The organism is Pseudomonas sp. 09C 129 (genome assembly GCF_002843625.1).
GTDB classification, from domain to species: domain Bacteria; phylum Pseudomonadota; class Gammaproteobacteria; order Pseudomonadales; family Pseudomonadaceae; genus Aquipseudomonas; species Aquipseudomonas chlororaphis.
In genome coordinates this window covers 848166-1076743 of record NZ_CP025261.1, presented here as the reverse complement: position 1 = coordinate 1076743, position 228578 = coordinate 848166, and the positions used below count along the sequence as shown (strand labels likewise).

Here is a 228578-nt window from a genome sequence, read left to right as displayed (position 1 = left end):
CTGCTCGTCACTGCTCAACCACCGCAGGTCGCATTCGCAATGGGCGGCAACGCCTTCGTACAGGCGGTCCAGAATGGCCCGCTGTTCTTTCTGCACCAGAAATAGAACCTTCATCATCTTCCTTGCAGCCGTGAGCAACCGGACAAAAGAGCGAAACTACCCTGGCCGACAGGCAAAAGGGTGTCATGCAATATCAATTTACAAACGCCAGAACAGCTCATGCCGGCGTACCGCCTTGCGGAAAAACTCGTTCTCGCCATAAGGCGAAGCGGCGCGGCCAGCCAGCACACGCTGCAGGACCCGTCGCAGCCGGCGCTTGAACGGCGCTCGCGGCTGCAGGTCGTGCATCATGCCCAGGGCCATCGCCTTGTCCCGTTGCTGTTCGACCGACAGCGGCAAGCAGCAGGGCCTGAGCACCTGGGCCGGGTCGAACACCGGCGGCAGGGCAATGCCCGCCCCTGAATCGCCCATCGGCCAGCGGTCGTTGTCATGCAAATGGTTGGCATAACCGAGCAAGGTGGTCGGCTGCCACTCCAGCCCCTGCAACGCTTCCAATACCGCCTGCTGGGCGCAGATGTGGTCCGGGTGCGGGTCGAGTGTCGGATGCGGCAGCACTATCACCTCGGGGCGGGCCTTGAGCAACAGCGCCCGCAGGTCGGCCAGGAGATTGTTCCAGGTCGGCGCGCCATCGGCATCCGCCGGCAACGGGAACGGGTTGAACTTGCGGAACAGGCGGATATCCGACAGTTCGGCCTCGCGGGACGCCACAGGCCGGTTCGGCGCCGCCTGCATGGCCGGCAGTTGCAGGCAGAAATACCCCAGCTGCACACAACGTTCCTCGGCGACCCCGGCCCAACGCGGCACCGCAATGCTGTCCCAGGCCCGCAGCCGACCCTTGATCCGCGCCGCATCTGCAGCGTTCATGCCCATCTGCCGGTAATGCTCGGCTTCGATCTCGCCCGCGGTCAACGTGACGATCCAGGCTTCGTCAGCCTGGCTGTACAGACCGAAGGCCGCCAGTTCGGCATCGTCGGCGTGGGGGGCGATGACCATCACCCGCTGGTGGCGATAGTCCGGCTCACGGAACACCGACAACAGCGGTTCGCCGTGCACCCGACAGAAACGTCCGCGCAATTGCAGCTCGCCGCTGGCCAGAGGTCGGGCCAGCCCGCTGAGGTTGAGATAACGCAGGCCGTTCACGCCACGCTCGAACGTCTGCCGATCCTGCTCCGCCAAGGAGACGGAGGGGTCGAAAAAGCGCCCCAGCCAGCTGCTGCTGACCTTTACCGCGAGGATCAGGGTTTCGTCCCCCGCCAGGTCGATCGCCTGGTCCAGCACCAAGCGCTGCTTGTCCAGGTGGACCTTGGGCTGCTCGGTGCCGAACGGAAAGCTGTACTGATAATCGTCCCGGGGCGAATAAAACAGATGGTCGGCGAACCAGGCCTCATGGGCCACCCAGGCCAGCACCGCGAGCAGCAGCGGCAGCCACCAGGCCACCAGCACACCGATAGCCACCAGTACCAGCAGGCCGATCAGCAGGCCCAGGCGCTTCTGCCGGCGATGGCGTTTGAGCAACTGTTGCTTGCGACTCGGAGGCTGATTCATACCGTGAACACCGGAACCGGATTGCACCAACGATCCTTGTATTCGCGATCGGCGCGACCGAAGGAGAAACGCAGCGGCTTGTCGATGGCCCGCGCCTGCTCCCAGGCGCTTTGCGTATTGAGGAAACTCAACACGCTGCCGGGGCTGAACTCGCGGGTTTCAGGATCGACGCCACCGTTGATGTATTCGACGCTGATCCACTCCGGCGCTTCGACCCGGTACACCAGCTGAATGGCGATCGGCGCATCGTTGAGGAAAATCACCGAGCCGATCAGCAACTCGCGCAGCAACTCGATGACTTCGGCCATGCGCTCGGCACCGGTGGCCGGGAACCCCCAGCGCCGCTGGAACAGATCGCAGTAGATGGCCGCCAGCTCCTGGCTGGAGAACTCGCTGACCGGGCGCACCACGCCGCCCGCCTCTTCCAGCAAGCGCAGTTCGCGGCGCTGGTTGTAGCGGAACTTCTTCGACAGCTCTTCAGGTGTGCGGGCCATGGCCAATTGCTCGGCCTGGAGCTTGAGGGTGCTGAACCGGCCCTGGTTCAAGGCCGACAGATAACGACCGCGATGACGCAGCGGGGCCTGGGTCTCAGGCGCCGCCGGCAGGATCAGCTCGGCGTTGCCCAGGTCGAACAGGCCTTTCTTGCCACGGCGCTTGAGCACGTCCTTGGACAGCGCCAGGTCGCGCCCCCAGGTCGGGATCGCCGCCCGCAGTTCACCGGCCTGTTCCCAGGCCAGGTAGCGGACCGGGATGCCCGCCAGGTTCGCCAGGCGCTCCACCACCAGCGGGTGGGTGGCGACGCTGCCGCCAAAACGCTGCCAGGCGGCGGCATAAGTCGAGGCGTCGACGACCGACCAGCCACGCTCGCGCCAGCCTTGGAATCGATTGAGCATCAGGGCCTCGCGGTCAGATCGGTAACTTGCGGCAGACGCCAGAAGGCGTCGCGTACAGCACGGTCGGAGAAGCGCTCGCGCAGGCGCTCGAACATCAGCTCGGCGCACAGCAAGCGCTGGTTCTCATCCATCCCGGCCAGGTGTTGCAGGCCCTGGGCCATATGCTCGGCATCGCCCAGCGGGAACAGGATGCCGACGCCTTCGACCACTTCCTTGGCACCGCCACAGGCCGTCGCCAGCAAAGGCACGCCAGCGGCCATGGCCTCCAGCAGCACCATGCCGAATGGCTCGTGGTCGGAGCTCAGGGCAAAGGCATCGAAAGCACGGAAATAACGCCGGGCTTCTGTGACCTGGCCGAGGAACAGCACGCGGTCGGCAATGCCCAGCTCGCGAGAAAGGTCCTTGAGGTTCTGCTCCAGACGCCCGCTACCGAGAATCGCCAGCTGGCTTTCCCGAGGCAGCCCCGGCAATGCCGCGGCAAACCCGCGCAGCAGGGTGGCCTGGTCCTTGTCCGGGTGCAGACGCCCGACATTGCCGACGATCCAGGCGGAAGGCGACAGCCCCAGTTCCTGGCGCGCTTCGGCCTTGGACAACTGGGTAGCCTGCAAGGCTTCGACGTCGATCCGGTTGTACAGCGTCTGGATCCGCGCCGCCGGCCATTGTGGCAGGCAACTGCGCATGTCATCGCGCACCGCGTCGGACACGCCGAGCAGGCTCAGGCGCTTGCGGAACAGGTTGGCGAACAGGCGGCGACTGCCGCGCTGGTAATCGCCAAACGCGTGATGCACGCCGATCACCGGCAACGCGGTGCCCAGCAATGCGATGTAGATCGGCTTGAAACGGTGGGCGATGCAGAAGCTGAAGTTGCGCGACGCGGCAATCTTGCGCAGGTCGCGTATCGCCCCCAGCTTCAGGCCACGAATGGCCTTGGAGCTGTATTCCATGAACAGCACTTCGTCGCTGGCACAGGCATCGGCCACCTCGGCATCGGCGACCCCGGTGAGGAACACCGTGGTCACGCGATAGCCGCTGCCCGCGAACAGGCTGGCATATTGCCGGGCACAGTCCAGGAACGGCCCGTCATAGCCGTGGCAGAACTGCAGGACGTGGCGCTCAGCCGAGCGTGTCATAAGGATCCACGCCGTCTTTGACTACCAGGATGTCTTCCATGATCAGGTACTGCAGATCGGAGCCGAAGAACATGTTCAGGGCGTCGGTCGGCGAGCAGATCATCGGCTCGCCACGGCGATTGAGCGAGGTGTTCAGCGACACGCCGTTGCCGGTCAGGACTTCCAGGGCCTTCATCATGTCGTAGTAGCGCGGGTTGTATTCGCGCTTGAGCACCTGGGCCCGGGAAGTGCCGTCTTCGTGGACCACTTCCGGCACACGGGTCTTCCACTCTTCCGCCACTTCGAAGGTGAAGGTCATGAATGGCGCCGGGTGATCGACCTTGATCATCTGCGGACCGACGGTGTCGAGCATCGACGGGCAGAAAGGCCTCCAGCGCTCGCGGAACTTGATCTGCTCGTTGATGCGGTCGGCCACGCCGGTAGCGCTCGGGCAACCGATGATCGAACGACCGCCCAGGGCGCGCGGACCGAACTCCATGCGGCCCTGGAACCAGGCCACCGGGTTGCCGTCGACCATGATCTTGGCGATACGCTCGGGGGTGTTGTCGATCTGGCGCCAGGCCGGCTTGTTCGGGTGGCGGGCACAAGCGGCGATCACGTCTTCATTGCTGTAGGACGGGCCGAGATAGACGTGTTCCATCTTCTCCACCGGCACGCCGCGAGCGTGGGAAACATAGGCCGCGGCACCGACCGCGGTACCGGCATCGCCGGACGCCGGCTGCACGAACAGCTCTTTGACTTCCGGACGGGCGATGATCTTCTGGTTCAGCTTGACGTTCAGCGCACAGCCGCCGGCAAAGGCCAGCTTGCCGGTTTCCTTGAGGATGTCGCCCAGGTAGTGGTCGATCATCTGCAGCGCCAGCTTCTCGAACAGCGCCTGCATGCTGGCCGCGTAGTGGATGTACGGCTCGTCGGCGATATCGCCTTCGCGCTTCGGACCCAGCCACTCGATCAGCTTCGGCGAGAAGTAGAAACCCTTGCCCTTCTCTTTATAACGGCGCAGGCCGATGACGTTGGCGTAATCGGTGTTGATCACCAGTTCGCCGTTTTCAAAGCTGGCCAGGCGGGAGAAATCGTACTTGCTGGCATCGCCGTACGGCGCCATGCCCATGACCTTGAACTCGCCGTCGAGCATCTCGAAGCCGAGGAACTCGGTGATCGCGCCATACAGGCCGCCGAGGGAGTCCGGATCGAAAAATTCCTTGATCTTGTGGATCTTGCCGTTTTCGCCGTAGCCGAAGAAAGTCGTGGCGTACTCGCCCTTGCCGTCGATCCCGAGGATCGCGGTCTTCTCCTTGAAGCCGGAGCAGTGGTAGGCGCTGGAAGCGTGAGCCAGGTGGTGCTCGACCGGCTCGATCTTGATCTTCTTCGGATCGAAGCCCAGTTGCTCGAGGCACCAGACGATCTTGTTGCGATAACGCTTGTAGCGGCGGTTGCCCATCAGGATCGCGTCGAGGGCGCGGTCCGGGGCGTACCAGTAACGCTTGGCGTAGTGCCAGCGGGCCTTGCCGAACAGGCTGATCGGGGCGAACGGAATCGCCACCACGTCAACGTCGGAAGGCTTGATGCCGGCCTGCTCCAGACAGAACTTCGCCGATTCGTAGGGCATGCGGTTCTTTGCATGTTTATCGCGTACGAAGCGCTCTTCTTCAGCCGCCGCCACCAGCTTGCCGTCGATGTACAGCGCTGCGGAAGGATCATGGCTAAGGGCGCCGGACAGGCCAAGAATCGTCAATGCCACAGGGGTCTAGCCTCGTTTAGTCTGCATGCGGGCGCGATGCGCCTTGAAAATGATGTGTGCTCGCAAGGGGCGAGAAACAACGAAAGGGCGGGATTATAACGTAAAAGAAGGGGCAAGCCTCTAGCGACAAGCGCCAAGGCTGAAGCGCCTCACTCCCTGTAGCCGCTGCCGCAGGCTGCGATAAGGCCCGCAGGGTCTTCCGAGGGCCTCAAAAGCAGCGCCTCCTGCGGAGTCGATCGCAGCCTGTGGCAGCGGCTACAAGTCGCAGGTCAGCCCATGGACGATTCGGCGGTTTTAGGCAGGCGCTGGTCGATGACCTGATACAGCGCGCTGCTTTCTGGCCAGTTACGCATGAAGCGCGCACGGTCGCGGGCGTAGGCCGGGGCGAAGCTGCCGAGGCTGTGGTGCTGGCACATGGAATCCAGGTCGATCAGCGCCCAGCGGTCCTCTTGCCAGAACAGGTTGTGCCCCTTGAAGTCGCCATGGCTGATGCGTTCGCGGATCAACTCGGCAAACAGCCGGTCCAGCGCCTGCAACTCCGCTTCCGGAGCCGCGCCGCTGTCGATATAGGGCGCGAAGCGTTCGATGATGTCCGGCCCCGCCAGGTATTCGGTCACCAGATAGGCCCGACTGCGCAGCCAGAGAAAACGCTTCTCCAGCAAGGCCAGCGGCTTGGGCGTGGCAATGCCGAGGAACGCCAGGCGATTGCCCTCCTGCCACGAATGCCAGGCCCGGCTGGGACGCCAGAAGCGCTTGAGCCAATGGGCAAAACCCTTGATGTTGTAGCGCTTGACCACCAGGGTGCGGCCCGCCACTTCGACCCGGCCGACGCTGGCGGCGCCACCGGTCTTGTACAGGTGCCCCTGGTCCAGCAGCGCGTCGGCCTGCTCCAGCACCGGCAGCATCGCCGCCTCTTCCTCGCGCCGAATCGCCCGCAAGGCGAAGGGCCCGCGCAGCACGCTGAACAGGGTGCACTCGCGACCGACCTTGTTGAGGAAATCCTTCAAGCGCCAGCTGCGCACCTTGTCCACCTGCTTCTGCAAGGCTTCCAGCGGCAAGGCATGCTCGGCATTGTTCAGCAGGTAATGCACCAGCAGCTCTTCGGTGAAGGGCTCCAGGCTCTTGGGCAGCTGGGCGAAAAACACCCCGAGGTTTTCCAGGACTTTCTGCCGGGACAGCGGTTTGCCCGCCTGTTCCACGCAGATCCCGGCGCCGTCGATCAGGTACAACTTGCCCTGATGACGCAGCAGGTTGTCCAGATGCAGGTCTTCCTGCCACAGGCCCTTGCCGTGCAATTCGGCGATGGCGGCCAGGGCTTCGGCGAGTACCGCCTGCTGCTCATCAGCCAACGCTGGCAACGATTCCACCTGTTTCCAGGCATCGCCCAGGCTCTCGGAGCCTTCCAGGAACTCGAACAGCAGCCAGCCGCCCTCGCCTTCCTTCAGGCCGTCTGCCAGCAGCAACGGCGTGGTCATGCCCTGCTCTTCAAGCAAGCGCACGCCTTGCAGTTCGCGCTGGAAATGCCGCGCCGCCTTGGCCCCCACCAGTAACTTGGCCAGCACCGGACGCCCGCGCCATACACCGGCGCCGACGTAGCGCTGCCCCGGCAGCACCCGCAGCAGGCTGAGCAACTGCAGCGTGGCCGGCCCGGCAGCGTCGGCCAGCTCCAGGCTCAACGGCAGGCTTGGCGCGCGACCGGCCCGTTCAAGTTCGGACAGACGCATCAACGAGTCTCCTTGTGGCTGCGGCGTGCACTCAGGCGGTTCAGCCAGGCATCGACCAGCGAGCTGTCCCGCGGCTGATCCAGATAGGTCGCAAGCAAGGCGCGCACATCGCTCTCACTCCAGACCGGGGCGCGACGCAACAGCGGCTCCAGGTCCTTGACCCGGTCACGCTGGCCGAACAACAGCGGACGGGTCTTTTCCAGGTCGATCAATTGCGCCTGGTAACCGTCGCCGGTAGCCCGCAGGAAAATATGCTTGGGATAAAAGCAGCCGTGCACCTGGCGCACCGCGTGCAACTGGCGCGCCAGCAGGCCACAGGCCCGCAGGATCGCCGCGTGCTGGTCCGGGCTGAGCTGCGCCCATTGCTGCAGCAGCGAATCCAGGTCGTTCCAGCCATCCAGCGCCCGGGTCAGCAGGATCGCCCGGGTTTCGCCAGCCACCTTGCGCTCGCCAAAGAAGGCCGCCTGCAGCGCTGGAATGCCCAACTGCTGGTAGCGGCTGATATTGCGAAACTCGCGGGCGAAACTCGGCTCGCCGAACGGCCGGTGCAGGGTCCGCGTCAGGTAGTTGCTCTGGCGCTTGAGGTAGTAGCCGTGGCCTTCCAGGTCAAGGCGATACACGCTGCTCCAGCCCCCACCATCGGTGTTGGGCTCGTCCACCGCCTCAAGTTGCTTGGCCCACAACGCGTCGAAGCTGTCGAGGCCGTGGCGCTCCAGCAACGCACGGTCCTGAGCCGCCAGGAAATCGGTCATTCGCGTCCCTCGAAAAATCTCAGCACATGCCGGATGCGGCACTTGTCCGCGGCATTCAGCCGGGTGCGCTGGCGGTACTGCAAATAGAAGCGCAGGCGCTGGGTGGCGGACAAATGATACTTGGCCACCTTGTCCAGGCACGCCAGGTCCTTGGTGATCCGGTACTTGAGCCAGAAACCGCGCCAGAAATCGCCATTGGGGCAATCGATCAGGTAAAGCCGGACCTCATCGTCGATCAGCAGGTTGCGCCACTTCAAGTCGTTATGGGTGAAGCGATGCTCATGCATGATCCGCGTGTAGCGCGCCAGCTGCTGGCTGACCCGGTCCACCCAGGCCCGATCGGCCAGCAGCGGGTCGTTGCGCTCGGCCAGGACCGACAGGTCTTCGGTGCGTGGCAGCTCGCGGGTGATCATCGCCCCCCGGTCGTAAGCCAGGCCACGGCGCTCCAGACCCCAGGCCACCACCTCCGCCGTGGGAATGCCCCACTTGGCGAAACGCTTGAGGTTCTGCCACTCGGACTTGACCCGCGGCTTGCCCAGATAGCGCCGCAGGTTCTTGCCGGCGCCGGTGTAGCGCTTGACGTAATAGTTGATGCCGTTGCGTTCGACCCGGATGACCTCCGACAACGGGTCGCGGGTCAGGTGTTCGCCCTCGAGGGCAAAGACCGCATCCAGACTGCCGAAGTCCTGCGCCAGCTCCTGATATCCAGGTTCAAGGTTCCAACCCGCCATCAGAGCGCATCTCCGTATCGCTGCTTGCGTGCGTAGAGCTTGTTGGCCTTGCCCTCCAGCCAGGCCAGCAGAGGCGCTTCGTCGCTCAGGATCTGGCGCAACGGCTGCTGGAAATAACCCTTGAGGAAGCGCAGCTTGTCGCGCCGGGTCAGGCCGATATCCAGTGCCGAGAAATACAGCGCCGCCAGGTCCTTGTCGCGCCAGCGCCGGGTGATGGCCGGGCGGGTCTGGGCGCGGTGCAGGTCGATCACCGAGAGCTTGAAGTCATCCGGCGTCACCGGCTTGTCGGTGTGCAGCAGGAAGTGGCAGATGTAGCAGTCACGATGGTTGACCCCGGCGCGGTGCATCATGCCGGTCATGCGCGCCACTTCGGCGATCAGCGCGCGCTTGAGCCTGGGCTGCGGCGGCTGCTTGACCCAGTCGATGCTGAAGTCTTCGAGGCTGATGGTCGGCGCCAGCTCCTCGGTGACGATGAACGAATGCTGGTTGGCCGGGTTGCTGCCGCGTTCGCCATAGGCGACGGCGGTCATGGTCGGCACACCGGCTTCCTGCAGGCGCTGGATGGCCTGCCATTCCTGGCCCGCGCCGAGCACCGGCAGCTTGACGGTGAGCAGGTTCTTGAAGATCTCGCCCCAACCGATACCGCGGTGAATCTTTACGAAGAACCCTTCGCCAGCCACCTCGGTACGCAAGGTACGGCGGGCTTCCAGTTCACGGTAGACCTGGCCGTCCAGACGCTCGACTTCGGCGAACGCATCGCGCCCGGCCCAAAGGGTCTTGAACGGTTCGGCAAGAATCAACTTCATCAGTGTTGCTCCGCCAGAATCACATCCGCAGCGTGCTGCGGCATGCTATAGAGGTCGGCCGTCTCGGCGAACGCCAGGCCGTTACGGCTCCAGGTCGCGCGTGCAGCGTCGTCGGTCAACATGGTGTTCAGGTATTGATTGAGCTGTCCCTGCTCCAGTGGCTCGTCCAGTACCAGGCCGCTGTCGGCCTCGGCGATGTAATGGGCATAACCGCAGACCGCGCTGACCAGCACCGGCAAGCCGGCCACCAGCGCTTCCAGCAACACGGTGCCGGTGTTTTCGTTGTACGCCGGGTGGATCAACAGGTCGGCGCCCAGCAGGAAACGCGGAATATCACTGCGCCCCTTGAGGAACTGCACATGCTCGCCCAGGCCCAATGCCGCGCTCTGTAATTGGAATACTTTGGGGTCGTCCTGGCCAATTACAAATAGCCGGGTGCGTTTCTTCAGCTCCGGCGGCAAGGCAGCCACAGCCTTGAGGCTGCGATCCACGCCCTTGGTCTTGAACCCGGAGCCGATCTGCACCAGCAGCAAATCATCGTCTTTCAGGGCGAACTCGCGACGGAATTCGGCGCGGATCTCGGCCGCGTTGGCCGGCGCGCGACGGTCCTGGGCGATGCCTGGCGGCAGCAGGTGGAAACGCTCCACCGGGGTGTCGTAATGCTTGATGAACAGCGGCTGCTGGACCTCGGAAATCATCAGCACTTCGGTCTTGGCGTCCCGGGCGAACACCGCCCGCTCGTATTCGGCGAAGTGCCGGTAGCGGCCCCAGCGGCGGTACAGCGAGTGGCGCAGGTTCTGCGCCTTGTCTTCGAAGCAGCCGTCGGCGGCGTAGTACACGTCCAGGCCGGGCATCTTGTTGAAGCCGATCAGGCGGTCCACCGGACGCTTGGCCAGGTCGGCCTCCATCCAGGCGCTGAGCTTCTCGTTACGACGATGGTTGAAGAACGCCTTGACCGGCGCCACCAGCACCTCGAAACCCGGCGGCACATCGCCTTCCCAGATCAGCGTATAGACGCGAATCCGGTGCCCGCGTTTCTGGCACTCCAGGGCGATGCGCATGAAGTCCCGTTGCAGGCCGCCGAACGGGAAGTATTTATAAAGGACAAAAGCCAATTGCATCAGCGCAGCTCCTCAGCCAGTAACAACCTGCTCAGCCGGCTGGCGACACGCTCAGGATTCAGACGCGTGAAGCACAGCGGCCACTCGCGTTTCAGGTCGAACCGCCGCTGATCTTCAGCCGTCGGTTGATAGGTGCATTTTTTCTGCAGGCACGGCGCGCAGGGGAAGTCGCTGGCCATGTGGATCTGCGCCTTGCCATAGGCACCGGTCAGGCCCGGGTTGGTCGGACCGAACAGGGAAATGGTCGGCACATCCAGCGCCGCGGCGAGATGGCCAAGCCCGGTATCCACCGCGACGCAGGCCCGGGCTTGCGCCAGCACCTTGGCGACGCCCGCCAGGTTCAGCTTCGGCAGCACCGTGGCGTTGCTCAGGCCCTGGGCAATACGCTCGGCCCGGGCCTTCTCCGCCGGGTTGCCCCACGGCAACTTGACCTCGACGCCCAACTGGCCCATGCGTTCGGCCAGCTCGCGCCAATAGGCTTGCGGCCAGTGCTTGGTGTCCCAGGTGGTGCCGTGCAGGAACACCACGAACGGCTTGGGCCGCGGCAACTCCACCAGTTTCTCGACGTTCAGGCCGTAATCGCCCAGGCCTTGGGGCAAGTCATACCCCAGCGCCACGGCGAACAGCTGGCGCACGCGCTCCACGGCATGCTGGCCGCGGGCGACGGCCAGGCGCCGCGAGTAGAAACGCGCCGCCAGGGGCTCGCGTGCCGACTGCTTGTCCAGGCCGGCCACCGGCGCCTTGACGTAGCGCGTCAGCCAGGCGCTTTTCAGCAAGCCCTGGGCGTCGATCACCAGATCGTACTTGGTGGCACGCACGCTTTGCTTGAAGCGCCGCCACTCGCCACTCTTGATGGTCTGCCAGATGTTCTTGCGCCAGCGGCGAATCGCCACCGGGATCACTTTATCCACAGCCGGGTGCCAGGTCGGGATTTCCGCGAACCCCTCTTCCACCACCCAGTCGAACTTGATCCCCGGGATCGCCCGCGCCGCATCGGTCAGCGCCGGCAGCGCATGAATCACGTCGCCCAGGGAAGAGGTCTTGATCAACAGTACCCGCACTTACCGAACCTCGACCGCGGTGCCTTGCAACCGCTGCAAGGCCTGGTCCACCGAGTCGGGCAGCAGCTGGCGCAGGCAGTTGTAATGGCCAAAGCGGCAGGTGCGATCGAAGCACGGGCTGCACTCGATGCCCAGGCGCACGACCTCGACCTGGTCGGCCAGCGGCGGGGTGAACCCCGGAGACGTCGAGCCGTACACCGCCACCAGCGGGCGATTCAGCGCCGCCGCCACGTGCATCAGCCCGGAGTCGTTGGACACCACGGAATCGGCGCAGGACAACAGGTCGATGGCCTCGGCCAGGGAGGTGCCGCCGCAGAGGTTGACCGACTCTTCGCGCAGCCCAGGAATCAGCCGGGCGCGAATGTCTTCGCCGACCACGTGATCGTTCTTCGAACCGAACAGCCAGACCTGCCAGCCCTCGCGGATCTTCAGCTCGGCAACCTTGGCGTAATGCTCGGACGGCCAGCGCTTGGCTTCGCCGAACTCGGCACCCGGACATAGCGCCAGCACCGGGCGGTCCAGGGTCAGGCCGAACTTGGCCAGCGCCGCTTCGCGGCTGGCCGGATCGATCTGCAGGTCGGGACGCGGATACGGCTTGGGCAGCTCGGCGCCCGGCTCGTAAGCCAGGGCCATGAAGCGCTCGATCATCAGCGGATAACGTTCTTTGTCCAGCGTGCGCACGTCGTTGAGCAGGCCGTAGCGGAACTCGCCACGCCAGCCGGTGCGTTGCGCGATGCCGGCAAAAAACGGCACCAGCGCCGACTTCAGCGAGTTGGGCAGCAGGATGGCCTGGTCGTACTGGCCGACCAGGGATTTGCCGATGCGCCGACGAGTCGCCAGTTCCAGCACGCCGTGGCCGAGCGGGAAGCTCAAGGCCCGCCGCACTTGCGGCATGCGCTCCAGGATCGGCCGGCTCCACTCGGGGGCCAGCACGTCGATCTCGCATTGAGGATGGCGCTGTTTCAGGCACTGGAAGAGTGTCTGCGCCATCACCATGTCACCGACCCAACTGGGCCCAACGATCAGAATATTCATGTGGTTTCCAAAAACGAACCGGGGAGGCTTACGCCTCCCCGCCTCGAGAATCCAGCCCTGCGGCATTCACCGCCAGCTCATTGTGGACGAGCCGCAACCTGGCTCGCCGGATACATTTGTGGCAACGCAGCGCACGCTGCCTAGCTTAGCCCCAGCTCGCGCCAAATCCGCAATACCTCCCGTCGCTCGCTGGCGAACTGGTCGCCGGCGATGACCCCGGCCTCGTTCTGCAAGGCCTGGCGGTGAGCCGCGGAGCGGTAGGCCTTATAGACCTCGCGCAACAGACTGGCGTCGGTCGCGGGCATCAGCCCGACTTCCTCCAGACCTTCCAGAATGCGGATATTGTCGGTGTAGCGCAGCAATGACGGGTGCTCTTGCGACCACGCCAGGGCCGCGTATTGCACCATAAATTCGATGTCGACGATACCTCCGGCGTCCTGCTTGAGGTCGAACGGCGCCGTGGCCTCGAAGGCATTTGCCGCGGTTCCGGCAGCCGTCGCCCTGGTCCCCAGGTTGTCGCGCATCTTGGCCCGCATCTCGCTGACCTCCTGCTGCAACTTGGGCAGGTCACGGGCACGACCCAGCACCGCCGCCCGCACTTTCTCGAAGGCCTGGCCGACATCCTGGCTACCCACCAGCACCCGGGCACGCACCAGCGCCTGATGCTCCCAGGTCCAGGCCTCGTTCTCCTGATAACGGGCGAAAGCCCCCAGCGAACTCACCAGCAAGCCCGACGCCCCGGACGGCCGCAGGCGCATGTCCACTTCGTACAGTTGACCGGAGTTGGTCTGGGTGGTCAGCAGGTGAATGATCCGCTGGCCCAGGCGGGTGAAGAACTGCGCGCCGTCGATCGGTTTCGGCCCATCGGTTTCCGCCTGCGGATCGCCGTCATGGATAAACACCAGGTCCAGGTCGGAACCATGCCCGAGTTCCAGGCCGCCGACTTTCCCGTAACCGACAATAATGAAGCCGGGATCGCACAAGGTGCCATCGGTGCGCTGCGGAGCGCCGTATTTGGCCACGGTCTGGCGCCAGGCCAGGGCCAGCACCTGTTCGAGGATCGCCTCGGCCAGCCAGGTCAGGTAATCGCTGACCTTCATCAGCGGCAGGCTGCCGGCGATTTCCGAGGCTGCCACCCGCAGGCGGTGAGCCAGCTTGAAGTGGCGCAGCGCTTCCATCTGCTGCTCCAGGTCGTCCTCGGGGATGCGCGTCAGGCGTTCGCGCAGCTCGGCGGCCAGCTCCGGCGCCAGTGGCGGCTTGAACAGCCGGCCTTCGTTGAGCAATTCATCGAGCAGCAGCGGGAAGCGAGTGATCTGTTCGGCGATCCACGGGCTGGCGGCACACAGGGTCAGCAGGCGGCGCAAGGCCCCGGGATTCTCGGTGAGCAGCACCAGGTAGGCGGAGCGCCGCGCCACCGCCTCGACCAGCGGCAACACCCGCTCCAGCACCAGGTCCGGATCGGCATGCTCTACCGCCTGGGCCAGCAGGCGGGGAATAAAGGCGTCGAGACGCTCGCGCCCCAAACGCTGCATGGCCCGCAATTGCGGGCTGCCACGCAGGCCGGCCAGCGCCCTGAGCGCCTTGGGCGCGTCATTGAAACCGCCTTCCTGCAACTGCCGGCAGGCAGCTTCCTCGTCCTGGGCTTCCTCCCACAGCGGCAGCCATTCACCGCCGACCACCACTTCGCACTCGTGGCCTTCGTCTTCATCCGGGTCGGCGATCACCTGACGGAAGTGCCATTCCACCCGACCGCGCCAATACATCAGCCGCTCATGGAACGCCGCCCAGTCGGCAAAACCCAGCATGAAGGCAATACGCGCCTGGTCCTGTGGATTGTCCGGCAGCATCTGCGTCTGCCGGTCGGCGATCGCCTGGATCGCATGTTCGGTGTAACGCAGGAATTCGTAACCTTCACGCAGCTCGGCGATCACCGCGGGCGGCAGGTAACCCTGCCCCTCCAGGGTGGTCAGCACCTTTAATAGAGGACGCTGCTGCAGGCTCAGGTCGCGCCCGCCGTGGATCAGCTGGAAAGCCTGGGCGATGAACTCGACTTCACGAATCCCGCCGGAGCCCAGCTTGATATTGTCGGCCATGCCCTTGCGCCGCACTTCCTGCTGGATCAGCTGCTTCATGGTGCGCAGCGCTTCGATCGCCGAGAAGTCCAGGTAACGCCGATAGACAAAGGGCCGCAGCATGTCGAGCAACTGCGCGCCGGCGATCTGGTCACCCGCCACCACCCGCGCCTTGATCATCGCGTAGCGCTCCCAGTCGCGGCCCTGATCCTGGTAGTACTGCTCCAGCGCATTGAAGCTCAGCACCAGGGCGCCCGCCGAACCGTAGGGCCGCAGGCGCATGTCGACGCGGAACACGAAACCGTCGACGGTCATCGGGTCCAGCGCCTTGATCAGGCGCTGCCCCAGGCGGATGAAAAACTCCTGGTTATCCAGCGCACGCTTCACGCCCACGGTCTCCCCGCCTTCGGGGTAGGCGAAGATCAGGTCGATGTCCGACGACAGGTTCAGCTCGACGGCGCCCAGCTTGCCCATGCCGAGGATGACCATCTGCTGCGGCTCGCCGCTGCGTCGACCGGTGGGAACACCGAACTGCTCGCAGTGGCGCTGGTACAACCATTGATAGGCCTGGTCGATGCAGGCGTCGGCCATGTCCGAGAGGTCGCGACAGGTCTGCACCAGATCCGCCTGGCGCGTCAGGTCGCGCCAGATGATCCGCACCTGATGACGATTGCGCTGACGCCGCAGCACCCGCCCCAGCTCGTCTTCGCTGGTGGCCTGCTGCACCGCCGCGGCGATCTGCGCGCATAGCTCGCCTGGGCCGAAGCCGCGGTCGAGTTCGCCGCCGCGCACCAGCTCCAGCAACATCAAAGGGTCACGAAGGCTCTGTTCAATGAAAAAGTCGCTGGCGGCGCTCACCCGGGCGAACTCGGCCCAGCGTTCGGGGGTCCAGGCGGCGAGCCCGTGATCGTCGTCCAGGGTCGCCACGGCGCTACGGAACGACTGCTCCGCACGGCTGACAAAAGGCAGGAGAGTCGCTGGGAGTTCGGCAAGCGCGGGCAGGCTCATGGGCTATCCTTGATCGGCGTAGAAAGGGGCGGTCGGGGCAAATTCTGCGGGCGCGGCCCTTGAAGGACTGTCGAACAAAAGTTAGAAATAGCTGAATTTTTTATTATTTTGGCAGCCAACATCAAATTCTTACCCATTGGTGTTGGAAATCGACCAACAGTAACGATTATTCTCACAACGCAGCAGGAGGCCACAAGCCAATCTTCTGTAGTTTTACTACTCGTCTATACATTCAAAAGGCTGAAATGGCCGACGATTTGTAGTAAAACTACACGCCGCCGTATCAACCTCCGGCAATCCAAGAATTTTATCGTCTGCCCACAAGGCCAGTCGCAAACTCAGGCAACCGATTCTGGAAGCCTTTCCGCCCTGGAGCAAGCCATGCAAGACCTCGATCCCGTCGAAACCCAGGAATGGCTGGACGCCCTGGAATCGGTTCTCGACAAAGAAGGCGAAGACCGTGCTCACTACCTGATGACCCGTATGGGCGAACTCGCGACCCGCAGCGGCTCGCAACTGCCCTACGCCATCACCACGCCGTACCGCAACACGATTCCCGTCACCCACGAAGCACGCATGCCTGGCGACCTGTTCATGGAACGCCGCATTCGCTCGCTGGTACGTTGGAACGCGTTGGCCATGGTCATGCGTACGAACCTGAAAGATTCTGACCTGGGCGGTCACATCTCCAGCTTCGCTTCCAGTGCGACGCTGTATGACATCGGCTTCAACTACTTCTTCCAGGCGCCAACCGAAGAACATGGCGGCGACCTGATCTACTTCCAGGGCCACGCCTCCCCTGGCGTCTACGCTCGCGCTTTCATGGAAGGCCGCATCAGCGAAGACCAGATGAACAACTTCCGTCAGGAAGTGGATGGCAACGGCCTGTCCTCCTACCCGCACCCATGGCTGATGCCTGATTTCTGGCAGTTCCCGACCGTCTCCATGGGTCTGGGTCCGATCCAGGCGATCTACCAGGCACGCTTCATGAAGTACCTGGAAGCCCGCGGTTTCATCCAGCCGGGCAAGCAGAAAGTCTGGTGCTTCATGGGCGACGGCGAGTGCGACGAGCCGGAATCCCTGGGCGCGATCTCCCTGGCCGGCCGCGAGAAGCTGGACAACCTGATCTTCGTCATCAACTGCAACCTGCAGCGCCTCGACGGCCCGGTTCGCGGCAACGGCAAGATCATCCAGGAACTCGAAGGCGTGTTCCGTGGCGCCCAGTGGAATGTGAACAAGGTCATCTGGGGCCGTTTCTGGGACCCACTGCTGGCCAAGGACACCGACGGCATCCTGCAACGCCGCATGGACGAAGTCATCGACGGCGAGTACCAGAACTACAAGGCCAAAGACGGCGCCTTCGTACGTGAGCACTTCTTCAACACGCCAGAACTCAAGGCGATGGTCGAAGACCTGTCCGACGACGAAATCTGGAAACTCAACCGTGGCGGCCACGACCCCTACAAGGTCTATGCGGCCTACCACGAGGCGGTCAACCACAAAGAGCAACCGACCGTCATCCTGGCCAAGACCATCAAGGGTTATGGCACCGGCGCCGGCGAAGCGAAGAACACCGCGCACAACACCAAGAAAGTCGATGTCGACAGCCTGAAGTTGTTCCGCGACCGCTTCGACATTCCGGTCAAGGACGAAGAGATCGAAAACCTGCCGTTCTTCAAGCCGGAAGAAGGCAGTGCCGAAGCCCGCTACCTGAGCGAGCGTCGTGCCGCACTGGGCGGTTTCGTGCCTCAGCGTCGCGCCAAGAGCTTCAACATCCCGACCCCGCCACTGGATACCCTCAAGGCCATCCTCGACGGTTCGGGCGACCGCGAAATCTCCACCACCATGGCCTTCGTGCGAATCCTCGCGCAGCTGGTCAAGGACAAGGAAATCGGCCAGCGCATCGTCCCGATCATCCCGGACGAAGCCCGTACCTTCGGTATGGAAGGCATGTTCCGTCAGTTGGGCATCTACTCGTCCGTCGGCCAGCTCTACGAGCCAGTCGATAAAGACCAGGTGATGTTCTACCGCGAAGACAAGAAGGGCCAGATCCTCGAGGAAGGCATCAACGAAGCGGGCGCCATGAGCTCCTTCATTGCAGCCGGTACTTCGTACTCCAGCCACAACCAGCCGATGCTGCCGTTCTACATCTTCTATTCGATGTTCGGCTTCCAGCGTATCGGCGACCTGGCCTGGGCCGCTGGCGACAGCCGTACCCGTGGCTTCCTGATCGGCGGTACCGCCGGCCGTACCACCCTCAACGGTGAAGGCCTGCAGCACGAAGACGGTCACAGCCACATGCTGGCGGGCACCATCCCGAACTGCCGTACCTTCGATCCGACCTATGGCTACGAGCTGGCGGTGATCATCCAGGACGGCATGAAGAAGATGACCGAAGAGCAACAGGACGTCTTCTACTACATCACCGTGATGAACGAGTCCTACCAGCAGCCAGCCATGCCGGCCGGTGTCGAGGAAGGCATCATCAAGGGCATGTACCTGCTCGAGGAAGACACCCGCGAAGCGGCGCACCACGTACAGCTGATGGGCTCCGGCACCATCCTGCGCGAAGTCCGTGAAGCGGCGAAGATCCTGCGTGAAGAATTCAACGTGGGCGCGGACGTCTGGAGCGTTACCAGCTTCAACGAACTGCGTCGCGATGGCCTGGCAGTCGAGCGCAGCAACCGTCTGCACCCGGGCCAGAAGCCTAAGCTGAGCTATGTCGAAGAGTGCCTGAGCGGCCGCAAGGGCCCGGTCATCGCCTCTACCGACTACATGAAGCTGTTCGCCGAACAGATTCGTCAGTGGGTCCCGTCCAAGGAATTCAAAGTCCTGGGCACCGACGGTTTCGGCCGCAGTGACAGCCGCAAGAAGCTGCGTCACTTCTTCGAAGTCGACCGTCATTTCGTGGTGTTGGCAGCCCTGGAAGCCTTGGCTGACCGTGGTGACATCGAACCTAAGGTCGTGGCCGAGGCCATCACCAAGTTCGGTATCAACCCGGAAAAACGCAACCCACTGGACTGCTGAGGAGATTTTTTGTGAGCGAACTCATTCGCGTACCTGACATCGGCAGCGGTGAAGGTGAAGTAATCGAACTGTTTGTGAAGGTCGGCGACCGTATCGAAGCCGACCAGAGCATCCTGACGCTGGAATCGGACAAGGCGAGCATGGAAGTTCCGGCGCCCAAAGCCGGCATCATCAAAAGCCTGAAAGTGAAGCTGGGCGATCGCCTGAAAGAAGGCGACGAGCTGCTGGAACTGGAAGTCGAGGGTGCCGCTGCCGCGGCGCCAGCGGCCGCCGCTCCAGCTGCCAAGGCCGCGGAAAAACCAGCTGCAGCGCCGACGCCTGCCGCTCCTGCTGCTGCGCCTGCCGCCGCTTCGGTTCAGCAAGTGCACGTGCCGGACATCGGCTCGTCGGGCAAGGCCCAGATCATCGAGATCCAGGTCAAGGTCGGCGACAAGGTCGAGGCTGATCAATCGTTGATCACCCTGGAATCCGACAAGGCGAGCATGGAGATCCCATCGCCTGCCGCTGGCGTGGTCAAGGCCATCAGCGTCAAGCTCAACGACGAAGTCGGCACCGGCGACCTGATCCTGGATCTGGAAGTGGCAGGTGCTGCGGCCCCTGTTGCGGCCGCTCCGGCCCAGGCGGCTGCTCCGGCACCTGCCGCTGCGCCTGCTCCTGCGGCAGCTCCGGCTGCCCCAGTGGCCGACAGCGTCCAGGACATCCACGTCCCTGACATCGGTTCGGCCGGCAAGGCCAAGATCATCGAAGTGCTGGTCAAGGCTGGCGACAGCGTTGAAGCCGACCAGTCGCTGATCACCCTCGAGTCCGACAAGGCCAGCATGGAAATCCCATCGCCAGCCGCCGGCATCGTGGAAAGCGTTGCGATCAAGCTGGACGACGAAGTCGGTACCGGCGACCTGATCCTCAAGCTGAAAGTCAAAGGCGCGGCACCTGCTGCTGCCCCGGCCCCAGCTGCCGCGGCTGCGCCAAGCGCTCCGGCACCTGCCGCTGCTGCTCCGGCTGCTGCACCTGCTGCCGCCCCGGCCGCTGCACCTGCCAAGCCTGGCGCCAAAGTTCACGCAGGTCCTGCAGTGCGTCAACTGGCCCGTGAGTTCGGCGTCGAGCTGAGCGCTGTTGGCGCCAGCGGTCCGCACGGTCGCATCCTCAAGGAAGACGTGCAGGTTTACGTCAAAGCGATGATGCAAAAGGCCAAGGAAGCGCCAGCTGCTGGCGGCGCAACCGGTGGCGCGGGCATCCCGCCGATTCCGGTGGTGGACTTCAGCCGCTTCGGCGAGATCGAAGAAGTGCCGATGACCCGCCTGATGCAGGCTGGTGCATCGAACCTGCATCGCAGCTGGCTGAACGTGCCTCACGTCACCCAGTTCGACTCGGCCGATATCACCGAGCTGGAAGCCTTCCGGATCGCCCAGAAAGCCGTTGCAGAGAAGGCCGGCGTCAAGCTGACCATCCTGCCGCTGCTGCTGAAATCCTGCGCGCACCTGCTCAAGGAACTGCCGGACTTCAACAGTTCGCTAGCGCCTAGCGGCAAAGCGATCATCCGCAAGAAGTACGTGAACATCGGCTTCGCGGTCGACACCCCGGATGGCCTGCTGGTACCGGTGATCAAGAACGTCGATCAGAAGAGCCTGCTGCAACTGGCTGCCGAAGCCGCTTCCCTGGCTGAAAAAGCCCGGACCAAGAAGCTCTCGGCGGACGACATGCAGGGTGCCTGCTTCACCATCTCCAGCCTCGGTCACATTGGCGGCACCGGTTTCACGCCGATCGTCAACGCACCGGAAGTGGCGATCCTCGGCGTTTCCAAGGCCACCATCCAGCCAGTCTGGGACGGTAAAGCCTTCCAGCCGAAGCTGATGCTGCCGCTGTCGCTGTCCTACGATCACCGCGTGATCAACGGCGCCGCTGCCGCACGCTTCACCAAGCGTCTGAGCGATCTGCTGGCGGATATCCGCACCATCCTGCTGTAAGACTCGGCCGGCTTCCCTGTCATGGGGAAGCCGGCCGTTGCACCCTTTTCGAGCGCCACGCTCGTACCTCAACCCCGTCGATTTGGCGGGGCTTTTTTTTGCCGAAAAATCGCTGTAACCAGCCGCCAAAGCCCGGTAAAACACCGGGAAAGATTAGCGTTCAGAAATCTTCCGTTCTGCCGATAGATTCTTATAGCACTTAGCCTTCATCTCACTTGTCAGTCAGTGCCGCATGATGCAACCTTGCCGCAGGCAACAGTAAAGAGGGCGCGAGCCCGGCGCGATCAGCATTTACCAAGCGAGTTTCCCCATGAAAAGCCAACCCGATGCCGCCAGCCGTATGGTGGCCGAGGTAGTGACGCAGTTGCCCGTGCCCTCGCGGCTCGGCATGCTGCGTTTCGAACGGCTGAATGAAGCGAGCTGGGCCCTGCTGTTTCTCGACCCGAACTGTGAACGCCAATTCGGCCTGCCCGCCGTCGAGCTCTGCGCCCTGGTCGGCTCGCCCTATGCCAGCCTGATGGAGCCGGAAGCCCGTTATCAGCTGCACGATGCGATCCAGCAGCAACTGACCCACAGCCCGCATTATCTGATTCGCTACACCCTGCACACCGCCAAGGGCTCACTCAGCCTGCTGGAACTCGGCGAAGCCTACAAACAGCACAATCGACACCTGCTGCGTGGCTATTTCCTGGTGGTCGACGGCCTGCTCGAGAACGTTCAGCCGCTCTCCGCGCCCGACCTGGAAACCCAGAACAGTCGCCTGCAAATCGCCCTGGAACTCAATCAGCGCGCCCAGCAGGAACAACTCCAGCACCTCGAACGGGTGCGCGCCCAGCAAGACCTGATCCTGCTCCTGGCCCGCCAGCGCTACAGCGCCAACAACTCCCTGCTGGAAGCCGCCGAGCTGATCACCCGCAGCGCCTGCGACATCTACGAAATCGACTGTGCCAGCATCTGGAACCTGGAAGGCCAGTCGCTAGTGCCCATCTGCGCCTATCACCGCGACCTGCAGGAATACATCCTGCCGGAGACGATCGACGCCAGCGACTTCCCCGACTACCTCGAAGCCCTGCACACCAGCCGGGCCATCGATGCGCACAATGCCATGCGTGACCCGCGCACCCGGGAAATGGCCGAGAGCCTGCGCCCGCGCAATATCAACGCCATGCTCGACGCCAGTATCCGCATCGACGGCCAGGTGGTCGGCGTGCTGTGCCTGGAACAAGTGGGCAACACCCGCGCCTGGCAATCCGATGAAATCGCCTTTGCCGGCGAGCTGGCCGACCAGTTCGCCCAGGTCATCAACAACCACAACCGCCGTACCGCCACCAGCGCCCTGCACCTGTTCCAGCGCGCGGTCGAGCAAAGCGCCAATGCCTTTCTGCTGGTCAACTGCGACGGCGTGGTGGAGTACGTCAACCCGAGCTTCACGGCGATCACCCAGTACAGCACCGAGGAAGTCCACGGCCATCGGCTGGCGGAACTGCCGGCGCTGGAGAACCTCAGCGAACTGCTGTTCGACGCGCCCTCCAGCCTGGCCAAGAGCAACAGCTGGCAGGGCGAGTTCAAGAGCCGGCGCAAGAACCTGGAGCCGTACTGGGGCCAGTTGTCGATCTCCAAGGTCTATGGCGACAACCGCGAACTGACCCACTACATCGGCATCTACGAAGACATCACCCAGACCAAGCTCGCCCAGCAACGCATCGAGCGCCTGGCCTACACCGACAACCTGACCAACCTGGGCAACCGCCCCGCCTTCATCCGCAACCTCGACGAACGCTTCGCCCGCGACAGCGACAGCCCCATCAGCCTGCTGCTGGTGGACATCGACAATTTCAAGCGGATCAACGACAGCCTCGGCCACCAGACCGGCGACAAGCTGCTGATCAGCCTGGCCCGGCGCCTGCGCAACAGCCTGAGCCCGAGCGGCAGCCTGGCGCGCTTCGCCAGTAACGAGTTCGCCGTGCTGCTGGACGACACCGACCTGGAGGCAGGCCAACAGATCGCCAGCCAGTTGCTGATGACCCTCGACAAGCCGATGTTCGTCGACAACCAACTCATCAGCGTCACCGGCTCCGTGGGCCTGGCCTGCGCACCGCTGCACGGCCGCGACCCGCAGACCCTGATGCGCAACGCCGGCCTGGCGCTGCACAAGGCCAAGGCCAACGGCAAACATCAGGTGCAGGTGTTTACCGAGGCCCTGAACGCCGAAGCCAGCTACAAGCTGTTCGTGGAAAACAACCTGCGCCGCGCCCTGACCCAGAACGAGCTGGACGTGTTCTACCAGCCCAAGCTGTGCCTGCGCAGCGGACGCCTGCTGGGCCTGGAGGCGCTGCTGCGCTGGAACCATCCGGAAAAGGGCATGATCCGTCCGGACCAGTTCATCAGCGTCGCCGAAGAGACCGGCCTGATCATCCCGATCGGCAAATGGATCGCGCGCCAGGCCTGTCGCATGAGCAAGCAGCTCACCGCCGCTGGCCTGGGAAATCTGCAGGTGGCGATCAACCTGTCGCCCAAGCAGTTTTCCGACCCGGACCTGGTGGCCTCCATCGCCAGCATCCTCAAGGAGGAACAGCTGCCCGCCTCGCTGCTGGAGCTGGAACTGACCGAAGGCCTGCTGCTGGAAGCCACCGAAGACACCCACCAGCAACTCGACCAGCTGAAAAAGCTCGGCCTGACCCTGGCCATGGACGACTTCGGCACCGGCTATTCGTCGCTGAGCTACTTGAAGAAATTCCCGATCGACATCATCAAGATCGATCGCAGCTTCATCCATGAAATCCCCGCCAACCAGGACGACATGGAAATCACCTCGGCGGTGATCGCCATGGCCCACAACCTGAAGATCCAGGTGGTGGCCGAGGGCATCGAAACCGCGGAGCAGCTGTCTTTCCTGCGTCGCCACCGCTGCGATGTCGGCCAGGGCTACCTGTTCGACCGGCCGATCCCCGGCTCGGAGCTGATCGACAAGCTCAAACGTTACCCGCGCGGCCCAATCGCCTGACAGCGCCGTAACACTCGGGCAAACTGCGGGTCTGGTTAATTACTCAATCCCACCCTGACTGAGAGGACTGATCATGGTTCTGCGCTCGGAAATTCTGGTGAACAAAAACGTGCTACCTACCAAAGAACAAGCCCTGCCTGGCCGCGAAACCCCGATGACCGTGCCAGCCGAACACTTCGTCAACGGCAACCCGCTGCTGGGCCCATTCCCGGGCAACGTGGAATTCGCCATCTTCGGCCTGGGTTGCTTCTGGGGCGCGGAACGCAAGTTCTGGCAGCGCGAGGGCGTGTTCAGCACGTCGGTGGGCTACGCCGGCGGCTTTACCCCGAACCCGACCTACGAAGAAGTCTGCTCGGGCCTGACCGGCCACAGCGAAGTGGTGCTGGTGGTCTACGAGCCGGAGAAAGTCAGCTATCAGGAACTGCTGGCGATGTTCTGGGAACTGCACAACCCGACCCAGGGCATGCGCCAGGGCAACGACATCGGCACCCAGTACCGTTCGGTGATCTATGCCACCAACCCGACCCAGCTGGAGCAGGCCAAGGCCAGCGAAAAAGTGTTCCAGGCCGAGCTGACCAAGGCCGGGCTGGGCGCCATCACCACGGAAATCGAAGAAGCCCCGACCTTCTACTACGCCGAGGCCTACCATCAGCAATACCTGGCGAAGAACCCGGAAGGCTACTGCGGGATCGGCGGCACAGGCGTGACCTGCCCGATCTGAAAGCAGCGGCAAGCTACAAGCTGCAAGCTGCAAGCTGTCCTGCTTCAGCTTGTAGCTTGCAGCTTGCAGCTTGTAGCTCCCCCCATTATTCGGCGATCAGCCAATCCATCTGCCAGCCGCCCTGGGTCTGGCCCAGTTTCTGCGCCAACCACGGCAGCAGCTCGCGCAACTCCTCTTCCAGCCCCCACGGCGGGTTGGCAATCGCCAAGCCCGAGCCGTTCAGGCTGTTGGGCGTATCCAGCGGATGCACCAGCAGTTCCACACGCAGCAGCTTCGGCGCGCCGGTACCGGCCAGGTCCTGGTAGAAGCGGCGCAGCGCCCGTTGATCCTTGACCGGGTACCAGATGGCCGCCACGGTCTGGCGCATCCGGCCGATGGCTTCTTTCAACGACGCGGCGCAACGCTGCATCTCGTCGAGCTGTTCGAACGGCGGGTCGATCAGCATCACCGCGCGCTTCTCGGCCACCGGCAGCAGCGCCCGCGCCACATGCCAGCCCTCGCCCAGGTGGACCGCCACCCGGCGATCGCCCTTCATGTTTTCCTTGAGCAGCAACCCGTCTTCCGGATGCTTCTCGTTGAGCAGCACCCGGTCCTGGGAACGGGTCAGGCGCCGCGCCAGCTCGGGCGAGCCCGGGTAATAACGCAGTTCGCCATCGGGGTTCATCTTGTGCAGCACCGCCATGTAGTCGGCGGTCAGCGCTGGCAGGTCCTGCTCGCCCCACAGGCGCGCGATGCCTTCCAGGTACTCGCCGGTGCGGTTGGCCTGATCGCCCTGGAGGTCGTACAGGCCGATGCCGGCATGGCTGTCGAGGTAGGCGAACGGCTGCTCCTTGCGCGACATCAGGGCGATCAGGCGGGTCAGGGTCAGGTGTTTGAAGACGTCGGCGTGGTTGCCGGCGTGGAAGGCGTGACGATAGTTCATGGTTGCTCCTGCGCAGGGGGCGAAGTTTACCCTGTGCCACGGCCGGCGTCAGGTCGTGTCGGGAGCTTCCACGGCGCAGGCACGCCCATAAAAAAGCCCGCATCCCAGGGAATGCGGGCTTTTCGAATCACTGCAGGGTTAGCGCCTCAGCGGCTCCCGATCAGTGGTTGAGCTTGTAGTCTTTCTCGGCCGCCTCGAAACGCTGGACCATGCCGGTGCTCGGCGCGCTCATCTTGCTCACCAGCAGGATGGCCAGGCTGGCGAAGATGAAGCCAGGGATGATTTCGTACAGGCCCAGCACATTGAAGTGCTTCCACAGGATCACGGTCACGGCGCCGACGATGATGCCGGCCAGCGCGCCGTCGCGAGTCATGCCTTTCCACAGTACCGAGATCAGCACCACAGGACCGAAGGCTGCGCCGAAACCGGCCCAGGCGTAGCTGACCAGGCCCAGTACGCGGTTTTCCGGGTTGGCGGCCATGGCGATGGCGACCAGGGCAACCAGCAGCACCATGGCGCGACCGACCCATACCAGCTCCAGCTGGGAAGCATGTTTACGCAGGAAGGCTTTGTAGAAGTCTTCGGTCAGGGCACTGGAGCACACCAGCAACTGGCAGCTCAGGGTGCTCATCACCGCCGCCAGGATGGCCGACAGCAGCACACCGGCGATCCATGGGTTGAACAGCAGCTTGGCCAGTTCGATGAACACACGCTCGTGGTTCTCGGTCACGGGACCGGCCACTTCCGGGTGTGCCGAGAAGTAGGCGATACCGAAGAAGCCCACGGCCACGGTGCCGCCCAGGCACAGGATCATCCAGGTCATGGAGATGCGACGGGCGTTGGCGATCGACTTGACCGAATCCGCGGCCATGAAGCGTGCCAGGATATGCGGCTGGCCGAAGTAGCCCAGGCCCCAGCCCATCAGCGAGATGATGCCGATGAAGGTGGTGTTTTTCAGCATGTCGAAGTTGCTTGGGTCCTGGGCTTCGATCGCCAGGAAGGTGGTGTCGACGCCACCGGTGGCCAGCAGCACGATGATCGGCGTCAGCAGCAGGGCGAAGATCATCAGGGTGGCTTGTACGGTGTCGGTCCAGCTCACTGCCAGGAAACCACCAACGAAGGTGTAGGCGATGGTCGCCGCGGCACCGGCCCACAGGGCGGTCTCGTAAGGCATGCCGAAGGTGCTTTCGAACAGACGGGCACCGGCGACGATGCCGGAAGCGCAGTAAATGGTGAAGAACACCAGGATCACGATCGCGGAGATGATCCGCAGCAGCCCGCTCTTGTCCTCGAAGCGGCTGGAGAAATAGTCCGGCAGCGTCAATGCATCGCCGTTGTGTTCGGTTTGTACTCGCAGACGACCGGCGACGAACAGCCAGTTCAGGTAGGCACCGACGATCAGGCCGATGGCGATCCAGCTCTCGGACAGGCCGGACATGTAGATGGCGCCCGGCAGGCCCATCAGCAACCAGCCGCTCATGTCGGAAGCACCGGCGGAAAGCGCAGTCACCACGCTACCCAGGCTGCGGCCACCGAGGATGTAGTCAGAAAGGTTGTTGGTAGAGCGATAGGCCATGAAGCCGATCAGCACCATAGCTGCGATGTAGATCACGAACGTGATCAAGGTTGGATTGCTTGCACTCATTGAGTTACGCCCTGGCTTTGTTTTTATGTAGCGGCGGTCAGCACCACCGCTCTCAAACGACTACGTTTGAGAGACGGTTGGGTACTCCGCGCATTTATGACTGATGTTTCCCCAGGAAAGCCACCAGCCGATGAACCGGTCGCGAGGGCCGGTTGCACCTTGGGCGCGAATGCTATTCAACAATTCAAAGAAGGTGCAACCTGTTTCGCGAGAATAAGTTGCACCCAAGCGATTTTTCCGGCGAACGCCCCGTTTTTGCTCCTTTTTGGAGCAAAAACTCATCGCGACAGAATTAAAAGCACCAAGCAGAAGCGCCGCCCAGGGACCGGAAATTAATTCCTGATGAGCTGTCTATTATTCCGATAAAAAACAGGTTGCACCCGGTTGCACCTCTCTCGGCTCACGGCTAATCTTGCCGCCAGCTGATGCCACGCAACCGTGGTAAACATGAGGATAAAAATATGGCTACCACCACCCTTGGGGTCAAACTCGACGACCCGACCCGCGAACGCCTGAAGGCTGCCGCAACCTCGATCGATCGCACGCCGCACTGGCTGATCAAGCAGGCAATTTTCAATTACCTGGAAAAACTCGAGGGTGGTGCAACCCTGACCGAGCTGAGCGGTTCGACCCGCACCGACGGCGATGACGCTGGCGAAGTGCAGACCGACCACGCTCACCAGTGCTTCCTCGAATTCGCCGAAAGCATCCTGCCGCAATCGGTGCTGCGCGCCTCGATCACCGCCGCCTACCGCCGCCCGGAACCGGAAGTGGTGCCGATGCTGCTGGAGCAGGCGCGCCTGCCGGCCACCATGGCCGAAGCCACCAACAAGCTGGCCGCGACCATCGCCGAAAAACTGCGCAACCAGAAGAGCGCCGGCGGCCGTGCCGGTATCGTCCAGGGCCTGCTGCAGGAATTCTCCCTGTCATCCCAGGAAGGCGTGGCCCTGATGTGCCTGGCCGAAGCCCTGCTGCGCATCCCGGACAAAGGCACCCGTGACGCGCTGATCCGCGACAAGATCAGCACCGGCAACTGGCAGCCGCACCTGGGCAACAGCCCGTCGCTGTTCGTCAACGCCGCCACCTGGGGCCTGCTGCTGACCGGCAAGCTGGTCGCCACCCATAACGAAGCCGGCCTGACCTCGTCCCTGAGCCGCATCATCGGCAAGAGCGGCGAGCCGATGATCCGCAAGGGCGTCGACATGGCCATGCGCCTGATGGGCGAGCAGTTCGTCACCGGCGAAACCATCGCCGAAGCCCTGGCCAATGCGAGCAAGTTCGAAGCCAAGGGCTTCCGCTACTCCTACGACATGCTCGGCGAAGCGGCACTGACCGAGCACGACGCGCAGAAATACCTGGCGTCCTACGAGCAGGCCATCCACTCGATCGGCAAGGCTTCCCACGGTCGTGGCATCTATGAAGGCCCGGGCATCTCGATCAAGCTCTCGGCCCTGCACCCACGCTACAGCCGCGCCCAGTACGAGCGCGTGATGGACGAGCTGTACCCGCGCCTGCTGTCGCTGACCCTGCTGGCCAAGCAATACGACATCGGCCTGAACATCGACGCCGAAGAAGCCGACCGCCTGGAGCTGTCGCTGGATCTGCTCGAGCGCCTGTGCTTCGAACCGCAGCTGACCGGCTGGAACGGCATCGGCTTCGTGATCCAGGCCTACCAGAAGCGCTGCCCGTATGTGATCGACTATGTGATCGACCTGGCGCGCCGCAGCCGTCACCGCCTGATGATCCGCCTGGTGAAAGGCGCCTACTGGGACAGCGAGATCAAGCGTGCCCAGGTCGAAGGCCTGGAAGGCTATCCGGTGTACACCCGCAAGGTGTACACCGACGTGTCCTATATCGCTTGCGCCCGCAAGCTGCTGTCGGTACCGGAAGTCATCTACCCGCAGTTCGCCACCCACAACGCCCACACCCTGTCGGCCATCTACCACATCGCCGGTCAGAACTATTACCCGGGCCAGTACGAGTTCCAGTGCCTGCACGGCATGGGCGAACCGCTGTACGAACAGGTGGTAGGCAAGGTCGCCGATGGCAAGCTGAACCGTCCGTGCCGCGTGTACGCCCCGGTCGGCACCCATGAAACCCTGCTGGCCTACCTGGTCCGCCGCCTGCTGGAAAACGGCGCCAACACCTCGTTCGTCAACCGCATCGCCGACCAGTCGATCTCCATCCAGGAACTGGTGGCCGACCCGGTCAGCCAGATCGAGCAGATGGCGACCCTGGAAGGTGGCTTCGGCCTGCCGCATCCGCGCATTCCATTGCCGCGTGATCTGTACGGCAGCGAGCGCGCCAACTCCGCCGGCATCGACATGGCCAACGAACACCGCCTGGCGTCCTTGTCCTGCGCCCTGCTGGCCACCGCCCACAACCACTGGAAAGCCGCGCCGATGCTCGGTTGCGCTTCCAGCAGCGAAACCCCGGCGCCGGTCTTGAACCCGTCCGATCACCGCGATGTGGTCGGCCATGTCCAGGAAGCCACGGTCGAAGACGTCGACAACGCCATCCAGTGCGCGCTGAACGCCGCGCCGATCTGGCAGGCCACGCCGCCGGCCGAGCGCGCCGCGATCCTCGAACGCGCCGCCGACCTGATGGAAGGCGAGATCCAGCCGCTGATGGGCCTGCTGGCCCGCGAAGCCGGCAAGACCTTCGCCAACGCCATCGCCGAAGTGCGTGAAGCCGTGGACTTCCTGCGCTACTACGCGGTGCAGGCTCGCAACGATTTCAGCAACGACGCGCACCGCCCACTGGGCCCGGTGGTCTGCATCAGCCCGTGGAACTTCCCGCTGGCGATCTTCAGCGGCCAGGTCGCCGCCGCCCTGGCCGCTGGCAACCCGGTACTGGCCAAGCCGGCCGAACAGACGCCACTGGTCGCCGCGCAAGCGGTTCGCCTGATGCTCGAAGCCGGCATTCCGGAAGGCGTGCTGCAACTGCTGCCGGGCCGTGGCGAAACCGTCGGTGCCCGCCTGGTCGGCGACGATCGGGTCAAAGGCGTGATGTTCACCGGTTCCACCGAAGTCGCGCGCCTGCTGCAACGCAACGTCGCCGGCCGCCTGGACGCCCAGGGCCGACCAATCCCGCTGATCGCCGAAACCGGTGGCCAGAACGCGATGATCGTCGACTCCTCGGCCCTGACCGAACAAGTGGTGATCGACGTCGTCTCCTCGGCCTTCGACAGCGCCGGCCAGCGTTGCTCGGCCCTGCGCGTACTGTGCCTGCAGGAAGACTCTGCCGACCGCGTGATCGAAATGCTCAAGGGCGCCATGGCGGAAAGTCGCCTGGGCAACCCCGAGCGCCTGTCCGTGGACATCGGCCCGGTGATCGACGCCGAAGCCAAGGCTGGCATCGAGAAACACATCCAGGCGATGCGCGACAAAGGCCGCAGCGTGTATCAGGTGGCGATCGCCGATGGCGAAGAGATCAAGCGCGGCACCTTCGTGATGCCGACCCTGATCGAGCTGGAAAGCTTCGACGAACTGCAACGGGAGATCTTCGGCCCGGTGCTGCACGTGGTGCGCTACAAGCGCAAGGACATCGACCAGCTGATTGCGCAGATCAACGCTTCCGGCTACGGCCTGACCCTGGGCGTGCACACCCGCATCGACGAGACCATCGCCAAGGTGATCGACAACGTCAACGCCGGTAACGTCTACGTCAACCGCAACATCGTCGGTGCCGTGGTCGGTGTGCAGCCATTCGGCGGCGAAGGCCTGTCGGGCACTGGCCCGAAAGCCGGCGGCCCGCTGTACCTGTACCGCCTGCTGTCGACCCGTCCGACCGACGCCATCGAGCAGTCGTTCGCCCGTGGCGATGCCCTGAACGCCCCGGACGTGCGCCTGCGCGATGCCATGAGCAAGCCGCTGAACGCCCTGCAAGCCTGGGCCGACAGCAACAAGCTGGCGGACCTCAGCGCCCTGTGCGTACAGTTCGCGGCGCAGTCGCAGAGCGGTGTCACCCGCGTCCTGGCGGGCCCGACCGGGGAACGCAACAGCTACGCCATCCTGCCGCGCGAACACGTGCTGTGCCTGGCGGAAGTCGAAGGCGACCTGCTGACTCAACTGGCTGCGGTCCTGGCCGTGGGTGGCTCGGCGGTCTGGCCGGAAGGCGAACCGGGCAAAGCGCTCTACGCCCGCCTGCCTGCGGAGGTGCAAGCGCGCATCAAGCGCGTGGCCGACTGGACCAAGGACGACGCGGTGTTCGACGCGGTCCTGCATCACGGTGATTCCGACCAGCTGCGCGCGGTCTGCCAGCAAGTGGCCAAGCGTGCCGGCGCCATCGTTGGGGTTCACGGCCTGTCGCAAGGCGAAACCTCGATTGCCCTGGAACGCCTGGTGATCGAGCGCGCCTTGAGCGTCAACACCGCGGCGGCCGGCGGTAACGCCAGCCTGATGACCATCGGCTGAAGCCGATAGTCCGCGGCATGAAAAAGGGCGCCCTCACCGGCGCCCTTTTTTTGCCCGATGCAATTCCCTGTAGCCGCTGCCGCAGGCTGCGATCGACCGGAACGGCCGTAGCGATTTCATTGCCGCCGAAGTCCCTGCGGGACTTATCGCAGCCTTCGGCAGCGGCTACAGAGGCTGTGCCTGTTTGGCATCTTTATCACCCGTATCAATCTTGCTGTTCAGCGTTTATTCACCCGCCTAGACTCGGCTCATTCCCTATAAAGCAGGTAGGCCGCCATGTCCGAGACGTTGCTCAGTTCCCGCAATCTGGCTTTCGAGCTGTATGAGGTCCTCGATGCCGAGGGCCTGACCCAGCGCGAGCGATTCGCCGAGCACAACCGGGAAACCTTCGACGCCGCCCTCGGCACCGCGCGCAGCATCGCCGAGAAATTCTTTGCCCCGCACAACCGCAAGGGCGACGAAAACGAGCCACGTTATGAAGACGGCAAGGCGATCCTGATTCCGGAAGTCAAACCCGCGGTCGATGCCTTTCTCGAAGCCGGCTTCCTCAACGCCGCACGCAGCTTCGAGGCCGGCGGCATGCAGCTGCCGACGCTGTTGTCCCAGGCCTGCTTCGCGCACTTCCAGGCGGCCAACGCAGCCTCCACGTCCTACCCCTTCCTGACCATGGGCGCGGCCAACCTGATCGAAAGCTTCGGCACCGACGAGCAGAAACGGCGCTTCCTGCAGCCGATGATCGACGGGCGCTTCTTCGGCACCATGGCCCTGACCGAGCCCCATGCCGGCTCGTCGCTGGCGGATATCCGCACCCGCGCCGAACCGGCGGCGGACGGCACCTACCGGCTCAAGGGCAACAAGATCTTCATCTCCGGCGGCGATCACCCGCTGTCGGAAAACATCGTGCATATGGTGCTGGCCAAGCTGCCGGACGCGCCGGCCGGGGTGAAAGGCATCTCGCTGTTCATCGTGCCCAAGTTCCTGGTCAACGACGACGGCAGCCTGGGCCAGCGCAACGACGTGTTGCTGGCCGGGCTGTTCCACAAGATGGGCTGGCGCGGCACCACCTCCACGGCGCTGAACTTCGGCGATAACGGGGGGTGTGTCGGCTATCTGGTGGGCAAGCCGCACCACGGCCTGAGCTACATGTTCCAGATGATGAACGAGGCGCGGATCGGCGTCGGCATGGGCGCGGTGATGCTCGGCTACGCCGGCTACCTGTACTCCCTGGAATACGCCCGCGAACGCCCGCAAGGTCGCCTGCCGGACAGCAAGGACCCGACTACCGCGCCGGTGTCGATCGTCCAGCACGCCGACGTCAAGCGCATGCTGCTGACCCAGAAGGCCTATGTCGAAGGCGCTTTCGACCTCGGCCTGTACGCCGCGCGGCTGTTCGACGACACCACCACCCTGGCCAGCGAAGACCAGCGCAAGCAAGCCCACGAACTGCTGGACCTGCTGACGCCCATCGTCAAATCCTGGCCCTCGGAGTTCTGCCTGAAGGCCAACGAACTGGCGATCCAGATCCTCGGCGGCCACGGCTACACCCGCGAATACCCGGTGGAACAGTATTACCGCGATAACCGCCTGAACCCGATCCATGAAGGCACCCATGGCATCCAGTCACTGGACCTCCTGGGGCGCAAGCTGGCGCAGAACGGCGGTGCGGGCCTCAAGCAGCTGATCCGCCTGATCGCCGACACCAGCGAGCGGGCCCGGGCCCACGACGCCCTGACGGCACTGCGCCAACCGCTGGAAAAACTGGTGGCGCGCCTGCAAAGCGTGACCCTGGGCCTGCTCAGCGATCTGGCCCAGGGCAAGGTCAACAGCAGCCTGGCCAACTCGGCGCTGTACCTGAAAGCCTTCGGTCATGCGGTGATCGGCTGGCGCTGGCTGGAACAGGCGATTCGCGCGCAGGAAGGCCTGGCCAAGGGCAACCCGGCGGATGTGGGTTTCTACAAGGGCAAGCTGCAGGCGGCGCGTTACTTCCTGACCTGGGAAGTGCCGGCCTGTCATCACGAACTGGCCTTGCTGGAAGCGCGGGACGATACCTGCCTGGGCATGCAGGACGAGTGGTTCTGAAGCGCTAAAAGCATCGCGAGCAATCGAGCGCCGCCCGGCTGCTCGCGAAAACAATCAGTCCGACACAACCGCAACGGCGTTGCAGGTTGTGGGTAAACCCATCAGTTCTGGCTGATGGTCTTGGAGATCACTTCGACCGTGGCGCTGACTTGCTCTTGGTAACGGTCGAGCTCCTGCTGATGACGCTTTTGCATCTCGAGCTGCTGGGAGCACAGGTTCATCGCCGCCAGCACCAGCAAGCGGTCACCGATCAGCGTCGGGTATTTCTTCTTGGTCTCGGCCAGGGTGGCCTTCAACATCAATGCGGCGTCCAGCAGGGTCTGCTCTTCCCCGGCCGGCGCCTTGATCGAGTAGTCCTCGCCGAGAATCGAGACGACTTTTACCCCGTCGGCACCCTGCCTCATGCGCTGACAGGACCGGCGCTGACGCGCTCGACCAAGGCCTGGATGCGGGCCGCGGTGGCGCCTTGTTTCTCTTCCTGTTCCATCAGGCTCAGTTGCAGGCTTTCGTTCTCATCCTTGGCCTGGGCCAGTTCTGCCTTGAGGGTTTCGTTCGTGCCCGACAGTTCCTGGTTCTGTTGCACCAGATCACTGACAAGCTGTTCCAATTGGCTTAGGGATGCTTCCAACATTTTGATTTTCCGAGCATTTTTCAAAGGGCGCGTACGATAAAGAAAAGTCACCCCGGATGCCAGATTTTCCCGGCGCAACGCCTTGATTTGCCTGGCGGGTGACCTTGCCTGCGAACTTTAAAGACTGTCATTCCCCCATCTGGTTCCTGACACTTCGTCGCTCATCAGATCTTTCTGAAACTCTCGCTCCTGCTTCAAGAATCCATTTTTCCGCGCGATAGGTCTGGGGAGCCCTATCAACCACCGCGGCATGGATTGCGCATTCTTGAGGTAGATCCCCATGTCTCTTCGCAACATGAACATTGCACCGAGGGCATTTCTCGGCTTTGCATTCATCGGCTGCCTGATGCTGTTCCTGGGCATCTTCGCCCTGAACCAGATGAGCAAGATTCGCGCGGCGACCGTCACCATTTCCACCGACAACATGCCCAGCATCCAGAGCATCGATGAGTTCACCCAGCAGATGCTGCGGCTGCAGGTGCTGTCCTATCGCCTGGTGATCAACCGCGGTCCCGAGGTCCAGGCCAAGACCCGCGAGTCGCTCGAACTCGGCAACCAGCAGATCGAAAAAATCCGCACCACCTATGAAAAGCTGGTCAGCAGCCCGGAGGAAAGCGAGGCCTACGACCACTACCTCAAGCTGCTGGCCGAATACCGCAAGCTCGAAGAGCGCATCAAAGAGCTGTCGCGCAACAACCAGCTGGGTGAGCTGCAAGAGATGCTGAACAACGAGTTGATGAAGAACTCGCAGCAGATCAACAAGGTTCTGAACCTGCTGGTACAGATCAACAGCCAGCGCTCCAAGGCCGCCAACGAGCAGGCCGCCGAGGAATACGCTTCGGCATTCAACCTGGTAGTCGCCCTGCTGATCCTGTCCACCACCCTGACCGTGGTGTTTGCCTGGTTGCTGACCCGCAGCATTACCCAACCCATCGCCAGCGCCTTGCATGCCGCGGAACACATCGCCGAAGGCGACCTCACCCAAAGCATCCGGGTCAACGGGCGCGACGAACCCGGACGCCTGCTGCAGGCCATGGCGAGCATGCAGGAAAAACTGCGCCAGACCCTGTTGCATATTTCCGGCTCCGCCAGCCAGTTGGCTTCCGCCGCGGAAGAACTGAACAGCGTCACCGACGAAAGTGCCCGCGGCCTGACCCAGCAGAACAACGAAATCGAGCAGGCCGCCACCGCCGTGAACGAGATGACCTGCGCCGTCGAAGAAGTCGCGCGCAACGCCGTGAGCACCGCCGAGGCCTCGAACGACGCCACCCAGTCGGCCAGCGAAGGCCGCAACCTGGTGCGCGAGACCGTCAGCGCCATAGAGCTGATGAGCAGCGAAGTGCAGAGTTCGGCCAACAGGATCAGCGAACTGGCCGAGGAATCGCGCGACATCGGCAAGGTGCTGGACGTGATCCGCGGCCTGGCCGACCAGACCAACCTGCTGGCCTTGAACGCCGCGATAGAAGCCGCCCGGGCCGGCGATGCCGGACGCGGGTTCGCCGTGGTCGCCGATGAAGTACGTGCCCTGGCCCACCGCACCCAGCAGTCCACCAGCGAAATCGAGCGCATGATCGGCAGCATCCAGAGCGGCACCGAGCATGCCGTCGAGTCGATGCGCACCAGCACCGAGCGCGCCGACTCGACCCTGAGCATCGCCCGCGGCGCCGGCGGTGCCCTGGACACCATCAACACCGCGGTCAACGAAATCAACGAGCGCAACCTGGTCATCGCCAGCGCCGCCGAGGAGCAGGCCCTGGTGGCCCGCGAAGTGGACCGCAACCTGGTGAACATCCGCGACCTGTCGGTGCAATCGGCCACCGGCGCCAACCAGACCAGCGATGCCAGCCACGAGCTGTCACGCCTGGCCGTGGACCTGAACGGCATGGTGGCGCGATTCACCCTGTAATGCCCGGCCAATCGCGCTGATCGCCACCTGCGCCAGCCACTGCGGAACGCCATGAAGTCCGTCGGTGGCCGGCGCCAGGCGACGCTTTTCCGCCGCCTGTAAATAGGCGCAAAAGCTTTTTGACAGCATCGTATTTCAACAGGTTAGAATCGCTGGCACGCAGACTGCATGGTCAGTTTGTGCCCGCCTTTCTGCTTCTGGAGTACTGCCTTTGAATGCGACGACCATCAACAGCCTGTTCTTGATCGGCGCGTTGCTGGTAGGTGCGAGCATTCTGGTGAGTTCCCTTTCGTCCCGCCTCGGCATCCCGATCCTGGTGATCATCCTGGCCGTGGGCATGGCCGCCGGCGTCGACGGTGGCGGCATCATCTTCAACAACTATCCGACGGCTTACCTGGTGGGTAACCTCGCACTCGCGGTGATCCTCCTCGACGGCGGCCTGCGCACCCGGGTCTCGAGCTTCCGTGTGGCGTTGTGGCCCGCCTTGTCGCTGGCCACCGTCGGCGTGATGATCACCACCGGCCTGACCGGCATGGCGGCCGCCTGGCTGTTCGACCTGAACCTGATCCAGGGCCTGCTGATCGGCGCCATCGTCGGCTCCACCGACGCCGCGGCGGTGTTCTCGCTGCTGGGCGGCAAGGGCCTGAACGAACGGGTCACCGCCAGCCTGGAGATCGAGTCGGGCAGTAACGATCCGATGGCGGTGTTCCTCACCGTGACCCTGATCGACATGCTCGCCAGCGGCCAGACCGGCCTGCACTGGAGCCTGTTGGGGCATCTGCTGCGCGAGTTCGGCATCGGCGGCCTGATCGGCCTGAGCGGCGGCTGGCTGATGCTGCAACTGGTGAACCGCATCAACCTGGCCACCGGCCTGTACCCGATCCTGGTGATCGCCGGCGGCCTGGTGGTCTTCGCCCTGACCAACGCCCTGCACGGCAGCGGCTTCCTCGCGGTGTACCTGTGCGGCCTGGTGATCGGCAACCGCCCGGTGCGCAGCCGCCACGGCATCCTGCATATGCTCGACGGCATGGCCTGGCTGTCGCAGATCGGCATGTTCCTGGTGCTGGGCCTGCTGGTCACGCCCCACGACCTGTTGCCCATCGCCCTGCCGGCGCTGGGCCTGGCGCTGTGGATGATCCTGTTCGCCCGTCCGCTGTCGGTGATGGTCGGCCTGTTGCCGTTCAAGGCCTTCCACGGCCGCGAGAAAGCCTTTATTTCCTGGGTCGGCCTGCGCGGCGCGGTACCGATCATTCTCGCAGTGTTCCCGTTGATGGCCGGGCTGCCCGAGGCCCAGCTGTACTTCAACCTGGCCTTCTTTATCGTGCTGGTGTCCCTGCTGGTGCAAGGCACCAGTCTGCCGTGGGTCGCCAAGTTGCTGAAAGTCACGGTGCCACCGGAGCCGGCGCCGATCTCCCGCGCCGCCCTGGAGGTGCATGTCACCAGCGAATGGGAGCTGTTCGTCTACCGCCTCGGCGCGGAAAAATGGTGCATCGGCGCGGCGTTGCGCGAGCTGAAAATGCCCGAAGGCACCCGTATCGCCGCCCTGTTTCGTCACCAGCAACTGCTCCATCCGTCGGGTAGTACGGTGCTGGAAGCCGATGATTTGCTCTGCGTCATCGGCCATGAACACAACCTGCCGGCCCTTGGAAAACTCTTCAGCCAGGCGCCGCAACGGGGCCTCGATCTGCGCTTCTTCGGCGACTTCGTTCTCGAAGGCGACGCCCAGCTGGGCGCGGTTTCGGCGCTGTACGGGCTGAAACTCGAAGGGCTCGATCCGGACATGCCGCTGAGCCGCTTCATCACCCAGAAAGTGGGGGGTGCTCCAGTGGTCGGCGACCAGGTGGAATGGAACAACACCATCTGGACGGTTGCCGTGATGGAGGGGAACAAGATCAGCAAAGTGGGCGTCAGATTCCCCGAAGGAAGTCGCCCGGGCCCCGGACTCTTCCTCTAAACTGCCTAACTTCTCATCCAGCTTGACCGGTCTCTATGCCAACCCTGCGTACCCTTTTCGCCATTGCCCTGCTGGGCCTGAGCCTTTCTGTCGGCCCACTGCAAGCGGCCGAGCCGCCCAGTGCCGAGTCCGTCCAGCAGAGCCTGGATAAAATCGCCGAGCGCAAATTGCCGGAGGCCGATCAAAAGGCCCTGCAAGCGGTGCTGCAACAGACGCTGACCCAGCTGTCGAACAAGCAGGATTACGAGCAGCGCCTGAACGACCTCAAGCAGCAGCTGAGCAATGCACCGCGCCAGACCAGCGAAAACCAGCGCGAGCTGACCCGCCTGAAAGCCACCAAGGTGGTGCCGGTGGCCCAGCGCTACGCCAACCTGCCGGTGTCGCAGCTCGAACAACTGCTGACCGAACGCACCACCCAGCAGGGCGACATGCAGAAAGCCCTGGCCGAGGCCAACAGCCTGGCCATTACCGCGCAGACCCGCCCCGAACGCGCCCAGGCCGAGATCAGCAGCAGCCAGACCCGCACCCAGCAGATCAATACGATCCTCAAGAACGGCAAGGACTCCGGCAAGCCGATCAACGCCGACCAGCGCAATCAGCTCAATGCCGAACTGGCGGCGATCAACGCGCTGATCCCGTTGCGCCGCCAGGAGCTGGCCGGCAACAGCCAGCTGCAGGACCTGGGCAACAGCCAGCACGACCTGCTGATGGAAAAGACCGCGCGCCTGGAGCAGGAAATCCAGGACCTGCAGACCCTGATCAACCAGAAGCGCCTGGCCCAGTCCCAGGAAACCGTCACCCAGCAATCGATCGAAGCGCAAAAGGCCGGCAGCAGCAGCCTCCTGGCCACCGAAAGCGCGGCCAACCTGAAGCTCTCCGACTATCTGCTCAAAAGCACCGACCGCCTCAATGAGCTGACCCAGCAGAACCTGCAGACCAAGCAGCAACTCGACAGCGTGACCCAGAGCGATGCCGCGCTGGACGAGCAGATCAGCGTGCTCAAGGGCAGCCTGCTGCTGTCGAAGATCCTCTATAAACAGAAGCAGGCGCTGCCGCACCTGCGGCTCGACCGCGACCTGGCGGACCAGATCGCCGACATCCGCCTGTATCAGTTCGAGGTCAACCAGCAACGCGAACTGATCAGCAGCCCCAGCAGCTATGTCAACAACCTGCTGGCGACCCAGCCGTCCGAGCAAATCACCCCGCAGCTGCGCAAAACCCTGCTGGACCTGGCCATCACCCGCGCCGACCTGCTGGAACGCCTGAGCCGCGAGCTGAGCGCCCTGCTCAACGAATCCATCACCCTGCAGCTCAATCAGAAGCAGCTGCTGAGCACCTCGCAAAGCCTGCGCGCGACCCTCGACGAACAGATGTTCTGGATTCCCAGCAACAAGCCGCTGGACGGCGAATGGCTGCAAGCTGTGCCGCTACGCCTGGAAAAACAGGTCACCACCCTGCCCTGGTCGTCCAGCCTGAGCGAGCTGGCCGACGGCCTGGCGCAACGGCCGCTGCTGTTCCTGCCATTGCTGCTCCTGATCGCGGCCCTGCTGTGGCGGCGCAAGAACCTGTACCAGCGCCTGACCAAGGTTCACAAGGACATCGGTCACTTCAAGCGCGACAGCCAATGGCACACGCCGCAGGCGATCCTGGTCAACATCCTGCTGGCGATGCCGGTCGCCCTCGGCCTGGCGCTGTGCGGCCTGGCCTTGCAGATCGACGCCCGCGGACAGAATGCCAACCTCGGCGCGGCGCTGTTGCAGATGGCCCAGGCCTGGCTGGTGTTCTATACCGCCTACCGGATCCTCGCCCCCGGCGGCGTGGCGGAACTGCACTTTCGCTGGGAAAAGCCCCAGGTCGAATTCCTCCAGGGCTGGATCCGCCGCCTCGGGCTGGTGGTCATGGCCCTGGTGGCCGTGGTCGCCGTGGCCGAACATCAACCGGCGGCACTGGCCGATGACGTACTCGGCATCGCCGTGGTCCTGACCTGCTACGCCCTGATGGCCTGGCTGCTCAGCCGCCTGCTGCTGAGCAGCCCGACGCACCAGAACGCCTCGCTGTTCCGCAAGGCGGTGGCGGTGCTGTTCACCGCGCTGCCGATCGCCTTGTTCATCGCCGTGTGCTTCGGCTACTACTACACCGCGCTGAAGCTCAGCGACCGCCTGATCAATACCCTGTACCTGCTGATGTTCTGGCTGGTGATCGAAGCCACTTTCGTCCGCGGACTGGGCGTCGCCGCCCGGCGCCTGGCCTACCAGCGGGCCCTGACCAAACGCCAGGCCGCCAAGGAAAGCGGCGACGGCGAAGCAGTGGTCGAAGAGCCGACCCTGGACATCGAGAAGGTCAACGAACAATCCCTGCGCCTGATCCGCCTGGCCCTGCTCGGTGGTTTCATGGCCGGGCTGTACTGGGTCTGGTCGGACCTGATCAGCGTGTTCTCCTACCTGGACAACATCACCCTCTACGAATACACCAGCGGCACCGGCGCCAACATGAGCATGGTGCCCATCAGCATCGGCGACATGCTCGGCGCGCTGATCATCGTCGGCATCACCTTCGCCCTGGCGCGCAACCTGCCGGGGCTGCTGGAGGTGCTGGTGCTGTCCAGGCTGAACCTGGCCCAGGGCAGCGCCTACGCGACCACCACGCTGCTGTCCTATGTGATTGCCGGCGTCGGCTTCGTCTCGACCCTGTCGACCCTCGGCGTCAGCTGGGACAAGTTACAGTGGCTGGTGGCTGCGCTGTCGGTGGGCCTGGGCTTCGGCATGCAGGCGATCTTCGCCAACTTCATCTCCGGCATCATCATCCTGTTCGAGCGGCCGGTACGCATCGGCGACACCATCACCATCGGCAATCTGTCGGGCACGGTGAGCAGGATCCGCATCCGCGCCACCACCATCACCGACTTCGATCGCAAGGACATCATTGTCCCGAACCAGACCTTCATCACCGGGCAACTGATCAACTGGTCGCTGACCGACACCGTCACCCGGGTGACCCTCAAGCTCGGCGTCGACTACGGCTCGGACCTGGACCTGGTCAAGGAACTGCTGCTCAAGGCGGCCCGCGATAACCCGCGGGTCCTGAAAGAGCCCGAGCCCCATGTGTACTTCCTCAACTTCGGCGAAAGCACCCTGGACCACGAATTGCGCATGCACGTGCGCGAGCTGGGGGACCGCAACCCGGTGCTCGACGAGGTCAACCGCTTCATCAACCGCGAGTTCAAGAAGCAGCACATCAACATCTCGTTCCGCCAGATGGAGGTCTACCTGAAGAACCTCCATGGCCAGGAATACAAGATGGTGCCCATCGAGCCGGAGACCAAGACCATTGTCCCGCTGCCCGACGGCAAACCGCTGCAGGAACCGCCTCCCAGCAGGCTCGACTAAGGACGCTATCCCTAGCAGAATGCTCGGACATTCTGCTGGAGATGGCCGTTGAAAGCCCTCGACGAACTGACCTTCGACAATCGCTTCGCCCGCCTGGGCGATGCGTTCTCAACCCATGTGCTGCCCGAGCCGATCGACCGCCCACGCCTGGTGGTGGCCAGCCCGGCGGCCATGGCGCTGCTGGACCTGGACCCCGGTGCTGCCGAAAGCCCGGTGTTCGCCGAACTGTTCGGCGGGCACAAGCTGTGGGCTGAAGCGGAACCCCGGGCGATGGTCTATTCCGGGCATCAGTTCGGCTCCTACAACCCTCAGTTGGGCGATGGTCGCGGCTTGCTGCTGGGCGAGGTGTACAACGCCGCCGGCGAGCACTGGGACCTGCACCTCAAGGGCGCCGGCCAGACCCCCTACTCGCGCATGGGCGATGGCCGCGCCGTACTGCGTTCATCGATCCGCGAGTTCCTGGCTTCCGAGGCGCTGCACGCCCTGGGTATTCCAACCACCCGGGCGCTGTGCGTGATCGGCTCCGACACCCCGGTCTGGCGTGAGAAACAGGAACGCGCGGCGATGCTGCTGCGCATGTCGCCCAGCCATGTCCGCTTCGGCCACTTCGAATACTTCTATTACACAAAACGCCCCGAGCAGCAGAAACAGCTGGGCGAGCACGTGCTGGCGATGCACTTTCCCGAGTGCCTGGAGCAGCCCGCACCCTACCTGGCGATGTTCCGCGAAGTGGTCGAGCGCAATGCCGAACTGATCGCCAAGTGGCAGGCCTACGGTTTCTGCCACGGGGTGATGAACACCGACAACATGTCGATTCTCGGCGTGACCTTCGACTTCGGGCCGTTCGCCTTCCTCGACGATTTCGATGCGCATTTCATCTGCAACCATTCCGATGACCAGGGGCGCTACTCGTTCAGCAACCAGGTGCCAATCGGCCAGTGGAACCTCAGCGCCCTGGCCCAGGCGCTGACGCCCTTCATCAGTGTCGAGGCCCTGCGGGAAACCCTCGGCCTGTTCCTGCCGCTGTTCCAGGCCCATTACCTGGACCTGATGCGCCGCCGCCTCGGCCTGACCAGCGCCGAAGACGAGGATCAGAAGCTGGTGGAACGGCTGCTGCAACTGATGCAGGGTAGCGGCGTGGACTACAGCCTGTTCTTCCGTCGCCTGGGGGATGAGCCGGCGGAACTGGCCCTGGCCCGGCTGCGCGACGACTTCGTCGACCGCCAGGGCTTCGATGCCTGGGCCGATCTGTACAAGGCCCGGGTCGCCCGTGATCCGATCCAGGGTCAGGAGCTGCGCCGGGAACGCATGCACGCGGTCAACCCGCTGTACATCCTGCGCAATTACCTGGCACAGAAGGCTATCGACGCCGCCGAACAAGGGGACTACTCCGAGGTGCGCCGCCTGCACGCGGTGCTGAGCAAGCCGTTCGAACAACAGGCCGGCATGGACAGCTACGCCGAACGACCGCCCGAATGGGGCAAGCACCTGGAAATCAGTTGCTCGTCCTGACCCTCAGATAAAGACCTCGGCCGAAACACCGAAGCGCTCGGCCAGCCAGCGGATCTGCCGCAGGTTGAGCTGGCGCTTGCCGCTCAATACTTCCGAAACCACCGACTGTGCACCCACGCCTGGCAGATCGCTCTGGGTCAGGCCGTGTTCGTGCATCAGGGAGCGCAAGACGTCAACACCACTGGCTATCGGCATCGGTCGATGCTCTTCGTCGTAGGCTTCGATCCAGTCGCCGATGATGTCCACCAGCGAAGTCACTGGATGGTTCTCGTCCTCTCCCATGAGATCCAGCAGTTCATCCAGCGCCGCGACCAATGCATCGTAATCGGCTTCGGTCTTGGGTTTACGCAACACAGGCGCCACGAAATGCCAATGATCCGCCGCCTGCTTCACCAGAACGTTCATCTGGTCTCCTCCTTCCACCTGCCTTTGTCGTATTCGTGATGGTCCAGCACGTGCCTGATAGAGAGACGTCGTACTTCATAACGCACCACGGCGATGATTCGTAACTTGTTGCCACCAATATCGAAGACGTGAAACGCCCCCACTTTGTCGGTGGCCGGAAATACCGCCTTGATGGCTGCAAAATCGGCCGGATTGAGGCTTTTGGCTTTTCTGTACCAGGTTTCCAGCGCATTGGCCGATTGTGGCCAGCGGCTCTTGGCCTCCCAGATTCGTTTGGCGGTGATGATATGCATGCAATGTCCCTATCGCATATTGCTATAGACGGTAGTGTCGGAAGCGTGCCATAGCAAGTTGCTATGCGCCTGAACAGACCAACGGCATAAACCCGCGGCTCCGTTTCAGCCTAGATTCGCCAGCCGCCACGCAGCTCAAAGATGTATGAAGGAATGCAACAGACTCGCCCCTCGCTTGATAAACCCCGCGCCAGACTCCAGATCATGCCCATCGCCCACTTTCCTGGAGCCCCCCTCATGTCCGATCCACTGCTAATCCCCTGCCCTCACTGCAACGGCCTCAACCGCATCCCCGCCGAGCGCCTGGGCGATCAGCCCAAATGCGGGCGCTGCAAAGGCCAGGTGTTGCTGAACCAGCCTTTCGAACTGAAACAAGGCGACTACGCCAGCCAGATCAAGGGCGACCTGCCGTTGCTGGTGGATGTCTGGGCGGATTGGTGCGGGCCGTGCAAATCCTTCGCGCCGGTGTTCGAGCAGGCGGCGGCGCAATTGGCAGGCAAGTGCCGGCTGGCCAAGCTCGACAGCGAGGCCAACCAGCAATTGTCGGCGCAGTTGGGAATTCGCTCGATTCCGAGCCTGATTCTGTTCAAGAACGGACGGGAAGTGGCACGCCAGAGTGGCGCCTTCCCGTTACCGCAGCTGATGAGCTGGCTGCGTAGCCAGGGCATCTGACCGCTATCGAAATCGCCTTGAACTGTAGGAGCGAGGCTTGCCCGTGATAACGGTCTGACAGCCGACGACGATGTTGAATGTCAGGCACTCATCGCGGGTAGGCCCCGCTCCTACGGAAGAAGGTCAGGCGCTTTCCAGCAGGTTGTGCAGGTCAACGAACTGCTGGGTCAGCTTGTGCCGGGGGTCGAGGTGGATCAGCGGCAGGCTGGCCTGGTGGGATTCGCGCATGCGCACCGAACTGGCCAGGTACACCGGCAATACCGGCAGGCCCTCGGCGATCAGTTCATCGAGCATTTGCTGGGGCAGGCTGGCGCGGGCCTGGAACTGGTTGACCACGATGCCTTCGACCTGCAAATCCTCGTTGTGGTCGTCCTTGAGCTCTTCGATTTCCGCCAGCAGGCCGTACAGCGCCTGGCGGGAAAAGCTGTCGCAGTCGAAGGGAATCAATACGCGATCGGCGGCAATCAGCGCCGAAACCGCATAGAAGTTCAAGGCCGGCGGGGTGTCCAGGTAGATCCGGTCGTAGTCCTCGGCCAACTCGTCCAGCAGTTTGCGCAGCTTGTTGATCTTGTGCTTCGCCTCAAGCTTGGGCTGCAGATCCGCCAACTCGGCGGTGGCCGTCACCACATGCAGGTTGTCGAACGGCGTTTCGTAGATATCGACCTGATTCTTCTTCGAGAACGGTCCGGAAGACAGGGTCTGCTTGAAGAAGTCGGCGATCCCCATGGGGATGTCGTCGCCGGTCAGGCCGGTGAGGTATTGAGTGGAGTTGGCCTGGGCATCCAGGTCCACCAGCAGCGTGCGATACCCCTCGCTGGCGCTCACGGCCGCCAGATTGCAGGCAATGCTCGACTTGCCGACTCCCCCTTTCTGATTGAACACCACGCGCCGCATGTCAGAACCTCCCTGCATCAAAGATCACCGAGTGTAGTAGCCAGTACCGCCGCTTCGCTACCTCGCTGACGGCGGACCGCCAAACCAGTTCCAGTGGCCAGAATCAGCCTAGACTTTCTTGTAAAGCCCCCGCGCTCCCGACCTGTACCATTCGATAATGGCCAAATGACACTTTTCTGCTGTCGAGCGGGTCATTTTCACTGAGCGAAACATAACCAATGTTTGCTACCAGCCAGTCACACCGGGATAATGCGCGCCACTCGGCTGTAGCTCCGTGGCAGGTGAGTCGCGATCGAAACGCCTGACCACGTCAAGTAAGCCCGCAGGGGCGGGATGAATTTTCAAGTGATCAACTTCAACATCGCCCAATGGCGCGCGTGGGCCCCTGGGCTCGAAAGCGTGGACGATTGGCAGGCCTGGAGCCGACAACCGGTCGTGCTCCAGAGCAGTGATGCGGCCCCGGACGTGTCGTTTCTACCGGCCATGCAGCGCCGGCGCCTCAGCCGTCTGGCGCGCATGGCCTTCAGCGTGGGCTGGCCGCTGGCCGAAGGCCTGGAACAGCTACCGTTGGTCTTTATTTCCCGGCATGGCGAAACGCCGCGCACCTTCGACATCCTCAGTGACCTGGCGGCCGGCCAGCCGTTGTCCCCGACCCAGTTCAGCCTCTCGGTGCACAACGCGGTGATCGGCCTGTGGTCGATCATGCGTGGCGAAACCAGCGAAATGACCGCCCTCGCCGCTGCCGGCGACGGCCTCGAACACGGCATGCTAGAGGCCGCGGCGCTGCTTGAGGAAGGCGCCCCGGCGGTGCTGCTGGTGGTCACCGAAGAGCAGCCGCCCGCCGCCTATGCCACCTGGATCGACGACGTGCCCTTCCCCTATGCGGTCGGTCTGTTGCTGACCCCCGGCCAGCAGTGGCAACTGACGCTCGGCACCGCCACCGAGGGAGCGCCGCGCGCCGAGTGGCCCCATGCCCTGAATCTCTTGCGTACCCTGCTCGGCGAGCAAACCTTTTGCCAACATGCCTGGAAGAACCGTGTATGGAACTGGCAACGCAACCTGTAAACACAAAACCCCGCGACGCCTACTACTGGCGCCTGGTCGCCACGGCAGCGAGCTTCGCCTTGTTCGGCCTGGGCGGCCTGTGCCTGCGCCTGGTGATTTTCCCGCTGCTCGCCTGCCTGCCCGGCGATGCCGAAGCGCATCGCCAGCGCGCGCGTCGCACCATCGGCCGGCTGTTCTGGCTGTTCATTCGCTTCATGGCCCGCAGCGGCGTGCTGACCTATGAAGTCGAAGGCGCACAAAAGCTCGGCCGCCCCGGACAAATGATCATTGCCAACCACCCATCGCTGATCGACGTGGTGTTCCTCATCGGCCTGGTGCGCAACGCCAACTGCGTGGTCAAGCAGAGCCTGTGGCAGAACCCCTTTACCCGCGGCCCGATACGCGAAGCCGAATACATCAGCAACGACGGCAGCATGGACATGCTCGACGCCGCCGGCGAAGCCCTGCGCAACGGCCAGACCCTGGTGATCTTCCCCGAGGGCACCCGCACCCCGCCGGGCCAGGCGCCGGCCTTTCATCGGGGGGGCGCGGCAATCGCCTTGCGGGGTGCGAGAATCATCACCCCGGTGGTGATCAAGGTCAGCCCGACCACCCTGACCAAGGCCGAACCCTGGTATCGCATCCCGATGCGCCGCGTGCACTTCAGTTTTCGCGTCGGAGCCGATATAGACCCGTATGCCTTTGCCGCCCAAGGCCCCGCACCGCAGGCCTCGCGCAAGCTCAACGATTATTTGCATCACTACTTCATTAAGGAGCTCGCCGAAGATGAGCGATCTGCACCAGGAAATTAAAATGCTGATCATCGATGCCCTGGGCCTCGAAGACATCAGCGTGCAAGACATCGGCAACGAGCAGACGCTCTTCGGTGAAGGCCTGGGCCTGGACTCGGTCGACGCCCTGGAGCTGGGCCTGGCGATCCAGAAACGCTACGGCATCAAGATCGACGCCGACGCCAAGGACACCCGCAATCACTTCACCAACGTGGCGAGCCTTGCGGCGTTCGTCACTGCAAAACAGGCAGCTTGAGACCGGACCATGCAAACTCGTGACGACATCTTCAACACCCTGCGTGATGCCCTGGTGGAACTCTTCGAACTGGAACCGGAACGCGTAAGCCTGGAATCCAACCTGTATCAAGACCTGGAAATCGACAGCATCGACGCCGTCGACCTGATCGATCACATCAAGCGCAAGACCGGCAAGAAAATCGCCGCCGAGGAATTCAAGTCGGTGCGTACCGTCAATGACGTGGTCGAGGCGGTATACCGTCTGGTCCAGCCGGCCGCATGAGCCGGCTGATCGGCCTTGGCCTGCTGCTGGCGGGCCTGTTGTATCCCTTTGCGGTGTATTTCGGCATGGAGCATTTCGCGCCATGGCAGTTCGGCCTGTTGCTCGGCGGCCTGTGGCTGGCCCGGGCCCTGACCGGCGAACGGCGTCCCGGCAGCCTGTGGATGGCGGGCGCCGCCCTGGCCTTCTGCCTGCTGCTGGCGCTGTTCGATAACCCGTTGTTACTGCGCTGGTACCCGGTGCTGATCAGCGGCTTCATGCTCACGTTGTTCGGCCTGAGCCTGAAATACGGCCCGCCGGTGGCTGAACGCCTGGCCCGCCTCAGCGAGCCTGCGCTGCCGGAAAAGGCGATTCGCTATACCCGCCAGGTGACTGTCGCCTGGAGTGTGTTTTTCCTCTGTAACGGATTGCTCGCTGCGGCCCTGACCCTATGGGCGCCGCTGAGCTGGTGGACGTTGTACAACGGCCTGATCTCCTACGGGTTGATGGGTTTGCTGTTTGCCATTGAATGGCTGTTACGACAACGCGTACGAGGCCGCGCATGAATTGGATAAAGCTTGAGCAGCTGCTGCTCAAGTCGTTGCCGGAACGGGCCGTCACGGTCGAACCGGCACTCGATCACAGCCACCTGCGGCACCAGGCCCTGAGCCTGGCCGCGGGCTTGCAGGCCAGGGGCGTACAGCGCCTGGCCCTGCACCTGGAAGATGCCGCCGAACTGGCCATCGCCCTGCTCGGCGCCTGGCGCGCCGGGGTCAGCGTGCTGCTGCCCGCCGACCTGCAACCGCAGACCCGGCAACGCTGGTCGACCCAGGTCGATCTGTGGCTGACCGACCAGCCGGGCGATGCCCACTTGGCCGACTTCGACTCGCCACCATTGCCCGCCGCCGAACTCGATCTCGACGGCTGCCGCCTGAGCCTGTGCACCTCCGGCTCCAGCGGCGAACCCAAGCGCATCGACAAATCCCTGCACCAGCTGGCCAACGAAGTCGAGGCCCTGGAGCAACTGTGGGGTGAGGGATTGGGCCAGGCCTGCATCATCGGCAGCGTCGCCACCCAGCATATCTACGGCCTGCTGTTCCGTGTGCTCTGGCCGCTCTGCGCCGGGCGCACCTTCGTGCGTCGGCAGTTGCCGTTCCCGGAAGACCTGCAGCGCGCCAGCCGCGAACACCCAGCCTTTGCCTGGGTCGCCAGCCCGGCCTTGCTCAAGCGCATGGGCGACAACCTCGACTGGCCGGCCCTGAGCCCGGTACGCCGGGTGTTTTCCTCTGGCGGCGCGCTGCCTGCCGACGCCGCGCAAGGCCTGCACCAGCGTCTTGGACAATGGCCAACGGAAATCCTCGGTAGCTCGGAAACCGGCGGCATCGCCTGGCGCCAGGGCGACAGCCTGTGGCAAGCCTTCGCCGGGGTCGAGCTGAGCCAGGACAGCGACGGCGCCCTGCTGATCGCCTCGCCCTACCTGCCGACCGGGCATGTCGAACACACCGCCGATGCCGCGCGCATCGCCGCCGATGGGCGTTTCGAGCTGCTCGGGCGCCTGGACCGGATCGTCAAGCTGGAAGAAAAACGCATTTCCCTGCCGATGCTGGAACAGGCCCTGGCCGAGCATGCCTGGGTCGCCGAAGCGCGCCTTGGGGTGGTCCGGGAAAACCGCGCTTCCCTCGGCGCGCTGCTGGTCCTCAGCGAACAAGGCCTGCACGCCTTGCGCAATCAGGGTCGCAGGACCCTCACCCAAGCGCTGCGCCAGCACCTGAGCCAGCATTGCGAGGCCCTGGCGCTGCCGCGCCGCTGGCGCCTGCTGCGCCAGTTGCCCCTGAACAGCCAGGGCAAGCTGCCCCAGGCCGACATCGAAGCCCTGCTGCTGGCCCCGCGCCCGCGGGCGCCGGAAGTGCTGGAACAGCTCGAGGCCGACGGCGAATGGAGCCTGCAACTGGCGATCCCGCCGGACCTGGCCTACTTCAGTGGCCACTTCCCCCAGACCCCGGTGCTGCCGGGCGTGGTCCAGGTGGACTGGGCATTGGCGCTGGGCCAGCAGTTGCTCGATCTGCCGGGGCGCTTTGCCGGCATGGAAGTGCTGAAGTTCCAGCAACTGGTGCGCCCCGGCGACCAGGTGCAATTGCACCTGCGCTTCGATCATGAGCGCGGCAAACTCTACTTCGCCTATCGCAATGACAGCGCCGCCTGCTCCAGCGGCCGCATCCTGCTGGAGAACGCCTGTGGATAAGTTATTGACCCCAGGCAAGCGCAGCCCCCAGCGGCTTCTTGCAGCCGCTGCCGAAGGCTGCGATCGGCCGCGCAGCGGACGCCCGGGAGGCAACCCCCATGCATAACCCCTGCGCCGTGATCCCGGTCTATAACCATGAAGCCGCCGTGCCGACGGTGGTCGAGGCCCTGCTCGCCAGCGGCCTGCCCTGTGTGCTGGTGGACGACGCCAGCAGCCCGGCCTGCGCCGCCGTGCTGGAGCAGTTGGCCGAGCGCGAACAGGTGTTCCTGGTCAAGCTCGCGGTCAACCAGGGCAAGGGTGGCGCGGTCATGGCCGGGCTGCGCGAAGCCTCGCACCTGGGTTTCAGCCACGCCCTGCAAGTGGACGCCGACGGCCAGCACGACCTGCGCGATGTGGATAACTTTATCGCCACCTCCCGCACCCACCCCGAAGCGCTGGTCTGCGGTTATCCACAGTACGACGCCAGCGTGCCCAAGGGCCGCTTTTACGCGCGCTACCTGACCCACGTCTGGGTCTGGATCAATACCCTGTCGTTGCAGATCCCCGACTCCATGTGCGGCTTCCGGGTCTACCCCCTGCCGCCCATCCTGGCGCTGATCGACTCGGTGAAGATCGGCCAGCGCATGGATTTCGACACCGATATCCTGGTGCGCCTGTCCTGGCGCAACCAGCCGATGCGCTGGTTGCCGACCCAGGTCCGTTACCCGGCGGATGGCCTGTCGCACTTTCGCCTGTTCCACGACAACCTGCTGATTTCCAGCATGCACGCCCGGCTGTTCTTCGGCATGTTGCTGCGCGCGCCGCTGATCCTCTGGCGACGGTGGCAAGCATGACGGCGCTACACGACAAGCAGGACAAGCAACATTGGGCCGAGCACAAAGAGCGCGGCAGCTTCTGGCTGATGAAGCTCACCGCCTTCGGCGTGCGCGTGCTCGGGCGCCGGGTGTTGAGCCCGGTGCTGTACATCATCGTGTTCTATTTCTTCCTGTTCGGCCGCGGCGCCCGCCGCAGCGCCTGGTTGTACCAGCAGCGCCTGGCCGACTGGAGCGGCAAGGCCGAGCTGCGTCCCAGCCACTGGCGGGTGTTCGGCCAGTTCATGGCCTTCGCCGATTCCCTGCTGGACAAGCTCGACGTGTGGAACGGCAAGCTGCGCCTGGAACAGATCGAGATCGTCGACCCGGCCCGGCTGCGCGACCAGTTGCGCGGCACCCGCGGACAGATGCTGGTGGGCGCGCACCTGGGCAACCTGGAAGTCTGCCGCGCCCTGGCCGAGCTGGGCGAAAAGGTCACCATGAACGTGCTGGTGCACACCAAGCACGCCGAGCGTTTCAATCGCCTGCTGGGCGAGGCCGGGGCCACCAACCTGCGGCTGGTCCAGGTCAGCGAGCTGGATCCGGCGGTCATGCTGCAACTGAGCCAGCGCCTGGATCGCGGCGAATGGCTGGCGATTGCCGGCGACCGTGTACCGCTGCATGGCGGGCGCAACGTGCGGGTGGATTTCCTCGGCCATCCGGCCCCTTTCCCACAAGGGCCGTGGCTGCTGGCGGGCCTGCTGAAATGCCCGGTCAACCTGCTGCTGTGCCTGAAAAACAATGGCCGCTATCGAGTGTTTCTCGAACCCTTCACCGAGGCCGTGGCGTGGAAGCGCAGCGACCGCGAACAGGTCATCGCCCAGTGGACTGCCCGCTACGCCGAGCGCCTGGGCCAGTACTGCCTCGAAGCGCCCCAACAATGGTTCAACTTTTACCCTTTCTGGAAGACCGATGACGACGCATCCGCTTGAGCCGGTAACCTTCGGCGAACTCCCTTTGCGCATCGAAGACGTGCTGGCCCTGGCCAACCGTCAGGCGCCGACCCGACTGCAAGGCGACAGCGCATTCCGCCAGCGCATCGCCAGGGGCGCGCAATTCCTCGATTCGCTGCTGGACAAGGAAGGCGTGATCTACGGCGTGACCACCGGCTACGGCGACTCCTGCGTGGTCGCGGTGCCGCTGCAGCACGTCGAGGCGCTGCCCCGTCATCTGTACACCTTCCACGGTTGTGGCCTGGGCAAGCTGCTGGACGCGCAAGCCACCCGCGCGGTGCTGGCGGCGCGCTTGCAGTCGCTGTGCCATGGCGTGTCCGGGGTACGCGTGGAACTGCTGGAGCGCCTGCAGGCGTTCCTCGAACACGACATCCTGCCGCTGATTCCCGAAGAAGGCTCGGTGGGCGCCAGCGGCGACCTGACGCCGTTGTCCTACGTGGCCGCGACCCTGTCCGGCGAGCGTGAGGTGATGTTCCGCGGCGAGCGCCGGACCTCGTCCGAGGTGCACCGCGAGCTGGGCTGGGAGCCGCTGGTGCTGCGCCCGAAAGAAGCCCTGGCACTGATGAACGGCACCGCGGTGATGACCGGCCTGGCCTGCCTGGCCTTCGCCCGCGCCGACTACCTGCTGCAACTGGCCACGCGCATCACCGCGCTGAACGTGGTCGCCTTGCAGGGCAACCCGGAGCACTTCGACGAGCGTCTGTTCGCCGCCAAGCCGCACCCAGGGCAGATGCAAGTCGCCGCCTGGTTGCGCCAGGACCTGGCCATCGACGCGCCGACCGCGCCGTTGCACCGCCTGCAGGACCGCTACTCGCTGCGTTGCGCGCCCCATGTGCTGGGCGTGCTGGCCGACAGCCTGGGCTGGCTGCGCGGTTTTATCGAGACCGAGCTGAACAGCGCCAACGACAACCCGATCATCGACGCCGAAGCCGAACGCGTGCTGCACGGCGGGCACTTCTACGGCGGGCATATCGCCTTCGCCATGGACAGCCTGAAGAACCTGGTGGCCAACGTCGCCGACCTGCTGGACCGCCAGCTCGCGCTGCTGGTGGACGAGCGCTACAACCACGGCCTGCCGAGCAACCTGTCCGGCGCGCCGGCGGACCGCGCCATGATCAACCACGGCTTCAAGGCGGTGCAGATCGGCACCAGCGCCTGGACCGCCGAAGCGCTGAAAAACACCATGCCGGCCAGCGTGTTCTCGCGCTCCACCGAATGCCATAACCAGGACAAGGTGAGCATGGGCACCATCGCCGCCCGCGATGCGATCCGCGTGCTGGAGCTGACCGAACAGGTCGCCGCCGCCACCCTGCTGGCCGCCAACCAAGGCGTCTGGCTGCGTGGCCGGGCCGAGGACACGCGGCCGTTGCCGCCGGCCCTGGCCGCCATGCACCAAGAGCTGGCCAAGGACTTCCCGCCGGTGATCGAGGACCGCGCCCTGGAAGGCGAACTGCGCCTGTGCCTGCAACGCATTGCCGAGCAACACTGGAGGCTGCATGCGTAGTCGGGGCGTGCTGCACGCGGACACCGAGATCCAGGTGCCGTTTTTCGACGTCGATACCATGCACGTGGTCTGGCACGGGCACTACGTGAAATACCTGGAAGTGGCGCGCTGCGCCCTGCTCGACAAGCTCGGCCACAACTACCAGCAGATGCGCGATTCCGGCTACGCCTGGCCGGTGATCGACCTGCAACTGCGTTATGTGCGCGGCGCGGTGTTCGGGCAGAAGCTCAATGTCCGCGCCAGCCTGGTGGAGTGGGAAAACCGCCTGAAGATCAACTACCTGATCAGCGACCTGGAAACCGGCGAACGCCTGACCCGCGCCAGCTCGGTGCAGGTGGCGGTGGAGATCGCCAGCCGCGAGATGCAACTGGCCTCGCCCAAGGTGTTTGTGGACGCCGTTACGAAGGTTCTGTCATGAGCCCGATCTTGTGCCTTCGTAACCTCTGTAGCCGCTGGCGCAGCCTGCGATCGGCTGCGCAGCAGCCGCAAAACCTGAGCCCACGATGCCAGGCCGATAACGCCGGGCGCCCGCTGCACAATCGATCGCAGCCAGGCGGCAGCGGCTACAGGCTGTTGGGCCTGTTGTTGGCGCTCAGCTTCAGCTCGTTGGCCAATGCCTTCGACCTGCAACAGCTCAGCGACCAGCTGGCCAAGCCCGAGGTGATCCACGGCAGCTTCGTCCAGGAGAAACACCTGCGCGCCCTGCCCCAACCGCTGACCAGCAGGGGCAGCTTCGTCCTGGCGAAAAACCATGGCCTGCTGTGGCTGCTGAAAACACCGCTGCAACAGGACTACCGCATCACCGGCCAAGGCATCGCCCGCCGGGACGGCAGCGGCTGGCAAATGTTGCCGAACAAGAGCGCCGGGGCCGAACAGAACCGCCTGTTCCTCGCCGTGCTGCAAGGCGACAGCAGCGGCCTGCAACGGGACTTCGAGCTGGCCCTGGCCGGCGACGCCAAGGCCTGGAAACTGACCCTGACCCCACGTTCGCTGCTGCTCAAGCAGGTGTTCAACCAGATCAACATCGACGGTGGCGAACTGGTGCAGCGCATCGAGCTGCTGGAAACCCAGGGCGACAGCACCGTGCTGAAGATGCACGACAGCATCAGCAACCAGCCTTTGAGCGACGCGGAGCAACATGACTTTGCCGAGTGAACGCTGGTGGCCGCGGCTGTTCCTGCTCCTGCTGGTGGCCGTGCTGGCCCTGGCCGGCTGGCAATGGCGTCATGGCGCGCCGCTGTCGGCCAACCTCATGGAGCTGGTGCCGGGCACCGACCCCGATGCCCTGGAGCTCAAGGCCGAGCAACGCATGCAGGAGCCGCTGAACCGCGAAATGCTGGTGCTGGTGGGTCACGCCGAGCGCCAGCAGGCCATCGCCATGGCCCAGCGCCTGGGTGAGCAATGGCAGGCCAGCGGGCTGTTCGAGAAGGTCCAGTGGAACCTGCAGGCCGACCTGCCGGCGCTGCGCACGCAATTGCTGCAAGGGCGCCTGGCAATGCTTGGCACCGCCGACCGCCAGCAGTTGATCGAGCACCCCGACGCTTTTATCCAGCAACGCGTCCAAGCGCTGTTCGACCCCTTCAGCGGTTTCAGCCTGGTCCCGAGCCAGGACGACTGGCTGGGCCTGACCGGACGCATCCAGAACAGCCAGCCGCAACGTGGCGCGGTGCAACTGGACATCGGCAGCGGCACCCTGGTCGCCGATGCCGACGGCAAGAGCTGGGTGCTGCTGCGAGCACGCACCACCGGCAACGCCTTCGACATGCAGCTGCCGCTGCAGGTGGCGGCCCTGCTCCAGCACAGCCGCGAACAGGCCGCCGAGGCCGACGCCCATCTGCTGGCCGCCAGCGGCCTGCTCTACGCCGCCAACGGCCAGCAACAGGCCTCCCGCGAGATCACCTGGGTCGGCGGCGGCGCTACCGTCGGCATCCTCCTGCTGCTGTTGCTGGCCTTCCGGCGCTGGCGGGTGTTGCTGGCGTTCGTGCCGGTGCTGGTGGGCATGCTGTTCGGCGCGGTGGCCTGCGTCGCCCTCTTCGGCCATATGCACGTGATGACCCTGGTGCTGGGCTCGAGCCTGATCGGCGTCGCCGTCGACTACCCGCTGCACTACCTGTCCAAGAGCTGGAGCCTGCGCCCCTGGCACAGCTGGCCGGCGCTGCGCCTGACCCTGCCGGGGCTGAGCCTGAGCCTGGCCACCAGTTGCATCGGCTACCTGGCATTGGCCTGGACACCGTTCCCGGCCCTGACCCAGATCGCCGTGTTCTCCGCCGCCGGGCTGCTGGGTGCTTACCTGAGCGCGGTGTGCCTGTTGCCTGCGCTGCTGCGCGGCGTCGAACTGCAACCGGCGCAATGGCCGCTGCGCGTAGCCGAGTGGCTGCTGAACCTGCGCACCCAGTTGCTCAAACGCGTGTCCAGCCCCTGGCTGCTGGCGCTGGTGATCGCCTTCTGCGCCGGTGGCCTGTGGCAGCTGGAGAGCAAAAACGATATCCGCCAGTGGATCGGCGCGCCGCCACAACTGCAGAGCGAAGCCCAGACTATCGCGCGGATCACCGGCTACCAGCCCACCAGCCAGTTCTTCCTGGTGCGCGGCGCCGATCAGCCACAGCTGCTCGAACGCCTCGGCGCCCTGAGCGAGCGCCTGGAGCAACTGGTCAACCTGGAGAAACTCCAGGGCTACCTGTCGCTCAACCAGCTGGTAAGCCTGCCCAGCGAGCAACAGCGCCTGCGCCAGGCCCTGGACGAGCTGCCGCGGCACTGGCAGCCGCTGCTGGATCTCGGAGTACCGGTGGCGGCCCTGAACGCGGAACTCGCGCAATTGCGCACGCTGCCCAGCGAAGACATAGACGCGGCCCTGCAAGGCCCGCTGGCCGAGCCTTACCGCACCCTGTGGCTGGGCCCCACCGACCACGGCGTGGCGGCGATGGTCAGCCTGCAGGGGCTGAACAACCCACAGTTGCTGCGGATACAGGCGCAGGATCTGCCGGGGGTGCAACTGGTGGACCGCCTGGGCGACCTGAACCAAGTGTTCGCCGCCACCCAGGTCAGCGCCGCCGAGCTCAAGCTCGCTTCCTGCGTGCTGATCGTTGTGCTGCTGATCCTGCCGTTCGGCCTCGGTGGCGCCCTGTGCCTTGTCGCCCTGCCGCTGCTGGCAGCCCTGTGCAGCCTCGCCAGCCTGGGCTGGCTGGGGCAACCGCTGACCCTGTTCAGCCTGTTCGGCCTGTTGCTGGTGACCGCCATCAGCGTCGACTACGCCATCCTCATGCGTGAACAGGTCGGCGGGGCCGCCGTGAGCCTGCTCGGCACCTTACTTGCGGCGCTGACCACCTGGCTGTCGTTCGGCCTGCTGGCGATTTCCAGCACCCCGGCGGTCAGCAACTTCGGCCTGTCGGTGAGCCTGGGCCTGGCCTTCAGTTTTATCCTGGCGCCCTGGGCCGGTCGCCAGCGCCATCGCCAGCCCGTCACGGAGCCCGTCCTGTGATGACTGCCCTGTTCTGGCTCATGGCGCTGCTGCTGTTCGCGCTCGCCACCCGTATCGGCAGCCGTTTTGGCCTGATCCCGATCGTCAGCCAGTTGCTGCTGGCGACCTTCGGCCTGCCGCTGCTGATGCTGTTCTGGATCGAGCCGCACTGGCAGCTGAGTGGCGCCCAACTGGTCTCGCCAGTCTGGCTGAAGAACCTCTACGGCTTGAGTTTCGCCCTGCTGCTGGGGCATATCCTCAGCGATGTGATCGACCTGCGCCTGGACCGCCAGAGCCTGAAAATCGCCCTGCCGAGCTTCGCCATTCCCTTCGCCTGCGGCCTGGCCACGGCGGTCTGGCTGTTGCCGGCGCAACCCTGGCTGAGCTCCCTGGCGGTTGGCCTGCTGTTCGCCATTACCGCGATTCCGGTGCTGTACCTGTACCTGCGGCACATCGACTACCCACCGCTGGCCACCCGGCGCCTGGTACAGACCGCGATCCTCATCGACCTCAGTTGCTGGACCCTGTTCGGCGTCGCCCAGGGCAGCCTGCACCTGAGCAGCCTGCTGCTACCACTGGCCGCAGCCTGCCTGCCGCTGCTCCTGCGCGGCCTCGGCCTGCGCCAGCCGCTGCTGCACAGCCTGGGTTTCTTCGGCCTGCTGGTGGTGGCCGAGCACTACAGGCTCAACGCGCTGATTTTCGGCATCGGCTACCTGCTGTGCATGGCCGCCCTCAAGGTGCCGCTGGTGCTGCCGTTAAAGGCAGCCTGGATGAGCCGTTTGCAGACCTTTATCGCCATCCCGCTGATCCTTACGTTCGGCATCGTGCAGATCAACGTGCACAGCGCCATGGACAGCCTCGGCTGGGTGCAGCTGGGGGCCTTGCTGCTGTTGCCGATTGCCAGCAAGCTGCTCGGCAACTGGCTCGGCCTGGGCTGGGCCGGCGCCTCCTTCAAGGGCGCCAGCCGCTGGCGGGAAAGCCTGCTGCTGAACATTCGCGGGCTGAGCGAGATCGTCTTTCTCAACCTGCTGCTGCAACAACAGCTGATCAGCCCGGCGCTGTACTTCGCGCTGATGCTCATGGGCCTGATCGCCACCCTGATGCCGGCCCTGGCCGGGCTGCACCGAACACCTTTGGTCCCTTTGAATCAGAACATCGCCGAACCGGCAAGGAGCCCCAGTGCCAACAGTTGAAATGGAACGCCGCCAGATTGTGGTGATCGGCGCTGGCCCATCGGGCGCCATCGCCGCCGCGCTGCTCAAGGGCAAAGGCCACGACGTGCTGATCGTCGAGCGCCAGCATTTCCCACGGTTTTCGATCGGTGAAAGCCTGCTGTCCCACTGCCTGGATTTCGTCGAAGAGGCCGGCATGCTCGAGGCGGTCAACGCTGCGGGCTTCCAGCGCAAGAACGGCGCCGCGTTCGCCTGGGGCGAGCGCTACAGCGCTTTTGATTTCGGCGACACCTTCAGCGAGGGCAAGCCCACCACCTTTCAGGTGCAACGCGCCGACTTCGACAAGCTGCTGGCCGATCAGGCCGCCCTGCAAGGCGTTGAACTGCGTTATGGCGAGGCCATCGTCAGCGCCGACTTCAACCTGGCCAGGCCGCAGTTGCAGGTGCTGCGCGAAGACGGCAGCGAATACCGAGTGGAAGCGGACTTCGTCCTCGACGCCAGCGGCTACGGCCGCGTGCTGCCACGCCTGCTGGACCTGGAGGCGCCCTCGAACTTCCCGGTCCGCCAGGCGGTGTTCACCCACATTGAAGACCGTATCGACAGCCCGGCCTTTGAGCGGGAAAAGATCCTCATCACCACTCACCCCAGCAAACGCGATGTGTGGTTCTGGACCATCCCGTTCAGCAACGGCCGCTGCTCGGTCGGCGTGGTGGCGGCCAAGGAGCATTTCGACGGCCGTGGCGACGACCTGGACCAGTGCCTGCGCGGTTTCATCGAGGAAACCCCGAGCCTGGCCAAGGTCCTGCACAACGCCGTCTGGGACACCCCGGCGCGGGCCATCGGCGGCTACTCGGCCAACGTCAAGACCCTGCACGGCCCGGGCTTCGCACTGCTGGGCAACGCCGCGGAATTCCTCGACCCGGTGTTCTCCTCCGGCGTGACCATCGCCATGCGTTCGGCGAGCATGGCCGCTGCCGTGCTGCATCGGCAGTTACAGGGCGAAAGCGTGGATTGGGAAAGCGAATTCGCCATCCCCCTCAAGCGCGGTGTCGACACCTTCCGCTGCTACGTCGAAGGCTGGTACGCCGGCACCTTCCAGGACGTGATCTACCACCCGGGCAGCTCACCGGAAATTCGCCGGATGATCAGTTCGATCCTCGCCGGTTATGCCTGGGACGAACGTAACCCCTTCGTCAGCGAGCCCAAGCGCCGGCTGCGCATGCTCTCGGAAATCTGCGCCATGGAGGCTCCATGAGCGACGCCCAGCCGCAGTACCTGAGCGCCAGCTACGTCGAGGAAACCCGCTTCGGCTTCTGGTTCCTGCGCAGCCATACCTGGCAGCACCATGTGCTGCGGGTGGCGATCAACGACCTGCACCGCCTGTTCGACAACCAGCCGCCGAGCAACCCGGTGCTGCTGGATGCCGGCTGCGGCCAAGGCAAGTCGTTCCAGTACCTACGCCAGGTGTTCGCCCCGCGGCGCCTGATCGGTCTGGACGCCGACCCGCACAGCCTCAGGCTCAGCAGTGAAGAAGCGGCGCGCCAGGGCTTGCAGGTCGAGCTGATCGGCAGCGACTGCGCGACCCTGGACGTGGCCGATGCCAGCGTCGACCTGCTGTTCTGCCATCAGACCTTTCACCACCTGGTGGAACAGGAAAAGGCCCTGGCCGAGTTCTATCGCGTGCTCAAGCCGGGCGGTTACCTGCTGTTCGCCGAATCCACCGAGGCCTACATCGACACCTGGGTAATCCGCTGGCTGTTCCGCCACCCGATGCATGTGCAGAAAAGCGCCGCGCAGTACCTGGAAATGATCCGTCGACAGGGTTTTGAATTCACCCCGCGCAATGTGTCTTATCCCTATCTGTGGTGGAGCCGTGCCAAGGACTTCGGGCTGCTCGAACGCTTCGGCCTGCGCCGCCCGAAACCCTTTGGCCAACGGGAAGAAACCCTGGTCAATGTGGTTGCCCGCAAACCCCTGCACGAAGGTGCCGCTGGATGATCCGTGCCCTGCTCGTCGGCTGCCTGCTGTTGCTGAGCGCCTGCGCCAGCCAGCCGCCGCTGCCCGAGAAAACCCCGAGCCTGGCCCTGCCGCTGCAACTGCACGTCGAGCGGCAACAGGCCGGGCAGCGTCAGGACTGGCTGCTGGTGATCCAGGCCGAAGGGCCGGGCATCCGTTGGTCGCTGATCGACCCGCTGGGCATTCCCCTGGCGCGTCAGCAACTGATCGCCGGTCGCTGGCAGGCCGACGGCCTGTTGCCGCCGAACCCGGAGGCCCGCGAACTGTTCGCCGCATTGCTGTTCGCCCTGACGCCCGCGGGCGAACTGCGAGATAATTATCCAGCCGCCCGGCAGCACGGCGCGCAGCGTGACCTCGTCCCGCACTGGCAGGTCCGCTATCGCCAGGCTCTGGATTTCCGTCTGGAGTTGCCTCGTGGCTTGCACTACCACATCAGCCCGCTGACCGCCGAGAACGCCTCATGACGGCCTACCTGAATGCCCTCGGGGTGATCTGTGCCCTTGGGCGCGACAAGCAGCAAGTGGCCCGCAGCCTGTTTGCCGGCGACTGCTCCGGCATGCGCGCCGCAGCCGGCTGGGTGCCGGAGCGCAGCGTGCCCGTCGCCGCCGTCCAGGGGCCGCTGGCGAGCATTCCGCCGCCGCTGAGGCAGCAGGGCAGCCGCAACAACCAGCTGCTGCTGGAGGCCGCCCAGCAGATCCGTGGCGACATCGACCAGGCCATCGCCCGCTACGGCCACAGCCGCATCGGCATCGTCCTCGGCACCAGCACCTCGGGCATCGACGAAGCCAGCCGCGGCATCGCCCATTACCTGCGCGACCGGCACTTCCCGGCCGATTACGACTACCGGCAGCAGGAACTCGGCGCTCCGGCGAATTTTCTCGCCGACTGGCTCGACCTCAGTGGCCCGGCCTATGTGATTTCCACCGCCTGCACCTCCAGCGCCCGGGCGCTAATGAGCGCCCGCCGCCTGCTCGACCTGGGCCTGTGCGACGCGGTGCTGTGCGGTGGCGTCGACAGCCTGTGCAAGCTGACCCTCAACGGTTTCTCGGCCCTGGAGGCGGTGTCCGCGCAGCGCTGCAATCCGTTCTCGGTCAACCGCGATGGCATCAATATCGGTGAAGCCGCCGTGTTGTTCCTGATGAGCAAGGAAACCCTCGGCGCGCAACCGATCGCCTTGCTCGGCGGCGGCGCCAGCTCCGACGCGCACCATATTTCCGCCCCCGAACCCAGTGGCCGCGGCGCCCTGCAAGCCATGCAGAAGGCCTTGCACAACGCCGGCCTGCACGCCGGACAGATCGGCTACCTGAATCTGCATGGCACGGCCACCCAGCACAACGACGCCATGGAAAGCCTGGCGGTCGACCAGTTGTTCCCGGCCGGTGTGCCTTGCTCGTCGACCAAACCCATGAGCGGCCATACCCTGGGCGCCGCCGGGGCCCTGGAAGCGGCGTTCTGCTGGCTGAGCCTGTCCAGCGACAACGCCGCACATGCCCTGCCGCCCCATGTCTGGGACGCCCAGGCCGACCCGCAACTGCCGCCGCTGCATTGGGTCACCGCCACCACACGTCTGGAGCAGAACGCTCCGCGCTGCCTGATGAGCAACTCCTTTGCCTTCGGCGGCAACAACGTCAGCCTGATTATCGGAGACGCCCCATGATTGACTGGCCGCTCGCCGAACTGCTGCCCCACGCGGGCGACATGATCCTGATCGATCAGGTCCTGGGGTTCGATGAAGAGCAGATCCGCACCCGCCTCACCGTCAAGCCCGATGGACTGTTCAGCCGTGCCGACGGCAGCCTGCCGGCCTGGGTCGGCATCGAACTGATGGCCCAGAGCGTCGCCGCCTACGCCGGCTGCCATGCGCGCCAGAAAGGCCAGGCTGTCGAGCTGGGGTTCCTGCTCGGCACGCGCAAGTTCGAATGCAATGTGGAACACTTCCCCGCCGGCAGCGAACTGCAGATTCACGCCTTGCGCTCCCTGCAAGACGACAACGGCATGGGCGTATTCGAATGCCACCTGAGTGCCCCCGGCATTCAGGCCGTCGCCCGCCTCAACGTGTTCTGTCCGCCACAGGCGGACAGCTACCTGAACGAATCACCCGCTTTATCAACAGGAGTCCAGCCATGACTGAATCCATATTGGTCACCGGCTCCAGCCGTGGTATCGGCCGTGCCATCGCCCTGCGCCTGGCCCAGGCCGGCTATGACCTGATCCTGCATTGCCGCAGTGGCCGCGGCGAAGCCGAGGCCGTGCAGGCCGAAGTCGAGGCCCTGGGGCGCCAGGCGCGCATCCTGCAATTCGATGTGACCGACCGCGCCAGCTGCAAGGCCGCTCTCGAAGCCGACGTGGAAGCCCATGGCGCCTACTACGGCGTGGTGCTCAACGCCGGCCTGACCCGCGACGGCGCGTTCCCGGCCCTGAGCGAAGACGACTGGGACACCGTGCTGCGTACCAACCTCGACGGCTTCTATAACGTGCTGCACCCGCTGATCATGCCGATGATCCGGCGCCGCGCGGCCGGGCGCATCGTCTGCATCGCCTCGGTGTCCGGGCAGGTCGGCAACCGTGGCCAGGTCAACTACAGCGCGTCCAAGGCCGGCCTGATCGGCGCGGCCAAGGCCCTGGCCATCGAGCTGGGCAAACGCAAGATCACCGTCAACTGCGTGGCGCCAGGCTTGATCGACACCGCCATGCTCGACGAGAACGTGCCAGTGGACGAGCTGCTGAAGATGATCCCGGCCCAGCGCATGGGCACCCCGGAGGAAGTCGCCGGCGCGGTGAACTTCCTGATGTCCGCCGAGGCCGCCTACATCACCCGCCAGGTGCTGGCGGTCAACGGAGGCCTGGTCTGATGAAACGTGTGGTCGTCACCGGCATGGCCGGCATCACTTCGCTGGGCAGCGACTGGGACACCATCGTCGCCAACTTCGGCGCCAACCGCAGCGGCATTCGCCGGATGGACGAATGGGATCGCTTCAGCGAGCTCAATACCCGCCTGGCCGGCCCCGTGGACGACTTCAAGGTACCGGCGCACTGGACCCGCAAGCAGCTGCGCAGCATGGGCCGGGTGTCGCGGCTCGCGGTGGGGGCCGCCGAGCAAGCCCTGGCCGATGCCGGCCTGCTGGGCGACGAGTCGATCAAGGACGGGCGCATGGGTGTGGCCTGTGGCTCGTCCACCGGCAGCACCGACGAGATCAAGGCGTTCGGCAACATGTTGCTGAACTCGGTGGCCGAAGGCCTCAACGCCAACTCCTACGTGCGCATGATGCCGCACACCACCGCGGCCAATATCAGCATCTTCTTCGGCCTCACCGGCCGCCTGATCCCGACGTCCAGCGCCTGCACCAGCGGCAGCCAGGGCATCGGCTACGCCTATGAGGCGATCAAGTTCGGCCGCCTGCCGCTGATGCTCGCCGGCGGCGCCGAAGAGCTGTGCCCGACCGAAGCCATGGTGTTCGATGCGCTTTACGCCACCAGCCTGAAAAACGATGCCCCGCACACCAGCCCGCGGCCCTACGACAGCGACCGCGACGGCCTGGTGATCGGCGAGGGCGGCGGCATGCTGGTACTCGAAGAACTGGAGCACGCCCTGGCCCGTGGCGCGCATATCCATGCCGAGATCGTCGGCTTCGGCAGCAACGCCGATGGCCAGCACACCACCCGTCCGGAGCAGGCCACCATGCGCCGGGCCATGGAGCTGGCCCTGGAAGACGCCGGCCTCGAGCCTTCGGCCATCGGTTACGTCAACGGCCACGGCACCGCTACAGAACAGGGCGACATTGCCGAAACACTGGCCACCAGCAGCCTGTTCGGCAGCCGGATGCCCATCAGTTCGCAGAAGAGTTTCCTCGGCCACACCCTGGGAGCCTGTGGCGCGCTGGAGTCCTGGTTCAGCATCGAGATGCTCAACCGCGACCTCTACGTGCACACCCTCAACCTCGACACGGTGGACCCGCGTTGCGGCGAGCTGGATTACCTGCGCGGCGAATTCCGGCAGATGAGCTGCGAATACGTGATGAACAACAACTTTGCCTTTGGCGGCGTCAACACTTCGCTGATTTTCCGCCGCTGGCCTCAATGACGTTACCCCCCGGAGAAAATGGAATGTCTTCCCTGCTTCGCGCCTGCCTGATCGTGCTGGCCCTGCTGACCTGTGTCTCGTGCACCAGCAAGCGCATGTACACCCCGGACCGGGTCCTGCCCGCCACCCTCAAGGCCGACCACGAGGAAATGAAACAGGCGATCCTGAAAAACCTGGTCGCCCGCAAATGGACCGTGCAGCGCATCAGCCCGGAGCTGATCCAGGCCGAGATCACCGTGCGCGAGCAGTACCACGTGGAAATCGACATCCAGTACACACCGACCCACTACAAGATCCTCTACCGCGACAGCCGTGGCATGAACTACGCGGACGGCAAGATCCACAAGAACTACATCCGCTGGGTGCGCCTGCTGGACAAGGGCATCCTGCGCGAGCTGAAGGACAACCAGAACGAGCGGACCGCGCAACAGCTGTCCAGCTCGGCCCAGGCGATTGCCGCGCCTAATTGAGCGCCAGCCGCCCCCCTTTCTATGTCAAGGAGACCACCATGCAACTGAAGACCCTGGCCGCTGCCGCCACCCTGCTGCTCTGCACCCTGCCCGGCGTCAGCCAGGCCCGTGATACCGCGCTGTATCTGCCGTTCGACAAGGTCGTCGCCGAAGCCATCAGCACCGGCAAGATCGACGGCAGCGTGAAGTTCTACCTGGCCGGCAACAAGCCAGCCGGCAAGGTCACGGTGGTCAGCGCCGGCGCGGTCACCAACAAGAAGACCAATGCCTTCAACAAGAGCGACGAAGTGGCCTGCGAATGGGTCCTGCAATCGGCGCTGATCACCCTGCACCAGGCAGCCAAGAAAGTCGGCGCCAATGCCGTGACCGACATCGCCAGCTTCTACAAGAGCAACGAGCGCAAGGACGCGAAAACCTACGAATGCCACGCGGGCGCCCTGATGGCAGGCGTCGCGCTGCGCGGCGATCTGGCGAAGGTGGAGTAAGGCGCCTGTCGATGAAATCGGCATGACCTGATCCACAGTTTCCATGCCCCGGAAACGACAAAGGGCGCCTTTCGGCGCCCTTTCACTTACAACTCGGCCTTGCGGGTCAGCAGCTCGACAAAGGCCTTGGCCATTGGCGAACGCTGGTCGGTACGCTGCGCCAGCCACACCGCCGAGACCGCCTCGGGGTCGAGCAGCGGTCGATAGACCACGCCGTCGATGCGCATGCGCTGGTAGGACGCCGGCAACACCGAGACACCCAGCCCCGCCGCCACCAGGCCGATGATGGTCATGGCCTCGCCCGCTTCCTGGGCAAAGTGCGGGGTGAAGCCGACATCCCGGGCCAGGGTCAGCAACTGCGCATACAGGCCGCTGCCGTAGCTGCGCGGGAAGAACACGAAAGGCTCGTGGGCCAGGGCCGACAGCGCCAGGCCGGCTTCGCTGCCGGCCACCAGCGGGTGCTTGGAGCCCAGCACCGCCACCAGCGGTTCGCGCAGCAACTCCACCACGCTCAGGGAATCCGGCAACGGCAACGGCCGCATGATCCCGACCTGGATCGACTCGTCCAGCAGCGCCTCGGCCACCTGGGTGCTGCTCATCTCCCGCAGCTTCAGGTGCACGTCGGGAAAACGCTGGCGAAAGGCGAAGATCGCCTGGGGGATGCTGGAGTTGAAAGGTGCCGACGAGGTGAAACCGATCTTCAGTTCGCCCAGCTCCCCACGTTGCGCCCGGCGGGCCACATCCGCGGCCTTGTCGACCTGGGCCAGCACCTGTCGTGCCTCATCGAGGAACAGCCTGCCGGCCTCGCTGAGCTCGACCCGACGATTGGTACGCTCGAACAAACGCGCGCCGACCTCCTGCTCCAGCACCTGGATCTGCTGGCTCAAGGGCGGCTGGGAGATGCCCAGGACCTGTGCGGCGCGGCCGAAATGCAGCTCTTCGGCCACCGCGATGAAGTAACGCAGGTGACGCAATTCCATGATCGCCTCATTAGGTCGTAAAACATATCAATCAGGTCGAACAATATATTGGAAAGAAACATTAGCCAGCTATATGCTTTTTTCCATTGCCTGACCGGCCGCGCTCCCCCCGAGGTCCCCCGTGAAAACCGCTGTCGCTCCACTCGCCCACGAACTCCCTCCCACCGCCCTCGATGAGGTGGTCGCGCAACTGAACGAGGTCTACATCGAAAAAGGCACGCCGATGTTCATGCGCACGGTGCTGGCGCTGTTCTGCGGCGGATTCGCCACCTTCGCCCTGCTCTACTGCGTACAACCGATGATGCCGCTGCTGTCCCGGGATTTTTCCATCAACGCCGCGCAAAGCAGCCTGATCCTCTCGGTCGCCACCGGCCTGCTGGCCATCGGTCTGCTGGTCACCGGGCCGATTTCCGACCGCATCGGCCGCAAACCGGTGATGGTGGCCGCCCTGTTCGCCGCCGCGCTGTGCACCCTCGCCAGCGCCCTGATGCCGAGCTGGCACGGGGTGCTGCTGATGCGCGCGCTGGTAGGGCTGTCCCTGAGCGGCCTGGCGGCGGTGGCGATGACTTACCTGAGCGAAGAGATCCACCCACAGCACATCGGCCTGGCCATGGGCCTGTACATCGGTGGCAACGCCATTGGCGGCATGAGCGGTCGCCTGATCACCGGGGTGCTGATCGACTTCGTCAGCTGGCACACGGCAATGCTGGTGATCGGTGGCCTGGCGCTGATCGCGGCGGCGGTGTTCTGGAGAATCCTCCCCGAATCGCGCAACTTCCGCGCCCGCTCGCTGCACCCGCGCAGCCTGCTGGACGGCTTCACCATGCACTTTCGCGATGCCGGCCTGCCGCTGCTGTTCCTCGAAGCCTTCGTGCTGATGGGCGCGTTCGTCACGCTGTTCAACTACATCGGCTATCGCCTGCTGGCCGCGCCGTATCACATGGATCAGGCCTTCGTCGGCCTGCTGTCGGTGGTGTACCTGTCGGGGATCTACAGCTCGGCGAAAATCGGTGCCCTGGCCGACCGCCTGGGACGGCGCAAAATGCTCTGGGCCACCATCTCGCTGATGCTCGCCGGCCTCGCCCTGACCATGCTCAGCGCGTTGCCGGTGGTGATCATCGGCATGCTGATCTTCACGTTCGGCTTCTTCGGCGCCCACTCGGTCGCCAGCAGCTGGATCGGCCGGCGCGCCCTCAAGGCCAAGGGCCAGGCCTCATCGCTGTACCTGTTCAGCTATTACGCCGGGTCGAGCATCGCCGGGACGGCGGGCGGGGTGTTCTGGCACATGGCCGGGTGGAACGGCATCGGCCTGTTTATCAGCGCCCTGCTGTTGGTGGCGCTGCTGGTGGCGTTGAAGCTGGCCAAACTGCCGCCACTGGCCACTCGGTAGTTGCTAAACGAACATGCCGGCGACCACCCCCCGCGATCCATACGCAGGGGCCGGTCGCCGGCATGGCGATAGCTGAAGACTGTCGATCGGCTTACTTGACGATCTCCACCAGGTCGACGTCGATCTCACGCTTCATCAACCCCTTCTCGACCTCACCGGTCAGCCTGACCTGGGTCTTCTCGTTGAACGCCACTGGCGGCAGGTCTTCGTCGTCGATCTCGACAGTGATGGTGCCGCTGGCATCCTTGAATTCGTACTTGTCGTCATTGTTCAGCTTCTTGACCACATGGCCCTGCAGCACCACCGGCGTATCGTCCGCGGCATCGTTGGCCGCCGCGACGCTGGTGACGGCCTGGGCGCCAGGACCGGTGTAGCCGACAGCCAGGGCGGCGGTGCTGAACAGCGGAGCGAGCAACAGAACGAGGTAACGGGTTTTCATGGCAGTGATCCAATGTGGGTTTCGATAGCGTCAGATTAACCAGTCAGGCTGAATTGAAACTTAATCCGCCAGGCCGTTTCCCGGGACTGTGTGCAGAGGCAAAAAAAAGGCCCGGCGAATGCCGGGCCTGGTTATCGGGTCGCGATCACTGGTGATACTGCGCCGACAGTTCGTGCACCGCGCGCAGGAAAGCGCCGGCGTGCTCCGGGTCGACTTCCGGGGTGATGCCGTGGCCAAGGTTGAACACATGGCCGCTGCCCTTGCCGTAGCTGGCGAGGATGCGCCCGACTTCGGCACGGATCGCTTCCGGCTTGGCGTAGAGCACCGTCGGGTCCATGTTGCCTTGCAGGGCGACTTTGTTGCCGACCCGCCGGCGCGCTTCGCCGAGGTCGCAGGTCCAGTCCAGGCCCAGGGCGTCGGCACCGGCGTCGGCAATGCTTTCCAGCCACAGGCCGCCGTTCTTGGTGAACAGGATCACCGGCACCTTGCGCCCTTCATGCTCGCGGATCAGGCCGCTGACGATCTTGCGCATGTAGGCCAGGGAGAACTCCTGGTAGGCCGCCGCCGACAGGTTGCCGCCCCAGGTGTCGAAGATCTGCACCGCTTGCGCGCCGGCCTTGATCTGGCCGTTGAGGTAGCTGACGACCGACTGCGCCAGCTTGTCCAGCAGCAGGTGCATGGCTTGCGGGTTGTCGTAGAGCATCGCCTTGGTCTTGCGGAAGTCCTTCGACGAGCCGCCCTCGACCATGTAGGTGGCCAGGGTCCAGGGGCTGCCGGAGAAGCCGATCAGCGGCACGCGGCCGTTGAGCTCGCGGCGGATGGTGCTGACCGCGTCCATCACGTAGCCCAGGTCCTTGTGCGGATCCGGGATCGGCAAGGCCTCGATATCGGCCAGGGTGCTGACGACCTTCTTGAAACGCGGGCCTTCGCCGGTTTCGAAGTACAGGCCCTGGCCCATGGCGTCGGGGATGGTCAGGATGTCGGAGAAGAGGATGGCCGCATCCAGTTGTGGATAACGGTCCAGCGGTTGCAGCGTGACTTCGCAGGCGAACTCCGGGTTCATGCACAGGCTCATGAAGTCACCGGCGTTGGCACGGCTGGCGCGGTATTCAGGCAGGTAGCGCCCAGCCTGACGCATCATCCACACCGGGGTGACGTCTACGGGTTGCTTGAGCAGGGCACGAAGGAAACGGTCGTTCTTCAGGGCAGTCATGTCGGCATCCGGAAAAAAAGTGCGGGCATTTTCTCAGAGCGCGACGCAAAAGGCACGGCGAGAGCCGTGCCTTTTATCTATCGGGTCAATTTGTCGCGCCACAAGTGCCGCTTCTGTAGCCGCTGCCGCAGGCTGCGAACGACCGCAAGGCGGGCGCAGGATCGTGAGATCGCTGAAGGCCTGCGGCCTTATCGCAGCCTGCGGCAGCGGCTACAGGGATGGCCTTTGCTGTATCAGACGCCCAGGTAGTCGAGGATCCCTTCGGCGGCGTTGCGGCCTTCGAAGATCGCCGTCACCACCAGGTCGGAACCGCGCACCATGTCGCCACCGGCGAAGATCTTCGGGTTGCTGGTCTGGTGCTTGTACTGGCCCTGCTCCGGCGCCACGACGCGGCCCTGGCTGTCGGTCTGGATGCTGAACTGCTCGAACCACGGCGCCGGGCTCGGGCGGAAACCGAAGGCGATGACCACGGCGTCGGCCGGGATGACCTCTTCGGAACCCGGGATCGGCTCGGGGCTGCGACGGCCACGGGCGTCCGGCTCGCCGAGACGGGTCTCGACCACCTTCACGCCTTCGACCTTGTCTTCGCCGACGATGGCGATCGGCTGGCGGTTGTAGAGGAACTTCACGCCTTCTTCCTTGGCGTTCTTCACCTCTTTGCGCGAGCCCGGCATGTTCGCTTCGTCACGACGATAGGCACAGGTTACCGCCTTGGCGCCCTGGCGGATCGACGTGCGGTTGCAGTCCATCGCCGTGTCGCCGCCACCGAGGACCACGACCTTCTTGCCCTTCATGTCGACGAAGTCTTCCGGCGACTTTTCAAAGCCCAGGTTGCGGTTGACGTTGGCGATCAGGAAGTCCAGCGCGTCGTGCACGCCCGGCAGGTCCTCGCCGGCAAAGCCGCCCTTCATGTAGGTGTAGGTGCCCATGCCCATGAATACCGCATCGTATTCTTCGAGCAGTTGCTCCATGGTCACGTCCTTGCCCACCTCGGTGTTGAGGCGGAACTCGATGCCCATGCCGCTGAAGACTTCGCGACGATTGCTCAGCACGGTCTTTTCCAGCTTGAACTCGGGGATGCCGAAGGTCAGCAGGCCGCCGATTTCCGGGTTCTTGTCGAACACCACCGGGGTCACGCCACCGCGCACCAGCACGTCGGCGCAGCCCAGGCCCGCCGGGCCCGCGCCGATCACCGCGACCCGCTTGCCGGTCGGCTTGACCTTGGACATGTCCGGGCGCCAGCCCATGGCGAAGGCGGTGTCGGTGATGTACTTCTCCACCGAACCGATGGTCACCGCGCCGAAGCCGTCGTTGAGGGTGCAAGCACCCTCGCACAGACGATCCTGCGGGCACACCCGGCCGCAGACTTCCGGCAGGGTGTTGGTCTGGTGCGACAGCTCGGCGGCGGCGAGGATGTTGCCCTCGGCCACCAGCTTGAGCCAGTTGGGAATGAAGTTGTGCACCGGGCACTTCCATTCGCAGTACGGGTTACCGCAACCCAGGCAGCGGTGGGCCTGGTCGGCCGACTGCTGGGGTTTGAAGGGCTCGTAGATCTCCACGAACTCTTTCTTGCGTTGACGCAACAGTTTCTTCTTCGGATCCTTGCGCCCGACCTCGATGAACTGGAAGTCATTATTCAGACGTTCAGCCATTACTAAAACCTCTTAACAGCAGCTCAAAGCTACAAGCTTCAAGCTGCAAGACAATCACGTGTGCAGGCATATCGCGCACTGCTGTTAACTTGCGGCTTGAAGCTTGCCGCTTGCAGCTGCGTCGTTATTGCGGATTCGCACGAGTACTGGAGAGCAGAGATTTCAAGCTCGCCGCCTTAGGTTTGACCAACCAGAAACGACGCAAGTAGTCATCGAGGTTCTCGGCCAGGTTACGGCCCCACTCGCTACCGGTTTCCTCGACGTATTCGTCCAGCACGCGCTGCAGGTGGCTGCGATAGGCTTCCATCGCTTCGCCGCTGATCCGCTGGATTTCCACCAGCTCGTGGTTGACCCGGTCAACGAAGGTGTTGTCCTGGTCGAGCACGTAGGCGAAACCGCCGGTCATGCCTGAGCCGAAGTTGTAACCGGTCTTGCCCAGCACGCAGACAAAACCACCGGTCATGTATTCGCAGCAGTGATCGCCAGTGCCTTCCACCACGGTATGGGCACCGGAGTTGCGCACGGCGAAACGCTCGCCCGCGGTGCCGGCGGCGAACAGCTTGCCGCCGGTAGCGCCGTACAGGCAGGTGTTGCCGATAATCGCGCTGTCCTGAGTCTTGTAGGCGCTGCCTTGCGGCGGAACGATCACCAGCTTGCCGCCGGTCATGCCCTTGCCGACGTAGTCGTTGGCGTCGCCTTCGAGGTAGAGGTTCAGGCCGCCGGCGTTCCACACGCCAAAGCTCTGACCGGCAGTGCCCTTGAAGCGGAAGGTGATCGGCGCCTTGGCCATGCCTTGGTTGCCGTGGACCTTGGCGATTTCGCCGGAGATCCGCGCACCGATGGAACGGTCGCAGTTGCAGATGTCGAGCGCGAACTCGGCACCGCTGAGGTCGTTGATCGCAGGCTTGGCCATGGCGACCATTTTCTCGGCCAGCAGGCCCTGGTCGAACGGCGGGTTGCGATCGACCTGGCAGAACTGCGGCTTGTCCGCCGGGATATGGTCACTGCCCAGCAACGGGGTCAGGTCCAGATGATGCTGCTTGGCGGTCTGGCCTTCGAGGATTTCCAGCAGATCGGTGCGACCGATCAGCTCTTCCAGCGAACGCACGCCCAGCTTGGCCAGCCACTCACGGGTTTCCTCGGCGACGTAGGTGAAGAAGTTCACCACCATCTCCACGGTGCCGATGTAGTGGTCCTTGCGCAGCTTCTCATTCTGAGTCGCGACGCCGGTGGCGCAGTTGTTCAGGTGGCAGATACGCAGGTACTTGCAACCCAGGGCGATCATCGGCGCGGTGCCGAAGCCGAAGCTTTCGGCGCCGAGGATCGCCGCCTTGATCACGTCGAGGCCGGTTTTCAGGCCACCGTCGGTTTGCACCCGGACCTTGCCGCGCAGGTCGTTGCCGCGCAGGGTCTGATGGGTTTCCGCCAGGCCCAGTTCCCACGGCGCACCGGCGTACTTGATCGAGGTCAGCGGCGAGGCACCGGTGCCACCGTCGTAGCCGGAGATGGTGATCAGGTCGGCATAGGCCTTGGCCACGCCAGCGGCGATGGTGCCGACGCCGGCTTCCGCCACCAGCTTCACCGAGACCAGCGCCTGCGGGTTGACCTGCTTCAAGTCGAAGATCAACTGCGACAAGTCTTCGATGGAATAGATGTCGTGGTGCGGCGGTGGCGAAATCAGGGTCACGCCCGGTACCGCGTAACGCAGCTTGGCGATCAGGCCGTTGACCTTGCCGCCCGGCAGCTGGCCGCCTTCGCCGGGCTTGGCGCCCTGGGCCACCTTGATCTGCAGCACTTCGGCGTTGACCAGGTATTCCGGGGTCACGCCGAAACGGCCGGTGGCCACCTGCTTGATCTTCGAGCTCTTGATGGTGCCGTAGCGCGCCGGGTCTTCGCCGCCTTCACCGGAGTTGGAACGCGCGCCCAGGCGGTTCATGGCTTCGGCCAGGGCTTCGTGGGCCTCCGGCGACAGCGCGCCCAGGGAGATGCCGGCGGAGTCGAAACGCTTGAGGATCGATTCCAGCGGCTCGACTTCGCTGATGTCCATCGGCGTGTCCAGGGTCTTCACCTTGAACAGGTCGCGGATCATCGATACCGGGCGGTTGTCCACCAGCGCGGTGTATTCCTTGAACTTGGCGTAGTCGCCCTGCTGCACGGCGGCTTGCAGGGTGTTGACCACGTCCGGGTTGTAGGCGTGGTATTCGCCACCGTGGACGAACTTCAGCAGGCCGCCTTGCTGGATCGGCTTGCGCGGGCTCCAGGCTTCGGCAGCCAGGGCTTTCTGCTCGGCTTCGATGTCGACGAAACGCGCGCCCTTGATGCGGCTCGGCACACCACGGAAGCTCAGCTCGCAGACTTCCTCGGACAGGCCGATGGCCTCGAACAGCTGCGCACCGCGGTAGGACGCGATGGTCGAGATACCCATCTTCGACAGGATCTTCAGCAGGCCCTTGGTGATGCCCTTGCGGTAGTTCTTGAACACCTCGTAGAGGTCGCCCAGCACTTCACCGGTACGGATCAGGTCGCCCAGCACTTCATAGGCCAGGAACGGATAGACCGCCGAGGCGCCGAAACCGATCAACACCGCGAAATGGTGCGGATCGCGCGCGGTGGCGGTTTCCACCAGGATGTTGGAGTCGCAGCGCAGGCCCTTCTCGGTCAGGCGGTGGTGCACCGCGCCGGTGGCCAGGGACGCGTGGATCGGCAACTTGCCCGGGGCGATATGGCGGTCGCTGAGGACGATCTGGGTGCGACCGGCGCGCACGGCTTCTTCGGCCTGGTCGGCGACGTTGCGGATCGCCGCTTCCAGGCCGAGGCTTTCCTCGTAGTTCAGGTCGATGACCTGACGCTCGAAGCCCGGACGGTCGAGGTTCATCAGCGAGCGCCACTTGGCCGGCGAGATCACCGGCGAGCTGAGGATCACGCGGGAAGCGTGCTCAGGCGATTCCTGGAAGATGTTGCGCTCGGCACCGAGGCAGATCTCCAGGGACATGACGATGGCTTCGCGCAGTGGGTCGATCGGCGGGTTGGTGACCTGGGCGAACTGCTGGCGGAAGTAGTCGTACGGCGTGCGCACACGCTGGGACAGCACGGCCATCGGCGTGTCGTCGCCCATGGAGCCGACCGCCTCGTAGCCTTGCTCGCCCAAGGGACGCAGCACCTGATCACGCTCCTCGAAGGTGACCTGGTACATCTTCATGTACTGCTTGAGCTGGTCGACGTCGTAGAACGCCGAACCGTGGTCGTTGTCTTCCATGGTCGCCTGGATGCGCAGGGCGTTCTTGCGCAGCCATTGCTTGTACGGATGACGGGACTTCAGGCGGTTGTCGATGGCGTCGGTGTCGAGGATCTGCCCGGTTTCGGTGTCCACGGCGAAGATCTGGCCCGGGCCGACACGGCCCTTGGCAATCACGTCTTCAGGCTGGTAGTTCCAGACGCCGATTTCCGATGCCAGGGTGATGAAACCGTTCTTGGTGGTGACCCAGCGCGCCGGGCGCAGGCCGTTACGGTCGAGCAGGCAGACGGCGTAGCGGCCGTCGGTCATGACCACGCCCGCGGGGCCGTCCCACGGTTCCATGTGCATGGAGTTGTATTCGTAGAACGCACGCAGGTCGGCGTCCATGGTCTCGACGTTCTGCCACGCTGGCGGAATGATCATCCGCACGCCACGGAACAGGTCGATACCGCCGGTGACCATCAGCTCCAGCATGTTGTCCATGCTCGAGGAGTCGGAACCCACGCGGTTGACCAGCGGGCCGAGTTCTTCCAGATCCATCAGGTCGTTGGTGAACTTGGTGCGCCGGGCCTGGGCCCAGTTACGGTTGCCGGTGATGGTGTTGATCTCGCCGTTGTGGGCGAGGAAGCGGAACGGCTGCGCCAGCGGCCATTTCGGCAGGGTGTTGGTGGAGAAGCGCTGGTGGAACACGCAGATCGCGGTTTGCAGGCGCGGGTCACCCAGGTCCGGATAGAAGGCGGCGAGGTCCGCCGGCATCATCAGGCCTTTATAGATGATGGTCTTGTGGGAAAAGCTGCAGATGTAGTGGTCGGTATCGGCGGCGTTGGCTACCGACGAACGACGACGGGCGCTGAACAGCTTGACTGCCATGTCCTGGTCGCTCAGGCCTTCGCCGCCGATGTAGACCTGTTCGATCTGCGGCAGGCGCTCCAGGGCCAGGCGGCCGAGAACGCTGGTATCGATCGGCACTTTGCGCCAGCCGATCAGTTGCAGGCCTTCGGCCAGGATCTCGCGGTTCATGTTCTCGCGAGCGGCTTCGGCCTTGGCCGGATCCTGGTTGAAGAAGACCATGCCCACGGCATATTGCTTGGGCAATTCGACACTGAAGGTTTCCTGGGCAATGGCTCGCAGGAACGCGTCAGGCTTCTGAATCAGCAGACCGCAACCGTCGCCGGTCTTGCCGTCCGCGTTGATCCCACCGCGGTGGGTCATGCAGGTCAGGGCCTCGATGGCCGTTTGCAAAAGGGTATGACTGGGTTCGCCCTGCATATGGGCTATCAGACCGAAACCGCAGTTATCCTTGAATTCATCTGGTTGGTACAGACCTGCTTTCATAGACACTTTCTCACCAGGCTGCCTCTTGTCGAGACAAATTTCTTTTCAATTCAACCAGTTACCATCCACGCCGAACGTACGCCGGCTTTGCGGGGGCAAAAGGGAGGTCATTGTACACACCGACACAGACGCTCACAAATTTGGCGACGAAATGTCGCAAATCTATGTCGCATTTATGAAAGGTTTAAAGCGATATGCTGTGCTAGTCAAAACTTTTTTAGTTCGGACCGCGACGACTCAAAAGCTACTGTGACGCAGACACCACAAGGCACGCGGCCTTTAAGGCAGCATGCGCATGCGGATTTTTTTGAGGTGCTGGGAGAGGCGGCCTGGGTAAGGCCGCCGAATCTTCAGCGAGTTGCTGCCAGTTCCTGTTGGACGCTGGCGACAGTGCGAGGCCAAGGTTTACCAGCCTGAACCTTCGCTGGCAAGGCCTTGATAGCGGTAACGGCTGCATCACGGCTGCTGAAGCTGCCGTAAGTGATCACATACAGCGGTTTGCCGTTGAGGACTTTCTTGAAATAACGGTACTGAGCGCCCTGCTCCTTGACGAAGCTCTGCGCCGCGGCTTCGGAACTGGTGCCCAGGATCTGCACGACGTAGTTGCCTGGCGCCTGACCGGCGTACCAGCTACCGCCGGTGGCGGCCTTGGCTACGGTGACAGGTTTCTCGGCTGGCTTGGCAGCCGGTGCAGCCGGCTTGCTGACCGGAGCAGGCGCAGGCTTGACCACTGGAGCCGGCTTGGCGGCAGCGACCTGAGTCGGTGCCGGGGTCGGACGGGCTTCAGGCGTCGGCGCTGGACCGGTCGGCACGCCGGCTGGCGGTGCAATGGTGGTCACGGTCGGCGGCGTGGCGCTGGAGCCTTCCACCGGTACGCCATCGTCACCCTCGGTGATCCCACCGGCGGCTTCGGCCAGAGGACCGCGCATCACCGGTTGCGACTGGCCGACCAATGGCAGCGGCATTGGCTGGGAAGAACCGGCGAACTCGACAGCCGGGCTGCCATTGCCGTTCGGTTGTGGCGTCTGGCCCAGCGGCAGCTGAGCCTGTTCGTTGGCTGGCGCACCAGCAGTACTTGGTGCCTTGCTGCGACCCGGCATCAGCCAGGCAGCGGCAACGGCCACCACTACGACTGCGGATATCGCCAATACGTGTTTCTTCGGCATGTTGAACCCCATACTTGGACGCTTGACCGCTGAGCGGCTGGCAATCATGGCTTCGATCATTGCATCCCGGGCGACCTGGTTGATGTTGCCAGGCCAGCCATCGGAGCCTTCGTGAATATCACTGATCTGATCCGCGGAGAAAAGTTCGATACCCCGTCCTGCGCCTTCGAGACGCTGCGCCAGGTATTCGCGGGTTTCTTCTTCGGTGTAAGGCTGCAGTTCGATGACATGGAAGCGCTCTTCTTCCGCACTCAGCTGCTCCAGGCCGGCAATCAGCGACGACTCGCCGAACAGGAACACATGCGGGCGACCTTCCGGAGCACCGGCGGCAAGCGCCAGCAGCGCCTCGAGCGCCGACTCGTCGAGCTGCTCGGCGTCATCCACCAGCAGATAGACTTCCTGGCCGGTCAGGGCCAGTTGCACCACTTGCGCCAGGATCGGGCCGATTTCGGCCTGCTCGACGTTCAGCGCCTGGGCCACCTGCCGCAGCACGCCCGCCGCGTCGCCGGCACCGCGGGCGGAAACCACCACGCTCTGTACCGATTGCTTGTTGGTGCTGGCTACCAGCGCCTGACGCAGCAGCGTCTTGCCGCTGCCCTGCGGGCCGGTCACGACCAGCAGCAACTGGCTGTAGCGCGCCAGGTGATGCAGTTGCCCCAGCACCGGCTTGCGCTGGGCGGGGAAAAACTTGAAGCCAGGCACCCGTGGAGCGAAAGGGTCATGGCTCAATTGATAGTGGCCGAGGAAAGCCTCGTCGGCATGCAAACTAGTCATGGGGATCTTATTAACCTTTAAGCTGAGCCAGGGCGCGGTAATCCGCTCCCAGCGTGGCCTGTAAAACCTCTTTCGGATAATCGTCGGTCACTACGGCTTCGCCCATGCGGCGCAACAGCACCAGACGCAAACGACCATCGATCACTTTCTTGTCAATTGCCATGTGTTCGAGAAAATCCGCCTCGGTCATTTCCTCGGGCGGAATGACCGGCAAGCCTGCGCGCTGGAACAGGCGAATGCCGCGGTCACGCTCCTCGGCGCTAATCCAGCCAAGGCGTGCGGACATCTCCAGTGCCATTACGGTGCCAGCGGCAACCGCTTCACCATGCAGCCAGACACCATAGCCCATGTGGGTTTCGATGGCGTGGCCGAAGGTATGCCCCAGGTTCAGCGTGGCGCGCACACCGGACTCACGCTCGTCGGCGCCCACCACGGCCGCCTTGGCCGCGCAGGAGCGTTCGATAGCATAGGTCAGCGCCTGCTGGTCCAGGGCTCGCAAGCGGTCGACGTTGTCTTCGAGCCAGGTAAGGAAGGGCTCGTCGCAGATCAGACCGTATTTGATGACTTCCGCCAGGCCGGCCGACAGCTCGCGAGGCGGCAGGGTATTGAGCGAGGCGGTATCGATCAGCACCACGTTCGGCTGATAGAAGGCACCGACCATGTTCTTGCCCAGCGGATGGTTGATACCGGTCTTGCCGCCCACCGACGAATCGACCTGGGACAACAAGGTGGTAGGAATCTGGATGAAATCGACGCCACGCTGGTAGCAGGCGGCGGCAAAGCCGGCCATATCGCCGATCACCCCGCCGCCAAGGGCGATGATCGTGGTGCGGCGATCGTGGCGTGCGGTCAGCAGGCCATCGAAAATAAGCTGCAGGGTTTCCCAGTTCTTGAACGCTTCGCCGTCGGGAAGAACCACCGAGATCACCGAGAACTGGGCGAGGCTGCGTTTCAGACGCTCAAGGTACAGCGGCGCTACGGTTTCATTGGAAACGATCGCCACTTGTCGCCCGGCGATGTGCGGAGCCAGCAACTCGGGCCGGTCCAACAAACCTTCGCCAATATGAATCGGGTAGCTGCGCTCGCCTAGATCGACCTTAAGTGTCTGCATGTGTCCCCACAGTGAAGATGGAAGCTGGTGTCCTGCCTTGCATTAACGACTGGCATCGCCTGGCTTTCTGACGCCGCGCAATAGCCATGCGCCACAACCGCGAGCGATCATGGCAAGGCGCCGAGGATAGCGCATTTCACGCTGCGCATTAACGGGGAGGCAGTTGCTGCAGGCGGTCCAGTATGTCCAGCACCACCATGCGCGGTGGCCGTTCATCGGTTTCAACCACCAGGTCGGCGATTTCCCGATAAAGCGGATCGCGAATCGCCAACAGGTCCCGCAGGGTCTTCGCCGGATCGGCCGTGCGCAGCAGCGGTCGATTGCGATCCCGTGCAGTGCGACCGACCTGCTGCTCCACCGAAGCATGCAGATAGACCACACGCCCCCCGGCATGCAGCGCCAGACGGTTGGCTTCGCGCATCACCGCGCCGCCGCCGGTCGCCAGGACCACGCCATCGGCGGAGCACAGCTCGGCGATCATGACCTGTTCCCGATCACGAAAGCCCGGCTCACCTTCTTTATCGAAGATCCACGGGATATTGGCACCCGTGCGCAACTCAATTTCCTTATCGGAATCTTTGAATGGCAGGCGCAGCTCTTTGGCCAGCAAGCGACCAATGGTGCTTTTTCCAGCCCCCATTGGCCCAACAAGAATCAAATTTCGCACAGAATCAACGACTCACAGCAATCGCCTGGTTGTTCATGATACGCGGAGTGAGAAATACCAGCAGCTCGGATTTTTTCTCCGACACCACGTCACGCCGGAAAAGGCGGCCAAGATACGGCACATCGCCGAGAAATGGCACCTTATCTACAACCTTGCTTTGCGTATTGGAGAAAACTCCACCGATGACGATGGTCTCTCCATCGTTGATCAGGACCTTGGCGTTGACCTCGTTCTTCTTGATCGGCGGCACGTCCTGGACTTTGTTCAGGTAGTCCGGCTCGTCCTTGGTGACCTTGACCTCCATGATGATGCGGTTATCCGGGGTGATCTGTGGCGTCACCTCCAGGGACAGCGAGGCCTCCTTGAACGACACCGAGGTCGCCCCGCTGGAGGCGGCTTCCTGATAGGGGATTTCCGTGCCCTTGAGGATCTTCGCCGTCTCCTTGTCGGACGTGACGACCTTGGGCTGGGAGACGATTTCCCCGTTACCGGTCTTTTCCATGGCTGTCAGCTCAAGGTCCAGCAACACATTGTCGGTGATGAAGGCGATACCCAGGCCGGAGGTATTGGCGGTAGTGCCCAGGTCGACGAACGGTGAGTTGCTGCTGGTGCTGCCCGGCGTGCCTATGGTGGAGGAACCGTTGGTGCCGTTGCTGACCCCCGAGGCATTCCAGTTGCCCTGGTTCTGGATCGAGCCGCCCCAGCGCACGCCCAGGCTTTTGTCGTAGTCGACGTTGGCCTCGACGATCCGCGCTTCGATCATCACCTGGCGCACCGGGATATCCAGCTGGCTGACGATCCGCCGCAGCTCGTCCAGGCGCTCCCGGGTCTGGTAGGCGATGATGTTGTTGGTCCGCTCATCGACAGTGATCGACCCGCGTTCGTCGGACTTGTCCTCGGCGCGGGTGACCGACTGGAACAGCTTGGCGATCTCCGCGGCCTTGGCGTAGTTGACCTGCAGCAGTTCGCGCCGCAATGGTTCCAGGTCGGCGATCTGCTTCTGCGACTCCAGTTCCTGGCGTTCGCGGGCAGCGATTTCATCGGCCGGCGCCACCAGCAACACGTTGCCCACCTTGCGCTTGTCCAGCCCCTTGGTCTTGAGCACCAGATCGAGGGCCTGGTCCCACGGCACATTCTGCAGGCGCAAGGTAATGCCGCCCTGCACCGTATCGCTGGCCACCAGGTTGAGGTTGGTGAAATCGGCGATCAGTTGCAGCACCGAGCGAACCTCGATGTCCTGGAAGTTCAGTGAGAGCTTTTCGCCGTTGTAGGCCGAGCGCTCGGCGTTGCGTTTCTGCAGGTCGCCCGAGGTCATCGGCCTGACGCTCACCGTGAGTTTGTTGTCCGTCTGGTAGGTCGAGTAATCGAAAGTGCCGCCGGGCTCGATAGTGACGATGGCCTTGCCGGACTCCGCCCGGGCGCTGACGAACTGCACGAGGGTGGCGAAATCCTTGACGTCCAGCCTGACCCGCAGGGGCTCGGGCAGGCGGGCCTTGGCGAAGGTGAGGACGAGCTTGCCGCCGCGCTCCTGTATATCCGGGCTCATTCCCGAGTCGGAGAGATCGATCAGCACATTACCTTCGCCTTGCTCGCCGCGCTGGAAATCCACGCTGCGAATCGACCGCCCCACGGAAGCCACGGCCTTGGCCCGCCCGGACGCGACAGCCGGCTGCCCCGGCGCACTCAGCGCCGCCGTCGCCCCTTGGCCGATCACCACAAACAGCTGATTGCCGGCGACCCGAGTGCTGTAGGGCGCCAGCGCGACCAGATTGACGACGACCCGGGTACGCTGCCCCGATTCGACCACCGTCACGCTGCGCGCATTGCCATTGCCCAGGTCACGGCTCTTGTCTGCCAGCTGGCTGACAACACCAGGCAGATCGAGGGCGATCCGCGCTGGCTGGTCGGTGGTATAGCCGCGCGGCTCGGGCACCGGCCCATCGAAGGTGAGTTTCAACTCCAGGCGATCCCCCGGCAGTGCCGCGACATCCAGGGCCTTGAGGCTGGCCGCCATGGCCATCGGTGAAAGCAGCGCCATCCATAGCGCAATACCGAAGGCTGAAAAGATCCTGTTCATGATGCGAGTTCCACTATGAGTGTTCTTTTAATGGAATGGTCCGTGGTCGCTCCAGCCACGCTCCCGCTCCATCGGGAACAATCTCGACCACCTCGACCTGTGAATCGCTGATCGCGACAATCCGCCCGTCGTTACGCCCCAGGTAATCGCCGACCTTCAGCCGATGCACGCCACCGGCGCCACGCAACAGCGCAAAGAAGCCGGAAGCATTGGAAAGGGTGCCCACCATCTCGAACTGTTCGATGCTGAAGCCCTCGAGATACTGCTTGCTGCGGTTCGGATTCGGCTTGACCGCAGGCGAGCCTGCCCGACGTGCCGCCAGGTCCACCCTGACCGCAGGCTGAAACGGGCTGCGCAAGGGTGCGGCGTTATAGGTGAACGTTGGGTAAGACCCGAATGCCGGCATTGGTTCAATCTCGCCGGGCGACTGCAAGCGCGCCTCGTTCATGTAGGCATCCAGATCACTGAAGTCGTCATCGTTGCCACAACCAGCCAGCCCGACAAATGCCAGCACCAGCAACAAGCCGTGAGCGCGCTTCATGGGCGTGGCACCTTGTAGCGGTAAGTCCTGGCCAGAATGTTCATGCGCAGGTTCGAACCGACCTGCGGCGTGACCGGTTTGATCTCGAAATCATGCAGGGTGACGATTCGCGGCAAACCGGCCACGCCGCTGACGAAAGTCGCCAGTGCGTGATAGCCGCCGGTAACCCTGATCTGGATTGGCAATTCGACGTAAAACGGCTGGACCACCTCCGGCAACAGCTTGATCTCTTCGAACTCCAGCCCGCTGCCAAGCCCGGTGCGGCTGATGTCTTCAAGCAGGCCCGGCACCTCGGTATCGCTGGGCAACTGGCGCAGCATGAGGTCAAAGGCGGTTTCCATGGCCTTCATCTGTTCGGTGTAAGGCCCGAGGTTGGCCACCAGGCGCGCCTTGCTGGCGAACTGCTGTTTCAGCACGGCCTCGTCCGCCCGGCGCTGGTCGAGTTGCAGCAACAGGTCCTTGAGGTACAGGTTGTAGCCGAGGGCCAGTACCAGCAGCATGACCAGCGCCACGACCACGCCTTTGACCAGCGCCGGCCACGCCCCCATGTTGCTCATTTCCAGCTCGCCGAGATCGATCCGGCGCATCTGCGCCCACCCGCCGGACAGGTTCATTGCCCTTCCTCACCCAGGGCGGGCCGGGTCTGATGGACGGTCAGCTGAAACACATTGACCTGGTCGGCGTTGTCCGCCCCGGCGGCCTTGACCTCTGTCAGGCTCGGCGCATCGAACCAGTCCGAGGCGTCCAGGTTGCGCATCAGGTCCGAAACACGATGGTTCGATTCGGCCGCCCCGGTGATGGAAAGAGTCTGCCCGCTCATCCTGACATCGGTGAAATACACCCCGTCCGGCAGGGTGCGGGCCAATTGGTCGAACATCCGCGCACTAGTGGAGCGATTGCCTTGCAGGTCCTGGATGATCTTCATCCGTTCCACCAGTTGCTCGCGATGCAGCTTCAACTCGCCGATCTTGGCGATCCGTTGATCGAGCAAGGTGATTTGAGCGCCTACGTGATTGTTGCGCGCCAGTTGCCTGTCGATCGCCCGGTCGATGATCCTGTCGCCCGCGAACAACACACCCAGGGCCACCGCCACAGCCGCCGCCAGGGCCAGGAAAAAGTGGCGACGCCGCTGTTCGCGCCGCGCCTCGCGCCAGGGAAGAAGATTGATCCGCGCCATTAGTCGAAACTCCGCAAGGCCAGCCCGCAGGCGACCATCAAGGACGGGGCTTCGCTGACCAGGGCCGCGGCGTCGACCTTGGCGCCGATGCTCATGCCAGCGAAGGGGTTGGCGATCAGCGCAGGCAAGCCCAAGCGCTGCTCGATCAACGGGACAAGCCCCGGAACCGAGGCGCTGCCACCCGCCAACAGGATGGAGTCGACCTGGTGTTGCGGGGCGGAGGCCTGGAAAAACTGCAACGAGCGCGAAACCTGTTGCACAACCGCCTCCTGAAAAGGTTGCAGCACCTCACTGGCGTAATCGTCCGGCAGGCCACCCTGCTTTTTCGCCAGGCCGGCCTCTTCTTTCGACAGCCCGTAGCGACGCTGGATGTGTTCGGTCAGTTGGTGTCCGCCGAACAACTGCTCACGGGAATAGACGATCTGCCCTTCATGCACGATGCTCAGGGTGGTCAGGGTGGCGCCGATATCGACCAGCGCCACGGTCCGGGCAGCCGGCGAGCCAGCCGCCAGGGCGAACGAACGCTCCAGCGCGCAGACTTCCAGGTCCACCACTCGGGCCGTCAGCCCGGCGAGCTCGAGCGCCGCCTCGCGAACTTCGATGTGCTCCTTGCGGCAGGCCGCCAACAGCACATCGACGCGTTCGGGATTGCGGGCCGAATAGCCGAGGACGTCGAAATCGATGGCGGCCTCGTCCAGCGGATAGGGAATGTACTGGTCGGCGTCGACCTTGAGCTGGCTTTCCCGATCGTCGTCGGACAGCCCGGCCTCCATCTCGATGACCTTGCTGATCACCGCCGAGCCGGCCATCGCCAGCGCCGCGTGCTTCGCACCCGGCCGGGCCCTGGCCAGCAGGCGAGACAGGGCATGCCCGACCCCTTCAGGCTCGACGATGTTTTTTTCGACCACGGCATTGGCCGGCAACGGCTCCACGCCATAGGCCTCGACCCGAAAACGGCCACCGACACGGCTCAATTCAAGAAGCTTGACCGAGGTGGAGCTGATATCGATCCCCAGAAGGGAACTCGCCTTTTTACTGAAGAGTCCTAGCACTACCAATTCCCTATGACTATCCGTGACTTACGGACTCTGGAATGTCCATTGCGTTCAATCACCACGTCTTGACAGACGGGCAAATGACGCCCTTGGCGGAAAAATGCTTATAATGCCCAGCGATTTTTCCGCGATTTATCTGCTGCGTGAGCCGATTCCTGACTGTGAATACCTGACGCCCAATTCATTCCTTTCTCTGGAAATCCAAAAGCCTTGATTCGTCTGCTGAAGTTTTTCGGGTGGTCCATCGTCGCTGTGTTCTGCGGGCTGCTCCTCGCTCTCTCCGGCGCGTTTCTCTATCTTAGTCCTGGGTTACCGTCGGTAGAGGCGCTCAGAAGTATCCAGTTGCAGATTCCCCTGCGGGTGTACAGCAGCGACGGCAAGTTGATTGCAGAATTCGGCGAAATGCGCCGCACTCCAATCCGTTTCGCCGACATTCCCCCCAACTTCATTAATGCGTTACTAAGTGCTGAAGACGACAATTTCGCCAACCACTACGGCGTCGATCCCAGCAGCCTGATGCGTGCCGCGACCCAGCTGGTCAAGAGCGGGCACATCCAGTCCGGCGGCAGCACCATCACCATGCAGGTGGCAAAGAACTTCTTCCTGAGCAGCGAACGCAGCTTCTCGCGCAAGACCACCGAGATCCTCCTGGCCCTGCAAATCGAGCGCCAACTGACCAAGGACGAGATCCTCGAGCTGTACGTCAACAAGATCTACCTGGGTAACCGCGCCTACGGCATCGAGGCCGCGGCCCAGGTGTATTACGGCAAGTCGATTCGCGATGTCAGCCTGGCGCAGATGGCGATGATCGCCGGCCTGCCCAAGGCACCGTCGCGCTTCAACCCGCTGGCCAACCCGGCGCGCAGTAAAGAGCGCCGCGACTGGATCCTCGGGCGGATGTACAAGCTCGGCAAGATCAGCGAGGCGGACTACACCGCGGCGATCAACGAGCCGCTGAATGCCAGCTATCACGTGCCGACGCCGGAAGTGAACGCACCGTACATCGCCGAGATGGCCCGCGCCGAGATGGTCGGTCGTTACGGCAGCGACGCCTATACCGAAGGTTTCCGCGTCACCACCACGGTACCGAGCGACCTGCAGGAACTGGCCAACACCGCCGTCCATGAAGGTCTGATCACCTACGACCAGCGCCATGGCTATCGCGGCCCCGAGTCGCGCCTGCCCGGCAAGACCCACGCTGCCTGGGCCCAGGAACTGACCAAGCAACGCAGCATCAGCGGCCTGGAACCGGCGATCGTCACCCAGGTCGACAAGAACGGCCTGCAGGTACTGACCCGCACCGGCGAAGAGCACGTAGGTTGGGACAGCATGAAATGGGCGCGCCCGTTCCTGAACACCAACAGCATGGGCGCCGCTCCCAAGCAGCCGAGCGATGTCGCCCAGGTCGGCGACCTGATTCGCGTGCAGCGCCAGGCAGACAACTCGCTCAAGTTCCGCCAGATCCCGGTCGTTCAGGGCGCACTAGTGTCCCTCGATCCGCAAAACGGCGCCATTCGCTCGCTGGTGGGCGGCTTCGCCTTCGAGCAGAGCAACTACAACCGGGCGCTGCAGGCCAAGCGCCAACCCGGTTCCAGCTTCAAGCCGTTCGTCTATAGCGCCGCGCTGGACAATGGCTACACCGCCGCCAGCCTGGTGAACGATGCGCCGATCGTGTTCGTCGACGAGTACCTGGACAAGGTCTGGCGTCCGAAAAACGACACCAACACCTTCCTCGGCCCGATCCGCATGCGCGAGGCGCTGTACAAGTCGCGCAACCTGGTTTCGATCCGCCTCCTGCAGAGCCTGGGCGTGGACCGCACCATCGACTACATCAGCAAGTTCGGCTTCAACAAACAGGACCTGCCGCGCAACCTGTCGCTGGCCCTGGGCACCGCGACCCTGACCCCGATGGAGATCGCCACCGGCTGGAGCGTGTTCGCCAACGGCGGCTACAAGGTCACGCCGTACATCATCGACAAGATCGAAAGCCGCAACGGCGAAACCCTGTTCACCGCCAACCCGCCGAGCGTACCGGCTGGCGACACGGCCAGCAGCGGGATAGCGGCACCGGCGCAGCAGGGCTTCACGGTGGACAACGTCCCTGGCGAAACCCCGAGCCAGGCCCCTGTACAGGCACCTGCGGTGGCCGAACGCATCATCGATGGCCGCACCACCTACATCCTCAACAGCATGCTGGAAGACGTAATCAAGCTCGGCACCGGGCGACGCGCCCTAGCCCTGGGCCGCACCGACCTGGCCGGCAAGACCGGGACCACCAACGAATCCAAGGACGCCTGGTTCTCCGGCTACAACGCCGACTACGTGACCACGGTCTGGACCGGTTTCGACCAGCCGGAAAGCCTGGGACGCCGCGAGTATGGCGGCACCGTGGCCCTGCCGATCTGGATGAACTACATGGGCGCCGCCCTCAAGGACAAGCCGGCCCATACCCAGGCCGAGCCGGAAGGCATTCTCAGCCTGCGGGTCGATCCGGTCAGCGGCCGCGCCGCGACACCGGGCACGCCGAACGCCTACTTCGAACTGTTCAAGAGCGAAGACACCCCGCCTTCGGTCAACGAACTGGGCAATGGCTACGCCCCTGGCAGCCCGCTGCCGGCGGACGAGTCGGCGCCGATCGATCTGTTCTAGAGAGCAGTCGCAAGCTGCAAGCTTCAAGCGGCAAGAAAGAGCAGAGCGGCGCCGCCTTTCTCTTGCAGCTTGAGGCTTGAAACTTCCCCATAAAAAAACCCGGCTCGAAGGCCGGGTTTTTTTATGGGCTGCTATTTAGCCGTTGAACACGTCATCCACGCTTTTGAGCGGGTAGTTCTTCGGATACGGCAGGGTCGCCACGCCGGTCTCGATCGCGGCCTTGGCCACGGCATCGGAGATCACGGTGATCAGACGGGCATCCATTGGTTTCGGAATGATGTACTCACGGCCGAATTCCAGCTTGATGCCGCCGTAGGCGTCGCACACTTCCTGAGGCACCGGCAGCTTGGCCAGTTCGCGCAGGGCGTTGGCCGCGGCCACTTTCATTTCTTCGTTGATGCGCTTGGCGCGAACGTCCAGGGCACCACGGAAGATGAACGGGAAGCCCAGCACGTTGTTGACCTGGTTCGGGTAGTCCGAACGGCCGGTGGCCATGATCACGTCGTTGCGGGTGGCGTGTGCCAGTTCCGGGGCGATTTCCGGATCAGGGTTCGAGCAGGCGAACACGATCGGGTTGGCAGCCATGGAGCTCAAGCCTTCGGCGCTCAGCAGGTTCGGGCCGGACAGGCCAACGAACACGTCGGCACCTTTGAGGGCGTCAGCCAGGGTGCGCTTGTCGGTCGTGTGGGCGAAGACCGCCTTGTACTGGTTCAGGTCGTCGCGCTCGGAGTGGATCACGCCGGTACGGTCGACCATGAAGATGTTTTCGATCTGGGCGCCCATGCTCACCAGCAGCTTCATGCAGGAGATGGCGGCGGCACCGGCGCCCAGGCAGACGATCTTCGCGTCCGACAGGGTTTTGCCAGCGATTTCCAGGGCGTTGATCATGCCGGCCGCAGTCACGATAGCGGTGCCGTGCTGGTCATCGTGGAATACCGGAATGTCGCACTGCTCGATCAGGGCGCGCTCGATCTCGAAGCACTCTGGCGCCTTGATGTCTTCCAGGTTGATGCCACCGAAAGTGATGGAGATGCGCTTGACGGTGTCGATGAAGGCTTGCGGGCTTTCGGAGTCGACTTCGATGTCGAATACGTCGATGCCGGCGAAGCGCTTGAACAGCACGCCCTTGCCTTCCATCACCGGCTTGGAGGCCAGTGGGCCGAGGTTACCCAGGCCGAGAATCGCGGTGCCATCGGAAATGACTGCAACCAGGTTGCCCTTGCCGGTGTATTTGTAGGCCAGTTCAGGATCGCGGGCGATTTCGCGTACTGGTTCGGCTACGCCGGGGCTGTAGGCCAGCGACAGGTCGCGGGCGGTAGCGGTGGCCTTGGTGAGCTCGACACTCAGTTTCCCTGGACGGGGATTGGCGTGATATTCGAGAGCGGCAGTTTTCAAATCAGACATGTGGGCATTCCGCTTTTTACTGTTGGACAGACGGACCGCCGAGGATACGCGTGTCGCAAAGTCCCTACAAGACTGACCAGTCACCCCTGTCAAGGCCCGCAGGCTACGACTTTGGGCCAAGAGCCACGGAACACAAGGGATAGACTGTTCACAATCGAAATAAAAAATGTCTACAATTTTTTATTTATTGAACCATCTGGAACATTCCGGGATGGGTCAACGGCAACATCCAGCGCGCCTGACCCGATTTCAAACCACCCTTGCGTGAACGGTCGAGCACCCAGCCGCGCGCCTCGATCTGCCGCCCCGGCAGGCGATCCAACTGCACGCCAGCGAATTGGCCAAGCAGATTGGGTGCAATGCGCAATACAACCGAATCCTGCAATTCGATCCAGACACCGCCCCGATTGCGTTGCACCTTGCTCACCCGACCACTGAGCAGCGCAAATCCGGAGGCCTTTATCTGATCCGCTTTCAGTACAGACGATTGCCGCCACAGCCCCAGCCGGGCCTGCCGGGCGCTACGCTCGGCGGCTTGCTGGCAGTTGAACAAATCGACGTTCGGCGCGACCGCCACCTGGTAGCCCAGGCCCTCGGCAAGCAATTGCGCCTCAAGGTTGGCGCCGTCGGCACCATAGACATGGGCCAGGGTCCGCCCATAGTGATCCCTGCTTTCCCGACCGGGAAGCAGGCCGACTCGACCGTTGCTGGCCTTCACCAGCGCCTGCAGGCGCTGGCGGGCGGCAACCGCGAAGGGCTCGTCGGTGCGGCCTTTCTTGCCCAGTTCCGGCGCATTGAGGCCGATCATGCGCACGCTGCGGCCATCGACGAGACGCAAGGTGTCGCCATCGACCACCCGCTGGACCTGCACAGAGGCCAGCCCGACCGGCGCCGGGCAGAACGCCTGGGCGCTGGAGAGCCAAATCGCGGACACAAAAAAGGCGCCCGCAAGGGACGCCTTTTTCATCAGCGAGGAGAAGCTGAAACAGCTTTCCAGACCGATCAGCCTTAGGCCTTTTTCGCGCCGAAAGCGCCGAAACGGTCGGCGAACTTCTGAACGCGGCCGCCGGTATCCAGAGTCTTCTGCTTACCGGTGTAGAACGGGTGGCATTCGTTGCAAACGTCGATCGCCAGCGGCTTAGCGAAGGTCGAACGAGTTTCGAACTTGTTGCCGCAGCTGCAGGTTACGGCAACTGCTGGGTATTCTGGATGGATATCGGCTTTCATGGTGTCTTCCTCAGGCTAGCGTGCCGCCACCCAACACTATTGTTGAATACCGCACGTAATTAGGCCGCGGATTCTACCAGACCTTTGCGATCACGCAAGCTGTCCCTTGCACCGACCGTCTGCTAGGCTCCGGGCCTTCTTCACCGCCCGTTCAATGAGATTTCCCCGCGTGCCCGACGCCATTTTGCGCCTCGCCCTGCCCTCCCCCCTGCGCCGCCTGTTCGATTACCGGGCCCCTGCCGGCGTACTGCGCACCCAGCTGCATCCGGGCATGCGCCTGCGAGTGCCATTCGGTCGCCGGGAAATGATCGGCATCCTGGTCGAGGCCACGGACAGCAGCGAAGTCCCGGTCGATAAACTCAAACCGGCACTGGCCCTGCTGGACGCCACCCCGCCGCTGCCGCCCGCGCTGTTCAAGCTGTGCCTGTGGACCGCGCAGTACTACCAGCACAGCCTCGGCGATACCCTGAGCTGGGCGCTGCCGGTCCTGCTGCGCCAGGGCGAGCCGGCCGAGGCCCGGCAAGAACGCTTCTGGTCGGTCAGCCCCGGCGCCAGTCTCGACGACCCACGCATCGCCCGCGCCCCACGCCAGCGCGAAGCCCTGGCGACCCTGGCCCAGCACCCTCACGGCGTCGCCCACCAGTTACTGAGCAAGCTGATGCTGAGCAAGGACAGCCTGGACCTGTTGCTGGCCAAGGATCTGGTGCAGGTGGAAGTCCGCCGGCACGCTCCGGGCGAACGCCACGAACATTGGCTGGCCCAGCCGGAACTGCCGCTCAACAGCGAACAGCGCGCCGCCTATGAGGCCATCCGCTCCGGCTTCGACAGCTATCACGCCTTCCTGCTGGCCGGGGTCACCGGCAGCGGCAAGACCGAAGTCTATCTGCAGCTGATCCGCGAAACCCTGGAAGCCGGCAAGCAAGCGCTGGTGCTGATCCCGGAAATCAACCTCGGCCCGCAGACCCTGGCGCGCTTCGAACAACGTTTCAACGCCCGCATCGCCCTGCTGCACTCGGCGGTCAACGACCGCGAGCGCCTGGATGCCTGGCTGGCAGCCCGCGACGGTGAGGCCGACATTATTATCGGCACCCGCTCGGCGCTGTTCACGCCGATGAAGAACCCCGGGCTGATCATCATCGATGAAGAACACGACGGCTCCTATAAACAGCAGGAAGGCCTGCGCTACCACGCCCGCGACCTGGCCCTGGTCCGCGCCCGCCAGGAAAACATCCCTATCGTGCTGGGCTCCGCCACCCCGTCGATGGAAAGCCTGCACAACGCCTACACCGGCCGTTATGGCCTGTTGCGGCTGAACGAGCGGGCCGGTGGCGCCAAGCAGCCGCGCTTCCTGCGCCTGGATGTGAAGAGCCGGCCGCTGGACAGCGGCATTTCCGGCCCCATGCAACAAGCCATCGGCCAGACCCTGGCGGCAGGCCAGCAGGTGCTGGTGTTCCTCAATCGCCGTGGTTTCGCGCCGACCCTGCTGTGCCACGACTGCGGCTGGATGTCCGAGTGCGAACGCTGCGACGCGCGGATGACCGTGCACCAGCGCTACGGCGAGTTGCGCTGCCACCACTGCGGTCACTCCGAGCGCGTGCCGCGGCATTGCCCGAAATGCGGCAAGGTCGACCTGCGCCCGGTCGGCGCCGGCACCGAGCGCGCCGAGGAGCGGCTGGCAATCCTGTTCCCGGACTACCCGGTGCTGCGGGTCGATCGCGACAGCACCTCGCGCAAGGACGCGATGAACCAGTTGTTCGCCACCATCCAGAAGGGCCAGCCCTGCATCCTCGTGGGCACCCAGATGCTCGCCAAGGGGCACCACTTCCCGCGGGTGACCCTGGTCTCGATCCTCGATGCCGACGGCGGCCTGTTCTCCGGCGACTTCCGCGCCAGCGAACGCATGGCGCAGCTGATCGTCCAGGTCGCCGGGCGGGCCGGGCGGGCCGAAGAGCCAGGCAAGGTGATCATCCAGACCCACCTGGCCGACCACCCGCTGCTGGTGCAGCTGACCGAGCAAGGTTACTTCGCCTTTGCCGAGCAGGCCTTGAGCGAACGCCGCGCCGCCGGCCTGCCGCCGTTCGCCCATCTGGCGCTGCTGCGCGCCGAGGCGCACAAGCCGGGACAGGCCGAAGGCTTCCTCGACGAAGCCTGCGGCGAGGCCGAGCGCTTGCTGGCCGAGATGAACCTGGGCGGTATCGAATTGCTGGGGCCGGTACCGGCGCCCATGGAGCGCCGCGCCGGGCGTTATCGCGCGCAACTGCTGTTACAGGCCAACGCCCGGGCGCCGCTGCACAAGCTGTTGAGTCACTGGCTGCTGGCGCTGGAACAGATGCCCAGCGGACGCCAGGTACGCTGGTCGCTGGATGTTGACCCTGTGGACCTGTATTGATAGAAGAACGGCCATCTCAGGCAAGCGCACCTCTGTAGGAGCGAGCGGGCGGCGATCCGACTTGTCCGCGATAAGGCCCGAACAGCCACCGCACAGCCGGCTATAGTTGGCAAGCCCGTCTTCGCAACGGATAATGCCCAGTTTTTCCACCTGCGCATCGAAGCGCCGCCGCGCCAGCGGTTGAAAGAGAAGACCATGAAAGACACCATTCGCCAGCTCATCCAGCAAGCCATCACCCAACTCGTCACCGAAGGTGTGTTGCCAGAAGGCCTGACGCCGGCGATCCAGGTAGAAAACTCCCGCGACAAGACCCACGGCGACTTCGCCAGCAACATCGCCATGATGCTGGCCAAGCCGGCCGGCATGAAACCACGCGACCTGGCGGAAAAGATCATCGCCGCCCTGCCCGCCGACGAACAGGTCAGCAAGGCCGAGATCGCTGGCCCCGGCTTCATCAACTTCTTCCAGAACACCCAGGCCCTGGCCACCCGGCTGGATGCCGCCCTGGCCGACGCCCACCTCGGCGTGCGCAAGGCCGGCGCGTTGCAGCGCACCGTGGTCGACCTGTCGGCACCGAACCTGGCCAAGGAGATGCACGTCGGCCACCTGCGCTCGACCATCATTGGCGACGGCGTGGCGCGGGTCCTGGAGTTCCTCGGCGATACCGTGATCCGCCAGAACCACGTGGGCGACTGGGGCACCCAGTTCGGCATGCTGATGGCCTACCTGCAGGAAAACCCGATCACTAGCGACGAGCTGTCGGACCTGGAAAACTTCTACCGCGCCGCCAAGCAGCGCTTCGACGAATCCGAAGAGTTCGCCGACCGTGCCCGCGGCCTGGTGGTCAAGCTGCAGGCCGGTGACGCGGACTGCCTGGAACTGTGGACCAAGTTCAAGGACATCTCCCTGTCCCACTGCCAGAAGATCTACGAACTGCTGAACGTCAAACTGACCATGGCCGACGTGATGGGCGAAAGCGCCTACAACGACGACCTGATCAACGTGGTCAACGACCTCAAGGCCAAGGGCATGCTGGTCGAGAGCAACGGCGCCCAGTGCGTGTTCCTCGACGAGTTCAAGAACGCCGAAGGCGAGCCGCTGCCGGTGATCATCGTCAAGGCCGACGGCGGCTACCTGTACGCCACCACCGACCTGGCCGCCGTGCGCTACCGCAGCGGCAAGCTCAAGGCCGACCGCGCACTGTACTTCGTCGACCAGCGCCAGGCCCTGCACTTCCAGCAAGTGTTCGCGGTGGCCCGCAAGGCCGGCTTCGTGACCCACCCGATGGACATGGAGCACATGGGCTTCGGCACCATGAACGGCGCCGACGGCCGTCCGTTCAAGACCCGCGACGGCGGCACCGTGAAGCTGATCGACCTGCTGACCGAAGCCGAAGAGCGCGCCTACAGCCTGGTCAAGGAAAAGAACCCGGAGCTGGCCGAGGCCGATCTGCGCAACATCGCCAAGGTGGTGGGCATCGACTCGGTGAAATACGCCGACCTGTCCAAGCACCGCACCAGCGACTACAGCTTCAACTTCGACCTGATGCTGAACTTCGAAGGCAACACCGCGCCTTACCTGCTGTACGCCTACACCCGCGCCGCCGGTGTGTTCCGCAAGCTGGGCAAGGACTTCAGCGAAGTGCAGGGGCAGATCACCCTCGAAGCCGCCCATGAGCTGGAGCTGGCGGCCAAGCTGGCGCAGTTCGGCGAAGTGCTGAACGGCGTGGCCGACAAGGGTACACCGCATATCCTGTGCACCTACCTGTACGACGTGGCCGGGCTGTTCTCCAGCTTCTACGAGAACTGCCCGATCCTCAGTGCCGAATCGCCGACGCAGATGCAGAGCCGCTTGCGCCTCACCGAGCTGACCCGTCGTACCCTCAAGCAAGGTCTGGAATTGCTGGGCCTGAAAGTTCTGGAGCAAATGTAAGTTGGCTGCCAAGAAAAAACCTGCACCCAAGCGTGGCGCCAGCCGTTACCAAGCTCCTGCGAAGCAACCGATTCCGGGTTGGTTGTGGATGGCCATCGGCCTGGCCGTGGGCGCCTTCATCGTGTTCCTGATGAAGCTGGAGCCAGGCAAGGGCGGTGACAGCGTCAAGCGCGAGCGGCTGGAGCAACAGAAAACCACCAAGATCGCCGAGGCCAACAAGACCCCGCCGAGCCCGCAGCAACCGGTGAAGCCGAAGTACGACTTCTATACCCTGCTGCCGGAATCGGAGGTGATAGTGCCGCCGGAAGCCGTGCCGGAAAAAACCCTGCCGACGCCGCAGACTGCGCCAGTGGTTCCGACCACCCCGGTGACCCCGGCGGAAGCGGCGAAGATCGATACCGCACGAGCCCAGGCGGCCCTGGCCGGCATCACCCCGCCGCCCGCACCACCGGTGGCGCAGGTGGCGAAGGCCGCGCCGGTGACCAGGTTCTTCCTGCAGGCCGGTTCGTTCCGCAAGCAGACCGATGCCGACAAGGTCCGCGCGCAGATCATCCTGCTGGGGCAATCGGTGTCCGTCGAGTCCGGCACCGTCAAGGACGAGACCTGGTACCGCGTACTGGTCGGCCCGTTCAGCAACCGCGAACAGCTGACCACCGCGCAGAAGCAATTGGCCGGCGCCGGCTTCAGCAACCTGCTGTTACAACAGCGCCAGAGCCGCTAAAGCGGCTGATCGCGAGCAAGTCCGCTCCGCATCCCCTGCAGGAGCGGACTTGCCCGCGATGGCGTCCTCCCCCGGCTTCCACTCTCCCACCAAGAAATACCGCTCGTCCCACAACCCCCGCCGCAGTTGAAAAACCCCGCGTCACCCCCATATGAGTTCCCATCAGGGCATTTTCGCCCCGCAGCGTGGAGACTCTCCCCTTGACCACCATCGTTTCAGTCCGCCGCTTCGGCAAAGTCGTCATGGGCGGCGACGGCCAGGTTTCCCTCGGCAACACCGTGATGAAAGGCAACGCGAAAAAAGTTCGCCGCTTGTATCACGGCCAGGTCATCGCCGGCTTTGCCGGGGCCACTGCTGACGCCTTCACCCTGTTCGAACGCTTCGAAGGCCAGCTTGAAAAGCATCAGGGGCATCTGGTACGCGCCGCCGTCGAACTGGCCAAGGAATGGCGTACCGATCGCTCCCTCAGCCGCCTCGAAGCCATGCTCGCGGTCGCCAACAAGGACGCCTCCTTGATCATCACCGGCAACGGTGACGTGGTCGAGCCGGAAGACGGCCTGATCGCCATGGGCTCCGGCGGCGCCTACGCCCAGGCCGCGGCCAGCGCCCTGCTGAAGAAAACCGACCTGTCGGCCCGCGAAATCGTCGAAACCGCCTTGGGCATCGCCGGCGACATCTGCGTATTCACCAACCACACCCAGACCATTGAGGAGCAGGATCTCGCGGAATAAGCCTGTTTCGGCCATCGCGCCACGGCATTCATTCTTGCTTGAGGACCGCCAATTACTATGCCCATGACTCCCCGCGAAATCGTCCACGAACTCAACCGCCATATCATCGGCCAGGACGATGCCAAGCGCGCCGTCGCCATCGCGCTGCGTAACCGCTGGCGCCGCATGCAGCTGCCTGAGGAGCTGCGTGTCGAAGTGACCCCGAAGAACATCCTGATGATCGGCCCGACCGGTGTCGGCAAGACCGAGATCGCCCGGCGCCTGGCCAAGCTGGCCAACGCTCCGTTCATCAAGGTCGAAGCGACCAAGTTCACCGAAGTCGGTTATGTCGGCCGCGATGTTGAATCGATCATCCGCGACCTGGCCGATGCCGCGATCAAACTGTTCCGCGAACAGGAAATGACCCGCGTGCGCCACCGCGCCGAAGACGCCGCCGAAGAACGCATCCTCGATGCCCTGCTGCCGCCGGCGCGCATGGGTTTCAGCAACGAGGACGCCGCCCCGGCCCAGGACTCCAACACCCGCCAGCTGTTCCGCAAGCGCCTGCGCGAAGGCCAGCTGGACGACAAGGAAATCGAGATCGAAGTGGCTGAAGTCAGCGGCGTCGACATTTCCGCGCCACCGGGCATGGAAGAGATGACCAACCAGCTGCAGAGCCTCTTCGCCAACATGGGCAAGGGCCAGCGCAAGAACCGCAAGCTCAAGATCAAGGACGCGCTCAAGCTGATCCGCGACGAAGAAGCCAGCCGCCTGGTCAACGATGAAGAACTCAAGGCCAAGGCCCTGGAAGCGGTCGAACAGCACGGCATCGTGTTCATCGACGAAATCGACAAGGTTGCCAAGCGCGGTAACTCCGGTGGCGTCGACGTATCCCGCGAAGGCGTCCAGCGCGACCTGCTGCCGCTGATCGAAGGCTGCACCGTCAACACCAAGCTGGGCATGGTCAAGACCGACCACATCCTGTTCATCGCTTCCGGCGCGTTCCACCTGAGCAAGCCGAGCGACCTGGTGCCCGAGCTGCAAGGCCGCCTGCCGATCCGCGTCGAACTCAAGGCGCTGTCGCCGGAAGACTTCGAGCGGATTCTCAGCGAGCCTCACGCCTCCCTGACCGAGCAATACCGCGAGCTGCTGAAAACCGAAGGCTTGGTCATCGAGTTCCAGGCGGACGGTATCAAGCGCCTGGCGGAGATCGCCTGGCAGGTCAACGAGAAGACCGAGAACATCGGTGCCCGCCGCCTGCACACCCTGCTCGAGCGCTTGCTCGAAGAGGTGTCGTTCAGCGCCGGCGACCTGGCCAGCGCCCACAACGAAGAGCCGATCCGCATCGACGCCGCCTACGTCAACAGCCACCTGGGCGAATTGGCGCAGAACGAAGACCTGTCCCGCTACATCCTCTAAGCGGCAAGCCATAAGCTTCAAGCTGCAAGTTGACCGCCGTCATCTTGTAGCTTGCGGCTTGCAGCTTTAAGCTGCCCCCATGACCAGACTTCCCACCGCCATCAACCTGCACAAAGCCTCGAAGACCCTGACGCTGACCTACGCGCCAGACGAGGTCTATCACCTGCCCGCCGAATTCCTGCGGGTGCACTCCCCCTCCGCCGAGGTCCAGGGCCACGGCAAACCCATCCTGCAGTTTGGCAAGATCGGCGTCGGCCTGACCAAGGTCGAACCGGCCGGTCAGTACGCACTGAAATTGACCTTCGACGACGGGCATGACAGCGGCCTGTTCACCTGGGACTACCTGTACCAGTTGGCGGTGCGTCAGGACGATCTGTGGAAGGATTATCTTGCCGAACTTCAAGCAGCCGGAAAGTCCCGCGATCCAAATGAGTCTATCGTCAAGCTGATGCTCTAGATCAGACCTCTGAAGCTTTAGAGGGCATTTTCTAGATTCATCTGTTTGAATGCTGGGCTGCATGGCCAACGATTGGCCTGCTTGCGAAAAAAATTAAACTCGGGTAACCAATGGAGCTGGCAAGTTCCCTGCAGTGTTCTCTGAACAAAAAAGCAGTAATGCAGAATCAACGGTCACCCGAGCAGTAGTACCTGGCATCTTTGCTGTGTGACTACACAGCAGGTCCGGTACTCGTCTCAGGACAATGGAGCGTCGTAGATGAGTAACAAGAATAACGATGACCTGAAACGCCAAGCCTCGGAAAATACTCTGGGCCTGAATCCGGTCATCGGTTTACGTCGGAAAGATCTGCTTACCTCTGCTCGTATGGTGCTGACCCAGGCCATCAGACAACCGCTGCACAGCGCCAAACATGTGGCCCATTTCGGCGTCGAATTGAAGAACGTGATGTTTGGAAAATCGACGCTGCAGCCGGAGAGCGATGACCGTCGCTTCAACGATCCGGCCTGGAGCCAGAACCCACTGTACAAGCGTTATCTGCAAACCTACCTGGCGTGGCGCAAGGAGCTTCACGACTGGATCGGCCAGAGCAACCTCTCCGAACAGGACATCAGTCGCGGCCACTTCGTCATCAACCTGATGACCGAAGCCATGGCGCCGACCAACACCGCCGCCAACCCCGCGGCGGTCAAACGCTTCTTCGAAACCGGCGGTAAAAGCCTGCTCGATGGCCTCTCCCATCTGGCCAAGGACCTCGTGCACAACGGCGGCATGCCGAGCCAGGTCAACATGGACGCCTTCGAGATCGGCAAGAACCTGGGCACCAGCGAAGGCGCAGTGGTGTTTCGCAACGACGTGCTGGAACTGATCCAGTACCGCCCGGTGACCGAACAGGTGCACGAGCGCCCGCTGCTGGTGGTGCCGCCACAGATCAACAAGTTCTATGTCTTCGACCTCAGCCCGGACAAGAGCCTGGCGCGCTTCTGCCTGCGCAACGGCTTGCAGACCTTTATCGTCAGTTGGCGCAACCCGACCAAGGCGCAGCGCGAGTGGGGCCTGTCGACCTACATCGAAGCACTGAAAGAAGCGGTCGACGTGGTCACCGCCATCACCGGCAGCAAGGACGTGAACATGCTCGGCGCCTGCTCCGGCGGCATCACCTGCACTGCGCTGCTGGGGCACTACGCAGCCCTGGGCGAGAAGAAGGTCAATGCCCTGACCCTGCTGGTCAGCGTGCTCGATACCACCCTCGATACCCAGGTGGCGCTGTTCGTCGACGAGCAGACCCTGGAGGCCGCCAAGCGTCACTCCTATCAGGCCGGCGTGCTGGAAGGCCGCGACATGGCCAAGGTCTTCGCCTGGATGCGGCCCAACGACTTGATCTGGAACTACTGGGTGAACAACTACCTGCTGGGCAACGAGCCGCCGGTGTTCGACATCCTGTTCTGGAACAACGACACCACCCGGTTGCCCGCGGCCTTCCACGGCGACCTGATCGAAATGTTCAAAAACAATCCGCTGATCCGCCCCAACGCACTGGAAGTGTGCGGCACGCCGATCGACCTGAAGCAGGTCACCGCCGACATCTTCTCCCTGGCCGGCACCAACGACCATATCACCCCGTGGAAGTCCTGCTACAAGTCGGCCCAGCTGTTCGGCGGCAAGGTCGAATTCGTCCTCTCCAGCAGCGGGCATATCCAGAGCATCCTCAACCCGCCAGGCAACCCCAAGTCGCGCTACATGACCAGCGAAGAGATGCCGGCCAGCGCCGACGTCTGGCAGGAAAACTCGACCAAGCACACCGACTCCTGGTGGCTGCACTGGCAGGCCTGGCAGGCGGAGCGTTCGGGCAAACTGAAAAAGACGCCGAGCATTCTCGGCAACAAGGCGTATCCAGCGGCCGAGGCGGCGCCGGGTACTTATGTTCATGAACGTTAGCCGATAGCAAGCCTGTAGGATCGGGCCGCTTGCGAGCATGCTGCTGCGCAAGCGACTCTCCCCTACAGGCAACGATTCCACCAACAGGGCCAAGGCATGCCTCAACCGTTCATCTTTCGCACCGTCGACCTGGATGGCCAGACCATCCGCACCGCGGTACGCCCAGGCAAGCCTCACTTGACACCCTTGCTGATCTTCAATGGTATCGGCGCCAACCTGGAGCTGGTGTTTCCATTTGTCCAGGCCCTGGACCCGGACCTGGAAGTCATCGCCTTCGACGTACCGGGCGTGGGTGGCTCCTCGACGCCGAGCCGCCCCTACCGGTTTCCCGGCTTGGCCAAGTTGACCGCGCGCATGCTCGATTACCTCGACTATGGGCAGGTCAATGTGGTCGGGGTGTCCTGGGGCGGGGCACTGGCCCAGCAGTTCGCCTACGACTACCCCGAACGCTGCAAGAAACTGGTGCTGGCCGCCACCGCCGCAGGCGCCTTCATGGTGCCGGGCAAACCCAAGGTGCTGTGGATGATGGCCAGCCCGCGGCGCTACATCCAGCCCTCCCATGTGATCCGCATCGCCCCCCTGATCTACGGCGGCTCGTTCCGCCGTGATCCCAACCTCGCCGCCGAACATGCCAGCAAGGTCCGCTCGGCGGGCAAGCTGGGCTACTACTGGCAATTGTTCGCCGGCCTCGGCTGGACCAGCATCCACTGGCTGCACAAGATCCACCAGCCGACCCTGGTGCTGGCCGGCGACGACGACCCGCTGATCCCGCTGATCAACATGCGCATGCTGGCGTGGCGCATTCCCAATGCCCAGCTACACATCATCGACGACGGGCATCTGTTCCTGATTACCCGGGCCGAGGCCGTGGCGCCGATCATCATGAAATTCCTCGAGGAGGAACGGCAACGGGCAGTGATGCACCCGCATCCGACGCCGTTCAGCGGTACGTAGCAAAAAGCGTCTGCCGACAGGATCGTCGCGCGCAGGATGGTTCAGGACCGACTATGGTGTTTGTCTTGGTGTGCTTGTTGATGGCTTGACGAAGGAGTGTTGAAGCATGCGAGACAAACCAACGGCGGGCTCGTTGCCCACGCCCGCCACCTACATCACTGCCCAGAGTGCCATCACCGGCCTGCGTGGCCGTGACTTGTTGTCGACTCTGCGCAGCGTGGCCACTTATGGCCTGCGCAACCCGGTGCACAGCGCCCGCCATGCCTTGGCGCTAGGTGGCCAATTGGGCCGTGTACTACTGGGCGAAACACTGCACAAACCCAACCCCCAGGACAGCCGGTTCTCCGATCCGACCTGGAGCCTGAACCCGTTTTACCGACGCGGCCTGCAGGCCTATCTCAGTTGGCAGAAGCAAATCAAAAGCTGGATCGACGACAGCGGCATGAGCGCGGACGACCGGGCTCGCGCGCACTTTGCCTTCAACCTGCTCAACGATGCGGTGGCACCGTCCAACACCCTGCTCAATCCGCTGGCGATCAAGGAAATCTTCAACTCCGGCGGCAACAGCGTGATCCGCGGCATCGGTCATCTGGTCGACGACCTGCTGCATAACAACGGCCTGCCCAGCCAGGTCACCAAACAGGCCTTCGAGGTCGGCAGGAGCCTGGCCACCACCCCCGGTTCGGTGGTGTTTCGCAACGAGCTGCTGGAACTGATCCAGTACAAGCCGATGAGCGAAAAACAGTACGCCCGGCCCTTGCTGATAGTGCCGCCGCAGATCAACAAGTTCTATATCTTCGACCTCAGCCCCACCAACAGCTTCGTGCAGTTCGCCCTGAAAAACGGCCTGCAGACCTTCATCATCAGCTGGCGCAACCCCGATGTCCGGCATCGTGAATGGGGCCTGTCGAGCTATGTCGAGGCCGTGGAGGAAGCCATGAATGCCTGCCGGGCGATCACCGGCAGTCGTGACGTGAACCTGATGGGTGCCTGTGCCGGCGGCCTGACCATTGCCGCCCTGCAAGGCCACCTGCAAGCCAAGCGACAACTGCGTCGGGTCTCCAGCTCCACCTACCTGGTCAGCCTGCTGGATAGCCAGCTGGACAGCCCGGCGACCCTGTTCGCCGACGAACAGACCCTGGAGGCAGCCAAGCGCCGCTCCTATCAACGCGGCGTGCTTGACGGTCGCGACATGGCCAAGGTGTTCGCCTGGATGCGGCCCAACGACCTGATCTGGAATTACTGGGTCAACAACTACTTGCTGGGCAAAGAGCCGCCGGCATTCGACATCCTCTACTGGAACAACGACAACACCCGGCTGCCGGCTGCCTTTCATGGCGATCTGCTGGACTTCTTCAAGCACAACCCGATGAGTCATCCCGGGGGCCTGGAAGTGTGCGGCACGCCAATCGACCTGCAAAAGGTCACGGTCGACAGCTTCAGCGTCGCCGGCATCAACGACCACATCACCCCTTGGGATGCGGTGTATCGCTCAACCCTGCTGCTGGGCGGCGACAAGCGCTTCGTGCTGTCCAACAGCGGGCATGTGCAGAGCATCCTCAACCCGCCGAGCAACCCCAAGGCCAACTACGTCGAAAACGGCAAGCTCAGCAGCGACCCGCGAGCCTGGTACTACGACGCCAAGCACGTCGATGGCAGTTGGTGGACGCAATGGCTGGAGTGGATCCAGCAGCGTTCCGGCGCCCAGCGCGAAACCCTGATGACCCTGGGTAACCAGAATTACCCACCGATGGAGGCGGCGCCTGGCACCTACGTGCGCGTCCGCTGAATTTCCCCGCGCCGCGGCCCTAGGGTCGCGGCCTGACTGAACAACCAAGAAGACTGGATGAAAACCCGCGACCGGATACTCGAATGTGCCCTGCTGCTGTTCAATCACAAGGGCGAACCCAATGTCTCGACCATGGAAGTTGCCAACGAAATGGGGATCAGCCCCGGCAACCTCTACTACCACTTTCACGGCAAGGAGCCGCTGGTCCTCGGGTTGTTCGAGCGCTTTCAGAATGAGCTGGCGCCCCTGCTCGATCCGCCCGCCGATGTGCACCTGGCTCCCGAAGACTACTGGCTGTTCCTGCACCTGATCGTCGAGCGCCTGGCGCACTACCGCTTCCTGTTCCAGGACCTGTCCAACCTGGCCGGACGCCTGCCGAAGCTGGCCAAGGGAATTCGCAACCTGCTCAACGCCCTGAAGCGCACCCTGGCCTCGCTGCTGGCCAGGCTCAAGGCTTCGGGCCAACTGGTCAGCGATACCCAGGCGCTGGGGCAACTGGTGGAACAGATCACCATGACCCTGCTGTTCTCGCTGGACTATCAGCGCATTCTCGATCGCGAGGGCGAGGTACGGGTGGTGGTCTACCAGATCATGATGCTGGTGGCGCCGCACCTGTTGCCACCGGCGAAACTGGCCACCGAGCAGATGGCCCTGCGTTACCTCGACGAACACGATTGACCAGCGCCGCAAGAGCCCCACGAACAAAAACGCCCGACCTTTGCAGGCCGGGCGTTTTTGTATGCCCCGAAAAACTCAGGACTGACTGGTTGGCGTCGCGGGTGCTGGCGCAGCAGTCGGGGTGACAGCAGGGGTTGGCGCCACTGCGGAGTTCGCAGGGCTGACCGGTGCTGCCGGCTTGGCGGCAATCGCAGGCTTCGGTGCAGCGGCCTTGGGTGCTGCCGGTTTCTTCACTGCTGGTTTCTTCGCCACCGGTTTCGCAGTGGGCTTGGCCGCTGGTTTTGCCGCAGGCTTGGCGGCTACCGGCTTGGCGGCAGGTCTTGCAGCCGGCTTGGCCGCCGCAGTTTTGGCTGCCGGTTTCGCCGCAGGCTTGGCTGCTGCCTTGGCCGGAGCCTTGGCTGCCGGCTTGGCCGCTGCTTTAGCCAGAGGCTTGGCCGCCGGTTTGGCCGCTGCAGTCTTGGCCGCGATCGGAGCCACCTTGGCGCCTGTGAGTTTTTCGATCTGTTTGGTCAGGGTGTCGACCTTGCTGTGCAGTGCCTTGACTTCATTGCGGCTAGGCACGCCCAGACGCGAAATGGCACTGTTCAAACGTTTGTCGAATGCACCTTCCAGCTCGTCCCACTTGCCCAGCGCGCGGTCCTTGACGCCACTGATGCGCGATTTTGCCGAGCTCGCAGAGTCCTTGGCGGCGTCGACTGTCTTGCCGACAGCGCTTTTGGTGAGCTTCTCGGCTTTCTCGCCATCCTTGACCAGCGACTCGAAAAGCTTGCTGCCGTCAGTGTCGATTTTCGAGTACACGCCTAAACCAGCAAGCCAGATTTTACGGGAGTAGTCTTCGACCTTCCCGATCCACGAGCTGCCTTCTTTTTCAGTATTCTTTTTACCAGCCATCCCGTTCTCCTTAATGTTTACGCGCGACACGTTCGAGCAATGCCGTCAGCTCATCGAGCTTAGCAGAGAGTGTCTCAACGTCATGTTTAGACGGAATGCCGATGCGATTCAAGGCACTTGCGACGCGCGTGTCAAAAGCCTTCTCGACTTTATCCAGTTGCACTTCGACTTTGCCTCTGAGACTGGTGACATCCCCCTTCACACTATCAATCTGACTGTTGGCGGCCTCAAGTTGTTCAGTCACAACTTTTTTGCCTTTCTTTTCAACAGTTTGACCAGCCTTAACGAGTTCTTGAAAGTACTCGCTGCCCTCTTGGCCAACCTTGGTGTAGGCACCCAGGCCTGCCAGCCAGATCTTGCGGGCATAGGATTTGACTTCACTCAGAGTGGTTGATGCGGCATCAACTTTTTTCTTCAGAATTACTTTGGCCATAGTGCACCTCACGCGCAGAAGGTTTGAGGAACTGCCCGCAGGAAAGTGGGCTCAGGCACAAAGTAGTGAGAAAAATTAGAATCGGCACCCTAACCAATGTCATAAAAGAGTGGACGATTATTGGAAAAGCCAGCTCGCCAACGATGCTTTCCCAGGCGTCATGACAACACCCGAAATCGCCGGCAAGCCGACTTCCGCGAAAGCGCCTCAGACTAGGGCTTTATCCAGCGCCTTTTCAATTTCCGACTTGATCATGCCGCTCATGGCGGACATCAACAGGCCCAGCTCGACATCGACCCTGATCGAATCGTCGCCCACCAGCACCGCACCTTTGACCCCCGAACGCTTGAGGTTCAGGGTATCGCCCGACCACTGCGGCTCCAGGCCATACTGATCGGCCAGTTTCTGCGCCAACTGGTCAGCCTTTTCGCGGGCTGCCTCCTTACCCAGGCCGTGGGCACGCTCAACACTTATACGGGCCATTGAATGACTCCTGATTTATCGGGACTTGCCTTGAGCGTCTTGAGCTGCGCTGCGTCAAAACGCCCCGGCGCTTCACTATCTTACATTCAGCCTTGCCAAGACAAAGACCGCCACCGGGATTAGAATGTCCCGCATTCTCTTTTGGTGACAGCGATATGACTGATCAGCGCAAAGGCAGCGATGCCGAACCCACCACTCACTTCGGCTTCAAAAACGTTCCGGAAAGCCAGAAGGCGGAAAAAGTCGCTGAGGTGTTCCACTCGGTAGCCGCCAAGTACGACCTGATGAACGACGTACTGTCCGGTGGCATGCATCGCCTGTGGAAACGCTTCACGATCGAATTGTCCGGCGTTCGCCCCGGCAATCGGGTGCTGGACATCGCCGGCGGCACCGGTGACCTGACCCGCAAGTTTTCCCATCTGGTGGGCCCTACCGGCCAGGTGGTTCTGGCCGACATCAACGCCTCCATGCTCAAGGTCGGTCGCGACCGCCTGCTCGACAAGGGCGTGGCCGGCAACATCGAATTCGTTCAGGCCGACGCGGAAAAACTGCCGTTCCCGGACAACCATTTCGACGTCGTGACCATCGCCTTCGGCCTGCGCAACGTGACCCACAAGGAAGATGCCCTGCGCTCGATGCTGCGGGTACTCAAGCCCGGTGGCCGCCTGCTGGTGCTGGAATTCTCCAAACCGACCAACGCCCTGATGTCCAAGGTCTACGACGCCTACTCGTTCGCCTTCATGCCACTGGCCGGCAAGCTGATCACCAACGACTCGGAAAGCTATCGCTACCTGGCCGAATCGATCCGCATGCACCCCAACCAGGAAACCCTGAAGTCGATGATGGTCGAGGCCGGTTTCGATCGCGTGACCTACCACAACATGACCGCGGGCATTGTCGCCCTGCACCGCGGCATCAAACCCTGATGTTGTTCAGCGGCCTGCTCGCCAGCGTCGAACACGGCCTCAACCGTGTACTGCGTCTCGACAGCACGGCTTTGCCACGCTTGCAGCCTTTGAACGGCAAGGTCATTGCCGTCGATTGCCGCAGCCCGAGCGTGCAGTTGTTCGTCATTCCCGGCGATGAGGGCCTGACCCTCGCCGCGCATTGGGCCGCCGACGCCGACTGCACCCTGCGGGCGCCGGCCTCGAGCCTGGTGCGTCTGGCCCTGAGCCAGGACAAGACCGCGGTGCTGCACGGTCCCGAGGTCGAGCTGGAAGGCGACAGCGGCGTGCTGCTGGAGCTGGCGGCCGTCCTCCAGGACCTGGAGCTGGACTGGGAATACGAACTCTCGCGCTGGCTCGGCCCGGTGGCCACCCAGCTGTTCAGCGGCCATATCCGTAGCCGCGCGCGCTGGTATCGCCAGGGTTTCGCCAGCCTGAACCAGAACCTTGCCGAATACCTGGCCGAAGAGTCGCGCACCCTGGTAGGCCAGCGCGAAGCCGAAGCCCGTTTCAGCGAACTGGACCGGGTCAAGCTCGACCTGGAACGCCTCGAGGCGCGCTTCGAGCGCCTTTCCCGATCCCTTGACCCAAGCGATAACGCATGAAGCTGCTTGCCGTCCGCCGTTTGTTGCGCATCCAGCGCGTCGTGATCCGCTACCGCCTCGATGACCTGCTGTTCGCCCTGCCACTGCCCTGGTTCCTCCTGGCGCTGCGCTACGCCTTGCCCTGGCGCTGGTTCCCGCGCAAGCCACTGGAACTGAGCCGCGGCGCACGCCTGCGCCTGGCCTTGCAGGACCTGGGACCGATCTTCATCAAGTTCGGGCAGATTCTCTCGACCCGCCGCGACCTGCTGCCCGAAGACATCGCCGACGAGCTGATGCTGCTGCAGGACCGCGTACCGCCCTTCGACTCGAAGAAGTCGGTGGCGCTGATCGAGGAGCAACTGGGCAAGAAAATCAGCGAGGTGTTCAGCCGCTTCGATATCGAGCCCCTGGCCTCCGCCTCGGTGGCGCAAGTCCATGCCGCCCAGCTCAAGAGCGGCGAAGAAGTGGTGGTCAAGGTCATCCGCCCGGGCCTCAAGCCGGTCATCGCGCAGGATCTGGCCTGGCTGTTCATCCTCGCCCGCGCCGCCGAGAAGGTCTCGGCCGACGCCCGCCTGCTGCACCCGGTGGACGTGGTCAGCGATTACGAGAAGACTATCTACGACGAACTCGACCTGTTGCGCGAAGCGGCCAACGCCAGCCAGCTCAAGCGCAACTTCGAAGGCTCGCCACTGCTCTACGTGCCGCAGGTCTACTGGGACTGGTGCCGGCCGAAAGTGCTGGTCATGGAACGCATCTACGGGATCCAGGTGACCGACCTGGCCACCCTCGCCGACCAGCGCACCGACATGAAAATGCTCGCCGAGCGCGGCGTGGAGATATTCTTCACCCAGGTGTTCCGCGACAGTTTCTTCCACGCCGACATGCACCCGGGCAACATCTTCGTCAGCACCGTGCAGCCCTGGAGCCCGCAGTACATTGCCATCGACTGCGGCATCGTCGGCAGCCTGACTCCGGAAGACCAGGACTACCTGGCCCGCAACCTGTTCGCGTTCTTCAAGCGCGATTACCGGCGCGTGGCGCAGTTGCACATCGATTCGGGCTGGGTGCCGGCAGAGACCAAACTCAACGAATTCGAAGCGGCGATCCGTACCGTGTGCGAGCCGATCTTCGAAAAACCGTTAAAGGATATTTCCTTCGGCCAGGTGCTGATGCGCCTGTTCCAGACCGCTCGCCGCTTCAACATGGAAGTGCAGCCGCAGCTGGTGCTGCTGCAAAAGACCCTGCTGAACATCGAAGGCCTGGGCCGCCAGCTGTACCCGGAGCTGGACCTGTGGAACACCGCCCAGCCGTTCCTCGAACGCTGGATGCGCGAGCGCGTCAGCCCGAAAGCCTTGCTGGGCAACCTGCACAGCCAGGTCGAGCAACTGCCGCACCTGGCCAACATGACCCGCGACCTGCTCGAACGCATGTCCCAGCCCCATGCCCAGGACCCTTCTCCTCCCTGGAAACGGCGCAAGGACGACTGGTTCCTGCGTCTTCTCGGCGCGGCGCACCTGGGCGGTGGGGCGATCCTCGCGGCCGGCGGACCGCTGAACGGGCTGGGTCACTGGCCGGCTGGAATCATGATTGCCGTGGGCTTGTATCTGGTCGTGCGCCGATAGCCAGCCGGGCTAGCGGCTGGCACACTGTTTCCCATCGCCGAGGCTCGACGAGCGCGTCGAGCCCTGTTGTCGGAGTCGAAGATGAAAGATTGGCTGGACGAGATCAAATGGGACGCTGACGGCCTGGTGCCAGCCATCGCCCAGGATCACAAGACCGGGCGCGTGCTGATGATGGCCTGGATGAACCGTGAGGCGCTGAGCCTGACCGCTGCCGAAAACCGTGCCATCTACTGGTCACGTTCGCGTGGCAAGCTATGGCGCAAGGGAGAAGAGTCCGGGCATGTGCAAAAGCTTCATGAAATGCGCCTGGACTGCGATGCCGACGTCATCATCCTGATGGTCGAACAGATCGGCGACATTGCCTGCCATACAGGCCGCCAGAGCTGCTTCTACCGCGTTTATGAAAACGGCGACTGGAAAACGGTCGATCCGGTACTCAAAGACCCGCACGCGATCTATCAAGCAGGACACTGAACATGAGCGATACCCTGACCCGTCTGGCCCAGGTGCTGGAAGAGCGCAAAGGCGCCGCCGCCGACACTTCCTATGTCGCCAGCCTGTACCACAAGGGCCTGAACAAGATTCTGGAAAAAGTCGGCGAGGAATCGGTGGAAACCATCATCGCCGCCAAGGACGCCGCCCACAGCGGCGACTGCAGCGATGTGATCTACGAAACCGCCGACCTGTGGTTCCACACTATGGTCATGCTCGCCCAGCTGGGGCAGCATCCGCAGGCCGTTCTCGATGAACTGGACCGGCGCTTCGGTTTGTCCGGACACGCCGAGAAAGCCTCGCGTCCGTCCGCCTGAACATCATTTAGAGAGGAAACGCAGCATGGGCATTTTTGACTGGAAACACTGGATCGTCATCCTGGTTGTCGTGGTGCTGGTGTTCGGCACCAAGAAACTGAAAAACCTCGGCACCGACGTCGGCGAATCGATCAAGGGCTTTCGCAAGGCCATGAACGACGACGAAAAACCCGCCGAACCCGGCGTGCCACCGACCGCACAGCCTGCTCCGCCGGTCCAGCCGCAAAGCGCTCCGTTGAACCAGCCGCACACCATCGACGTGCAGGCGCAAAAAGTCGAAGAGCCGACCCGCAAAGACTCGTGAGCACTGACTAATGTTTGGTATCAGCTTCTCTGAACTGCTGCTCGTCGGCCTGGTGGCCCTGCTGGTGCTCGGCCCCGAGCGTCTGCCGGGTGCCGCGCGCACGGCAGGCCTGTGGATCGGCCGCTTGAAGCGCAGCTTCAATGCGATCAAGCAGGAAGTTGAACGGGAAATCGGTGCCGATGAAATTCGTCGGCAACTGCACAACGAACACATTCTGTCGCTGGAACAGGAAGCGCGGAAGATCCTCAATCCGACCCAGCAACAGCCGACACCGGTCGAGCCCGTGGCCGAGCAGAGCATTCATGCGCCCGCCGCGGCGCCTGAAGCACCAGCCAGCGCGACCACGGCGAGCCCCACTGCCGCAACTGCACCGGCCGAACCGGCTGCGCCCGTGACAACGCCTGTCACGCCAGCCCCCCACGACCCTACTTTGCCGCCGCGAGCCCCATGAGCGATATTCCGGAAAACGACCAACATATGCCGCTGGTGTCGCACCTCACCGAGTTGCGCACCCGGTTGCTGCGCTGCGTGGCGGCGATCTTCCTGATCTTCGGCGGGCTGTTCGCCTTCACCCAGCAGATCTACACCATCGTCTCCACGCCGCTGCGCCAGTACCTGCCGGCGGGCGCAACGATGATCGCCACCGACGTGGCGTCGCCGTTCCTGACCCCGCTCAAGCTGACGATGATGGTCTCGCTGTTTCTGGCGATCCCGGTGATCCTGCACCAGATCTGGGGTTTCATCGCCCCCGGCCTGTACAAGCACGAAAAGCGCATCGCCGTACCGCTGCTGGTCTCCAGCATCCTGTTGTTCTACATCGGCATGGCCTTCGCCTACTTCCTGGTGTTCCCGCTGATCTTCAAGTTCTTCGCCGCGGCCACCCCGGCCGGCGTGGAAATGATGACCGACATCACCAGCTACCTCGATTTCGTCATGACCCTGTTCTTCGCCTTCGGCGTAGCGTTCGAGATCCCGGTGGCGGTGGTGCTGCTGGTGTGGATCGGCGTGGTCAACGTCGCCTACCTGAAGAAGATCCGCCCGTACGTGATCATCGGCTGCTTCGTGGTCGGCATGATCCTGACCCCGCCGGACATTTTCTCCCAGACCTTGCTGGCAGTACCGATGTGGCTGCTGTTCGAGATCGGCATCCTGTTCGGCAGCCTGATCAGCAAGCGCGGCGACCATCCGGACGACCAGCCGGCTGAAGACCACAACGACCAGCCGCCAGCGACCCAAGCGTGAACCTGCTGCTTCTTGAAGAGGCCGACTTCATCGCGGCCGACCGGGTGATCCTGCGCGATCGCCGCCTGACCCACATGCAGGAAGTCCATCGTGCCGCGGTGGGCGACAGCCTGCGGGTCGGTCGTATCGGCGGCCTGATGGGCTCGGCCGAACTGCTGCGCCTGGAGCCCGGGGAAGCCGAACTGCGGGTCAGCCTCGACCAGCCGCCGCCGACCAAGCTGCCCCTGACCCTGGTGCTGGCCCTGCCCCGTCCGAAAATGCTCCGCCGGGTGCTGCAAACCGTCGCCGCCATGGGTGTGCCTCGGCTGGTGCTGGTGAACAGCTATCGGGTCGAGAAAAGCTTCTGGCAAACCCCTTTCCTCGAACCCGAGGCGATTCGCGAGCAACTGATTCTTGGCCTGGAACAGGCCCGCGACAGCGTGCTGCCGGACGTGGTCATCGAAAAACGCTTCAAACCTTTCGTCGAAGACCGTCTGCCAGCGCTGGTCGAAGGTACCCTCGGCCTGGTCGGCCATCCCGGCCAGTACCCGGCCTGCCCTCGCGGCCTGGATGAGCCGGTGACCCTGGCCATCGGCCCGGAAGGCGGCTGGATCCCCTACGAAATCGACCTGCTGGGCAAGTCCGGCCTGCAACCGGTGCAGCTCGGCGAGCGCATCCTGCGGGTCGAAACCGCCGTCACCGCCCTTCTCGCCCGCCTCTTCTGATTAGCCCCCACTCCCGTAGGAGCGAGGCTTGCCCGCGATAGCACTGTGCCTGACACGGCACCATCGCCGGCAGCCTCGCTGCTGTTGCACGGATGCTTCAGATTAATCTGACGCAGCCGATAGCCTTGGTACAAAACCTATTAATAGCCCAAGGGAGTTCGCGGCATGTACCGTTGGTTAGCCCAGAGTCTGGGAAATGTGAGCGTCAACCTCAAACTCGGCGTTGGCTTCGGCCTGGTGCTGCTACTGACCCTGTTGATCACCGCGACCGGCTGGCTGGGCCTGGGCAATGTGATCGAGCGCGGCGACAAGCTGGGCTACATCTCCAGCCTCAACGAGCTGACCAAGGACCTGCGCAACGCGCGCCTGGACTATGAAATGCGCCGTGGCGAACAAGGCCCGGGGCCGGTCAGCGAGCTGCTGACCAAGCTCGACGATGGCTTGCAACGCGCGCGCAAGATGCTGGAAATGCCTGAAAGCATCGCCATGATCGACCAGCAGATCGCCGCCGTCAGCGAGTACAAGCTGGCCTTCGCCGACATGACCCGCGCCACCGCCAGCCGTGAAGCCGCCCGCGCCAAACTGGGCGCCACCGCCGATAACGCCGTGGCCCGGGTGGCCGAAGTGGAGAAATCCATGCTGCAGGGCGACAGCGTGGCGCAATTCAACAGCGTCATCGACCTGAGCAAGCTGATCCAGCAGGCGCGCTTCCAGGTCCGCGGCTACACCTACAGCGGCAAGGCCGAGGCCGAGCAGCCGGCGCTGGACGCCATCGACAACGCCCTGAACAACCTCGCCAGCCTGCCGGCCAAGCTGCCGGAACAGCACCTGGCCAACCTGCAACAGGCCACCGACGCCCTGAAAGGCTATCGCTCGGCGGTCAGCGACTTCCGCGACTCCCAGGTGGCCAGCGCCGCCGCCCTCAAACGCATGGCGGCCCAGGGCGACCGTCTGATGGACGTCAGCAAGCAGCTGACCGCCGCACAAACCCACAAACGCGACAGCGACGCTGCCCAGGCCAGAAGCACCCTGGCCATCGTTACCGCGCTGGCCCTGCTGTTCGGCCTGGTCGCCGCCTGGAGCATCACCCGGCAGATCGTCATCCCGCTGCGCCAGACTCTCAAAGTGGTCGAGCGTGTCGCCTCGGGCGATCTCAGCGAGAACCTGCAGGTCGAGCGGCGCGACGAGCTCGGCCAGCTGCAACGGGCGATGCAACGCATGACCCTGAGCCTGCGCGAGCTGATCGGCGGCATCAGCGATGGCGTGACCCAGATTGCCAGCGCCGCCGAGCAGCTGTCGGCAGTGACCGAACAGACCAGTGCCGGGGTCAACAGCCAGAAAGTCGAGACCGATCAGGTCGCCACTGCCATGAATGAAATGGCCGCCACGGTCCAGGAAGTCGCGCGCAACGCCGAAGAAGCCTCGGAAGCCGCGGTCGCCGCCGATCAGCAGGCCCGCGAAGGCGACAAGGTGGTCGGCGAGGCCATCGCACAGATCGAGCGCCTGGCCGCCGAGGTCGGCAACTCCACCGCCGCCATGGGCCACCTGAAGCAGGAAAGCGACAAGATCGGCAGCGTGCTCGACGTGATCAAGTCGGTCGCCCAGCAGACCAACCTGCTGGCCCTCAACGCCGCCATCGAAGCCGCCCGCGCGGGCGAAGCCGGTCGCGGTTTCGCCGTGGTCGCCGACGAGGTGCGCAGCCTGGCGCAGCGCACCCAGAAGTCCACCGAAGAGATCGAGGAACTGATCGTCGGCCTGCAGAACGGCACCCAGGAAGTGGCCAACATCATGGACAACAGCCGCAGCCTGACCGACAGCAGCGTCGCACTGACCCGCCGTGCCGGTGGCTCGCTGGAAAACATCACCCGCACCGTCTCGGCGATCCAGGCGATGAACCAGCAGATCGCCGCCGCGGCCGAACAGCAGAGCGCGGTGGCCGAGGAAATCAACAGAAGCGTGCTGAACGTGCGCGACGTGTCCGAGCAGACCTCGGCAGCCAGTGAAGAGACAGCGGCCTCCAGCGTCGAGCTGGCGCGCCTGGGGACCCATCTGCAGACCCTGGTCGGGCGCTTCCGGGTTTGATCCGCACCCTGTAGCCGCTGCCGCAGGCTGCGATCGCCCCGAAGGGGCGCAGCGATCTCAAGGCCGTCAGATGTTCGGCCTGAGATCGGGAACCAAGGCCCTTCGGGCCTTATCGCAGCCTTCGGCAGCGGCTACAGGGCGTATTGCCAAGCAGGGTATCGGGGTGGGTTACAGGACCTGACGCAAAAACGCCTGGGCCCGCGGGTCTTTGGGTGCATCGAAGAACGCCGCTGGCGAGGCGTCTTCCAGCAATTTGCCGTGATCGAAGAACAGCACCCGATCCGCCACCTCCCGGGCGAAGCCCATTTCGTGGGTCACGCAGACCATGGTCATGCCTTCCAGGGCCAGGGTCTTCATCACATCCAGCACTTCGCCGACCATTTCCGGGTCCAGCGCCGAAGTCGGCTCGTCGAACAGCATGACCTTGGGTTCCATGGCCAGCGCCCGGGCGATGGCCACGCGCTGCTGCTGGCCGCCAGAGAGCCGCGACGGGAATTCGTTGGCCTTCTGCGCGATACCGACCTTCTCCAGCAACGCCAGGGCCTTGGCCTCGCGCTCCTGCTTGCCGCGCTTGCGCACCACCTTCTGCGCCAGGCAGAGGTTTTCCAGCACGGTCATGTGCGGGAACAGGTTGAAGTGCTGGAACACCATGCCGACTTCGCGGCGATAGGCATTCACATCGGTCTTCGGGTCGGCCAGTTGCAGGCCGTCGATGCTCACCGAGCCGGAATCGAACTGCTCCAGGCCGTTGAGGCAACGCAGGAAGGTCGACTTGCCGGAACCGGACGGACCGATCACCACCAGCACTTCGCCCTTGGCCACGCGGGTGGTGACGTTATCCACCGCGCGGACCACCTGGCCCCGGGTGTCGAAGACTTTTACCAGATCGCGAACTTCAATCACTTTGCGCGAGCCTCCGCTCAAGCCGGCTGGCCATCTTCGACAGCGGCAGGTTGATCAACAGGTACAGGGCCGCCACGCAGAACAGGATCTCGAACGGCGAGAACGAGGTGGTGATGACTTCACGTCCGCTCTTGAGCAGTTCGGTGATGGCGATCACCGATACCAGCGAGGTGTCCTTCACCAGGCTGATGAACTGCCCGGCCAGCGGCGGCAGCACGCGCTTGAAAGCCTGCGGCAGCACCACATGGCGCATCGACTGGCTGGCGTTCAGGCCCAGGGAGCGGGCCGCCTCATTCTGGCCGCGAGCGATCGACTGCACGCCGGCGCGGACGATTTCCGCCACATAGGCACCGGTGAACAACGACAGCGCGGCGATCCCGGCGAACTCGCGGGACAGGTTCAGCACCGTGCCGATGAAGAAATAGAAAATGAAAATCTGCACCAGCAACGGCGTGCCGCGTACCAGTTCGACATAGATGGTCGACAGATCGCGCAGGGTCGGGTTGTTCGACAGCCGGCAAAGCCCGGTCGCCAGGCCGATGAACAGCCCCAGCACCCCGGACACCACCGACAGCCACAAGGTGGTCCACAGGCCCAGCAGCAGCGGTCCGGCCGCCCAGTGACGGGTCACGCCGATCACATCGCCTTCGGCCACATCGTCGCCACGGGCAACTTGCAGGCTGTTCTCGTCGACCGTCAGCTGTTGCTCGTCGCCCGCGTCGTTGCGCAGCGTGACTTCGGCCTTGCCGCCTTTGCGCACCAGCTCGCTGACGGTGGAGATGTCCGCCGCCCGCTGCGATTCCTCGGCCTGGTAGGCGAAGTACTGTGGTACGCGGTTCCAGCGCCACTCGTAGGACATCAGCGAGGTGGCGTAGTACAACGCGCCGGCCAGGCCGATCAGCACCAGCACGGTCAGTACGTGCCAGGGCCATTGGGCTTTTTTATGTTTGATCACTTTGCAGGTTCCAGCCGTTTGCAGCGGGGAGGTTCGGTATTGCCGATCAGGACGCCATCGCGAGCCGGCTCGCTCCTACAGGAATTGCATGAATCCGTAGGAGCGAGGCTTGCCCGCGAATGGGGGCGACTCGGTCTGTCTGACCGAGTGTTATTCCATGTCCTTGAGCCACTCGGTGCTCTTGAACCACTTGTCATGGATGCGATCGTAGGTGCCGTCTTCGTGGATCTGGTGCAGGAAGTTGTTGATGAAGTTGAGGCTGTCGTAGTCACCCTTCTTCAGGCCGAAGGCCAGGGGCTCATAGGTGAACGGCTTGTCGAGGAACGTAAGCTTGCCGTTACCGACCTTGCTCAGCGCCACCACGTTGTACGGGGCGTCGTAGATAAAGGCGTCGGCCTTGCCGTTGACCACGTCGAGCACGGCTTCCTGCTCATTGTCGTAGCCGTGGTACTTGGCCTTGGCAATCAGCTTCTTGGCGACCATTTCGCCGGTGGTGCCCAGCTTGGAGGTGATGCGGTAGTCGGCGCTGTTCAGGTCTTTATAGGACTTGATGGTGCCTTCCAGCTCCTTGCGGATCAGCAGGGTCTGGCCGACCACGATGAAGGGTTCGCTGAAGTTCAGGCGCAGGTTGCGTTCCTGGGTCAGGGTCATGCCGCTGCCGATCATGTCGAACTTGTCGGTCAGCAGGGCCGGGATGATCCCGTCGTAGCCGGTGGAAACCAGCTCCAGCTTGACGCCCATGGCCTTGGTCATGGCCTTGAGGATATCGACCTCGAAACCGATGATCTCGCCGCGCTTGTTGGTCATCTCGAACGGCATGTAGGTCGGGTCCATGCCGACTTTCAGCGTGCCGCGCTTGACCGCATCATCGATGGCGCCAGCCTGGGCTGCATTGACCGCCAGCATTGCCGTGACGCCGAGCAGCAGCATCGAGAGATACTTCTTCATCTTCAAGTCCCCTGAACCCATTTTATTGTGAGGTGAACCCGCGGCCGGTTTTCCCTTGGAAAACCGGCAGATACGGACACCATGGGCCCGCTCGCGGCAATTCGGGGTGCGATGCTAACTCACCCGCCTATTTGCACAAGGGCTTGACCAGGATTTGTTGTTACAGAGGGGACGACAATTTCCCTGTAGCCGATGCCGCAGGCTGCGATAGGTCCGCAGGACCTCCTGCGATCTCAAGATCCTGCGCCCCCTTCGGTACGGAATGCCGCCCAATCGATCGCAGCCTGCGGCAACGGCTACAAGTGCGAACCCACAAACAACAACGCCCTTGAGAGTGCTCTCAAGGGCGTTGTCATCAGGCCGGTTGGGCGATTGTCGTTGGCGGTCGCAACGGCAACAACGGTGCATGAGGATCTTCATCCACCGATTGCCGCCAGGCGCTCAGCCAGTCGGCGTGGCCTTCGCTCCAGACCTGCTCGTGCAGGCGGGCCAGGGCCACCGGATCGCTCAGCAGCGCCAGGCGCTCGCCGTTGTTCAGCGCCGCCGGCCCGACTTTCAGCGCATGGCGGACACGTTCGATACGCAGCCACTCGATCGGCTCGGCCAGGCCGTGCCGGGACGTCGCCAGGGCGCAGGCCAGGGCGTTCTGCTGCGGATCGACCACTGCCCGGATGAAACCGTCGTTCAGCGCATGCCAACGGTTTTCATGGGTGTACTGGTCGGTGGACAGCAGTTCCTGGGGCGGCGCGTATTCCTCGGGGATCAGGAACAGGCTTTCGTCACGGGACTTCAGGCCCAGGCCGACGCGGCTGGAAATCACCGACACCGGGATCGACAGCATCAGCGAGCCGACGATCGGCACCAGCCACCAGAGGAAGCTCGGGTTCAGCCAGATCACCAGCAGCGCCCAGCAGAAGCCCAGCAGGGTCTGCGGACCATGGCGGCGCACCGCTTCGCTCCACGGCGTGGAGTCGTCGTCACGTTGTGGCGAGTTCCAGGTCGCGGCCCAGCCCAGGAACGCGGCCAGCACAAAACGGGTGTGGAAGATCATGCGTACCGGCGCCAGCAGCATGGAGAACAGCATCTCCAGCAGCATCGACAGGGTCACCTTGAACTTGCCGCCGAACTCTTTCGCGCCCTTGGCCCAGATCAGGATGATGCTCAACAGCTTCGGCAGGAACAGCAGCACGATAGTGGTCGAGAACAGCGCGATCGCCTTGTCCGGATGCCATTGCGGCCACAGCGGATACAGCTGGCGCGGCTCCAGGAAGTACTGCGGCTCCATCAGCGTGTTGACCGCCAGCAGCGCCGTCGACAGCACCAGGAAGAAGAACCACAACGGCGCCGACAGGTAGGACATCACCCCGGTGAGGAACACCGCACGGTGCACCGGGTGCATGCCCTTGACCAGGAACAGGCGGAAGTTCATCAGATTGCCGTGGCACCAGCGCCGGTCGCGCTTGAGCTCGTCCAGCAGGTTCGGCGGCAGCTCTTCGTAGCTGCCCGGCAGATCGTAGGCAATCCACACGCCCCAGCCGGCGCGACGCATCAGCGCCGCTTCGACGAAGTCGTGGGACAGGATCGCACCGGCGAAGGCGCCTTTACCGGGCAACGGCGCCAGGGCGCAGTGCTCGATGAACGGCTTCATGCGGATGATCGCGTTGTGGCCCCAGTAGTGGGATTCGCCCAGCTGCCAGAAGTGCAGGCCGGCGGTGAACAGCGGGCCGTAGACGCGGGTGGCGAACTGCTGCATGCGCGCATACAGGGTGTCCATGCCCGAGGCTTTCGGCGCGGTCTGGATGATCCCGGCGTCCGGAGTGGCTTCCATCAGGCGCACCAGGCTGGTCAGGCATTCGCCGCTCATCACGCTGTCGGCGTCGAGCACCACCATGTACTTGTAGTCGCCACCCCAACGGCGGCAGAAGTCGTCGAGGTTACCGCTCTTGCGTTTCACCCGACGGCGGCGACGGCGATAGAAGATCTTACCGAAACCCTTGGTTTCGCGGCAGACGTCCAGCCAGGCCTGTTGCTCGGCCACGCAGATATCGGTCTCGTTACTGTCGCTGAGCACGAAGAAGTCGAAGCGGTCCAGGTCGCCAGTGGCCGCGACCGACTCGAAGGTCGCCCGCAAGCCGGCGAATACCCGCGGCACGTCTTCGTTGCAGATCGGCATGACCAGCGCGGTACGGGCATCCTTGGGGATCGGCTCGTTGCCGGCGCTTTTGCCGGAAATGCGGTATTTGTCATGCCCGGTGAGCAGTTCGAGGAAGCCCATCAGCGCGGTCCAGAAACCGGCCGAGACCCAGCAAAACAGGATACCGAACATGATCAGAATGCTGGTTTGCAAGGCGTACGGCAGTACCTGGGTGGCGGTCTGCATCAATGGCTGACGCGTGATTTCTTCCAGGTCGACGAACGACCAGCCCTGGTACGGCATGATGCCTTTCATGTACCAGCCGGCGACGATGGTCTGGCCAAGCATCAGCAGCAACAGGATGTAGCGACGGATCGAACCGACGGTGCGCCAGCGGGCGGCCGGCAGCACGTTCTGATCTTTCGGTGGCTGCGGCGGATTGGTCCGACCGGTCAGGCGCCGCCAGCCACGCACCAGGATATTGGTGCGCCATGGCTCGGGAACGACCTTGGTCCGACGAATCGGCGGCGTGGCCTTGAGGCACACACGACCGCTGGCGTCGAGCGCCAGCATCTCGGCATCGAGCAGTTCCTCGGCGGAACCCAGGGTCAGCCGGCGGCCCACCGAGGCCTGGGCGGCATCGGCGGGCGCGTCGAACGTCGACGACGACAGGCGTTCGTGCAGTTCACTGAAGGACTTGCAGCCCGCGAGTTCCGCGCGCTGCTCATCGGTCATTGGCAGGTGCGCCAGATACTCGGAAAGAGTCTCTGGCTGTACTTGAGCGTTACTCATCGGCAGGCAACTGGTAGCTCCAGGTCTCGGTCAGGACTTGCTCGGTCGGGACAGATTCCGGTGTGGCTGGGGCCGCCTCGGCAGCAGCAGGCTGCTTGGCGTCTTTGTGGTTCTTGGCGTCCTTGGCCGGCTTGGCTTCGGCTTGCTTGGCATCCGCCTCTTTCTTCTCCTGCTGCTTGGCGGCGACTTTGTCGGCCTTGGCAATGGAGGCGCTGGAGGCTGGCGACACGGCCTTGGCCGGCTCGACAGGGGTGGCGTTCTTGACCAGGGCCGCGCGCATCTCGGTGGATTTGCTCGGGTCCTTGATCTTCATCCGCAGAGTCAGGCGCCAGCCCTTGGTTTCAGGGTTGTAGCGCACGCTGTTTTCCACCAGCTCGGCGTTGTCGCCGACGCTGACTTGGCTGCGCACCTCGGTGTCTTCCGGCAATGCCGCCAGGGATGGACCTTCGAAGTCCACCAGGTAGGCCACGCTGCCGTCCGGTTGGCGGATCAGGTTGGATTGCTTGACGTCACCGGTGGAGCGCAGGGTCTGCTCGACCCAGGAGCTGTCCGGCGAATGCAGGGAAGCTTCGTCCATGGTCCAGTGCAGGCGATAGGCGAAATCGAACGGCTGGCCTGGCTCAGGCTGCTTTTCCGGGCTCCAGAACGCCACGATGTTGTCGTTGGTTTCGTCCGCGGTCGGGATCTCTACCAGGTCGACGGTGCCTTTGCCCCAGTCGCCCTTCGGCTCGATCCAGGCGCTTGGACGCTTGTCGTAGCGGTCGTCGAGGTCTTCGTAGTGGCTGAAGTCGCGGCCACGCTGCAGCAGACCGAAACCACGCGGGTTTTCCACCGAGAAGTTGCTCACGGCCAGGTGTTTCGGGTTGTTCAGCGGACGCCAGATCCACTCGCCGTTGCCGGCATGGATCGACAGGCCGCTGGAATCGTGCAGCTCGCGGCGGTAGTTGAGGACTTTCGACGGCTGGTTGGCGCCGAACAGGAACATGCTGGTCAGCGGGGCAATACCCAGCTTGCCGACCTTGTCACGCAGGAACATCCGGGCCTTGACGTCGACGATGGTGTCGCTGCCCGGACGCAGGGTCAGGCGATAGGCGCCGGTGGCGCGCGGCGAGTCCAGCAGGGCGAAGATCACCAGATGCTTGTCGGTCGGCTTGGGTTGCTGGATCCAGAATTCGGTAAAGCGCGGGAATTCCTCACCGGACGGCAGCGCGGTGTCGATGGCCAGGCCACGGGCCGACAGACCATAGACGTGCCCCTTGCCGACGACGCGGAAGTAGCTCGCGCCGAGCATGGTCATGATTTCGTCCTGCTTGTCCGCCTTGTTGATCGGGTACAGCACGCGAAAGCCCGCATAACCGAGCTGCTCGGTGGCCTTGGGATCGAACTTGAGGTCGCCGAAGTCGAAGCGAGTCGAGTCGTATTTGATCTCTTCGACGGTGTTCGTGGTGATTTCGTTGATTTTCACCGGCGTGTCGAAATGCATGCCCTGATGATAGAAGGACAGCTTGAATGGGGTTTTCTGCTTGGCCCACTCGGCCTTTTCAGGCAGGAAGCGGATTTTCTGATAGTCCGCGAACTTCATCTCACGAAATTCGTTCGGCAGGTTACTGCGCGGAGCCTCGTACTTCTGCCCGGCCAGATCCTTAGCCTTGGCCGATACATCATCCAGATTGAATGCCCAGAGTTGGCCGGCGCTAAGCAGGCAAAGCAGTGCAGAGCCCGTCACCAGTGCGTTTCGTAACCGTTTGGCAGACAATTTTGGTGCATTACAGGGACTAACAATCACGAGCAACCCTCGCCGAAAACAGATCAAAAAACCAACGGCCAGCTATCTATATGCCAGGTTGGCGAGCATTGTTCCGACTCCGATGGGGCTAAATGATTCCCCAAACGGTCCCGAACAAGTCTCTACCTAAGTCAAAAACGGACCAACGAACGCTGATCCCCGTAGCGCGCGATTATCTAGTAGCCCGCGTTACAACGCATCAGGGGCGACCAAGTATTTATCGCGAAAAACGCCTATTTTCGGCCGGTTCCGGCCGAAAAAGATGTTTCAAGCACTTTCAGGTCTGTAACAGGAAGGTTACCGGGCCATCATTGACCAGATGGACCTGCATATCCGCCCCGAAGCGCCCTGATGCTACTTTGCCATGCAACTGTTGCGCCTTGCATAACAGATAATCAAAAAGTTCTTCACCGAGGGCCGGCGGTGCCGCCGTGGAAAAGCTCGGGCGCAGGCCGTTCTTGGTGTCCGCGGCCAGGGTGAACTGCGAGACCAGCAGCAAACCGCCGTCCACATCGGCCAGGGACAGGTTCATCTTGCCCTCGGCATCACTGAATACCCGATAGTTAAGCAGCTTGTGCAGCAGTTTGTCGGCACTGGCCCGAGTGTCCTCGGGCTCCACCGCCACCAGCACCAGCAAACCCTGGTCCACCGCCCCGACGATTTCCCCCGCCACTTCGACCCGCGCGCCGCGCACGCGCTGTAACAGCCCCTTCATGCTTCTTCGGGCGGCAGGTCGAGCAGGCGCCGGGCCATCTGATCAGCGGCACGCACCAGCGCATCGGTGATGCCCGGTTCGGACGCAGCGTGACCGGCATCGCGGATCACCTGCAGCTCGCTGTTCGGCCAGGCCTGGTGCAATTCCCAGGCATTGTCCAGCGGGCAGATCACGTCGTAGCGACCATGCACGATCACGCCCGGCAGGTGGGCGATCTTGCCCATGTCGCGAATCAGCTGGTTCGGCTCGAGGAACGCATGGTTGGTGAAGTAGTGGCATTCGATCCGGGCAATCGACAGCGCGCGCTGCGGCTCGGAGAAACGATCGACCACCAGCGGGTTCGGCCGCAGGGTCGCGGTCCGCCCTTCCCAGATCGACCAGGCCTTGGCCGCATGCATCTGGGCGATCTGGTCGTTGCCGACGAGACGCTTGTGGAAGGCGCTGAGCAGGTCGTCGCGCTCGTCCAGCGGGATAGGCGCCACGTAGTCCTGCCAGTAGTCGGGGAACAGACGGCTGGCACCGGCCTGGTAGAACCATTCGATTTCCTGCGGACGGCACAGGAAGATCCCACGCAGAATCAGGCCATGAACACGCTCAGGATGGGTTTGCGCATAAGCCAGGGCCAGGGTCGAACCCCAGGAGCCGCCGAACACCACCCATTTTTCGATGCCCAGGTGCAGGCGGATCCGCTCGAGGTCGGCGACCAGGTCCCAGGTGGTGTTGTTTTCCAGGCTGGCGTGCGGGGTGGAGCGCCCGCAACCGCGCTGGTCGAAGGTGATGATGCGGTACAGGTTCGGGTCGAAGTAACGGCGACTCTGAGCATCGCACCCGGCTCCCGGGCCACCGTGGATGAACACCACCGGCAAGCCTTCCGGGGATCCGCTCTCATCGACATACAGTACATGGGGTTCGTCGACAGCCAGATCGTGCCGGGCATAGGGTTTGATCTGCGGGTACAAAGTCTGCATTGCGCGCTCCGTAAGGGGTCGAGGTCATCCCTGGGGGGACTTCAATTATTCTGCCGTCCGGCATCATAAACCCGAATTACGCAATGAGCATGTCCTTGGAAAAAATGCGGTTGTTCCCCCCGGAAAGCCAGACGCACCTGTAGCCGCTGCCGAAGGCTGCGCTCGACTGCGCAGCAGGCGCAGGATCTTGAGATCGCTGAAGGCCTTCGGCCTTATCGCAGCCTGCGGCAGCGGCTACAGGGCTTCCTGTCGGCTTCAGCGCCCGTAACGCTTCTGCCCCCAGGCCAGCAGCCCTTGCAGCAGCTGCTTGAGCACCACCTGGGTCGGCACCGCCAGATCGTCGCGGTAGCGGAACGGCTCGAACTCTTCCATATAGGTGCTCTGCGCCAGCTCCAGCTGCACGGCATGGATGTTCTCGGCCGGGTTGCCGTAGTGCCGGGTGATATGGCCGCCCTTGAAACGGCCGTTGAGCACATGGCTGTAGTCGGCATGGCGGGCGCAGACCGCTTCCAGCTGGCTGGCCAGTTCGGCATCGCAGCTGGCGCCATTGAAGGTGCCCAGGTTGAAGTCCGGCAGCTTGCCTTCGAACAGATGCGGGATCAGCGAACGGATCGAATGCGCATCGAACAGCAAGGCATAGCCGAACTCGGCCTTCAACCGTGCCAGCTCCTGCTGCAAAGTGCCGTGATAAGGCGTCCAGACCTTCTCCAGGTAAGTCGCCCGTTCCTGCTTCGACGGCTCCAGCCCCTCACGGAACAGCGGCACGCCATCGAACAGCGTGGCCGGGTACAACCCGGTGGTGGCACCGACATAGAGAGGCTTGTCGTCGGATGGGCGATTGAGGTCGATGACGAAACGCGAATACTCGGCCGCCAGGGTGCTGGCGCCTAGTTCCTCGGCGAACGCGTAGAGCTGGGGAATGTGCCAGTCGGTATCCGGCAGGCTTTGCGCCTCGGGGATCAGCCCGGCCTCGACCGCCGGTGTCAGGCGCAGGCCAGCGTGGGGCATGCTGATCAGCAGCGGCACCCGGCCTTGTTTGAAGTTCAGAACCTTATCCACAACCCTTCTCCTATAAATCCACTTCAACGCCGTGGCGCACGACGCGTTTTTCCAGGTCACCGCCCAGCCAGTAGGCCAGGTCGGCGGGACGATCGATCTGCCAGGCGACGAAGTCCGCCACCTTGCCGGCCTCCAGCGAACCGTGGGTCCGCTCCATGCCCAGCGCGGTGGCCGCATGCAGAGTCACACCGGCCAGGGCTTCTTCCGGGGTCATACGGAAACAGGTGCAGGCCATGTTCAGCATCAGGCGCAGGGACAGCGCCGGCGAAGTGCCGGGGTTGAGGTCGCTGGCCACGGCGATCTTCACCCCGTGCTTGCGCAGCGCATCCAGCGGCGGCAGCTGGGTTTCGCGCAGGAAATAGAACGCGCCCGGCAGCAGCACGGCGACGGTGCCGGCCTCGGCCATGGCAATGGCGTCCTCCTCGGTCATGAACTCCAGATGGTCGGCCGACAGCGCGTGATAACGCGCCGCCAGGCTGGAGCCATGCAACGACGACAGTTGCTCGGCGTGCAGTTTCACCGGCAGGCCAAGCTTGTGCGCGGCGATGAACACCCGCTCCACCTGCTCCGGCGAGAACGCCAGGTATTCGCAGAACGCATCCACCGCGTCCACCAGGCCCTCGGCCGCCAGGGCCGGGAGCATTTCGGCGCAGATGTGCTCGATGTAGTCGTCCGAGCGCTCGGCGTATTCCGGTGGCAAGGCGTGGGCCGCCAGGCAGGTGCTGCGCACACTGACCGGCAGCTCGGCGCCCAGGCGCCGGATCACCCGCAGGATCTTGCGTTCGCTGGCCAGGTCCAGGCCGTAGCCGGACTTGATCTCGACGCTGGTCACGCCGTCGCGCAGCAGGCTTTTCAAGCGCTTGCGGGCGCTGTCGAACAGTTCGTCCTCGCTCGCCGCGCGGGTGGCCCGCACGGTGCTGGCGATACCGCCACCGGCGGCGGCGATTTCGGCGTAGCTCACCCCTTGCAGGCGTTGCTCGAATTCGCCGCTGCGGTTGCCGCCGAATACCGTGTGAGTGTGGCAGTCGATCAGGCCCGGGGTGACCCAGGCCCCCGCCAGGTCATGCAGCTCGGCATAGTTACCAGCCGGGACCTGATCGCGCGGGCCGATCCACTCTATGAGCGCTCCTGACGTCACGATGGCGGCATCCTCGATGATCGAGTAAGCACCTTGCGCCATGCTTGCGACGTGACAGTGTTGCCAGAGAGTTTTCATCCGAGGACTCCGTTAGTTATCGATGGGACAAAGAAGGGTCGCGGTGCACCTGGACCGCCTGACCGGCGGCCGGCTTGACCCACAACAGATAAGCGATCACCAGCAGCACGATCCACACCGCCCCCACCGCCAGCGCCGCCTGGGTTTGCGGGAAATAACCCAGCACGCCGAAGACGAACAGCATGAACACGATGGCGGCTGCCGGCGCCCAGGGCCAGAACGGCACCGGGAATTTCAGTTGGGCGACCTGCTCGGCGCTCATCGAGCGACGCATGGCCACCTGGGTGACCAGGATCATCAGCCAGACCCAGACCGTGGCGAAAGTAGCGATCGAGGCAATCAGCAGGAACACGTTTTCCGGAATCAGGTAGTTCAGCAGCACACCGCCCAGCAGCGCGGCGCCCATGACCACCACAGTCATCCACGGCACGCCGTGTTTCGACAGTTGGGCAAAGCCTTTTGGCGCCTGCCCTTGCTGGGCCAGGCCGTACATCATGCGTCCGGCGCCGAAGATGTCGCTGTTGATCGCCGACACCGCCGCCGAGATCACCACGATATTGAGGATGGTCGCCGCCGAGCCGATGCCCAGGTTGTCGAAGATCTGCACGAACGGGCTGCCCTGGCTGCCGATCTGCGGCCATGGATAGATGGCCATCAGTACGAACAGGGTCAGCACATAGAACAGCAGGATGCGCATCGGCACCGCGTTGATCGCCTTGGGGATGACCCGCTGCGGGTCCTTGGCTTCACCGGCGGTGATACCGATGATCTCGATGCCGCCAAAAGCGAACATCACCACCGCGAACGAAGCGATCAGGCCGCCGATGCCGTGGGGCATGAAGCCGCCGTGGGCCCAGAGGTTGGCCACCCCGGTGGCCTGCTCGTTGCTGGCCGAACCGATACCGAACAACATGATGCCGAAGCCGGCGAGGATCATCGCGACAATCGCGCCGACTTTCAGCAGCGACAGCCAGAACTCCATTTCGCCGAAGACCTTGACGTTGCACAGGTTGAGGCCGCCGATCAGGAACACGATGCCGAGCACCCAGACCCAGCGCGCCACTTCCGGAAACCAGAAGCCCATATAGATGCCGAAAGCCGTGACGTCGGCCAGGCAGACGATGATCATTTCAAAGGCATAGGTCCAGCCGAGGATAAAGCCCGGCAGTGGTCCCAGGTAATTGCTGGCGTAGTGGCCAAACGAGCCGGACACCGGGTTGTGCACGGCCATCTCGCCCAGCGCGCGCATCACCATGAACACCGCGGCGCCACCGATCAGGTAGGCCAGGAGGACCGCGGGACCGGCCATCTGGATGGCCGAGGCAGAACCATAGAACAGCCCGGTGCCGATCGCCGACCCCAGCGCCATGAAGCGAATATGTCGGGCGGACAGCCCGCGTTTCAATCCTTGAGCTTGCTGTTGCATTTCTCGTTCCTAATTATTTTTATCGGAGAAAACCCAAACCGTAGCCGCTGCCGAGGTACGAGGCTGCGATGGGCTGCGCAGCAGCCCCCGACGGCGGTCCTGCGGACCGCTTCGCAGCTTCGTACCTCAGCAGCGGCTACGGGCATGGTCGTTACAGGCTCGGCAGCAACTTGGCCGGCAGCAGCTCGTTCAGGCAACGGGACGCCAGCAGTTCGCCCGCGGCATTGATGTCCGGGGCGAAGAAGCGGTCCTTCTCGTAGAACGGCACTTTGCTACGCAGGGTGGCACGGGCCTTTTCCAGCTTGGTCGAGGTCTTCAGGCCATCACGCAGGTCCAGGCCCTGGCAGGCCGCCAGCCATTCCACGGCGAGGATGCCACGGGTGTTTTCGGCCATTTCCCACAGGCGCTTGCCAGCGGCGGGCGCCATGGACACATGGTCTTCCTGGTTGGCGGAAGTCGGCAGGCTGTCCACCGAGTGCGGATGGGCCAGCGCCTTGTTTTCGCTGGCCAGGGCCGCGGCGGTCACCTGGGCGATCATGAAGCCGGAGTTGACCCCGCCATTGGCCACCAGGAACGGCGGCAGCTGGGACATGTGCTTGTCCATCATCAGCGAGATGCGGCGCTCACTCAGGGAACCGATTTCGGCGATGGCCAGGGCCATGTTGTCGGCGGCCATGGCCACCGGCTCGGCGTGGAAGTTGCCACCGGAGATCACATCGCCCTCGGCGGCGAACACCAGTGGGTTATCCGACACGGCGTTGGCTTCGACCACCAGCACCTCGGCGGCCTGGCGGAACTGGGTCAGGCAGGCGCCCATGACTTGTGGCTGGCAGCGCAGGGAGTACGGGTCCTGCACCTTGTCGCAGTTCTGGTGCGACTTGGAGACTTCGCTGCTGTCGCCCAGCAGGTCGCGGTAAGCCGCGGCGGCGTCGATCTGGCCTTTCTGGCCACGGGCGGCATGAATCCGCGCATCGAACGGCGAACGCGAGCCCAGCACCGCCTCGACGGTCAGGCCGCCGCAGGCCAGGGCACCGGCGAACAGGTCTTCGCCTTCGAACAGGCCGCGCAGGGCAAACGCGGTGGAAACCTGGGTGCCGTTGAGCAGCGCCAGGCCTTCCTTGGCCGCCAGGGTCAGCGGCTTGAGGCCGGCCACGCTCAGGGCTTCGGTGGCGTCCAGCCATTGGCCTTTATAACGGGCCTTGCCTTCACCCAGCAGCACCAGGGACATATGCGCCAGCGGCGCGAGGTCGCCGGAAGCGCCCACCGAACCCTTGAGCGGGATATGCGGGTAGACCTCGGCGTTGACCAGGGCAATCAGCGCGTCGATCACCTGGCGGCGGATACCGGAAAAACCACGGCTCAGGCTGTTGACCTTGAGCACCATGACCAGGCGCACCAGAGCGTCGCTGATCGGCTCGCCGACACCGGCGGCATGGGACAGCACCAGGGAGCGCTGGAGGTTTTCCAGGTCTTCGCTGGCGATACGGGTCGAGGCCAGCAGGCCGAAACCGGTGTTGATGCCGTAGGCGGTGCGGTTCTCGGCGAGGATCTGCTCGACACAGGCGACGCTGGCGTCGATCTGTGCCGAGGCGCTGTTATCGAGGCTGAGGGTTACCGGCTGTTGGTAGACGGCACGCAGTTGGGCCAGGGTCAGTTGGCCGGGAATCAGATTTAGCGCAGTCACATTTATGCTCCTTTTGAGAGTTTGTTATTAACTACCAGTCGCTCCGGAAGCTTCCGTTGTCCGTCGCAGCCCGCCGTTTGTGAGCGAGTGGCGCCTTGGCACGCTGGTTTTTCGTGGAAACCGTTGTCTTGGAAAATCCTGTTCTTGCAGGGCGCGCTTCAGCGCACGCCCGGTAAAACCTCCTGCAGCAAGGCCGGAGCCTTGAGCAGCGCCGTCGCGCTGGCGATGTCCGGGGCCAGCCAGCGATCCTGGTCATAGGCCGGAACCCGCTGGCGCAGGAGCTTCCAGGCCGCCTCGGTGCCGGCACCGAAACGCTGCTCCTTGAGAAACTCGAAGGCCTGGGCCGCCAGCAGGTATTCGATGGCGAGGATCTGGGTGCAGTTTTCCAGCGCGCGGGAAAGCTTCAGCGCGGCGTTGGTGCCCAGGCTCAGGTGGTCTTCCTGCAGGCCGGAGGTGACGTAGTTGTCGAGCACCGCCGGTTGCGCCAGCTGGCGGTTTTCCGCGCACAGCGAGGCAGCGACGTACTGGACGATCATCATTCCGGAGTTGACCCCGGGGTTGCTCACCAGGAACGCCGGCAAACCGCTGACATGGGGGTTGATCAGGCGGTCCAGGCGGCGCTCGGCGATCGAGCCGATCTCGGCCATGGCGATCGCCAGAAGGTCCGCCGCCAGTGCCACCGACTGGCCGTGGGGGTTGGCCTGGGACATCACCCGGTAGTTGTCCGGAGTGCCCAGCACCATCGGGTTGTCGGTGACCGAGTTGAGCTCGGTTTCGACCTGCTGCGTCGCGTGCGCCAACTGATCGCGGGCGGCGCCGTGAACCTGCGGGATGGAACGGATGCTCAGGGCATCCTGGGTGCGGATGCCTTTGCTGGCGGCAATCACTTCACTGCCGTCGAGCAAGGCGCGCAGGTTGATGCCGACCTGCTGCATGCCCGGGTGCGGCTTGAGCGCAATGATCTCGGCATCGAAGGCGGCGATCTGCCCGCGCTGGGCCTCGAAGCTCATGGCGCCGATCACGTCGGCCCACTGCAGCAGGCGCGTGGCGTCGGCCAGGGCCAGGCAGCTCAGGCCGGTCATGCACGGCGTACCGTTGACCAGGCACAGACCGTCCTTGGCCCCCAGTTGCACCGGTTCCAGGCCTTCCGCCGCCAGCGCCTGCTCGGCCGACACCACCTGCCCGCGATAGCTGACCTGGCCGACGCCGAGCAAGGCGATGCTGATATGGGCCATGTGGGTCAGGTAACCCACCGAGCCCTGGGACGGCACCTGCGGGGTGATGCCGCGATTGAGCAGGGCCAGCAGCGCCTCGACCACCCGGCGATGCAAGCCGGACTTGCCGTGGCTGTAGTTGACGACAGCCGCGCACATGATCGCCCGGGTCTGCTCGTCGGCCAGCGGCGCGCCCACGCCACAGGCATGGCTGAGCAGGGTGTTGCGCGACAGCTGGCTGAGCTGTTCGTCCTGCAGCGAAACGTTGCACAGCGCGCCAAGGCCGGTGTTGATGCCATAAGCGCGTTCGCCGCTGACGACGATGCGCTGGACGATGGCCTGGGCATTCTCGATACGCGCCCAGGCCTGGGCCGACAGCTCGAGCTGCGCGCCATGCCGGGCTACGGCGACCACATCCTGCCAACGCAACGGGGCATCGGCGATAACGATTTTTTCAGCCTGCGACATCTTCGACCTCACGGGTACAACCTGAACATTGATGCAGCTTTACCGCCGCCTTCGCGGGCAAGCCTCGCTCCTACAGGGGAAGAGGCCCGCCCCAAGCCTTCAAACCACCGCCGCGCGTCGCTGCACGAAACGGTCGACATACTCGTCCGCCGGCGAATGCAGGATCTCTTTCGGCGTGCCGACCTGGATCAGCCGGCCATCCTTGAGGATCGCGATGCGGTTGCCGATGCGCACGGCCTCGTCGAGGTCGTGGGTAATGAAGACGATGGTCTTGTGCAGGGTCTTTTGCAGCTCCAGCAGTTGGTCCTGCATCTCGGCGCGGATCAGCGGGTCGAGGGCGCTGAAGGCCTCGTCCATCAGGATGATGTCGGTGTCCGCCGCCAGGGCGCGGGCCAGGCCGACGCGCTGGCGCATGCCGCCGGACAGCTGGTGCGGGTACTTGTTCTCGTAGCCCTTGAGGCCCACGGTGTTGATCCAGTGCAGCGCGCGCTCGGTGCAGACTTCCTTGCTCTCGCCCCGCACCTTGAGGCCATAGGCGGTGTTTTCCAGCACGGTCTTGTGCGGCAGCAGGCCGAAGCTCTGGAACACCATGCTGATCTTGTGCCGGCGAAATTCGCGCAGGGCTTCCATGTCGTATTGCAGGATGTCCACGCCATCCACCAGGATCGCGCCACTGGTCGGGTCGATCAGGCGGTTGAAGTGGCGCACCAACGTCGACTTGCCGGAGCCGGACAGCCCCATGATCACGAAGATTTCGCCAGTGCCGATGCTCAGCGACAGGTCGTTGACCCCGACCACGCAGCCGGTCTCGGCCAGCACCTGGTCCTTGGTCTTGTTCTGGCGAATCATGTTCAGCGCGTCGGCCGAACGGTTGCCGAAAATCTTGAAGACGTTCTTGACTTCGATCTTGCTCACGATTGCGTCGTTCATTTGCTCACCTCATGGCGTGGACGACCATAGGCTTGGGTAATACGGTCGATGACCACGGCCAGAATCACGATCGCCAGACCGGCTTCCAGGCCACGGCCGACGTTGAGGGTCTGGATGCCCACCAGCACGTCTTCGCCCAGGCCACGGGCACCGATCATCGAGGCGATCACCACCATCGACAGGGCCATCATGGTGGTCTGGTTGATCCCGGCCATGATGCTCGGCAGGGCCAGCGGCAGTTGCACGCCGAACAGTTGCTGCCAGCGGTTGGCGCCGAAAGCGTTGATCGCCTCCATGACTTCGCCGTCGACCTGGCGAATGCCCAGGTCGGTCAGGCGGATCAGCGGCGGCGCGGCGTAGATCACGGTGGCGAAGATCGCCGGCACCTTGCCCAGGCCGAACAGCATCAGCACCGGGATCAGGTACACGAAGCTCGGCATGGTCTGCATGATGTCCAAGAGCGGCATCAGCACCGAACGCAGGCGATTGCTGCGCGCCGAGAGGATCCCCAGGGGAATGCCGATCAGCACCGAAATGAAGGTCGCCACCAGCATCAGCGCCAGGGTCTGCATCAGCTTGTCCCACAGGCCGACCGCGCCCACCAGGAACAGCAGGCCGACGATCACCGCGGTGGTCACCAGCTTGCGGGTCGAATGCCAGGCGATGCCGCCGACGATCGCCAGCATCAGCCACCAGGGCGCCAGGCGCAGCAGGCCTTCGAGGTTGACGATGGCCCACAGCAGGGTGTCGGAGATGTGGCGGAACACATCGCCGTAGTTGGTCACCAGCGAATCGACCCAACTGTTGACCCAGTCGGCGATGGAAAACGTGAAGCTTTCAGGAAACATAGAGAGACTCTCGATCAAGTGGGTTGTGGTGAAGCTCCCGGCTACCGCTCAGGCAGCCGGGAAGGCTCTACCTACAAGGCCGCGTCGATTTTCTTGGCTGCGTCGTCGCTCACCCATGCGTGCCAGACTTCAGGATGTTCCTTGAGGAAAATTTTCGCCAGCTTCGGCGATTCGATACGTTCCTTCGCCATGCGACCCAGGTTCTGATTGAGCAGGTCGATCGGCAGGTTGACCTTTTCCAGCACGGCCACCAGCTCAGGCGCTTCCTCGTGGAAGGTCTTGGACAGGCCGACCTTGATGGTCACGCTCTTGTCCACGCCCGGCTTTTCTTCCAGCTTCACCAGGTCGACCTGGCCCATCAGCGGGGTTGGCGACCAGTAGTAGAACAGGATCGGCTCGCCACGCTTGTAGCTCGACAGTACCGCGGCATCCAGCGCCGGGCCGGTGCCTGGGCGGAAGTTGGTGTAGCTGCTTTCCAGGCCGTAGCTTTTCAGCATCTCGCTGTTGTCCAGCTCGCAGGTCCAGCCGGCCGGGCAGTTATAGAAACGGCCCTTGCTCGGCTCTTCCGGGTCCTTGAATACGCTGGCGTACTTGCCCAAATCGGCAATGTTCTTCAGGTCCGGGGCCTTGGCTTCCAGCTTGCGCTTGGCATCGCCTTCGATCACGTAGCGCGGCACGTACCAGCCTTCGATGGCGCCCACCACCGGGGCGCCGACGCCGACCACCTTGCCGGCCTTCTCGGCCTTGTTCCAGACCTCGCTGCGACCGACCCACTCCTCGGCGAAAACCTGGATGTCATTGCTGCTCAGGGCGTTCTCCATGGTGATGGAGTTGCCTGGCAGGCTGTCGGTCTTGCAGCCGTAGCCTTTTTCCAGGACCACTTGCAGCACGTCGGTCAGCAACATGCCGCTTTCCCAGTTCAGGCCGGCGAATTTCACCGGTTTGCCGGACTCGCACCAGCCGGCCGCCTGGGTAGCGCCGGCGCTGGCCAGCAGGCCCATGGAAAGCAAAGTGGTCAGCAGGGTCTTATTCATTTTCATTGTGTGACGCTCCCAATCATTGAAATGGATTACGGCAGTCAAGAGGCATCCAGCCCGTCCACGTCCAATCAGGTCTAGACCGCAGTAGCGCGGCCTGCCCCACTCAGCTTTTGTTCTGTGATCGAGTCCTGCTCTACCGGCAGGATCAGGCGATCGGGTACGGCGCCATGCCATTTTTTCGCGCAGACGTAATACAGCGCCGCGGGAACCACCAGGCCGACGATCCAGGAGATATCCACGCCACCCAGGGTTTCCACCAGCGGGCCGGTGTAGAACTTGGTGGCGATGAACGGCAGCTGCACCAGCACACCGATCACATAGACGCTGATACCGAGGATGTTCCAGCGGCCATAGCGACCGTTCGGATCGGCCAGCGCCGGCACGTCATAGTGCTCGCGGGTAATGCAGTAGTAGTCCACCAGGTTGACCGCGCTCCACGGGGTGAAGAAGGCCAGCAGGAAGAGGATGAAAGACTTGAACGCACCGAGGAACGAGTGCTGGCCAAGCAAGGCGATCAGGGTCGCGGTACCGACGATGACCAGCACGAACACCAGGCGTTGCAAGCGCGTCACTTCCAGGTGGCCACGAAAGCCACTGATGATGGTGGCAATGCACATGAAGCTGCCGTAGGAGTTCAGCGTCGAGATGGTGATCTTGCCGAAGGCGATGCTGAAGTACAGCAGCGCCGCAGTGGCACCGCTGCCGCCCAGGCCGACGATGTAGGCCACTTCGTGGCCGGCGAACTGCCCGTCGGCCATGGCCGCGGCGAACACGCCGAGCATCATCGCCACCTGCGCGCCGATCACCGAGCCTGCGCCAGCGGCGAGGAAGGTTTTCACCGAGGAGGTCTTGCTCGGCAGGTAGCGCGAATAGTCGGCCACGTAGGGGCCGAAAGCGATCTGCCAGGACGCGGCGAGCGACACCGCGAGCAGGAAGCTGCTCCAGCTGAAGTGGCGGATTTCCAGGAGTGCGCCAATGTCGGTCTGGCTCATCAGGCGACTGAACAGATAAACGAAAGCGATCACGCCAATGACGCTGGCGGCGCGACCGATGAAATGGATCACCCGGTAGCCAAGCACCGTGACCAGCACGATGACGCTGGCGAAGATCAGGATGCCGACACTGTCGCTGACCCCGAACAGCTGGCCCAGCGCCTGGCCGGAAAGCACCGTGCCGGTGGCGGTGAAGCCCAGGTACATCAGGCAGACCAGGACGATCGGAATGGCCGCGCCATAGACGCCGAACTGAACCCGACTGGAGATCATCTGCGGCAGGCCGAGCTTGGGTCCTTGCGCCGCGTGCAACGCCATCACACCGCCGCCCAGCAGTTGCCCGATGAGCAGGCCGATCAGCGACCAGAACACATCACCGCCCAGCACCACCGCCAGAGCGCCAGTGACGATGGCGGTGATCTGCAGGTTAGCCCCCAACCACAGGGTGAACTGGCTGTAGAGCTTGCCGTGGCGTTCAGCCTCGGGGATGTAGTTGATCGAGCGCCGTTCGATCAGGGGTTTGGAGCTATCGCTGGCCGTGGACATCGTTATTGTTCTCCCGGGAGATTCTTGTCATGTCAAAGCACTGCTACATGGACCGAGCCGCCGCACTGCAGCGTGCGACGGCTTCTTCCCTAATCCTGGCGGCAATCCGCCGGGAGCTTACTTGCCAGTGATCATCGGCAGGTTCAGGCCCTGTTCCTTGGCGCAGTCGATGGCGATCTGGTAACCGGCATCGGCGTGACGCATGACACCGGTACCCGGGTCGTTATGCAGCACACGGGCGATACGCTCGGCCGCTTCGTCGGTACCATCGCAGACGATCACCATCCCGGAGTGCTGGGAGAAGCCCATGCCGACGCCGCCGCCGTGGTGCAGGGAAACCCAGGTCGCGCCGCTGGCGGTGTTCAGCAGGGCGTTGAGCAGCGGCCAGTCGGACACGGCATCGGAACCATCCTGCATCGATTCGGTTTCGCGGTTCGGGCTGGATACCGAGCCGGAGTCCAGGTGGTCGCGACCGATGACGATCGGCGCCGACAGCTCGCCGCTGCGCACCATTTCGTTGAACGCCAGGCCGAGCTTGGCGCGCAGGCCCAGGCCAACCCAGCAGATACGCGCCGGCAGGCCCTGGAAGCTGATGCGCTCGCGCGCCATGTCCAGCCAGTTGTGCAGGTGCGCGTCGTCCGGGATCAGTTCCTTGACCTTGGCGTCGGTCTTGTAGATGTCCTGCGGGTCGCCCGACAGCGCGGCCCAGCGGAACGGACCGATGCCGCGGCAGAACAGCGGACGGATATAGGCCGGCACGAAGCCTGGGAAGTCGAAGGCGTTCTCGACGCCTTCTTCCTGGGCCATCTGACGGATGTTGTTGCCGTAGTCGAAGGTCGGGATGCCCTGCTTCTGGAAGTCGAGCATGGCCTTGACGTGCACAGCCATCGATTGCTTGGCCGCCTTGACCACCGCGGCAGGCTCGGTCTTGGCGCGCTCGCGGTACTGCTCCCAGGTCCAGCCGGCTGGCAGGTAGCCGTTGAGCGGGTCGTGGGCGCTGGTCTGGTCGGTGACCATGTCCGGACGCACGCCGCGACGGACCATTTCCGGGAGGATTTCAGCCGCGTTGCCGCACAGGGCGATGGAGATCGCCTTGCCTTCGGCGGTGTACTTGGCGATACGCGCCAGGGCGTCGTCCAGGTCTTTGGCCTGCTCGTCGACATAGCGGGTCTTCAGGCGGAAATCGATGCTGGTCTGCTGGCATTCGATGTTCAGCGAGCAGGCACCGGCCAGGGTCGCGGCCAGAGGCTGGGCGCCGCCCATGCCGCCGAGGCCGGCGGTCAGGACCCAGCGGCCCTTGAGGTCATCGTTGTAGTGCTGGCGACCGGCTTCGACGAAGGTTTCGTAGGTGCCCTGGACGATGCCCTGGCTACCGATGTAGATCCAGCTGCCGGCGGTCATCTGGCCATACATGGCCAGGCCCTTGGCATCCAGTTCGTTGAAGTGTTCCCAGGTGGCCCAGTGCGGTACCAGGTTGGAGTTAGCGATCAGCACGCGTGGGGCGTTGCTGTGGGTCTTGAATACGCCGACCGGCTTGCCGGATTGCACCAGCAGGGTCTCGTCGTCATTCAGGTTGGTCAGGCTCTCGACGATCTTGTCGTAACACTCCCAGTTGCGCGCGGCGCGGCCGATGCCACCGTAAACCACCAGCTCTTTCGGGTTCTCGGCGACTTCCGGGTCGAGGTTGTTCATCAGCATGCGCAGCGGCGCTTCTGTCAGCCAGCTCTTGGCGGTCAGCTTGTTGCCGCGGGCAGCGCGAATTTCGACGTTCCGGTATTTCGTAGGTTTATTCTCAGTCACGAAAAAACTCCTCAGCGATCAATCCAAACCAACCCAGGCAGTGGGCGAGCGTGCCTGCGCGCAGGGCGCTGCGCAGCAAGCGAATCAGGGGACGCTGCGAAGAGTCTTCAGTGACTCATACGCATACGTCTTTACTTGTACATACAAGCATATGCAATCGATCGGCCAACTCGTTTAATGAGCCTTCAAGAAAATCGTGAAACCGGTGAAGACGCCCTTGGATCAAGGGTTTCAGCGTCGATTATTTTTTCGCGGGGATTATGGCTAGAGGCGGGAGAGCTGTTACTTCGCCAGGGCTTTGCGCCACGCTGGGGCGTTCGGTAACAAATTGGTGCGCGAGGGAAACAACATCAGGGAGGGAGAGAAACAGGTGGGCTTGTAGCCGCTGCCGAAGGCTGCGATCGACTCCGAAGGAGACGCGCTCTTGCAGGCCGGAAGGCTCTTCGAGTCGAGCGCGACCCCGGCCTATCGCAGCCTGCGGCAGCGGCTACAGGTCAGATGGCTGTCAGTTCGATCACGCAGCAAGCGCCGCTGACGGTGACTTCCCGCAAGCCGGGGTTACCGAGCAGTTGCAGGCAGTCATGGCGCTCAAGCAAGGCGGCGACACCGCCACCCAGGTCGGCGCGCATTTCCTCGGCCACGCTGAATACCAGCACCGTGCCGGCCTGGGTGAAGAAACGCTGGCCACCCTGCAGCCATTGCAGGCGAGCGCTGTAGCGGTCCGGCGCGTAGATCAGGTTGAAGTCGCGAATCGGCCCGTCGATCAGGGTGCACGCGACCTGGCTGGCGCCACTGAAGGCAAAGGGGTCCAGCGGTAACAGTGCCCGGGTGTCCTCGCCGTCCACCGTCAGGGCCATGCCCGCGCCTTGCAGCACGGTGATGATCCGCTGGTAGCCGGCGAAGCTGGAGAAGCCACCGGACTCGCCGATATCGGCGATCGACAGCCGCCAGCCGAAACCTTCCAGGCCGACGCCGGCGTCCCGGGTGATCTCTTCGGTACTGCCGCCACCGTTCTTCCATGGCATGCGCGGGTAGTTGGCCGCGCGCAAAACGTTCAACTGAGTCATTGATGCCCCTTACTTATGAAACCGCCCTTCCAGGCTGTGACGAGAACCCGGGTGGATCAGGCGCGCGGCGGTTACCGGCTGGCGGCCAGACCAGGTCCGGCGGCGAATCAGCAGGCACGGCTCGCCGCGCTCGATCTGCAGCAGCTTGCACTCTTCCGGCTCGGCCAGAATCGCCTCGACCACATGCTCGCCTTCGGTCAGCGGTGCGACCTGGTTCAGGTAGGCGTAGGGGGTCTGCAGGGTGAAGTCCTGCTTGAGGTAGTCCGGTGCCACCAGCGCGTTGACGAAGCGGTCCTCGATCTGCACCGGGATATCGTTCTCGAAATGCACGATCAGCGAGTGGAAGACCCTCTGCCCTTCTCGCATTTCCAGGGCCACGGCGCGCTCGGAACCGGCTGCCTCTTCCCCCAGGGTGATGACCTTGCACGTGTGGCGATGACCGCGCGAGGCGATCTCATCGGCAATGTTGTGCACCTCGAACAGCGCCGACTGGCTTTTCGGTTCGGCGACGAAAGTCCCCACGCCCTGCATGCGCACCAGCAGGCCTTCGGCGGTCATCTCGCGCAGGGCGCGGTTGATGGTCATGCGGCTGAAACCCAGCTGGCTGACCAGCTCGCTTTCCGAGGGCACGCGGTAATGCGGCGGCCAGTTTCCACTCTCGATCTGCTGGGTGATCATCTGCTTGACGCGGGCGTACAGGGGCGCCGGACTATCGCCCAGATGGGCGGCCAGCGGGGAGTTGGCGGGCGGAGTCGGCACGGGAAATCCTTGTTGGCTGAAGAAAGAGGCTAGCTTGCCGGAGTTTACCGAGCAGGCAAACGTCTGTATATGTATATACAAATAACACACGACGGGGTGCTTGAACCATGTCCGCCTTCTTTGCCGAACGCGCACTGCTGCCTAACGGATGGGCCAACAACGTACGTCTCGAGGTCAGCGCCGACGGCCTGTTGACCCACATCCAGGCCGATGCCAGCGCAGAAGGCGCCGAGCGGCTACAAGGCCCGCTACTGCCGGGCATGCCCAACCTGCACTCCCATGCGTTCCAGCGGGCGATGGCCGGGCTGGCGGAAGTGGCCGGCAACCCCAACGACAGCTTCTGGACCTGGCGCGACCTGATGTATCGCCTGGTGGGCAAGATCAGCCCGGACCAGCTGGGCATCATCGCCCGTCAGCTGTACATCGAAATGCTCAAGGCCGGTTACACCTCGGTCGCCGAATTCCACTATGTGCATCACGACACCAACGGCCAGCCCTACGCCGACCCGGCCGAGCTGTCCCTGCGCATCAGCCAGGCCGCCAGCGCCGCCGGCATCGGCCTGACCCTGCTGCCAGTGCTGTACAGCCACTCCGGTTTCGGCGGCCAGGCGCCCAACGAAGGCCAGCGCCGCTTCATCAACAGCACGGAAAACTACCTCAAGCTGCAAAGCCGCCTGCAACCGCTGCTGGCCCGGCAACCGGCCCAGCAGCTGGGGCTGTGCTTCCACTCGTTGCGCGCGGTCACCCCGCAGCAGATCAGCGAAGTGCTGGCCGCCAGCGACAAGCAGTGCCCGGTGCATATCCACATTGCCGAACAGCAGAAGGAAGTCGATGACTGCCTGACCTGGAGCGGGCGCCGGCCGCTGCAATGGCTGTATGAAAACACCGCGGTCGATCAGCGCTGGTGCCTGGTCCATGCCACCCACGCGAATGCCGAAGAAGTCAGCCTCATGGCGCAAAGCCGAGCGATTGCCGGCCTGTGCCTGACCACCGAAGCCAACCTCGGCGACGGGATTTTCCCAGCGGTGGATTTTCTCGCCCAGGGCGGCCGCATGGGCATCGGTTCCGACAGCCATGTGTCGCTGAGCGTGGTGGAAGAATTGCGCTGGGCGGAATACGGCCAGCGCCTGCGCGATCAACGCCGCAACCGCCTGTATCGCAACGACCAGCCGATGGTTGGCCGGACCCTGTACGACGCCGCTCTGGACGGCGGTGCCCAGGCCCTGGGACAGCCGATCGGCGCCCTGGAAGTGGGCAAGCGTGCCGACTGGCTGGTGCTTGACGGCAGCGATCCTTACCTGGCCACCGCCGAGGGCGACGGCATTCTCAACCGCTGGCTGTTCGCCGGCGGCGATCGCCAGGTGCGCGATGTGCTGGTCAACGGTCAGTGGGTCGTGCGCGACGGACGTCACGCAGGCGAAGAAGAAAGTAATCGGGCCTTTACCCAGGTGCTGCGCGACCTGCTCGGCTGAAGCCCGTCACCGCGGGAGCCAGCACGCTGGCTCCCGCATGGATTCACTTCGAGGTCTTGGCCATCGCCTTGTCCGACACTCGCCAGATCAGGCGGGTGGTGTCATAACCCTGCTGGCGCGCCCTGCTCAGCAGGTCCTCACGAACCGCCTCGCTGACATTCGGCCGGCGCGACAACAGCCACAGGTATCGACGATCCGGGTTGCCGACAATGGCGGTCTTGTAGTCGTCGCTCACATACAGCACCCAGTAGTCGCCCTTGGCCAGGCCCGGTATCAACCGGGAAAACCAGGTATCGAATTCGACCCACAGCTTGTCGGTTTTATCCGGCGCCTGCGGCGTTGCCGTGCCCCGCACCTCTTCCCATTGCCAGTTGGCGGTCAGGCAGCGGTTGAGCACCGCCATATTGCCTTCGGGCAGCAAGGTGTAGCGGGCTTCGGATTGCGCGCAGTTACGTTGGAAATACATCGGCAAACGCGCCAGCTCGTACCAGGTCCCTTGGTAACGCTTGAGATCGACGTGATTCGCGGTCTTGGGCGCCAGTGAATCGTCCCGGGAAGTGGCGCAGCCGGCCAACAACAGGCCGGCCAGAAGAGTGACTAGCAAACGCATCATTATTTTTCTCCCGTGGGCACGTGGCCCCGGTTTTTTTTACTTCAGGCCTTGCCCGGAAAACATCAGCACTTTGTCACCGGCGTACTGCACGCTGATAAAGCTGTTCTTGTCACCCCAGGTGCAGCTGGACATGCCCAGCGCGCCGGAACAATCGGTTGGTTTGCCCAGCAGTTTTTCAACTTCGGCCTTGGGCATGCCGGCCGACAGCTTGGAATAGTTTTCCTGATTGATCTTGCCGCATGCAGCCAACAGCACGCAGAACGACAACAGAGCGAGAGAACGCAGGGACATGGTGAAACTCCTGGGCGAACGGGGGGATGGCATGCTGCCAACCAGAAGCTTAGAAGAGAAAAGCCCCATCTGGTTCCCCAGCCAGACGCCTATTTATTGTGACGCAGCGCCCAGCATTTCCTCCGGAATCAACCACTTTGCGGGGGCAAAACGCATTTCGTCGGGCAGACGTCGGCGTGCCTCATTTTTCATGATGGCCAGTCGACATAAAAGCAGCGCAAAAGCTGCCGTTATGGCAAATTGACGCCCCCTCGCTGACCACCCTTTCGCGGTAGTTCACCTAATGACCAGAAACATGAAATTCAGCCATAAGATCCTGCTTGCCGCCGCTCTTGTGGTCGCCGTTGCGTTCGCCTGTTTTATCCTGTTCAACGACTATCGACAGCGCGAGGCCCTGCGCAGCAGCAACGAGTCCTCCATGCAGGAACTCGGCAGCCTGACCAGCAGCAACATCCAGACCTGGCTGGAAAGCCGCATCCAGTTGCTGCACACCCTGGCCCAGCAGATCGCCGTGGACGGCAGCGGCGCCGACGACCTGAAACGCAGCGTCGGCCTCCCCGCCTACGCCAGCAACTTCCAGCTCAGCTACTTCGGCGGCCAGGACGGCGCGATGTTCTCGGTCCCGGCGGGCAACCGCGCGCCCGACTACGACCCGCGAGCCCGTGGCTGGTACAAGGCGGCCAACTCGGCCCAGCAGACCATCGTCACCGAACCCTACATCGCCGCCTCTTCCGGCAAGCTGGTGATCACCGTCGCCACCCCGGTGCAGCACCAGGGCAGCTTCATCGGCGTCGCCGGGGCCGATATCGACCTGTCCAACGTCAGCGCCATCATCAACTCGCTGAATTTCGGCGGCCATGGCCAGGCGTTCATCGTCAGCGCCGGCGGCAAGATCCTGATCCACCCGGACAGCAAGCTGGTGCTCAAGAACCTCAGCGACGCCTACCCCAATGGCGCCCCGCAGGTCGGCCCGGGCCTGAAGGAAGTCGAGCTGGACGGCAAGACCCAGTTCATCTCCTTCACCCGCGTCAACGGCGTGCCAGCGGCGGACTGGTACGTGGCGCTGGTGCTGGACAAGGACACCGCGTTCTCGATGCTCAGCGAGTTCCGCACCTCGGCGATCATCGCCATGCTGATTGCCGTAGTGATCATCATCAGCCTGCTGGGCATGCTGATCCGCGTGCTGATGCAGCCGCTGCACCTGATGGGTCGCGCCATGCACGACATCGCCGAGGGCGAAGGCGACCTGACCAAGCGCCTGACCATCCATGGCCACGACGAGTTCGGCACCCTGGGCGTGTCGTTCAACCGTTTCGTCGAACGGGTTCACGGTTCGATCCGCGAAGTCGCCTCGGCCACCGGCCAGGTCAACGAAGTCGCCCTGCGGGTGGTCAGCGCCTCGAACTCATCGATGTTCAACTCCGGCCAGCAGGCCTCGCGCACCAGCAGCGTCGCTGCGGCCATCAACCAGCTCGGCGCCGCCGCCCAGGAAATCGCCCAGAACGCCGCCCTGGCGTCGCAGCACTCCAGCGATGCGCGCAACCTGGCCAGCGAAGGCCAGGCCGTGGTCGACCAGACCATCGCCGCCATGCAGCAGCTGTCGGCGAAGATCAGCGACTCCTGCGGCCATATCGAAACGCTGAACAGCAACACGGTGAACATCGGGCAGATCCTCGAAGTCATCACCAGCATCTCCCAGCAGACCAACCTGCTGGCCCTCAACGCCGCCATCGAAGCCGCCCGCGCCGGTGAGGCCGGCCGTGGTTTCGCGGTGGTCGCCGATGAGGTGCGCAACCTCGCCCACCGCACCCAGGACTCGGCGCAGCAAGTGCAGAAGATGATCGAGGAACTGCAGGTCGGCGCCCGCCAGGCGGTGGACACCATGACCGAAAGCCAGCGCGAGAGCGCAAGCAGCGTCGGCATCGCCAACCAGGCCGGCCAGCGCCTGGGCAGCGTGACCCAGCGCATCGGCGAGATCGACGGCATGAACCAGTCCGTGGCCACCGCCACCGAGGAGCAGACCGCCGTGGTGGAGTCGATCAACGTCGACATCACCGAGATCAACACCCTCAACCAGGAAGGCGTGGAAAACCTGCAGGCGACCCTGCGCGCCTGCGCCGACCTGGAGCAGCAAGCGGCGCGGTTGCAGCAGTTGGTGGGCAGTTTCCGGATTTAACGATCAGCAACACTCAACTCGTCTGGCGCGGCGCACACAGGACTGAATAAAGACTAAACTCAGTCCTGCTTCCCCAGACGAGATGCTCCCATGAAGCTTTCCTCTCAGATCAAACCGATCAGTTACCTGAAAAGCCACACCGCCGAGATCGTCAAAACCATCACCGAAAGCTGTGAGCCCATGATCATTACCCAGAACGGCGAGGCAAAACTGGTGGTCATGGATGTGAAAAGCTTCGAGCAGCAGGAAGAAACCATGGCGCTGCTGAAGATCCTCGCCCTCGGTAATCGTGAGATCGATGAAGGCCAATTCCGCGATGCCCAGGACGTGTTCGACGAACTGGACCAGGCCGACCAACCGTGACATTCAAGGTAGTGCTTCTGCATTCGGCGGAAACCGACCTCATCGAGTTGCGTACCTACCTCACCCAGCGGCTCTCCACCGCTACCTGGCACAACAGCTACAGCAGCCTGAAACAAGCCATTCGCCAACTGGCCACCCTGCCCTACGCCGGGGCGATTCCCGAAGAACTCGAACAACTGCATGTCGGCCACTACCGACAGATACTCTCGGGGATGAATCGAATCATCTATGAAGTACGAGACGCTACCGTCTACATCCATGTCATCGCCGATACCCGCCAAGACCTGCAAACCTTGCTGATGAAGCGGTTACTGCGCGCCAGGCGCTAAGTATTCATGGGTCCTGAAGCCCTATCGCGGGCAATCGAGTGTCGACCGGCCGCTCCTACGGATGCATACACGCGCCTGTAGGAGCGAGGCTTGCCCGCGATAGCGATTACAGAACGCAGAAGAACTAGAAGCTGGAACCCGGCTCGCGCAGGAATGCCAGTTCCTCCGGCGTCGACTCACGCCCGAAAATCTGGTTGCGATGGGGAAAGCGCCCGAAGCGGGCGATGATTTTCTGATGCCGTTCGGCGTAGTCCAGCAGATCGGCGAACACCGGCTGGTCGGCCAGTGGCTGCTCGTCGTGCAAGGCGGCGAACCTGGAGATCGCTTCGTTCTGCACCGCCAGGTTTTCGCAATGCTCGAACACCAGGTAGATAAAGCTGCGCTGCATCGGCGCCAGCTGGCGGTCGAAATCCGCGGCAATACCCTGGGCCACCAGCGCCTGGGCGCGCAGATCGCCGGCAAAGCTCTTGGGGGTTTCGCGATACAGCATGCGCGGCAGCTGGTCGAGCAGCAGCACCAGGGCCAGCCAACCTTGCGGGCGTTGCGCCCACTCGGTCAATCCGCCGGCCAAGGCCTGTTCCACCAGATCCCCGAAACGCTCGTGCGCCTCGAGGTCCTGGCTGTCGCGCTTGCCAAACCACAGCCTGCCCTTTTCAGCCTTGATGTCCGCGGGTTTCTCGGCCGAACCGAACCACCAGTCGAGCAAGGGCTGCCAGGGCGCGGCCATGGGTTATTCCTTGTGGTAGGCGGTGACGCGGGCGACTTCTTCCTTCGAGCCGAGGAACACCGCTACGCGCTGGTGCAGGCCTTCAGGCTGGATGTCGAGAATGCGCTGGTGACCGTCGGTGGAAGCGCCGCCCGCCTGTTCCACCAGGAACGACATCGGGTTGGCTTCGTACATCAGGCGCAGCTTGCCCGGCTTGGATGGCTCGCGGCTGTCGCGCGGGTACATGAACAGGCCACCGCGGGTCAGGATGCGGTGCACGTCGGCGACCATCGCGGCCACCCAGCGCATGTTGTAGTTCTTGTTCAGCGGGCCTTCTTCGCCCGCCAGCAATTCGCTCACGTAACGCTGCACCGGCGCTTCCCAGTGACGCTGGTTGGACATGTTGATGGCGAATTCCTGGGTGCTTTCAGGAATGGTGATGTCTTCGTGGGTCAGCACGAAGCTGCCCATTTCGCGATCCAGGGTGAAACCCTTGACGCCGTCGCCCAGGGTCAGCACCAGCATGGTCTGCGGGCCGTAGATGGCGTAACCGGCGGCAACCTGCTGGGTGCCTGGCTGCAGGAAGGCCTTTTCATTGAGCGGTTCGTTCTGGCTCAGGTATTCGTTCGGGCAACGCAATACCGAGAAGATCGTGCCGACCGGGGCGTTGATGTCGATGTTCGACGAGCCGTCCAGCGGGTCGAATACCAGCAGGTACGCGCCTTTCGGGTATTTGCCCGGGATCTGGTAGGCATTGTCCATTTCCTCGGACGCCATGCCGGCCAGGTGGCCGCCCCATTCGTTGGCTTCGAGCAGGATCTCGTTGGAGAGCACGTCGAGCTTCTTCTGCACTTCGCCTTGGACGTTTTCAGTGCCCATGCTGCCCAGAACACCGCCCAGGGCGCCTTTGGACACGGCATGGCTGATCTCCTTGCAGGCACGCGCCACCACTTCGATCAGGAAGCGCAGATCGGCAGGAGTGTTGTTGCTGCGGGTCTGCTCAATCAAATAGCGACTCAGGGTAACGCGGGACATGGACGGCTCCGGAGGAATGGGGGGCTAAAAACCCGCGCAGTTTAACGCGAGTCGGGGTGCATTTCCTCCTATGAGACGAGATCCGCCACAGAGAGTTCATGCATGGGGTTGAGCGTAGCCCGAAATCCGATCCGTAGCCGTTGGCGCAGGCTGCGATAGCCTGCGCCCTTTAGACGCTACGGGGACCGCCGAGCGGCCTATTCCAGAGCCTTCCAGATCTGTGTGGCGTACTCGCGAATGGTCCGGTCCGAAGAGAACCAGCCCATGCGCGCGCTGTTGAGCACCGCCGAACGCCACCATTGATTGCTGTCGCGCCAGCGCTCTTCGACATGCAGCTGGGCATTCCAGTAGGAGTCGAAATCGGCGCACACATGGAAGCGGTCATAGTCGACCAGCGAATCGATCAGCCCGGAGTAACGGGCCGGATCGTCCGGCGAAAATACCCCGCCACGAATCGCCTGCAGCACATCGTTGAGACGATGGGAGGCGGCGATGTCCGGCACCGCGCTGAATTCGCCATTGCGTTTACGTGCCTCCACCTGCTGGGCGCTGAGGCCGAAGATGAACATGTGCTCGGCGCCGACCCGCTCGCACATCTCGACGTTGGCGCCGTCCAGGGTGCCGATGGTCAGCGCGCCATTGAGGCCGAACTTCATGTTGCTGGTGCCCGAGGCCTCGAAACCGGCAGTGGAAATCTGCTCCGACAGGTCCGCCGCCGGGATGATGCTTTCGGCCAGGCTGACGTTGTAGTTGGGCAGGAACACCACCTTGAGCAGGCCGCGCACGGTCGGGTCGTTGTTCACCGTGCGGGCGATGTCGTTGCTCAGTTTGATGATCAGTTTGGCCTGGTGGTAACTGGCCGCGGCCTTGCCGGCGAAGATCTTCACCCGCGGTACCCAGTCGATTTCCGGCTCGGCGCGGATCGCCTGGTACAGCGCCACCGTGTGCATCAGGTTGAGCAGTTGGCGCTTGTACTCATGGATCCGTTTGACCTGGACGTCGAACAGCGCCGCCGGATTGACCGCGATGCCCAGCCGTTCATGGATGATCGCCGCCAGCGCGCGCTTGCTGTGCAGGCGCTGTTCGGCGAACTGCTTGCGAAAGGCCGGCTTCTCGGCGAAGGGTTCGAGCTTGAGCAACAGCTCCTCGGGGTTGTCCAGCAGCTCCGGGCCCACGGCTTCGACCAGCATCGCCGTCAGCTTGGGGTTGGCCTGGTACAGCCAGCGGCGGAAGGTGATGCCGTTGGTCTTGTTGTTGATCCGCTCCGGATACAGCTTGTGCAGCTCGGAAAACACCGTGCTGCGCATCAGCTGGGTGTGCAGGCCGGACACGCCGTTGACGCTATGGGAACCAAGAAACGCCAGGTTGCCCATGCGCACCCGGCGGCCGTTATCTTCTTCGATCAGCGACACCGCACGCAGCACGTCGAAGTCGTGGATGCCCTTGGCCCGCAGCGAATCGATGTGCTGGGCGTTGATCAGGTAAATGATCTGCATGTGCCGCGGCAGCATGCGTTCCATCAGGCCCACCGGCCAGGTTTCCAGGGCTTCGGGCAGTAGCGTGTGGTTGGTGTAGGCCAGGGTTTCGACGGTGATCTGCCAGGCCGCGTCCCAGGCGATGCCGTGCAGGTCCACCAGCTGGCGCATCAACTCGGCCACGGCGATCGACGGGTGCGTGTCGTTGAGCTGGATCGCCGCATGCTCACCGAGGCTGAGCACCGAGTCGTGCATGTTCTTGTGCCGACGCAGCAGGTCCTGCAGGGACGCGGAGACAAAGAAGTATTCCTGGCGCAGGCGCAGTTCCTGGCCGGCTTCGGTGCTGTCCGCCGGGTAGAGCACCCGGGAGATGCTCTCGGCCCGGGCCACCTCGGCCACCGCGCCCAGGTGGTCGCCGGCGTTGAAGCGTTCCAGGTGCAGGTCTTCCATGGCCCGCGCCCGCCACAGGCGCAAGGTGTTGACGCTGGCACCGCGCCAGCCGACCACCGGGGTGTCGTAGGCCACCGCGCGCACGGTTTCCGCCGGCCACCAGACCTGCCGGGCGTGGCCGGCCTCGTCGGTGACGGTCTCGACGCTGCCGCCGAAGCCGATCGAATAGATCACTTCGGGGCGCTCGAACTCCCAGGGGTTGCCGAAGTCCAGCCAGTGCTCGGTCTGCTCCTGCTGCCAGCCATCGACGATGGCCTGGCGGAACAAACCGTGTTCATAACGAATGCCGTAGCCGTGGCCGGCGATGCCCAGGGTCGACATGCTTTCCATGAAGCACGCCGCCAGGCGGCCGAGGCCACCATTGCCCAGCGCCGCATCCGGCTCCAGCAGGCGGATGCGTTCCATATCGACGCCCAGGTCGTTCAGCGCATCGCGCGCCACGTCCAGCAGCCCGAGGTTGCTCAGGCTGTCGTAGAGCAGGCGACCGATGAGGAACTCCAGGGACAGGTAGTAAACGCGTTTCTGGCCCTTGCGGTAGATCTGCCGCGTATGGTCCATCCAGTGCTCGACCATGTGATCGCGCGCCGCCAGGGCGATGGCTTCGAACCAGTCATGGTCGAAGGCGTGGTCCGGGTCTTTGCCCACCGCGTAGGTGAGTTTGGTCAGGACGGCGTCGCGAAAAGCGGCCACCTCAGCGTCACGAACTTGCAGTTCCTGAGTCATGAATACGACCTCGAGCGAGATAGACAGTGAGCATGGAATTGTCTGAGCCTAGTCGGTCTGACAGGAGCCAAAGACTCTGGTTCGGTGCGTCGTGCGATTGCCCGAGCAGAGGCGGCGTCTCCCGCGGCAGCTGGCAAAAATGATGCAGATGCCGTGCCGACCCTCGCACTCCCCTTGGGCAGGCGCAAATTCCGTTAAATGGTTGTTCAAAAATCCACCAGTACCGGTATGATCGCGCGCCCTGATACACACGCTGGAAACAAGCCTGATGAAGTCCAACCTGATCGCCGCCGCGGAAATCGACCGACTCGATACCTGGGCCAAGTATTCCGCGCCCATGTGCGGCTCCTGCATGTCCAGCTGCTGCACCCTGCCGGTGGAGGTCAAGATCAAGGATCTGATCCGCATCGGCATCGTCGACGAATTCGAGCGCGGCGAGCCGGCGAAGAACATCGCCAAGCGCCTGCAGAAGGAAGGCATCGTCGAGCGCTACAACCAGAAGTCCGAAATCTTCACCCTGCAGCGCATGAGTAACAACGACTGCCTGTATCTGGATCGTAAGAGCCGCCTGTGCACCATTTATGACAAGCGCCCGGACACCTGCCGCAACCACCCGAAGATCGGCCCGCGCCCAGGCTATTGCGCGTACAAGCCCAAGCCGGTGGAGCGCCCGACCAACACCAGCAGCCGGACCCTGGAACGCTTCTGAGCCTCGACCTGCGCCTGCAACCCCGTTCCCCGCGTAACCCTGCCGCCCTGTAGCCGCTGCCGAGCCTTGGCGAGGCTGCGATCGGCTGCAAAGCAGCCGCAGTACGGGCCACCGCAGAGTTTCAGATACACCGTTTTACGACCGCTACGCGGTCGATCGCAGCCTCGCAGGCTCGGCAGCGGCTACAGGACCCGAGCTTTTTCACAGATCAAAAAAAACGCCCCCGGCCTTTCGACCGGGGGCGTTTTCATTCAGCCTGAACTAAAGGATCAGTTCTTGGCTTTCTTGGCAGCGCGGGTACGCTCGCCTTCGTCCAGGATCTTCTTGCGAAGACGGATGGACTTAGGAGTCACTTCGCACAGCTCGTCGTCCTGGATGAATTCCAGAGCCTGTTCCAGGGTGAAACGAACCGGCGGAACCAGGGCGATGGTTTCGTCCTTGCCCGAAGCACGCATGTTGTCGAGCTTCTTGCCTTTGGTTGGGTTCACACCCAGGTCGTTGTCACGGCTGTTCAGACCAACGATCTGACCGTTGTAGATTTCCTGGCCGTGCTCGACGAACAGCTTGCCGCGCGCCTGCAGGGTTTCCAGGGAGTAGGTCAGGGCCTTGCCAGTCTCGACCGAAACCAGTACGCCGTTCTGACGACCGGACATGTGGCCGGACTTCATCGGAGCGTAGCGATCGAAGATCGAGGTCAGGATGCCTGCACCGTTGGTCAGGGTCAGGAACTGGTTACGGAAACCGATCAGACCACGGGCTGGAATGTTGTATTCCAGGCGTACACGGCCCTTGCCATCCGGAACCATGTTGCTCAGGTCGCCCTTACGCAGACCCATTTCTTCCATGACCTTGCCCTGGGATTCTTCAGGGATGTCGATGGTGACGTTTTCGAACGGTTCCTGCTTCACGCCGTCGACTTCACGGATGATCACTTCAGGACGGCCAACGCCCATTTCGAAACCTTCGCGACGCATGGTTTCGATCAGTACCGACAGGTGCAGCTCACCACGGCCGGAAACCTTGAACTTGTCGGCCGAGTCGCCTTCTTCAACGCGCAGTGCAACGTTGTACAGCAGCTCTTTGTCCAGACGTTCCTTGATGTTACGGCTGGTCACGAACTTGCCTTCTTTACCGCAGAATGGCGAGTCGTTGACCTGGAAGGTCATGGAAACGGTCGGCTCGTCGACGGTCAGCGGCTTCATCGCTTCGACAGCGGTCGGGTCGCACAGGGTGTCGGAGATGAACAGCTCGTCGAAACCGCTGATGCAGACGATGTCGCCGGCAGCCGCTTCTTCAACGTCCACACGGTGCAGACCGTGGTGCCCCATCAGCTTCAGGATACGGCCGTTGCGCTTCTTGCCGTCGACGTCGATAGCGACAACCGGGGTGTTCGGCTTGACGCGACCGCGAGCGATACGGCCAACGCCGATCACACCCAGGAAGCTGTTGTAGTCCAGAGCGGAGATCTGCATCTGGAACGGACCGTCACGGTCAACGGCCGGAGCCGGAACGTTGTCGACGATCGACTGGTACAGCGGGGTCATGTCTTCGGCCATGTCGGTGTGGTCCAGACCGGCAATACCGTTCAGGGCCGAGGCGTAGACGACTTTGAAGTCCAGCTGTTCTTCGGTGGCGCCCAGGTTGTCGAACAGGTCGAAGATCTGGTCCAGAACCCAGTCAGGACGCGCGCCTGGACGGTCGACCTTGTTGATGACCACGATCGGACGCAGGCCGGCTTCGAACGCCTTCTTGGTCACGAAACGGGTTTGCGGCATAGGGCCGTCTTGAGCGTCGACCAGCAGCAGAACGGAGTCGACCATCGACATTACGCGTTCAACTTCGCCGCCGAAGTCGGCGTGGCCCGGGGTGTCCACGATGTTGATGTGGTAGCCGTTCCAGTTGATGGCGGTGTTTTTCGCCAGGATGGTAATACCGCGCTCTTTTTCCTGGTCGTTGGAGTCCATCACGCGCTCGTCGTTGAGCTCGTTGCGCTCCAGGGTGCCGGATTGACGCAGGAGTTTGTCTACCAGGGTGGTTTTACCGTGGTCAACGTGAGCAATGATGGCGATGTTGCGTAGATTTTCGATCACTTGTGTATCTCGATCAGAGGATTCGGTGTGCTGACAACTGCTGGCAGCGATTAACAATAGAGTCCGGCAAGGCCGTTACAGCTTGACGGTGGCGTCGGGGGGCCGGTGACGCAAGCCACAGGCAAACAGCCCCGGGCACTTAGCTCGGTCTATAAACGCGCACATTGGCATGTCCCTCACTGAGCAGATGGTGAGCATGCAGGCGACTCATGACGCCTTTGTCGCAATACAGCAGGTACTGGCGAGTAGGGTCCAGTTCCTTGAAGCGTGCATTCAATGCATAGAACGGCAGCGCTTTTATCTCGATGCCAGAAAGTGTCAGCGGGTCGTCTTCCTGAGCATCCGGATGACGGATGTCGATCACGATCTGGCCCGCCAGCGCCTCGCTGACTTCTTCGATCTGCAAATCCTGGCCCAGTTCGTCGATCACCCGATCGATCGGCACCAGTTTGGCCCGCTCGATCGCACGCTCGAGCACCGCCATGTCGAATTCTTTCTCTTCATGCTCCACGCGATGGCGCTTGGCGTGGGTCTTGGGGTTCACCGAGATGACCCCGCAGTACTCCGGCATGTGCTTGGCGAAGTCGGCGGTGCCGATTTCGTTGGCCAGGTCGATGATGTCCTGCTTGTGGCTGGCGATCAGTGGGCGCAGCACCAGCTTGTCGGTCACGCAGTCGATGACCGAGAGGTTCGGCAGGGTCTGGCTCGACACCTGGGAAATCGCCTCGCCGGTGACCAGCGCGTCGATGTGCAGGCGGTCGGCGATGCTCGACGCGGCACGCAACATCATACGCTTCAAAATGACGCCCATATGACTGTTGTCGACTTTGCCGAGGATTTCGCCGAGCACTTCCTCGAACGGCACGCTGACGAACAGCACGCGCTGGGAGCTGCCGTACTTCTTCCAGATATAGTGCGCGACTTCCATCACGCCCAATTCGTGGGCACGCCCGCCCAGGTTGAAGAAGCAGAAGTGGCTCATCAGGCCGCGACGCATGATCTGGTAGGCCGCCACCGTGGAATCGAAACCGCCGGACATCAAAACCAGGGTCTGCTCCAGGGCGCCCAGCGGGTAACCGCCGATGCTGTTGTGCTGGCTGTGGATCACGAACAACCGTTGGTCGCGAATTTCCATCCGCACTTCGATTTCCGGCTCTTTCAGGGAAATCCCGGCTGCGCCGCACTGTCGGCGCAGCTGGCTGCCGACGTATTTCTCCACGTCCATGGAGCTGAATTCATGCTTGCCGGCACGCTTGCAGCGCACGGCGAAAACTTTCCCCGACAGCGCCTCGCCAAAGTGCTGCTTGCACTTGGCGACTATGTCGTCGAAGTCGCCCAGCGGGTATTCATCGACCTGCAGGAAATGCGCGATGCCCGGCATGCAACTCAGACGCTCGGTCATCTCCTTCAAGGCTTTCGGCTCGCTGACGGCGGTTTCCAGCTCGAGGTTGTCCCACACACCATTGACCACCACAGCCGGGTCCAGATCGCGGAGCACGGCACGGATGTTCTTGGCCAGCTGACGGATGAAACGCGTCCGTACCGGGCGGCTCTTGATGGTGATTTCCGGGAAAACTTTAACGATTAGTTTCATGAAAACAGCGCGCGCTGGGCCAGCCGAAAAAGGGGGGCGCGGATTATAGCGGAAATTGCTCAAGGTTTAACCAATTAATGTGCACTCGGTTTTTCGTGCACCAAAACAGGTCATAGCCAGATAAAAACGCAACATTGCGGTGCGCCGGTTTGCCAATCTGGCCCAAATAGCGCCCGGAATGCGTGAGTTTGGGGCATAAAACCCAACTCGGGGCACTGGCATGCAATTTGCTCCCTTGTGAGGCAGGTTGCCATGGCAGAGTATCTGCGCCGGCATCACCCACATTCTAAGGGCACACCAACACTCGCCCGAAGCCACCCGGAGGACACTATGTCGAAGTCGGTTCAACTCATCAAAGATCATGACGTCAAATGGATTGATCTGCGCTTCACTGACACCAAAGGCACTCAGCACCACGTGACCATGCCGGCCCGTGATGCGCTGGATGACGATTTCTTCGAAATCGGCAAAATGTTCGACGGTTCCTCCATCGCTGGCTGGAAAGGCATCGAAGCCTCCGACATGATCCTGATGCCGGTTGACGAAACCGCCGTCCTGGACCCGTTCACCGAAGAGCCGACCCTGATCCTGGTCTGCGACATCATCGAACCTTCGACCATGCAGGGCTACGATCGCGACCCACGCGCCATCGCCAAGCGTGCCGAGGAGTACCTGAAGTCCACCGGTATCGGCGACACCGTATTCGTAGGTCCAGAGCCTGAGTTCTTCATCTTCGACGAAGTGAAGTTCAAGTCCGACATCTCCGGCTCCATGTTCAAGATCTTCTCCGAGCAAGGCTCGTGGATGTCCGACCAGGACGTGGAAGGCGGCAACAAAGGCCACCGTCCAGGCGTCAAGGGCGGCTACTTCCCGGTTCCTCCGTTCGACCACGACCACGAAATCCGTACCTCCATGTGTAATGCCATGGAAGAAATGGGCCTGGTCATCGAAGTTCACCACCACGAAGTGGCGACTGCCGGCCAGAACGAAATCGGCGTGAAGTTCAACACCCTGGTCAACAAGGGCGACGAAGTTCAGACCCTCAAGTACTGCGTACACAACGTGGCCGATGCCTACGGCCGCACCGCGACCTTCATGCCTAAGCCTCTGTACGGCGACAACGGCTCGGGTATGCACGTGCACATGTCCATCTCCAAAGATGGCAAGAACACCTTCGCTGGCGAAGGTTATGCCGGCCTGTCCGACACCGCCCTGTACTTCATCGGCGGCATCATCAAGCACGGCAAGGCCCTGAACGGTTTCACCAACCCTTCGACCAACTCCTACAAGCGTCTGGTCCCAGGCTTCGAAGCTCCGGTCATGCTGGCATACTCGGCTCGCAACCGTTCCGCTTCGATCCGTATCCCTTACGTGTCAAGCCCTAAAGCCCGCCGTATCGAAGCACGCTTCCCGGACCCGGCTGCCAACCCATACCTGGCCTTCGCTGCCCTGCTGATGGCCGGCCTGGACGGTATCCAGAACAAGATCCACCCTGGCGACGCGGCCGACAAAAACCTGTACGACCTGCCGCCTGAAGAGGCGAAAGAGATCCCACAAGTTTGCGGCAGCCTGAAAGAAGCCCTGGAAGAGCTGGACAAAGGTCGTGCGTTCCTGACCAAAGGCGGCGTTTTCAGCGACGACTTCATCGACGCTTACATCGCCCTGAAAAGCGAAGAAGAAATCAAGGTCCGTACCTTCGTACACCCACTGGAATACGAGCTGTACTACAGCTGCTGATCCGGTAGCGCCGCCCCACGCGGCGTGACATGCTACGTAACAAGAAAAAAGGCCTCCCTCGGGAGGCCTTTTTTATTGCCCGCCCATAGCCCCGGAGCATTCCCCCGGGCTATTCATCCATGGATAATCCGCGCCTCTGGCGCCCTCTGTCCGGCGCCTCGACGAAGGGATTCGTATGCAGTGGACTCGTTCTCTCGGCCTGATCGCCTGCCTGGCGTTCGGCAGCACCCAGGCCGCTCCTTTCTATGCCGGCAAGTCACTGGCCCACCCGCTGATCACCGGCCTGCCGGAAAGCTCGGCGACCCTGGCCTTTATCAAGCAGGGCGGCGGCGTCAAAGGTTATTACTCGGTCGACCCGGACGAGAGCCAGCCGCAGCTGCTCGACGACTTCGGCGATGCAACCATCGAGTCGGTGTTCAACATCGCCCTGGACGATGAGTCCCTGACCCGCCTGGTGCTGTTCAAACAGCGCGGCCAATACCGCGTGCATGCCTATCGCTATAACGAAAGCGACCACCTCTACCAGCGCCTGGAAAAACTGCAACCCGCCCTGGAGCGCATCGCCAAAGACCGCAAGAAACTCGATGCCCCGACGGTGAAACAGGCCCTGCGCCAACTGACACCGCTGAACTACAGCTACTTCTACGAAGACTCGGGTATCGAGGAATTCGACCGGCTCGACCATTCGGCCGGCACCCTGGTGGGTTACTTCGACCAGAACGGGCAGCCCATCACCGCCCATCCGCCCGGAGCTGAGCAGTACAGCTACAAAAAGACCTTCGCCGAAAAGGACGGACGCTTTCTCACCGCCACCTACTGGCGCGGCGAAACGCCTGCGCTGGAGGACGAGCCCCTGCTGTACAACTACCGGGCCAGCCGCATCGCCTGGGAAACCGAACCGCAGCGTTTCACTGGCAGCGAGGACGGGGCCTGCGTGGAATACTCCGACTCCGGCGGTGCCGTCGCCGCCCAGGGTGCCTATGCCCACGGCCAACGCACCGGCGAATGGAGTTTTTCCAGCCCGGACGAAGGCTGGAACCATGGCCGCTATGTCGATGGCAAGCGCCAGGGACAATGGACCGAAACCTACCGCTGGCAATCCGCAACGGGCGAGTATCGGGACAATCTGCGTGAGGGACGCTGGGTGCTGTCCTACGACGAAGGAGGCGAATCCGCTGTCACTGGCTTCCAGACCTATGTCCATGGCGTGCTCAACGGTCCGAGCGAAGAGAAGCTGGACGGCTTCACCGAAAGCGGCAGCTACCGCAACGACAAACGCGAAGGGCCATGGGTTACCCAAGCAGGTCGCGGCAACTTCGAGAACGACCTGAAAAGCGGACCCTGGATACTCAAGACGGACAAGGGCCATAGCCAGAGCGTGAACTTCGTCGCCGATAAAAAAGAGGGCGAGTTGCGCGAAACCGACGCCAACGGCGTGCTGGTCCTGATCGAGCATTACCAGGCAGATGTGCTGTCCGGCACCCGCGAAGGCTATAGCCCCAGCGGCAACCTGCAGTACTCGCAGCACTATGAGAATGGCAAACGGGAAGGCCGCTCACTGGGTTACAGCGAAGACGGCAAGCTGATCAGCGATATTTCCTGGCACAACGATCGGTACGAAGGCCCTCACCTGACCTTCCTGCGCGACGGGACGCCGGCCACGGTCGGGCGCTTCGAGGGAGGGCGCTTTGTCGGCCTGATGAAACAATACGATCAGGACGAAGTGCTTTATGAAGAAGCCAACTGGTGCCGCTTCGACAAGCTCGGCTCAACCGTCGAACGCTGCGGAAAACAACGGCGGTTCACCCACGGAAAGCTGTCCTGGGAAACGGACTTTCTCTTTGGCAGCCCCCAAGGCTCCATCGAGTACAACTATGAAACAGGCCAAAAGATCCGCGAGAAGATCATCGGCGACAATGACCAGATCACTCAGCGCACCTACTACGACAATGGGCAGGTCGAGTGCCAGAAAAACTCGGTGGGTTTCACCTGGATGACCATCAACCAGCAACAGGTGAAAAGTCATGAGTCCAACGGCCAACTGGTCGGCGAACAGCTGTGCTATCACCGCAACGGCGCGGTCAAGAGCCGCGAACTGATCGACAACGGCTTGAGCGCCTGCCGGATCGTCTATGACGAAAGCGGCCAGCGACTCTCTTCCAGCCCGACCGGTTGCGGAGCGCCCGCGACTGCCGCGGCCGGCCAATGACCCACCTTGCATCCGGCGCTTGCCAGGCACTGCGGTTTTGCGTGCATCATGGCCGCCGACTTGTCCCCAAGAAGCCGAGACTGCCCATGACTTCGCGATTCTGCCTTGCCCTGTTGACCCTGTTGCTGGCCGGTAATGCCTGCGCCGCCCCCGCCACCCTCGGCCCTCTGCTGGCCACCCTCGAAGAACGCCTGGCCATTGCCGACCAAGTGGCCCTGAGCAAATGGGACAGCCACAAACCGGTGGAAGACCGCCCGCGCGAGCGTGAGGTGATTGCCGGCGCGGTGGCGCAGGCGCCGGCCTACAAACTCGACGGCGCGGCGGTGGAACAGTTCTTCGCCGCGCAGATCGAGGCCAACAAGCTGGTGCAGTACGCCCATCTGTCCGAATGGACCTTGCAAGGCCAGGCGCCGGACACGCCGCGCCCGGACCTGGTGGGGCAGATCCGCCCGCAACTCGACCGGTTACAAAAACGCCTGCTGCAGCAACTGGCGGATTTCAGCCCCTACCGCAACGACCCGCAGTGCCCGCAATGGCTGGCCCAGGCCACCCACGGCGGCGACCGCCCGGCGCTGCGCCAGCTGGCGCTGGTCCGCGCCACCGCCGAGCTTTGTGTGTCCAAAGGTTGAAGTGACGAACCTGGGCCCGGTTCGCGGCTCTATGCTGGAGGCAGTTTCATCTTTGCAGCCGCCGACCCAAGCGCCCAGGAAAGCCGCCATGCGTGTGCACTGTCTCTACCTGCTGTTGCTGACCGCCCTGCCGGTCGCCGCGCAGATCTACCGCTACACCGACGCCCACGGCAATACCGCCTACAGCGATCAGCCGCCGGCCGGCGTGCCTGGTCAGGCCGTCGAGCTGGCGCCGCTGAATCGCATTGAGGCACCCCGGCCGACCACACCGCCCGGCGTCGAGCCAGTGCAAACACCTCCCTCCAGCGCACTGGCCTACACCACCCTGGAGCTGAGCGGCGTACCGAACGGCGGAGTGATCCGCGCCAACAACGGCTCCTTCAATGTCGAGGTCAGCCTGCAACCGTCCCTGCACAACGAACATCGCCTGCGCCTGCTGCTGGACGACCAACCCTATGGCCAGCCCGGTAACCTGCCGAGCCTGCAACTGGTGAACATCGACCGCGGCGAGCACCGCCTGGCGGTGCAGGTGCTCGATGGCGAGCGGGTGGTGCAGCAAAGTCCGACGCTGACCTTCACCCTGCAACGGGTTCATCGGCCCTGAGGTTTTGGCGCGCCGAAATCTGCGGGTACAGGCGCCGCTCATGCTCAAGTAACCAGCGTTTGCGCCAGAGCGCGCCGCCATAACCGGTGAGCGAACCGTCGGAACCTATCACCCGGTGACAGGCAATCACGATGGCGATCTGATTGGCGCCATTGGCCCGGGCCACGGCCCGCACGGCGGAGGCCGAACCGATGCTGCTCGCCACCTCGGCATAACTATGGCTAGTGCCCGGAGTGAAACAACGCCGAGCGGTAGATCAGGCGCGCTCGATCACCATGGCTACACCCTGGCCCACGCCCACGCACAGGCTGACCACGGCGTAACGCTGGTGGTTGCGTTGCAGGGTACGGCAGGCGCTCAACACCAGCCGGGCCCCGGACGCGCCCAGTGGGTGGCCGATGGCGATGGCGCCGCCATTGGGGTTGACCCGCGGATCGTCGAAATCCAGGTCCAGGGCCTTGAGGCAAGCCAGCACCTGCGGCGCGAATGCCTCGTTGATCTCGATCAGGTCGAGCTGCTCCAGGCCGATGCGGGCCCGCTGCAGCGCCAGCAGAATCGCCCTGTGCGGGCCGATACCCATGAACTGCGGCTCCACGCCGACCGACGCCGACGAGAGGATGCGCGCCATGGGCGCGACCCCATGTTCCCTCCCGATCTCACGGCTGCCGAGCAGCAACACCGCTGCGCCATCGTTGATCCCCGAAGCGTTGCCGGCGGTCACCACGCCCTCCGCGAACAGCGTCGGCAAGCGCGACAGGGCCGCCAGGTCGGAGCGAGGGCGCGGATGTTCGTCATCGCAGACGGTCAAGGCCGGGCCCTTGCGCCCGGCCGCCACCTCGACGGCCATGATCTCTCCGTCCAGCACTCCGGCCTGCAAGGCCGCCTGGTAGCGCGCCTGGGAAGCGGCGGCGAAGCGATCGGCGTCCTCGCGGTTGATGGCATAGAGTCGGGCCAGGTTATCGCCGGTCTCGGGCATGCTGTGGTTGCCGTAGCGTTCGACCAGCCGCGGGTTGGCGAAGCGTGCGCCAATGGTGCTGTCGGCCACCTCCTGGGTCCGGCTGTAGGCACTCTCGGCCTTGGCCATGATGAAGGGCGCGCGGGACATGCTCTCGACCCCGCCGGCCAGGTACAGTCGGCCTTCGCCGCAGGTGATCGCCCGGGCCGCGTCGATCACCGCCGACAGGCCGCTGGCACACAGGCGGTTGACCGTCTGCCCGGGCACGCGCCAAGGCAGCCCGGCGCTGAGCAAGGCATTGCGCGCCAGGTTGCGGCTGTCCTCGCCGGCCTGGTTGGTACACCCGAGGATCACCTCTTCCAGCACCTCGGCCGGTAGCCCCGAGGTTTCCAGCAAACGCGCCAGCAACGGCCCCACCAGGTCGTCCGGGCGCACGCTGGCGAGGCTGCCGCCATGCCGGCCGAAGGGGGTTCGCAAGCCGCTGTAGATATAGGCATCAAGCATGAAAGGACTCTCGCAGCAGTAGGGATCGGCAGGCCTCAGGCCGGCAGCGGGTTTTCCGGCTGGCGCAGGGACAGGCCCAGCAGGGCCCGACGGCGCAACCAGCCGCTGGGGCGATAACGCGGGTCGCCCGTGAGGGCGTGCAGGCGCTCGAGGATCTGCAGCAGGCGCTCGGGGCCCAGTTGGTCGCCCCACTCCAGCGGCCCCAGCGGATAGCCGAGGCCCAGGCGTACCGCGGCGTCGATATCGGCCACCGAGGCGATGCCCTGCTGGGCAATGTCACAGGCCAGGTTGACGATGGACGCCAGGGTGCGCTGGACGATGAAGCCGCAGCTGTCGCGGATCAGCGTCACCGTGCCGCCGTCGGCGCTGAACAGCGCGTGGGCGGCGTGCTGCATGTCTTCACGGGTCGCAGGGTTGAGCATCAGGCAGCGCTGGCTGTCGAGCGCGGTCAGGGTGTCGATCGCCACAGTGCGCGACGGGTCCATGGCATGACGCAGGGCCGCTTCGCTGGCGTCATCGCCCAGTGGCGCCACCAGGCACAAGGCCGAGGTGGAAGGCCGCAGGCCGTTCTCGACCCGGGCCCCCAGGCGTTCGAGCAGGTCCAGCAGACGCAGCCGGCCGACCTCGTCGTCGGCGGCGATCCACACCGGCGGCAGCACCGCGCAAGAGGGCACGGCCTGTGGCGGGCGCCGCGTATCGCCTGGCTCGTCGTAGAGGTAGAAGCCCTGCCCGCTCTTGCGCCCCAGGTGCCCACCCGCCAGCATCAGCCGCAGCACGGGGTGAGGCCGATAACGCGGCTCCTCATAGAACTGCCGGTAGACCGACTCCATCACCGGCACGCTGACATCCAGACCGATCAGGTCGAGCAGCTCGAACGGCCCCATGGCGAAACCGGCGCTGTCGCGCAGCAGCGCATCGATCCGCCATGCAGGGGCCACGCCCTCGCTGAGGATGCGCAACGCCTCGGTGCCAAAGGCCCGCCCGGCATGATTGACGATAAAGCCGGGAGAATCCTTGGCCCGCGCCGGGTAGTAGCCGATGGCGCGGACCAGCTCCTGCAAGCGCGCGCCGACGCGGGTGGCAAGGCCGTCGATCACCTCGACAATGCGCATCCGCGGCACCGGATTAAAGAAGTGCAGCCCGGCGACGCGTTCCGGATAGCGGCACACCGAGGCAATCGCGGTGATCGACAGCGACGAGGTATTGCTCGCCAGGATCGCGTCCGGTGCCAGCACCTCCTCCAGTTGCCGAAACAGCTGCTGCTTGGCCGCCAGGTCCTCGACTATCGCCTCGATCACCAGTTGGCAGTCACGCAGCGCGTCCAGGCTGTCGACCACTTCCAGATTGAGCATGGCCGCCGCGGCGTCCTGCGGGGTGATGCGGGCCTTCTCGATCTGCTGGGCAAAGATCGTCGCCAGTTGCTCCCGGGCCATGCCCGCGGCACCCGGGCGCGCATCGAACAAAAATACCTTGAGCCCGGCCATGGCCATGACCTGGGCGATGCCCCGGCCCATGGCGCCGGTGCCGACCAGGCCGATGCGTTGCAATGGTTGTGTGGTCATTTCCCCTGGTACTCCGGTTTGCGTTTCTCAAGAAAGGCCTGCATGCCTTCGCGTTGGTCATGGGAGCCGAACAGCAGCTGGAAAGCCTTGCGCTCCAGCACCAACGCCTGCTCCAACGGCAGGTCCATGCCGGCCAGCACCACCTCCTTGATCTGCGCCACGGCCAGCGGCGGCATGCCGGCGATGCTGGCGGCCAGGGCCAGGGCCCGCGGCAGGGTCTCGCTGTCCGCCACCACCTCGCTGACCAGGCCCAGGCGCAGCGCCTCGTCGGCCGGGACCTGGCAACCGGTGAGCAGCAGGCGCAGCGCCTGGAACTTGCCGATGGCGCGCAGCAGGCGCTGGGTGCCGCCCGCCCCGGGCATCACCCCGACCTTGATTTCCGGCTGGGCAAAACGCGCCGAGTGGCCGGCGACGATCAGGTCGCAATGCATCGCCAGCTCGCAGCCACCGCCCAGGGCGTAGCCGTTGACCGCGGCGATGACCGGCTTGCGGCACGCCGAGATGGCTTGCCAGTGGCGCTCGGCATACCGGGCATAGAGCTGCAGCGCGCTGGCGTTCACCAGCTCGCTGAGGTCGGCGCCGGCGGCAAACACCGTATCGCCGCCAGTGAGTACCACGACCCGGGTATCCGGGCAGGTGTCCAGGCGGCGAAAGTGCTCGGCCAGCTCCTCGCGCAGCGCCATGTTCAGCGCGTTGAGCGCCTGCGGGCGGTTCAGCCGCAGCAGCGCCACGCCCGGTGCGGGGCGCTCCAGCAGGACCAGGGGTTGGGGGCTAACGGACTCGGGATTCATGGAGTCTCCTGATTCAGATAGGAACCTGAGAAGCGCGCCAGAGGCCCGGTCGGGACTCTGGGCGCAGCCCTTCACTCGCGGACGATGCCGTGCTCGAACAGGTTTTCGATCGTCTGGTTGTCGAGGCCCAGGTCTTCGAGAACCTCGCGGGTATTCGCGCCCAATGCCGGCGGAGCACTGCGATAGCTGGCCGGGGTCCGCGACAGCTTCACCGGCGAGCCGACGCCGCGGTAGTCGCCGATCTCCACCAACAGGCCGCGATGCCGGGTATGCGGGTGCGCGACCACCTTGTCGATCGAGGCAATCGAGCCGCAGGGCACGCCCAGGCGGATCAGCCGTTGCGCCAGGGCCGTGCCGTCGTGCTCGGCCAGGCGCGCCTCCAGCGCCTGCTTCAGCGCCTCGCGGTTGACCGAGCGACAGCCGTTGTCGGCGAAGCGCGGGTCGTCCAGCAAGGCGCCGGCGTCCAGCTGTTCGCACAACTTGGCGAACTGCCGGTCATTGCCGACCGCCAGGAAGATCGGCTCGGTGCCGGTGCGGTAACTGTCGTAGGGCGCGATATTCGGATGGGCGTTGCCGGTGCGCTGCGGGGTCTTGCCAGCGGCGAAATAGTTGGCCAGATGCGGGTGCAGCAGGGACACGCCGCAGTCGTACAGGGTGATGTCGAGGGACTGCCCCAGGCCGCTGCGGTGGCGTTCGTTGAGCGCCAGGAGAATCCCCGCCAGGGCATTCAGCCCGGTGACCATATCGACGATCGGCAGGCCGATGCGCAGCGGGCCGCTGTCGGCTTCGCCGTTCACGCTCATCAGCCCCGCCATCGCCTGGATCACCGCGTCGTAGCCGGGCAACCCGCCCAGCGGGCCGTCACCGCCAAAACCGGAAACCGCGCAGTGGATCAGGGTCGGGAAACGCTGGCTCAGCACCTCGGCATAACCGATGCCCCAACGCTCCAGGGTGCCGGGCTTGAAGTTCTCCATCAGCACGTCGGCGTCTTCCAGCAGGCGCATCAGCAGCTGGATGCCCGCGGGTCGGGACAGGTCCACGGCGATCCCCTGTTTGTTGCGGTTCACGCCCCTGAAATACGAAGCGTCGGCGCCCTCGAAAGGCGGGCCCCAGCCGCGGGTCTCGTCACCGCTCAGGGGCTCCAGCTTGATCACTTCGGCGCCGTGGTCGGCCAAGGCCTGGGAGCAGTAGGGTCCACCCAGCACGCGGCTGAGGTCGATGACTTTAAGGCCGGCCAGGGCCCCTTTTGAATGGTTCATGGCAGTTCTCTGACAAAAATGGGCAAGGCCGTTCAGGCCGGCAACAGCTGCATCGCATCGGCTTTCGACAGCGCGCTCTCATTGGCCAGGAGCGTCAGCAGCTCAGGCTCAATCGATGCCTCCGGACGCAGCGGATCGCGGGGCAGCAGCTTGTGCTGGAGCAGCAGATGGGCCAGGGCCAGGCGCCGGTAATCGGGGGCCTGGCGGCTCGCTTCCCAGGCCATGAAGATCGCCGTGGCAGTGTGATAAAGGGCACTGCCGGCCAGGCGCACCTGGTCGTCGCGGCGCTCTTGCGCGACCTTTTCGATGGCCGCGACCGCACGTTGCAGGACCGTCTCGAACAGGCGCTGGCTGGCCGCCGGCAGGTCGGCCTCGGCGAGCAGGCCGGCGAGGTAGTGCCGCAGCGGCTCCAGGGCCTGCTCGCGGGTCACGGCGCGGGCGATGTCCAGCGCGACGATGTTGCTGGTGCCTTCCCAGATCGAGCCCAGGTGGGCATCGCGCACCAGCCGCGCATCGCTCCACTCCTCGATGTAGCCAACCCCGCCGCGTACTTCCATGGCGTCCCCGGTGACCCGGCGCGCATCGCGACAGGCGCGGAACTTGATCAGCGGGGTGAGGATGCGCACGCACTTGCGCGCCGCCTCGTCGCCGGCATCGGCCTTGGGCAGCAGCGTGGCGATCTGCATGAACATCGAACGGGCCTGCTCGGCGGGCAGCATCATTTTCAGCAGCTGGCGCTGCATCAACGGCATCTCGATCAGATGGCGGCCGAAGGCCCGGCGCTGGCGGGCGACATACAGCGCCTCGTTGACCCCGCGACGCATCAGCCCGGCGGCCCGCACCCCGTTGGACAGGCGCGACATGTTGATCATGTCGGCCATCTGCTGGAAGCCGCGGCCGACCTCACCGATCAGGTAGGCGGTGGCGCCGTCCAGGCTGATTTCACCGCTGGCCATGGAGCGGCTACCCAGCTTGTCCTTCAGGCGCAGGATCCGGTAGGCGTTGCGCGAGCCATCGGGGCGGACCTTCGGCAGCAGGAACAGGCTGACCCCCTTCATGCCTTCCGGCGCATCTTCCGGACGGGCCAGGACCATGGCCAGGTCGGCGTCCGGGTTGGAGCAGAACCACTTGTCGCCGAACAGCCGCCACTCGCCGTTCTCCAGGCGCGCGCGGGTTTCAGTGCGCGACACGTCGGAGCCGGCCGCCTGTTCGGTCATGAACATCGCGCCCTGGAACAAGCGGTCGAAATCCCGCGAGGCCAGGGACGGCAGGTAGCGCGCCACCAGCTCCGGCGAGCCGAACTTGCGCAAGGTACGGGTCAACGAGTCGGTCATGCTCACCGGGCAGCACAGGCCGAACTCGGCCTGCACGAAAAGGAAGGTCAGGGCGTACTTGACCAGCGGCAGCACCGGCTCGGCGCAATGACTCATGGAGGCCAGGCCCAGCTCGGCATAGGCGGCGCGCTCCAGGGCGATGAAATCCGGGTGCTTGTAAATGCTCTGCAGGTCTTCGCCACGGCGGGTGCGCGGCCGCAGTTGCGGCGGGTTCTTGTCCGCCGAGAGTGCCAGCACATCCAGCTCGCCACCGGCCCGCGCACCGAGCTGGCGCAGGCTCGGCAACCACTGGGCGTACAGTTGCGGCGCCAGGTAGACCTTGAGCAGGGCCGCCAGCCCGGCATCGCAATCGAACAGGTTCAGGCCTCGGCTATCGGGGATATTCAGGGTGTCTTGGGCGGGTTCAGGCAGGGCAGTCATGGCGTCTCTCCAGGCTCTTGTGCCCCGAGACTAGAGTCGCCATCGATAAGTATCTAATACAAAATCAATCCACTACGATAAGAAAACCAGATCGTAAAGCGAGGACGCCAGCATGGATCTCAAACAGCTTCGTTACTTCGTCGCGGTCGCCGAAGAACTGCATTTCGGCCGGGCCGCCACTCGCCTGTTCATCTCCCAGCCGGCCCTGAGCTTCGACATCAAGAAGCTCGAAAGCCAGCTGGACGTGCAGCTGCTGAGCCGCAACAACAAGTCGGTGAGCCTGACCAACGCCGGCCAGGTGCTGCTCGACGAAGCCCGCTACCTGCTGCTGCGGGCCGAGCAGGCGCGGCGCCTGACCCTGCGTTCGGCCCAGGGTTTCGTCGGCCGGCTGAGCATTGGCTTCGTCAACTCGATCCTGCACCGTGGCCTGCCGCAAGCGGTGAAGACCTTCGAGCAGGATCACCCGGACACCGAGATCGTGCTGATGGAGATGAACAGCGCCGAACAAGCCCAGGCGCTGCAGCGCGGGCAGATCGATATCGGCTTCGTGCACTGGAGCCACTTTCCCGAGAGCATCCGCGGCGAGCCGGTTCTCGCCGAGCCCTTCCTCTGCTGCCTGCCCCAAGGTCACCGGCTGGCGGACAAGGCGCGCATCGACCTGGCGCAGCTGGCCAACGATGACTTCATCCTGTTCCCACGCAATGTCTCGCCGCATTACCACGACCTGATCATCGCGCGCTGCGTGGCGGCCGGGTTCAGCCCGCGTATCCGCCACGAAACCCGGCTCTGGCAAACGGTGGTGGCGATGGTGGCGTATGAAATGGGCGTGGCCCTGGTGCCGCAGACCCTGGCGGGCACCTGGAAAGAGGGTGTGCATTACTGCGAAATCAGCGGCGACGGGGCGTTGTCCGAGGTCCACGCCATCCGTCATGCCGACAACCCGTCGGCCGCCGCGGAGAGTTTCCTGACTGTGCTCAAGGCCCTGCAAAAGCCCGTGGCACCGGGGCTTTGAGGGCTGTCGACCATACGAAATCCCGTATCACACAATAAGATTTAATCATTATTTTTTTCATTCCTGCCTGTATAGGCTCCGTGCCGTCGGACCTTGCAAGTACGTGATGCGCCCATTCGTGCAATGAGTATCCGGAGCCGTCGTCAGACGAACCTCCCGCGGCGCAAATAACAATAACAACATGCAGGAATTGAATATGAATGCCGCCCAGCACGCTGCCGCGCACAAGAAAGCCCGCAAGGCAGGAATCGCTTCGTTCATCGGCACCACCATCGAATGGTATGACTTCTACGCCTACGGAATCGCCGCCGCGCTGGTCTTCGGCAAGGTGTTCTTTCCCGCCGACTTGCCTGCGGGCACCGCCACCCTGCTGTCGTTTTTGACCCTCTGGGCCGGCTTCATCGCCCGCCCCATCGGCGGCATCATCTTCGGCCACCTGGGCGACAAGATCGGGCGCAAGACCACCCTGGTGATCACCCTGATCATGATGGGCGTGGCCACCACCTGCATCGGCCTGCTGCCGACCTACCTGCAGATCGGTATCTGGGCGCCGATTGCCCTGGTGGTGCTGCGCATCATCCAGGGCATCGCGGTGGGCGGCGAATGGGGCGGCGCCATCCTCATCGCCAGCGAAAGCGCGCCCAAGGGCAAAGGCATTCTGTATGCGGCCTTCGCCCAGCAGGGCTCGCCGGCTGGCAACCTGCTGGCGACCCTGGTGTTCTTCGGCCTCAGCGCCCTGCCCGCGCCGGACTTTTTGCTGTGGGGCTGGCGCATTCCGTTCCTGCTCTCGGCGGCACTGGTCCTGGTGGGCATGGTGATTCGCCTCAAGCTCGAAGAATCGGACGACATGAAGCGCCTGATCCAGCAGAAAAAGACCGTCAAGCTGCCGATCCTGGAGGTCCTGCGCAAACACTGGCAGATCGTGCTGCTGGGGGCCGGCGTGCTGCCGATCATCCATGTCACCTACTTCAAGAGCACCTTTGCCCTGTCCTGGGCCACCAAGGAGCTGGGCTACAGCCAGAGCACCTTTCTCAGCGTGATCGTCATCGCCCTGGTGGTGCAGTTCATCACCCAGCCCCTGGGCGCGGTGCTGGTTTCCAGGATGGACATGCGCAAGGCCGTGGTGCTGATGCTGCTGCCGGAGTTCTTCCTGATGCCGGCGATGTTCTTCGCCGTGGAAACCGGCGTCTACTGGATCGCCGTGCTCGGCATGTGCCTGGCCACCGTGCCGCACTCGATGTTCTATGGCGCCGTCGGCGGCATCCTGGCCCGCGCCTTTCCGACCAGGGTGCGCTACAGCGGCCTGTCGATTTCCTACCAGCTCTGTTCCTTGCTGGTGGGCGGCGCCACGCCGGTCCTGGCCCAGGGCATTCTCAACAACACCGGGAGCATTCTCGGCGTGGCCATCGCCTCCGCTGGCTATGCCCTGGTGTCCCTGGTGTGCATGCTCCTGCTGCTCAAGCGCATCGGCCACAACGCCGCCGACCTGTCCACCGCCGAGCAGGCGGACGCCGACGAACTGGCCCGGGAACCCCGCGCCACGCTACCGGACGAGGAGCCGATCGCGACGCAGCAGGGTATCGACAAGGACCCACATCCCGCCCACTGAGACGCTATCCGCCGCACACTTCCAGGCCCGCCAGCACGCGGGCCTTTTTGCGTGCGCGGCGAATTCTGGACCGGCGCGCGGCTAGCCATTCTTTAGCGCAGCCTCGGATAAATCGCACTATATTGGTGCATCAAGCTGCACCTGCACCCATCCGCAGCCCATTTTGGTTCGAAAGTACCCAGCGCAGCCGGCAAAGCGCTGCGAAACAGAACTTTAAACGTCTGTTTCAGGGCTCGAGCGCTTCTTTTCGGAGCCTTGGTTTGGTTTTTGCATTTTCTCGATACCAGCGCCTTGTTCGCGCGCGCAATCCTGGGCCGGCCCGGGATTGCCTTGTTTCAAAAGAGGTCAACATTTACCCATGACCATCAGCGATCAACTACACCGCTTGCTACTCGACAACCTGACCACCGCGACCATCCTGCTCAACGCCGACCTGCGCCTTGAGTACATGAACCCGGCGGCGGAGATGTTGTTGGCCATCAGTGGCCAGCGCAGCCATGGGCAATTCATCAGCGAACTGTTCACCGAGTCGGCCGAAGCCCTGAGCTCCCTGCGCCAGGCGGTGGAACAGGCGCACCCGTTCACCAAGCGCGAAGCCATGCTCACCGCGCTGACCGGCCAGACCCTGACCGTGGACTACGCGGTGACGCCGATCCTGAGCAATGGCGACACCCTGCTGTTGCTGGAAGTCCACCCCCGTGACCGCCTGCTGCGGATCACCAAGGAAGAGGCCCAGCTGTCCAAGCAGGAAACCAGCAAGATGCTGGTGCGCGGCCTGGCCCACGAGATCAAGAACCCCCTCGGCGGGATTCGCGGCGCCGCCCAGTTGCTGGCCCGCGAACTGCCGGACGAGAACCTCAAGGACTACACCAACGTCATCATCGAAGAGGCCGACCGCCTGCGGAACCTGGTGGACCGCATGCTCGGCTCCAACAAGCTGCCGTCGCTGGCGATGTGCAACGTGCACGAAGTGCTGGAGCGCGTGAGCAGCCTGGTGGAAGCCGAAAGCCAGGGCTGCATCACCCTGGTGCGCGACTATGACCCGAGCATTCCCGATGTACTGATCGACCGCGAACAGATGATCCAGGCGGTGCTCAACATCGTGCGCAACGCCATGCAGGCCATCAGCAGCCAGAACGAGCTGCGTCTGGGCCGCATCAGCCTGCGCACCCGCACCATGCGCCAGTTCACCATCGGCCACGTGCGCCACCGCCTGGTGACCAAGATCGAGATCATCGACAACGGCCCGGGGATCCCCGCGGAACTCCAGGAAACCATCTTCTTCCCCATGGTCAGCGGCCGTCCGGACGGTACCGGGCTGGGCCTGGCCATTACCCAGAACATCATCAGCCAGCACCAGGGCCTGATCGAGTGTGACAGCCATCCCGGCCACACCACGTTCTCGATCTTTCTGCCACTGGAACAAGGAGCCCCATCGACATGAGCCGTAGTGAAACCGTGTGGATCGTCGATGACGACCGTTCTATCCGTTGGGTTCTGGAGAAAGCCTTGCAACAGGAAGGCATGACCACCCAGAGCTTCGATAGCGCCGATGGTGTGATGAGTCGCCTGGCCCGCCAGCAACCGGACGTGATCATTTCCGACATCCGCATGCCCGGCGCCAGTGGCCTGGACCTGCTGGCGCGGATCCGCGAGCAGCACCCGCGCCTGCCGGTGATCATCATGACCGCGCACTCCGACCTGGACAGCGCTGTCGCCTCCTATCAGGGCGGCGCCTTCGAGTACCTGCCCAAGCCGTTCGATGTCGACGAAGCGGTGTCCCTGGTCAAGCGCGCCAACCAGCACGCCCAGGAGCAGCAGGGCCTGGAAGTGATCCCCGCACTGGCCCGCACCCCGGAAATCATCGGTGAAGCGCCGGCGATGCAGGAGGTGTTCCGCGCCATCGGTCGCCTCAGCCACTCCAACATCACCGTGCTGATCAACGGTGAGTCCGGTACCGGTAAAGAGCTGGTGGCCCACGCCCTGCACCGCCACAGCCCGCGGGCGGCTTCGCCGTTCATCGCCCTGAACATGGCGGCGATCCCCAAGGACCTGATGGAATCCGAGCTGTTCGGCCATGAAAAAGGCGCCTTCACCGGCGCGGCCAACCTGCGGCGCGGGCGCTTCGAACAGGCCGACGGCGGCACCCTGTTCCTCGACGAGATCGGCGACATGCCGGCCGACACCCAGACCCGCCTGCTGCGGGTGCTGGCCGACGGCGAGTTCTACCGGGTCGGCGGGCATACGCCGGTCAAGGTCGACGTGCGCATCATTGCCGCGACCCACCAGAACCTGGAAACCCTGGTGCACGCCGGCAAGTTCCGCGAGGACCTGTTCCACCGCCTGAACGTGATCCGCATCCATATCCCGCGCCTGTCGGACCGTCGCGAAGACATTCCGACCCTGGCCAAGCACTTCCTCAGCCGCGCCGCCCAGGAGCTGGCCGTCGAGCCCAAGCTGCTGAAAAGCGAGACCGAGGAATACCTGAAGAACCTGCCGTGGCCCGGCAACGTGCGCCAGCTGGAGAACACCTGCCGCTGGATCACCGTGATGGCTTCGGGTCGCGAGGTGCATATCAGCGACCTGCCGCCGGAACTGCTGAGCCTGCCCCAGGATTCGGCGCCGGTGACCAACTGGGAGCAGGCCCTGCGCCAGTGGGCCGACCAGGCCCTGGCACGCGGCCAGTCGAGCCTGCTGGACAGCGCGGTGCCGAGCTTCGAGCGGATCATGATCGAGACTGCCCTCAAGCACACCGCCGGCCGCCGCCGCGACGCCGCCGTGCTGCTGGGCTGGGGCCGCAACACCCTGACGCGCAAGATCAAGGAGTTGGGGATGAAGGTCGACGGCGGGGATGACGACGACAGCGACGAGGGCTGAGCCGCGTAACCCCCTGTAGCCGCTGCCGCAGGCTGCGATAAGGCCGAAGGCCTTCAGCGATCTTGAGATCCTGCGCGCCCTTCGGTCGCGATCGCAGCCTTCGGCAGCGGCTACAGTGCAAGGCATTCGGGCTGTGCCGAATGACAGATCCAATCGCGGGCAAGCCTCGCTCCTATAGATGAAGGGGTTCTGTAGGAGCGAGGCTTGCCCGCGAAGCTTTTTGTGCACCGCAATGGTGAGCCTGCACTGCCCGAATGCGCGGCTGGACGTGGGATTTCCCGGTGGGTGATCTCGATTTTTCTCGCAAAAACATCTCCACACAACGGCGAAAGCCCCGTAAACCGGGGCTTTCAGATTTTCTTGAAAATTCGCTTAACCGTTTAAGCCGAAATTGGCACGCCCCCTGCAAAGACAAGATCATGAGTGCAGTCACTCACCCATTTTGGGGACCTTGGTACAGGCAGGCCGAGAATCCCCTTCTTTACACCCGGAACCCATACCGCTCGCAGCGACGGGTTCCACCCGGTTTGGGGAACCCTGGTACAGGCAGGCCAGGGATTCCCTCTTTAACACCCGGGCTCATCACGCTCACAGCGACGAGCCCCCACCCGTTTCGGGAACCTTGGTACAGGCAGGCCGGGGATTCCCTCTTTACACCGGGCCCAGCGCAATCAGCGCGGCCCTCACGCTTTTGGGGACCTTGGTACAGGCAGGCCGGGAATCCCCTCTTTTATTCCTCGCGCAGCTGGACTTCCAGGCGCCAGCGCCCGTCGACCTCGCTGCCCGACCACTCGGCGTGCAGCGCTCTTGCTGCGACCACGTTCAGCAGCAACCCTTCCTCAGCCGCCCGCACCCGCCAGTTGGCATCCTTGTCGTTGATCTTCAACTGGCCCTTTTGCGCCCGCCCCTCGGCCTCGAACAACAGCGCCACGGCCCCGTCGATGTGCTCGCCATGGACCTTGGGCTCGTTGTTGAACCACACCACCAGGGCATTGGGCTGGGCCTGCACTTCCTGCAGCTCGGTGGGGTCCGGGGTGGTGAGGCGACCGATCATCAATCCGACCATCACGCCAAAGATCGCCAGCGAGCCGAATACCCGCAGCATTAGCTTCGGCCGGACGTCCGCTTCAGGCGTAGAATGCGGCCTGTCTTTTTCTTCGGAGCCGTGCATGTTTCACGTCATCCTTTTTCAACCAGAAATTCCGCCGAATACCGGCAACGTAATCAGGCTGTGCGCCAATAGCGGCTGCCACCTGCATTTGATCGAACCGCTGGGTTTCGAAATGGACGACAAGCGCCTGCGCCGGGCCGGCCTCGACTACCACGAGTACGCCACCCTGCAGCGCCATGCCGACCTCGCCAGCTGTCTTGAAAGCCTAGGCCATCCGCGCCTGTTCGCCTTCACCACCAAGGGCTCGCGACCTTTCCACGACGCCAGCTTCGCCGAGGGCGATGCCTTCCTGTTCGGCCCGGAAAGCCGTGGCCTGCCCGCCGAGGTACTGGACGCCCTGCCCGCCGAACAACGCCTGCGCCTGCCCATGCGCGAAGGCTGCCGCAGCCTGAACCTGTCCAACACCGTGGCGGTGGCTGTCTACGAAGCCTGGCGCCAGCTGGGGTTCAAATAAGCCCCCCACCTCTGCACGACTCCTTGTAGCCGCTGCCGCAGGCTGCGATAAGGCCGAAGGCCTTCAGCGTGCTCAAGACCTGGCGCCCCCTTCGGAGGCGATCGCAGCCTTCGGCAGCGGCTACAGGTTTGGCGCCGCTCTCGGCGTCAACCTCGAAACCTTGGGCCCGAACATGAAAAAAGCGCCTGAAACGGCGCTTTTTTCATGGAACCCGGCAGCTTATTGAACGGTGCCTTCACCGGCTGCCTGCAGGCGTTGCAGCTCTTGCGCGTACAGCGCGTCGAAGTTCACCGGAGCCAGCATCAGGGCCGGGAACGAACCGCGGGTCACCAGGCTGTCCAGCGCTTCGCGAGCGTACGGGAACAGGATGTTCGGGCAGAACGCACCCAGGGTGTGGCTCATCGAAGCGTCGTCCAGGTTCTTGATCAGGAAGATACCGGCCTGTTGCACTTCGGCGATGAACGCCACTTCGTCGCCGTTCTTCACGGTGACCGACAGGGTCAGCACGACTTCGTGGAAACCCTCTTCCAGCGCCTTCTGACGGGTGTTCAGGTCCAGGCCGACGCTCGGCTCCCACTGCTGGCGGAAGATCGCCGGGCTTTTCGGAGCTTCGAAAGACAGGTCACGCACATAGATACGCTGCAGCGAGAATTGCGGTGCGGATTCGTCTTCGGTCGCAGCGGTGTTCTGTTGGTCAGTCATCTCAGATCCTTCTTGATCTCGGGGTCATGTAGGGTTTGCTGAACTTGGGTGGTCAGTCAGGCCGCGAGCAGCGCGTCGAGCTTGCCGGCGCGCTCCAGGGCGAACAGATCGTCACAACCGCCCACATGGGTGCTGCCGATCCAGATCTGCGGCACGGACGTGCGCCCGGCCTTCTGGGCCATTTCGGCACGAACCTGCGGCTTGCCGTCGACCTTGATCTCTTCGAAGGCTACGCCTTTGTTCTCGAGCAGGTACTTGGCCCGCGAGCAGTAGGGGCAGTAATCGCTGGAATAGACGACGACAGTAGCCATATCACTTCACCAGCGGCAGGTTGTCGGCTTTCCAGCTGCCAACGCCGCCGGACAGCTTGGCGGCGGTGAAGCCGGACTTCATCAGCTCGCGAGCGTGGGTGCCGGCGTGCTGACCCAGGGCGTCGACCAGAATGATGGTCTTGGCCTTGTGCTTTTCCAGCTCGCCCACGCGGGCGGCCAGTTTGTCTTGAGGGATGTTCAACGCGCCGACGATATGGCCCGCGGCGAAGTCCTTGGTCGGACGGATATCGATCACCACGCCCTGCTCGCTGTTCACCAGCGCGGTCAGTTCACGGGTGCTGAGGCTGCGGCCGCCGCGGCTCAACTCGTGAGCGATCAACAGAGCCAGCAAGATGACGAAGGCGCCGACGAGCAAGTAGTGTTCAGTGGCGAATTGAATCAGGTGAGCAACCATCAAGGAGGTTCCAGGGCGTTAAAATGTCGGCCAGTATACACAGCCCTCCGGGTCGGCCAAACCCCGCCCGGCGGTGACGCCACCGGAACTTCGCTTTAAACTGCCACTCCCTTTTTCCAACATTCTCCCAATCCAGCCACGAGTGGAATCTATGACTACCACGCCTAAACCTTTGGTCCTGATGATTCTGGATGGCTTCGGTCACAGCGAGAGCCACGAATCCAACGCTATCTATGCAGCCAAGAAGCCGGTCCTCGACCGCCTGTGCGCCAGCGTGCCGAACGGCCTGATCTCGGGTTCGGGCATGGATGTCGGCCTGCCGGACGGCCAGATGGGCAACTCCGAAGTCGGCCACATGAACCTCGGTGCCGGCCGCGTGGTGTACCAGGATTTCACCCGTGTCACCAAAGCCATCCGCGATGGCGAGTTCTTCGAGAATCCGACCATTTGCGCCGCCGTGGATAAAGCCGTGGCCGCCGGCAAGGCCGTGCATATCCTCGGCCTGCTGTCCGATGGCGGCGTGCACAGCCACCAGGACCATCTGGTGGCCATGGCCGAACTGGCCTTCAAGCGTGGCGCCGAGAAGATCTACCTGCACGCCTTCCTCGACGGCCGCGATACTCCGCCGAAAAGCGCCACCTCGTCGATCGAGCTGCTGGATGAAACCTTCAAGACCCTGGGCAAGGGCCGCATCGCCAGCCTGATCGGCCGCTACTTCGCCATGGACCGCGACAACCGCTGGGACCGCGTGGCCCAGGCCTACAACCTGGTCGTCGACGGCAAGGGCGAATTCAACGCCGCCACCGCCCAGGAAGGTCTGCAGGCCGCCTACGAGCGTGGTGAGAGCGACGAATTCGTCAAGGCCACCACCCTCGGCGAGCCGGTGAAAGTCGAGGACGGCGACGCCGTGGTGTTCATGAACTTCCGCGCCGACCGCGCCCGCGAGCTGAGCCGGGTGTTCGTCGAGGACGGTTTCAAGGAATTCGAGCGCGCCCGCCAGCCGAAACTGGCCGGTTTCGTCATGCTGACCCAATACGCGGCAAGCATTCCGGCCCCTTCGGCCTTTGCCCCGGGCAGCCTGGAAAACGTGCTGGGCGATTACCTGGCGAAAAACGGCAAGACCCAGCTGCGCATCGCCGAAACCGAAAAATACGCCCACGTGACCTTCTTCTTCTCCGGTGGCCGCGAAGAGCCGTTCCCGGGCGAAGAACGCATCCTGATTCCGTCGCCGAAAGTCGCCACCTATGACCTGCAGCCGGAGATGAGCGCGCCGGAAGTCACCGACCGGATCGTCGACGCCATCGAAAACCAGCGCTACGACGTGATCGTGGTCAACTACGCCAACGGCGACATGGTCGGCCACAGCGGCGTGTTCGACGCCGCGGTCAAGGCCGTCGAATGCCTGGACCTGTGCGTCGGCCGCATCGTCGATGCCCTGGAAAAGGTCGGCGGCGAAGCCCTGATCACCGCCGACCACGGCAACGTCGAGCAGATGTCCGACGCCTCCACCGGCCAGGCCCACACCGCCCACACCAGCGAGCCGGTGCCGTTCATCTATGTGGGCAAGCGCGACCTGAAAGTCCGTGAAGGCGGAGTCCTGGCCGACGTGGCGCCGACCATGCTGAAACTGCTGGGCCTGCCGCAGCCCGCGGAAATGACTGGCACTTCGATACTGGTCTGATATCAAAAAGACCGAATAATGGGCCGCAAACGGCTTTTTATGACGAACGCCTCAAAGCAGTTGGCTTTGAGGCGTTTTTTTTGCAGCGAGGGGCGGGCATACTAGGCCGTCCCTTTCCCTGGTGTCGCCCGCCTCTATGCTTCGCGCCCTGATTACCCTTGCTCTGATCTGCCTGCTCCAACCGGCCTTCGCCGACGAGCGCGCGCAAACCCAACAGCAGTTGGACGCCACGCGTCAGGATATTGCCGAGCTGAAAAAGCTGCTGGGCAAGCTGCAGGAAGAAAAATCCGGCGTGCAGAAAGACCTGCGCGGCACCGAAACCGAGATGGGCAAGCTGGAAAAGCAGGTCGATGCCCTGCAGAAAGAGCTGAAGAAAAGCGAATCCGAGCTGCAGCGTCTCGATGAGGAGAAAAAAAAACTCCAGAGCGCGCGCATTGAACAGCAACGACTGATCGCCATCCAGGCCCGTGCGGCCTACCAGAACGGCCGCCAGGAGTATCTCAAGCTGCTGCTCAACCAGCAGAACCCGGAAAAATTCGCCCGCACCCTGACTTATTACGATTACCTGAGCCAGGCCCGCCTGGAGCAGCTGAAGAATTTCAACGAGACCCTGCGCCAGCTGGCCAATGTCGAAAAGGAAATCTCCCTGCAGCAAGCCCAGCTGCTGGTGCAGAAAAGCAGCCTCGACACCCAGCGTGAAGAACTCGACAAGGTCCGCAAGGAACGCCAGGTGGCCCTGGCCAAGCTCAATGATGACGTGAAGGCCCGTGGCGACAAGCTCAAGGCCCGCGAACAGGACCAGGCCGATCTGGGCAAGGTCCTGAAAACCATCGAGGAAACCCTGGCCCGCCAGGCCCGCGAGGCGGAAGAAGCGCGACAGAAAGCGCTGATCGCCCAGCAGGAAGCCGAAAAAAAGCGTTTGCGTGAGGCCCAGGCCAGTGCCGACGAGAGCCCGAGCAAGCCGCCCCGAGCGACGCCCGGCCCCTTGGTTTCCAGCGCAGGCGCCTCCTATGGAGGCCCTTTTGCTTCATCCCGGGGAAAACTTCCATGGCCGGTTGATGGTCGACTGCTGGCGCGCTTCGGCGAAAGCCGCGGCGACGATGCTCGGACCAAGTGGGACGGGGTGATGATCAGCGCCTCGGCCGGCAGCCAGGTGCATGCCGTCCATGGCGGCCGTGTAGTGTTCGCCGACTGGTTGCGCGGCGCCGGCCTGCTGGTGATCCTCGACCATGGCAACGGCTACTTGAGCCTCTACGGACACAACCAGACGCTGCTTAAAGAAGCGGGCGATATCGTCAAGGCCGGCGAGTCCATCTCCACTGTCGGTAGCAGTGGCGGACAGGGCGCGCCTGCACTGTACTTCGCTATTCGCCAGCAGGGTCGCCCAAGCGACCCGGCACAATGGTGCCGCGCGCAAGGATAAGCGCGCCATCTCATTCAGGAGTTCGTTCGACATGCTGCATTTGTCCCGCCTCACCTCGCTGGCCCTGACGATCGCTCTGGTGATCGGTGCGCCCCTGGCGTTCGCCGCCGAAACCGCTCAGTCGGCAGCCGCCACGACCACCAAGGCGCCATTGCCGCTCGAAGAGCTGCGCACCTTCGCCGAGGTCATGGACCGGATCAAGGCCGCCTATGTCGAACCCGTCGACGACAAGACCCTGCTGGAAAACGCCATCAAGGGCATGCTCAGCAACCTCGACCCGCACTCGGCCTACCTCGGCCCTGAAGACTTCGCCGAGCTGCAGGAAAGCACCAGCGGCGAGTTCGGCGGCCTGGGCATCGAAGTCGGCGCCGAGGACGGCATCATCAAGGTGGTGTCGCCGATCGACGACACTCCGGCGTCCAAGGCCGGCATCCAGGCCGGCGACCTGATCGTCAAGATCAACGGCCAGCCGACCCGCGGCCAGAGCATGACCGAAGCCGTGGACAAGATGCGCGGCAAGATCGGCCAGAAGATCACCCTGACCCTGGTACGCGACGGCGGTGCACCGTTCGACGTGACCCTGGCCCGCGCCACCATCCAGGTGAAGAGCGTGAAGAGCCAGCTGCTGGAGTCGGGCTATGGCTACATCCGCATCACTCAGTTCCAGGTCAAGACCGGCGAGGAAGTCTCCAAGGCCCTGGCCAAGCTGCGCAAGGACAATGGCAAGAAACTCAACGGCATCATCCTCGATTTGCGCAACAACCCGGGCGGCGTGCTGCAATCGGCGGTGGAAGTGGTCGACCACTTCATCACCAAGGGCCTGATCGTCTACACCAAGGGCCGCATCGCCAACTCCGAGCTGCGCTTCTCCGCCACCGGCAAGGACGAAAGCGAAGCGGTGCCGATGGTGGTGCTGATCAACGGTGGCAGCGCCTCGGCTTCGGAGATCGTCGCCGGCGCCCTGCAGGACCAGAAACGCGCGGTGCTGATGGGCACCACCAGCTTCGGCAAGGGCTCGGTGCAAACCGTGCTGCCGCTGAACAACGACCGCGCGCTGAAGATCACCACCGCGCTGTACTTCACGCCGAACGGCCGTTCGATCCAGGCCCAGGGCATCGTGCCGGACATCGAGGTGCGCCGCGCCAAGATCACCAGCGAAGCGCAGGACAACGAGTACTTCAAGGAAGCCGACCTGCAAGGTCACCTGGGCAATGGCAACGGCGGCGCCGACAAGCCGACCGCTTCCGGCAGCAAGCCCAAGCCGATGCCACAGGACGACGACTACCAGCTGGCCCAGGCCCTCAGCCTGCTCAAGGGCCTGAGCATCACCCGCAGCAAGTGATGGAAGCCATCGCGAGCAAGCCCGCCGCCTCCTCTGCAGGAGCGAAGCTTGCTCGCGATAGCGCCCTGATGACCGCCACACCCCGCCAAGGCTTTACCCGAACCCTATGCTTCAAACTTCCATGATCACTCACCGCCAACCCCTCCCACGGTTGTCGTGGAGGCTCATGATCGGGCTTCTGTGCCTCCTCGCCTTCACCTCGCTCCAGGCCGCCGAGCCCGCCCCGCGCAAGGCCTACCTGAGCCTGATCATCGACGACCTCGGGCAGAACCTGCCCCGCGATCGCCGCGTACTCGCCCTGCCCGGCCCGGTGACCACGGCGATCATGCCCGACACGCCCCACGCCGCCGAGTTCGCCCGCGAAGCCCATCGCGCCGGCAAGATCGTCATCCTGCACATGCCCATGGACCCGGCCACCGGGCCCTTCGCCTGGCACCCCGAGCTGCCCATCGAAGAGCTGGAAAAGCGCCTCAACGCCGCCTTCAAGGCCGTGCCCTACACCAGCGGCATCAACAACCACATGGGCAGCCGCATGACCTCCCAGTCCCAGGCCATGGCCTGGCTGATGGGCGAGTTGCAGCGCCGCCACAAGTTCTTTGTCGACAGCCGCACCAGCGCCAAGACCGTGGCCGCCGCCGAGGCGCAGAAGATCGGCCTGGCCAGCGTGTCCCGCGATGTGTTCCTCGACGATGAACGCACCGAAGACGCCATCAGCCATCAGTTGCAGACCGCGATCAACCTGGCGCGCAAACAGGGTTCGGCGGTGGTGATCGGCCATCCCTACCCGCAGACCCTGGCCGTGCTCGAACGCGAACTGCCCAGGCTCAAGGCCCAGGGCATCGACTGGATCGATATCAAGTTGATGATCAGCGTGCGCAGCAACAAGGCCATGGCCGGGCACGGCAAGGACGGGGTCTATCGGTGAAGCAGCTGCAAGCCTCAAGCTGCAAGCTTCAAGTCACTTGCAGCTCCAAGCTTGCAGCTTGCGGCTGCCCTTCTACAGATAACGCCCCATGATTTCTTCCACCACGCCTTCCTCGCGCAGTTGATCCAGCGCGGCCTGCAGCCGGGCGACGGTCTCGTCCGGGACTTCTTTGTTCAGCGCCAGGTACAACTGGGCGCTGTGGAAGCGCAGCACAGTCTTGAGCCCGGTCACACCTTCCTGCCTGGCCAGATAGCGCCCGGCGGGGTCGCCGGTGGCCCATAGGTCGATCTGTCCGCCGACCAGCTTCCTGGCGTTGTCCTGGTCCCTCAGCACCACCAGCGGCTTGAGTCCTTGCTTGGCCAGGGTCTCGGCAATGGCGTCGCCCTTGTAGGCGCCAATCCGGTATTTGCGCGCCTGCTCCAGAGATTGCAGGGCGATCTTGCTATCGCCCCGGGCCAGCATGATCCAGTCATCCGGGCCGATGGGGCCGACCCATTTGAACAGCGGCTCCCGGTCCGGCAGCCGCGCCATGACAAACACGCCATACCCCGGCTGCTCCAGGGCGAGCTTGTAGATGCGCTCCCAGGGAAAACGCAGGGTCAGGCTGTAATTGATCCCGGCACGCTTGAACATTTCGCGGACGATATCCACGGCGATGCCGTTGATATTCTCGCCCTGGGCAAAGTTCTTGCCGTTCTTGGCCATGTTGTAGGGGGGGAAATTTTCCGTCAGCAGCACCAGGGAGGTGCCTGGCGTTTGCGCTGCGCGAGCGCCTGCGGCGAAGAGGACCGAAGCGCTGACAAGAACAAGAAGAAGACGTTTGAACATGACGGGCTACCGGAATCCATGGCGTGCCCAAGAGTGCCGCGAGCCCGCCATGCTGTCCAGTGGCTACCGCACGACGATGCCGCGGTGCGCCATATAAGCCTTGGCTTCCGGAACCGTGTACTCGCCGAAGTGGAAGATGCTCGCCGCCAGTACCGCGCTGGCGTGGCCTTCGAGGATGCCGTCGGCCAGGTGCTGCAGGTTGCCGACCCCGCCCGAGGCGATCACCGGAATGCCCAGGGCATCGCTGATGGCGCGGGTCACACCCAGGTCGAAGCCGTTCTTCATGCCGTCCTGGTCCATGCTGGTCAGCAGGATCTCGCCGGCGCCCAGGCCTTCCATCTTCTTCGCCCACTCCACCGCGTCCAGCCCGGTAGGCTTGCGCCCACCGTGGGTGAAGATCTCCCAGCGCGGGGTTTCGCCCGGCCCGGAAACCTTCTTCGCATCGATGGCGACGACGATGCACTGCGAGCCGAAATGCTGCGCCGCTTCGCCGACGAACTCGGGGTTGAACACCGCCGCGGTGTTGATCGAGACCTTGTCCGCCCCGGCATTGAGCAGGTTGCGGATGTCCTGCACGGTGCGCACGCCACCGCCCACGGTCAGCGGGATGAACACCTGGCTGGCCATGCGCTCGACGGTATGCAGCGTGGTGTCGCGGCCATCAACGCTGGCGGTGATGTCGAGAAAGGTAATCTCGTCCGCGCCCTGCTCGTCGTAGCGACGGGCAATTTCCACCGGGTCGCCGGCATCGCGGATGTTCTCGAACTTGACGCCCTTGACCACCCGGCCGTTGTCGACATCGAGGCAGGGAATTATGCGTTTGGCTAAAGCCATGGTTAATCCTCGAGTTGCAAGCTTCAAGCTTCAAGCTGCAAGAAAGAGCGGATCGCGTTCACGCTCCTGACTTGCAGCTTGCAGCTTACGACTTGGAGCTGGCCGCGTAGCCATCACAAAATGCTTGAGCCTCTGCCACATCCAGCGTGCCCTCATAAATCGCGCGGCCGGTGATGGCGCCAATGATCCCCGGAGCCTTGGCGTCCAGCAGGGCCTTGATGTCGCCCAGGTTGTGGATACCGCCGGAAGCGATCACCGGGATCTTGGTGGCAGCGGCCAGGGCGGCGGTGAAGGGTACGTTGCAGCCCTGCATCATGCCGTCTTTGGCGATGTCGGTATAAACGATGGCGGACACGCCGTCGGCTTCGAAGCGCTTGGCCAGGTCGATGACCTGCAAGCTGCTGACCTCGGCCCAGCCGTCGGTGGCGACGAAGCCGTCCTTGGCGTCCAGGCCGACGATCACCTTACCCGGGAAGGCGCGGCAGGCTTGCGCAACGAACTCCGGCTCTTTCACCGCCTTGGTGCCGATGATCACGTAGCTCACGCCAGCCTTGACGTAGTGCTCGATGGTTTCCAGCGAGCGGATGCCACCACCGATCTGGATCGGCAGGTTCGGGTAGCGCTTGGCGATGGCGGTGACCACTTCGCCGTTGACCGGCTGGCCTTCGAAGGCGCCGTTCAGGTCGACCAGATGCAGACGGCGGCAGCCGCCCTCCACCCACTTGGCAGCCATGCTCACCGGGTCATCGGAGAACACCGTGGAATCTTCCATGCGGCCCTGGCGCAGACGTACACAGGCACCGTCTTTAAGATCGATAGCGGGGATAATCAGCATGCTTTTTCCTTCGTCAAAAGAGCGGCAAGCTGCAAGCGACAAGCTGCAAGCATGCGGTGTACCAATTCTTGCAGCTTGAAGCTTGCGGCTTGCAGCTGCTCCTAATTTTTTTCGAGCGCCCACAGGTCGCTTTCGATGCTTTCGAACCGCTCTTTGAGCTGGGCCTGCACATCGAAAATCGCCCTGTTGTAATAGTGCGGAGCAATTTCGCGGGTAAAGAGTTCAAGAATCTCGGCCGCCTCGAACGAGCCCAGGTCGAGCTCGAAGCGATCTTCCATGAAGCGCTGGATCTTGTGATTGGCCTCACTCTCCTGCTCGGGGGTGAGGGTCAGGATCGGCGCCTTGGTCTTCTTGACCGCCATTTACCAGCGACCGTCCCACGCCGCGAAGTTCTGCAGCAATTGCAGGCCATGGGTATGGCTTTTCTCCGGGTGGAACTGCACGGCGAAGCGCGAGCCCTCGGCCAGTGCCGCGGCGAAATCGACCCCGTAGTGGCCGCTACCGACCACCTGCCGCGCGTTGCCGGCGGCGATGTAGTAGCTGTGCACGAAGTAGAAGCGCGCCAGGTCCGGGATGTTGTGCCACAGCGGGTGGCTCACCGCCTGTTTCACTTCGTTCCAGCCCATGTGCGGGACTTTCAGGTGCTCGCCGTCCTCATGCAGGCCCTTGCCGAAGAACTTCACCTGGCCGGGGAACAGGCCGATGCAGTCGACGCCGTCGTTCTCTTCACTGCGGTCGAGCAAGGCTTGCATGCCCACGCAGATACCGAGGAACGGACGGTCCTGGCTGACTTCACGCACCAGCGCGTCGAAGCCCAGGCGACGGATCTCCGCCATGCAGTCGCGAATCGCGCCGACGCCGGGGAAGACCACCCGGTCGGCTTCGCGAATCACATTGGCATCGCTGGTGATCAGCACCTTGCCGGCGCCAACATGCTCGAGGGCCTTGGCCACCGAGTGCAGGTTGCCCATGCCGTAATCGATAACCGCGACCGTCTGCATTACAGCACGCCCTTGGTCGAAGGCATCTGCCCGGCCATGCGGTCATCCAGCTCCACGGCCATGCGCAGCGCGCGGCCGAAAGCCTTGAACACGGTTTCGATCTGGTGGTGGGTGTTGTGCCCACGCAGGTTGTCGATGTGCAGGGTGACGTTGGCGTGGTTGACGAAGCCCTGGAAGAATTCCTGGAACAGGTCGACATCGAAGCCGCCCACGGTGGCGCGGGTGTAAGGCACGTGCATCTGCAGGCCAGGGCGGCCGGAGAAGTCGATCACCACGCGCGACAGCGCTTCATCGAGCGGCACGTAGGCGTGGCCGTAGCGACGGATGCCCTTCTTGTCGCCGATGGCTTTGGTGAAGGCCTGACCCAGGGTGATACCGACGTCTTCCACGGTGTGGTGGTCGTCGATATGCAGGTCGCCTTTGCTTTCGATATCCAGGTCGATCAGCCCGTGACGGGCGATCTGGTCCAGCATGTGCTCAAGGAAGGGAACCCCGATATCGAATCGGGCCTTTCCGGTGCCATCCAGGTTGATCGAGGCTTTGATCTGGGTTTCCAGAGTGTCGCGCTCGACGGACGCCTTACGTTCGGCCATCACCAGCTCCGCAAAATCATTGGGCGAAAAAGGCGAACATTATAGGCCGGACGGCGGCTAAACAGGAACACACAGGACAAGATCCTGACGGGCTGAAGCCAATAAAGCCGGGGCTGTACCTGTCATGACAAGCAATATGCAATCTGTAGCCGCTGCCGCGGGCTGCGATCGGCCCGGGCCGCGTTCGGAGAACGGCCGTGGCGATTCTGAAATCGCTGAAGGTCCTGCGGACCTTATCGCAGCCTTCAGCAGCGGCTACATCCTTGCCAGAGAAGCCTTAGTGGAACAACACCGCGGTCTTCTGCAGGGTGACCCACACGCCCCACGCCAGCGGAATACCCACCACCAGCCAGGCGGCGACCGCCAGCGGCACGCTGCCGGACGAGGCCTTCCACTCCAGCACGGTGGTGCTGTCCGTGCCCTTGTCATGGCCCAGCGCCTGTTCAGCGGCCAGCTCGGCGTCGCTCATGAAGTACTTGTCGGCCACCGGACGCACCAGCAGGTTGCACAGGAAACCCAGCACCAGCAGGCCGGCGAGGATGTACAGGGTGATGTCGTAGGCCGCGGCACGCTCGACGCCGATGCTCAGCTGATATTCACGCAGGTAGTTCACCAGCACCGGACCCAGTACACCCGCCGCCGCCCAGGCGGTCAGCAGGCGACCGTGGATCGCGCCCACCATCTGGGTGCCGAACAGGTCCGCCAGGTAGGCCGGAACCGTGGCGAAACCGCCGCCGTACATCGACAGGATGATGCAGAACGCCGCCACGAACAGCGCGACATTGCCCAGGTGCCCGAGGTTCGGGATCAGCGCGTACAGGGCAAAGCCCAGGGCGAAGAACACGAAGTAGGTGTTCTTGCGTCCCAGGTAGTCGGAGAACGACGCCCAGAAGAAGCGGCCACCGATGTTGAACAGGCTCAGCAGGCCGGTGAAGCCGGCGGCGATCGCGGCGATCGACGCCAGTTGCGAGGCGTCCAGCTGACCGAAGGCCAGCTCATTGCCCAGCAGCTTGCCGGCGAAGACTTCCTGCAACAGCGGCGAAGCCATGCCGAGGATGCCGATACCCGCGGAAACGTTCAGGCACAGCACCAGCCATACCAGGCGAAACTGCGGGGTTTTCCAGGCCACGTTCACATGCACGTGACGGTGGGTGATCATCGCGTTCGCGGCTTTTTTCGCCGGCGGGGTCCAGCCCTCGGGCTTCCAGCCGGTCGGCGGCACGCGGTACGACAGCGCACCACCGATCATGAACACGAAGTAGATCGCCGCCATCACCAGGAAGCTCTGCCAGACGCCGACGCCGGTTGGCGAAGCGAAATGGCTCATCAGTGCCGCCGCCAATGGCGCACCGACCATCGCGCCACCGCCGAAGCCCATGATCGCCATGCCGGTGGCCATGCCGCGCTTGTCCGGGAACCATTTGATCAGGGTCGACACCGGCGAAATGTAACCCAGGCCCAGGCCGATACCGCCGATCACGCCGGAGCCGAGCCACATCAGCCAGATCTGGTGGGTATAGATACCCAGCGCCGAAATCAGCAGGCCGCCGCACCAGCACAGCGCCGACACCACACCGGCCTTGCGCGGGCCGGCGTGCTCCAGCCAGCCGCCCCAGATCGCCGCGGAGCAGCCGAGGAAAATGAAGAACAGGGTATAGATCCAGCCGAGCATCGAGATCGGCCAATCGCACTGGGACGAAAAGACCTGCGCGATAAAGCTCATGTCCGGGGCGCAGGCCACCGGGGCGGTCACGCCCAGGGCCTTGGACAGCGGCAACCAGAACACCGAGAAGCCGTAGGCCATGCCGATGCACAGGTGGATGGCCAGGGCGGCCGGTGGAACCAGCCAACGGTTGAAACCGGGCTTGGCGATGATGCGTTCTTTGGACAAGAACGCCGGCTGGACGGCAATCGCGCCCGCCTCGGTGCTAGTGCTCATGAGTGTTTCCCCCAATTATTGGAATTATTCGCCGGCCACTCTCCACTCACGACCTTTGCACGCAGACGTGGCCGTTTTATCGAGTGAAGCTCCATAGAGTGCGACTTTTGGTCGCGGAAGGGCAGATGAACTGCGAGAGATTACCATTTGCTCGTGACAGAAAAAGCAAACTGCCATCACCTTTTCAGCGTCATCTGCTCCGAAAGACGGCAATAACGCTGCTGTAGGAGCCAGGCTTGCCGGCGATGGGTGTTATGCGGTGTGTCAGGCAGAACGCTTCGCGGGCAAGCCTCGCTCCTACAGAAGCCTGCCCCTCGCCAGCCCGCGCGCTGCTCTCGATAATGGCCAGCCATTCCTTCGCTCTGCACAGGATTCCCCATGCCCATCGTTGTCGAGTCGCTGAAACAAGCCAGCTATCAGGATCAACAGGACCTGCAGAAGATCTACCGCGACGCCCCGCCCTGGTTGTTCGCGCCGCAGCGCGACGATATGGAACTGATCGAGGCCGCCCTGGGCGACGGCAGCCTGATCGCCGGGCGCTTCAACGACCGCCTGCTGGGCGCCACCCGCCTGCAACGGCACCAAGACGTCTGGCACCTGTCCCAATTGTGTGTGCGCAAGATCACCCGGCGTCGCGGCGTGGCCGAGCGACTGGTGAGCGAAGCCCGGACAATGGCCGCCCGGCACGGCGCCACCTTGCGCCTGCTGGCCCCCGCCGGGCACCTCGAAGCCCAGGCGCTGGCGGCCAAGCTGCAGATACCGCTGGATGTGCTGCAAAGCGATCAGTGACCAGTGGCCAGGTCCGGGGCGTTATACTCCCCGGCTAAATTCGAATTCGACACTACAAGGACTCGCCCATGAAAGCGTTCGGCAAAATCCTGGGTCTGGTACTTCTCGGGCTGTTGCTGATCATCGTGGCTCTCGGCTTCGCCCTGACTCACCTGTTTGATCCCAACGACTACAAAGAAGAAATTCGCCAGATAGCCCGCGACAAGGCCCACATCGAGCTGACGCTCAATGGCGATATCGGCTGGAGCCTGTTCCCCTGGCTCGGCCTCGAACTGCATGAGGCCGGCGTCGCCACCCTGGCCAACCCGACCCAGCCGTTCGCCGATCTGCAGATGCTCGGTTTGTCGGTCCGCGTGCTGCCGCTGCTGCGCCGCGAAGTGCAGATGAGCGATGTGCGTGTCGAAGGCCTGAACCTGCGCCTGACCCGCAACAAGGATGGCCACGGCAACTGGGAAGACATCGGCAAGGTCGCCCCCGCCGACAAGCAGGCCGCAACCCCGGCCACCAGCACCGGCGAAACCACAACCACGACCCCGGCCACCACGGAAAAACCGGCGCAGCCGATCCGCCTGGATATCGACAGCCTGACCGTGAACAACGCCCGGGTGGAATACAACGACGAACAGAGCGGCAAGCAGTTCACCGCCGAAAGCATCCAACTGAGCACCGGCCCGATCCACGAAGCGACCAATACCCCGGTCAAGCTCACTGCCTTCCTCGCCAGCACCCAGCCGGCCGTGCGTGTGCGCACCGAGTTGAAGGGCGAGCTGCGCTTCGACCGCGTCCTCAAGCGCTACCAGTTCGAAGACATGAAACTGTCCGGCGAAGCCGCCGGCGATCCGCTGCAAGGCAAGACCCTGACCTTCGCCGCCCAGGGCCAGCTGTTGCTGGACAAGGCCGCCAACGTCGCCGAATGGAACAGCCTGAAGCTCTCGCTCAACCAGCTGCGCGCCATCGGCGAGCTCAAGGTCAACGACCTGGACAAGACCCCGCAGCTCAACGGCGGCATCTCCATCGCCCAGTTCGACCTGGCCAAGTTCGTCGACAGCATCGGCCAGACCCTGCCGGCCATGGCCGAAGGCAGCCTGAGCAAGGTCGAGCTGGTCAGCCGCCTGTCCGCCACGCCGAACAGCATCGCCCTGGAAAACATCAACCTGAAACTCGACGACAGCAGCTTCAGCGGCCGCCTGGCGGTCGAAGACCTGGCCAAGCAATCGCTGCGCGCCCAGCTCAAGGCCGACACCTTCGACGTCGACCGCTACCTGCCGCCGAAGTCCGCCGAAGCCAACAGCGCCGCGGTGGCGCGCAAGGCCGAAGTACAGAGCAGCGAAGCCAGCGCCGTCGCCGGGGCCGGCAACTCGCCACTGCCGGACGCGCCGACCAAGGGCGCCTGGAGCACCGAGCGCCTACTGCCGGTGGAACGCCTGAGCAAGCTGGATGTGGACGCCGACCTGAGCTTCGGCCAGTTGACCCTGGACAAGCTGCCGATCCACAACGCCACGCTCAAGGCCAACGGCCAGGGCGGCCTGCTGAAACTCGAAGGCCTGCGCGGCGAGCTGTACAACGGCAGCTTCGAAGCCAACGGCAACCTCGACGTGCGCCAGCCAACGCCGCAGCTGAGCCTGCAGACCAGGATCAACCGGGTACCGGTGGAACGCATCCTGGAAAGCCAGGGGCAGACCCCGCCGGTCAAGGGCCTGGTGACCCTCGACAGCAACCTGACCAGCAGCGGCAACAGCCAGAAAGCGCTGGTCGATAGCCTCAACGGCAACGCCAGCTTCGTCGTCAACAACGGCGTGCTGCTCAATGCCAACCTCGAACAGCAAGTGTGCCAGGGCATCGCCACGCTGAACCGCAAGACCTTGAGCAGCGAGCCGCGGGGCAAGGACACACCCTTCCAGGAACTCAAGGGCAACCTGACCCTGCGCAACGGCGTGGCCAGCAACCCGGACCTGAAAGTGCGCATCCCGGGCATGAGCGTCAAAGGCAATGGCGACATCGACCTGCGCGTACTGGGCATGGATTACCGTGTCGGCATCGTCGTCGAAGGCGACAAGAGCGACATGCCGGACCCGGCCTGCCAGGTCGGCGAGCGTTTTGTCGGCATCGAACTGCCGCTGCGCTGCCGCGGCCCGCTGGAACTGGGCGCCAAGGCCTGCCGCCTGGACCGCGACGGCCTGGGCCAGGTCGCGGCCAAGCTGGCCGGCGATCGCCTCAGCGAAAAACTCGATGAGAAGCTGGGCGACAAGGTCAGCCCGGAACTGAAAAACGCGCTCAAAGGGCTGTTCAAACGATGAGGGCCGAGCAGTTCGCACCGGCGGTACTGGACTGGTACGACCGCCATGGCCGCCATGACCTGCCCTGGCAGCAGGAGATCAACCCGTATCGGGTATGGGTCTCGGAAATCATGTTGCAGCAGACCCAGGTCAGCACCGTGCTCAACTACTTCGACCGGTTCATGGCCTCGCTGCCGACGGTCCAGGCCCTGGCCGCCGCGCCGGAAGACGAAGTGCTGCACCTGTGGACCGGCCTGGGTTACTACACCCGCGCGCGCAACCTGCAAAAGACCGCGAAGATCGTGGTCGCCGAGTATGGCGGCGAGTTTCCCCGCGACGTGGAAAAACTCACCGAACTGCCGGGCATCGGCCTGTCCACCGCCGGCGCCATCGCCAGCATCAGCATGGGCCTGCGCGCGCCGATCCTCGACGGTAACGTCAAGCGGGTGCTGGCGCGCTTTACCGCGCAGGAGGGCTACCCGGGCGAACCCAGGGTGGCCAAGCAGCTGTGGGCCGCGGCCGAGCGCTTCACCCCGCAGACCCGGGTGAACCATTACACCCAGGCGATGATGGACCTGGGCGCCACCCTCTGTACCCGGAGCAAACCCAGCTGCCTGCTGTGCCCCCTGGAAAGAGGCTGCGAAGCGCACATGCTGGGCCTGGAAACCCGCTACCCGATTCCCAAGCCACGCAAGACGGTCCCGCAGAAACGCACGCTGATGCCGATGCTGGCCAACCACGAAGGCGCCATTCTGCTGTACCGCCGGCCCTCCAGCGGCCTGTGGGGCGGTTTGTGGAGCCTGCCGGAGCTGGACGACCTGGCGGACCTGGAACACCTGGCTTCGCAGCACTCGCTGGAGCTGGGCAAGCAACAGGAAATGCCCGGGCTGGTGCACACCTTCAGTCACTTCCAGCTGGCCATCGAGCCCTGGCTGGTGCAGGTCCAGGCATCTACCCATCACGTGGCCGAGGCCGACTGGCTCTGGTATAACCTCGCCACCCCGCCGCGCCTGGGCCTTGCCGCCCCGGTGAAAAAGCTGCTCAAACGCGCGGCCGACGTATTGAACGCAGGAGAGTTGCAATGACCCGCACCGTAATGTGCCGCAAGTACAAAGAACAATTGCCGGGCCTGGAGCGTCCTCCGTACCCGGGTGCCAAGGGCCAGGAGATTTTCGAGCACGTGTCGGCCAAGGCCTGGGCCGACTGGCAGAAACACCAGACCCTGCTGATCAACGAAAAACGCCTGAACATGATGAACGCCGAAGACCGCAAATACTTGCAGGGCGAGATGGACAAGTTCTTCTCCGGCGAGGAATACGCCAAGGCCGACGGCTACGTGCCGCCGTCCGAGTAATTGCGCTCAAATCGGGGCGGGAACGTAAGCGGCGGTAATAATTAAACTTTTTTTCAAAACTTGCTTGACGCCCCCCCGAAAAACCCGTTTAATGCGCCCCGTTGCCCAGATAGCTCAGTCGGTAGAGCAGGGGATTGAAAATCCCCGTGTCGGCGGTTCGATTCCGTCTCTGGGCACCACTAATACCGAAACCCCTGAATCGCAAGATTCAGGGGTTTTTTATTGCCTGCGATTTGATGCGCCTGTTTTCAGCATTGCAGCCTTCACTCAATAACCTTCATTCCAATGCAGGTTGAGGTCGCGAATGCCCGCCACTTTCATATCCACCGCGCTGCGCTCGGTACGCCCGCCACGGGTGGCGACAACCTGGTACTTGCCGGCCGGCAGTTGCACAAAGACGATGGGGCCCACCTGATTCAGGGTCAGGACCGGCTGCCCTTGCGGGTTCTGGATCGCCAGGTCGACATCCGAGGTGTATTTGTTTTCCGGGCCGACGGAAAAGGTCATGTGCAGGTTGTACCCCTTGGTCTGCAAGAGCGTCCGCGATTCGTCCAGGCCGATACCGCCGGACAGATAGGTAATGCCGTTCTGCTGCTGAGGTTCCAGCTGCACGCCCGCCGGGTCGATGGGTTCGTTGCTGGGGGTGGCAGACTGTACGCTGAACGGCGCGAGTGACAGGAACGCCGCGAGAACGCCTGTTACGACACTCAAGTAAAAGGACTTCATGATGAGCACTCCCGGGTTCGTCTCGAACCATTGAATGGGAACGCCACCGCCAAGAGCCCAGCCCCAGAACGGCAGCGTCCGGGTCTCCCCTTTTCATCTTGAATAGCCCAGCTACGCCTCAGGCAAACGATGCTCGAATGAACAGCCCGTAAGCGTCATGCATCCGTGATCGCCCCCAGGCCCTGATATTCAGTGTACGCCCCGATACCAGGCCGTTTAGATCGATTCGGTGTGAGGCTTTTAACCAAAAGTACCTAGCAGCGGCGCCAATACCGACGGTTGCCACGGCGCGGACAAGGCGGTTATTAATGCTTGCACCTAAAAAGAGCCGACACGCCTTTTCGCCCGCAAAGGAATACGCGCCGATGACCGTGCAATCCCCGCCCTCACCCCTGCACCCGGCCAGCACCGTGACCAGCAGCCCCGGCACGGCTTTCCGCGAGCCTGCCGCCGATGGCTTTATCCTGGGTGGTTTCACCTGGCGCCATGCCGAACCGGACCCCGCACGCCCGGTGGTGATCATCAATGCCGCCACCTCCGTGCGTTGTCGGCACTATTCGCGGTTCGCCGATTACCTGTTCAGCCATGGCCTCGACGTCATCATCTACGACTACCGCGGCATCGGCGAGTCGCGGCCGGCCTCGATGCGCAAGTTGAAGGCGTCCTGGTCGGACTGGGGCAGCCTGGACTTCGAAGCCATGCTGCAACGCGCACAGCGGGAATTCCCCGGCCAGCCCATCGACGTGGTCGGGCACAGCTTCGGCGGCTGCGCGGCAGGGCTGGGCGCATCCGGGCAGTTGATCCGCCGCGTGGTGACAGTGGGCGCGCAGTTCGCCTACTGGCGCGACTACGCCCCGGAAAGCCGCTGGCGCATGCTGGGCAAATGGCATGTCGTGATGCCGCTGCTGACGGCGATTTACGGCTACTTCCCCGGCAAGCGCCTGGGCTGGCTGGAGGACACCCCCGCCGGCGTGGTGCGCGACTGGGCCACGCCCACCGCGCACTATCAACGGCGGCCCAGCGGGCGCCACCTGGCGCGCCGGGATCCGGCGCTCCCCTTCGCCCGGGTCAAGGCGCAACTGCTGGCCATCAGCATCAGCGACGACCCTTACGGCACCGTGCCGGCCATCGAGCGCCTGCTGGGCTACTTCACCGCCAGCCAGCGCAGCCATTGGCGCATCGAACCCGAGGACATCGGCGAGCGGGAAGTCGGGCACTTCGCGTTTTTCCGCAGCCATTACCAGGACCGCCTGTGGCCGATCGCCCTGGCCTGGCTGCAACACGCCACATTGCCCAGCGACACCCCGGGACGCCTGATCAGCGGTAGCCGTTGAGCGTGCCAGGCAGCGCATTTACTGGCATCCTCTGCCGCCTGAAAGCCAGGCCGGACACTGTATCCATCCCTGGCCCCCTCTTTGCGCAAAAGGTACGACGCCCATGGCATCTGCGAACAAGCAACACAAAAGAGCCCAGCGGGCGAAAACCAAGGCCAAGCAGAACCGCACCCAGCGCAACGCTGCGCCGGTGGAGCTGGACCCGAACGACGACCGCATCGACTTCGAATCAGTGGACCTGACTGAGCTGTTCAAGAAGATGATCGACGCCGAGAAGACCAGCCAGCAGGCGATGTGCGCGGCGTTCCTGGAAGACCCGCTGCTGGAGATCGTCTACGAGCAGGAAGGCGAGGAAGGCGCCATGGACTTCATCCTCGCCGCCCTGATCGAGTACCGCCAGTGGTCCACCGAGAGCGACGAGGCCGGCGCCCTGGCCTGGATCGAAAGCCCGGAGTTCCAGGCCGCCTACCTGGCCGCCTCGGAAGCCCTGATGCAGAAATAAGCCTCAACACAATCTGTAGCCGCTGGCGCAGCCTGCGGCTACAGCGCGCCCTGCATGACCCTCACTGCTGCGTCGAATGTTCAATCGTCATCGCGGGCAAGCCTCGCTCCTACGGATCACCTTCATCTGTAGGAGCGAGGCTTGCCCGCGAAAGCCTCGGTACAGGCCATAAAAAAGGCCGCTGTCAGCACTGACAGCGGCCTTTTTCGTTACCGGGAAAAACTCAGGCGCGGCTCAATACACCGGCCGCCTGCTTCTCCAGCTTGCGCCGACGCGCAACCAGCAGGCCCGCCGCGATCACGACGATGCTCAGCAGGCCGGTGGCGACGATCTCCATACGGTGCCCTTCCTGGAACAGCATGATGGTCAGTACCCCGACGATGAACACGATCACCGCGTAGGTCAGGCCCGGGAACAGCCACATGCGGAAGGCGATCTTCTCGCCGGCCGCCGTGCGTTTCTGGCGCATGCGCAGCTGCGATACCGCGATCACCAGGTACACCAGCAAGGCAATGGCGCCGGAACTGGCCAACAGGAAATTGAACACCGCGGCGGGTGCCACGTAGTTGGCGAATACCGCGAGGAAGGCGGCTGCGGTGGACAGGATCACCGCCCAGTAAGGCGTGCCGCTAGTGTTGGTGCGCTTGGCCGCGGCCGGGGCGTCGCCGCGCTTGCCCAGGGAGAACAGCATGCGCGAGGCGGTGTAGAGCGCCGAGTTCAGGCAGCTGGTCACCGCCACCAGCACCACCAGGTCGACGATCAGCTTGGCGTTGGGGATGCCCATGCGATCGAGCACGGTCTGGTAGGAACCGACCTGGGCCAGGCTCGGATCATTCCATGGCACCAGCGACACGACGATAAAGATCGACACCAGGTAGAACAGGCCGATCCGCCAGATCACCGAATTGGTGGCCTTGCTGATCTGCTGGCCCGGGTTCTTCGATTCGGCGGCGGCGATGGTGACGATCTCGGTGCCCATGAACGAGAACATGGTGGTCAGCATGGCGGCGAGTACCGCGCCCATGCCGTTGGGCAAAAAGCCCTGGGTATCGAACAGGTGCGAGACGCCGCTGACATTGCTGGTCGGCAGCAGGCCGAAGATCGCCAGCAGGCCGAGCACCACGAAGCCGATGATCGCCACGACCTTGATCAGGGCGAACCAGAACTCGAACTCACCGTAGTTCTTCACGCTGAACAGGTTGGTCGCGGTCAGCAGCAAGGTGATGACCAGGGTAAAGGCCCAGATCGCTATATCAGGGAACCAGGCATGCAGGATGGTCGCGGCGGCGTTGGCCTCCAGCGGAATCACCAGCACCCAGAACCACCAGTACAGCCAGCCGATGGTGAAACCGGCCCAGTGGCCGATGGCGCGGTCGGCATAAGTCGAGAAGGAACCCGTGTCCGGCGAGGCGACGGCCATTTCGGCCAGCATGCGCATCACCAGCACCACCAGGGTGCCCGCGGCCGCATAGGCCAGCAGCACGGCAGGGCCGGCTTCGGCGATGGCGTGGCCGGAACCGACGAACAGCCCGGCGCCGATTACCCCGGCGATCGACAGCATGGTGACATGCCGCGGTTTGAGCCCCTGTTCGAGGTCATTGGAGGTCTGCGTACTGCTCATTGAAACTACCTTTGCGAAGAAAGCGAAAGCGTCCACCCGGCCTGGATATTCTTTCTCGTAAAAAGAATCCAACAGGGCGTTCTTTATTTCTTACGCAAGATTTGCGCCAAAATGTTACAGACTCCCAGCCGGCGCGGCCTGCGAAGGCGACCGACGGATGAGCGCAAGTCCTTGAGATTAATGGCCTTGCGCCAGAACGTTACCGCACCACCCATTTGTAGAACGAAGCAGCGCACCAGAAACACACACAAAAAGTGTGCGACGCACAAATAGAGGGCGGATACGCAACCTTTGGCCGTTTTACCCTTCCAACACCTGGCCAAAGCTGGCACCATCGCGCCTTTTTTTACGCGACACCCGCTGGGAACAGGGTTCAAACGGGCGTTCGGTTGTTGACGGGGCGACAGTCTGCTGTGCCGATGCGACAACCTGTCACACGCCGTCTGCTTACACCCTGAAGCGCTGTTGGCTGTCATTCGAACGCTATGCTAGGTTGGCGCCTCGCCAGAAAAGCCGCTACCAGCAGGAGCGCAATGAACTCATGAGGACCGCACATGGCTGAGGCCACGCCCGCGCTTGAAATCCGCAACTTGCACAAACGGTACGGCTCGCTGGAGGTACTCAAGGGTGTCTCGCTGACCGCACGCGACGGCGATGTGATCTCGATCCTGGGTTCCTCCGGTTCCGGCAAGTCCACCTTCCTGCGTTGCATCAACCTCCTGGAAAACCCACACCAGGGCCAGATCCTGGTGGCCGGTGAAGAACTCAAGCTCAAGGCCGCCAAGAACGGCGAACTGGTTGCCGCCGACGGCAAGCAGATCAACCGCCTGCGCAGCGAAATCGGCTTCGTGTTCCAGAACTTCAACCTCTGGCCGCACATGAGCGTGCTCGACAACATCATCGAGGCGCCGCGCCGGGTGCTCGGCCAGAGCAAGGCCGAAGCCATCGAAGTGGCCGAAGCGCTGCTGGCCAAGGTCGGCATCGCCGACAAGCGCCACGCCTACCCGGCCCAGCTCTCCGGCGGCCAGCAGCAACGCGCCGCCATCGCCCGCACCCTGGCGATGCAGCCCAAAGTCATCCTGTTCGACGAGCCGACCTCGGCACTGGACCCGGAAATGGTCCAGGAAGTGCTCAACGTGATCCGCGCCCTGGCCGAAGAAGGCCGGACCATGCTGCTGGTCACCCACGAAATGGGCTTTGCCCGTCAGGTCTCCAGTGAAGTGGTGTTCCTGCACCAGGGCCTGGTGGAAGAGCAAGGATCGCCACAGCAGGTGTTCGAGAACCCGCTTTCGGCACGCTGCAAACAATTCATGTCCAGCAACCGCTAACGGAGCAACACGCATGCAGAGCTATAAGAAATTCCTCCTGGCCGCTGCCGCCACTCTGGTGTTCTCGGCCAATGCGATGGCCGCCGACAAACTGAAGATGGGCATCGAAGCGGCCTACCCGCCGTTCAACAACAAGGATGCCAGCGGCCAGGTCGTCGGTTTCGACAAAGACGTCGGCGATGCCCTGTGCGCCAAGATGAAAGTCGAGTGCGAAGTGGTCACCTCCGACTGGGACGGCATCATCCCGGCCCTGAACGCCAAGAAGTTCGACTTCCTGATCTCCTCGATGTCGATCACCGACGAGCGCAAGCAGGCGGTGGACTTCACCGACCCGTACTACTCCAACAAGCTGCAGTTCATCGCGCCTAAAGACAAGGCCGACTTCAAGACCGACAAGGCTTCCCTCAAGGGCAAGATCATCGGTGCGCAGCGCGCCACCCTGGCCGGCACCTGGCTGGAAGACAACCTGGGCGACGACATCACCATCAAGCTCTACGACACCCAGGAAAACGCCTTCCTCGACCTGACGTCCGGCCGCCTGGACGCGATCCTGGCCGACAAGTACGTCAACTACGAGTGGCTCAAAAGCGAAGCGGGCAAGCCTTACGAGTTCAAGGGCGACCCGGTTGAAGAAAGCGACAAGATCGGCATCGCCGTGCGCAAGAACGATCCGATCCGCGAGAAGCTCAACGCCGCCCTGAAGGAAATCGTGGCCGACGGCACCTACAAGAAGATCAACGACAAGTACTTCCCGTTCAGCATCTACTGATACTGACTGGCCTGCCCGGCGCCCTCCCCGAGGGCGCCGGTCCTTAGCAAAGCCTGCCGCGACTTGAATAACCATCCATGAATATCGATCTCTACGGATTCGGCCCGGCGCTCGCCGCTGGCGCGCTGATGACCGTCAAGCTGGCTCTTTGCGCGCTGAGCCTGGGGCTGGTGCTCGGCCTGCTCGGCGCCTTGGCCAAGACTTCCCCGTACAAGCCGCTGCAATGGCTTGGCGGCACCTATTCGACCCTGGTGCGCGGCGTTCCCGAGCTGCTCTGGGTGCTGCTGATCTACTTCGGCACCGTCAACCTGATGCGCGCCCTGGGTGAGTTCTTCGGCAACCCGGAGCTGGAACTCAACGCCTTCGCCGCCGGGGTCATCGCCCTCGGCCTGTGCTTCGGCGCCTACGCCACCGAAGTGTTCCGTGGCGCGATCCTCGCCATTCCCAAGGGCCATCGTGAGGCCGGCGTGGCCCTGGGCCTGTCGAAATGGCGGATCTTCACCAGGCTGATCATGCCGCAGATGTGGCGCATCGCCCTGCCGGGCCTGGGCAACCTGTTCATGATCCTGATGAAGGACACCGCACTGGTGTCGGTGATCGGCCTGGAAGAAATCATGCGGCACTCACAGATCGCCGTGACCGTGTCCAAGCAACCTTTCACCTTCTATATGGTGGCGGCCTTCATGTACCTGGGCCTGACCGTGCTGGCCATGACCGGCATGCATTTCCTGGAAAAACGCGCCGCTCGCGGCTTCGCGAGGAGCGCCCAATGAACTGGGAAGTGATCATCAAGTGGCTGCCCAAGCTGGCCCAGGGCGCCACGCTGACCCTGGAACTGGTGGCCATCGCGGTCATCGCCGGGCTGCTGCTGGCCATTCCGCTAGGCATCGCCCGCTCGTCACGCCTGTGGTACGTGCGCGCCCTGCCCTATGCCTACATTTTCTTCTTCCGCGGCACGCCGCTGCTGGTGCAGCTGTTCCTGGTCTACTACGGCCTGGCGCAGTTCGACGCAGTGCGTAACAGTGCGATGTGGCCGTACCTGCGCGATCCGTTCTGGTGCGCCACCGCCACCATGACCCTGCACACCGCGGCCTATATCGCCGAGATCCTGCGCGGGGCGATCCAGGCCATCCCGCCGGGCGAGATCGAAGCAGCGCGGGCGCTGGGCATGTCCAAGCCCAAGGCGCTGTTCTACATCATCCTGCCCCGGGCGGCGCGCATCGGCCTGCCGGCCTACAGCAACGAAGTGATCCTGATGCTCAAGGCCAGCGCCCTGGCCAGCACCGTGACCCTGCTGGAACTGACCGGCATGGCCCGCACCATCATTGCCCGCACCTACCTGCCGGTGGAGATCTTCTTCGCCGCCGGGGTGTTCTACCTGCTGATGTCCTATGTGCTGGTGCAAGGCTTCAAGCTGCTGGAACGCTGGCTGCGCGTCGAGCAGTGCCAAGGCCGCTGAACCGTTCGCTCCTACCGGCGCCCCGCTAACCTGTAGGAGCGAGCCTTGCTCGCGATCGCCCTCCCCAGACACCGCCGAGCCCAGCATGCCCTCCATCCTCCAAGGCCCCGAACTCCTCAGCCGCTTCCAGGCCCTGGACCGCTTCCTGCTGGACCATCAATCGCTCTGGCGCCCACGCCCCTTCACCGAGCCGCAGCTGCCCTGGGAAGCCCGACACCGCGAACTCGCCCAGTGGCTGCGCCAGCGCAGCCTGGACGATGCCGAGGTCAGCCATAACCACCCAGAACGGCTCGATGCTCCCGCGCCCTTCCCCGATCTGGCGCGGACCGCCGCCGCGCTCGGTGCCGTGGCCGAGCTGCCGATGCACGAGGTGCCAGCCGCCCGCCAGCGCCTCAACGTCGATGTGCCCGGGCGCAAATGGCAGCAGATCGAAGCCTTCGCCGCCTGCCTGGAATTCACCCAGGCACCCGGCCACTGGCTGGACTGGTGTTCGGGCAAGGGCCATCTCGGCCGCCGCCTGCTGCAACCCGGGCAACGGCTGACCTGCCTGGAATACGACCCGGCGCTGGTCGCCAGCGGCCGGCAGTTGAGCGAACACCATCGGCTGCCGGCCAGCCACCTGCAGCAGGACGTACTCGCCGCCGACGCCGCTGCCTGCCTGAGCGCCGAACACACCCCGGTGGCCCTGCACGCCTGCGGCGACCTGCATGTACGCCTGATGCAACTGGCCAGCGAACGCGGCTGCCGCCAGCTGGCTATCGCGCCCTGCTGCTACAACCGCATCAGCCACGCCGAGTACCAGCCGCTCTCCGGCCCGGCCAAGGGCTCGGCGCTGCAACTGTCCCTCGACGACCTGGGCCTGCCCCTGAGCGAGACCGTCACCGCCGGCGCCCGGGTGCGCCGCCAACGCGACAGCTCCATGGCCCGCCGCCTGGCCTTCGACCTGCTGCAACGGCGGCTGCGCGGGGTCGACGAATACCTGCCCACCCCGTCGCTGCCCGCCAGCTGGCTGGACAAACCCTTCGCCGACTACTGCCGCGACCTGGCGGCCCTCAAGGACTTACCCACAGTCGGTCCGCAGGACTGGCCGGCGCTGGAAGCCGCCGGCTGGCAGCGCCTGGCCCAGGTGCGCAACCTGGAGCTGCTGCGCGGCCTGTTTCGCCGGCCCTTGGAGCTGTGGCTGGTGCTCGATCGCGGGCTGTTTTTGCAGGAACAGGGTTACCGCGTGCAACTGGGCCTGTTCTGCCCGGCACCGCTCACCCCACGCAACCTGATGCTGCTGGCGGAACATGGATAAGTTGGATCCATCATCCTATCCAGCCTGTGGATAACTCTGTTGATGAAATCCCGCCAAAGCCGCTGAAAGCGCCTGCTACAGCCTCAATACAGAGCTGGTCATTTTTTGTTCATAAAAATAAATCAGCGAAAAAACAGCCAGTTGCGGCGAGTTGAGAACGGATCCACAAAATCAGCGAAAACAGCCGCGCGACAGCCATCGATTGTGCATAAGCGTCAATGCCAAAGGACATAACAGCCGAAAACCGGCACCACAGGCGCGGCAAATTGCGCCGGTCGGCGACGCTTGTTATACAGACGCAGGCGCTCGCGGGCGCGTCCGATCCAGAACCTTTGTGATTGACGGGAAAAGACAGTGACGTTCATTTCTTATGCACAAAATTTCGAAGACATCCGCCTGTGGCGCGCGCTCAAACATATTGAAAACGGCTTCTACATCGACGTCGGCGCCAACCACCCCACCGCCGACTCGGTGACCCGCGCCTTCTATGATCGCGGCTGGCGCGGTATCAACGTCGAACCGGTGCCGAGCTATTACCACGCCCTGTGCCAGGAGCGGCCCAGGGATACCAACCTGCAATGCGCCGCCGGCGACAACGCCGAGGCCCTGACCTTCTACGGCATCGCCGACACCGGCCTGTCCACCCTCGACCCCGCCATCGCCCAGCAACACAAGGACGCCGGCATGCCGGTGCAGACCCAAATCGTCAGCTCACGCACCCTGAGCGATATCTGCGAGGCCCACGTCGGCGGCCCCATCCACTTCCTCAAGATCGACGTCGAAGGCCACGAAGAAACCGTGCTGCGCAGCATGGACTTCAACCGCTGGCGGCCGTGGATCCTGCTGATCGAAACCCCATGGAACCGCGACCAGGCCTGGGAAACCCTGGTCACCGGCGCCGGCTACCACCCGGTGGTGTTCGACGGCATCAACACCTTCTACCTGGCCGAAGAACACCTGAACCTCAAGGGCGCCTTCGACATTCCGCCGTGCAACCTCGACGAATTCCAGTTCCGCCCCGGCCACCGCTTCGTCGCCCCCGCCACCGACCTGGAACAGGCCCTGATCGCCGAACGCCAACGCGCCGACCGCGCCGAAGCTGCACTGCACGCCCTACGCAACAGCCGCTCATGGCGCGCCCTCGAAAAACTCAAGAAAGTGCTGGTCCGCGGCTAGAGCCCGGCACAAAGCAAAAATAGTCAGATTTCAGGGGTTTACAGAACCCCGCCAATCGCTATAATCGTCGCCCACACGCCGGTATAGCTCAGTTGGTAGAGCAACTGACTTGTAATCAGTAGGTCCCGGGTTCGACTCCTGGTGCCGGCACCATATAAAACAAGGCCTCGCAGCGATGCGGGGCCTTGTCTTATGTCCCGCACGTAACAACAGACGTAACAAGCCCTCCGCGCGTACACGCATGCGCGCCTCATGTGCTGGGTTCCCGGCCATGGTATTGGGGGAGTCTGCAAAAAGAGTAACATCAGTAACCTTGACCGCCGAACTGTCGCAAGCCATTGAAAAGGCTCAGCTTTTACGGAGCGGGCAAGAGTAATCTTTAAGTAACCTTGAAGTAATCTGATTACTCTTTTAAAAGGTGATTTTTGCCATTCTTAAAAGCCTTATAAATCAGGCACTTACAGAAAAATTACCTTTTTGATTACTCCTTGGTTACTACCTTTTGTAATCAGCGAAGCCCCAAACGACGCGGGCTCCAGCCAATCCCCCCGCTCGATTACTGAAATTACTCTTTCTACAAAGCCCCCCCTATCCAACCTCTGGAAGCCATCCAGGGATAAGCCGTATTTGCCCCTCCTGTGCAGGGATTCGCAGGGAAAACAGGTCCAGGCAACCCTCTACCCGGCCCAGTGCCTGCACCGCCGGTATGGCTCCGCAGGGGCGCAGAAAAAACGACACATTTAGCCCGCCGGCGTGGCGGGGGGAAGTCGGCGCGCGCCAGGGTCAAAGTACCGCAGCCCCTCCCCGATGTAGCACGCCACTCCCCCGGGCCGATCTTCACGGTTCTGGGCTGAGGACGCACAGCGAGTGGCCGGTCACAAATTCGAAGTCTGACTTGGCGGGTTATTCGTCGCGTTTCCTTGCATTTACTTGTGTAAACACGGGGGTTTTGATAGTTTTTGATGAACAGGCGACATTCATTTCAGCCTTCGTTGGTAGCTATGCCGAAACTATTGGTCAATCATTCCGACATTCGTGAAGCCTTCGCTCATCTGATGCGTTCAGCTGAGAACACGAACATGTATGGGAATCTCACCGGATCTCAGCGGATCTCCGATATCAGTGCGGACGCGCAATGCGTGCTTGCGCCTGGCTATCGCCTCATTCGCGTAGATCATCGTATGCGCCCAACCAGCGATGAGTTCGAGATTGCCCTGGTCAACGACATTGAACATTCGGTGGTCTACTACAACCGGGTAGTGATCTCGGCTATTGCGGATCTGAATTGCCGCCCAGCGACTCAGAACTTGGTGTGGCGTTCGCCTAACGCCCAACATGCAGCTGTCCTTCGTGATGTAGCTCACAAGGTGTTCTTCAATTACGTGCTGGAGCGTTACGACGTAATCTTGTCGGACAACCAGCAGACTGGGGAAGGAAAGTTCTTCTGGCAACGGCAGATGTCCAACGCCTTGGCTTTCGGCCTGCACGTCTACTACTACCAGATGATGACGGCTCTGCTTCAGCCAATTCTTACCCAAGATGATCTGAATAATCTTGAGGACCAGCTTTGGTCTGAGCATGATGATCAGCAGTATCACTTGGCGCTTATCTCTAAGGTCGAGCTCCCAGCAGCGCTGCTCATCACGAATGCTGGTGAAGCCTGACTCCAATTAAAAAACCGCCATATAGGCGGTTTTTTTTGTCTTCGAAATTGGACTTCACTCCTGCGCCGGCACCTCATACGGCCGAAAGCGCACCACCTCTTCCCCCAGCCAATCGTTGATTTGCAACAGCCTTGCCTGCTCCGGCTCCAGTTCGTTGACTGCCCACACCTGGGCCGCATCGCGGATCGAGCCGAAGCCCCCGGCGTTCTGCGGCACCACTCCCATCAGTTGGGGCGGGATACGCAGCATGGCCAACTGGTCGTCGCGGCTGATGTTCTTGATTGCGCCGAAGTCATCCTTGGCCGCCACCTCGCTGATCGGGATCAGCTGAATGCCGTCCTTCTTCCCGCCCGGGGCGTACATGAACAGGTTGCGGAAGTTGCCCGGCCCCTTGCTGTTCTTCATTGCCGAACGCAGGTCGGTGACGAAGTCCTCGTTCTGGGCGGCGTCGGTCATGTACAGGATGAAACCGGCATGGCTGCCGTTCTGGTAATACTTGCGGCGGAACAGCGTGGCGTTCTCGTTGAGCAGCGCACTCTGCAGGGCGGGCAGCCACTCCGGTAGCCCATAGATCTCCTGATTGATATCCGCGACCCGCAGGTGACACACGCTGCCGCGCTTGAACTCGTGCTCATCCTTCCAGCCGCGCACCTGGTAGTAGGTTTCGAGGTCGGTACCGCGGCGCATGTACTTCGCCAGGCACGGCTGCAGCCCGTGGGCCTGGCGTAGCATGTTGTCGCGCTTCTCCAGGTAAAGGTTGCCCGCCCACCCGCAGTCCATAACGATCTGCTCGAAAGCCTGACGGCTCAGCAGCCGGTGCGGGATAAACGTCCGAGCCAGCGCGTTGCGCTTGAAGATCAAGCCCGACCACAAGTAGATGCCCGCCTTCGACGACTTCGCCAGGCCGTCCAGCGATACTGGCGGCTCATACCACCGCCCATTGGCCCAGCATTCCAGGTAATCAAGAATCTCTCTGCCATCAAGTACCGGCGTTGGGTCGCCGAAGGTAAAGGCCATCGACTGACCGCCCTCGCTCTTGACCATCAGTTCGCCTTCGCGCACCTGGTTCGTGGTGGCCACCTGCTGGTTGCGGTTGCGCCGTTTGCTCATCAGTAAATCTCCATGATTCCGGTGTTGGCCACGGTCTGGCCCTCCAGCGGCTCGTTGTGCAATGCGTGAAAGAGCGCCCACGCCAGGTCGGCGTGACCGGTGCTGTCGTTGCGCCCCGCGGTGTATGTAAACTGCCGCCCGCCAGGGGTGACGGTCTTGCGGATGGCCATCAGGGCATGAGCCAAGTCAGTCCAGCCGGCGTCGAACTCCAGACGTCCCTTGCTGACCACGTCCCAGGCCTTCATCACCAAGCGGGTCTTGACCTCGGGGTTGTATGAGAACGTCTTCAATCCGGGGAAGAACGGGCGCACAAGCTGGGCCACCGCGCTGCCGATGCCGGTAACATCGATGCCGATATAGTTGACCCAATAGCGCAGCGTTACCTGGCGGATCGTCTCGGCCTGGGCGGTGAAATCCATCCCGCGGAACTGATGCCGCTCCAGAACCCGGAACTTTCCACCCGGTACCAGCGGAGGAGCCACCACTATCAGGCCGGCGGAATCCCCCGACTCGGCCGGGTCATAGCCCACCCACACTTGGCGGCTGTCGAACGGTCGCTGAGCAAACGGCTTGTAGTCTTCCCATACCGACCAACTGTCCACCATGCACGGCTGCAGCAGATTCAGCGGGAAGATACTGGCGCCATCGTCAACGAACTCGCACATCAGCAGGTTCTGGAAGGCGGCTGCGTCGTACTCCATACGCAGTTCGTCGATGTCGAACAGATCGCAGCCACGGTCCTCAGCGTCCAAAATGGTGACGATTTGCCGCCAGATCCGGTCCTCGCACAGCTGGCCCTGCTGCAGCGCGTCGTGGCTTACGTCCAGTTTGAGGTGCTTGGCCGACGGCTTGCCTTTGTTGAAGCGCTCACCAGTCCAGAACGTATAGGCTTCGTGCGCCATCGAGCTGGGCGTAGAGAAGTAGGTCCGGCGGTACTGTTTCTGCATCGCCATGCCGGACGCGACCTTGTTCAGCTCATTGAACTTGAAGGTCCAGAAGAATTCGTCGAAGTAGAAATTGCCGTGGTAGCCCTGGGCGGTGCGGGCGTTGGTGCCGAGGAAGTGCATCTCGGCACCGTTCGGCAGAATGATCGGATCGCCGGTCAGGTCCACCCCGACAACCTCGCGGGCGAATGCCTGAATGTAGGCCTTGAATATGTGCGCCTGGGCCTTGCTGGCCGACAGGAATATCTGGTTTCGCCCAGTGGTCAGCGCATCGATTAGTGCCTCGCGGGCAAAGTAGTAAGTTGCACCGATCTGCCGGCTCTTGAGGATGGCCCGGGTGCGTTGGTTGCCAGCCCGGTACCAGTCTTTCTGGTAGTCGAAACAGCCATCGAGAAACGCCTCGACCAGCTTCTCGACCATCTCCTCTGGGATGTCGTTGCGCTTGGGTTTACGCTTCTCCCCGGCGTTGCGCTTCAACAGTTCAGGGTTGAGCTCGGACTCGGTACCACCGTCCTGGAAGCGCTGAATGCGCGCCTGCCGTTCCAGTTGCCGGTGGAGCAGGTCAATTTCCTTGTAGTCCGAGCCGGACTTCGGGTCCTTAAGGATCAACTGCACCAGGCGGGCCTCGGTGGCGGCCTGGATGCGCTCCAGCGGGCTGGCCCGGTCCCACTCGTCGCGAGCTTTCCAGCTGTGTAGGGTCTTTTCCTTCTCGCCGATCAGCTCGGCAATCTCGCACACGCGGTAGCCTTGCCAATACAGGTGCTTGGCGTGGCGGCGGTGATCGGTGGGCAAATCGACGATAGCGTTCATGGCGCCGATGCTGCCGTTCGCGCGCGCGAGTCCCTATCGCCTTCCCCTGTAACGCTCCGCGCTACAAGTTCGCCGCGTTGCCGCGCCCCGCTCCACTGTCGACCATGCCTCCATCGCAACGGCAACCGCCGCCACCGCATCGAGGACAGCCCGCATGGCCGCAAGCAACGCACCCGCCAAAAAATTCCGCTCCAACTGGTTTCGTGTGGCCGTCGAAGGCTCCACCACCGACAAACGCAAAATCGAACGCTCCTGGCTGGAACAGGCCGCGAAGAATTTCAACCAGAACACCTACGGTGCCCGCGTCTGGCTGGAACACTTCCGCAGCCTGCTGCCCGACAGTCCCTTCAAGGCTTATGGCGACATCACCGCCGTCAAGGCCGAAGAGGTTGAGATCGCCGGTCAGAAGAAGCTTGCCCTCTTTGCCCAGATCGAACCGACCCCCGATCTGGTGGCCATGAACAAAGCCAAGCAGAAGATCTATACATCCATCGAGATCGACGAGAGCTTCGCCGACAGCGGCGAGGCCTACATCGTTGGCCTGGCGGTCACCGACTCCCCCGCCAGCCTGGGTACTGACGTGCTCGCTTTCTCGGCACAGAAGCCGGATGCAAGCCCGTTCAAGGATCGCCACTACTCCGCGACCTCTATGTTCACCGAAGCCCTTGAGGCTGAACTCAAATTCGAAGAGCTGGCTGACAGCGAGAACAAGGTCTCCGGCCTGTTCAAGCGCGTCACCGACCTCATCGGCAAGAGCAAGGACAAAACCGTCAAGGATGACGCCCAATTCTCCGAACTGAGCGAAGCCGTCGAGGCTCTCGCCTCGTACGCCAAGGAGCAGGGCGGCGCCTTCACCGCCGAGCAAACCAAGCTCGCAACTCTGAAATCCGCCCACGAAAAACTGGCCGGCGAGTTTGCCGACCTAGTCAAGCGCCTGGGTGATACCGAAGACCACAGCCAGCAGCAGCGCCCAGTCGCCATCGGCGGCACCGGCCAGGCCCTGACTGACTACTGACTTCAGACACAACATCGCCGCCCACTCGGAGCACACCATGCGTAAAGAAACTCGAATTGCCTTCAACGGCTACCTGGCCCAACAGGCCAAGATCAACGACGTAACCTCGGCCACCGAGAAGTTCACCGTCGCGGCTGCCCCGCACCAGAAGCTTGAAAGCGCCATTCAGGAGTCCAATGACTTCCTGAAAAAGATCAACATCATTTCGGTGGACGAACAAACCGGCGAGGCCATTCTGCTCGGCGTCAATGGCCCAACCGCCAGCCGTACCAACACCTCGCAGAATGCCCGCAACCCGCGCGACCCTAGCGCAATGACGAAGTGCCCTTACTCCTGCAAGAAAACCGACTTTGATACCGCTTTCCCCTACGCCTTGCTCGATGCCTGGGCCAAGTTCAAGGACTTCCAGGTCCGGCTGTCCAGTTCCATTGCCGAACGCCAGGGCCTGGACCGCATCATGATCGGCTTCAACGGCACCAGCGCTGCCGCGGCTACCGATTTGGCGGCTAATCCGCTGCTGCAGGACGTCAACAAGGGCTGGTTGCAGAAAATCCGTGAGGTGGCTCCTGAGCGCGTCCTGGACCACGGCGCGACACCTGGCAAGGTCACCATCGGCGCCACCGGCGACTACAAGACCCTCGACGGGCTGGTCTTTGATGCCGTCCAGATGCTGGACCCGTGGCACCGCAAGCGTCCTGACCTGGTTGTAGTCGTTGACCGTGCTCTGTTGCATGAGAAGCAACTGGCCGCAGTTGAGAAAGGCGCGGCCTCCAACCAGGAAGAAAACGCCGCTGGCGAGGTCATCAAAAAAGGTCGTCTGGGCAACCTTCCGATTGAGGATGTCCCGTTCTTCATCGAAGGGGGTGTGATGATTTCTACCCTGTCCAATCTGTCCATCTACGTGCAGACCGGTGGCCGCCGTCGTCACCTGAAAGATGAGCCAGAGCGTGACCGTGTGGCGGACTATCAGTCCTCCAACGAGGACTACGTCATCGAGGACCTGGGACTGGTCGCCCTGGTCGAAAACATCAAGCGGGTATAAGTCATGGCCCTCACCCTCGCCCAAAGCAACTACTTGCGTAAGTGCGCAGCCAAGGAGGCCGCAGCCGTCGCCCCCTTGGCCCACATGGAGGGAGCCACCAGCTACGAGGTGATGCTGGCCAAGCTCCAGCAAGACCAATTCCGCCTCAAGCAGGTCCAGTCGACCCAGCGTAAGGCCGTAGTTAAGGCCACGATGCTTGGCGAGTACGTGCCATATGTCGAGGGCGTTCTCTCCGCTGGCCAGGGTGCCCAGGACGACGTCTTGGTCACCGTCATGGTCTGGCGCCTCGACGCGGGAGACTTCGCTGGCGGCCTCGACATCGCCGCCTATGTGCTGGAACACGGTCTTAAGACGCCCGACCGTTTCACCCGCACGACCGGCTGCCTGGTGGTGGAGGAAGTGGCCGAGGCCGCGCTCAACGCCCAGAAGGCTGGCGACAGCTTCCCGCCGGCGATCCTCACCCGCACCGCCCTGCTCACCGAAGACCAGGACATGCCTGACGAGGTCCGCGCCAAGCTGATGCTGGCTCTCGGTCGCGCCACCCTGGCAGACCTCACCGAAGAAGAGCCAGGCCAGCCCGGCGAGATCCAGGCCGGTATCGACCTGCTCAAGCGAGCCATCCAGTTGAACAACAACTGCGGCGGCAAGAAGGATCTGGAGCGCGCCGAGCGCCTCCTCAAGAAACACGCTGGCCCAGCCAGCTAACCGAGCGTTCCCCCGCAACCCCGGCGGCTCGGGGCGGATCAACAGGCTTACTCCTTGGCCTTGCTGTGAAGCCCCGACCACCGCCGACTTATTCAAGGCCTGAGCATGAGCGAATTTGCAGACCAGTACCTGTGCGCCTTCCGGCAGACACCTGCAGAGACAGAGTTGCATCAGGCCGCTAAACGCTATGTGAGCGAGGCCGAGGCCTACGACCGCACTGTCTGTACCGGCCCCATCAGCAAGGACGGCATCCTACCGGCCACCCCGCGCGAGCTTGCCCTGGTAAACCGAAACGCTCATGCCCTGCTGACCAGGATTGCCGACGCGCATAGCCACCTGTTTAGCCGCGGTGAACTGCTGCGCGAAATTAGCCGAGTTGATCGGCTGGGAGCGCCTGCATGAGCGGATTCGTCGCCGGCGGCGTCCCGACCGCCGCCTACCCGATCAGCAACACCGCCTTCTGGCCAGAAATCGACGGCCAGAAGCTGCGCGCCGCTATGCGTATCGACGACAGCGTCACCGACGCCAGGCTCGAAGTAGCCACCGTCAACGCCATGATCGAAGCAAACCGAGAGCTTGCCGGCTACCGGGCTGCCCGTGAGGCCGAGGGCCACGCCGCGCTGGCCGACGTACCGGCCGATCAGATCAAGGGCGAGAGCCAGCTGCTGCACCTTTATCGTCGTGTCATCTATAGCAACGCCATTGCTGAGCTGATCGAGCGCTACCGAGGCTTCGACGCCACCAACAGCGGCGAGCAGAAGATCAGCGAAGAACATAGCAACAGCGACGAGTTGCGCCGCGATGCCCGTAAGGCCTTGCGAACCCTGCTCGGCATCAGTCATGCCACCGTGGAGCTGCTCTGATGGCCGCCGTTATCGCCGCCCAGGGTGACACCGTAGACAGCATCTGCTGGAGCTACTACGGCCGCACCGCTGGCGTCACCGAGGCAGTGCTGGAGGCCAACCCGGGCCTCGCCGACCTCGGCCCGATCATTCCCCATGGCACCCGCGTAACCCTACCGGATGCAGCACCACAAGCCGAACAGCGCCAAGTGGTGAACCTATGGGACTGATTGAACCCACCAACCCTGGACAATGGAATGAAGCGCATGCCTGACCGTCCCGACACCTGGGCCTGGCTCGCCGCCTGGCTCGAACAGAACTGGCCGACGCTGTACGCCGGCCTCCTGGCGCTGATCATTGCCGCCCTACGGGTCATGTACGGCGGGGGCACCTTGCGCCGGATGGCAGTCGAGGCGCCGCTTTGCGGTGCCCTGGCACTGGCCACCAGCCATGGCTTGTCATTGATCGGCATTCCAGCATCCACAGCGCCATTTTTCGGCGGGGTTATCGGCCTGCTTGGCGTAGAGGGTACCCGTGCCGCGGCGAAAAAGATCTTCACCCGCAAGGTAGAGCAGCTATGAGCGCAACCCTCCGTCACGGCGACCGCGGCCAGGCTGTGCGCCTGCTGCAGAAGCAACTCAACCAGCAAGGCGCCAAGCTATCCGTCGATGGTGACTACGGCGACGCAACCGAGAAGGCCGTCCGCGCCTACCAGCAAAAGGTCGGCCTGGTCGACGATGGCATAGCCGGTGCGAAAACCCAGGCCTCCCTGGCCGGTGCCGACTGTAGCAAGCTGCTGCTCAAGGCTCCGCTGGTAAACGCCGCCAAGCGCCTGGGCGTTGAGATCGCCGCGGTGATGGCCGTCAACGAGGTGGAAAGCCTCGGCGAGGGTTTCCTGGCCAACGGCAAGCCCAAGATCCTGTTCGAGCGCCACGTCATGTATCAGCGCCTGGCACTGCCTCGCCATGAGAGTGACGATGCGGCCGCTCTGCAGGCCCATGCAGACCAACTGGCCGCTCTGCACCCCAATCTGGTCAACCCAAGCCCGGGCGGCTATGCCGGCGGCACCGCCGAGCACCAGCGCTTGGCCCAGGCTCGCCTGCTTGACGCCATCAGCGGTGCCGAGTCCGCAAGTTGGGGCGCGTTCCAAGTCATGGGCTACCACTGGCAGCGCCTTGGCTATGCCAGTCTCGACGACTTCCTCACCCGCATGGCCAAAGATGAAGCCGAGCATCTGGAGGCCTTCGTCCGCTTCATTGAAGCCGATCCGGCCCTACACAAGGCCCTCAAGGCCAAGAAGTGGGCCACCTTCGCCAGGCTCTACAACGGCCCGGCATACGCCCGGAATCTCTACGACGTGAAACTTGAGCGTGCCTATGAACGGCACGCGGCCTGCGGTTGTGGCCAGGAGCTGGTGGCATGATCGATCTCGAAGCGGTGCACAAGCTCAAGGTAAAAGATGGCGATGTCCTGGTCGTTCCAGAACACACCAGCTACGAAGATGCAGAGCTGCTGGCCGAGGCCCTGCAGTTTTTCGACCCGGGCTGCCGGGCAATTGTGATTCGCGGCCCTGTTGAGCAGCTCGACATCGGCACAATGAACAAGCTCGGCTGGTACCGCGCGTGAGCACCATTCGCCAGATCCTGCTGGGCATCGCCCTGGTTGGCGTCCTCGGCCTGCTGCTCTGGGTTCAGCAACTGCGCGTAGACAATGCAGTAACGGCCGCGGGCCAGGCGAAGGACGACGCCAGGACGGCCCGGGACAATGCCGACGCCCTGCTGCAGACCCTGGTCAACGAACGTGACGCCCAGGCCCAACTGCGCGCGCAACAGGACCAGCTGCGCCAGGGCCTGGCGAAACGTGAGCGAACGATCGAGGAGTTGAAACGTGAGAATTCAGAACTGCGCGTTTGGGCTGATCAGCAGCTGCCTGATGCTGCTCGCCGGTTGCGCGAGCGCCCCGCCCTCACCGGCGCCGACGCTTATGGTCGTTGGTTGTCCGGCCGTGGTGCCCTGCAGCCTGCAGGCGACAGCGCCGGGAAATAACGGCGAATTGCTCACCGACCAAGACGCCACAGAAGCCGCCTGGGCCGAGTGCGCCGCTCAGGTGGACATGATCTATCAATGCCAGCAGAAGGCCCCCAAGCCATGAACAAGCCCAACAGTCTGCGCACTCACATGCTTGCAGCCGTGCCCGAGCTCAAGAACAACCCCGACCGCCTGCTGGTGTTCATCGACAACGGGACAATTCGCAGCACCGCGGCGCACGGCCTGTCCTTCGAGTACGCCTACACCTGTCACATGATCCTCACCGACTACGCCGGCCATCCAGATGCTGTGGCCATCCCGCTGCTGGCCTGGCTGATGGTCAATCAGGCCGAACTGCTCGCCAACCTGGAGAAGGGCAAGACCGCCATCACCTTCGAGGTGGACATTCTGGACAACAGCAAGGTCGACCTGTCCATAAAGTTGCCGCTCACCGAACGCGTGATCGTCAAAAAGCAGCCTGACAACACCCTGCAAGTCGACCATCCAGACGAGCCGCAGCTAGAACCATACCTGCCGGCCGGGAACTGGCAACTGTTCGCTGGCAACTCCCTGCTGGCCGAGTGGGTCAGCACCGAGCAGACCGGCGGCGATATCGCAAGCCCGCAGCCGGTGCGCTATGACTGACAACCTCAACGCCCTGGAAGACTGGGCCGGCGTCCTGCTTGCGCGGCTGGAGCCGACTGCTCGCCGGCGGCTCACCCACGATATCGCCCGCGACCTGCGCCGCAGCCAACAGCAGCGCATTGCCACCCAGCGCAACCCGGACGGCAGCGCCTACGCCAAGCGCAAACCCCGCCAGCTGCGCGGCAAGGTCGGGCGCATCAAGCGGCAGATGTTCGCCAAGCTGCGCCAGGCCAAACACCTCAAGCTGCAGAGCACTTCGGACAGCATCGGAATCGCGTTCCTGGAACGCACCGCCCGTATCGCCCGAGTCCACCAGTACGGGCTCCGCGACCGCCCCGGGCGAGGCAGCCCCGATGTGCAGTACGAACGCCGTGAACTGCTCGGGCTCACCGATGCTGACCTGGATTTGATCCGCGACCGCCTCCTCAACCATCTCACCCGCTGACCGTTTGCTGTAGCGCCTGCCGCTACAGGCCCGCCGCCGTGCGTCACGCGCGCGTGAGCGGCAGCATCAGCGGCATGAACCAGATCGCCGAACTTGCCCGCCTGCTGGAAAACCTGATCCGCCTCGGAACCATTGAAGAGGTGCAGATGCGGCCGCCTCGCGTACTTGTAAAGTCCGGCAACATCACCACCACCTGGCTGCCCTGGACAACCCTGCGCGCCGGTGAAGACCGCGAATGGGACCCACCCACCAAGGGCGAGCAGGTTGTAATTCTCAGTCCCTCCGGCATCCTCGCTCAAGGCCTGGTCATCACCGGCCTTTTCAGCGACCTGATCCCCGCAAACGGCGACCGTGAAGGCCTACACCGCCGCACCTACCGCGACGGCGCGGTCATCGAGTACGACAGCATCGACCACCGCCTGAGCGCCATCCTCCCGGACGGCGGTGTTACCGACATCAAGAGCACTGGCGGCATCAACATCGAGGGACCGATTACCCATATCGGCGACTACACCCAGCAGGGCAACCAGACCATCACCGGCAAAATCACCGTCACCGACGACGTGCTCGCCGGCGATATCAGCCTCAAGAAGCACAAGACCAAGGGCGTCATGCCTGGCGGCGGCATCTCGCAGGAGCCGACACCATGATCGGCATGAGCGCCACCAACGGTCGCACCCTCACAGACAGCAAGCACCTGGCGCAGTCCGTTGCCGACGTGCTCACAACGCCCATTGGCAGCCGCGTCATGCGGCGCGAATACGGCAGCCTGCTGGTGGACCTGGTCGACTGGCCGCTCAACAGCGCCACCCGCCTGCAGGCCTACGCCGCCACCGCCACAGCTCTCATGCGCTGGGAGCCGCGTATCCGTCTCAGCCGCATACAGCTGAGCCTGGGCGAAGTCGCCGGCCAGGCCATCCTCGACCTGGAAGGCACCCTTACCGATAGCAATGAGCCGCTCAGCCTGCGCGTGCCGCTCAGCCTGGGAGCCTTCGCATGAGCAGCACATTTACCCCTATCGACCTGGCGCAGCTGCCGCCACCAGACGTCGTCGAGCAAATCGACTACGAGCAGATCCTCGCCGAACGTAAGGCCTACGCCATCAGCCTCTGGCCGGCGGAGCAGCAAGCCGAGGTGGCTGCCACCCTGGCGCTGGAATCCGAGCCACTTACCAGGCTGATTCAGGAGAATGCCTACCGGGAAACCCTCTGGCGCCAGCGCGTCAACGAGGCCGCCCTCGCCGTCATGCTGCCCTTCGCGAAGGGCGCCGACCTGGAGCAGATCGCGTCCCGCTTCAACGTCAAGAGGCTGACCATCGTCCCGGCCAATCCAAGCGCCGTGCCGCCGGTGGCCGCTGTCATGGAAAGCGACGACGCCCTGCGCGAGCGCACCCAGATGGCCATGGAAGGCCTCAGCACCGCTGGCCCACGCAACTCCTACATCTTTCACGCCCGCAGCGCTGACGGCCGGGTAGCCGATGCCACGGCGGAAAGCCCCGCTCCAGCTGAGGCCCTGGTCACTGTGCAGAGTGCACTCGGTAATGGCGCTGCCAGCGCAGAGTTGCTCAGTATTGTCGCTGCATACCTGGGCGACGAGGACCGCCGCCCCGTGGCCGACCGTCTGACGGTGCAGAGCGCCCAGGTGCTGAACTACACCGTCACGGCCGTGCTCCACCTCAACACCACAGGCCCGGAAGCCGAACCAATCCGCGCCGCCGCGGAGGCCCGCGGGCTCGCCCTGGTCAACAAGCGCCGTCGCCTGGGCATGGAGGTCAACCGCTCGGCCCTAGACGCCGCCCTGCACATTGAGGGCGTCAAGCGCGTTGAGCTGCCCGGCTGGTCCGATATCGTTGCGACTCTGCAGCAAGCGCCCTACTGCACCGACTTCAGCGTGACGGTGGCCGAGTAATGAGCCCCCATCTGCTGCCGCCCAATGCCACCCAGCTGGAACGCCTCGCCGCCGAAGCCTTGGCACAGATCAAGCGTGTACCGATTCCGCTGCGCCAGCTGTGGAACCCGGACACCTGCCCAATCGACCTGTTGCCCTATCTGGCCTGGGCCTTCTCTGTCGACCGCTGGTCCAGCGCCTGGCCCGAAAGTGCCAAGCGCGCCGCCATCCGGGCCGCCTACTTCATCCACGCCCACAAGGGCACCATCGGCGCGCTGCGCCGAGTGGTCGAGCCACTTGGCTACTTGATTGAAGTCGTCGAGTGGTGGCAGACCGTGCCGCCCGGGCCGCGGGCAACGTTCGCACTCAAGGTCGGAATTCTGGAAACCGGTATTACCGAGGAGATGTACCAGGAACTCACCTGGCTTATCGACGATGCCAAGCCCCTTACCCGGCATCTGACCGGGTTGGCTATCAGCCTGGAGGTCACTGGTGAAGTCCATGTCGGCGTTTGCCTGAGCGAAGGCGAAGTAATCGACATCTACCCGCCCATGCAGAACGACATCGAGATTAGCGGTTACATCTATCAAGGCGGCCGCGAACAACACATCGAAACCATGGACATCTACTCATGACAGACCAAAACACCCAGTTCTATTGCATCCTCACTGCCGTAGGTAAAGCCAAGCAGGCCAACGCGACCGCGCTTGGCATTCCCTGGACCTTTGCCCAGATGGGGGTTGGCGATGCCAACGGCGCGGACCCCACTCCCACAGAGCAGCAAACCCAACTGATCAACGAGCGCCGCCGAGCGCCGTTGAACCAAGTGATGATCGATCCGAACAACGCGAACGTCATCATTGCCGAACAAATCATCCCGGATGATGCCGGTCCCTGGTGGATTCGCGAGACTGGCCTCTATGACGCTGCCGGCGATCTCGTCGCTGTCGGAAAATGCCCGCCTACCTACAAGCCGTTGCTGAGCCAAGGGTCGAACAAAACCCAAGTCATCAGGATGAACCTGATTGTCAGCAACACGGCAAACATTGAGCTGAAAATCGACCCCAGTGTCGTATTGGCGAGCCGGGCCTACGTCGATGCCAAGGTGCTGGAAGAAATCAACAAGCTCGACAGCAAGCAATCTGTACGCGCCGCAACCACGGCCAACATCGCACTAGCAGGGCTTCAGTCGGTCGATGGTGTGGCCCTGGTGGCCGGCGACCGGGTACTGGTGAAAAACCAGACTGCTGCGAAGGACAACGGCTTGTACGTCGCCGCGGCCGGGGCATGGACGCGCACAGCAGATGCAGACTCGAATGCAGAGGTCACGTCGGCGATGCTGGTGTCTGTCGAGCAAGGCACGACCCTGGCCGACACGCGCTGGCAGCTGGTGACAGACGGCGCGATCGTCCTCGGTTCGACGGCCCTGGTGTTTCAGAACATCACTCAAGGCTTCGCAACGATCAACTCGCCGGCGTTGATCAACCCGACGGCCAATACGCCGCCGCAGTTCGATAATTCGAAGGCGCTTGCGACAGCGGAATTTGTTGTACGGGGGCTCGGTAGCTATCGCGGCGGCAACGGTATTTCAGCAAGTCGGATGTTAACCGCCGATGATATCGGTATGCGGTTGGAGTTGGCGGCCGGCGTCACAGTGACAATGCCACCGACCGCCTCAGTTCCTAACGGTGCGGCTGTATTGATATCTGCAGGGCCACAGTCAACAACTTCGCGAGTGACTGTCGCGGCGGGGGACGAACTGGCCATGAGCAACTTAGCCGTGCCATTGCCCTACACGCTCGCGCCGGGCGGGGACTTTATCGCGATACGAGAGGCGAATGTATGGCGCTGTCACTTCGGTAGCGAAACGCTCAGGTCCTCGCCAATTTTTGCGGCTTTGCTGGGGGAAAGTGGCTATCAAAAGTTGCCGAGCGGCGCAATTTTCCAATGGGGGAGTGCTGTTTCATCAGGTTCGGCGTCGGGGAATTGGTCTGCAACGTTACCCGTGGAGTTCCCGAATGCCTGTCGAACAGCATTGATCCTAGGAAACGGAGGGCCGACTTCTTTCTCCCTGGTTTCTAAGAGTCGTAACACGCTCGTGGCCACTGCAATGCTGTCTACGACTGGTGCAGCAACTACAGGTCTCGGCGGATACTTTTTCGCTGTAGGGGCATAAGAGGTGGCTATGTTTGCTTCAAAAGCTAATCGCAGTTTTTACGATGTCGAGATTCATGGGGCCCGTTTAACCATGATCCAAGATCCTGCCTGGATCAGGCCGACGATAGATATTGTCATCCAGCCGGGAGAGTCGGCATGGGTTGGTGATGAGCTGATGGTGAACAAGGGGAGTGAGCCAATAACGCTCCACGATGTTCCTGATATGGGGGCAGTTCCAGGCATGCTTGAGGTCGATAACCCGGACTGCTTGATCCCTGATGATGCTGTAGAAATCACGTCTGAGTATCACGCCGAGCTGCTGGCCGGTCAGTCCGAAGGCAAGGTTATCGCTTGGGGTGATGATGGCATTCCGGGGCTTGCTGATCCTCCGCCGCCTAGCGATGAAGAGTTGGCTACTGCTGAACGGTATTGGCGTGATCAGCAGTTGTCTGAAACTGACGGAGTTGTGACGCGGCATCGCGATGAGATTGAGGAAGGTGTCGCAACCACGCTTGCAGCAGACCAGTACGCTGCACTCCAGGCGTATCGCCGGGCACTCCGCAACTGGCCGGAGACAGGGGAGTTTCCCCTGATCGATCATCGGCCGACAGCACCACCGTGGCTGGCCGAGCAAATCCAATAACGCCCTTCGGGGCGTTTTTTGTTTCCTCGTCCTGTAGCGCGGCTCCTTACACTCTCCGGCGCTCGGCTGGCTTGCGCGCGCGCGTCATCCTCAAGGCTCACTGATCTGCCACTCGCCCCGCAGGAGCCTTCCCATGGCAACCGACTACCATCACGGCGTCCGCGTCCTCGAAATCAACGAGGGCTCCCGCCCCATCCGTACTGTTTCCACCGCCGTGGTGGGCATGGTCTGCACCGCCAGCGATGCCGACCCCGCGGTCTTTCCTCTCAACAAGCCGGTGTTGCTTGCCGACGTGCTCACCGCGTCCGGCAAGGCCGGCGAACTCGGCACGCTGGCCAGCAGCTTGGACGCCATCGCCGACCAGGCCAGCCCTGTGACGGTGGTAGTGCGCGTGGCCGATGGTGAAGGTGCAGACGCAGCCGCCAAGCAGGCCGACCAGACCAGCAAGATTATCGGCGGTGTTACCGCTGGCGGGTCGTATACCGGCCTCAAGGCACTCCTGGCAGCCGAGACCCAGCTGGGCGTCAAACCGCGCATTCTGGGTGTGCCTGGGATGGATACGCTGGCCGTCACCACTGAGATGGTCGGCATCGCCGAGAAGCTGCGCGCCTTTGCCTACTCCAACTGCTGGGAATGCGAGACCGTTTCCGACGCTATCGCCTACCGCGAGAACTTCGGCGCCCGCGAGCTGATGCTCATTCACCCTGATTTCGTCTCCTGGGACACCGTCACCAATGCCAACGCCCCGGCCAATGCCGTGGCACGCGCCCTGGGCCTGCGCGCAAAGCTCGACGAGCAGATCGGTTGGCACAAGACCCTGTCCAACGTGCCAGTTAACGGCGTTTCGGGCCTGTCCAAGGACATCTACTGGGACCTGCAGAACCCAGCCACCGATGCCGGCCTGCTCAACGCCGCCGAAATCACGACCTTGATTCGCCGCGACGGCTTCCGGTTCTGGGGCTCGCGCACCTGTGCGAATGATCCGCTCTTTGCCTTCGAGAACTACACCCGCACCGCCCAGGTGCTGGCCGACACGATGGCCGAGGCGCACCTCTGGGCCATCGACAAGCCGATGCACCCGAGCCTGGTGCGCGACATCGTCGAGGGCATCAACGCCAAGTTCCGCGAGCTGACACGCCTGGGCTACCTGATCGGCGGCGAGTGCTGGTACGACGAGGCGGTCAACGACAAGGACACCCTCAAGGCCGGCAAGCTATTCCTGGACTACGACTACACCCCAGTCCCGCCGCTCGAAAATCTCATGCTGCGCCAGCGCATCACCGACCGTTTCCTGGTCGACTTCGCCGCCCGCGTGGCTGCCTAACCCATTCACCCGCGCGGCCCCGGCCGCGCAATAGGAGAGCCCGACAATGGCACTGCCCAAAAAGCTCAAACACCTGAACCTGTTCAACGACGGCAACAGCTACCTGGGCGTAGCCAAGGCCGTCACCTTGCCCGTTCTGGGTCGCAAGCTGGAGGCCTATCGGGGCGGCGGCATGGATGGCCCGGTGAAGGCCGATATGGGCCACAGCGACGACGGCCTGCAGCTGGAATGGACCCTCGGTGGCTGGGACCTAATCGCCCTGCGCCAATACGGAGCAGTCAAGGTCGATGCCGTACAGCTGCGCTTTGCTGGCTCAGTGCAGCGTGACGACACCGGCGAAGTCAGCGCGGTTGAGATCGTCACGCGCGGCCGGCATGAAGAGATCGACTTCGGCGACGCCGAACCGGGCGAGGACACCGAGCACAAGATCACCACCGCCCTCAGCTACTACAAGCTCACCGTTGACGGCCAAGTAGTCGTCGAAATCGACCTGCTCAACTTCATCCTCGTCGTTGACGGCGATGACCTGCTGGCCGAGCACCGCAAGGCGCTCGGTATCTAACCCCACCGCCCTCCGGCAAACCGGCCGGCGGGCAACATATCACCAAGGAGCAACCCCATGGCCACTACTGACACCACCGAAAAGCCCCAGGATCCGAACAACACCATCGTCATTCTCGACACGCCGCTCAAGCGCGGCGACAGCACCGTCGACAGCATCACCCTGCGCAAACCCATGAGCGGCGAGCTGCGGGGCGTCACGCTGGTCGACCTGGTGCAAATGGACGTGCTCGCGTTGCGCAAGGTTCTGCCACGCATCAGCATCCCGAGCCTCACTGACCATGAGATCGGCACCATGGACCCCGCCGACCTGATGGCCTGCGGCATTGCGGTATCTGGTTTTTTGCTGCAGAAGTCGGCCAAGGAGGCTGTCCTCGCTGCATAGAGGACGCCATGGCTGACCTGGCCATGGTGTTTCACTGGACGCCGGCGGACATGGACCCGCTGGCGCTTTCTGATCTGATCGAATGGCGCGAGCGGGCCAGAATACGCTGGGAGAAAAGCAATGGGGCGTGACCTGAAACTTGAAGTTGTTCTCCAGGCCATCGACCGTGTCACACGCCCCATTCGCGCAATCACCCAGGGCAGCATCGGCCTCGGCCGAGCCCTCAAGGACTCCCGCGACCAGCTCAAGCAGCTGCAAGCACAGCAAGCCGACATCAGCAGCTGGCGCACCCTGCGCGCTGCCAGCGAACAAACCGACACCGCCCTACAAGCCGCCCGAGATCGAGTAAAGGCCCTGGGCAGGGACATGGCCAGCACGGGCGCGCCTACTCGCCAAATGACGCGCGATCTCAAGGCCGCGATCCGTGAGGCCACGGCTCTCAAGAAGCAACACCAGGAACAGCAGGTTCAGCTCCAGGGGCTGCGCACCAAGCTCGGCGCCGCGGGCATCAGCACACGCAACCTCAGCCAGCAAGAGCGCGACCTGCGCCAACGCATCGACCAGACCAACCAGACCATCAGCGAACAGACCAAGCGCATGCAGGCACTGAGCCGGCAGGCGCGGCAAACTGCAGCGGCCAAGGCTCAGTTCGAGAAGGCCCAGCATGTAGCGGGCAGCATGGCCGCCGGTGGCGCTGCTGGCGTCGCCTCCGGGTATGCCCTGGCCAAGCCCCTGCAGGGCATGGTCGATGCCTTCGCCCCAGCCGAGAACGCTGCCACCCAGCTCAAGGTGGCGATGATGGACAAGAACGGCCAGGTCGCCGCGGACTTCACGCGCATCACTGAGCTGGCAAACGGACTGGGCGACCGACTGCCCGGGACAACTGCTGACTTTCAAGAAATGATGACCATGTTGCGCCGGCAGGGCATCAGCTCACAGTCGATCCTGGGCGGCACCGGCGAAGCCGCAGCCTATCTCGGGGTACAGCTGCAGAAACCTGTAACCGCTGCCGCAGAGTTCGCAGCGAAGATGCAGGACGCCACTCGTACACCCGAGAAAGACATGATGAGCCTGATGGACACAATCCAGCGGGCCTACTACCTGGGCGTCGACGACAACAACATGCTCCAGGGCTTCAGCAAGATCAGCCCCGTCATGGACATCATCAAGAAGCAAGGCCTGGAGGCAGCCAACACATTTGCCCCGCTGTTGGTGATGATGGACCAGACCGGGATGGCTGGAGAGTCCGCCGGCAACGCCTACCGCAAGGTGTTCCAGGGCGCGATGGATACGAGCAAAATCAAGAAGACCCTCGACGACTTGAAAACACTGAAGGGCATCGACCTGTCCCTCAACTTCACAGACGGCAAGGGAGAGTTCGGTAGCATCAAACAAATGTATGCCCAACTCAGCAAACTCAATGCCCTGAATACCGAAACTCGCCTGCAACTGATCAAGGACCTGTTCGGCGATGACAGTGAAACCCTGCAAGTCCTCAATACGATGATGAGCAAGGGAATCGCCGGCTATGACGAGGTCGCGGCCAAGATGAAAGACCAGGCCGACCTGCGAACCCGCGTTAACGAGCAACTGAGCACCCTCACCAACACGATAGAGGCCGCCCAGGGTAGCTGGACCAATGCCATGTCGGAGATCGGCGCTACCATCGCGCCAGAGCTCAAGGACCTGATTAACGACCTGGGCAATGTCGCTGTCAGCGTCAAGGAGTGGGTGAAAGCAAACCCTGGACTCACCGCTGCCATTTTCAAGACTGCCGCCGGGCTGGCGCTACTGCTCGCCGTAGGTGGAGCAATCGGCATCATGCTGGCGAGCATGCTCGGCCCGTTTGCGATAGTGCGTTACGCCCTAACTCTAATTGGCATCAAGAGCCTGGGAGCTGCTGCAGCGTTCAAGGGGGTTGGTGCTGCCCTACTCTGGGTAGGCAAGGCCATTCTGTTGGTCGGCCGAGCGCTCCTGATGAACCCTATCGGCCTGGTGGTAACCGCCATTGCTGCAGCGGCATACCTGATCTACACGAACTGGGAACCCGTGAAGGCGTTCTTTCTGGGTCTGTGGGCCGAGATAAAGGCGGGCTTCAATGGCGGCCTCACCGGCATCCTGGGCCTGATTGCCAATTTCAGCCCTATCGGCATGTTCTATCGGGCCTTCGCCGCGGTAATGAACTACTTCGGCGTCGAGTTACCGGGCAAGTTCACGGACTTCGGCAGCATGCTGATGCAGGGCATGGTCCAGGGCATTACCAACGGCCTGACTGCAGTCAAGGGAGCCATTACCGGCGCCGCCGATAGCACCGTGGGCTGGTTCAAGGAGAAGCTCGGCATCCATTCACCGTCGCGCGTATTCGCCGAGCTGGGCGGCTTCACCATGGCCGGCCTTGAGCAGGGCCTGGCGAACAACCAGGGCGGCCCGCTGGCCGCAGTGGTGGACATGGGCAAGAAGCTCGTCGCCGCCGGCGCCGTGACCCTTGGCATGACCGGCCCTGCAACTGCAATGGACAACCAGCTGGGTGCTGTGGTGGATATGAGCAAGACGCTCACCGCCGGCACCGTACCCCCTGGTATGACCGGCCCAGCAATCGCAATGGACAACCGCGCGCCCCTGGCTCCAGCGAGTGGCCGCTCCGGTGGTGTGGTCGTGCAGGGCGACACCTACCAAATCACTATCCAGGCGACGCCTGGTACCGATACCGCCGGCCTGCGCCAAATGCTCAACCAGCTCCTGGACGAACGCGAACGCAGCAAGTCCGCGCGTGTCCGTTCGGCCCTGCAAGACAAGGATTGACCCGTCATGATGATGTCCCTCGGCATGTTCGTATTCAGCCTGGAGACCCTGGCCTACCAGGAGTTCCAGCGCCAGACAGACTGGCGCCACGGCAGCACCTCGCGCATCGGCACAAATCCTGCCCGCCAGTACCTGGGCCGCGGCGACGACAGCATCACCCTACCCGGCGTGCTGTTGCCCGGGCTGGTCGGCAGCCCGCTCAGCCTCGATACGTTGCGCATGATGGCCGACACCGGTAAGGCCTGGCCCCTGATCGAGGGCACCGGCAAGCTCTATGGAATCTGGGTGATTGAGTCCATATCCGAGACGCGGACCATTTTCTTTCGCGACGGTGCGGCACGCCGCATTGAATTCACCATCAAGCTGGTCCGCATCGACGACGGCCGCGTCGACCTCCTCGGCAGCCTCACTGGCACAGTGGGCAACGTCCTGAGGGGAGTGCTATGAGCGTGCTGGAACAGGCAGGAGATCTGCTGAACAGTGCAGCCCAACGCTACCGCGAGGCCACCGCCTATCCCCGGCCGATCTGCCGCGTGGTGGTCAACGGCCGCGACATTACCCTCGATATCGAGCAGCGCCTGGTCAGCATCGAGCTCACCGATAACCGCGGCATGGAAGCGGACCAGCTCGACATCAATCTCAGCGACCACGACGGCCTGCTGGCCATCCCGCCCAAGGGCGCCAGCGTGCGCCTGTGGCTTGGCTGGAGCGATACCGGACTGGTCGATAAAGGCAGTTTCACAGTGGACGAAACCGAGCACAGCGGCGCCCCTGACACGCTCAGTATCCGGGCCCGTAGCGCAGACCTGCGCGGAGGGCTCAAGGTCAAGCGGGAACGCAGCTGGCACAGCACCACGCTCGGCACCGTGATTGGGGCCATCGCCTCCGCTCATGGGCTCGCTCCAGTGGTCAGTGCGGCGCTCGCCGCCCTCGAACTGCTGCACCTGGACCAGGCCAACGAGAGCGACGCCAACCTACTCACGCGCCTTGGCCAGGAGCATGACGCAATCGCGAACATCAAGGCCGGCCGGCTGCTATTCATGAATACTGGAAAGAGCACGACAGCCAGCGGCCTGACACTGCCGCACGTTGTGCTCACCCGCGCAGATGGCGACCAGCACCGTTTTCTCCAGGCCGACCGCGACGCCTACACCGGCGTCAAGGCTTACTACTACGAGGTCAACAGCGCAGCGAAGAAAGAGGCCATTGCCGGCGGCGGCGAGAATCTCAAGGAGCTGCGCCACACTTACGCCGACCAGTCCAGCGCCATTCGAGCCGCCCGCGCCGAGCTCAAGCGCCTACAGCGTGGTACCGCAACCCTCAGCTACACCTTGGCGAAAGGGCGCCCAGATCTGACCCCGGACCAGACCTATAGCCTGTACGGCATCAAGGCCGAGATCGCAGCCATTGTCTGGCTCGGCGGCAACATTCGGCACAGCTTCACGCCGGAATCATTCACCACCAGCCTGGACCTGGAGTCGAAGTTGCCAGACGGTGACGACATCGAACAACTGGCCGAGCACAAGGACAACTACACCGGCATCGTCGCCTGGTACCGCGAGGAGAAGACAGGGGCACAGAAGAAAATCACCGCCGGCGATCAGACCTCGCCGCGGCGCCTCACGCACCTCTACGCCAGCAAGTCCAGCGCACAGCGAGCGGTGGATAGAGAATGGAAGAGGATGCAAGCCAAGAAAGTTTGAGCTCAAAAAAAACCCGGCGCCTGGCCGGGTTTTGTCTATTGTGGAGGCAGTAGCGCATCGAGAAACCGAATAATGTCGCTCTGACTTTGCTCATCAAGCCGCCGGAACATCAACACGATCATCCGTTCGCGCTGATTCAGTTCAAGCTGCTTGAGCTTCTGGGCCTGGTTGGTCTGCACCTCTTTCATCACCGACATGTGTCACTCCATTCAACACGTACGAGCACCCGGCACCAGTTTCGGCGCCGACCAAAGCACCCGGGGAATGAGCGATTTTCAGCATGATTTGGCGTGCCACCAGCCTACGAAAGGAAAATCAGGCACAAATTCACGCGCCACGGCAGAGAGACTGGGCCAGTTGAACGATATTGCTGTAGTCCATTTTCACGCCCGGCAACGCGGGGTCAGGCTTGGTGATGTCCTGGCCATCGGCCCACGAGTGTTCTTTCGCCACACTACGCGCGCTTCCATTCAATGCGTAGATAGTCCCGTCTGAGGTTCTCGCCAGCGCTTTTGGCGACTGTCCCTCACACAACAGGTCAACGGAATCTACCGTGAATGGCCAAGGCCCCTTGTAGTCCTTGCTGGAAATCTTCTGCACTTTCTCATCAGCACCACAACCTGCCATCACCAGCGCTACGGCCAATAGTGCCGGCCTGGAAATCCCTTTAATCATCATCACTCCCTATGGTTTACGGCTGAACGCCTTCAGCAAGCGCATTACCGCACCTTTGTCCTCATCGTCCAGATCCCTGACGCGGCTCACAATCTCAATCTCATCGGTGGCCAGCTCTCGTTCGGCCACCGGCAGACGCTGTCCAGTAACAACGTACAGGACATCCACGCCTGCTGATGCGGAGTGACTCAACAGCAGAGCCCCCGCTTCGCGAGAGCCAGCCTCATAGCTGGCCAGGGTCCGCTTGGAAACCCCAACGAGGCCGGCAAATTGCTCTTGAGTGAGATTGAGACGCTTACGTTCGGACTGAAGGCGCGCACCTATTTCTTCAGAAAGATGCACAAACGTTCCCTCTGCCTATTTACAAATGAACAATCGTGCATCATCCTTCGCATACCACTACACGAACTTGCACGATTCCCCACTATGCACGCCACCTGTATATCCGAGCAAGCCTGCAAAGACGCGCGCAAACGCCTTGAACAGCAAGGCGTCACCGTTAAAGCGTTCGCACTGCAGCACGATCTCCATCCCAGCACTGTCTACGCCGTTCTCCTGGGCCAAAAGAAATGCCTGCGAGGCGAAGCGCACCGGGCGGCCGTCGCGCTCGGCATCAAAGAAGGCGTGGCTGCACAGTAGTGCCGCCGGCTCAAGGAGGAAACGAGAACATGACGCGCTCAATTCTTGAAACACGCCGGCAGGTAGTTCTGGAAGTGATCAATGCCTACCCGGGCGGCCGCGAGTGTGCAGCCGCCCGCCTGGGATACCCGCTCAAGAAGTTTGATAACCACGCATACGAAAACGCCGGACACCGGCCGCTCACCGACGAGCAGCTGCACATGCTCGAGCACGACGCCGGCACAACCTTTCTGCCCGACTTCGTCTGCAGCCTCTACGGCGGCGTCTTCGTACTCATGCCCGGACGGGCCGAGCTGGACAACGTCGAGTTGTACCGCATGGCCCTGGACGCAGACCTGAAAGAGGGCCGCGTCGCCCAGGTGATTGCCAAGGCATTGGCCAACGGCAACATCGACGAGGGCGAGCTGGCCGAGATCGTCGCCGCCCACCGTGCCCATATTGCCGCGCTCCATGCCGAGGTAGGCGCCGTCATCACACTGCACAGGAAGTCCCGGCCATGAGCACACCCAGCAACGGAGGCTACAAGTGCCTGTGCCCGGCCTGCGGTAGCCGTATGCGGATTCGCAACAGCGAAGCGCAGACTCCGAACTTCAAGACCATGTACGGCCAGTGCATGAACATCTTGTGTGGCGCCACCTATACCGGCTCGCTGTCCTGGGACTACGCCTTGAGCCCGTCCGGCATCGACCGCCCCCGCATGGTGCTGCCAATTGCCCCTTCTGTTCAGCGCATGCAAGCGCTGCGCGACAGCCGCCAGAAAACCAACCAGCTCGACCTACTCGATGCCGTGGAGGCCACCGCATGAACACCGCCATGCCACTTACCAGCGAAAAGGATTACCGCTACAGCATGCAGCTGGCGGCCTTGGGTTTTCTGCTGCGCCACCAGGCCGAGCACCTGGGCGACCAGGGCGACCTGTTCGAGCGTGCCACCAACCACCTGGTAAACACCCTTGAGGTGCCTGCCTTCATGGCGGCCGATCTGGTCCACCTCGCCATGGGACAAATGACCGAGGGCAAGGCCTCCCGGTTGTTCCGTCTGGAGGCCGATCCGGCCGGGGCCGCCGGCGGCGGCATAGTCCACCTGGTGGACGTGCTGTCCGGTGATCGCGTCCCGATCCCTCTGCGCATCCTGCCGCATCGATTCCAGGCCTACCTGGCCACCCAATAACCACAAACGCCCAGGCCCACTGTCGTGGGGTTGGGGAAGCTATATCCGCGATTCGAGGTTGTCGTCATGCCAGAAGCCATTGCCATCCAGCTGGACATGCCCAAGCCCGTGGCAGAAGCCCTGCTCACCAGCCTGCGCTGCGAGCTGCGCCGCGGCATGACTGAGCACTGGTACGACGACCGTTACCGGCAGGTGCCGGAGTTCCTGCGCAGCAACCGAATCCTCGACGACCACCCGGCACTGGCCGGGCACAAACGCACGATCGGCGCGCTGAAAGCCGCCCTCGACGCCAACCACTAAGGCCCGCACCGCTATGCAAATGAAAGAGAAAATCAGGGTCGAGGTGCTCAAACGCCTTGAGCGCGACTACGAGCTCAAGCACATGACCGGCACCAATTACATGCGCAAGGGCAAGTGCCCTGCGCACAGTTGCGGCAAGAAGACCCTCTACACCTTCCACGACTCGCCTTGGATGCTGATCTGTGGCCGTCCGGAAAAGTGCGGCCACCGGGTCCACGTCAAGGACATCTACGACGACCTGTTCAACGAATGGAGCAAGACCGCCCCTTCTACCGTGGAGAACCCCACCGCCACGGCTCGCGCCTACCTGGAGTTCGCCAGGGGCTTTCGCTTGGAATTGATCGAGGGTTGGTACAGCCAGGAAACCTACTGGAGCCGTGACCACAATGCCGTCAGCGCTACCGTGCGTTTCGCTCTGGAAAAGGGTGGTTACTGGGAGCGCCTGATCGACCGGCCCGAGCGGTTCGGTAAGCAGAAGGCCCGCTTCAAGCCAGGGGAGAGCTACAAGGGCGTCTGGTGGTGCCCGCCAAGCGTTGACCTGCTGGAGGTGGACGAGCTGTGGATTAACGAGGGCATCTTCGACGCCATCGCCCTGCTGCACCACGACATTACTGCCGTGTCGATGATGTCGAGCGCACCGTTTCCAATCGAGTCACTCAAGGCGCTGATTAAGCTACGCCAGGAAGCCGGCCAGCGCCTGCCAAAACTGGTCTGGGCGCTGGACAACGAGCCCGTTGCCCGGGCTAACGTCCGTCGCTATGCAAAGGAGGCCACCGAGCTGGGCTTCACCTGCGAGGCGGCCATGATTCCGCAGCGCGGCAGGAAGGTGGATTGGAACGACCTGCACCAGCGTTGGACCTTCATCGAAGGGGACGACGAACGCGCCAAGCGTATCCAGAACGACCTCGACGAGGCCCGCCATGAGGGCGCCCTGCTGCTGGCCGATACGGCCGAGGAGAAGGGCCTACTCATGTACGACTGGAAGCCAAAGGCCGAATTCTCCTTTTCATTCAAGAACAAGCTGTATTGGTTCAAGTTCGACCTGGAGAAGTACGACCGCACCATTCGCGAGCTGGAAAGCTCGGATAAGCACGACGACCAGTTGCTCAGCGACCGCCAGCGCCGCGACAAAGCCCTACGCCAGTGCGGCGCCGTGGTCCGCATTGCCAGTTGCTACTTCCAGGCGCTGTATTACATGCGCAACGACGTGACCGACGAGGCCTGGTACTACTTCCGCATCGAGCGTCCAGACGGCCCAGCTATCAAGAGCACTTTTACCGCGCCGCAGCTGACGTCAATGCCTGAGTTCAAGAAGCGTCTGCTCCACGTCTCGAATGGCTCCATGTACACCGGCAACTCCATGCAGTTGGAGCGAATGCTCGAACCTCAGCTCGACCGGCTGAAAACCGTCAACACCATTGACTGGATCGGCTACAGCCGCGAGCACGGGGCCTACGTCTTCAACGATATCGCCATCGCCAACGGCAAGGTCTACAAGCTCAACGAGGAGGACTTTTTCGAAGTTGGCCCACTGAGCATCAAGTCGCAGAGCCAGTCGCCTGTGCTGCAGATCAATACCGACTTGAACAGCTATAACGAGGGCTGGTTCGACGTGTTCTGGCGCTGCTTTGGCGTTCGCGGCACGGTCGTGCTGACCTGGTGGCTGGGCGCGCTACATGCTGAACAGATCCGCCAGCTGCAGAAGTCCTATCTGTTCCTGGAGCTGGTCGGCGAGGCTGGCTCAGGTAAAACCACGCTGGTGGAGTTGCTGTGGAAACTGGTGGGCCGCACTGAGTACGAGGGCTTCGACCCTTCCAAAGCGACCCCGGCCAGCCGGGCGCGCAACTTCGCCCAGGTGGGAAACCTGCCGGTCGTGCTGATCGAGTCAGAGCGTGAACAGAAGGATGGTCAGCCGGTTAAGCACTTCGACTGGGACGAGCTCAAGACCGCCTACAACGGCCGCAGCGTCCGCTCCACCGGCGTCAAGAACAACGGCAACGACACACGCGAGCCGCCTTTCCGGGCCGCCCTGTTGATCGCGCAGAACAACCCGGTCAATGCCTCCGAGCCGATCCTGCAACGCCTTGGCCACGTCCACCTTACACGTGAGCACCAGACGCCGGAAACCAAGCTCCTGGCCGAGCAGCTGGAGCGCATGCCCATCGAGAACCTGAGCGGCTTCCTGATCAAGGCCATGCAGCGCGAGCCGGAGATCGTGAAGCTATTGGACGAGCGCACCTCTGGATACGAGCAGGAGCTGCTCGCTATCCCTGGTATCCGCACCGTGCGTATCGCCAAGAACCACGCTCAGCTGCGCAGCTTGGTCGATGCGCTGGCCCTGGTGGTACCGCTCGGCGCCGAACGCGCCGCCCTGGTGCATGCCGAAATCGCCCACATGGCCGAGGAACGCCAGCAAGCCATCAACGCCGACCACCCGACCGTGCGCGAGTTCTGGGACCTGTTCGAGTTCCTCGACGGTATGGGCGACGGCGACGTCGGCAGCCTCAACCACTCCCGCAAACCCGGTTTCATCGCGGTGAACCTCAACGAGTTTGTCGAGACTGCAGCGAACAAGCGTCAGCAGGTGCCCCCTATTAGCGAGTTGAAGCGGCTGCTCAAGACCAGTAAGGCGCCCAAGTTCCTGGAATCGAATAAGGCCATCAACTCCGCGCGGAAAACCGACGCATTCAGCCCAAACAAAACCGTCCGCTGCTGGCTGTTTCAGCAGGTGTGACACCCCGCCAGGGCGCGGCAACGCCCGGGCATCAACCCCAAGGAGAAGCACCATGCAACGCGACAACGACCACGACGAGTTCCACCAGGACAGCCGGCGCGAAACCCTCGCCACGCTGGCCATCAGCGGCCTGACGCTGGTGGTACTGATCGCCGCCGGCTACCTGACCCCCAACCTGCTGGCCATCGCGGCCCGCTAACCCAAGTGCCCAGGCGCGGCAACGCCTGGGCCAACCCAAGGAGAAGCACCATGCAAACAAACGAACTGAAAGCAGCCATCCGTTTCGACGACTTCTGGACCGTGTTTGGTGCCCAGGGAGTCATCGCCATGGCGTGGTGGCTCGGCGCAGGATTCGCGCAGTCGATCCGGTCGGAGCACCAGAGCTACCCATTTCTGCATATCACTGGTGAACCGGGTAGTGGCAAGACCCTCCTGCAGAGCTATCTGGGGAAATTGCTCGGGGAAGAGTCATTTTCAGCCTGTGCGCCTGAGCACGCCACCCGCGCCGGACGCCTTCGGCTGCTTGCCAAAGCAGGGAATCAGGTCGTTGCCTATGAAGCAACGCGCCTGCCACCACGGGACGAGGATGAGGACCGGTTCGACTGGGACGAGTTGAAGCCTCTCTACTCGAAGGGCACCGCCATCCATTACGGCGGCGCAAGCGGTATGGAGGGAGCCGAATTCAAGGGCGCAGTAACGATCTGCAGCAACGAACAGCTCCAGTGCAGCGAAGCCCTGGAAAGTCGGATTGTGCGCGTCTTTCTGGTTGGCCCCCAGAACTACCTGGAGGCGCCCCAACAGTCTGAAGACCTGCACCAGCTCTCTGCCAAACAGGCTGGCGCTTTCGGGCGTGCTGTGGATCAACAGTCCGATGCGTTGCTCTGGACCTTCAACCAGCAAGCCCCCTTTCACACTAAGGCACTTCTGGAACAGCACTCCGACCAGTTAAGCCCGCGCGCCGCCAAAAACGGTGGGCAAGTGATGGCCCTTGTAGACGTGCTCAGCCTGCTGATCGACCTCACCCGTGAGCAGCGCAAGAGGGTCATGGATCAAATCACGTACAGCGTTTGTTCCTGCTTCGTTCCGTACTGATCGAATCACACGCCCAGGCGCGGCAACGCCTGGGCACCATCCCAAGGAGAAGCACCATGCAGAGTTACTACTACAAATCCGAGGCCCCCGAGGTGGTGGCCATCGTCCAGGAGTTCTACCAGGCGAAAGACCGGCTGAATGAACAGCTGGTCAAGCTGGGCGAAATCTTCGGCGGCAAAGTTGCACCCATGTGCAGTATCGACTCGCACTTCGCCGGCGGCGTGAAGCTGCCCGCCGACCGCGCGCTGGACGTTCACTGGCGTCGACCTGATGAATGGGGGTTTCGCACCCTGCGGAATGAGGCAGTTCTGCCAAAGGGGCTCAGCAAGGAGCAGCGTGCAGGTATCCGCGCTGAGCACGAGAGGCTGCGCGCTCAGTGGAAAGAGCACTGCCCTGAAAGCCTGAGCAGTCACGGCTTCTGGGAGCGCCTCACCATCAACACCGGCAACTTGCTGCTCTGCGGGGGTATCAAGTTCGAGCATCAGGGCGCCGCGTACTTCCACCTCGGATTCAGCATCGACCAGATAGAGCACGAGGAGAATATTGCGGCGGGCAAGCCATCATCCGGATGGATCAGCGGCGCGGTCGAAATCCTACCCCGTGAGTACGAGGCAGCCCGCGTGGCAAAGCTGGGTGAGCGCGCATGAACACGCCAGCACTCAACGATTTGAGCATGGTTCTCGCCTTCGAGGACTTGGCCGACATCAACAGCTGGCCGACCGCACGCAATGAGGCAGGCACCGGCTACGTCGACCCGATTACCCAGGCCCGCTGGGAAGGATTCGAGCTGGCCCACGGCCCGCACGGCGTCCAATCCGCAGGCCAGCAGCTGTACGCGGAAATAAAGAAGTCGAGCAAGTACGCACATCAGGCGAGCTTGGCAAAGAGCCAGGGAGAGTACCCGTTTCAGGTTCGGGTCCTGAACGACCACGGCGGAGAGTATTGCGTCGCCGGCGGACCTGGCAGCCAGTACCGGCTACGCGACGTGAACCTCTATGTCATTTCGGACGGAAGGAAGATTCGTATCAACTGACACCGGCCAAGCCGGAGAAGAAGCGGCGTCTGGGGGCGGCAACCCCCAGACGCCAACCAACCCCAAGGAGAAGCACCATGCAAGCACAAACCCCCGAAGTCAGCACCGAACAGGCTACCACGCCAGCGCCAGAGCTGCGCCTCGTGTCCGTCGAGCAGTTGAAGAAGATCCACCGCGACCTGGACGCCTGCCAGAAGGTCATCTGGCTGGCCGGCTGCCGCCCGCGCGTGCCCAACGGCTTCGCCCCGTCCTACGTCACCGACGCCCAGGATCGACTCAAGGAGATTGAGACTCTACTCGCCGCCTCTATGCCAGCAGCGCTACAGGGGCTAGATGACACTGCGCGCCTCGACTTTATGCTTGAGAAGCATCGCAAGGTAGTGGTCGAACTCATCCCCGGAAAACGCCATGAGGTCTATGTCGAGGAAGGGTTTATGAGCGACAAGCAATACCCCGCAGTTATCCATACCGGAGATTGGGCCAATGGCACGGCCGCCGTGAAAGAGTTGAAGCGTAAGGCAATCGATGCCGCCATCGCAGTCCAGGCTGGCCAGGAGGCGCCCCATGCGTGAACGTCCGACCATGGCCAGCCACCGCCTTGACCTGCCCAGCATCTGCGACATCTGCGGCAAGGCCCGCTCCACCCGCAAGCACACCAGTTGCAGCCGCATCCGCCAACAGCGGAAGAGCGCCGAGTGGGCTACCTACATGGACAACATCGCCGCCAAGAAAGCCCAGGGAGGTCGCCGCCATGCGCGCTAATCAGCGGATCACCTATGGCAGTGTATGCAGCGGTATAGAGGCGGCGTCCTTGGCCTGGGAGTGCCTGGACTTCAAGCCTCGCTGGTTCGCCGAGATCGAGCCCTTCCCCTCTGCCGTGCTGGCACACCGCTGGCCGCAGGTTCCCAACCTGGGTGACATGACCAAGATCGCCCGCGAAGTGCTGCTCGGCAGCACCCATGCACCGTTGATCCTCGTCGGCGGTACCCCATGCCAAGCGTTCAGCGTGGCCGGCATGCGCGCCGGCCTGGCTGATCCTCGCGGCGCCCTGACAATCAAATATGTGGAGTTGGCCGATGCAGTTGACCATGTTCGCCCCGCCGGAGACGAGTGCATCGTCGTCTGGGAAAATGTCCCCGGTGTCCTATCCGACAAAGGCAATGCGTTCGGGTGCTTCCTCGGGGCCCTGGTGGGCGAATCCGATGCGCTCGTCCCGCCAGGGGGAAAATGGACGGACGCTGGTTGTGTGTATGGCCCCCGGAGAGCAGCCGCATGGCGGGTGCTGGATGCCCAATATTTCGGCCTGGCCCAACGACGCCGCCGTGTGTTCGTTGTCGCAAGTGCTCGAGCAAGGTTCGATCCCGCCGCGGTACTTTTTGAGTCCGAAGGCGTGCGCCGGGATACTGCGCCGCGCCGAGGTGAGGGGCAAGACGTTGCCGGTCACGCTCCATTCGGCCCTGCTCTTCAGTGCGGGTGCGGGTACGTCTACGGCTGCAGCCTAGGCGAATACGGC

Annotated in this window: 212 protein-coding genes, 2 tRNA genes and 4 pseudogenes (2 of these 218 cut by a window edge); 129 read left to right on the top strand and 89 right to left on the bottom strand. The window is 63.2% G+C overall.

Annotated elements, in window-relative coordinates:
- From CXQ81_RS05010 to glnE, 13 genes are all read right to left on the bottom strand, one after another.
- Window positions 1-114, bottom strand: the beginning of a protein-coding gene (locus CXQ81_RS05010; protein ID WP_101336654.1) for a glycosyltransferase. It extends 843 nt beyond the left edge of the window; the window shows 114 of its 957 coding nt (coding positions 1-114); its start codon is at window positions 112-114; its stop codon lies off the left edge, out of view.
- Between the two features lie 84 nt (window positions 115-198).
- A complete protein-coding gene (locus tag CXQ81_RS05005; RefSeq protein ID WP_101336653.1) occupies window positions 199-1605 on the bottom strand; it encodes a PIG-L deacetylase family protein in 1407 nt (468 codons plus the stop codon).
- Entirely contained in the window at window positions 1602-2498 is an 897-nt protein-coding gene (locus CXQ81_RS05000; RefSeq protein WP_101336652.1) for an antimicrobial resistance protein Mig-14, read from the bottom strand. Before CXQ81_RS05000 ends, CXQ81_RS05005 begins: the two co-directional genes overlap by 4 nt.
- Window positions 2498-3628 (bottom strand): glycosyltransferase, encoded by a 1131-nt coding sequence (locus tag CXQ81_RS04995; protein WP_101336651.1) that lies wholly within the window; start codon window positions 3626-3628, stop codon window positions 2498-2500. Before CXQ81_RS04995 ends, CXQ81_RS05000 begins: the two co-directional genes overlap by 1 nt.
- On the bottom strand, window positions 3612-5369 hold the full coding sequence (locus tag CXQ81_RS04990) for a carbamoyltransferase (RefSeq protein ID WP_007922192.1): 1758 nt from the start codon (window positions 5367-5369) through the stop codon (window positions 3612-3614). Before CXQ81_RS04990 ends, CXQ81_RS04995 begins: the two co-directional genes overlap by 17 nt.
- A gap of 269 nt (window positions 5370-5638) precedes the next feature.
- Complete coding sequence (locus tag CXQ81_RS04985; protein WP_101336650.1) at window positions 5639-7093, bottom strand: lipopolysaccharide kinase InaA family protein; 1455 nt, start codon at window positions 7091-7093, stop codon at window positions 5639-5641.
- Window positions 7093-7845 (bottom strand): lipopolysaccharide kinase InaA family protein, encoded by a 753-nt coding sequence (locus CXQ81_RS04980; protein WP_007926794.1) that lies wholly within the window; start codon window positions 7843-7845, stop codon window positions 7093-7095. Before CXQ81_RS04980 ends, CXQ81_RS04985 begins: the two co-directional genes overlap by 1 nt.
- Window positions 7842-8576 (bottom strand): lipopolysaccharide kinase InaA family protein, encoded by a 735-nt coding sequence (locus CXQ81_RS04975; RefSeq protein WP_062823872.1) that lies wholly within the window; start codon window positions 8574-8576, stop codon window positions 7842-7844. The genes CXQ81_RS04980 and CXQ81_RS04975 overlap by 4 nt, the downstream gene beginning before the upstream one ends.
- A complete protein-coding gene (gene rfaP, locus CXQ81_RS04970) occupies window positions 8576-9382 on the bottom strand; it encodes a lipopolysaccharide core heptose(I) kinase RfaP (protein WP_053259391.1) in 807 nt (268 codons plus the stop codon). The genes CXQ81_RS04975 and rfaP overlap by 1 nt, the downstream gene beginning before the upstream one ends.
- Complete coding sequence (locus CXQ81_RS04965) at window positions 9382-10503, bottom strand: glycosyltransferase family 4 protein (RefSeq protein WP_007926797.1); 1122 nt, start codon at window positions 10501-10503, stop codon at window positions 9382-9384. Before CXQ81_RS04965 ends, rfaP begins: the two co-directional genes overlap by 1 nt.
- Complete coding sequence (gene waaC / locus CXQ81_RS04960; RefSeq protein WP_053259389.1) at window positions 10503-11564, bottom strand: lipopolysaccharide heptosyltransferase I; 1062 nt, start codon at window positions 11562-11564, stop codon at window positions 10503-10505. Before waaC ends, CXQ81_RS04965 begins: the two co-directional genes overlap by 1 nt.
- Window positions 11565-12599 (bottom strand): lipopolysaccharide heptosyltransferase II, encoded by a 1035-nt coding sequence (waaF, locus tag CXQ81_RS04955; protein ID WP_007926799.1) that lies wholly within the window; start codon window positions 12597-12599, stop codon window positions 11565-11567.
- A gap of 140 nt (window positions 12600-12739) precedes the next feature.
- Complete coding sequence (gene glnE, locus CXQ81_RS04950; RefSeq protein ID WP_101336649.1) at window positions 12740-15679, bottom strand: bifunctional [glutamate--ammonia ligase]-adenylyl-L-tyrosine phosphorylase/[glutamate--ammonia-ligase] adenylyltransferase; 2940 nt, start codon at window positions 15677-15679, stop codon at window positions 12740-12742.
- Between the two features lie 381 nt (window positions 15680-16060).
- On the opposite strand from glnE, the gene aceE reads away from it, so the two are divergent.
- The 4 genes from aceE (at window position 16061) to msrA (ending at window position 24395) form a co-directional block, all read left to right on the top strand.
- A complete protein-coding gene (gene aceE / locus CXQ81_RS04945) occupies window positions 16061-18706 on the top strand; it encodes a pyruvate dehydrogenase (acetyl-transferring), homodimeric type (RefSeq protein ID WP_007926801.1) in 2646 nt (881 codons plus the stop codon).
- Window positions 18707-18717: 11 nt separating this feature from the next.
- A complete protein-coding gene (gene aceF / locus CXQ81_RS04940; RefSeq protein WP_101336648.1) occupies window positions 18718-20670 on the top strand; it encodes a dihydrolipoyllysine-residue acetyltransferase in 1953 nt (650 codons plus the stop codon).
- 310 nt (window positions 20671-20980) lie between these two features.
- Window positions 20981-23674 carry a bifunctional diguanylate cyclase/phosphodiesterase gene (locus CXQ81_RS04935; RefSeq protein WP_101336647.1) on the top strand — a complete coding sequence of 898 codons (2694 nt, stop codon included), beginning with the start codon at window positions 20981-20983 and terminating at the stop codon, window positions 23672-23674.
- 73 nt (window positions 23675-23747) lie between these two features.
- Window positions 23748-24395 (top strand): peptide-methionine (S)-S-oxide reductase MsrA, encoded by a 648-nt coding sequence (msrA, locus tag CXQ81_RS04930; RefSeq protein WP_007926804.1) that lies wholly within the window; start codon window positions 23748-23750, stop codon window positions 24393-24395.
- An 85-nt stretch (window positions 24396-24480) separates the two neighbouring features.
- Here msrA and CXQ81_RS04925 read toward each other — a convergent pair whose 3' ends face one another.
- Window positions 24481-25317, bottom strand: a complete 837-nt coding sequence (locus tag CXQ81_RS04925; protein WP_007926805.1) for a 23S rRNA (adenine(2030)-N(6))-methyltransferase RlmJ — start codon at window positions 25315-25317, stop codon at window positions 24481-24483.
- Between the two features lie 160 nt (window positions 25318-25477).
- A complete protein-coding gene (gene putP / locus CXQ81_RS04920) occupies window positions 25478-26962 on the bottom strand; it encodes a sodium/proline symporter PutP (protein WP_101336646.1) in 1485 nt (494 codons plus the stop codon).
- A 461-nt stretch (window positions 26963-27423) separates the two neighbouring features.
- Between putP and putA the strand changes: the two genes are divergently transcribed.
- Window positions 27424-31377 (top strand): trifunctional transcriptional regulator/proline dehydrogenase/L-glutamate gamma-semialdehyde dehydrogenase, encoded by a 3954-nt coding sequence (gene putA, locus CXQ81_RS04915; protein ID WP_101336645.1) that lies wholly within the window; start codon window positions 27424-27426, stop codon window positions 31375-31377.
- A gap of 276 nt (window positions 31378-31653) precedes the next feature.
- Entirely contained in the window at window positions 31654-33456 is a 1803-nt protein-coding gene (locus CXQ81_RS04910) for an acyl-CoA dehydrogenase (protein WP_101336644.1), read from the top strand.
- Window positions 33457-33557: 101 nt separating this feature from the next.
- On the opposite strand, the gene CXQ81_RS04905 is transcribed toward CXQ81_RS04910, so the two are convergent.
- On the bottom strand, window positions 33558-33860 hold the full coding sequence (locus CXQ81_RS04905) for a cell division protein ZapA (protein WP_009041856.1): 303 nt from the start codon (window positions 33858-33860) through the stop codon (window positions 33558-33560).
- Window positions 33857-34087: a hypothetical protein gene (locus CXQ81_RS04900; protein ID WP_007926810.1), complete on the bottom strand. Its 231-nt coding sequence runs from the start codon at window positions 34085-34087 to the stop codon at window positions 33857-33859. The genes CXQ81_RS04905 and CXQ81_RS04900 overlap by 4 nt, the downstream gene beginning before the upstream one ends.
- Before the next feature lie 280 nt (window positions 34088-34367).
- Here CXQ81_RS04900 and CXQ81_RS31700 point away from each other — a divergent pair.
- From CXQ81_RS31700 to selO, 5 genes and pseudogenes are all read left to right on the top strand, one after another.
- A pseudogene (locus CXQ81_RS31700) lies at window positions 34368-35138 on the top strand (MCP four helix bundle domain-containing protein); the annotation flags it as partial.
- Complete coding sequence (locus CXQ81_RS31695; RefSeq protein WP_370686810.1) at window positions 35121-35993, top strand: methyl-accepting chemotaxis protein; 873 nt, start codon at window positions 35121-35123, stop codon at window positions 35991-35993. The pseudogene CXQ81_RS31700 and the gene CXQ81_RS31695, both read left to right, overlap by 18 nt.
- A gap of 211 nt (window positions 35994-36204) precedes the next feature.
- Window positions 36205-37947 carry a potassium/proton antiporter gene (locus CXQ81_RS04890; RefSeq protein ID WP_007926822.1) on the top strand — a complete coding sequence of 581 codons (1743 nt, stop codon included), beginning with the start codon at window positions 36205-36207 and terminating at the stop codon, window positions 37945-37947.
- A gap of 35 nt (window positions 37948-37982) precedes the next feature.
- The gene (mscK, locus tag CXQ81_RS04885) at window positions 37983-41333 is read left to right on the top strand and encodes a mechanosensitive channel MscK (RefSeq protein WP_101336642.1); all 3351 of its coding nucleotides are present in this window, start codon (window positions 37983-37985) and stop codon (window positions 41331-41333) included.
- Between the two features lie 48 nt (window positions 41334-41381).
- The gene (gene selO / locus CXQ81_RS04880) at window positions 41382-42845 is read left to right on the top strand and encodes a protein adenylyltransferase SelO (RefSeq protein ID WP_101336641.1); all 1464 of its coding nucleotides are present in this window, start codon (window positions 41382-41384) and stop codon (window positions 42843-42845) included.
- A gap of 3 nt (window positions 42846-42848) precedes the next feature.
- On the opposite strand, the gene CXQ81_RS04875 is transcribed toward selO, so the two are convergent.
- The gene (locus CXQ81_RS04875; RefSeq protein WP_097134271.1) at window positions 42849-43250 is read right to left on the bottom strand and encodes a type II toxin-antitoxin system HigA family antitoxin; all 402 of its coding nucleotides are present in this window, start codon (window positions 43248-43250) and stop codon (window positions 42849-42851) included.
- Window positions 43247-43543 carry a type II toxin-antitoxin system HigB family toxin gene (locus tag CXQ81_RS04870; protein ID WP_101336640.1) on the bottom strand — a complete coding sequence of 99 codons (297 nt, stop codon included), beginning with the start codon at window positions 43541-43543 and terminating at the stop codon, window positions 43247-43249. Before CXQ81_RS04870 ends, CXQ81_RS04875 begins: the two co-directional genes overlap by 4 nt.
- A 237-nt stretch (window positions 43544-43780) precedes the next feature.
- On the opposite strand from CXQ81_RS04870, the gene trxC reads away from it, so the two are divergent.
- A complete protein-coding gene (gene trxC, locus CXQ81_RS04865) occupies window positions 43781-44215 on the top strand; it encodes a thioredoxin TrxC (protein WP_007926827.1) in 435 nt (144 codons plus the stop codon).
- A gap of 123 nt (window positions 44216-44338) precedes the next feature.
- On the opposite strand, the gene CXQ81_RS04860 is transcribed toward trxC, so the two are convergent.
- Window positions 44339-45109 carry a ParA family protein gene (locus tag CXQ81_RS04860; RefSeq protein WP_007926828.1) on the bottom strand — a complete coding sequence of 257 codons (771 nt, stop codon included), beginning with the start codon at window positions 45107-45109 and terminating at the stop codon, window positions 44339-44341.
- 333 nt (window positions 45110-45442) lie between these two features.
- Between CXQ81_RS04860 and CXQ81_RS04855 the strand changes: the two genes are divergently transcribed.
- The 22 genes from CXQ81_RS04855 (at window position 45443) to CXQ81_RS04750 (ending at window position 64671) form a co-directional block, all read left to right on the top strand.
- Entirely contained in the window at window positions 45443-46174 is a 732-nt protein-coding gene (locus tag CXQ81_RS04855) for a beta-ketoacyl synthase chain length factor (protein ID WP_101336639.1), read from the top strand.
- A complete protein-coding gene (locus CXQ81_RS04850; protein WP_101336638.1) occupies window positions 46150-46965 on the top strand; it encodes a 1-acyl-sn-glycerol-3-phosphate acyltransferase in 816 nt (271 codons plus the stop codon). The genes CXQ81_RS04855 and CXQ81_RS04850 overlap by 25 nt, the downstream gene beginning before the upstream one ends.
- The gene (locus CXQ81_RS04845) at window positions 46940-47200 is read left to right on the top strand and encodes a phosphopantetheine-binding protein (protein ID WP_007926834.1); all 261 of its coding nucleotides are present in this window, start codon (window positions 46940-46942) and stop codon (window positions 47198-47200) included. The genes CXQ81_RS04850 and CXQ81_RS04845 overlap by 26 nt, the downstream gene beginning before the upstream one ends.
- A 9-nt stretch (window positions 47201-47209) precedes the next feature.
- A complete protein-coding gene (locus CXQ81_RS04840) occupies window positions 47210-47464 on the top strand; it encodes an acyl carrier protein (RefSeq protein WP_007926835.1) in 255 nt (84 codons plus the stop codon).
- Window positions 47461-48006, top strand: coding sequence for a hypothetical protein (locus CXQ81_RS04835; protein WP_007926837.1), 546 nt, complete (start codon window positions 47461-47463; stop codon window positions 48004-48006). Before CXQ81_RS04840 ends, CXQ81_RS04835 begins: the two co-directional genes overlap by 4 nt.
- Window positions 48003-49682, top strand: coding sequence for an acyl-CoA synthetase family protein (locus CXQ81_RS04830; protein ID WP_101336637.1), 1680 nt, complete (start codon window positions 48003-48005; stop codon window positions 49680-49682). Before CXQ81_RS04835 ends, CXQ81_RS04830 begins: the two co-directional genes overlap by 4 nt.
- 98 nt (window positions 49683-49780) lie before the next feature.
- Entirely contained in the window at window positions 49781-50515 is a 735-nt protein-coding gene (locus CXQ81_RS04825; RefSeq protein WP_101336636.1) for a glycosyltransferase family 2 protein, read from the top strand.
- Window positions 50512-51465 (top strand): glycosyl transferase, encoded by a 954-nt coding sequence (locus CXQ81_RS04820; RefSeq protein ID WP_009041845.1) that lies wholly within the window; start codon window positions 50512-50514, stop codon window positions 51463-51465. The genes CXQ81_RS04825 and CXQ81_RS04820 overlap by 4 nt, the downstream gene beginning before the upstream one ends.
- On the top strand, window positions 51446-52990 hold the full coding sequence (hutH, locus tag CXQ81_RS04815; protein WP_101336635.1) for a histidine ammonia-lyase: 1545 nt from the start codon (window positions 51446-51448) through the stop codon (window positions 52988-52990). The genes CXQ81_RS04820 and hutH (CXQ81_RS04815) overlap by 20 nt, the downstream gene beginning before the upstream one ends.
- The gene (locus CXQ81_RS04810; RefSeq protein WP_101336634.1) at window positions 52983-53408 is read left to right on the top strand and encodes a thioesterase family protein; all 426 of its coding nucleotides are present in this window, start codon (window positions 52983-52985) and stop codon (window positions 53406-53408) included. The genes hutH (CXQ81_RS04815) and CXQ81_RS04810 overlap by 8 nt, the downstream gene beginning before the upstream one ends.
- The gene (locus tag CXQ81_RS04805; protein WP_256593454.1) at window positions 53405-54145 is read left to right on the top strand and encodes an outer membrane lipoprotein carrier protein LolA; all 741 of its coding nucleotides are present in this window, start codon (window positions 53405-53407) and stop codon (window positions 54143-54145) included. The genes CXQ81_RS04810 and CXQ81_RS04805 overlap by 4 nt, the downstream gene beginning before the upstream one ends.
- Window positions 54129-56468, top strand: coding sequence for an MMPL family transporter (locus CXQ81_RS04800; RefSeq protein WP_101336633.1), 2340 nt, complete (start codon window positions 54129-54131; stop codon window positions 56466-56468). Before CXQ81_RS04805 ends, CXQ81_RS04800 begins: the two co-directional genes overlap by 17 nt.
- Window positions 56465-57640 (top strand): sodium:proton antiporter, encoded by a 1176-nt coding sequence (locus tag CXQ81_RS04795; RefSeq protein WP_101336632.1) that lies wholly within the window; start codon window positions 56465-56467, stop codon window positions 57638-57640. The genes CXQ81_RS04800 and CXQ81_RS04795 overlap by 4 nt, the downstream gene beginning before the upstream one ends.
- Window positions 57627-58874, top strand: coding sequence for an NAD(P)/FAD-dependent oxidoreductase (locus CXQ81_RS04790; RefSeq protein ID WP_101336631.1), 1248 nt, complete (start codon window positions 57627-57629; stop codon window positions 58872-58874). The genes CXQ81_RS04795 and CXQ81_RS04790 overlap by 14 nt, the downstream gene beginning before the upstream one ends.
- Entirely contained in the window at window positions 58871-59617 is a 747-nt protein-coding gene (locus CXQ81_RS04785) for a class I SAM-dependent methyltransferase (protein WP_101336630.1), read from the top strand. The genes CXQ81_RS04790 and CXQ81_RS04785 overlap by 4 nt, the downstream gene beginning before the upstream one ends.
- Window positions 59614-60099, top strand: a complete 486-nt coding sequence (locus CXQ81_RS04780) for a DUF3261 domain-containing protein (protein WP_007925820.1) — start codon at window positions 59614-59616, stop codon at window positions 60097-60099. The genes CXQ81_RS04785 and CXQ81_RS04780 overlap by 4 nt, the downstream gene beginning before the upstream one ends.
- Window positions 60096-61292, top strand: coding sequence for a beta-ketoacyl-[acyl-carrier-protein] synthase family protein (locus tag CXQ81_RS04775; protein WP_101336629.1), 1197 nt, complete (start codon window positions 60096-60098; stop codon window positions 61290-61292). Before CXQ81_RS04780 ends, CXQ81_RS04775 begins: the two co-directional genes overlap by 4 nt.
- Entirely contained in the window at window positions 61289-61762 is a 474-nt protein-coding gene (locus tag CXQ81_RS04770) for a hotdog family protein (RefSeq protein ID WP_101336628.1), read from the top strand. Before CXQ81_RS04775 ends, CXQ81_RS04770 begins: the two co-directional genes overlap by 4 nt.
- Window positions 61759-62487, top strand: a complete 729-nt coding sequence (gene fabG, locus CXQ81_RS04765; RefSeq protein ID WP_007925825.1) for a 3-oxoacyl-ACP reductase FabG — start codon at window positions 61759-61761, stop codon at window positions 62485-62487. Before CXQ81_RS04770 ends, fabG begins: the two co-directional genes overlap by 4 nt.
- Complete coding sequence (locus CXQ81_RS04760) at window positions 62487-63716, top strand: beta-ketoacyl-ACP synthase (protein ID WP_007925827.1); 1230 nt, start codon at window positions 62487-62489, stop codon at window positions 63714-63716. The genes fabG and CXQ81_RS04760 overlap by 1 nt, the downstream gene beginning before the upstream one ends.
- A 23-nt stretch (window positions 63717-63739) precedes the next feature.
- A complete protein-coding gene (locus CXQ81_RS04755) occupies window positions 63740-64186 on the top strand; it encodes a hypothetical protein (protein WP_009041832.1) in 447 nt (148 codons plus the stop codon).
- Window positions 64187-64224: 38 nt separating this feature from the next.
- Window positions 64225-64671 (top strand): hypothetical protein, encoded by a 447-nt coding sequence (locus tag CXQ81_RS04750; RefSeq protein WP_007925830.1) that lies wholly within the window; start codon window positions 64225-64227, stop codon window positions 64669-64671.
- 86 nt (window positions 64672-64757) lie between these two features.
- Here the strand turns inward: CXQ81_RS04750 and CXQ81_RS04745 are convergent, their stop codons facing one another.
- Window positions 64758-65651 (bottom strand): LysR family transcriptional regulator, encoded by an 894-nt coding sequence (locus CXQ81_RS04745; protein WP_007925832.1) that lies wholly within the window; start codon window positions 65649-65651, stop codon window positions 64758-64760.
- A gap of 178 nt (window positions 65652-65829) precedes the next feature.
- Here CXQ81_RS04745 and CXQ81_RS04740 point away from each other — a divergent pair, with 178 nt between their 5' ends.
- Window positions 65830-67041: an MFS transporter gene (locus tag CXQ81_RS04740; protein WP_371860894.1), complete on the top strand. Its 1212-nt coding sequence runs from the start codon at window positions 65830-65832 to the stop codon at window positions 67039-67041.
- Window positions 67042-67132: 91 nt separating this feature from the next.
- Here the strand turns inward: CXQ81_RS04740 and CXQ81_RS04735 are convergent, their stop codons facing one another.
- From CXQ81_RS04735 to CXQ81_RS04675, 12 genes are all read right to left on the bottom strand, one after another.
- Entirely contained in the window at window positions 67133-67480 is a 348-nt protein-coding gene (locus CXQ81_RS04735) for a YgiW/YdeI family stress tolerance OB fold protein (RefSeq protein WP_007925834.1), read from the bottom strand.
- Between the two features lie 145 nt (window positions 67481-67625).
- Complete coding sequence (hemE, locus tag CXQ81_RS04730) at window positions 67626-68693, bottom strand: uroporphyrinogen decarboxylase (RefSeq protein WP_007925835.1); 1068 nt, start codon at window positions 68691-68693, stop codon at window positions 67626-67628.
- A 233-nt stretch (window positions 68694-68926) separates the two neighbouring features.
- Entirely contained in the window at window positions 68927-70345 is a 1419-nt protein-coding gene (locus CXQ81_RS04725; RefSeq protein ID WP_007925837.1) for an FAD-dependent oxidoreductase, read from the bottom strand.
- 124 nt (window positions 70346-70469) lie between these two features.
- Complete coding sequence (gltB, locus tag CXQ81_RS04720; protein ID WP_101336626.1) at window positions 70470-74915, bottom strand: glutamate synthase large subunit; 4446 nt, start codon at window positions 74913-74915, stop codon at window positions 70470-70472.
- 350 nt (window positions 74916-75265) lie between these two features.
- Complete coding sequence (locus CXQ81_RS04710) at window positions 75266-76855, bottom strand: SPOR domain-containing protein (RefSeq protein WP_101336625.1); 1590 nt, start codon at window positions 76853-76855, stop codon at window positions 75266-75268.
- A gap of 10 nt (window positions 76856-76865) precedes the next feature.
- The gene (gene aroB / locus CXQ81_RS04705) at window positions 76866-77966 is read right to left on the bottom strand and encodes a 3-dehydroquinate synthase (RefSeq protein WP_007925843.1); all 1101 of its coding nucleotides are present in this window, start codon (window positions 77964-77966) and stop codon (window positions 76866-76868) included.
- 148 nt (window positions 77967-78114) lie between these two features.
- On the bottom strand, window positions 78115-78633 hold the full coding sequence (gene aroK / locus CXQ81_RS04700; protein ID WP_101336624.1) for a shikimate kinase AroK: 519 nt from the start codon (window positions 78631-78633) through the stop codon (window positions 78115-78117).
- 4 nt (window positions 78634-78637) lie between these two features.
- Window positions 78638-80710 carry a type IV pilus secretin PilQ gene (pilQ, locus tag CXQ81_RS04695; protein WP_101336623.1) on the bottom strand — a complete coding sequence of 691 codons (2073 nt, stop codon included), beginning with the start codon at window positions 80708-80710 and terminating at the stop codon, window positions 78638-78640.
- 13 nt (window positions 80711-80723) lie between these two features.
- Complete coding sequence (locus tag CXQ81_RS04690; protein WP_101336622.1) at window positions 80724-81251, bottom strand: pilus assembly protein PilP; 528 nt, start codon at window positions 81249-81251, stop codon at window positions 80724-80726.
- Window positions 81248-81865, bottom strand: coding sequence for a type 4a pilus biogenesis protein PilO (locus tag CXQ81_RS04685; RefSeq protein ID WP_007925847.1), 618 nt, complete (start codon window positions 81863-81865; stop codon window positions 81248-81250). Before CXQ81_RS04685 ends, CXQ81_RS04690 begins: the two co-directional genes overlap by 4 nt.
- Window positions 81862-82428 (bottom strand): PilN domain-containing protein, encoded by a 567-nt coding sequence (locus tag CXQ81_RS04680; protein WP_101336621.1) that lies wholly within the window; start codon window positions 82426-82428, stop codon window positions 81862-81864. Before CXQ81_RS04680 ends, CXQ81_RS04685 begins: the two co-directional genes overlap by 4 nt.
- Window positions 82428-83480 (bottom strand): pilus assembly protein PilM, encoded by a 1053-nt coding sequence (locus CXQ81_RS04675; protein WP_101336620.1) that lies wholly within the window; start codon window positions 83478-83480, stop codon window positions 82428-82430. Before CXQ81_RS04675 ends, CXQ81_RS04680 begins: the two co-directional genes overlap by 1 nt.
- A 216-nt stretch (window positions 83481-83696) precedes the next feature.
- On the opposite strand from CXQ81_RS04675, the gene CXQ81_RS04670 reads away from it, so the two are divergent.
- Window positions 83697-86132 (top strand): penicillin-binding protein 1A, encoded by a 2436-nt coding sequence (locus CXQ81_RS04670; protein ID WP_172963018.1) that lies wholly within the window; start codon window positions 83697-83699, stop codon window positions 86130-86132.
- Between the two features lie 135 nt (window positions 86133-86267).
- Here the strand turns inward: CXQ81_RS04670 and CXQ81_RS04665 are convergent, their stop codons facing one another.
- The 3 genes from CXQ81_RS04665 to rpmE form a co-directional block, all read right to left on the bottom strand.
- A complete protein-coding gene (locus tag CXQ81_RS04665; RefSeq protein WP_062823907.1) occupies window positions 86268-87536 on the bottom strand; it encodes a malic enzyme-like NAD(P)-binding protein in 1269 nt (422 codons plus the stop codon).
- A 184-nt stretch (window positions 87537-87720) separates the two neighbouring features.
- Complete coding sequence (locus CXQ81_RS04660; RefSeq protein ID WP_101336619.1) at window positions 87721-88503, bottom strand: thermonuclease family protein; 783 nt, start codon at window positions 88501-88503, stop codon at window positions 87721-87723.
- A gap of 41 nt (window positions 88504-88544) precedes the next feature.
- Window positions 88545-88763: a 50S ribosomal protein L31 gene (rpmE, locus tag CXQ81_RS04655; protein WP_007925855.1), complete on the bottom strand. Its 219-nt coding sequence runs from the start codon at window positions 88761-88763 to the stop codon at window positions 88545-88547.
- A gap of 169 nt (window positions 88764-88932) precedes the next feature.
- Between rpmE and CXQ81_RS04650 the strand changes: the two genes are divergently transcribed.
- The 10 genes from CXQ81_RS04650 (at window position 88933) to CXQ81_RS04605 (ending at window position 101750) form a co-directional block, all read left to right on the top strand.
- Window positions 88933-91152: a primosomal protein N' gene (locus CXQ81_RS04650; protein WP_101336618.1), complete on the top strand. Its 2220-nt coding sequence runs from the start codon at window positions 88933-88935 to the stop codon at window positions 91150-91152.
- Between the two features lie 195 nt (window positions 91153-91347).
- Window positions 91348-93084, top strand: coding sequence for an arginine--tRNA ligase (gene argS, locus CXQ81_RS04645; RefSeq protein WP_007925862.1), 1737 nt, complete (start codon window positions 91348-91350; stop codon window positions 93082-93084).
- 1 nt (window position 93085) lies between these two features.
- Window positions 93086-93805, top strand: a complete 720-nt coding sequence (locus CXQ81_RS04640) for an SPOR domain-containing protein (protein ID WP_007925864.1) — start codon at window positions 93086-93088, stop codon at window positions 93803-93805.
- A gap of 200 nt (window positions 93806-94005) precedes the next feature.
- Complete coding sequence (gene hslV, locus CXQ81_RS04635; protein ID WP_007925866.1) at window positions 94006-94536, top strand: ATP-dependent protease subunit HslV; 531 nt, start codon at window positions 94006-94008, stop codon at window positions 94534-94536.
- A 57-nt stretch (window positions 94537-94593) separates the two neighbouring features.
- The gene (hslU, locus tag CXQ81_RS04630) at window positions 94594-95934 is read left to right on the top strand and encodes an ATP-dependent protease ATPase subunit HslU (protein ID WP_007925868.1); all 1341 of its coding nucleotides are present in this window, start codon (window positions 94594-94596) and stop codon (window positions 95932-95934) included.
- Window positions 95935-96013: 79 nt separating this feature from the next.
- Entirely contained in the window at window positions 96014-96391 is a 378-nt protein-coding gene (locus CXQ81_RS04625) for a gamma-butyrobetaine hydroxylase-like domain-containing protein (protein WP_007925870.1), read from the top strand.
- Between the two features lie 258 nt (window positions 96392-96649).
- Entirely contained in the window at window positions 96650-98329 is a 1680-nt protein-coding gene (phaC, locus tag CXQ81_RS04620; RefSeq protein ID WP_087089764.1) for a class II poly(R)-hydroxyalkanoic acid synthase, read from the top strand.
- A gap of 96 nt (window positions 98330-98425) precedes the next feature.
- On the top strand, window positions 98426-99283 hold the full coding sequence (phaZ, locus tag CXQ81_RS04615; protein WP_007925872.1) for a poly(3-hydroxyalkanoate) depolymerase: 858 nt from the start codon (window positions 98426-98428) through the stop codon (window positions 99281-99283).
- Window positions 99284-99389: 106 nt separating this feature from the next.
- A complete protein-coding gene (gene phaC, locus CXQ81_RS04610; RefSeq protein ID WP_101336617.1) occupies window positions 99390-101072 on the top strand; it encodes a class II poly(R)-hydroxyalkanoic acid synthase in 1683 nt (560 codons plus the stop codon).
- Window positions 101073-101129: 57 nt separating this feature from the next.
- On the top strand, window positions 101130-101750 hold the full coding sequence (locus CXQ81_RS04605; protein WP_053259349.1) for a TetR/AcrR family transcriptional regulator: 621 nt from the start codon (window positions 101130-101132) through the stop codon (window positions 101748-101750).
- Between the two features lie 75 nt (window positions 101751-101825).
- Here CXQ81_RS04605 and CXQ81_RS04600 read toward each other — a convergent pair whose 3' ends face one another.
- From CXQ81_RS04600 to CXQ81_RS04590, 3 genes are all read right to left on the bottom strand, one after another.
- Window positions 101826-102641, bottom strand: a complete 816-nt coding sequence (locus CXQ81_RS04600; RefSeq protein WP_101336616.1) for a phasin family protein — start codon at window positions 102639-102641, stop codon at window positions 101826-101828.
- A gap of 10 nt (window positions 102642-102651) precedes the next feature.
- Window positions 102652-103074, bottom strand: coding sequence for a phasin family protein (locus CXQ81_RS04595; RefSeq protein WP_007925877.1), 423 nt, complete (start codon window positions 103072-103074; stop codon window positions 102652-102654).
- Between the two features lie 207 nt (window positions 103075-103281).
- Window positions 103282-103557, bottom strand: coding sequence for a polyhydroxyalkanoic acid system family protein (locus tag CXQ81_RS04590; protein WP_101336615.1), 276 nt, complete (start codon window positions 103555-103557; stop codon window positions 103282-103284).
- A gap of 155 nt (window positions 103558-103712) precedes the next feature.
- On the opposite strand from CXQ81_RS04590, the gene ubiE reads away from it, so the two are divergent.
- From ubiE to CXQ81_RS31685, 11 genes and pseudogenes are all read left to right on the top strand, one after another.
- Window positions 103713-104483 carry a bifunctional demethylmenaquinone methyltransferase/2-methoxy-6-polyprenyl-1,4-benzoquinol methylase UbiE gene (gene ubiE, locus CXQ81_RS04585; protein WP_007925879.1) on the top strand — a complete coding sequence of 257 codons (771 nt, stop codon included), beginning with the start codon at window positions 103713-103715 and terminating at the stop codon, window positions 104481-104483.
- The gene (locus CXQ81_RS04580) at window positions 104483-105106 is read left to right on the top strand and encodes an SCP2 domain-containing protein (RefSeq protein WP_009041807.1); all 624 of its coding nucleotides are present in this window, start codon (window positions 104483-104485) and stop codon (window positions 105104-105106) included. The genes ubiE and CXQ81_RS04580 overlap by 1 nt, the downstream gene beginning before the upstream one ends.
- Complete coding sequence (ubiB, locus tag CXQ81_RS04575; RefSeq protein WP_009041806.1) at window positions 105103-106707, top strand: ubiquinone biosynthesis regulatory protein kinase UbiB; 1605 nt, start codon at window positions 105103-105105, stop codon at window positions 106705-106707. Before CXQ81_RS04580 ends, ubiB begins: the two co-directional genes overlap by 4 nt.
- A gap of 81 nt (window positions 106708-106788) precedes the next feature.
- The gene (hisI, locus tag CXQ81_RS04570; protein ID WP_007925882.1) at window positions 106789-107181 is read left to right on the top strand and encodes a phosphoribosyl-AMP cyclohydrolase; all 393 of its coding nucleotides are present in this window, start codon (window positions 106789-106791) and stop codon (window positions 107179-107181) included.
- A gap of 2 nt (window positions 107182-107183) precedes the next feature.
- On the top strand, window positions 107184-107516 hold the full coding sequence (locus tag CXQ81_RS04565; RefSeq protein ID WP_007925883.1) for a phosphoribosyl-ATP diphosphatase: 333 nt from the start codon (window positions 107184-107186) through the stop codon (window positions 107514-107516).
- A gap of 25 nt (window positions 107517-107541) precedes the next feature.
- Window positions 107542-107820, top strand: a complete 279-nt coding sequence (locus tag CXQ81_RS04560; protein ID WP_007925884.1) for a twin-arginine translocase TatA/TatE family subunit — start codon at window positions 107542-107544, stop codon at window positions 107818-107820.
- 10 nt (window positions 107821-107830) lie between these two features.
- Window positions 107831-108271 carry a Sec-independent protein translocase protein TatB gene (gene tatB, locus CXQ81_RS04555; RefSeq protein WP_009041805.1) on the top strand — a complete coding sequence of 147 codons (441 nt, stop codon included), beginning with the start codon at window positions 107831-107833 and terminating at the stop codon, window positions 108269-108271.
- Entirely contained in the window at window positions 108268-109062 is a 795-nt protein-coding gene (tatC, locus tag CXQ81_RS04550) for a twin-arginine translocase subunit TatC (RefSeq protein ID WP_053259344.1), read from the top strand. The genes tatB and tatC overlap by 4 nt, the downstream gene beginning before the upstream one ends.
- On the top strand, window positions 109059-109766 hold the full coding sequence (locus CXQ81_RS04545; RefSeq protein ID WP_101336614.1) for a 16S rRNA (uracil(1498)-N(3))-methyltransferase: 708 nt from the start codon (window positions 109059-109061) through the stop codon (window positions 109764-109766). The genes tatC and CXQ81_RS04545 overlap by 4 nt, the downstream gene beginning before the upstream one ends.
- A gap of 165 nt (window positions 109767-109931) precedes the next feature.
- Window positions 109932-110993 (top strand): annotated as a pseudogene (locus CXQ81_RS31690) (methyl-accepting chemotaxis protein); the annotation flags it as partial.
- A complete protein-coding gene (locus CXQ81_RS31685; protein ID WP_371860893.1) occupies window positions 110976-111848 on the top strand; it encodes a methyl-accepting chemotaxis protein in 873 nt (290 codons plus the stop codon). The pseudogene CXQ81_RS31690 and the gene CXQ81_RS31685, both read left to right, overlap by 18 nt.
- Window positions 111849-112016: 168 nt before the next feature.
- Here the strand turns inward: CXQ81_RS31685 and CXQ81_RS04535 are convergent, their stop codons facing one another.
- The 19 genes from CXQ81_RS04535 to hutC form a co-directional block, all read right to left on the bottom strand.
- The gene (locus tag CXQ81_RS04535) at window positions 112017-112751 is read right to left on the bottom strand and encodes an amino acid ABC transporter ATP-binding protein (RefSeq protein ID WP_087089752.1); all 735 of its coding nucleotides are present in this window, start codon (window positions 112749-112751) and stop codon (window positions 112017-112019) included.
- On the bottom strand, window positions 112744-113703 hold the full coding sequence (locus CXQ81_RS04530) for an amino acid ABC transporter permease (protein ID WP_371858164.1): 960 nt from the start codon (window positions 113701-113703) through the stop codon (window positions 112744-112746). The genes CXQ81_RS04535 and CXQ81_RS04530 overlap by 8 nt, the downstream gene beginning before the upstream one ends.
- Before the next feature lie 153 nt (window positions 113704-113856).
- Entirely contained in the window at window positions 113857-114654 is a 798-nt protein-coding gene (locus CXQ81_RS04525; protein ID WP_053259340.1) for a transporter substrate-binding domain-containing protein, read from the bottom strand.
- A gap of 355 nt (window positions 114655-115009) precedes the next feature.
- A complete protein-coding gene (gene mdoH, locus CXQ81_RS04520) occupies window positions 115010-117580 on the bottom strand; it encodes a glucans biosynthesis glucosyltransferase MdoH (protein WP_101336612.1) in 2571 nt (856 codons plus the stop codon).
- Complete coding sequence (locus CXQ81_RS04515) at window positions 117573-119366, bottom strand: glucan biosynthesis protein G (RefSeq protein WP_087090448.1); 1794 nt, start codon at window positions 119364-119366, stop codon at window positions 117573-117575. Before CXQ81_RS04515 ends, mdoH begins: the two co-directional genes overlap by 8 nt.
- A gap of 277 nt (window positions 119367-119643) precedes the next feature.
- Complete coding sequence (dtd, locus tag CXQ81_RS04510; protein ID WP_007925900.1) at window positions 119644-120081, bottom strand: D-aminoacyl-tRNA deacylase; 438 nt, start codon at window positions 120079-120081, stop codon at window positions 119644-119646.
- Window positions 120078-121049 (bottom strand): prolyl aminopeptidase, encoded by a 972-nt coding sequence (gene pip / locus CXQ81_RS04505; protein WP_007925901.1) that lies wholly within the window; start codon window positions 121047-121049, stop codon window positions 120078-120080. The genes dtd and pip overlap by 4 nt, the downstream gene beginning before the upstream one ends.
- A 255-nt stretch (window positions 121050-121304) precedes the next feature.
- Window positions 121305-122108 carry an N-formylglutamate deformylase gene (gene hutG / locus CXQ81_RS04500; RefSeq protein ID WP_101336611.1) on the bottom strand — a complete coding sequence of 268 codons (804 nt, stop codon included), beginning with the start codon at window positions 122106-122108 and terminating at the stop codon, window positions 121305-121307.
- Window positions 122109-122118: 10 nt separating this feature from the next.
- Window positions 122119-123324: an imidazolonepropionase gene (gene hutI / locus CXQ81_RS04495; protein WP_101336610.1), complete on the bottom strand. Its 1206-nt coding sequence runs from the start codon at window positions 123322-123324 to the stop codon at window positions 122119-122121.
- 16 nt (window positions 123325-123340) lie between these two features.
- Window positions 123341-124750: an amino acid permease gene (locus CXQ81_RS04490; RefSeq protein WP_007925907.1), complete on the bottom strand. Its 1410-nt coding sequence runs from the start codon at window positions 124748-124750 to the stop codon at window positions 123341-123343.
- A gap of 151 nt (window positions 124751-124901) precedes the next feature.
- Window positions 124902-126434, bottom strand: coding sequence for a histidine ammonia-lyase (gene hutH, locus CXQ81_RS04485; protein ID WP_007925908.1), 1533 nt, complete (start codon window positions 126432-126434; stop codon window positions 124902-124904).
- Window positions 126435-126592: 158 nt separating this feature from the next.
- Entirely contained in the window at window positions 126593-128116 is a 1524-nt protein-coding gene (gene hutH, locus CXQ81_RS04480) for a histidine ammonia-lyase (RefSeq protein ID WP_101336609.1), read from the bottom strand.
- Between the two features lie 99 nt (window positions 128117-128215).
- Window positions 128216-129046 carry a glycine betaine/L-proline ABC transporter ATP-binding protein gene (locus tag CXQ81_RS04475; protein WP_007925912.1) on the bottom strand — a complete coding sequence of 277 codons (831 nt, stop codon included), beginning with the start codon at window positions 129044-129046 and terminating at the stop codon, window positions 128216-128218.
- Window positions 129043-129894 (bottom strand): proline/glycine betaine ABC transporter permease, encoded by an 852-nt coding sequence (locus CXQ81_RS04470; RefSeq protein ID WP_007925913.1) that lies wholly within the window; start codon window positions 129892-129894, stop codon window positions 129043-129045. Before CXQ81_RS04470 ends, CXQ81_RS04475 begins: the two co-directional genes overlap by 4 nt.
- Window positions 129895-129965: 71 nt before the next feature.
- Window positions 129966-130934 carry an ABC transporter substrate-binding protein gene (locus CXQ81_RS04465; RefSeq protein WP_007925914.1) on the bottom strand — a complete coding sequence of 323 codons (969 nt, stop codon included), beginning with the start codon at window positions 130932-130934 and terminating at the stop codon, window positions 129966-129968.
- Window positions 130935-131008: 74 nt separating this feature from the next.
- Entirely contained in the window at window positions 131009-132472 is a 1464-nt protein-coding gene (locus CXQ81_RS04460; protein WP_009041789.1) for a cytosine permease, read from the bottom strand.
- A 117-nt stretch (window positions 132473-132589) separates the two neighbouring features.
- Window positions 132590-134272, bottom strand: a complete 1683-nt coding sequence (gene hutU / locus CXQ81_RS04455; RefSeq protein WP_007925917.1) for a urocanate hydratase — start codon at window positions 134270-134272, stop codon at window positions 132590-132592.
- A 494-nt stretch (window positions 134273-134766) separates the two neighbouring features.
- On the bottom strand, window positions 134767-135339 hold the full coding sequence (locus tag CXQ81_RS04450; protein WP_101336608.1) for a HutD family protein: 573 nt from the start codon (window positions 135337-135339) through the stop codon (window positions 134767-134769).
- A 9-nt stretch (window positions 135340-135348) separates the two neighbouring features.
- The gene (hutC, locus tag CXQ81_RS04445; protein WP_238437480.1) at window positions 135349-136017 is read right to left on the bottom strand and encodes a histidine utilization repressor; all 669 of its coding nucleotides are present in this window, start codon (window positions 136015-136017) and stop codon (window positions 135349-135351) included.
- A 188-nt stretch (window positions 136018-136205) separates the two neighbouring features.
- Here hutC and CXQ81_RS04440 point away from each other — a divergent pair, with 188 nt between their 5' ends.
- Window positions 136206-137570, top strand: coding sequence for a formimidoylglutamate deiminase (locus CXQ81_RS04440; RefSeq protein WP_101336607.1), 1365 nt, complete (start codon window positions 136206-136208; stop codon window positions 137568-137570).
- A gap of 43 nt (window positions 137571-137613) precedes the next feature.
- Here CXQ81_RS04440 and CXQ81_RS04435 read toward each other — a convergent pair whose 3' ends face one another.
- Window positions 137614-138183, bottom strand: coding sequence for a lipocalin family protein (locus CXQ81_RS04435; protein ID WP_007925922.1), 570 nt, complete (start codon window positions 138181-138183; stop codon window positions 137614-137616).
- A 36-nt stretch (window positions 138184-138219) separates the two neighbouring features.
- The gene (locus CXQ81_RS04430; RefSeq protein WP_007925924.1) at window positions 138220-138474 is read right to left on the bottom strand and encodes a hypothetical protein; all 255 of its coding nucleotides are present in this window, start codon (window positions 138472-138474) and stop codon (window positions 138220-138222) included.
- A 283-nt stretch (window positions 138475-138757) separates the two neighbouring features.
- On the opposite strand from CXQ81_RS04430, the gene CXQ81_RS04425 reads away from it, so the two are divergent.
- The 3 genes from CXQ81_RS04425 to CXQ81_RS04415 all read left to right on the top strand — a co-directional run bounded on the left by CXQ81_RS04425 (window position 138758) and on the right by CXQ81_RS04415 (window position 141342).
- Window positions 138758-140650 (top strand): methyl-accepting chemotaxis protein, encoded by a 1893-nt coding sequence (locus CXQ81_RS04425; protein WP_218244945.1) that lies wholly within the window; start codon window positions 138758-138760, stop codon window positions 140648-140650.
- Window positions 140651-140740: 90 nt separating this feature from the next.
- Window positions 140741-141013 carry a type II toxin-antitoxin system Phd/YefM family antitoxin gene (locus CXQ81_RS04420; RefSeq protein ID WP_101336605.1) on the top strand — a complete coding sequence of 91 codons (273 nt, stop codon included), beginning with the start codon at window positions 140741-140743 and terminating at the stop codon, window positions 141011-141013.
- Window positions 141010-141342: a type II toxin-antitoxin system RelE/ParE family toxin gene (locus CXQ81_RS04415; RefSeq protein WP_007925929.1), complete on the top strand. Its 333-nt coding sequence runs from the start codon at window positions 141010-141012 to the stop codon at window positions 141340-141342. Before CXQ81_RS04420 ends, CXQ81_RS04415 begins: the two co-directional genes overlap by 4 nt.
- A 124-nt stretch (window positions 141343-141466) precedes the next feature.
- Here CXQ81_RS04415 and CXQ81_RS04410 read toward each other — a convergent pair whose 3' ends face one another.
- The 3 genes from CXQ81_RS04410 to CXQ81_RS04400 all read right to left on the bottom strand — a co-directional run bounded on the left by CXQ81_RS04410 (window position 141467) and on the right by CXQ81_RS04400 (window position 145731).
- Window positions 141467-142069, bottom strand: coding sequence for a DUF924 family protein (locus tag CXQ81_RS04410; RefSeq protein ID WP_101336604.1), 603 nt, complete (start codon window positions 142067-142069; stop codon window positions 141467-141469).
- 3 nt (window positions 142070-142072) lie between these two features.
- On the bottom strand, window positions 142073-143083 hold the full coding sequence (locus tag CXQ81_RS04405; RefSeq protein ID WP_007925933.1) for a class 1 fructose-bisphosphatase: 1011 nt from the start codon (window positions 143081-143083) through the stop codon (window positions 142073-142075).
- 197 nt (window positions 143084-143280) lie between these two features.
- A complete protein-coding gene (locus tag CXQ81_RS04400) occupies window positions 143281-145731 on the bottom strand; it encodes a glycogen/starch/alpha-glucan phosphorylase (RefSeq protein WP_101336603.1) in 2451 nt (816 codons plus the stop codon).
- A gap of 265 nt (window positions 145732-145996) precedes the next feature.
- Here CXQ81_RS04400 and CXQ81_RS04395 point away from each other — a divergent pair, with 265 nt between their 5' ends.
- On the top strand, window positions 145997-146440 hold the full coding sequence (locus CXQ81_RS04395; protein ID WP_023970087.1) for a YkgJ family cysteine cluster protein: 444 nt from the start codon (window positions 145997-145999) through the stop codon (window positions 146438-146440).
- A gap of 269 nt (window positions 146441-146709) precedes the next feature.
- Here the strand turns inward: CXQ81_RS04395 and typA are convergent, their stop codons facing one another.
- Window positions 146710-148530: a translational GTPase TypA gene (typA, locus tag CXQ81_RS04390; RefSeq protein WP_009041779.1), complete on the bottom strand. Its 1821-nt coding sequence runs from the start codon at window positions 148528-148530 to the stop codon at window positions 146710-146712.
- Between the two features lie 139 nt (window positions 148531-148669).
- Complete coding sequence (gene thiI / locus CXQ81_RS04385; RefSeq protein WP_007929954.1) at window positions 148670-150124, bottom strand: tRNA uracil 4-sulfurtransferase ThiI; 1455 nt, start codon at window positions 150122-150124, stop codon at window positions 148670-148672.
- Window positions 150125-150454: 330 nt separating this feature from the next.
- Between thiI and glnA the strand changes: the two genes are divergently transcribed.
- From glnA to CXQ81_RS04360, 4 genes are all read left to right on the top strand, one after another.
- Window positions 150455-151861 (top strand): glutamate--ammonia ligase, encoded by a 1407-nt coding sequence (gene glnA / locus CXQ81_RS04375; RefSeq protein WP_007929953.1) that lies wholly within the window; start codon window positions 150455-150457, stop codon window positions 151859-151861.
- 175 nt (window positions 151862-152036) lie between these two features.
- Window positions 152037-154070: a toxin-antitoxin system YwqK family antitoxin gene (locus tag CXQ81_RS04370; protein WP_101336601.1), complete on the top strand. Its 2034-nt coding sequence runs from the start codon at window positions 152037-152039 to the stop codon at window positions 154068-154070.
- An 86-nt stretch (window positions 154071-154156) separates the two neighbouring features.
- The gene (locus CXQ81_RS04365) at window positions 154157-154699 is read left to right on the top strand and encodes a chorismate mutase (protein WP_053259323.1); all 543 of its coding nucleotides are present in this window, start codon (window positions 154157-154159) and stop codon (window positions 154697-154699) included.
- Between the two features lie 88 nt (window positions 154700-154787).
- A complete protein-coding gene (locus tag CXQ81_RS04360) occupies window positions 154788-155303 on the top strand; it encodes a DUF4124 domain-containing protein (protein WP_101336600.1) in 516 nt (171 codons plus the stop codon).
- On the opposite strand, the pseudogene CXQ81_RS04355 reads toward CXQ81_RS04360, so the two are convergent.
- The 6 genes and pseudogenes from CXQ81_RS04355 to CXQ81_RS04330 all read right to left on the bottom strand — a co-directional run.
- A pseudogene (locus CXQ81_RS04355) lies at window positions 155275-155532 on the bottom strand (methylated-DNA--[protein]-cysteine S-methyltransferase); the annotation flags it as partial. The gene CXQ81_RS04360 and the pseudogene CXQ81_RS04355 overlap by 29 nt on opposite strands.
- A 27-nt stretch (window positions 155533-155559) precedes the next feature.
- Complete coding sequence (locus CXQ81_RS04350) at window positions 155560-156762, bottom strand: 3-oxoadipyl-CoA thiolase (protein ID WP_101336599.1); 1203 nt, start codon at window positions 156760-156762, stop codon at window positions 155560-155562.
- A 35-nt stretch (window positions 156763-156797) separates the two neighbouring features.
- The gene (locus tag CXQ81_RS04345) at window positions 156798-158324 is read right to left on the bottom strand and encodes a 3-hydroxyacyl-CoA dehydrogenase (protein ID WP_101336598.1); all 1527 of its coding nucleotides are present in this window, start codon (window positions 158322-158324) and stop codon (window positions 156798-156800) included.
- Entirely contained in the window at window positions 158321-159115 is a 795-nt protein-coding gene (locus CXQ81_RS04340; RefSeq protein ID WP_101336597.1) for an enoyl-CoA hydratase, read from the bottom strand. The genes CXQ81_RS04345 and CXQ81_RS04340 overlap by 4 nt, the downstream gene beginning before the upstream one ends.
- 71 nt (window positions 159116-159186) lie before the next feature.
- The gene (locus CXQ81_RS04335; protein WP_101336596.1) at window positions 159187-160374 is read right to left on the bottom strand and encodes a CaiB/BaiF CoA-transferase family protein; all 1188 of its coding nucleotides are present in this window, start codon (window positions 160372-160374) and stop codon (window positions 159187-159189) included.
- A gap of 32 nt (window positions 160375-160406) precedes the next feature.
- Complete coding sequence (locus tag CXQ81_RS04330; RefSeq protein WP_101336595.1) at window positions 160407-162128, bottom strand: acyl-CoA dehydrogenase family protein; 1722 nt, start codon at window positions 162126-162128, stop codon at window positions 160407-160409.
- Window positions 162129-162240: 112 nt separating this feature from the next.
- Between CXQ81_RS04330 and CXQ81_RS04325 the strand changes: the two genes are divergently transcribed.
- The 4 genes from CXQ81_RS04325 to ntrC all read left to right on the top strand — a co-directional run bounded on the left by CXQ81_RS04325 (window position 162241) and on the right by ntrC (window position 167626).
- Complete coding sequence (locus tag CXQ81_RS04325; RefSeq protein WP_053259315.1) at window positions 162241-163140, top strand: LysR family transcriptional regulator; 900 nt, start codon at window positions 162241-162243, stop codon at window positions 163138-163140.
- A 196-nt stretch (window positions 163141-163336) separates the two neighbouring features.
- Window positions 163337-164749 carry an MFS transporter gene (locus CXQ81_RS04320; protein WP_101336594.1) on the top strand — a complete coding sequence of 471 codons (1413 nt, stop codon included), beginning with the start codon at window positions 163337-163339 and terminating at the stop codon, window positions 164747-164749.
- A 358-nt stretch (window positions 164750-165107) separates the two neighbouring features.
- Window positions 165108-166193, top strand: coding sequence for a nitrogen regulation protein NR(II) (glnL, locus tag CXQ81_RS04315; protein ID WP_009041766.1), 1086 nt, complete (start codon window positions 165108-165110; stop codon window positions 166191-166193).
- Complete coding sequence (gene ntrC, locus CXQ81_RS04310) at window positions 166190-167626, top strand: nitrogen regulation protein NR(I) (protein ID WP_007929941.1); 1437 nt, start codon at window positions 166190-166192, stop codon at window positions 167624-167626. The genes glnL and ntrC overlap by 4 nt, the downstream gene beginning before the upstream one ends.
- Window positions 167627-168356: 730 nt before the next feature.
- On the opposite strand, the gene CXQ81_RS04305 is transcribed toward ntrC, so the two are convergent.
- The gene (locus CXQ81_RS04305) at window positions 168357-168797 is read right to left on the bottom strand and encodes a hypothetical protein (RefSeq protein WP_101336593.1); all 441 of its coding nucleotides are present in this window, start codon (window positions 168795-168797) and stop codon (window positions 168357-168359) included.
- On the opposite strand from CXQ81_RS04305, the gene trmL reads away from it, so the two are divergent.
- Complete coding sequence (trmL, locus tag CXQ81_RS04300) at window positions 168796-169251, top strand: tRNA (uridine(34)/cytosine(34)/5-carboxymethylaminomethyluridine(34)-2'-O)-methyltransferase TrmL (RefSeq protein ID WP_007930832.1); 456 nt, start codon at window positions 168796-168798, stop codon at window positions 169249-169251. The genes CXQ81_RS04305 and trmL overlap by 2 nt on opposite strands.
- Before the next feature lie 219 nt (window positions 169252-169470).
- Here trmL and secB read toward each other — a convergent pair whose 3' ends face one another.
- The 3 genes from secB to CXQ81_RS04285 are packed head-to-tail and all read right to left on the bottom strand — an operon-like array spanning window position 169471 to window position 170679.
- Entirely contained in the window at window positions 169471-169953 is a 483-nt protein-coding gene (gene secB / locus CXQ81_RS04295; protein WP_007930826.1) for a protein-export chaperone SecB, read from the bottom strand.
- A gap of 56 nt (window positions 169954-170009) precedes the next feature.
- Window positions 170010-170264: a glutaredoxin 3 gene (grxC, locus tag CXQ81_RS04290; RefSeq protein WP_009041764.1), complete on the bottom strand. Its 255-nt coding sequence runs from the start codon at window positions 170262-170264 to the stop codon at window positions 170010-170012.
- A 1-nt stretch (window position 170265) separates the two neighbouring features.
- Complete coding sequence (locus CXQ81_RS04285) at window positions 170266-170679, bottom strand: rhodanese-like domain-containing protein (protein ID WP_007930821.1); 414 nt, start codon at window positions 170677-170679, stop codon at window positions 170266-170268.
- A gap of 151 nt (window positions 170680-170830) precedes the next feature.
- Here CXQ81_RS04285 and gpmI point away from each other — a divergent pair, with 151 nt between their 5' ends.
- The 4 genes from gpmI (at window position 170831) to CXQ81_RS04265 (ending at window position 176050) form a co-directional block, all read left to right on the top strand.
- Window positions 170831-172360, top strand: coding sequence for a 2,3-bisphosphoglycerate-independent phosphoglycerate mutase (gpmI, locus tag CXQ81_RS04280; RefSeq protein WP_101336592.1), 1530 nt, complete (start codon window positions 170831-170833; stop codon window positions 172358-172360).
- Between the two features lie 136 nt (window positions 172361-172496).
- A complete protein-coding gene (locus CXQ81_RS04275; RefSeq protein ID WP_053259311.1) occupies window positions 172497-173783 on the top strand; it encodes a murein hydrolase activator EnvC in 1287 nt (428 codons plus the stop codon).
- A 31-nt stretch (window positions 173784-173814) separates the two neighbouring features.
- A complete protein-coding gene (locus CXQ81_RS04270; RefSeq protein ID WP_009041761.1) occupies window positions 173815-175125 on the top strand; it encodes a S41 family peptidase in 1311 nt (436 codons plus the stop codon).
- A gap of 166 nt (window positions 175126-175291) precedes the next feature.
- On the top strand, window positions 175292-176050 hold the full coding sequence (locus tag CXQ81_RS04265) for a divergent polysaccharide deacetylase family protein (protein WP_101336591.1): 759 nt from the start codon (window positions 175292-175294) through the stop codon (window positions 176048-176050).
- A gap of 72 nt (window positions 176051-176122) precedes the next feature.
- Here CXQ81_RS04265 and CXQ81_RS04260 read toward each other — a convergent pair whose 3' ends face one another.
- From CXQ81_RS04260 to CXQ81_RS04230, 7 genes are all read right to left on the bottom strand, one after another.
- Window positions 176123-176878, bottom strand: coding sequence for an ABC transporter substrate-binding protein (locus CXQ81_RS04260; protein WP_062823944.1), 756 nt, complete (start codon window positions 176876-176878; stop codon window positions 176123-176125).
- Between the two features lie 63 nt (window positions 176879-176941).
- On the bottom strand, window positions 176942-177712 hold the full coding sequence (gene hisF, locus CXQ81_RS04255) for an imidazole glycerol phosphate synthase subunit HisF (protein WP_007921812.1): 771 nt from the start codon (window positions 177710-177712) through the stop codon (window positions 176942-176944).
- Between the two features lie 85 nt (window positions 177713-177797).
- Entirely contained in the window at window positions 177798-178547 is a 750-nt protein-coding gene (hisA, locus tag CXQ81_RS04250) for a 1-(5-phosphoribosyl)-5-[(5-phosphoribosylamino)methylideneamino]imidazole-4-carboxamide isomerase (RefSeq protein WP_101336590.1), read from the bottom strand.
- 101 nt (window positions 178548-178648) lie between these two features.
- Window positions 178649-178909 carry a DUF2164 domain-containing protein gene (locus CXQ81_RS04245; RefSeq protein ID WP_097306028.1) on the bottom strand — a complete coding sequence of 87 codons (261 nt, stop codon included), beginning with the start codon at window positions 178907-178909 and terminating at the stop codon, window positions 178649-178651.
- On the bottom strand, window positions 178910-179548 hold the full coding sequence (gene hisH / locus CXQ81_RS04240) for an imidazole glycerol phosphate synthase subunit HisH (protein WP_053259308.1): 639 nt from the start codon (window positions 179546-179548) through the stop codon (window positions 178910-178912).
- A complete protein-coding gene (gene hisB / locus CXQ81_RS04235; protein WP_007921806.1) occupies window positions 179548-180141 on the bottom strand; it encodes an imidazoleglycerol-phosphate dehydratase HisB in 594 nt (197 codons plus the stop codon). Before hisB ends, hisH begins: the two co-directional genes overlap by 1 nt.
- 277 nt (window positions 180142-180418) lie before the next feature.
- Window positions 180419-182080, bottom strand: coding sequence for an OFA family MFS transporter (locus CXQ81_RS04230; protein WP_101336589.1), 1662 nt, complete (start codon window positions 182078-182080; stop codon window positions 180419-180421).
- Window positions 182081-182458: 378 nt separating this feature from the next.
- Between CXQ81_RS04230 and CXQ81_RS04225 the strand changes: the two genes are divergently transcribed.
- From CXQ81_RS04225 to CXQ81_RS04205, 5 genes are all read left to right on the top strand, one after another.
- Window positions 182459-182869, top strand: coding sequence for an acetyl-CoA sensor PanZ family protein (locus tag CXQ81_RS04225; RefSeq protein ID WP_101336588.1), 411 nt, complete (start codon window positions 182459-182461; stop codon window positions 182867-182869).
- A gap of 68 nt (window positions 182870-182937) precedes the next feature.
- Entirely contained in the window at window positions 182938-185166 is a 2229-nt protein-coding gene (locus CXQ81_RS04220; RefSeq protein ID WP_101336587.1) for an AsmA family protein, read from the top strand.
- Window positions 185163-186230 (top strand): A/G-specific adenine glycosylase, encoded by a 1068-nt coding sequence (mutY, locus tag CXQ81_RS04215; RefSeq protein ID WP_101336586.1) that lies wholly within the window; start codon window positions 185163-185165, stop codon window positions 186228-186230. Before CXQ81_RS04220 ends, mutY begins: the two co-directional genes overlap by 4 nt.
- A complete protein-coding gene (locus tag CXQ81_RS04210) occupies window positions 186227-186499 on the top strand; it encodes an oxidative damage protection protein (RefSeq protein ID WP_007921798.1) in 273 nt (90 codons plus the stop codon). The genes mutY and CXQ81_RS04210 overlap by 4 nt, the downstream gene beginning before the upstream one ends.
- Before the next feature lie 103 nt (window positions 186500-186602).
- Window positions 186603-186678 (top strand) — tRNA-Phe (locus CXQ81_RS04205).
- 88 nt (window positions 186679-186766) lie between these two features.
- Here CXQ81_RS04205 and CXQ81_RS04200 read toward each other — a convergent pair.
- Window positions 186767-187225 (bottom strand): hypothetical protein, encoded by a 459-nt coding sequence (locus tag CXQ81_RS04200; RefSeq protein ID WP_101336585.1) that lies wholly within the window; start codon window positions 187223-187225, stop codon window positions 186767-186769.
- 365 nt (window positions 187226-187590) lie between these two features.
- Here CXQ81_RS04200 and CXQ81_RS04195 point away from each other — a divergent pair, with 365 nt between their 5' ends.
- Together CXQ81_RS04195 and CXQ81_RS04190 are read left to right on the top strand one after the other, a co-directional pair.
- Window positions 187591-188559, top strand: a complete 969-nt coding sequence (locus CXQ81_RS04195; protein ID WP_101336584.1) for an alpha/beta fold hydrolase — start codon at window positions 187591-187593, stop codon at window positions 188557-188559.
- Between the two features lie 103 nt (window positions 188560-188662).
- On the top strand, window positions 188663-189061 hold the full coding sequence (locus CXQ81_RS04190) for a hypothetical protein (protein ID WP_007921795.1): 399 nt from the start codon (window positions 188663-188665) through the stop codon (window positions 189059-189061).
- A gap of 223 nt (window positions 189062-189284) precedes the next feature.
- On the opposite strand, the gene gabP is transcribed toward CXQ81_RS04190, so the two are convergent.
- Window positions 189285-190682: a GABA permease gene (gene gabP / locus CXQ81_RS04185; RefSeq protein WP_101336583.1), complete on the bottom strand. Its 1398-nt coding sequence runs from the start codon at window positions 190680-190682 to the stop codon at window positions 189285-189287.
- A gap of 554 nt (window positions 190683-191236) precedes the next feature.
- On the opposite strand from gabP, the gene CXQ81_RS04180 reads away from it, so the two are divergent.
- The 8 genes from CXQ81_RS04180 to CXQ81_RS04145 all read left to right on the top strand — a co-directional run bounded on the left by CXQ81_RS04180 (window position 191237) and on the right by CXQ81_RS04145 (window position 198375).
- Window positions 191237-192010 carry an ABC transporter ATP-binding protein gene (locus CXQ81_RS04180; protein WP_007922616.1) on the top strand — a complete coding sequence of 258 codons (774 nt, stop codon included), beginning with the start codon at window positions 191237-191239 and terminating at the stop codon, window positions 192008-192010.
- Window positions 192011-192023: 13 nt separating this feature from the next.
- Window positions 192024-192779, top strand: coding sequence for an ABC transporter substrate-binding protein (locus CXQ81_RS04175; protein WP_101336582.1), 756 nt, complete (start codon window positions 192024-192026; stop codon window positions 192777-192779).
- Between the two features lie 77 nt (window positions 192780-192856).
- Entirely contained in the window at window positions 192857-193552 is a 696-nt protein-coding gene (locus tag CXQ81_RS04170) for an ABC transporter permease (RefSeq protein WP_101336581.1), read from the top strand.
- Window positions 193549-194238: an ABC transporter permease gene (locus CXQ81_RS04165; RefSeq protein ID WP_007922607.1), complete on the top strand. Its 690-nt coding sequence runs from the start codon at window positions 193549-193551 to the stop codon at window positions 194236-194238. Before CXQ81_RS04170 ends, CXQ81_RS04165 begins: the two co-directional genes overlap by 4 nt.
- Window positions 194239-194323: 85 nt before the next feature.
- Window positions 194324-195535, top strand: coding sequence for a methyltransferase (locus CXQ81_RS04160; protein ID WP_101336580.1), 1212 nt, complete (start codon window positions 194324-194326; stop codon window positions 195533-195535).
- Window positions 195536-195889: 354 nt separating this feature from the next.
- Window positions 195890-196711 (top strand): FkbM family methyltransferase, encoded by an 822-nt coding sequence (locus tag CXQ81_RS04155; protein WP_101336579.1) that lies wholly within the window; start codon window positions 195890-195892, stop codon window positions 196709-196711.
- 77 nt (window positions 196712-196788) lie between these two features.
- A tRNA-Thr gene (locus CXQ81_RS04150) sits at window positions 196789-196864 on the top strand.
- 848 nt (window positions 196865-197712) lie between these two features.
- Window positions 197713-198375: a hypothetical protein gene (locus tag CXQ81_RS04145; RefSeq protein ID WP_101336578.1), complete on the top strand. Its 663-nt coding sequence runs from the start codon at window positions 197713-197715 to the stop codon at window positions 198373-198375.
- 54 nt (window positions 198376-198429) lie between these two features.
- Here the strand turns inward: CXQ81_RS04145 and CXQ81_RS04140 are convergent, their stop codons facing one another.
- On the bottom strand, window positions 198430-199485 hold the full coding sequence (locus CXQ81_RS04140; protein WP_101336577.1) for a phage portal protein: 1056 nt from the start codon (window positions 199483-199485) through the stop codon (window positions 198430-198432).
- Window positions 199485-201239, bottom strand: a complete 1755-nt coding sequence (locus CXQ81_RS04135) for a terminase ATPase subunit family protein (RefSeq protein WP_101336576.1) — start codon at window positions 201237-201239, stop codon at window positions 199485-199487. The genes CXQ81_RS04140 and CXQ81_RS04135 overlap by 1 nt, the downstream gene beginning before the upstream one ends.
- A gap of 154 nt (window positions 201240-201393) precedes the next feature.
- On the opposite strand from CXQ81_RS04135, the gene CXQ81_RS04130 reads away from it, so the two are divergent.
- The 26 genes and pseudogenes from CXQ81_RS04130 to CXQ81_RS04010 all read left to right on the top strand — a co-directional run bounded on the left by CXQ81_RS04130 (window position 201394) and on the right by CXQ81_RS04010 (window position 219422).
- Complete coding sequence (locus CXQ81_RS04130) at window positions 201394-202254, top strand: GPO family capsid scaffolding protein (protein WP_101336575.1); 861 nt, start codon at window positions 201394-201396, stop codon at window positions 202252-202254.
- 37 nt (window positions 202255-202291) lie between these two features.
- Window positions 202292-203296 (top strand): phage major capsid protein, P2 family, encoded by a 1005-nt coding sequence (locus tag CXQ81_RS04125; protein ID WP_101336574.1) that lies wholly within the window; start codon window positions 202292-202294, stop codon window positions 203294-203296.
- A gap of 3 nt (window positions 203297-203299) precedes the next feature.
- Window positions 203300-204001 (top strand): terminase endonuclease subunit, encoded by a 702-nt coding sequence (locus tag CXQ81_RS04120; RefSeq protein ID WP_101336573.1) that lies wholly within the window; start codon window positions 203300-203302, stop codon window positions 203999-204001.
- 105 nt (window positions 204002-204106) lie between these two features.
- Entirely contained in the window at window positions 204107-204403 is a 297-nt protein-coding gene (locus CXQ81_RS04115) for a hypothetical protein (protein ID WP_101336572.1), read from the top strand.
- On the top strand, window positions 204400-204864 hold the full coding sequence (locus tag CXQ81_RS04110; protein ID WP_101336571.1) for a head completion/stabilization protein: 465 nt from the start codon (window positions 204400-204402) through the stop codon (window positions 204862-204864). Before CXQ81_RS04115 ends, CXQ81_RS04110 begins: the two co-directional genes overlap by 4 nt.
- Window positions 204864-205073: a tail protein X gene (locus CXQ81_RS04105; protein WP_101336570.1), complete on the top strand. Its 210-nt coding sequence runs from the start codon at window positions 204864-204866 to the stop codon at window positions 205071-205073. The genes CXQ81_RS04110 and CXQ81_RS04105 overlap by 1 nt, the downstream gene beginning before the upstream one ends.
- Before the next feature lie 27 nt (window positions 205074-205100).
- Window positions 205101-205424, top strand: coding sequence for a phage holin, lambda family (locus CXQ81_RS04100; RefSeq protein WP_178081044.1), 324 nt, complete (start codon window positions 205101-205103; stop codon window positions 205422-205424).
- Window positions 205421-206266, top strand: coding sequence for an N-acetylmuramidase family protein (locus tag CXQ81_RS04095; protein WP_101336568.1), 846 nt, complete (start codon window positions 205421-205423; stop codon window positions 206264-206266). The genes CXQ81_RS04100 and CXQ81_RS04095 overlap by 4 nt, the downstream gene beginning before the upstream one ends.
- Complete coding sequence (locus CXQ81_RS04090; RefSeq protein ID WP_101336567.1) at window positions 206263-206469, top strand: hypothetical protein; 207 nt, start codon at window positions 206263-206265, stop codon at window positions 206467-206469. The genes CXQ81_RS04095 and CXQ81_RS04090 overlap by 4 nt, the downstream gene beginning before the upstream one ends.
- Window positions 206466-206888, top strand: a complete 423-nt coding sequence (gene lysB, locus CXQ81_RS04085) for an Rz-like lysis system protein LysB (RefSeq protein ID WP_101336566.1) — start codon at window positions 206466-206468, stop codon at window positions 206886-206888. Before CXQ81_RS04090 ends, lysB begins: the two co-directional genes overlap by 4 nt.
- A pseudogene (gene lysC / locus CXQ81_RS31405) lies at window positions 206803-206994 on the top strand (Rz1-like lysis system protein LysC); the annotation flags it as partial. The gene lysB and the pseudogene lysC, both read left to right, overlap by 86 nt.
- A complete protein-coding gene (locus CXQ81_RS04080; RefSeq protein WP_101336565.1) occupies window positions 206991-207515 on the top strand; it encodes a phage tail protein in 525 nt (174 codons plus the stop codon). The pseudogene lysC and the gene CXQ81_RS04080, both read left to right, overlap by 4 nt.
- Window positions 207508-207960 carry a phage virion morphogenesis protein gene (locus tag CXQ81_RS04075; protein ID WP_101336564.1) on the top strand — a complete coding sequence of 151 codons (453 nt, stop codon included), beginning with the start codon at window positions 207508-207510 and terminating at the stop codon, window positions 207958-207960. The genes CXQ81_RS04080 and CXQ81_RS04075 overlap by 8 nt, the downstream gene beginning before the upstream one ends.
- A gap of 74 nt (window positions 207961-208034) precedes the next feature.
- Complete coding sequence (locus tag CXQ81_RS04070; RefSeq protein WP_101339379.1) at window positions 208035-208610, top strand: phage baseplate assembly protein V; 576 nt, start codon at window positions 208035-208037, stop codon at window positions 208608-208610.
- Window positions 208607-208960 carry a GPW/gp25 family protein gene (locus CXQ81_RS04065; protein ID WP_101336563.1) on the top strand — a complete coding sequence of 118 codons (354 nt, stop codon included), beginning with the start codon at window positions 208607-208609 and terminating at the stop codon, window positions 208958-208960. The genes CXQ81_RS04070 and CXQ81_RS04065 overlap by 4 nt, the downstream gene beginning before the upstream one ends.
- Complete coding sequence (locus CXQ81_RS04060; RefSeq protein ID WP_101336562.1) at window positions 208957-209868, top strand: baseplate J/gp47 family protein; 912 nt, start codon at window positions 208957-208959, stop codon at window positions 209866-209868. The genes CXQ81_RS04065 and CXQ81_RS04060 overlap by 4 nt, the downstream gene beginning before the upstream one ends.
- Window positions 209868-210482, top strand: a complete 615-nt coding sequence (locus tag CXQ81_RS04055; RefSeq protein WP_101336561.1) for a phage tail protein I — start codon at window positions 209868-209870, stop codon at window positions 210480-210482. Before CXQ81_RS04060 ends, CXQ81_RS04055 begins: the two co-directional genes overlap by 1 nt.
- Window positions 210479-212023: a phage tail protein gene (locus CXQ81_RS04050; RefSeq protein WP_101336560.1), complete on the top strand. Its 1545-nt coding sequence runs from the start codon at window positions 210479-210481 to the stop codon at window positions 212021-212023. The genes CXQ81_RS04055 and CXQ81_RS04050 overlap by 4 nt, the downstream gene beginning before the upstream one ends.
- Window positions 212024-212032: 9 nt before the next feature.
- Window positions 212033-212647 carry a phage tail assembly chaperone gene (locus CXQ81_RS04045; protein ID WP_371860871.1) on the top strand — a complete coding sequence of 205 codons (615 nt, stop codon included), beginning with the start codon at window positions 212033-212035 and terminating at the stop codon, window positions 212645-212647.
- 133 nt (window positions 212648-212780) lie between these two features.
- The gene (locus tag CXQ81_RS04040) at window positions 212781-213971 is read left to right on the top strand and encodes a phage tail sheath protein (RefSeq protein ID WP_101336559.1); all 1191 of its coding nucleotides are present in this window, start codon (window positions 212781-212783) and stop codon (window positions 213969-213971) included.
- Between the two features lie 46 nt (window positions 213972-214017).
- Window positions 214018-214533 (top strand): phage major tail tube protein, encoded by a 516-nt coding sequence (locus CXQ81_RS04035; RefSeq protein ID WP_101336558.1) that lies wholly within the window; start codon window positions 214018-214020, stop codon window positions 214531-214533.
- A 57-nt stretch (window positions 214534-214590) separates the two neighbouring features.
- Window positions 214591-214917, top strand: a complete 327-nt coding sequence (locus tag CXQ81_RS04030) for a phage tail assembly protein (RefSeq protein ID WP_101336557.1) — start codon at window positions 214591-214593, stop codon at window positions 214915-214917.
- Window positions 214918-214925: 8 nt separating this feature from the next.
- On the top strand, window positions 214926-215048 hold the full coding sequence (locus tag CXQ81_RS04025; protein WP_101336556.1) for a GpE family phage tail protein: 123 nt from the start codon (window positions 214926-214928) through the stop codon (window positions 215046-215048).
- Complete coding sequence (locus CXQ81_RS04020) at window positions 215038-217719, top strand: phage tail tape measure protein (RefSeq protein ID WP_101336555.1); 2682 nt, start codon at window positions 215038-215040, stop codon at window positions 217717-217719. The genes CXQ81_RS04025 and CXQ81_RS04020 overlap by 11 nt, the downstream gene beginning before the upstream one ends.
- A 6-nt stretch (window positions 217720-217725) precedes the next feature.
- Entirely contained in the window at window positions 217726-218166 is a 441-nt protein-coding gene (locus CXQ81_RS04015; protein ID WP_101336554.1) for a phage tail protein, read from the top strand.
- On the top strand, window positions 218163-219422 hold the full coding sequence (locus CXQ81_RS04010) for a phage late control D family protein (protein ID WP_101336553.1): 1260 nt from the start codon (window positions 218163-218165) through the stop codon (window positions 219420-219422). The genes CXQ81_RS04015 and CXQ81_RS04010 overlap by 4 nt, the downstream gene beginning before the upstream one ends.
- 35 nt (window positions 219423-219457) lie before the next feature.
- Here the strand turns inward: CXQ81_RS04010 and CXQ81_RS30995 are convergent, their stop codons facing one another.
- From CXQ81_RS30995 to CXQ81_RS04000, 3 genes are all read right to left on the bottom strand, one after another.
- Window positions 219458-219619 carry a hypothetical protein gene (locus CXQ81_RS30995; protein WP_157832234.1) on the bottom strand — a complete coding sequence of 54 codons (162 nt, stop codon included), beginning with the start codon at window positions 219617-219619 and terminating at the stop codon, window positions 219458-219460.
- A gap of 130 nt (window positions 219620-219749) precedes the next feature.
- On the bottom strand, window positions 219750-220097 hold the full coding sequence (locus tag CXQ81_RS04005) for a DUF2511 domain-containing protein (RefSeq protein ID WP_157832233.1): 348 nt from the start codon (window positions 220095-220097) through the stop codon (window positions 219750-219752).
- 9 nt (window positions 220098-220106) lie between these two features.
- A complete protein-coding gene (locus tag CXQ81_RS04000) occupies window positions 220107-220439 on the bottom strand; it encodes a helix-turn-helix domain-containing protein (protein ID WP_256593453.1) in 333 nt (110 codons plus the stop codon).
- Window positions 220440-220523: 84 nt separating this feature from the next.
- Between CXQ81_RS04000 and CXQ81_RS03995 the strand changes: the two genes are divergently transcribed.
- From CXQ81_RS03995 to CXQ81_RS03940, 13 genes are all read left to right on the top strand, one after another.
- A complete protein-coding gene (locus CXQ81_RS03995) occupies window positions 220524-220736 on the top strand; it encodes a hypothetical protein (RefSeq protein WP_101336551.1) in 213 nt (70 codons plus the stop codon).
- A gap of 29 nt (window positions 220737-220765) precedes the next feature.
- Window positions 220766-221236, top strand: a complete 471-nt coding sequence (locus tag CXQ81_RS03990; protein ID WP_101336550.1) for a YmfL family putative regulatory protein — start codon at window positions 220766-220768, stop codon at window positions 221234-221236.
- Entirely contained in the window at window positions 221233-221541 is a 309-nt protein-coding gene (locus CXQ81_RS03985; RefSeq protein WP_101336549.1) for an ogr/Delta-like zinc finger family protein, read from the top strand. The genes CXQ81_RS03990 and CXQ81_RS03985 overlap by 4 nt, the downstream gene beginning before the upstream one ends.
- Before the next feature lie 8 nt (window positions 221542-221549).
- Window positions 221550-221906, top strand: coding sequence for a hypothetical protein (locus CXQ81_RS03980; RefSeq protein WP_157832232.1), 357 nt, complete (start codon window positions 221550-221552; stop codon window positions 221904-221906).
- Between the two features lie 66 nt (window positions 221907-221972).
- Complete coding sequence (locus tag CXQ81_RS03975) at window positions 221973-222206, top strand: hypothetical protein (RefSeq protein ID WP_101336547.1); 234 nt, start codon at window positions 221973-221975, stop codon at window positions 222204-222206.
- 19 nt (window positions 222207-222225) lie between these two features.
- Window positions 222226-224940 carry a toprim domain-containing protein gene (locus CXQ81_RS03970; RefSeq protein ID WP_101339376.1) on the top strand — a complete coding sequence of 905 codons (2715 nt, stop codon included), beginning with the start codon at window positions 222226-222228 and terminating at the stop codon, window positions 224938-224940.
- Between the two features lie 52 nt (window positions 224941-224992).
- Window positions 224993-225139 carry a hypothetical protein gene (locus CXQ81_RS31175; RefSeq protein WP_178081043.1) on the top strand — a complete coding sequence of 49 codons (147 nt, stop codon included), beginning with the start codon at window positions 224993-224995 and terminating at the stop codon, window positions 225137-225139.
- Between the two features lie 50 nt (window positions 225140-225189).
- Window positions 225190-226032, top strand: a complete 843-nt coding sequence (locus CXQ81_RS03965; protein WP_101336546.1) for a hypothetical protein — start codon at window positions 225190-225192, stop codon at window positions 226030-226032.
- Window positions 226033-226088: 56 nt separating this feature from the next.
- Complete coding sequence (locus CXQ81_RS03960) at window positions 226089-226679, top strand: hypothetical protein (protein ID WP_101336545.1); 591 nt, start codon at window positions 226089-226091, stop codon at window positions 226677-226679.
- Window positions 226676-227065: a hypothetical protein gene (locus CXQ81_RS31335; RefSeq protein ID WP_101336544.1), complete on the top strand. Its 390-nt coding sequence runs from the start codon at window positions 226676-226678 to the stop codon at window positions 227063-227065. Before CXQ81_RS03960 ends, CXQ81_RS31335 begins: the two co-directional genes overlap by 4 nt.
- Window positions 227066-227142: 77 nt before the next feature.
- Window positions 227143-227637, top strand: coding sequence for a hypothetical protein (locus CXQ81_RS03950; protein ID WP_101336543.1), 495 nt, complete (start codon window positions 227143-227145; stop codon window positions 227635-227637).
- Window positions 227630-227827, top strand: a complete 198-nt coding sequence (locus CXQ81_RS03945; RefSeq protein ID WP_101336542.1) for a hypothetical protein — start codon at window positions 227630-227632, stop codon at window positions 227825-227827. Before CXQ81_RS03950 ends, CXQ81_RS03945 begins: the two co-directional genes overlap by 8 nt.
- Window positions 227817-228578: the 5' portion of a DNA cytosine methyltransferase gene (locus CXQ81_RS03940; protein ID WP_101336541.1), read on the top strand. It continues 693 nt past the right edge of the window; the window shows 762 of its 1455 coding nt (coding positions 1-762); it begins with the start codon at window positions 227817-227819; the stop codon falls past the right edge of the window. The genes CXQ81_RS03945 and CXQ81_RS03940 overlap by 11 nt, the downstream gene beginning before the upstream one ends.

Excerpts from the sequence above, each read along its gene's own strand:
- CXQ81_RS04360 (WP_101336600.1), top strand. The coding sequence starts at position 154,788 with ATGCGTGTGCACTGTCTCTACCTGCTGTTGCTGACCGCCCTGCCGGTC.
- CXQ81_RS31685 (WP_371860893.1), top strand. The coding sequence starts at position 110,976 with ATGCAACGCATGACCCTGAGCCTGCGCGAGCTGATCGGCGGCATCAGC.
- CXQ81_RS03975 (WP_101336547.1), top strand. The coding sequence starts at position 221,973 with ATGCCAGAAGCCATTGCCATCCAGCTGGACATGCCCAAGCCCGTGGCA.
- CXQ81_RS04190 (WP_007921795.1), top strand. The coding sequence starts at position 188,663 with ATGGCATCTGCGAACAAGCAACACAAAAGAGCCCAGCGGGCGAAAACC.
- hisI (WP_007925882.1), top strand. The coding sequence starts at position 106,789 with ATGAAAGATTGGCTGGACGAGATCAAATGGGACGCTGACGGCCTGGTG.
- CXQ81_RS04410 (WP_101336604.1), bottom strand. The coding sequence starts at position 142,069 with ATGGCCGCGCCCTGGCAGCCCTTGCTCGACTGGTGGTTCGGTTCGGCC.
- CXQ81_RS04265 (WP_101336591.1), top strand. The coding sequence starts at position 175,292 with ATGATCGGGCTTCTGTGCCTCCTCGCCTTCACCTCGCTCCAGGCCGCC.
- CXQ81_RS03980 (WP_157832232.1), top strand. The coding sequence starts at position 221,550 with ATGCCACTTACCAGCGAAAAGGATTACCGCTACAGCATGCAGCTGGCG.
- fabG (WP_007925825.1), top strand. The coding sequence starts at position 61,759 with ATGACTGAATCCATATTGGTCACCGGCTCCAGCCGTGGTATCGGCCGT.
- CXQ81_RS04850 (WP_101336638.1), top strand. The coding sequence starts at position 46,150 with ATGGAACTGGCAACGCAACCTGTAAACACAAAACCCCGCGACGCCTAC.
- CXQ81_RS03950 (WP_101336543.1), top strand. The coding sequence starts at position 227,143 with ATGCAAGCACAAACCCCCGAAGTCAGCACCGAACAGGCTACCACGCCA.
- CXQ81_RS04440 (WP_101336607.1), top strand. The coding sequence starts at position 136,206 with ATGTCCGCCTTCTTTGCCGAACGCGCACTGCTGCCTAACGGATGGGCC.
- CXQ81_RS04605 (WP_053259349.1), top strand. The coding sequence starts at position 101,130 with ATGAAAACCCGCGACCGGATACTCGAATGTGCCCTGCTGCTGTTCAAT.
- rpmE (WP_007925855.1), bottom strand. The coding sequence starts at position 88,763 with ATGAAAGCCGATATCCATCCAGAATACCCAGCAGTTGCCGTAACCTGC.
- CXQ81_RS04025 (WP_101336556.1), top strand. The coding sequence starts at position 214,926 with ATGGCTGACCTGGCCATGGTGTTTCACTGGACGCCGGCGGACATGGAC.
- CXQ81_RS04090 (WP_101336567.1), top strand. The coding sequence starts at position 206,263 with ATGATCGATCTCGAAGCGGTGCACAAGCTCAAGGTAAAAGATGGCGAT.
- CXQ81_RS03965 (WP_101336546.1), top strand. The coding sequence starts at position 225,190 with ATGCAAACAAACGAACTGAAAGCAGCCATCCGTTTCGACGACTTCTGG.
- phaC (WP_087089764.1), top strand. The coding sequence starts at position 96,650 with ATGAGTAACAAGAATAACGATGACCTGAAACGCCAAGCCTCGGAAAAT.
- gabP (WP_101336583.1), bottom strand. The coding sequence starts at position 190,682 with ATGAGCAGTACGCAGACCTCCAATGACCTCGAACAGGGGCTCAAACCG.
- CXQ81_RS04735 (WP_007925834.1), bottom strand. The coding sequence starts at position 67,480 with ATGAAAACCCGTTACCTCGTTCTGTTGCTCGCTCCGCTGTTCAGCACC.
- CXQ81_RS04805 (WP_256593454.1), top strand. The coding sequence starts at position 53,405 with ATGAGCCCGATCTTGTGCCTTCGTAACCTCTGTAGCCGCTGGCGCAGC.
- CXQ81_RS04685 (WP_007925847.1), bottom strand. The coding sequence starts at position 81,865 with ATGAACCTGTCCGGCGGGTGGGCGCAGATGCGCCGGATCGATCTCGGC.
- CXQ81_RS04425 (WP_218244945.1), top strand. The coding sequence starts at position 138,758 with ATGACCAGAAACATGAAATTCAGCCATAAGATCCTGCTTGCCGCCGCT.
- CXQ81_RS04905 (WP_009041856.1), bottom strand. The coding sequence starts at position 33,860 with ATGAGGCAGGGTGCCGACGGGGTAAAAGTCGTCTCGATTCTCGGCGAG.
- ubiE (WP_007925879.1), top strand. The coding sequence starts at position 103,713 with ATGACTGATCAGCGCAAAGGCAGCGATGCCGAACCCACCACTCACTTC.
- CXQ81_RS04810 (WP_101336634.1), top strand. The coding sequence starts at position 52,983 with ATGCGTAGTCGGGGCGTGCTGCACGCGGACACCGAGATCCAGGTGCCG.
- CXQ81_RS04345 (WP_101336598.1), bottom strand. The coding sequence starts at position 158,324 with ATGACCACACAACCATTGCAACGCATCGGCCTGGTCGGCACCGGCGCC.
- hisA (WP_101336590.1), bottom strand. The coding sequence starts at position 178,547 with ATGCTGATTATCCCCGCTATCGATCTTAAAGACGGTGCCTGTGTACGT.
- msrA (WP_007926804.1), top strand. The coding sequence starts at position 23,748 with ATGGTTCTGCGCTCGGAAATTCTGGTGAACAAAAACGTGCTACCTACC.
- mscK (WP_101336642.1), top strand. The coding sequence starts at position 37,983 with ATGCCAACCCTGCGTACCCTTTTCGCCATTGCCCTGCTGGGCCTGAGC.
- CXQ81_RS04115 (WP_101336572.1), top strand. The coding sequence starts at position 204,107 with ATGAGCGAATTTGCAGACCAGTACCTGTGCGCCTTCCGGCAGACACCT.
- CXQ81_RS04590 (WP_101336615.1), bottom strand. The coding sequence starts at position 103,557 with ATGGCCCGTATAAGTGTTGAGCGTGCCCACGGCCTGGGTAAGGAGGCA.
- CXQ81_RS04995 (WP_101336651.1), bottom strand. The coding sequence starts at position 3,628 with ATGACACGCTCGGCTGAGCGCCACGTCCTGCAGTTCTGCCACGGCTAT.
- CXQ81_RS04165 (WP_007922607.1), top strand. The coding sequence starts at position 193,549 with ATGAACTGGGAAGTGATCATCAAGTGGCTGCCCAAGCTGGCCCAGGGC.
- CXQ81_RS03995 (WP_101336551.1), top strand. The coding sequence starts at position 220,524 with ATGCACGCCACCTGTATATCCGAGCAAGCCTGCAAAGACGCGCGCAAA.
- CXQ81_RS04680 (WP_101336621.1), bottom strand. The coding sequence starts at position 82,428 with ATGGCGCGGATCAATCTTCTTCCCTGGCGCGAGGCGCGGCGCGAACAG.
- CXQ81_RS04830 (WP_101336637.1), top strand. The coding sequence starts at position 48,003 with ATGAATTGGATAAAGCTTGAGCAGCTGCTGCTCAAGTCGTTGCCGGAA.
- CXQ81_RS04910 (WP_101336644.1), top strand. The coding sequence starts at position 31,654 with ATGTCCGAGACGTTGCTCAGTTCCCGCAATCTGGCTTTCGAGCTGTAT.
- CXQ81_RS04245 (WP_097306028.1), bottom strand. The coding sequence starts at position 178,909 with ATGGCGGTCAAGAAGACCAAGGCGCCGATCCTGACCCTCACCCCCGAG.
- CXQ81_RS04875 (WP_097134271.1), bottom strand. The coding sequence starts at position 43,250 with ATGAACGTTCTGGTGAAGCAGGCGGCGGATCATTGGCATTTCGTGGCG.
- CXQ81_RS04225 (WP_101336588.1), top strand. The coding sequence starts at position 182,459 with ATGCCCATCGTTGTCGAGTCGCTGAAACAAGCCAGCTATCAGGATCAA.
- hisF (WP_007921812.1), bottom strand. The coding sequence starts at position 177,712 with ATGGCTTTAGCCAAACGCATAATTCCCTGCCTCGATGTCGACAACGGC.
- CXQ81_RS04600 (WP_101336616.1), bottom strand. The coding sequence starts at position 102,641 with ATGGCTGGTAAAAAGAATACTGAAAAAGAAGGCAGCTCGTGGATCGGG.
- CXQ81_RS04435 (WP_007925922.1), bottom strand. The coding sequence starts at position 138,183 with ATGATGCGTTTGCTAGTCACTCTTCTGGCCGGCCTGTTGTTGGCCGGC.
- CXQ81_RS04200 (WP_101336585.1), bottom strand. The coding sequence starts at position 187,225 with ATGAAGTCCTTTTACTTGAGTGTCGTAACAGGCGTTCTCGCGGCGTTC.
- CXQ81_RS03990 (WP_101336550.1), top strand. The coding sequence starts at position 220,766 with ATGACGCGCTCAATTCTTGAAACACGCCGGCAGGTAGTTCTGGAAGTG.
- CXQ81_RS04490 (WP_007925907.1), bottom strand. The coding sequence starts at position 124,750 with ATGCAACAGCAAGCTCAAGGATTGAAACGCGGGCTGTCCGCCCGACAT.
- CXQ81_RS04660 (WP_101336619.1), bottom strand. The coding sequence starts at position 88,503 with ATGAAAAAGGCGTCCCTTGCGGGCGCCTTTTTTGTGTCCGCGATTTGG.
- CXQ81_RS04565 (WP_007925883.1), top strand. The coding sequence starts at position 107,184 with ATGAGCGATACCCTGACCCGTCTGGCCCAGGTGCTGGAAGAGCGCAAA.
- CXQ81_RS04860 (WP_007926828.1), bottom strand. The coding sequence starts at position 45,109 with ATGCGGCGCGTGGTGTTCAATCAGAAAGGGGGAGTCGGCAAGTCGAGC.
- CXQ81_RS04925 (WP_007926805.1), bottom strand. The coding sequence starts at position 25,317 with ATGAACTATCGTCACGCCTTCCACGCCGGCAACCACGCCGACGTCTTC.
- CXQ81_RS04020 (WP_101336555.1), top strand. The coding sequence starts at position 215,038 with ATGGGGCGTGACCTGAAACTTGAAGTTGTTCTCCAGGCCATCGACCGT.
- CXQ81_RS04845 (WP_007926834.1), top strand. The coding sequence starts at position 46,940 with ATGAGCGATCTGCACCAGGAAATTAAAATGCTGATCATCGATGCCCTG.
- CXQ81_RS30995 (WP_157832234.1), bottom strand. The coding sequence starts at position 219,619 with ATGTCGGTGATGAAAGAGGTGCAGACCAACCAGGCCCAGAAGCTCAAG.
- CXQ81_RS03985 (WP_101336549.1), top strand. The coding sequence starts at position 221,233 with ATGAGCACACCCAGCAACGGAGGCTACAAGTGCCTGTGCCCGGCCTGC.
- CXQ81_RS04005 (WP_157832233.1), bottom strand. The coding sequence starts at position 220,097 with ATGATTAAAGGGATTTCCAGGCCGGCACTATTGGCCGTAGCGCTGGTG.
- phaZ (WP_007925872.1), top strand. The coding sequence starts at position 98,426 with ATGCCTCAACCGTTCATCTTTCGCACCGTCGACCTGGATGGCCAGACC.
- CXQ81_RS04775 (WP_101336629.1), top strand. The coding sequence starts at position 60,096 with ATGACGGCCTACCTGAATGCCCTCGGGGTGATCTGTGCCCTTGGGCGC.
- CXQ81_RS04350 (WP_101336599.1), bottom strand. The coding sequence starts at position 156,762 with ATGCTTGATGCCTATATCTACAGCGGCTTGCGAACCCCCTTCGGCCGG.
- CXQ81_RS31695 (WP_370686810.1), top strand. The coding sequence starts at position 35,121 with ATGGCGAGCATGCAGGAAAAACTGCGCCAGACCCTGTTGCATATTTCC.
- CXQ81_RS04745 (WP_007925832.1), bottom strand. The coding sequence starts at position 65,651 with ATGGAATTGCGTCACCTGCGTTACTTCATCGCGGTGGCCGAAGAGCTG.
- phaC (WP_101336617.1), top strand. The coding sequence starts at position 99,390 with ATGCGAGACAAACCAACGGCGGGCTCGTTGCCCACGCCCGCCACCTAC.
- CXQ81_RS04595 (WP_007925877.1), bottom strand. The coding sequence starts at position 103,074 with ATGGCCAAAGTAATTCTGAAGAAAAAAGTTGATGCCGCATCAACCACT.
- CXQ81_RS04175 (WP_101336582.1), top strand. The coding sequence starts at position 192,024 with ATGCAGAGCTATAAGAAATTCCTCCTGGCCGCTGCCGCCACTCTGGTG.
- CXQ81_RS04625 (WP_007925870.1), top strand. The coding sequence starts at position 96,014 with ATGACCAGACTTCCCACCGCCATCAACCTGCACAAAGCCTCGAAGACC.
- pip (WP_007925901.1), bottom strand. The coding sequence starts at position 121,049 with ATGCAGACTTTGTACCCGCAGATCAAACCCTATGCCCGGCACGATCTG.
- CXQ81_RS04060 (WP_101336562.1), top strand. The coding sequence starts at position 208,957 with ATGAGCAGCACATTTACCCCTATCGACCTGGCGCAGCTGCCGCCACCA.
- hemE (WP_007925835.1), bottom strand. The coding sequence starts at position 68,693 with ATGACTGCCCTGAAGAACGACCGTTTCCTTCGTGCCCTGCTCAAGCAA.
- CXQ81_RS04475 (WP_007925912.1), bottom strand. The coding sequence starts at position 129,046 with ATGAACGACGCAATCGTGAGCAAGATCGAAGTCAAGAACGTCTTCAAG.
- CXQ81_RS04135 (WP_101336576.1), bottom strand. The coding sequence starts at position 201,239 with ATGAACGCTATCGTCGATTTGCCCACCGATCACCGCCGCCACGCCAAG.
- CXQ81_RS04725 (WP_007925837.1), bottom strand. The coding sequence starts at position 70,345 with ATGGCTGAACGTCTGAATAATGACTTCCAGTTCATCGAGGTCGGGCGC.
- CXQ81_RS04825 (WP_101336636.1), top strand. The coding sequence starts at position 49,781 with ATGCATAACCCCTGCGCCGTGATCCCGGTCTATAACCATGAAGCCGCC.
- CXQ81_RS04210 (WP_007921798.1), top strand. The coding sequence starts at position 186,227 with ATGACCCGCACCGTAATGTGCCGCAAGTACAAAGAACAATTGCCGGGC.
- CXQ81_RS04785 (WP_101336630.1), top strand. The coding sequence starts at position 58,871 with ATGAGCGACGCCCAGCCGCAGTACCTGAGCGCCAGCTACGTCGAGGAA.
- CXQ81_RS04145 (WP_101336578.1), top strand. The coding sequence starts at position 197,713 with ATGCCGAAACTATTGGTCAATCATTCCGACATTCGTGAAGCCTTCGCT.
- CXQ81_RS04330 (WP_101336595.1), bottom strand. The coding sequence starts at position 162,128 with ATGACTGCCCTGCCTGAACCCGCCCAAGACACCCTGAATATCCCCGAT.
- thiI (WP_007929954.1), bottom strand. The coding sequence starts at position 150,124 with ATGAAACTAATCGTTAAAGTTTTCCCGGAAATCACCATCAAGAGCCGC.
- CXQ81_RS04070 (WP_101339379.1), top strand. The coding sequence starts at position 208,035 with ATGAACCAGATCGCCGAACTTGCCCGCCTGCTGGAAAACCTGATCCGC.
- CXQ81_RS04340 (WP_101336597.1), bottom strand. The coding sequence starts at position 159,115 with ATGAATCCCGAGTCCGTTAGCCCCCAACCCCTGGTCCTGCTGGAGCGC.
- CXQ81_RS04325 (WP_053259315.1), top strand. The coding sequence starts at position 162,241 with ATGGATCTCAAACAGCTTCGTTACTTCGTCGCGGTCGCCGAAGAACTG.
- CXQ81_RS04095 (WP_101336568.1), top strand. The coding sequence starts at position 205,421 with ATGAGCGCAACCCTCCGTCACGGCGACCGCGGCCAGGCTGTGCGCCTG.
- CXQ81_RS04275 (WP_053259311.1), top strand. The coding sequence starts at position 172,497 with ATGCTTCGCGCCCTGATTACCCTTGCTCTGATCTGCCTGCTCCAACCG.
- CXQ81_RS04230 (WP_101336589.1), bottom strand. The coding sequence starts at position 182,080 with ATGAGCACTAGCACCGAGGCGGGCGCGATTGCCGTCCAGCCGGCGTTC.
- CXQ81_RS04855 (WP_101336639.1), top strand. The coding sequence starts at position 45,443 with ATGAATTTTCAAGTGATCAACTTCAACATCGCCCAATGGCGCGCGTGG.
- gltB (WP_101336626.1), bottom strand. The coding sequence starts at position 74,915 with ATGAAAGCAGGTCTGTACCAACCAGATGAATTCAAGGATAACTGCGGT.
- CXQ81_RS04750 (WP_007925830.1), top strand. The coding sequence starts at position 64,225 with ATGCAACTGAAGACCCTGGCCGCTGCCGCCACCCTGCTGCTCTGCACC.
- glnE (WP_101336649.1), bottom strand. The coding sequence starts at position 15,679 with ATGAGCCTGCCCGCGCTTGCCGAACTCCCAGCGACTCTCCTGCCTTTT.
- gpmI (WP_101336592.1), top strand. The coding sequence starts at position 170,831 with ATGACTACCACGCCTAAACCTTTGGTCCTGATGATTCTGGATGGCTTC.
- CXQ81_RS31335 (WP_101336544.1), top strand. The coding sequence starts at position 226,676 with ATGAACACGCCAGCACTCAACGATTTGAGCATGGTTCTCGCCTTCGAG.
- tatC (WP_053259344.1), top strand. The coding sequence starts at position 108,268 with ATGAGCGATATTCCGGAAAACGACCAACATATGCCGCTGGTGTCGCAC.
- CXQ81_RS04305 (WP_101336593.1), bottom strand. The coding sequence starts at position 168,797 with ATGCACGGCTCCGAAGAAAAAGACAGGCCGCATTCTACGCCTGAAGCG.
- CXQ81_RS04335 (WP_101336596.1), bottom strand. The coding sequence starts at position 160,374 with ATGAACCATTCAAAAGGGGCCCTGGCCGGCCTTAAAGTCATCGACCTC.
- CXQ81_RS04030 (WP_101336557.1), top strand. The coding sequence starts at position 214,591 with ATGGCCACTACTGACACCACCGAAAAGCCCCAGGATCCGAACAACACC.
- trxC (WP_007926827.1), top strand. The coding sequence starts at position 43,781 with ATGTCCGATCCACTGCTAATCCCCTGCCCTCACTGCAACGGCCTCAAC.
- CXQ81_RS04985 (WP_101336650.1), bottom strand. The coding sequence starts at position 7,093 with ATGCGTCTGTCCGAACTTGAACGGGCCGGTCGCGCGCCAAGCCTGCCG.
- CXQ81_RS04470 (WP_007925913.1), bottom strand. The coding sequence starts at position 129,894 with ATGTTTCCTGAAAGCTTCACGTTTTCCATCGCCGACTGGGTCAACAGT.
- CXQ81_RS04430 (WP_007925924.1), bottom strand. The coding sequence starts at position 138,474 with ATGTCCCTGCGTTCTCTCGCTCTGTTGTCGTTCTGCGTGCTGTTGGCT.
- CXQ81_RS04450 (WP_101336608.1), bottom strand. The coding sequence starts at position 135,339 with ATGACTCAGTTGAACGTTTTGCGCGCGGCCAACTACCCGCGCATGCCA.
- CXQ81_RS04690 (WP_101336622.1), bottom strand. The coding sequence starts at position 81,251 with ATGAAGCGCGCTCACGGCTTGTTGCTGGTGCTGGCATTTGTCGGGCTG.
- CXQ81_RS04130 (WP_101336575.1), top strand. The coding sequence starts at position 201,394 with ATGGCCGCAAGCAACGCACCCGCCAAAAAATTCCGCTCCAACTGGTTT.
- secB (WP_007930826.1), bottom strand. The coding sequence starts at position 169,953 with ATGACTGACCAACAGAACACCGCTGCGACCGAAGACGAATCCGCACCG.
- CXQ81_RS04320 (WP_101336594.1), top strand. The coding sequence starts at position 163,337 with ATGAATGCCGCCCAGCACGCTGCCGCGCACAAGAAAGCCCGCAAGGCA.
- CXQ81_RS04010 (WP_101336553.1), top strand. The coding sequence starts at position 218,163 with ATGAGCGTGCTGGAACAGGCAGGAGATCTGCTGAACAGTGCAGCCCAA.
- CXQ81_RS04285 (WP_007930821.1), bottom strand. The coding sequence starts at position 170,679 with ATGGTTGCTCACCTGATTCAATTCGCCACTGAACACTACTTGCTCGTC.
- rfaP (WP_053259391.1), bottom strand. The coding sequence starts at position 9,382 with ATGAAGTTGATTCTTGCCGAACCGTTCAAGACCCTTTGGGCCGGGCGC.
- CXQ81_RS04015 (WP_101336554.1), top strand. The coding sequence starts at position 217,726 with ATGATGATGTCCCTCGGCATGTTCGTATTCAGCCTGGAGACCCTGGCC.
- CXQ81_RS04420 (WP_101336605.1), top strand. The coding sequence starts at position 140,741 with ATGAAGCTTTCCTCTCAGATCAAACCGATCAGTTACCTGAAAAGCCAC.
- CXQ81_RS04760 (WP_007925827.1), top strand. The coding sequence starts at position 62,487 with ATGAAACGTGTGGTCGTCACCGGCATGGCCGGCATCACTTCGCTGGGC.
- grxC (WP_009041764.1), bottom strand. The coding sequence starts at position 170,264 with ATGGCTACTGTCGTCGTCTATTCCAGCGATTACTGCCCCTACTGCTCG.
- CXQ81_RS04365 (WP_053259323.1), top strand. The coding sequence starts at position 154,157 with ATGACTTCGCGATTCTGCCTTGCCCTGTTGACCCTGTTGCTGGCCGGT.
- CXQ81_RS04125 (WP_101336574.1), top strand. The coding sequence starts at position 202,292 with ATGCGTAAAGAAACTCGAATTGCCTTCAACGGCTACCTGGCCCAACAG.
- CXQ81_RS03970 (WP_101339376.1), top strand. The coding sequence starts at position 222,226 with ATGAAAGAGAAAATCAGGGTCGAGGTGCTCAAACGCCTTGAGCGCGAC.
- CXQ81_RS04710 (WP_101336625.1), bottom strand. The coding sequence starts at position 76,855 with ATGACTAGTTTGCATGCCGACGAGGCTTTCCTCGGCCACTATCAATTG.
- CXQ81_RS04770 (WP_101336628.1), top strand. The coding sequence starts at position 61,289 with ATGATTGACTGGCCGCTCGCCGAACTGCTGCCCCACGCGGGCGACATG.
- hisB (WP_007921806.1), bottom strand. The coding sequence starts at position 180,141 with ATGGCCGAACGTAAGGCGTCCGTCGAGCGCGACACTCTGGAAACCCAG.
- CXQ81_RS04780 (WP_007925820.1), top strand. The coding sequence starts at position 59,614 with ATGATCCGTGCCCTGCTCGTCGGCTGCCTGCTGTTGCTGAGCGCCTGC.
- CXQ81_RS04560 (WP_007925884.1), top strand. The coding sequence starts at position 107,542 with ATGGGCATTTTTGACTGGAAACACTGGATCGTCATCCTGGTTGTCGTG.
- CXQ81_RS04840 (WP_007926835.1), top strand. The coding sequence starts at position 47,210 with ATGCAAACTCGTGACGACATCTTCAACACCCTGCGTGATGCCCTGGTG.
- hslU (WP_007925868.1), top strand. The coding sequence starts at position 94,594 with ATGCCCATGACTCCCCGCGAAATCGTCCACGAACTCAACCGCCATATC.
- waaF (WP_007926799.1), bottom strand. The coding sequence starts at position 12,599 with ATGAATATTCTGATCGTTGGGCCCAGTTGGGTCGGTGACATGGTGATG.
- CXQ81_RS04965 (WP_007926797.1), bottom strand. The coding sequence starts at position 10,503 with ATGCAATTGGCTTTTGTCCTTTATAAATACTTCCCGTTCGGCGGCCTG.
- CXQ81_RS04075 (WP_101336564.1), top strand. The coding sequence starts at position 207,508 with ATGACTGACAACCTCAACGCCCTGGAAGACTGGGCCGGCGTCCTGCTT.
- CXQ81_RS04050 (WP_101336560.1), top strand. The coding sequence starts at position 210,479 with ATGACAGACCAAAACACCCAGTTCTATTGCATCCTCACTGCCGTAGGT.
- CXQ81_RS04980 (WP_007926794.1), bottom strand. The coding sequence starts at position 7,845 with ATGACCGATTTCCTGGCGGCTCAGGACCGTGCGTTGCTGGAGCGCCAC.
- CXQ81_RS04160 (WP_101336580.1), top strand. The coding sequence starts at position 194,324 with ATGCCCTCCATCCTCCAAGGCCCCGAACTCCTCAGCCGCTTCCAGGCC.
- CXQ81_RS04370 (WP_101336601.1), top strand. The coding sequence starts at position 152,037 with ATGCAGTGGACTCGTTCTCTCGGCCTGATCGCCTGCCTGGCGTTCGGC.
- CXQ81_RS04665 (WP_062823907.1), bottom strand. The coding sequence starts at position 87,536 with ATGTCTGATTTGAAAACTGCCGCTCTCGAATATCACGCCAATCCCCGT.
- CXQ81_RS04040 (WP_101336559.1), top strand. The coding sequence starts at position 212,781 with ATGGCAACCGACTACCATCACGGCGTCCGCGTCCTCGAAATCAACGAG.
- CXQ81_RS04220 (WP_101336587.1), top strand. The coding sequence starts at position 182,938 with ATGAAAGCGTTCGGCAAAATCCTGGGTCTGGTACTTCTCGGGCTGTTG.
- CXQ81_RS04100 (WP_178081044.1), top strand. The coding sequence starts at position 205,101 with ATGAAGCGCATGCCTGACCGTCCCGACACCTGGGCCTGGCTCGCCGCC.
- ntrC (WP_007929941.1), top strand. The coding sequence starts at position 166,190 with ATGAGCCGTAGTGAAACCGTGTGGATCGTCGATGACGACCGTTCTATC.
- CXQ81_RS05000 (WP_101336652.1), bottom strand. The coding sequence starts at position 2,498 with ATGCTCAATCGATTCCAAGGCTGGCGCGAGCGTGGCTGGTCGGTCGTC.
- hutH (WP_101336609.1), bottom strand. The coding sequence starts at position 128,116 with ATGTCGCAGGCTGAAAAAATCGTTATCGCCGATGCCCCGTTGCGTTGG.
- CXQ81_RS04820 (WP_009041845.1), top strand. The coding sequence starts at position 50,512 with ATGACGGCGCTACACGACAAGCAGGACAAGCAACATTGGGCCGAGCAC.
- argS (WP_007925862.1), top strand. The coding sequence starts at position 91,348 with ATGAAAGACACCATTCGCCAGCTCATCCAGCAAGCCATCACCCAACTC.
- putP (WP_101336646.1), bottom strand. The coding sequence starts at position 26,962 with ATGAGTGCAAGCAATCCAACCTTGATCACGTTCGTGATCTACATCGCA.
- CXQ81_RS04120 (WP_101336573.1), top strand. The coding sequence starts at position 203,300 with ATGGCCCTCACCCTCGCCCAAAGCAACTACTTGCGTAAGTGCGCAGCC.
- CXQ81_RS04870 (WP_101336640.1), bottom strand. The coding sequence starts at position 43,543 with ATGCATATCATCACCGCCAAACGAATCTGGGAGGCCAAGAGCCGCTGG.
- CXQ81_RS04525 (WP_053259340.1), bottom strand. The coding sequence starts at position 114,654 with ATGAAGAAGTATCTCTCGATGCTGCTGCTCGGCGTCACGGCAATGCTG.
- CXQ81_RS04260 (WP_062823944.1), bottom strand. The coding sequence starts at position 176,878 with ATGTTCAAACGTCTTCTTCTTGTTCTTGTCAGCGCTTCGGTCCTCTTC.
- hisH (WP_053259308.1), bottom strand. The coding sequence starts at position 179,548 with ATGCAGACGGTCGCGGTTATCGATTACGGCATGGGCAACCTGCACTCG.
- CXQ81_RS04400 (WP_101336603.1), bottom strand. The coding sequence starts at position 145,731 with ATGACTCAGGAACTGCAAGTTCGTGACGCTGAGGTGGCCGCTTTTCGC.
- CXQ81_RS04035 (WP_101336558.1), top strand. The coding sequence starts at position 214,018 with ATGGCACTGCCCAAAAAGCTCAAACACCTGAACCTGTTCAACGACGGC.
- glnA (WP_007929953.1), top strand. The coding sequence starts at position 150,455 with ATGTCGAAGTCGGTTCAACTCATCAAAGATCATGACGTCAAATGGATT.
- CXQ81_RS04755 (WP_009041832.1), top strand. The coding sequence starts at position 63,740 with ATGTCTTCCCTGCTTCGCGCCTGCCTGATCGTGCTGGCCCTGCTGACC.
- CXQ81_RS04405 (WP_007925933.1), bottom strand. The coding sequence starts at position 143,083 with ATGTCCCGCGTTACCCTGAGTCGCTATTTGATTGAGCAGACCCGCAGC.
- CXQ81_RS04900 (WP_007926810.1), bottom strand. The coding sequence starts at position 34,087 with ATGTTGGAAGCATCCCTAAGCCAATTGGAACAGCTTGTCAGTGATCTG.
- CXQ81_RS04195 (WP_101336584.1), top strand. The coding sequence starts at position 187,591 with ATGACCGTGCAATCCCCGCCCTCACCCCTGCACCCGGCCAGCACCGTG.
- CXQ81_RS04460 (WP_009041789.1), bottom strand. The coding sequence starts at position 132,472 with ATGTCCACGGCCAGCGATAGCTCCAAACCCCTGATCGAACGGCGCTCG.
- CXQ81_RS04105 (WP_101336570.1), top strand. The coding sequence starts at position 204,864 with ATGGCCGCCGTTATCGCCGCCCAGGGTGACACCGTAGACAGCATCTGC.
- mutY (WP_101336586.1), top strand. The coding sequence starts at position 185,163 with ATGAGGGCCGAGCAGTTCGCACCGGCGGTACTGGACTGGTACGACCGC.
- trmL (WP_007930832.1), top strand. The coding sequence starts at position 168,796 with ATGTTTCACGTCATCCTTTTTCAACCAGAAATTCCGCCGAATACCGGC.
- CXQ81_RS04270 (WP_009041761.1), top strand. The coding sequence starts at position 173,815 with ATGCTGCATTTGTCCCGCCTCACCTCGCTGGCCCTGACGATCGCTCTG.
- CXQ81_RS04045 (WP_371860871.1), top strand. The coding sequence starts at position 212,033 with ATGTTTGCTTCAAAAGCTAATCGCAGTTTTTACGATGTCGAGATTCAT.
- CXQ81_RS04110 (WP_101336571.1), top strand. The coding sequence starts at position 204,400 with ATGAGCGGATTCGTCGCCGGCGGCGTCCCGACCGCCGCCTACCCGATC.
- CXQ81_RS04580 (WP_009041807.1), top strand. The coding sequence starts at position 104,483 with ATGTTGTTCAGCGGCCTGCTCGCCAGCGTCGAACACGGCCTCAACCGT.
- tatB (WP_009041805.1), top strand. The coding sequence starts at position 107,831 with ATGTTTGGTATCAGCTTCTCTGAACTGCTGCTCGTCGGCCTGGTGGCC.
- CXQ81_RS04080 (WP_101336565.1), top strand. The coding sequence starts at position 206,991 with ATGAACAAGCCCAACAGTCTGCGCACTCACATGCTTGCAGCCGTGCCC.
- CXQ81_RS04065 (WP_101336563.1), top strand. The coding sequence starts at position 208,607 with ATGATCGGCATGAGCGCCACCAACGGTCGCACCCTCACAGACAGCAAG.
- pilQ (WP_101336623.1), bottom strand. The coding sequence starts at position 80,710 with ATGAACAGGATCTTTTCAGCCTTCGGTATTGCGCTATGGATGGCGCTG.
- hutC (WP_238437480.1), bottom strand. The coding sequence starts at position 136,017 with ATGATCACCCAGCAGATCGAGAGTGGAAACTGGCCGCCGCATTACCGC.
- CXQ81_RS04180 (WP_007922616.1), top strand. The coding sequence starts at position 191,237 with ATGGCTGAGGCCACGCCCGCGCTTGAAATCCGCAACTTGCACAAACGG.
- CXQ81_RS31175 (WP_178081043.1), top strand. The coding sequence starts at position 224,993 with ATGCAACGCGACAACGACCACGACGAGTTCCACCAGGACAGCCGGCGC.
- CXQ81_RS04140 (WP_101336577.1), bottom strand. The coding sequence starts at position 199,485 with ATGAGCAAACGGCGCAACCGCAACCAGCAGGTGGCCACCACGAACCAG.
- CXQ81_RS04055 (WP_101336561.1), top strand. The coding sequence starts at position 209,868 with ATGAGCCCCCATCTGCTGCCGCCCAATGCCACCCAGCTGGAACGCCTC.
- aceE (WP_007926801.1), top strand. The coding sequence starts at position 16,061 with ATGCAAGACCTCGATCCCGTCGAAACCCAGGAATGGCTGGACGCCCTG.
- CXQ81_RS04935 (WP_101336647.1), top strand. The coding sequence starts at position 20,981 with ATGAAAAGCCAACCCGATGCCGCCAGCCGTATGGTGGCCGAGGTAGTG.
- mdoH (WP_101336612.1), bottom strand. The coding sequence starts at position 117,580 with ATGAGTAACGCTCAAGTACAGCCAGAGACTCTTTCCGAGTATCTGGCG.
- CXQ81_RS03960 (WP_101336545.1), top strand. The coding sequence starts at position 226,089 with ATGCAGAGTTACTACTACAAATCCGAGGCCCCCGAGGTGGTGGCCATC.
- glnL (WP_009041766.1), top strand. The coding sequence starts at position 165,108 with ATGACCATCAGCGATCAACTACACCGCTTGCTACTCGACAACCTGACC.
- dtd (WP_007925900.1), bottom strand. The coding sequence starts at position 120,081 with ATGAAGGGGCTGTTACAGCGCGTGCGCGGCGCGCGGGTCGAAGTGGCG.
- putA (WP_101336645.1), top strand. The coding sequence starts at position 27,424 with ATGGCTACCACCACCCTTGGGGTCAAACTCGACGACCCGACCCGCGAA.
- CXQ81_RS03945 (WP_101336542.1), top strand. The coding sequence starts at position 227,630 with ATGCGTGAACGTCCGACCATGGCCAGCCACCGCCTTGACCTGCCCAGC.
- CXQ81_RS04800 (WP_101336633.1), top strand. The coding sequence starts at position 54,129 with ATGACTTTGCCGAGTGAACGCTGGTGGCCGCGGCTGTTCCTGCTCCTG.
- hutH (WP_101336635.1), top strand. The coding sequence starts at position 51,446 with ATGACGACGCATCCGCTTGAGCCGGTAACCTTCGGCGAACTCCCTTTG.
- CXQ81_RS04835 (WP_007926837.1), top strand. The coding sequence starts at position 47,461 with ATGAGCCGGCTGATCGGCCTTGGCCTGCTGCTGGCGGGCCTGTTGTAT.
- hutI (WP_101336610.1), bottom strand. The coding sequence starts at position 123,324 with ATGAAAACTCTCTGGCAACACTGTCACGTCGCAAGCATGGCGCAAGGT.
- CXQ81_RS04465 (WP_007925914.1), bottom strand. The coding sequence starts at position 130,934 with ATGAAAATGAATAAGACCCTGCTGACCACTTTGCTTTCCATGGGCCTG.
- ubiB (WP_009041806.1), top strand. The coding sequence starts at position 105,103 with ATGAAGCTGCTTGCCGTCCGCCGTTTGTTGCGCATCCAGCGCGTCGTG.
- CXQ81_RS04975 (WP_062823872.1), bottom strand. The coding sequence starts at position 8,576 with ATGGCGGGTTGGAACCTTGAACCTGGATATCAGGAGCTGGCGCAGGAC.
- CXQ81_RS04170 (WP_101336581.1), top strand. The coding sequence starts at position 192,857 with ATGAATATCGATCTCTACGGATTCGGCCCGGCGCTCGCCGCTGGCGCG.
- aroB (WP_007925843.1), bottom strand. The coding sequence starts at position 77,966 with ATGCAGACACTTAAGGTCGATCTAGGCGAGCGCAGCTACCCGATTCAT.
- CXQ81_RS05005 (WP_101336653.1), bottom strand. The coding sequence starts at position 1,605 with ATGAATCAGCCTCCGAGTCGCAAGCAACAGTTGCTCAAACGCCATCGC.